General features: G+C 61.5%; 223 protein-coding genes, 1 tRNA gene, 1 pseudogene and 1 riboswitch (2 of these 226 cut by a window edge). Of the genes and pseudogenes, 117 read left to right on the top strand and 108 right to left on the bottom strand.

The genetic code is table 11. The annotated features are described in order from the left end of the window. The 7 genes from trpS to mutS all read right to left on the bottom strand — a co-directional run. Positions 1–699 carry the 5' portion of a tryptophan--tRNA ligase gene (trpS, locus tag RRH01S_RS20315; protein ID WP_007695387.1) on the bottom strand. 366 nt of this gene lie to the left of the window's left edge, so 699 of the gene's 1,065 nt are visible here — the first part of the coding sequence; the start codon lies at positions 697–699; the stop codon falls past the left edge of the window. A 112-nt stretch (positions 700–811) separates the two neighbouring features. Next, a complete protein-coding gene (locus tag RRH01S_RS20310; protein ID WP_007695386.1) occupies positions 812–1,204 on the bottom strand; it encodes a VOC family protein in 393 nt (130 codons plus the stop codon). Between the two features lie 152 nt (positions 1,205–1,356). Next, positions 1,357–2,166, bottom strand: a complete 810-nt coding sequence (locus RRH01S_RS20305; RefSeq protein ID WP_007695384.1) for a DUF1963 domain-containing protein — start codon at positions 2,164–2,166, stop codon at positions 1,357–1,359. Positions 2,167–2,302: 136 nt separating this feature from the next. Next, the gene (gene murJ, locus RRH01S_RS20300) at positions 2,303–3,904 is read right to left on the bottom strand and encodes a murein biosynthesis integral membrane protein MurJ (protein ID WP_007695383.1); all 1,602 of its coding nucleotides are present in this window, start codon (positions 3,902–3,904) and stop codon (positions 2,303–2,305) included. Further along, positions 3,901–6,816, bottom strand: coding sequence for a [protein-PII] uridylyltransferase (locus tag RRH01S_RS20295; protein ID WP_007695380.1), 2,916 nt, complete (start codon positions 6,814–6,816; stop codon positions 3,901–3,903). The genes murJ and RRH01S_RS20295 overlap by 4 nt, the downstream gene beginning before the upstream one ends. Before the next feature lie 157 nt (positions 6,817–6,973). Beyond that, positions 6,974–7,267 (bottom strand): hypothetical protein, encoded by a 294-nt coding sequence (locus RRH01S_RS20290; protein WP_007695379.1) that lies wholly within the window; start codon positions 7,265–7,267, stop codon positions 6,974–6,976. 27 nt (positions 7,268–7,294) lie between these two features. Next, a complete protein-coding gene (mutS, locus tag RRH01S_RS20285) occupies positions 7,295–10,036 on the bottom strand; it encodes a DNA mismatch repair protein MutS (protein WP_039974235.1) in 2,742 nt (913 codons plus the stop codon). Positions 10,037–10,148: 112 nt separating this feature from the next. Here mutS and RRH01S_RS20280 point away from each other — a divergent pair, with 112 nt between their 5' ends. Together RRH01S_RS20280 and RRH01S_RS20275 are read left to right on the top strand one after the other, a co-directional pair. Further along, a complete protein-coding gene (locus RRH01S_RS20280; RefSeq protein WP_007695375.1) occupies positions 10,149–12,434 on the top strand; it encodes an NADP-dependent malic enzyme in 2,286 nt (761 codons plus the stop codon). A 79-nt stretch (positions 12,435–12,513) separates the two neighbouring features. Next, positions 12,514–13,923, top strand: a complete 1,410-nt coding sequence (locus RRH01S_RS20275; protein ID WP_007695373.1) for an adenylate/guanylate cyclase domain-containing protein — start codon at positions 12,514–12,516, stop codon at positions 13,921–13,923. Positions 13,924–13,960: 37 nt separating this feature from the next. Here the strand turns inward: RRH01S_RS20275 and olsB are convergent, their stop codons facing one another. From olsB to RRH01S_RS20250, 5 genes are all read right to left on the bottom strand, one after another. Beyond that, positions 13,961–14,839, bottom strand: a complete 879-nt coding sequence (gene olsB, locus RRH01S_RS20270) for a l-ornithine N(alpha)-acyltransferase (RefSeq protein ID WP_007695370.1) — start codon at positions 14,837–14,839, stop codon at positions 13,961–13,963. Positions 14,840–15,062: 223 nt separating this feature from the next. Beyond that, on the bottom strand, positions 15,063–17,366 hold the full coding sequence (locus RRH01S_RS20265) for a hybrid sensor histidine kinase/response regulator (protein WP_042473929.1): 2,304 nt from the start codon (positions 17,364–17,366) through the stop codon (positions 15,063–15,065). Between the two features lie 55 nt (positions 17,367–17,421). After that, positions 17,422–17,940 (bottom strand): signal peptidase II, encoded by a 519-nt coding sequence (gene lspA / locus RRH01S_RS20260; RefSeq protein ID WP_007695363.1) that lies wholly within the window; start codon positions 17,938–17,940, stop codon positions 17,422–17,424. Beyond that, positions 17,937–18,797, bottom strand: a complete 861-nt coding sequence (locus tag RRH01S_RS20255) for a TrmH family RNA methyltransferase (RefSeq protein WP_007695362.1) — start codon at positions 18,795–18,797, stop codon at positions 17,937–17,939. Before RRH01S_RS20255 ends, lspA begins: the two co-directional genes overlap by 4 nt. Beyond that, a complete protein-coding gene (locus RRH01S_RS20250; RefSeq protein ID WP_012650869.1) occupies positions 18,794–19,951 on the bottom strand; it encodes a class I SAM-dependent methyltransferase in 1,158 nt (385 codons plus the stop codon). The genes RRH01S_RS20255 and RRH01S_RS20250 overlap by 4 nt, the downstream gene beginning before the upstream one ends. Before the next feature lie 112 nt (positions 19,952–20,063). Between RRH01S_RS20250 and RRH01S_RS20245 the strand changes: the two genes are divergently transcribed. Together RRH01S_RS20245 and RRH01S_RS20240 are read left to right on the top strand one after the other, a co-directional pair. Beyond that, on the top strand, positions 20,064–20,516 hold the full coding sequence (locus RRH01S_RS20245) for an SRPBCC family protein (RefSeq protein ID WP_007695358.1): 453 nt from the start codon (positions 20,064–20,066) through the stop codon (positions 20,514–20,516). Positions 20,517–20,536: 20 nt separating this feature from the next. Next, positions 20,537–20,986: a GNAT family N-acetyltransferase gene (locus RRH01S_RS20240; RefSeq protein ID WP_007695356.1), complete on the top strand. Its 450-nt coding sequence runs from the start codon at positions 20,537–20,539 to the stop codon at positions 20,984–20,986. A gap of 9 nt (positions 20,987–20,995) precedes the next feature. On the opposite strand, the gene RRH01S_RS20235 is transcribed toward RRH01S_RS20240, so the two are convergent. The 4 genes from RRH01S_RS20235 to sppA form a co-directional block, all read right to left on the bottom strand. Next, the gene (locus RRH01S_RS20235) at positions 20,996–22,726 is read right to left on the bottom strand and encodes a methyl-accepting chemotaxis protein (RefSeq protein ID WP_042473926.1); all 1,731 of its coding nucleotides are present in this window, start codon (positions 22,724–22,726) and stop codon (positions 20,996–20,998) included. Positions 22,727–23,044: 318 nt separating this feature from the next. Then, positions 23,045–23,377, bottom strand: coding sequence for a LapA family protein (locus RRH01S_RS20230; protein WP_034520100.1), 333 nt, complete (start codon positions 23,375–23,377; stop codon positions 23,045–23,047). 157 nt (positions 23,378–23,534) lie between these two features. Then, on the bottom strand, positions 23,535–23,843 hold the full coding sequence (locus RRH01S_RS20225) for an integration host factor subunit beta (RefSeq protein WP_007695350.1): 309 nt from the start codon (positions 23,841–23,843) through the stop codon (positions 23,535–23,537). Positions 23,844–23,870: 27 nt separating this feature from the next. After that, positions 23,871–24,827, bottom strand: a complete 957-nt coding sequence (gene sppA / locus RRH01S_RS20220; RefSeq protein ID WP_007695348.1) for a signal peptide peptidase SppA — start codon at positions 24,825–24,827, stop codon at positions 23,871–23,873. Positions 24,828–25,157: 330 nt separating this feature from the next. Between sppA and lptC the strand changes: the two genes are divergently transcribed. The 6 genes from lptC (at position 25,158) to ptsN (ending at position 30,466) form a co-directional block, all read left to right on the top strand. Then, the gene (gene lptC / locus RRH01S_RS20215) at positions 25,158–25,844 is read left to right on the top strand and encodes an LPS export ABC transporter periplasmic protein LptC (RefSeq protein ID WP_007695339.1); all 687 of its coding nucleotides are present in this window, start codon (positions 25,158–25,160) and stop codon (positions 25,842–25,844) included. Beyond that, positions 25,841–26,506: an LptA/OstA family protein gene (locus RRH01S_RS20210; RefSeq protein ID WP_007695337.1), complete on the top strand. Its 666-nt coding sequence runs from the start codon at positions 25,841–25,843 to the stop codon at positions 26,504–26,506. The genes lptC and RRH01S_RS20210 overlap by 4 nt, the downstream gene beginning before the upstream one ends. 55 nt (positions 26,507–26,561) lie before the next feature. Next, positions 26,562–27,332, top strand: coding sequence for an LPS export ABC transporter ATP-binding protein (gene lptB / locus RRH01S_RS20205; protein WP_110924646.1), 771 nt, complete (start codon positions 26,562–26,564; stop codon positions 27,330–27,332). A gap of 193 nt (positions 27,333–27,525) precedes the next feature. Beyond that, a complete protein-coding gene (gene rpoN, locus RRH01S_RS20200; RefSeq protein ID WP_007695326.1) occupies positions 27,526–29,085 on the top strand; it encodes an RNA polymerase factor sigma-54 in 1,560 nt (519 codons plus the stop codon). Positions 29,086–29,337: 252 nt separating this feature from the next. Then, a complete protein-coding gene (gene hpf / locus RRH01S_RS20195; protein WP_007695324.1) occupies positions 29,338–29,913 on the top strand; it encodes a ribosome hibernation-promoting factor, HPF/YfiA family in 576 nt (191 codons plus the stop codon). An 88-nt stretch (positions 29,914–30,001) separates the two neighbouring features. After that, positions 30,002–30,466 (top strand): PTS IIA-like nitrogen regulatory protein PtsN, encoded by a 465-nt coding sequence (gene ptsN, locus RRH01S_RS20190; RefSeq protein WP_007695322.1) that lies wholly within the window; start codon positions 30,002–30,004, stop codon positions 30,464–30,466. A gap of 90 nt (positions 30,467–30,556) precedes the next feature. Here the strand turns inward: ptsN and grpE are convergent, their stop codons facing one another. Further along, a complete protein-coding gene (gene grpE, locus RRH01S_RS20185; protein WP_256367190.1) occupies positions 30,557–31,282 on the bottom strand; it encodes a nucleotide exchange factor GrpE in 726 nt (241 codons plus the stop codon). Between the two features lie 121 nt (positions 31,283–31,403). Between grpE and RRH01S_RS20180 the strand changes: the two genes are divergently transcribed. Beyond that, a complete protein-coding gene (locus RRH01S_RS20180) occupies positions 31,404–31,838 on the top strand; it encodes a GFA family protein (RefSeq protein ID WP_007695318.1) in 435 nt (144 codons plus the stop codon). A gap of 74 nt (positions 31,839–31,912) precedes the next feature. Here RRH01S_RS20180 and hrcA read toward each other — a convergent pair whose 3' ends face one another. Further along, positions 31,913–33,001, bottom strand: coding sequence for a heat-inducible transcriptional repressor HrcA (hrcA, locus tag RRH01S_RS20175; protein ID WP_007695316.1), 1,089 nt, complete (start codon positions 32,999–33,001; stop codon positions 31,913–31,915). Positions 33,002–33,173: 172 nt separating this feature from the next. Between hrcA and rph the strand changes: the two genes are divergently transcribed. The 4 genes from rph to hemW are packed head-to-tail and all read left to right on the top strand — an operon-like array spanning position 33,174 to position 36,192. After that, a complete protein-coding gene (gene rph / locus RRH01S_RS20170; RefSeq protein ID WP_007695314.1) occupies positions 33,174–33,890 on the top strand; it encodes a ribonuclease PH in 717 nt (238 codons plus the stop codon). A 19-nt stretch (positions 33,891–33,909) separates the two neighbouring features. Next, complete coding sequence (locus tag RRH01S_RS20165; RefSeq protein ID WP_007695312.1) at positions 33,910–34,323, top strand: VOC family protein; 414 nt, start codon at positions 33,910–33,912, stop codon at positions 34,321–34,323. 11 nt (positions 34,324–34,334) lie between these two features. After that, a complete protein-coding gene (rdgB, locus tag RRH01S_RS20160) occupies positions 34,335–34,979 on the top strand; it encodes an RdgB/HAM1 family non-canonical purine NTP pyrophosphatase (protein ID WP_012650866.1) in 645 nt (214 codons plus the stop codon). A 19-nt stretch (positions 34,980–34,998) separates the two neighbouring features. After that, complete coding sequence (hemW, locus tag RRH01S_RS20155; protein ID WP_229202566.1) at positions 34,999–36,192, top strand: radical SAM family heme chaperone HemW; 1,194 nt, start codon at positions 34,999–35,001, stop codon at positions 36,190–36,192. A 105-nt stretch (positions 36,193–36,297) separates the two neighbouring features. Here the strand turns inward: hemW and RRH01S_RS20150 are convergent, their stop codons facing one another. Next, the gene (locus tag RRH01S_RS20150; protein ID WP_034520093.1) at positions 36,298–37,221 is read right to left on the bottom strand and encodes a DMT family transporter; all 924 of its coding nucleotides are present in this window, start codon (positions 37,219–37,221) and stop codon (positions 36,298–36,300) included. A 151-nt stretch (positions 37,222–37,372) separates the two neighbouring features. Here RRH01S_RS20150 and gcvA point away from each other — a divergent pair, with 151 nt between their 5' ends. Further along, positions 37,373–38,269 (top strand): transcriptional regulator GcvA, encoded by an 897-nt coding sequence (gene gcvA, locus RRH01S_RS20145; RefSeq protein ID WP_012650864.1) that lies wholly within the window; start codon positions 37,373–37,375, stop codon positions 38,267–38,269. Between the two features lie 5 nt (positions 38,270–38,274). Here gcvA and RRH01S_RS20140 read toward each other — a convergent pair whose 3' ends face one another. The 5 genes from RRH01S_RS20140 to mutM form a co-directional block, all read right to left on the bottom strand. Next, on the bottom strand, positions 38,275–39,357 hold the full coding sequence (locus RRH01S_RS20140; protein ID WP_007702679.1) for a saccharopine dehydrogenase family protein: 1,083 nt from the start codon (positions 39,355–39,357) through the stop codon (positions 38,275–38,277). Between the two features lie 142 nt (positions 39,358–39,499). Next, a complete protein-coding gene (dnaA, locus tag RRH01S_RS20135; protein WP_007702681.1) occupies positions 39,500–41,050 on the bottom strand; it encodes a chromosomal replication initiator protein DnaA in 1,551 nt (516 codons plus the stop codon). Positions 41,051–41,924: 874 nt separating this feature from the next. Continuing rightward, a complete protein-coding gene (rpsT, locus tag RRH01S_RS20130; RefSeq protein ID WP_007702696.1) occupies positions 41,925–42,200 on the bottom strand; it encodes a 30S ribosomal protein S20 in 276 nt (91 codons plus the stop codon). A gap of 192 nt (positions 42,201–42,392) precedes the next feature. Next, positions 42,393–43,166 (bottom strand): enoyl-CoA hydratase, encoded by a 774-nt coding sequence (locus tag RRH01S_RS20125; RefSeq protein ID WP_012650863.1) that lies wholly within the window; start codon positions 43,164–43,166, stop codon positions 42,393–42,395. A gap of 33 nt (positions 43,167–43,199) precedes the next feature. Further along, the gene (gene mutM, locus RRH01S_RS20120) at positions 43,200–44,090 is read right to left on the bottom strand and encodes a bifunctional DNA-formamidopyrimidine glycosylase/DNA-(apurinic or apyrimidinic site) lyase (RefSeq protein WP_007702702.1); all 891 of its coding nucleotides are present in this window, start codon (positions 44,088–44,090) and stop codon (positions 43,200–43,202) included. Positions 44,091–44,337: 247 nt separating this feature from the next. Between mutM and ubiE the strand changes: the two genes are divergently transcribed. After that, entirely contained in the window at positions 44,338–45,114 is a 777-nt protein-coding gene (ubiE, locus tag RRH01S_RS20115) for a bifunctional demethylmenaquinone methyltransferase/2-methoxy-6-polyprenyl-1,4-benzoquinol methylase UbiE (RefSeq protein ID WP_007702705.1), read from the top strand. 62 nt (positions 45,115–45,176) lie between these two features. Beyond that, on the top strand, positions 45,177–46,751 hold the full coding sequence (gene ubiB, locus RRH01S_RS20110; protein ID WP_007702710.1) for a 2-polyprenylphenol 6-hydroxylase: 1,575 nt from the start codon (positions 45,177–45,179) through the stop codon (positions 46,749–46,751). A gap of 61 nt (positions 46,752–46,812) precedes the next feature. Here the strand turns inward: ubiB and RRH01S_RS20105 are convergent, their stop codons facing one another. Next, on the bottom strand, positions 46,813–47,145 hold the full coding sequence (locus RRH01S_RS20105) for a DHCW motif cupin fold protein (protein WP_007702712.1): 333 nt from the start codon (positions 47,143–47,145) through the stop codon (positions 46,813–46,815). Between the two features lie 223 nt (positions 47,146–47,368). On the opposite strand from RRH01S_RS20105, the gene RRH01S_RS20100 reads away from it, so the two are divergent. From RRH01S_RS20100 to RRH01S_RS20060, 9 genes are all read left to right on the top strand, one after another. Continuing rightward, positions 47,369–48,952, top strand: coding sequence for an aromatic amino acid lyase (locus RRH01S_RS20100; protein ID WP_012650861.1), 1,584 nt, complete (start codon positions 47,369–47,371; stop codon positions 48,950–48,952). Between the two features lie 15 nt (positions 48,953–48,967). Beyond that, the gene (ertD, locus tag RRH01S_RS20095) at positions 48,968–50,365 is read left to right on the top strand and encodes a hydantoin-5-propionate amidohydrolase (protein ID WP_007702719.1); all 1,398 of its coding nucleotides are present in this window, start codon (positions 48,968–48,970) and stop codon (positions 50,363–50,365) included. Next, positions 50,365–51,639 carry a Zn-dependent hydrolase gene (locus RRH01S_RS20090; RefSeq protein ID WP_007702722.1) on the top strand — a complete coding sequence of 425 codons (1,275 nt, stop codon included), beginning with the start codon at positions 50,365–50,367 and terminating at the stop codon, positions 51,637–51,639. The genes ertD and RRH01S_RS20090 overlap by 1 nt, the downstream gene beginning before the upstream one ends. 4 nt (positions 51,640–51,643) lie before the next feature. Continuing rightward, entirely contained in the window at positions 51,644–52,744 is a 1,101-nt protein-coding gene (gene ertC / locus RRH01S_RS20085; RefSeq protein ID WP_007702725.1) for a thiohydantoin desulfurase, read from the top strand. A 15-nt stretch (positions 52,745–52,759) separates the two neighbouring features. After that, positions 52,760–53,089: a TfoX/Sxy family protein gene (locus tag RRH01S_RS20080; RefSeq protein WP_007702728.1), complete on the top strand. Its 330-nt coding sequence runs from the start codon at positions 52,760–52,762 to the stop codon at positions 53,087–53,089. Positions 53,090–53,112: 23 nt separating this feature from the next. After that, positions 53,113–54,774, top strand: a complete 1,662-nt coding sequence (gene ertB, locus RRH01S_RS20075; protein WP_007702732.1) for a thiourocanate hydratase — start codon at positions 53,113–53,115, stop codon at positions 54,772–54,774. Between the two features lie 70 nt (positions 54,775–54,844). Next, positions 54,845–55,522 carry a spermidine synthase gene (locus RRH01S_RS20070; RefSeq protein WP_007702735.1) on the top strand — a complete coding sequence of 226 codons (678 nt, stop codon included), beginning with the start codon at positions 54,845–54,847 and terminating at the stop codon, positions 55,520–55,522. Positions 55,523–55,590: 68 nt separating this feature from the next. Continuing rightward, entirely contained in the window at positions 55,591–55,833 is a 243-nt protein-coding gene (locus RRH01S_RS20065; RefSeq protein WP_007702738.1) for an AbrB/MazE/SpoVT family DNA-binding domain-containing protein, read from the top strand. Further along, positions 55,830–56,225, top strand: coding sequence for a type II toxin-antitoxin system VapC family toxin (locus tag RRH01S_RS20060; protein ID WP_012650858.1), 396 nt, complete (start codon positions 55,830–55,832; stop codon positions 56,223–56,225). The genes RRH01S_RS20065 and RRH01S_RS20060 overlap by 4 nt, the downstream gene beginning before the upstream one ends. On the opposite strand, the gene RRH01S_RS20055 is transcribed toward RRH01S_RS20060, so the two are convergent. Beyond that, positions 56,222–56,623: a VOC family protein gene (locus RRH01S_RS20055; RefSeq protein WP_012650857.1), complete on the bottom strand. Its 402-nt coding sequence runs from the start codon at positions 56,621–56,623 to the stop codon at positions 56,222–56,224. The genes RRH01S_RS20060 and RRH01S_RS20055 overlap by 4 nt on opposite strands. A 22-nt stretch (positions 56,624–56,645) precedes the next feature. Next, complete coding sequence (locus RRH01S_RS20050; protein ID WP_034520082.1) at positions 56,646–57,929, bottom strand: MFS transporter; 1,284 nt, start codon at positions 57,927–57,929, stop codon at positions 56,646–56,648. Positions 57,930–58,026: 97 nt separating this feature from the next. Here RRH01S_RS20050 and RRH01S_RS20045 point away from each other — a divergent pair, with 97 nt between their 5' ends. Next, positions 58,027–58,902 (top strand): LysR family transcriptional regulator, encoded by an 876-nt coding sequence (locus tag RRH01S_RS20045; RefSeq protein WP_042473919.1) that lies wholly within the window; start codon positions 58,027–58,029, stop codon positions 58,900–58,902. Here RRH01S_RS20045 and RRH01S_RS20040 read toward each other — a convergent pair whose 3' ends face one another. Further along, complete coding sequence (locus RRH01S_RS20040; protein ID WP_042473917.1) at positions 58,903–59,808, bottom strand: LysR family transcriptional regulator; 906 nt, start codon at positions 59,806–59,808, stop codon at positions 58,903–58,905. It abuts the gene before it with no gap. Positions 59,809–59,927: 119 nt separating this feature from the next. Between RRH01S_RS20040 and RRH01S_RS20035 the strand changes: the two genes are divergently transcribed. Further along, the gene (locus RRH01S_RS20035; protein ID WP_042473916.1) at positions 59,928–60,692 is read left to right on the top strand and encodes an SDR family oxidoreductase; all 765 of its coding nucleotides are present in this window, start codon (positions 59,928–59,930) and stop codon (positions 60,690–60,692) included. A 62-nt stretch (positions 60,693–60,754) separates the two neighbouring features. Here RRH01S_RS20035 and RRH01S_RS20030 read toward each other — a convergent pair whose 3' ends face one another. Beyond that, positions 60,755–61,201: a nuclear transport factor 2 family protein gene (locus RRH01S_RS20030; protein ID WP_012650855.1), complete on the bottom strand. Its 447-nt coding sequence runs from the start codon at positions 61,199–61,201 to the stop codon at positions 60,755–60,757. A 169-nt stretch (positions 61,202–61,370) separates the two neighbouring features. Between RRH01S_RS20030 and coaBC the strand changes: the two genes are divergently transcribed. Further along, positions 61,371–62,582: a bifunctional phosphopantothenoylcysteine decarboxylase/phosphopantothenate--cysteine ligase CoaBC gene (gene coaBC, locus RRH01S_RS20025; RefSeq protein ID WP_007702751.1), complete on the top strand. Its 1,212-nt coding sequence runs from the start codon at positions 61,371–61,373 to the stop codon at positions 62,580–62,582. On the opposite strand, the gene RRH01S_RS20020 is transcribed toward coaBC, so the two are convergent. Continuing rightward, positions 62,569–63,384, bottom strand: coding sequence for a class II glutamine amidotransferase (locus RRH01S_RS20020; RefSeq protein WP_007702753.1), 816 nt, complete (start codon positions 63,382–63,384; stop codon positions 62,569–62,571). The two genes, coaBC and RRH01S_RS20020, sit on opposite strands and share 14 nt — an antisense overlap. 620 nt (positions 63,385–64,004) lie before the next feature. Here RRH01S_RS20020 and otsB point away from each other — a divergent pair. Both otsB and otsA read left to right on the top strand, forming a co-directional pair. Then, positions 64,005–64,799, top strand: a complete 795-nt coding sequence (gene otsB / locus RRH01S_RS20015) for a trehalose-phosphatase (protein WP_007702754.1) — start codon at positions 64,005–64,007, stop codon at positions 64,797–64,799. Between the two features lie 45 nt (positions 64,800–64,844). Next, on the top strand, positions 64,845–66,260 hold the full coding sequence (gene otsA, locus RRH01S_RS20010; RefSeq protein WP_007702755.1) for an alpha,alpha-trehalose-phosphate synthase (UDP-forming): 1,416 nt from the start codon (positions 64,845–64,847) through the stop codon (positions 66,258–66,260). On the opposite strand, the gene RRH01S_RS20005 is transcribed toward otsA, so the two are convergent. After that, the gene (locus RRH01S_RS20005) at positions 66,238–67,140 is read right to left on the bottom strand and encodes a choline sulfate utilization transcriptional regulator (RefSeq protein ID WP_007702756.1); all 903 of its coding nucleotides are present in this window, start codon (positions 67,138–67,140) and stop codon (positions 66,238–66,240) included. The two genes, otsA and RRH01S_RS20005, sit on opposite strands and share 23 nt — an antisense overlap. 139 nt (positions 67,141–67,279) lie before the next feature. Here RRH01S_RS20005 and betC point away from each other — a divergent pair, with 139 nt between their 5' ends. Further along, positions 67,280–68,794, top strand: a complete 1,515-nt coding sequence (betC, locus tag RRH01S_RS20000; RefSeq protein ID WP_042473913.1) for a choline-sulfatase — start codon at positions 67,280–67,282, stop codon at positions 68,792–68,794. A gap of 65 nt (positions 68,795–68,859) precedes the next feature. Beyond that, positions 68,860–69,069: a TOBE domain-containing protein gene (locus RRH01S_RS19995; protein ID WP_007702758.1), complete on the top strand. Its 210-nt coding sequence runs from the start codon at positions 68,860–68,862 to the stop codon at positions 69,067–69,069. Here the strand turns inward: RRH01S_RS19995 and tsaA are convergent. Together tsaA and RRH01S_RS19985 are read right to left on the bottom strand one after the other, a co-directional pair. Beyond that, positions 69,066–69,596: a tRNA (N6-threonylcarbamoyladenosine(37)-N6)-methyltransferase TrmO gene (gene tsaA, locus RRH01S_RS19990; protein ID WP_007702762.1), complete on the bottom strand. Its 531-nt coding sequence runs from the start codon at positions 69,594–69,596 to the stop codon at positions 69,066–69,068. The genes RRH01S_RS19995 and tsaA overlap by 4 nt on opposite strands. Beyond that, positions 69,580–70,530, bottom strand: coding sequence for a LysR family transcriptional regulator (locus RRH01S_RS19985; RefSeq protein WP_042473910.1), 951 nt, complete (start codon positions 70,528–70,530; stop codon positions 69,580–69,582). The genes tsaA and RRH01S_RS19985 overlap by 17 nt, the downstream gene beginning before the upstream one ends. Positions 70,531–70,626: 96 nt before the next feature. Here RRH01S_RS19985 and RRH01S_RS19980 point away from each other — a divergent pair, with 96 nt between their 5' ends. After that, positions 70,627–71,505 carry an aldo/keto reductase family oxidoreductase gene (locus tag RRH01S_RS19980; RefSeq protein ID WP_042473907.1) on the top strand — a complete coding sequence of 293 codons (879 nt, stop codon included), beginning with the start codon at positions 70,627–70,629 and terminating at the stop codon, positions 71,503–71,505. A 254-nt stretch (positions 71,506–71,759) separates the two neighbouring features. On the opposite strand, the gene RRH01S_RS19975 is transcribed toward RRH01S_RS19980, so the two are convergent. Next, entirely contained in the window at positions 71,760–72,218 is a 459-nt protein-coding gene (locus tag RRH01S_RS19975; RefSeq protein ID WP_042473905.1) for an Rrf2 family transcriptional regulator, read from the bottom strand. 173 nt (positions 72,219–72,391) lie between these two features. Between RRH01S_RS19975 and RRH01S_RS19970 the strand changes: the two genes are divergently transcribed. The 3 genes from RRH01S_RS19970 (at position 72,392) to RRH01S_RS19960 (ending at position 74,763) form a co-directional block, all read left to right on the top strand. Next, the gene (locus tag RRH01S_RS19970; protein WP_042473901.1) at positions 72,392–73,285 is read left to right on the top strand and encodes an NAD(P)/FAD-dependent oxidoreductase; all 894 of its coding nucleotides are present in this window, start codon (positions 72,392–72,394) and stop codon (positions 73,283–73,285) included. Positions 73,286–73,477: 192 nt separating this feature from the next. Further along, a complete protein-coding gene (locus RRH01S_RS19965; protein ID WP_042473897.1) occupies positions 73,478–73,867 on the top strand; it encodes a nuclear transport factor 2 family protein in 390 nt (129 codons plus the stop codon). Positions 73,868–73,965: 98 nt separating this feature from the next. Further along, a complete protein-coding gene (locus tag RRH01S_RS19960) occupies positions 73,966–74,763 on the top strand; it encodes a helix-turn-helix domain-containing protein (protein ID WP_374188759.1) in 798 nt (265 codons plus the stop codon). Between the two features lie 31 nt (positions 74,764–74,794). Here RRH01S_RS19960 and RRH01S_RS19955 read toward each other — a convergent pair whose 3' ends face one another. Further along, positions 74,795–76,378, bottom strand: a complete 1,584-nt coding sequence (locus RRH01S_RS19955) for a peptide chain release factor 3 (protein WP_007702777.1) — start codon at positions 76,376–76,378, stop codon at positions 74,795–74,797. Between the two features lie 91 nt (positions 76,379–76,469). Between RRH01S_RS19955 and dut the strand changes: the two genes are divergently transcribed. Both dut and RRH01S_RS19945 read left to right on the top strand, forming a co-directional pair. After that, positions 76,470–76,940, top strand: a complete 471-nt coding sequence (gene dut, locus RRH01S_RS19950) for a dUTP diphosphatase (RefSeq protein ID WP_042473891.1) — start codon at positions 76,470–76,472, stop codon at positions 76,938–76,940. Further along, the gene (locus RRH01S_RS19945) at positions 76,940–77,833 is read left to right on the top strand and encodes a GNAT family N-acetyltransferase (RefSeq protein WP_042473888.1); all 894 of its coding nucleotides are present in this window, start codon (positions 76,940–76,942) and stop codon (positions 77,831–77,833) included. The genes dut and RRH01S_RS19945 overlap by 1 nt, the downstream gene beginning before the upstream one ends. On the opposite strand, the gene RRH01S_RS19940 is transcribed toward RRH01S_RS19945, so the two are convergent. Then, complete coding sequence (locus RRH01S_RS19940; protein ID WP_007702781.1) at positions 77,830–78,294, bottom strand: Lrp/AsnC family transcriptional regulator; 465 nt, start codon at positions 78,292–78,294, stop codon at positions 77,830–77,832. The genes RRH01S_RS19945 and RRH01S_RS19940 overlap by 4 nt on opposite strands. Before the next feature lie 108 nt (positions 78,295–78,402). Here RRH01S_RS19940 and RRH01S_RS19935 point away from each other — a divergent pair, with 108 nt between their 5' ends. Further along, complete coding sequence (locus RRH01S_RS19935) at positions 78,403–79,317, top strand: DMT family transporter (protein ID WP_042473884.1); 915 nt, start codon at positions 78,403–78,405, stop codon at positions 79,315–79,317. After that, positions 79,314–79,616 carry an NIPSNAP family protein gene (locus RRH01S_RS19930; RefSeq protein WP_042473881.1) on the top strand — a complete coding sequence of 101 codons (303 nt, stop codon included), beginning with the start codon at positions 79,314–79,316 and terminating at the stop codon, positions 79,614–79,616. Before RRH01S_RS19935 ends, RRH01S_RS19930 begins: the two co-directional genes overlap by 4 nt. 115 nt (positions 79,617–79,731) lie before the next feature. Here RRH01S_RS19930 and RRH01S_RS19925 read toward each other — a convergent pair whose 3' ends face one another. From RRH01S_RS19925 to RRH01S_RS19915, 3 genes are read right to left on the bottom strand one after another with little or no spacing between them, the layout of a single operon-like run. Continuing rightward, a complete protein-coding gene (locus RRH01S_RS19925) occupies positions 79,732–80,358 on the bottom strand; it encodes a hypothetical protein (protein WP_042473876.1) in 627 nt (208 codons plus the stop codon). Continuing rightward, positions 80,358–80,990 carry a LysE family translocator gene (locus tag RRH01S_RS19920; RefSeq protein ID WP_007702789.1) on the bottom strand — a complete coding sequence of 211 codons (633 nt, stop codon included), beginning with the start codon at positions 80,988–80,990 and terminating at the stop codon, positions 80,358–80,360. The genes RRH01S_RS19925 and RRH01S_RS19920 overlap by 1 nt, the downstream gene beginning before the upstream one ends. Before the next feature lie 23 nt (positions 80,991–81,013). Next, positions 81,014–81,571, bottom strand: coding sequence for a cysteine hydrolase family protein (locus tag RRH01S_RS19915; protein ID WP_007702790.1), 558 nt, complete (start codon positions 81,569–81,571; stop codon positions 81,014–81,016). A gap of 144 nt (positions 81,572–81,715) precedes the next feature. On the opposite strand from RRH01S_RS19915, the gene RRH01S_RS19910 reads away from it, so the two are divergent. Continuing rightward, on the top strand, positions 81,716–82,333 hold the full coding sequence (locus tag RRH01S_RS19910) for a LysE family translocator (RefSeq protein ID WP_007702794.1): 618 nt from the start codon (positions 81,716–81,718) through the stop codon (positions 82,331–82,333). A gap of 136 nt (positions 82,334–82,469) precedes the next feature. Then, positions 82,470–83,438, top strand: coding sequence for a cysteine synthase A (gene cysK, locus RRH01S_RS19905; protein ID WP_007702797.1), 969 nt, complete (start codon positions 82,470–82,472; stop codon positions 83,436–83,438). A 69-nt stretch (positions 83,439–83,507) separates the two neighbouring features. On the opposite strand, the pseudogene RRH01S_RS19900 reads toward cysK, so the two are convergent. The 6 genes and pseudogenes from RRH01S_RS19900 to rsmI form a co-directional block, all read right to left on the bottom strand. Further along, a pseudogene (locus RRH01S_RS19900) lies at positions 83,508–85,039 on the bottom strand (YifB family Mg chelatase-like AAA ATPase). Between the two features lie 184 nt (positions 85,040–85,223). Next, the gene (gshB, locus tag RRH01S_RS19895) at positions 85,224–86,171 is read right to left on the bottom strand and encodes a glutathione synthase (RefSeq protein ID WP_042473873.1); all 948 of its coding nucleotides are present in this window, start codon (positions 86,169–86,171) and stop codon (positions 85,224–85,226) included. 72 nt (positions 86,172–86,243) lie between these two features. Further along, positions 86,244–86,747 (bottom strand): cupin domain-containing protein, encoded by a 504-nt coding sequence (locus RRH01S_RS19890; protein WP_174013467.1) that lies wholly within the window; start codon positions 86,745–86,747, stop codon positions 86,244–86,246. 96 nt (positions 86,748–86,843) lie between these two features. Further along, positions 86,844–87,839, bottom strand: a complete 996-nt coding sequence (locus RRH01S_RS19885; RefSeq protein WP_007702810.1) for an endonuclease/exonuclease/phosphatase family protein — start codon at positions 87,837–87,839, stop codon at positions 86,844–86,846. A gap of 104 nt (positions 87,840–87,943) precedes the next feature. Further along, positions 87,944–88,315 carry a YraN family protein gene (locus RRH01S_RS19880; RefSeq protein ID WP_007702813.1) on the bottom strand — a complete coding sequence of 124 codons (372 nt, stop codon included), beginning with the start codon at positions 88,313–88,315 and terminating at the stop codon, positions 87,944–87,946. 6 nt (positions 88,316–88,321) lie between these two features. Then, complete coding sequence (gene rsmI / locus RRH01S_RS19875; protein WP_007702816.1) at positions 88,322–89,230, bottom strand: 16S rRNA (cytidine(1402)-2'-O)-methyltransferase; 909 nt, start codon at positions 89,228–89,230, stop codon at positions 88,322–88,324. Positions 89,231–89,492: 262 nt separating this feature from the next. Between rsmI and dnaN the strand changes: the two genes are divergently transcribed. The 7 genes from dnaN to RRH01S_RS34190 all read left to right on the top strand — a co-directional run bounded on the left by dnaN (position 89,493) and on the right by RRH01S_RS34190 (position 94,590). Continuing rightward, positions 89,493–90,611, top strand: coding sequence for a DNA polymerase III subunit beta (gene dnaN, locus RRH01S_RS19870; protein WP_007702819.1), 1,119 nt, complete (start codon positions 89,493–89,495; stop codon positions 90,609–90,611). Positions 90,612–90,775: 164 nt separating this feature from the next. Beyond that, positions 90,776–91,369, top strand: coding sequence for a phospholipid N-methyltransferase PmtA (pmtA, locus tag RRH01S_RS19865; RefSeq protein ID WP_007702821.1), 594 nt, complete (start codon positions 90,776–90,778; stop codon positions 91,367–91,369). A gap of 89 nt (positions 91,370–91,458) precedes the next feature. Beyond that, positions 91,459–92,046, top strand: coding sequence for a histidine phosphatase family protein (locus RRH01S_RS19860; RefSeq protein WP_007702831.1), 588 nt, complete (start codon positions 91,459–91,461; stop codon positions 92,044–92,046). Between the two features lies 1 nt (position 92,047). Further along, positions 92,048–92,740 carry an orotidine-5'-phosphate decarboxylase gene (gene pyrF / locus RRH01S_RS19855; RefSeq protein WP_007702833.1) on the top strand — a complete coding sequence of 231 codons (693 nt, stop codon included), beginning with the start codon at positions 92,048–92,050 and terminating at the stop codon, positions 92,738–92,740. A gap of 23 nt (positions 92,741–92,763) precedes the next feature. Continuing rightward, positions 92,764–93,051 (top strand): DUF1330 domain-containing protein, encoded by a 288-nt coding sequence (locus RRH01S_RS19850; RefSeq protein WP_007702836.1) that lies wholly within the window; start codon positions 92,764–92,766, stop codon positions 93,049–93,051. A 110-nt stretch (positions 93,052–93,161) separates the two neighbouring features. After that, on the top strand, positions 93,162–94,142 hold the full coding sequence (locus RRH01S_RS19845; protein ID WP_007702838.1) for a complex I NDUFA9 subunit family protein: 981 nt from the start codon (positions 93,162–93,164) through the stop codon (positions 94,140–94,142). A gap of 247 nt (positions 94,143–94,389) precedes the next feature. Then, entirely contained in the window at positions 94,390–94,590 is a 201-nt protein-coding gene (locus RRH01S_RS34190; protein WP_131596044.1) for a hypothetical protein, read from the top strand. A 68-nt stretch (positions 94,591–94,658) separates the two neighbouring features. Here the strand turns inward: RRH01S_RS34190 and RRH01S_RS19835 are convergent, their stop codons facing one another. Then, positions 94,659–95,459: an undecaprenyl-diphosphate phosphatase gene (locus tag RRH01S_RS19835; RefSeq protein ID WP_007702843.1), complete on the bottom strand. Its 801-nt coding sequence runs from the start codon at positions 95,457–95,459 to the stop codon at positions 94,659–94,661. 152 nt (positions 95,460–95,611) lie between these two features. Here RRH01S_RS19835 and RRH01S_RS19830 point away from each other — a divergent pair, with 152 nt between their 5' ends. The 5 genes from RRH01S_RS19830 (at position 95,612) to RRH01S_RS19810 (ending at position 100,621) form a co-directional block, all read left to right on the top strand. Continuing rightward, complete coding sequence (locus tag RRH01S_RS19830; protein ID WP_007702845.1) at positions 95,612–96,304, top strand: glutathione S-transferase family protein; 693 nt, start codon at positions 95,612–95,614, stop codon at positions 96,302–96,304. A gap of 12 nt (positions 96,305–96,316) precedes the next feature. Then, positions 96,317–97,474 (top strand): tRNA epoxyqueuosine(34) reductase QueG, encoded by a 1,158-nt coding sequence (gene queG / locus RRH01S_RS19825; protein ID WP_037221023.1) that lies wholly within the window; start codon positions 96,317–96,319, stop codon positions 97,472–97,474. Then, complete coding sequence (locus RRH01S_RS19820) at positions 97,474–98,346, top strand: SDR family oxidoreductase (protein WP_037221022.1); 873 nt, start codon at positions 97,474–97,476, stop codon at positions 98,344–98,346. The genes queG and RRH01S_RS19820 overlap by 1 nt, the downstream gene beginning before the upstream one ends. Before the next feature lie 397 nt (positions 98,347–98,743). Then, positions 98,744–99,112: a septal ring lytic transglycosylase RlpA family protein gene (locus RRH01S_RS19815; protein WP_012650848.1), complete on the top strand. Its 369-nt coding sequence runs from the start codon at positions 98,744–98,746 to the stop codon at positions 99,110–99,112. Positions 99,113–99,331: 219 nt separating this feature from the next. Next, positions 99,332–100,621, top strand: a complete 1,290-nt coding sequence (locus RRH01S_RS19810) for an RsmB/NOP family class I SAM-dependent RNA methyltransferase (RefSeq protein ID WP_012650847.1) — start codon at positions 99,332–99,334, stop codon at positions 100,619–100,621. A 6-nt stretch (positions 100,622–100,627) separates the two neighbouring features. Here the strand turns inward: RRH01S_RS19810 and RRH01S_RS19805 are convergent, their stop codons facing one another. Continuing rightward, complete coding sequence (locus RRH01S_RS19805; RefSeq protein ID WP_034520069.1) at positions 100,628–101,131, bottom strand: HPP family protein; 504 nt, start codon at positions 101,129–101,131, stop codon at positions 100,628–100,630. Between the two features lie 218 nt (positions 101,132–101,349). On the opposite strand from RRH01S_RS19805, the gene RRH01S_RS19800 reads away from it, so the two are divergent. Genes RRH01S_RS19800 through RRH01S_RS19785 form a run of 4 tightly spaced genes read left to right on the top strand, consistent with a single transcriptional unit; the run spans position 101,350 to position 106,444 of the window. After that, positions 101,350–102,627 carry an imelysin family protein gene (locus RRH01S_RS19800; protein WP_007702870.1) on the top strand — a complete coding sequence of 426 codons (1,278 nt, stop codon included), beginning with the start codon at positions 101,350–101,352 and terminating at the stop codon, positions 102,625–102,627. A 45-nt stretch (positions 102,628–102,672) separates the two neighbouring features. After that, positions 102,673–104,232 carry a di-heme oxidoreductase family protein gene (locus RRH01S_RS19795; protein ID WP_042473856.1) on the top strand — a complete coding sequence of 520 codons (1,560 nt, stop codon included), beginning with the start codon at positions 102,673–102,675 and terminating at the stop codon, positions 104,230–104,232. Beyond that, entirely contained in the window at positions 104,232–105,353 is a 1,122-nt protein-coding gene (locus RRH01S_RS19790) for an imelysin family protein (protein WP_042473852.1), read from the top strand. Before RRH01S_RS19795 ends, RRH01S_RS19790 begins: the two co-directional genes overlap by 1 nt. Before the next feature lie 5 nt (positions 105,354–105,358). Continuing rightward, on the top strand, positions 105,359–106,444 hold the full coding sequence (locus RRH01S_RS19785) for a DUF1513 domain-containing protein (RefSeq protein WP_042473850.1): 1,086 nt from the start codon (positions 105,359–105,361) through the stop codon (positions 106,442–106,444). 28 nt (positions 106,445–106,472) lie between these two features. Here RRH01S_RS19785 and RRH01S_RS19780 read toward each other — a convergent pair whose 3' ends face one another. After that, positions 106,473–107,549: a DUF2252 family protein gene (locus RRH01S_RS19780; RefSeq protein ID WP_042473846.1), complete on the bottom strand. Its 1,077-nt coding sequence runs from the start codon at positions 107,547–107,549 to the stop codon at positions 106,473–106,475. A 160-nt stretch (positions 107,550–107,709) separates the two neighbouring features. On the opposite strand from RRH01S_RS19780, the gene RRH01S_RS19775 reads away from it, so the two are divergent. From RRH01S_RS19775 to guaA, 3 genes are all read left to right on the top strand, one after another. Further along, positions 107,710–108,159 carry a PaaI family thioesterase gene (locus RRH01S_RS19775; protein WP_007694473.1) on the top strand — a complete coding sequence of 150 codons (450 nt, stop codon included), beginning with the start codon at positions 107,710–107,712 and terminating at the stop codon, positions 108,157–108,159. Continuing rightward, positions 108,156–108,797 (top strand): 5'-methylthioadenosine/S-adenosylhomocysteine nucleosidase, encoded by a 642-nt coding sequence (locus RRH01S_RS19770; RefSeq protein WP_012650843.1) that lies wholly within the window; start codon positions 108,156–108,158, stop codon positions 108,795–108,797. Before RRH01S_RS19775 ends, RRH01S_RS19770 begins: the two co-directional genes overlap by 4 nt. Before the next feature lie 103 nt (positions 108,798–108,900). After that, complete coding sequence (gene guaA / locus RRH01S_RS19765) at positions 108,901–110,463, top strand: glutamine-hydrolyzing GMP synthase (protein ID WP_007694471.1); 1,563 nt, start codon at positions 108,901–108,903, stop codon at positions 110,461–110,463. 253 nt (positions 110,464–110,716) lie between these two features. On the opposite strand, the gene RRH01S_RS19760 is transcribed toward guaA, so the two are convergent. Together RRH01S_RS19760 and RRH01S_RS19755 are read right to left on the bottom strand one after the other, a co-directional pair. Further along, positions 110,717–111,316: an NADPH-dependent F420 reductase gene (locus RRH01S_RS19760; RefSeq protein ID WP_042473843.1), complete on the bottom strand. Its 600-nt coding sequence runs from the start codon at positions 111,314–111,316 to the stop codon at positions 110,717–110,719. An 89-nt stretch (positions 111,317–111,405) separates the two neighbouring features. Then, entirely contained in the window at positions 111,406–112,140 is a 735-nt protein-coding gene (locus RRH01S_RS19755) for an SDR family NAD(P)-dependent oxidoreductase (protein WP_007694458.1), read from the bottom strand. Positions 112,141–112,408: 268 nt separating this feature from the next. Here RRH01S_RS19755 and RRH01S_RS19750 point away from each other — a divergent pair, with 268 nt between their 5' ends. Further along, entirely contained in the window at positions 112,409–113,305 is an 897-nt protein-coding gene (locus RRH01S_RS19750) for a LysR family transcriptional regulator (protein WP_042473840.1), read from the top strand. A 206-nt stretch (positions 113,306–113,511) separates the two neighbouring features. Here the strand turns inward: RRH01S_RS19750 and RRH01S_RS19745 are convergent, their stop codons facing one another. Both RRH01S_RS19745 and RRH01S_RS19740 read right to left on the bottom strand, forming a co-directional pair. Beyond that, positions 113,512–113,952: a lipid-binding SYLF domain-containing protein gene (locus RRH01S_RS19745; protein WP_034520052.1), complete on the bottom strand. Its 441-nt coding sequence runs from the start codon at positions 113,950–113,952 to the stop codon at positions 113,512–113,514. Positions 113,953–114,145: 193 nt separating this feature from the next. Beyond that, a complete protein-coding gene (locus tag RRH01S_RS19740; protein WP_034520050.1) occupies positions 114,146–114,916 on the bottom strand; it encodes a class I SAM-dependent methyltransferase in 771 nt (256 codons plus the stop codon). A 170-nt stretch (positions 114,917–115,086) separates the two neighbouring features. Between RRH01S_RS19740 and RRH01S_RS19735 the strand changes: the two genes are divergently transcribed. From RRH01S_RS19735 to mug, 3 genes are all read left to right on the top strand, one after another. Continuing rightward, positions 115,087–115,941, top strand: a complete 855-nt coding sequence (locus RRH01S_RS19735; RefSeq protein WP_042473836.1) for an alpha/beta fold hydrolase — start codon at positions 115,087–115,089, stop codon at positions 115,939–115,941. Between the two features lie 105 nt (positions 115,942–116,046). Continuing rightward, positions 116,047–116,418: a YciI family protein gene (locus RRH01S_RS19730; RefSeq protein WP_042473833.1), complete on the top strand. Its 372-nt coding sequence runs from the start codon at positions 116,047–116,049 to the stop codon at positions 116,416–116,418. A gap of 70 nt (positions 116,419–116,488) precedes the next feature. Next, positions 116,489–117,043 carry a G/U mismatch-specific DNA glycosylase gene (gene mug, locus RRH01S_RS19725; RefSeq protein ID WP_042473831.1) on the top strand — a complete coding sequence of 185 codons (555 nt, stop codon included), beginning with the start codon at positions 116,489–116,491 and terminating at the stop codon, positions 117,041–117,043. A 68-nt stretch (positions 117,044–117,111) separates the two neighbouring features. Here the strand turns inward: mug and RRH01S_RS19720 are convergent, their stop codons facing one another. Together RRH01S_RS19720 and RRH01S_RS19715 are read right to left on the bottom strand one after the other, a co-directional pair. Further along, entirely contained in the window at positions 117,112–118,113 is a 1,002-nt protein-coding gene (locus RRH01S_RS19720; protein ID WP_007694447.1) for an NADP-dependent oxidoreductase, read from the bottom strand. 40 nt (positions 118,114–118,153) lie between these two features. Further along, complete coding sequence (locus RRH01S_RS19715) at positions 118,154–118,969, bottom strand: oxidoreductase (RefSeq protein ID WP_042473829.1); 816 nt, start codon at positions 118,967–118,969, stop codon at positions 118,154–118,156. A gap of 90 nt (positions 118,970–119,059) precedes the next feature. Here RRH01S_RS19715 and RRH01S_RS19710 point away from each other — a divergent pair, with 90 nt between their 5' ends. Next, complete coding sequence (locus tag RRH01S_RS19710; RefSeq protein WP_007694445.1) at positions 119,060–119,491, top strand: winged helix-turn-helix transcriptional regulator; 432 nt, start codon at positions 119,060–119,062, stop codon at positions 119,489–119,491. Positions 119,492–119,526: 35 nt separating this feature from the next. Here RRH01S_RS19710 and RRH01S_RS19705 read toward each other — a convergent pair whose 3' ends face one another. After that, positions 119,527–120,324 carry an NAD(P)H-dependent oxidoreductase gene (locus RRH01S_RS19705; protein WP_037221015.1) on the bottom strand — a complete coding sequence of 266 codons (798 nt, stop codon included), beginning with the start codon at positions 120,322–120,324 and terminating at the stop codon, positions 119,527–119,529. Positions 120,325–120,422: 98 nt separating this feature from the next. Between RRH01S_RS19705 and RRH01S_RS19700 the strand changes: the two genes are divergently transcribed. Then, positions 120,423–121,361, top strand: a complete 939-nt coding sequence (locus RRH01S_RS19700; RefSeq protein WP_042473824.1) for a LysR family transcriptional regulator — start codon at positions 120,423–120,425, stop codon at positions 121,359–121,361. 266 nt (positions 121,362–121,627) lie between these two features. On the opposite strand, the gene RRH01S_RS19695 is transcribed toward RRH01S_RS19700, so the two are convergent. Together RRH01S_RS19695 and RRH01S_RS19690 are read right to left on the bottom strand one after the other, a co-directional pair. Beyond that, positions 121,628–122,248, bottom strand: a complete 621-nt coding sequence (locus RRH01S_RS19695) for a hypothetical protein (RefSeq protein ID WP_234711713.1) — start codon at positions 122,246–122,248, stop codon at positions 121,628–121,630. 333 nt (positions 122,249–122,581) lie between these two features. Next, positions 122,582–123,145, bottom strand: a complete 564-nt coding sequence (locus tag RRH01S_RS19690; RefSeq protein WP_042473821.1) for a methylated-DNA--[protein]-cysteine S-methyltransferase — start codon at positions 123,143–123,145, stop codon at positions 122,582–122,584. Positions 123,146–123,328: 183 nt separating this feature from the next. Between RRH01S_RS19690 and RRH01S_RS19685 the strand changes: the two genes are divergently transcribed. Then, the gene (locus RRH01S_RS19685) at positions 123,329–123,943 is read left to right on the top strand and encodes a 2'-5' RNA ligase family protein (RefSeq protein ID WP_042473818.1); all 615 of its coding nucleotides are present in this window, start codon (positions 123,329–123,331) and stop codon (positions 123,941–123,943) included. Here RRH01S_RS19685 and RRH01S_RS19680 read toward each other — a convergent pair. Both RRH01S_RS19680 and RRH01S_RS19675 read right to left on the bottom strand, forming a co-directional pair. After that, positions 123,922–125,580 (bottom strand): SulP family inorganic anion transporter, encoded by a 1,659-nt coding sequence (locus tag RRH01S_RS19680; RefSeq protein WP_080705446.1) that lies wholly within the window; start codon positions 125,578–125,580, stop codon positions 123,922–123,924. The two genes, RRH01S_RS19685 and RRH01S_RS19680, sit on opposite strands and share 22 nt — an antisense overlap. Before the next feature lie 92 nt (positions 125,581–125,672). Then, the gene (locus tag RRH01S_RS19675) at positions 125,673–126,584 is read right to left on the bottom strand and encodes a LysR family transcriptional regulator (protein WP_234711712.1); all 912 of its coding nucleotides are present in this window, start codon (positions 126,582–126,584) and stop codon (positions 125,673–125,675) included. A gap of 60 nt (positions 126,585–126,644) precedes the next feature. Between RRH01S_RS19675 and RRH01S_RS19670 the strand changes: the two genes are divergently transcribed. The 3 genes from RRH01S_RS19670 (at position 126,645) to RRH01S_RS19660 (ending at position 130,166) form a co-directional block, all read left to right on the top strand. Further along, entirely contained in the window at positions 126,645–127,619 is a 975-nt protein-coding gene (locus RRH01S_RS19670; protein WP_042473815.1) for a quinone oxidoreductase family protein, read from the top strand. A gap of 191 nt (positions 127,620–127,810) precedes the next feature. Then, entirely contained in the window at positions 127,811–128,992 is a 1,182-nt protein-coding gene (locus tag RRH01S_RS19665; protein WP_042473812.1) for an MFS transporter, read from the top strand. A 112-nt stretch (positions 128,993–129,104) separates the two neighbouring features. Further along, entirely contained in the window at positions 129,105–130,166 is a 1,062-nt protein-coding gene (locus tag RRH01S_RS19660) for a M14 family zinc carboxypeptidase (protein ID WP_042473809.1), read from the top strand. 6 nt (positions 130,167–130,172) lie between these two features. On the opposite strand, the gene RRH01S_RS34460 is transcribed toward RRH01S_RS19660, so the two are convergent. Then, positions 130,173–130,328, bottom strand: coding sequence for a hypothetical protein (locus RRH01S_RS34460; RefSeq protein WP_007693996.1), 156 nt, complete (start codon positions 130,326–130,328; stop codon positions 130,173–130,175). Between the two features lie 142 nt (positions 130,329–130,470). Beyond that, positions 130,471–130,992 (bottom strand): MarR family winged helix-turn-helix transcriptional regulator, encoded by a 522-nt coding sequence (locus RRH01S_RS19655; protein ID WP_007693995.1) that lies wholly within the window; start codon positions 130,990–130,992, stop codon positions 130,471–130,473. Positions 130,993–131,148: 156 nt separating this feature from the next. Between RRH01S_RS19655 and RRH01S_RS19650 the strand changes: the two genes are divergently transcribed. The 5 genes from RRH01S_RS19650 to RRH01S_RS19630 all read left to right on the top strand — a co-directional run bounded on the left by RRH01S_RS19650 (position 131,149) and on the right by RRH01S_RS19630 (position 134,052). Continuing rightward, the gene (locus tag RRH01S_RS19650) at positions 131,149–131,502 is read left to right on the top strand and encodes an ArsC family reductase (protein ID WP_007693992.1); all 354 of its coding nucleotides are present in this window, start codon (positions 131,149–131,151) and stop codon (positions 131,500–131,502) included. A 46-nt stretch (positions 131,503–131,548) separates the two neighbouring features. Further along, a complete protein-coding gene (locus RRH01S_RS19645; RefSeq protein ID WP_042473806.1) occupies positions 131,549–131,974 on the top strand; it encodes a putative toxin-antitoxin system toxin component, PIN family in 426 nt (141 codons plus the stop codon). 1 nt (position 131,975) lies between these two features. Next, a complete protein-coding gene (locus tag RRH01S_RS19640; RefSeq protein ID WP_007693990.1) occupies positions 131,976–132,203 on the top strand; it encodes a toxin-antitoxin system HicB family antitoxin in 228 nt (75 codons plus the stop codon). 30 nt (positions 132,204–132,233) lie between these two features. Continuing rightward, a complete protein-coding gene (gene ybaK / locus RRH01S_RS19635) occupies positions 132,234–132,707 on the top strand; it encodes a Cys-tRNA(Pro) deacylase (RefSeq protein ID WP_012650833.1) in 474 nt (157 codons plus the stop codon). A 94-nt stretch (positions 132,708–132,801) separates the two neighbouring features. Further along, complete coding sequence (locus RRH01S_RS19630) at positions 132,802–134,052, top strand: aminopeptidase (protein ID WP_012650832.1); 1,251 nt, start codon at positions 132,802–132,804, stop codon at positions 134,050–134,052. Between the two features lie 12 nt (positions 134,053–134,064). On the opposite strand, the gene RRH01S_RS19625 is transcribed toward RRH01S_RS19630, so the two are convergent. After that, on the bottom strand, positions 134,065–134,655 hold the full coding sequence (locus RRH01S_RS19625) for an NAD(P)H-dependent oxidoreductase (protein WP_012650831.1): 591 nt from the start codon (positions 134,653–134,655) through the stop codon (positions 134,065–134,067). Then, complete coding sequence (gene xseA, locus RRH01S_RS19620) at positions 134,655–136,271, bottom strand: exodeoxyribonuclease VII large subunit (protein ID WP_042473802.1); 1,617 nt, start codon at positions 136,269–136,271, stop codon at positions 134,655–134,657. Before xseA ends, RRH01S_RS19625 begins: the two co-directional genes overlap by 1 nt. A 187-nt stretch (positions 136,272–136,458) precedes the next feature. Between xseA and RRH01S_RS19615 the strand changes: the two genes are divergently transcribed. Then, on the top strand, positions 136,459–136,689 hold the full coding sequence (locus RRH01S_RS19615) for a hypothetical protein (protein ID WP_007693980.1): 231 nt from the start codon (positions 136,459–136,461) through the stop codon (positions 136,687–136,689). A 9-nt stretch (positions 136,690–136,698) separates the two neighbouring features. On the opposite strand, the gene RRH01S_RS19610 is transcribed toward RRH01S_RS19615, so the two are convergent. Then, positions 136,699–138,525 carry a hypothetical protein gene (locus RRH01S_RS19610; RefSeq protein ID WP_012650829.1) on the bottom strand — a complete coding sequence of 609 codons (1,827 nt, stop codon included), beginning with the start codon at positions 138,523–138,525 and terminating at the stop codon, positions 136,699–136,701. Positions 138,526–138,756: 231 nt separating this feature from the next. Between RRH01S_RS19610 and RRH01S_RS19605 the strand changes: the two genes are divergently transcribed. Together RRH01S_RS19605 and RRH01S_RS19600 are read left to right on the top strand one after the other, a co-directional pair. Further along, the gene (locus RRH01S_RS19605; RefSeq protein ID WP_012650828.1) at positions 138,757–139,770 is read left to right on the top strand and encodes a glycosyltransferase; all 1,014 of its coding nucleotides are present in this window, start codon (positions 138,757–138,759) and stop codon (positions 139,768–139,770) included. Next, a complete protein-coding gene (locus tag RRH01S_RS19600) occupies positions 139,767–140,153 on the top strand; it encodes a GtrA family protein (protein WP_012650827.1) in 387 nt (128 codons plus the stop codon). The genes RRH01S_RS19605 and RRH01S_RS19600 overlap by 4 nt, the downstream gene beginning before the upstream one ends. A gap of 9 nt (positions 140,154–140,162) precedes the next feature. On the opposite strand, the gene RRH01S_RS19595 is transcribed toward RRH01S_RS19600, so the two are convergent. Beyond that, on the bottom strand, positions 140,163–141,152 hold the full coding sequence (locus tag RRH01S_RS19595) for a Gfo/Idh/MocA family protein (RefSeq protein WP_042473798.1): 990 nt from the start codon (positions 141,150–141,152) through the stop codon (positions 140,163–140,165). A 316-nt stretch (positions 141,153–141,468) separates the two neighbouring features. On the opposite strand from RRH01S_RS19595, the gene RRH01S_RS19590 reads away from it, so the two are divergent. The 4 genes from RRH01S_RS19590 (at position 141,469) to RRH01S_RS19575 (ending at position 144,551) form a co-directional block, all read left to right on the top strand. Continuing rightward, on the top strand, positions 141,469–142,041 hold the full coding sequence (locus RRH01S_RS19590) for an isochorismatase family protein (RefSeq protein ID WP_012650825.1): 573 nt from the start codon (positions 141,469–141,471) through the stop codon (positions 142,039–142,041). Further along, entirely contained in the window at positions 142,038–143,036 is a 999-nt protein-coding gene (locus tag RRH01S_RS19585) for a GlxA family transcriptional regulator (RefSeq protein ID WP_007693967.1), read from the top strand. Before RRH01S_RS19590 ends, RRH01S_RS19585 begins: the two co-directional genes overlap by 4 nt. A 106-nt stretch (positions 143,037–143,142) precedes the next feature. Further along, complete coding sequence (locus tag RRH01S_RS19580) at positions 143,143–144,093, top strand: aldo/keto reductase (RefSeq protein WP_007693966.1); 951 nt, start codon at positions 143,143–143,145, stop codon at positions 144,091–144,093. Between the two features lie 14 nt (positions 144,094–144,107). Next, the gene (locus RRH01S_RS19575) at positions 144,108–144,551 is read left to right on the top strand and encodes a GNAT family N-acetyltransferase (RefSeq protein WP_034520021.1); all 444 of its coding nucleotides are present in this window, start codon (positions 144,108–144,110) and stop codon (positions 144,549–144,551) included. On the opposite strand, the gene RRH01S_RS19570 is transcribed toward RRH01S_RS19575, so the two are convergent. Further along, positions 144,541–145,158 carry a hypothetical protein gene (locus RRH01S_RS19570; RefSeq protein WP_007693962.1) on the bottom strand — a complete coding sequence of 206 codons (618 nt, stop codon included), beginning with the start codon at positions 145,156–145,158 and terminating at the stop codon, positions 144,541–144,543. The genes RRH01S_RS19575 and RRH01S_RS19570 overlap by 11 nt on opposite strands. A gap of 99 nt (positions 145,159–145,257) precedes the next feature. Next, positions 145,258–146,151, bottom strand: coding sequence for a LysR family transcriptional regulator (locus RRH01S_RS19565; protein ID WP_007693958.1), 894 nt, complete (start codon positions 146,149–146,151; stop codon positions 145,258–145,260). 137 nt (positions 146,152–146,288) lie between these two features. On the opposite strand from RRH01S_RS19565, the gene RRH01S_RS19560 reads away from it, so the two are divergent. The 4 genes from RRH01S_RS19560 (at position 146,289) to RRH01S_RS19545 (ending at position 155,636) form a co-directional block, all read left to right on the top strand. Continuing rightward, positions 146,289–147,284, top strand: coding sequence for an aldo/keto reductase (locus RRH01S_RS19560; RefSeq protein WP_007693956.1), 996 nt, complete (start codon positions 146,289–146,291; stop codon positions 147,282–147,284). Between the two features lie 284 nt (positions 147,285–147,568). Beyond that, positions 147,569–153,085, top strand: a complete 5,517-nt coding sequence (locus RRH01S_RS19555) for an alpha-2-macroglobulin family protein (RefSeq protein WP_012650822.1) — start codon at positions 147,569–147,571, stop codon at positions 153,083–153,085. A gap of 9 nt (positions 153,086–153,094) precedes the next feature. Further along, positions 153,095–155,182 carry a penicillin-binding protein 1C gene (gene pbpC / locus RRH01S_RS19550; RefSeq protein WP_012650821.1) on the top strand — a complete coding sequence of 696 codons (2,088 nt, stop codon included), beginning with the start codon at positions 153,095–153,097 and terminating at the stop codon, positions 155,180–155,182. Between the two features lie 94 nt (positions 155,183–155,276). After that, entirely contained in the window at positions 155,277–155,636 is a 360-nt protein-coding gene (locus tag RRH01S_RS19545) for a nuclear transport factor 2 family protein (protein ID WP_007692596.1), read from the top strand. A gap of 38 nt (positions 155,637–155,674) precedes the next feature. Here RRH01S_RS19545 and pheT read toward each other — a convergent pair whose 3' ends face one another. The 5 genes from pheT to infC form a co-directional block, all read right to left on the bottom strand. Then, positions 155,675–158,098 (bottom strand): phenylalanine--tRNA ligase subunit beta, encoded by a 2,424-nt coding sequence (gene pheT, locus RRH01S_RS19540; protein ID WP_012650820.1) that lies wholly within the window; start codon positions 158,096–158,098, stop codon positions 155,675–155,677. A 15-nt stretch (positions 158,099–158,113) separates the two neighbouring features. Further along, complete coding sequence (gene pheS / locus RRH01S_RS19535; protein WP_007692600.1) at positions 158,114–159,196, bottom strand: phenylalanine--tRNA ligase subunit alpha; 1,083 nt, start codon at positions 159,194–159,196, stop codon at positions 158,114–158,116. 328 nt (positions 159,197–159,524) lie between these two features. After that, positions 159,525–159,929 carry a 50S ribosomal protein L20 gene (rplT, locus tag RRH01S_RS19525; RefSeq protein ID WP_007692608.1) on the bottom strand — a complete coding sequence of 135 codons (405 nt, stop codon included), beginning with the start codon at positions 159,927–159,929 and terminating at the stop codon, positions 159,525–159,527. 37 nt (positions 159,930–159,966) lie between these two features. After that, a complete protein-coding gene (gene rpmI / locus RRH01S_RS19520; protein WP_003544621.1) occupies positions 159,967–160,170 on the bottom strand; it encodes a 50S ribosomal protein L35 in 204 nt (67 codons plus the stop codon). A gap of 321 nt (positions 160,171–160,491) precedes the next feature. Further along, a complete protein-coding gene (infC, locus tag RRH01S_RS19515) occupies positions 160,492–161,028 on the bottom strand; it encodes a translation initiation factor IF-3 (RefSeq protein ID WP_174005636.1) in 537 nt (178 codons plus the stop codon). Positions 161,029–161,306: 278 nt separating this feature from the next. Here infC and RRH01S_RS19510 point away from each other — a divergent pair, with 278 nt between their 5' ends. Together RRH01S_RS19510 and RRH01S_RS19505 are read left to right on the top strand one after the other, a co-directional pair. Next, positions 161,307–162,119: an alpha/beta hydrolase gene (locus RRH01S_RS19510; RefSeq protein ID WP_012650817.1), complete on the top strand. Its 813-nt coding sequence runs from the start codon at positions 161,307–161,309 to the stop codon at positions 162,117–162,119. A gap of 236 nt (positions 162,120–162,355) precedes the next feature. Next, positions 162,356–162,955 carry a transglutaminase-like cysteine peptidase gene (locus tag RRH01S_RS19505; RefSeq protein WP_007692615.1) on the top strand — a complete coding sequence of 200 codons (600 nt, stop codon included), beginning with the start codon at positions 162,356–162,358 and terminating at the stop codon, positions 162,953–162,955. Positions 162,956–163,038: 83 nt separating this feature from the next. Here the strand turns inward: RRH01S_RS19505 and mbfA are convergent, their stop codons facing one another. Then, the gene (gene mbfA / locus RRH01S_RS19500) at positions 163,039–164,022 is read right to left on the bottom strand and encodes an iron exporter MbfA (protein ID WP_007692616.1); all 984 of its coding nucleotides are present in this window, start codon (positions 164,020–164,022) and stop codon (positions 163,039–163,041) included. Positions 164,023–164,274: 252 nt separating this feature from the next. Here mbfA and RRH01S_RS19495 point away from each other — a divergent pair, with 252 nt between their 5' ends. Next, positions 164,275–164,739 (top strand): group III truncated hemoglobin, encoded by a 465-nt coding sequence (locus RRH01S_RS19495; protein ID WP_007692617.1) that lies wholly within the window; start codon positions 164,275–164,277, stop codon positions 164,737–164,739. 3 nt (positions 164,740–164,742) lie between these two features. Here the strand turns inward: RRH01S_RS19495 and RRH01S_RS19490 are convergent, their stop codons facing one another. Continuing rightward, positions 164,743–165,657 carry an EamA family transporter gene (locus RRH01S_RS19490; protein WP_007692618.1) on the bottom strand — a complete coding sequence of 305 codons (915 nt, stop codon included), beginning with the start codon at positions 165,655–165,657 and terminating at the stop codon, positions 164,743–164,745. 96 nt (positions 165,658–165,753) lie between these two features. Next, positions 165,754–166,779 (bottom strand): histone deacetylase family protein, encoded by a 1,026-nt coding sequence (locus tag RRH01S_RS19485; RefSeq protein ID WP_012650813.1) that lies wholly within the window; start codon positions 166,777–166,779, stop codon positions 165,754–165,756. Between the two features lie 151 nt (positions 166,780–166,930). On the opposite strand from RRH01S_RS19485, the gene RRH01S_RS19480 reads away from it, so the two are divergent. Continuing rightward, complete coding sequence (locus RRH01S_RS19480) at positions 166,931–167,536, top strand: HAD family hydrolase (RefSeq protein WP_012650812.1); 606 nt, start codon at positions 166,931–166,933, stop codon at positions 167,534–167,536. 3 nt (positions 167,537–167,539) lie between these two features. Here RRH01S_RS19480 and RRH01S_RS19475 read toward each other — a convergent pair whose 3' ends face one another. After that, positions 167,540–168,061, bottom strand: coding sequence for a GNAT family N-acetyltransferase (locus RRH01S_RS19475; RefSeq protein ID WP_012650811.1), 522 nt, complete (start codon positions 168,059–168,061; stop codon positions 167,540–167,542). 15 nt (positions 168,062–168,076) lie between these two features. Continuing rightward, positions 168,077–168,646, bottom strand: coding sequence for a helix-turn-helix domain-containing protein (locus tag RRH01S_RS19470; RefSeq protein WP_012650810.1), 570 nt, complete (start codon positions 168,644–168,646; stop codon positions 168,077–168,079). Positions 168,647–168,821: 175 nt separating this feature from the next. Between RRH01S_RS19470 and lepA the strand changes: the two genes are divergently transcribed. Then, positions 168,822–170,654: a translation elongation factor 4 gene (gene lepA, locus RRH01S_RS19465; protein ID WP_007692623.1), complete on the top strand. Its 1,833-nt coding sequence runs from the start codon at positions 168,822–168,824 to the stop codon at positions 170,652–170,654. Between the two features lie 8 nt (positions 170,655–170,662). Here lepA and RRH01S_RS19460 read toward each other — a convergent pair whose 3' ends face one another. Both RRH01S_RS19460 and RRH01S_RS19455 read right to left on the bottom strand, forming a co-directional pair. Beyond that, positions 170,663–171,118, bottom strand: coding sequence for a GFA family protein (locus RRH01S_RS19460; RefSeq protein ID WP_007692624.1), 456 nt, complete (start codon positions 171,116–171,118; stop codon positions 170,663–170,665). 120 nt (positions 171,119–171,238) lie between these two features. Next, on the bottom strand, positions 171,239–171,973 hold the full coding sequence (locus RRH01S_RS19455; protein WP_034520004.1) for a type 1 glutamine amidotransferase: 735 nt from the start codon (positions 171,971–171,973) through the stop codon (positions 171,239–171,241). Positions 171,974–172,098: 125 nt separating this feature from the next. On the opposite strand from RRH01S_RS19455, the gene RRH01S_RS19450 reads away from it, so the two are divergent. Continuing rightward, entirely contained in the window at positions 172,099–172,392 is a 294-nt protein-coding gene (locus tag RRH01S_RS19450; protein ID WP_007692627.1) for an Rdx family protein, read from the top strand. Between the two features lie 48 nt (positions 172,393–172,440). On the opposite strand, the gene RRH01S_RS34455 is transcribed toward RRH01S_RS19450, so the two are convergent. Together RRH01S_RS34455 and RRH01S_RS19445 are read right to left on the bottom strand one after the other, a co-directional pair. Beyond that, a complete protein-coding gene (locus tag RRH01S_RS34455; RefSeq protein WP_007692629.1) occupies positions 172,441–172,581 on the bottom strand; it encodes a hypothetical protein in 141 nt (46 codons plus the stop codon). Between the two features lie 157 nt (positions 172,582–172,738). Then, a complete protein-coding gene (locus RRH01S_RS19445; protein WP_007692631.1) occupies positions 172,739–173,167 on the bottom strand; it encodes a BA14K family protein in 429 nt (142 codons plus the stop codon). Positions 173,168–173,361: 194 nt separating this feature from the next. Here RRH01S_RS19445 and RRH01S_RS19440 point away from each other — a divergent pair, with 194 nt between their 5' ends. The 3 genes from RRH01S_RS19440 (at position 173,362) to RRH01S_RS19425 (ending at position 176,264) form a co-directional block, all read left to right on the top strand. Next, positions 173,362–174,783 carry a phosphomannomutase gene (locus tag RRH01S_RS19440; RefSeq protein WP_174010254.1) on the top strand — a complete coding sequence of 474 codons (1,422 nt, stop codon included), beginning with the start codon at positions 173,362–173,364 and terminating at the stop codon, positions 174,781–174,783. A gap of 92 nt (positions 174,784–174,875) precedes the next feature. After that, positions 174,876–174,962, top strand: a tRNA-Leu gene (locus RRH01S_RS19435). A 441-nt stretch (positions 174,963–175,403) separates the two neighbouring features. Further along, the gene (locus RRH01S_RS19425) at positions 175,404–176,264 is read left to right on the top strand and encodes a WcbI family polysaccharide biosynthesis putative acetyltransferase (protein WP_007692639.1); all 861 of its coding nucleotides are present in this window, start codon (positions 175,404–175,406) and stop codon (positions 176,262–176,264) included. Positions 176,265–176,332: 68 nt separating this feature from the next. Here the strand turns inward: RRH01S_RS19425 and RRH01S_RS19420 are convergent, their stop codons facing one another. The 5 genes from RRH01S_RS19420 to RRH01S_RS19400 form a co-directional block, all read right to left on the bottom strand. Further along, positions 176,333–176,647, bottom strand: a complete 315-nt coding sequence (locus RRH01S_RS19420; protein ID WP_042473783.1) for a hypothetical protein — start codon at positions 176,645–176,647, stop codon at positions 176,333–176,335. 134 nt (positions 176,648–176,781) lie between these two features. Next, on the bottom strand, positions 176,782–178,701 hold the full coding sequence (locus tag RRH01S_RS19415; protein WP_042473780.1) for a beta-N-acetylhexosaminidase: 1,920 nt from the start codon (positions 178,699–178,701) through the stop codon (positions 176,782–176,784). A 28-nt stretch (positions 178,702–178,729) separates the two neighbouring features. After that, positions 178,730–179,506 carry an SDR family oxidoreductase gene (locus tag RRH01S_RS19410; RefSeq protein ID WP_007692642.1) on the bottom strand — a complete coding sequence of 259 codons (777 nt, stop codon included), beginning with the start codon at positions 179,504–179,506 and terminating at the stop codon, positions 178,730–178,732. A gap of 24 nt (positions 179,507–179,530) precedes the next feature. After that, complete coding sequence (locus RRH01S_RS19405) at positions 179,531–180,394, bottom strand: MurR/RpiR family transcriptional regulator (RefSeq protein ID WP_007692643.1); 864 nt, start codon at positions 180,392–180,394, stop codon at positions 179,531–179,533. Between the two features lie 26 nt (positions 180,395–180,420). After that, complete coding sequence (locus RRH01S_RS19400) at positions 180,421–180,810, bottom strand: RidA family protein (protein WP_007692644.1); 390 nt, start codon at positions 180,808–180,810, stop codon at positions 180,421–180,423. A gap of 111 nt (positions 180,811–180,921) precedes the next feature. On the opposite strand from RRH01S_RS19400, the gene RRH01S_RS19395 reads away from it, so the two are divergent. The 3 genes from RRH01S_RS19395 to RRH01S_RS19385 are packed head-to-tail and all read left to right on the top strand — an operon-like array spanning position 180,922 to position 183,999. After that, complete coding sequence (locus RRH01S_RS19395) at positions 180,922–181,407, top strand: hypothetical protein (protein WP_034519996.1); 486 nt, start codon at positions 180,922–180,924, stop codon at positions 181,405–181,407. Positions 181,408–181,418: 11 nt separating this feature from the next. Further along, positions 181,419–182,894: a M81 family metallopeptidase gene (locus RRH01S_RS19390; RefSeq protein ID WP_012650804.1), complete on the top strand. Its 1,476-nt coding sequence runs from the start codon at positions 181,419–181,421 to the stop codon at positions 182,892–182,894. Between the two features lies 1 nt (position 182,895). Next, positions 182,896–183,999 (top strand): D-TA family PLP-dependent enzyme, encoded by a 1,104-nt coding sequence (locus RRH01S_RS19385; RefSeq protein ID WP_012650803.1) that lies wholly within the window; start codon positions 182,896–182,898, stop codon positions 183,997–183,999. 189 nt (positions 184,000–184,188) lie between these two features. Here RRH01S_RS19385 and RRH01S_RS19380 read toward each other — a convergent pair whose 3' ends face one another. From RRH01S_RS19380 to RRH01S_RS19355, 6 genes are all read right to left on the bottom strand, one after another. Then, on the bottom strand, positions 184,189–185,325 hold the full coding sequence (locus RRH01S_RS19380) for an ABC transporter ATP-binding protein (RefSeq protein WP_007692651.1): 1,137 nt from the start codon (positions 185,323–185,325) through the stop codon (positions 184,189–184,191). An 85-nt stretch (positions 185,326–185,410) separates the two neighbouring features. After that, the gene (locus tag RRH01S_RS19375; protein WP_007692653.1) at positions 185,411–186,640 is read right to left on the bottom strand and encodes an ABC transporter substrate-binding protein; all 1,230 of its coding nucleotides are present in this window, start codon (positions 186,638–186,640) and stop codon (positions 185,411–185,413) included. 37 nt (positions 186,641–186,677) lie between these two features. Continuing rightward, positions 186,678–187,535 carry a carbohydrate ABC transporter permease gene (locus RRH01S_RS19370; RefSeq protein WP_007692655.1) on the bottom strand — a complete coding sequence of 286 codons (858 nt, stop codon included), beginning with the start codon at positions 187,533–187,535 and terminating at the stop codon, positions 186,678–186,680. Further along, positions 187,532–188,416 carry a carbohydrate ABC transporter permease gene (locus RRH01S_RS19365; protein WP_007692657.1) on the bottom strand — a complete coding sequence of 295 codons (885 nt, stop codon included), beginning with the start codon at positions 188,414–188,416 and terminating at the stop codon, positions 187,532–187,534. The genes RRH01S_RS19370 and RRH01S_RS19365 overlap by 4 nt, the downstream gene beginning before the upstream one ends. 13 nt (positions 188,417–188,429) lie before the next feature. Next, positions 188,430–189,590, bottom strand: coding sequence for a Gfo/Idh/MocA family protein (locus RRH01S_RS19360; protein WP_037220993.1), 1,161 nt, complete (start codon positions 189,588–189,590; stop codon positions 188,430–188,432). 194 nt (positions 189,591–189,784) lie between these two features. Beyond that, positions 189,785–190,117, bottom strand: coding sequence for a hypothetical protein (locus tag RRH01S_RS19355; RefSeq protein WP_007692670.1), 333 nt, complete (start codon positions 190,115–190,117; stop codon positions 189,785–189,787). Between the two features lie 293 nt (positions 190,118–190,410). On the opposite strand from RRH01S_RS19355, the gene RRH01S_RS19350 reads away from it, so the two are divergent. After that, the gene (locus RRH01S_RS19350; RefSeq protein ID WP_034519982.1) at positions 190,411–191,250 is read left to right on the top strand and encodes a glycosyltransferase family 25 protein; all 840 of its coding nucleotides are present in this window, start codon (positions 190,411–190,413) and stop codon (positions 191,248–191,250) included. Here RRH01S_RS19350 and RRH01S_RS19345 read toward each other — a convergent pair. Both RRH01S_RS19345 and RRH01S_RS19340 read right to left on the bottom strand, forming a co-directional pair. Then, on the bottom strand, positions 191,247–193,235 hold the full coding sequence (locus RRH01S_RS19345) for a polysaccharide biosynthesis protein (RefSeq protein WP_012650798.1): 1,989 nt from the start codon (positions 193,233–193,235) through the stop codon (positions 191,247–191,249). The two genes, RRH01S_RS19350 and RRH01S_RS19345, sit on opposite strands and share 4 nt — an antisense overlap. A gap of 215 nt (positions 193,236–193,450) precedes the next feature. Continuing rightward, a complete protein-coding gene (locus RRH01S_RS19340; RefSeq protein ID WP_012650797.1) occupies positions 193,451–195,121 on the bottom strand; it encodes a GumC family protein in 1,671 nt (556 codons plus the stop codon). 209 nt (positions 195,122–195,330) lie between these two features. Here RRH01S_RS19340 and RRH01S_RS19335 point away from each other — a divergent pair, with 209 nt between their 5' ends. The 12 genes from RRH01S_RS19335 (at position 195,331) to RRH01S_RS19280 (ending at position 210,460) form a co-directional block, all read left to right on the top strand. After that, on the top strand, positions 195,331–196,410 hold the full coding sequence (locus RRH01S_RS19335) for a glycoside hydrolase family 5 protein (RefSeq protein ID WP_012650796.1): 1,080 nt from the start codon (positions 195,331–195,333) through the stop codon (positions 196,408–196,410). 86 nt (positions 196,411–196,496) lie between these two features. After that, the gene (locus RRH01S_RS19330) at positions 196,497–197,732 is read left to right on the top strand and encodes a hypothetical protein (RefSeq protein ID WP_037220989.1); all 1,236 of its coding nucleotides are present in this window, start codon (positions 196,497–196,499) and stop codon (positions 197,730–197,732) included. Positions 197,733–197,899: 167 nt separating this feature from the next. After that, entirely contained in the window at positions 197,900–198,784 is an 885-nt protein-coding gene (purU, locus tag RRH01S_RS19325) for a formyltetrahydrofolate deformylase (protein ID WP_042473773.1), read from the top strand. A 118-nt stretch (positions 198,785–198,902) separates the two neighbouring features. Next, positions 198,903–199,463 carry a hypothetical protein gene (locus tag RRH01S_RS19320; protein ID WP_012650793.1) on the top strand — a complete coding sequence of 187 codons (561 nt, stop codon included), beginning with the start codon at positions 198,903–198,905 and terminating at the stop codon, positions 199,461–199,463. Between the two features lie 134 nt (positions 199,464–199,597). Then, positions 199,598–202,525 (top strand): aminotransferase, encoded by a 2,928-nt coding sequence (locus tag RRH01S_RS19315; RefSeq protein ID WP_042473770.1) that lies wholly within the window; start codon positions 199,598–199,600, stop codon positions 202,523–202,525. A 513-nt stretch (positions 202,526–203,038) separates the two neighbouring features. After that, on the top strand, positions 203,039–203,233 hold the full coding sequence (locus RRH01S_RS19310; RefSeq protein ID WP_007701777.1) for a hypothetical protein: 195 nt from the start codon (positions 203,039–203,041) through the stop codon (positions 203,231–203,233). Positions 203,234–203,559: 326 nt separating this feature from the next. Beyond that, positions 203,560–204,558, top strand: a complete 999-nt coding sequence (locus RRH01S_RS19305) for a P1 family peptidase (RefSeq protein WP_042473766.1) — start codon at positions 203,560–203,562, stop codon at positions 204,556–204,558. A 15-nt stretch (positions 204,559–204,573) separates the two neighbouring features. Then, a complete protein-coding gene (locus RRH01S_RS19300) occupies positions 204,574–205,491 on the top strand; it encodes a LysR family transcriptional regulator (protein ID WP_007701781.1) in 918 nt (305 codons plus the stop codon). Between the two features lie 166 nt (positions 205,492–205,657). After that, positions 205,658–207,187 (top strand): ABC transporter substrate-binding protein, encoded by a 1,530-nt coding sequence (locus RRH01S_RS19295; RefSeq protein ID WP_042473751.1) that lies wholly within the window; start codon positions 205,658–205,660, stop codon positions 207,185–207,187. Between the two features lie 48 nt (positions 207,188–207,235). Then, entirely contained in the window at positions 207,236–208,189 is a 954-nt protein-coding gene (locus RRH01S_RS19290) for an ABC transporter permease (protein WP_012650789.1), read from the top strand. Then, positions 208,186–209,043: an ABC transporter permease gene (locus tag RRH01S_RS19285; protein ID WP_012650788.1), complete on the top strand. Its 858-nt coding sequence runs from the start codon at positions 208,186–208,188 to the stop codon at positions 209,041–209,043. Before RRH01S_RS19290 ends, RRH01S_RS19285 begins: the two co-directional genes overlap by 4 nt. Positions 209,044–209,068: 25 nt before the next feature. After that, positions 209,069–210,460 carry an amidase gene (locus tag RRH01S_RS19280; protein ID WP_042473748.1) on the top strand — a complete coding sequence of 464 codons (1,392 nt, stop codon included), beginning with the start codon at positions 209,069–209,071 and terminating at the stop codon, positions 210,458–210,460. 8 nt (positions 210,461–210,468) lie between these two features. On the opposite strand, the gene RRH01S_RS19275 is transcribed toward RRH01S_RS19280, so the two are convergent. The 4 genes from RRH01S_RS19275 to RRH01S_RS19260 all read right to left on the bottom strand — a co-directional run bounded on the left by RRH01S_RS19275 (position 210,469) and on the right by RRH01S_RS19260 (position 213,709). Continuing rightward, on the bottom strand, positions 210,469–210,708 hold the full coding sequence (locus tag RRH01S_RS19275) for a hypothetical protein (protein ID WP_007701795.1): 240 nt from the start codon (positions 210,706–210,708) through the stop codon (positions 210,469–210,471). A gap of 77 nt (positions 210,709–210,785) precedes the next feature. After that, on the bottom strand, positions 210,786–211,640 hold the full coding sequence (locus tag RRH01S_RS19270; RefSeq protein ID WP_042473745.1) for a C40 family peptidase: 855 nt from the start codon (positions 211,638–211,640) through the stop codon (positions 210,786–210,788). A gap of 11 nt (positions 211,641–211,651) precedes the next feature. Next, positions 211,652–212,002 carry a MarR family transcriptional regulator gene (locus tag RRH01S_RS19265; RefSeq protein WP_007701799.1) on the bottom strand — a complete coding sequence of 117 codons (351 nt, stop codon included), beginning with the start codon at positions 212,000–212,002 and terminating at the stop codon, positions 211,652–211,654. A 315-nt stretch (positions 212,003–212,317) separates the two neighbouring features. Continuing rightward, positions 212,318–213,709 (bottom strand): leucyl aminopeptidase, encoded by a 1,392-nt coding sequence (locus RRH01S_RS19260; protein ID WP_007701802.1) that lies wholly within the window; start codon positions 213,707–213,709, stop codon positions 212,318–212,320. Between the two features lie 147 nt (positions 213,710–213,856). Between RRH01S_RS19260 and RRH01S_RS19255 the strand changes: the two genes are divergently transcribed. Next, positions 213,857–214,684: a tetratricopeptide repeat protein gene (locus RRH01S_RS19255; RefSeq protein WP_012650784.1), complete on the top strand. Its 828-nt coding sequence runs from the start codon at positions 213,857–213,859 to the stop codon at positions 214,682–214,684. 4 nt (positions 214,685–214,688) lie between these two features. Here RRH01S_RS19255 and RRH01S_RS19250 read toward each other — a convergent pair whose 3' ends face one another. The 10 genes from RRH01S_RS19250 to RRH01S_RS19205 all read right to left on the bottom strand — a co-directional run bounded on the left by RRH01S_RS19250 (position 214,689) and on the right by RRH01S_RS19205 (position 224,415). After that, a complete protein-coding gene (locus RRH01S_RS19250) occupies positions 214,689–215,333 on the bottom strand; it encodes a LysE family translocator (protein WP_034519948.1) in 645 nt (214 codons plus the stop codon). 22 nt (positions 215,334–215,355) lie between these two features. Further along, positions 215,356–215,438, bottom strand: a riboswitch (ZMP/ZTP riboswitch). Positions 215,439–215,476: 38 nt separating this feature from the next. Beyond that, positions 215,477–216,454, bottom strand: a complete 978-nt coding sequence (locus RRH01S_RS19245; RefSeq protein WP_012650782.1) for a type II secretion system F family protein — start codon at positions 216,452–216,454, stop codon at positions 215,477–215,479. Positions 216,455–216,475: 21 nt separating this feature from the next. Then, complete coding sequence (locus RRH01S_RS19240) at positions 216,476–217,483, bottom strand: type II secretion system F family protein (protein WP_012650781.1); 1,008 nt, start codon at positions 217,481–217,483, stop codon at positions 216,476–216,478. A gap of 10 nt (positions 217,484–217,493) precedes the next feature. Beyond that, a complete protein-coding gene (locus RRH01S_RS19235) occupies positions 217,494–218,975 on the bottom strand; it encodes a TadA family conjugal transfer-associated ATPase (protein WP_007701812.1) in 1,482 nt (493 codons plus the stop codon). Between the two features lie 82 nt (positions 218,976–219,057). Next, positions 219,058–220,329 (bottom strand): CpaE/TadZ family protein, encoded by a 1,272-nt coding sequence (locus RRH01S_RS19230; protein ID WP_012650779.1) that lies wholly within the window; start codon positions 220,327–220,329, stop codon positions 219,058–219,060. A gap of 37 nt (positions 220,330–220,366) precedes the next feature. Continuing rightward, complete coding sequence (locus RRH01S_RS19225) at positions 220,367–221,074, bottom strand: CpaD family pilus assembly protein (RefSeq protein ID WP_042473739.1); 708 nt, start codon at positions 221,072–221,074, stop codon at positions 220,367–220,369. A gap of 53 nt (positions 221,075–221,127) precedes the next feature. Next, positions 221,128–222,627 (bottom strand): type II and III secretion system protein family protein, encoded by a 1,500-nt coding sequence (locus RRH01S_RS19220; RefSeq protein ID WP_034519940.1) that lies wholly within the window; start codon positions 222,625–222,627, stop codon positions 221,128–221,130. Positions 222,628–222,641: 14 nt separating this feature from the next. Beyond that, complete coding sequence (gene cpaB, locus RRH01S_RS19215; protein WP_042473735.1) at positions 222,642–223,454, bottom strand: Flp pilus assembly protein CpaB; 813 nt, start codon at positions 223,452–223,454, stop codon at positions 222,642–222,644. A gap of 165 nt (positions 223,455–223,619) precedes the next feature. Then, positions 223,620–224,132, bottom strand: a complete 513-nt coding sequence (locus RRH01S_RS19210; protein WP_042473730.1) for an A24 family peptidase — start codon at positions 224,130–224,132, stop codon at positions 223,620–223,622. A 91-nt stretch (positions 224,133–224,223) separates the two neighbouring features. After that, a complete protein-coding gene (locus RRH01S_RS19205; RefSeq protein WP_042473727.1) occupies positions 224,224–224,415 on the bottom strand; it encodes a Flp family type IVb pilin in 192 nt (63 codons plus the stop codon). Between the two features lie 404 nt (positions 224,416–224,819). Here RRH01S_RS19205 and RRH01S_RS19200 point away from each other — a divergent pair, with 404 nt between their 5' ends. Together RRH01S_RS19200 and RRH01S_RS19195 are read left to right on the top strand one after the other, a co-directional pair. Continuing rightward, positions 224,820–225,239: a pilus assembly protein N-terminal domain-containing protein gene (locus RRH01S_RS19200; RefSeq protein ID WP_012650773.1), complete on the top strand. Its 420-nt coding sequence runs from the start codon at positions 224,820–224,822 to the stop codon at positions 225,237–225,239. A gap of 158 nt (positions 225,240–225,397) precedes the next feature. Further along, positions 225,398–225,708 carry the 5' portion of a TadE/TadG family type IV pilus assembly protein gene (locus RRH01S_RS19195; RefSeq protein WP_041722396.1) on the top strand. 307 nt of this gene lie beyond the right edge of the window, so only the first 311 of its 618 coding nucleotides appear in the window; the start codon lies at positions 225,398–225,400; the stop codon falls past the right edge of the window.

The following is a 225,708-nucleotide window of genomic DNA, read 5'->3' as shown; positions in this document are numbered from 1 at the left end:
GTCGAGCAGGTTGATGCGCGACAGGTCAGAGGCATCCGACTTCGACATCTTCTTGGTGCCGTCGCGCAAGGACATGACGCGCGGCGCCGGGCCGTCGATCAGCGGCTCGACCATCGGGAAATAGGCATGCACCGGCTCGTCGCCGACCGTGATGTCGATGCCGTAGCCCGAGCGGCGGATATGTTCCATGAAGTCCAGATTGAACTTCATGGCGATATCGCGGGTCAATTCCAGATGCTGCTTCTGGTCGTCACCAACCGGCACATGCGTGGCCCGATAAAGCAGAATATCGGCGGCCATTAGGCTCGGATAGGCGTAGAGGCCAAGGGAGGCCTGCTCGCGGTCCTTGCCGGCCTTGTCCTTGAACTGCGTCATGCGGTTCATCCAGCCGATGCGGGCGACGCAATTGAAGATCCAGGCGAGTTCGGCATGCTGCGGCACAGTCGACTGATTGAAGACGATATGCTTTTCCGGATCAATGCCGGCGGCAAGGAAGGCGGCGGTAATCGACCGCGTCTGACTCCGCATGTCCTCATGCACGAGCTGGGCGGTGAGCGCATGCATGTCGACGACGCAATACATGCAGTCGTTGTTTTCCTGCAGCGCCACGAACTTGCGGATCGCGCCGAGATAATTGCCAAGATGGAGATTGCCGGTCGGCTGGACGCCGGAGAATACGAGCGGCTTGAATTCGGTCATGTCGTCCTCGAAAGGCTTGTGGAGGGCCTGGGCGAGCGGCGCTCGACCCTTGGTGTTCGGCGGGCTTATGCACGGCGGACAGGCGGGGATCAAGAGGATATGTGGCGGGAGTTCAGGAAGAATGCTGGATCAGATCCCAGGTGTTGCCGTAGGGATCGGCAAAGACCGCGACGGTGCCGTAGACCTCATGGCGCGGCTCCTCCAGAAAACGGACGCCTTTTGCGACCATCGCCGCGTGATCGCGGGCAAAATCATCGGTCTTGAGGAAGAAGCCGACACGGCCGCCGGCCTGATTACCGATAGCGGCCCTCTGCCCGTCGTCAGCGGCTTGTGCGAGCAACAACGCCGCACCCTCACCGCCCTTTGGCTTCACCACGATCCAACGCTTGCCTTCGGGCTGCGGTTCGTCCTGTAGGCAGTCGAAGCCGAGGCAATCGCAGTAAAAGGTTTTGGCACGATCGTAGTCATCGACGACGAGGGTAATCAGGAAGAGGGATTGGGGCATGCATGAGCTCCGCGTTTGGCAAATCGTCCCCTCCTCCCGCGTGGAGGGAGAGGGCTAGGAAGAGGAGTTATCAAAAAGGAGGATTATGTGGCAAATGCCCGCCCACGGCGCTTCATAAGTCTAAGCGGGCATACCCGCAATAGAAGGCCTTACTAATAGAAGTCCGACCTGATTACCCAGCCGCTTGGTGTTTGAAATAGATATATCGACCCTGAATCCCCCACATAGAAGCGCCCTTTGTCGGTACTGTCTATTTGAAGGTAGAACTCTGCATCCTCAGGCCAGTTTTCACCTTGAATCCAGGTTGGCCAGCCACCAAGCTTCACAGGGCATGTTCTCTGGTATTTGTTGGTTTCTGTTGCATATTGGCTTTCGAAGAACCATTCCGATTGATTGGATCGCGCGACGCCGTCCGGAATTTTGAAGGCGATATCGTCCCAGCTTGGCTGCTCCAGTGCGGTTGCACGCCACAGAACCGGAAACGTCGGAAGATCGGCGCTTTCCCGGTAACCAGGACCGATAGGCACCAAGCCCGCAGTGCTAGGATAGGTTCGAACGGCAAAGCCTTTACCGTTCTCGGCGTCATCCAATGGGATATCCTCCAAGTCCATCCATATAGTCAGGAGAGCCAGCTTCGACAAAGCAGGCGGTATTTCCGGAAGTTCATCCACCCTGATTTGAACAAGGGGATGCATCAGCCGCCCCGACTTTTCACAGACAGGTACCACCTCGCCCTCTTTGCCGAGAAAGTTCCCTCCCCACCAACTTGCAGCACGATTGTCCTTTTGAGGCTTCTCACCGCCGATTTCACCAAAAACAGCAAGCCTGACCATCTGTTGCAGTGTGTGAAGTGCGGATTGCATCTCCAGATCAGTTGGCGAACCTTCCACCGACGGAACATACGTTTCGTCTCGACGCCCACGAATGCCGACAACTGACCTCAGCCATCCCAGTACACCCATGCTGCCCCTCCATCCTGCGGTGAACTGATCAAAGCGGGGATTTTTGCCGTTGTCGCAATCTCACTCCATTCGATCGCTCCAACCCACCTTCTCCCCGCCCCTTCGGCAAGCTCAGGAGCGGGGCGAAGAGGCCTGATTACTCCCCGTTCACCACTTCCGCATCCGGTGCTGGCGCCCGCGGCTTACGTTTCACATTGCGGCGGATCATGCCGATGTCGGCGCCGCCGATCAGGAAGGCGACGGCAAAGTAGACCAGCATGGAGATGCCGATCAACAGGCCGAGCGTGCCGACCTTGGTCAACAGCGACGCGCCGGTGGCAAGATAAGGCTCCCACCGATGCTGGAGATAGACGACCATGGCCGTCATGACGCCGGCGGAGACGAGCAGCAGCGCGGCACGGCGGGCGAGCGCCCATTCCCAGGTCAGATGTCCCCGACGCAACAGTGTCGTGAAGAGCAGCACCGTGCTGATCCAGCCGGCCGTCGCTTCGGCCACGGCGATGCCGGGCGCACCCATGTAAGGGAAGAGGCTGAGCGCGATCGCGCAGTTGGTGGCAACCGCAACACCAGAGAAGCGCATCGGGGTCTTGGTATCCTCGCGCGCATAGAAGCCGGGCTGCAACGCTTTGATCAGGACGAAGGCCGGCAAGCCCAGGCCGTAGATTGCCAGGATCGAGCCAACGATCAGGGTGTTTTCCTGATGGAAGGCACGGCGTTCGTAGAGAACGCGAATGATGTCATCCGAGAGCACCCAGAGCGCCATGGCGGCCGGCAAGGTCAGGAACAGCACGAACTCGATCGAGCGGTTCTGCAGATTGCCGGCCTCTTTCAGATGGCCTGACTTCAAAGAACGCGCCAGCTCCGGCAACAGCACGACACCGACGGCGACGCCGACAACGCCGAGCGGCAACTGATAGATGCGGTCGGCATATTGCAGGGCGGCAATCGCACCTTCGCGGCTGGAGGCGATCGCCTGGCCGATCATCTGGTTGATCTGGGTGATGCCGCCGGTGACGGCAGCGGGAATAGCGAGGATCAGCAGCCGCTTCACATTCGGCGTGAAGTGCGGCCAGCGGAAGCCGATGTTGATGCCGGCATAGCGCACGCCGATATAGACGACGAGCAATTGCAGGATACCGGCGGCGAGCACGCCCCAGGACAGATACCAGGCCGTCTCCAGCGGCACGGCGCCGAAATAGAGCGAATAGAACAGCGCTCCGATCATCACCACATTGAGGAAGATGGGCGCCACAGCGGCGGCGAAGAAATGATGCAGCGAATTCAGCATGCCGCTCATCATCGCCGTCAGCGACATGCACATGAGATAGGGGAACATCACCGCCGCCAGGCGCACCGTGATCGAGAACTTCTCCGGATCGTCGGCAAAGCCCGGCGCGATGATCCAGCGCACGATCAGCGGCATGCACAGTTCCATGACGACGGTGATCAGGAACAGCACGGAGAAGAGGACGCCGAAGACCTCCTCGGAAAAGCGCTTGGCGCCTTCGATACCGTTCGCCTCGATCTCCTTGGCAAACAGCGGCACGAAGGCGGCGTTGAAGGCGCCCTCGGCGAAAAGACGGCGGAACAGGTTCGGAAAGCGGAAGGCGGCGTAGAACACGTCGGCCATCGGCCCCGTACCGAGGGCGGCGGCCATCAGCGTTTCGCGGGCGAAACCGAAGATGCGGCTGCCGAGCGTCGCGCCACCGACGGTGATGAATTTCTTGACGAGGCTCATACGGCAGAACCGGCTTTCTTTTCGGTATTGGGCTTTTCGCTATTGAGCGATCGCGTGGAGGCAGGCGCGATCATGCCGGACGGCATGCGCTCGCGCATCTCATCCTCCTCACCCGCCATCACCGGCTTCAGGCGCGCAGTGATATTGGCTCGCTTGTTTTCGTTGGAGATCTTCTGTCCGACCAGATCGGTCACGTAGAAACTATCGATGACCTTCTCGCCGAAGGTGGTGATCCGCGCCGAGTGGATGTCGAGCGACAGATCCGAAAGAACTGAAGTGATTTCCGACAGAAGACCGGTGCGGTCGAGGCATTCGACCTCGATGACGGTGAACTTGTTGGACAGGCTGTTGGAGATCGTCACCGATGGCGGGATGACGAAAGCCTTGTTCTTGCGGCGGTTTTTGGTGCGGGTGGCGATGACTTCCGGCAGGCGCTTGCGGCCGGCGAGCACGTCCTCGATCATCCTGCCGATGGTGCCGGCCCGGCGCAACTCGTCCGCATCGTCGGTGAATTCACGGCTGACATGGATGGTATCGAGCGCGCGGCCGTCCGCCGTCGTGAAGATCTGCGCGTCGACGATGTTGGCGCCAGCAGCGGCGCAGGCGCCGGCGATGACGGTCAGCAGGCGCGGATGGTCGGGCGACAGCACGGTGATTTCGGTGATGGCGTGGAAACTGTCGGTTCGCACCATCGTCGCCAGCACCTGGCCCGATTTATCGGTCTGGCGGATGAACCGCGTGTGGCGGATCTGGTCTTCCAGCGGCACGGACAGGAGATAGGGCTGGTAGTGCAGCTTGACATAGGCCTTGCGGGCCTTCTGACCCCAATCATCCAACGCCGCTTCGAGCGCCTTGGCGGCGGCTTCCGCCCGCTCCTTGCGCGATACTTCCGAGAAACCGCCGGCCAGCAGCAGCTCGGTCTCGTAATAGAGCGTGCGCAGCAACTGCCCCTTCCAGCCGTTCCAGACGCCGGGGCCGACGGCACGGATGTCGCAGACCGTCAGGATCAGCAGCATCTTCAACCGGTCGAGCGACTGCACCCGGTCAGCGAAATCGATGATGGTCTTGCGGTCGGTCAGGTCGCGGGTCTGCGCGACCATCGACATGGTCAGATGTTCCGCGATCAGCCAGACGACCAGCTCGGTCTGCTTCGGCGACAGGCCGAAGCGCGGGCAGAGCTTGCGCGCCACCTTGGCGCCAGCTTCGGAGTGATCCTCCTCGCGGCCCTTGGCAATGTCATGCAGCAGCACGGCGACATAGAGCGCGTCGCGGTCCTCGATGCCAGGCATCAGCTTGTTGACGAGCGGATGAATGTCCTCGGCCTTGCCCTTGTCGATCTCCGACAGCACCTCGACGGCGCGGATCAGATGCTCATCGACCGTATAGTGATGATACATATTGAACTGCATCATCGAGACGATCTTGCCGAATTCCAGAATGAAGCGGCCAAGCACGCCGGCCTCGTTCATGCGGCGCAGGATCAGCGCCGGATCGCGCTTCGAGGTCAGGATCGCAAGGAACAGGCGGTTCGCTTCCTCGTTCTCGCGCAGATCATTGTCGATCAGACCCAGCGAGCGGGTGACGCGCTTCAGCGCGTCGGGATGGAATTCCAGCCCGTTGATATCAGCGACAAAGAACAGGCGGATGAGGCTCACCGGATCGCGCTTGAAGACATCGGGATTGGCAAGCGCGATGCGGCCGCGATCCTCGACAAACTCGATCGTGCCGGGGATCTTGCGCGAGCGATGGGCAAAGCGGCTGATGACGCCGGTAAGGCCCGGCGTCGCCTTGGCCTGCTGGTCCTCGAGCGCCGCGCAGAGAATGCGGGTGAGATCGCCGACATCCTTGGCGACAAGGAAATAGTGCTTCATGAAGCGTTCGACGGCGGAAAGGCCGGGGCGGGCATGATAGCCAAGCGCCTCGGCAATCTCGCGCTGAATGTCGAAGGACAGCCGCTCTTCCGCTTTGCCGGTGAGGAAATGCATATGGCAGCGCACGGCCCAGAGAAAATCCTCGGCCTTTTCGAAGAGGCGATATTCCTGCTTCGAGAGCACGCCGAGCTTCACCAGCTCGACCGGATCGCGGACATGGTAATAATATTTGGAGATCCAGAACAGCGTGTGCAGGTCGCGCAGGCCGCCCTTGCCTTCCTTGACATTGGGCTCGACCAGATAGCGGGTGTCGCCGGCCTTGCGGTGGCGCTCGTCGCGCTCGGCAAGCTTGGCGGCGATGAATTCCGGACCGGTATTGGTGACGATTTCCTTGTCGAACCGCGTCTCCAGCTCGTGCGCCAGGGGCTCGTTGCCGCAGATATAGCGCGTCTCGAGGATGGCGGTGCGTACCGTCATGTCGGATTTCGCCTCGCGCATGCACTCCTCGACGGTGCGCGTGGCGTGGCCGACCTTGAAGCCCATGTCCCAGAGCATATAGAGGATGAACTCGACCGCCTTGTGCGTCTCCTCCGCCGGCTTCGGCTGGAAGAGGAAGAGAAGGTCGATATCCGAGCCTGGCGCCAGCGTGTCGCGGCCATAGCCGCCGACGGCGGTAACGGTGAAGCTGCCCTTCTGCTTCGGATAGACGTGGCTGACCGTAAAGTCATAGAGAACGGTGATGATCTGATCCTGCAGCCAGGAGATCCGGTGCGCGCAGTCGAGCCCGCCGCCATCCTGCGAGAGCAGGCGGCGTGCGTTTTCGCGGCCTTCCTGGCTCGCCTTCTTCAACAGAGCGAGAAGGGCCGAACGCTCGTCCTTCTTGTCTTCATGGCGCTTGGCGAGGGTCTCGCATTCCGCCCTCAGCGCGGGGACGTCGAGAATGACGGAGAAATCGATGTCATGCTTAACCATGCTCGGCCGACCGGAATCCTGTTCACTGACCGCGGCCAATTGCCGGCGCGCCTGTCTTTTCGTCTGCATGCGCTATAGCCTCTTTGCCCGGCGATTGACACAGGCATTCTACGCCCGAATCCCGTAATCCGGCTTGGAGCCGAATTTCCCGAACCAGCGCTTTCGGGAGTTCTATCGGGTCAAGGTTGACGAAGAGTGACGGCTGTCGACGCAGAAATCGGCGGTTTTAGGGCTGCGGCACCACAAGCGACCGTCTCAGCTCGTTTATGCTATGCAATATGTTTCGCGATTGGGCACCGATCTGCGTCACCATTTCCCGCTCGCATTCCCAATAGCCGGCCTTGGCGATTGCCGCGGTGATATCGGAAATCCGGCTGCAGGAGAGGGCGATGTTGAGAAGCCCACGGTCGGACTCGCAGTCGGGCGCTTCCCCCTCGCCGCAGATCTTGCCGCGCGCCGCTATCGGCGAAAAGCGGTCGGCGAGAACGCGGACCTCGGCAAGAAGATTTTCGATATGCATCCGATTATCCTTGGGAATCGCCTGTTATCAGCCGGCCTTGTTCAGGGTCTTTTTCAGTTCGTATAGCGCATCGAGGGCGGCACGTGGCGTCAAATCGTCAAGATCGAGCGCCTTCAGCGCCTCCTCGACCTTGGACGGACCGCGCCGGCCACCCGCCTCCTCGCGGCGGACCGCGACCTGGAAGAGCGGCAGATCATCGATGAGCTGGCTTGCCGGATTCTTGCGGTCCGCATCCTCCAGACGCGTCAGAACGTCGCGGGCGCGTGCCACTACGGAAACCGGCAGACCGGCGAGCCGCGCCACCTGAATGCCATAGGAACGGTCGGCGGCGCCCGGCCCGACCTCATGCAGGAAGATGACGTCGCCGTCCCATTCCTTGACGCGCATGGTGGCGTTGGAGAGCCGCTCAAGCTTTTCCGACAGCACGGTCAGCTCATGGAAATGCGTGGCGAACAGTCCCCGGCAGCGATTGGCCTCATGCAGATGCTCCACCGACGCCCAGGCAATCGAGAGACCATCGAACGTGGCGGTGCCGCGGCCGATCTCGTCCAGGATGACGAGCGAGCGGTCGGTTGCCTGGTTAAGGATCGCCGCTGTCTCGACCATCTCGACCATGAAGGTGGAGCGGCCGCGCGCCAGATCGTCGGACGCGCCGACGCGCGAGAACAGCCGATCGACAATGCCAATATAGGCGGAAGTGGCGGGCACAAAGGAACCCATCTGGGCGAGAATGGCGATCAGCGCATTCTGGCGCAGGAAGGTCGATTTACCGCCCATATTCGGGCCGGTCAGCAGCCAGATCGCTCCGTCCTTGCCATCTGATGTCGGCGACAGGTCGCAATTATTGGCGACGAAGGGACCGCCCGCCTGCCGGCGCAATGCCTGCTCTACCACCGGATGGCGCCCGCCTTCGATGGCGAACATCCGGCTCGCATCGACCACAGGCCGACAGTAGGCCTGCTCTTCGGCCAGCAGCGCCAGCCCGGCGGCGACATCGATCACCGATAGCGCGCGGGCGCCGGCCTTGATTGCCTCTGCCTCAGCAACGACGGCCGCGACCATGCGGTCGAAGGCGGCCAGTTCGATCGTCAGCGCCTTGTCAGCGGCATTGGCGATGCGGCTTTCGAGATCGGCAAGTTCGGTCGTAGTGAAGCGCATGGCGTTGGCCATGGTCTGTCGATGAATGAAGCGCGCCTTGGCTTCGGCACTATCGGTCATCGGCCCGGCATTGCCGGCGGTGACCTCGATGAAATAACCAAGCACGTTATTGTGCTTGATCTTCAGCGACTTGATGCCGGTTTCCTCGGCATATTGTAGTTGCAGTCCGGCAATGACGCGGCGCGACTGATCGCGGAGCGCCCGCACCTCGTCCAGCTCGGCATTCGCCCCTTCCCGCAGGAAGCCGCCGTCGCGCTTCAAAAGCGGCAGTTCATCCGCAAGCATTTCGGCAAGCAGAGCTTCGAGATCAGCGGGCAGAGAGCGGAGCCCGGCAAGGGCCGCTTCCAGCTCTTCCGGCAGAAGTGCTGAACCCAGCATACGGGCGATATCGGCGGCAGCACCCAGACCCTGGCGGATCGCCCAGAGATCGCGCGGGCCGCCACGGTCGAGCGCCAGACGCGACAGTGCCCGCGGCATGTCGGGCACATGTTTCAGCGCCGTGCGCAAATCGCTGCAGAGCGAAGGCTCCTCAGTGAGAAAGCCGATCGAATCCAGCCGTTCGTTGACGCGAATGGGGTCGGTCAGCGGCGACATCAGCCGCTCGGCCAGCAGGCGGGCGCCGCCGCCGGTCACCGTGCGGTCGATCGCCTTCAGGAGCGAACCGTTGCGGTCGCCCGAAAGCGTGCGCACCAGTTCCAGATTGGCACGGGTGGCGGGATCGATGAACAGAGTCGAGGCGCCGCTTTCGCGCTCGGGCATCCCAAGCGGCGGCCGTTCGGCGATCTGGGTCTTTTCGACATAGGCAACCGCTGCCGAAGCGGCGGCAAGCTCGGCGCGGGTGAACGTGCCGAAGCCATCGAGCGTCGAAACACCGAAATAACGGGTAATGCGACCTTCCGCACTGGCGCTGTCGAATAGGACGCCCGGCTGCGGCACTGCCGTGCGACCAAGCACGTCGAAAACCGGCTTCAAATCCGGATCGTGGAACATCGTGTCCGGCAGGATCAGCTCGCGCGGATCGATGCGCAGGATATCGGCGAGCAGCCGTGACGCTTCCGTCTCGGCCAGCCGGAAGACACCGGTCGAAATATCGATCCAGGCGAGCGCCAGCTGCGGCTCCGTGCCGCCGCGAATGCGGGTGAGCGCCATCAGATAGTTGGATTCCGAGGGCGAGAGCAGTTTTTCCTCGGTGATCGTGCCCGGCGTCACAAGACGGACGACGTCACGCCGGACCACCGACTTGCCACCGCGCTTCTTCGCCTCTGCCGGATCCTCGATCTGCTCGCAGACGGCAACGCGGAAACCCAGCGATATCAGCTTCTGCAGATAGTCGTCGGCGGCATGCACCGGTACGCCGCACATCGGGATATCCTGGCCCATGTGCTGGCCGCGCTTGGTGAGCGTGATGCCAAGTGCCCGCGAGGCGTCGACGGCGTCCTCGAAGAACAGCTCGTAGAAGTCGCCCATGCGATAAAACAACAGCGAACCGGGATTGTTCGCCTTGATCTCGATATATTGCTCCATCATCGGAGTCGCGGAGGCACGACTTTCCTCCGAGGCAAGCTCGGCGGCCGAGAAAGCATCGACGCTGGTCATTATTCGTTCATTCACGGATGTGCAGTTTTTCCCAAAAATGAGGTGCCACCCTATCCGCGTGCCGCTATAGAAGACAACAGCTATCGGGCACGAGGGACCGGTCGCCCACAGGAGGTTTGGAGGAAATATGCCTGACACCAGCAGCACGTCGCGTCCAGGAGCGGGGATCACCGATCAGGAAGCACTCGACTTCCACAAGCAGGGCCGACCCGGCAAGCTTGAGATCAACCCGACGAAACCGATGGCGACTCAGCGCGATCTTTCGCTCGCCTATTCGCCCGGCGTCGCCGTTCCCGTGAAGGCGATCGCCGCCGATCCGGCGACTGCCTACGACTATACGGCGCGCGGCAACATGGTGGCCGTCATCTCCAACGGCACCGCCATTCTCGGCCTCGGAAACCTGGGTGCGCTTGCCTCCAAGCCGGTGATGGAAGGCAAGGCCGTTCTCTTCAAGCGCTTCGCCGACGTCGATTCGATCGATCTCGAAATCGACACCGAAAATGTCGACGAGTTCATCAACTGCGTGCGCTATCTCGGCCCCTCCTTCGGCGGCATCAACCTCGAAGACATCAAGGCGCCCGACTGCTTCATCATCGAACAGCGCCTGCGCGAGCTGATGGACATCCCCGTCTTCCACGACGACCAGCACGGCACCGCCATCATCGCCGCCGCCGGCCTGATCAATGCGCTGGAACTGACCGGCCGCGACCTCAAGACCACCAAGCTCGTCTGCAACGGCGCGGGTGCTGCCGCGATCGCCTGCGTCGAGCTGATCAAGGCGATGGGCTTCAATCCGGAAAACGTCGTGCTCTGCGACACCAAGGGCGTGATCTACCAGGGCCGCAGCGAAGGCATGAACCAGTGGAAATCGGCGCATGCGGTGAAAACCGACAAGCGGACGCTGGAAGAGGCAATGAAGGGCGCCGACGTCGTTTTCGGCCTGTCGCAGAAGGGTGCCTTCTCCGCCGAGATGATCCGCTCCATGGCCGACAGGCCGATCATCTTCGCCATGGCCAATCCCGATCCGGAAATCACGCCGGAGGAAGTCGCCCGCATCCGCGACGACGCCATCATGGCGACCGGGCGCTCCGACTATCCGAACCAGGTCAACAACGTCCTCGGTTTCCCCTATATCTTCCGCGGCGCGCTCGACGTTCGTGCATCGACGATCAACGATGAAATGAAGATCGCCGCCGTCAAGGCTTTGGCCAGCCTGGCGCGCGAAGACGTGCCGGACGACGTGGTCGCCGCCTACCAGGGCGCAAGACCGCGTTTCGGGGCGCAATACATCATCCCCGTGCCCTTCGATCCGCGCCTGATCTCGGCAATCCCGGTTGCGGTTGCGCAAGCGGCGATCGAAAGCGGCGTCGCCCGCCGCGCCATTCCCGACATGGCCGCCTATGCCCGCGAGCTCTCGGCCCGGCGCGACCCGATCGCCTCGACGCTGTCGCAGCTTTACGAGCGCGTTCGCCAGCGTCCCAAACGCATCGTCTTTGCCGAGGCGGAAGAAGAGCAGGTCATGCGCGCTGCGCTATCCTACGCCAACCAGGAGCTGGGCACGGCCATCCTGCTCGGCCGCGAGGACCTGATCCACGCCACCGCCGAGCGTGCCGGCATCGACCTCAACCGTCCCGGCCTCGAAATCGTCAATGCCCGCATTTCCAAGCGGGTCGACGCCTATATCGACTATCTCTATGCCCGGCTGCAGCGCAAAGGCTATCTGCACCGCGACGTAACCCGCCTGATCCACAACGACCGCAATCACTTCGCCGCCTGCATGGTGGCGCTCGGCGATGCCGACGGCATGGTGACGGGCGTGACGCGCAACTATTCGACCGCACTCGAAGACGTACGCCGTTGCATCGACGCCAAGCCGGGGCACCGGGTCGTCGGCGTGTCGCTGGTGCTTGCCCGCGGCCGCACCGTCTTCGTCGCCGACACCGCCGTGCACGACATGCCGACGGCGCAAGAACTGGCCGATATCGCCGAGGAAGCGGCGGGCTTTGCCCGGCGCATGGGCTACGAGCCGCGCGTCGCCATGCTCGCCTACTCCACCTTCGGCCATCCCTCGGGCGAGCGTTCCGAGCGCGTGCGCGAAGCCGTCAGCATCCTCGACAAGCGCTATGTTCATTTCGAATTCGATGGCGAAATGGCAGCCGACGTGGCGCTGAACCGCAAGATCATGGAGAGCCAGTATCCGTTCTCCCGCCTCTCCGGTCCCGCCAACGTGCTGGTGATGCCGGCCTTCCACTCCGCCGCGATCTCCACCAAAATGCTGCAGGAACTCGGTGGCTCCACCGTCATCGGCCCGCTGCTCGTCGGCCTCGACAAGCCGGTGCAGATCACATCGATGGGGGCGAAGGATTCGGACATCGTCAACATGGCGGCGATTGCCGCCTATGGCGCTGGATAATAACCCAAAACCCGTATCTTGAAATCGGCGGCCAAAGAAAGACGATGGCCGCCGCCTCAATTGGGTGTAGAATGTGGGGATGAGTGAGGCTCGGTCCCTGTTCGGAGTGCTGCGCCATTCAGCGCGGCCAGATATTGTCGACGCTATCGAGCGGCTCGTCCTTGAGGCACCTGACCGCAAGCTCAACCGTGTGAACGCCCTTGCCTTCGCAGTCGAGCATGGCTTCGATGAAGAGCAGGTTATCAACGCGTTCCTGCATGCATCCCGGCTCGGCCTGTTCGAGATATCGTGGAATGTTCTCTGCCCCGGTTGCGGTGGAGTGCTGGATGCCAATACGTCGCTGAAGACGGTACAGAGCGAAACTTACAACTGCTCGCTTTGCGCGGCCGGCTACGAGCCGACCCTCGACGAGATGGTCGAGGTCACCTTCACCGTCAGCCCGCGCGTGCGCCACATCGAAGCCCATAATCCGCACGAGCTGTCGCCCCTCGAATATTTTCGCCAGATCTATTGGGGTTCCGGTGTCGATCTTCCCGACGAGGGTTATGAGGCGAAGGTCGAGCAATTCGTTCTTGAGTCGCTGGAGCTGCCCGCCGGGGAGAAAGCGGTCGTATCACTGCAATTACCGGCGGAGTTCGTCATCATCTTCGAGCCGGTCACTCATGCGGCGCAATTCCTTGATGTCAAAGGCGAGCCGTCGAAAGAGCGGCAGACCGTTTCGCTCGTCTTCGACCGCCTGCATCGGCACAGCGATCCCATCACCTTGCGCCCAGGACCCCTGCGCATCCTGATCGAGAACCACACGGAGGTCCGCGCGCTGCCATCAATCTGTGTGGCCAACGACGCGCTTCATGCCCTGCTCAGCCGTCGCCGCCCATTCCTGACCGCCAAGCAACTGCTCTCCAACCAAACCTTCCGCGATATCCACCGCACGGATACGATCGACGTGGATCAGCGGCTGAAGATCACCAGCCTCACCTTTCTCTTCACCGACCTGCGCGGCTCGACGGAGCTGTACGAAAGGGTCGGCGACCTCGCCGCGTTCGATCTGGTCAGAACCCATTTCGGCATTCTGCATGAGATCGTGGCTGCCGAGGCAGGCGCGGTGGTCAAAACCATTGGCGACGCGGTCATGGCCACCTTCCCCACTCCGGACCGGGCATTGATCGCGGCCATGCGGATGCGAGAGGCCATGATCAGCCTCAATAGCGAACGCGGCAACGACGATCTGCTTCTAAAAATCGGAATCCATGAAGGGCCGTGCATCGCGGTCAGCCTGAACGAGCGGCAGGATTATTTTGGACAGACGGTCAACATCGCTTCTCGAGTGCAGCATCTGGCTACATCACGCGAAATATTTGCGACAGGTTCTGTCCTCGATAATCCCCGCGCCGCCGCGTTCCTGACGATGCACGACCTGAAGCCGGAATCCCATCACGTCTCGCTCCGCGGCATTACGGATGAAATCGATATTTTCGCGATTCCCTGAAGCTCGGCAGTTGCCGAGCGGGTGAGGCTTGTGTCGATCAGCTCGCGAACCGGCCGGTCGCTGCACCGTAATAGTTGACGTAGCGATCCGAAATGCTGGCGATCGGCAGGACGATCAGCACGTCCGTCGTATTGAAGGCATGGTCGACGACGGCGTCGGAGCCGACCATGGCGCCGAGGCGCAGGTAGCCCTTGATCAGTGGCGGCAGCGCCATCAGCGCCTTCTTGGAATTGATAGCCTCGACCGGCATCAGGTCCATGGTGCGCGCAAGCGACGGCAATGCGCCGACGCTCCACTCGTCCTTGGCGACGACGTTGTGATAGAGGAACGACAGTGCCAGCGCATGCTGCTCCGGACGAACGCCGGGGAAGGAGGCGCAACCGAACATGGCGCCCATGCCATGCTTCACCGCATAGGCCCAGTTGCCCTGCCACAGCAGTTCGACGGTGCGCTTGTTGCGATAGGCCGGCAGCACGCAGGAGCGGCCGAGCTCCATGAACTGCTTGTCGGGATGACGGGCCATAAGCGCGCCGATGTCGAATTCCGAAGAGGAATAAAAGCCGCCATTTGCCATGGCCACTTCCTGGCGCAGCAGACGGTAGGTGCCGACGATCTGGTCTTCCGTATCGCCTTCCAGCGACTGGTCGAGCACCAGCAGGTGGTCGCAGATCGAATCATAGCTATCGACATCGCGCTGGCGACGCATGGCGTCGGCCGGCAACTGCGCGTTCATCTCCTCGACGAAGACGCGATAGCGAACAGCCTGAGCGGCGTCGATTTCCCGCGCCGTGCGAGCAAGGCGGGTTTCTAGATTTCCGATGCGCCCGAACACATCGCTTGCAACCGGTGCGATCGTCGCCTTTGAAGACTGAACCATTTCGCCCTGAGCTTCGCGATTCAAAATTTCGATGGACATGGCGCCTCCCCCCTCAGCGGTTGATATAGCGCCATAAAGCAAATTCTTGCGACAGGAAAGTGACATGGTGCTTTGCGAAAAGCAAGAAGCGTGCCTGTTGCAAATATCTAATAAGCTGGAAGTCCCCAACTTCCAGGGGCGTTCATCGCATAGCTCTACGCGGCTTCAGGGTAAGATTTCGCTTAAATAAGAAGACGAAGCGAAACACTGCTTCAAAATCGGATTATTCGTTCCGGGCGCGTTCGAAAGCGAGCTTCGAAAGGCTTTGCACCGTGGTGATCAGGCACCGCGGATCGACCGGCTTGACGATAACGGCGTCGGCTCCGGCAAGCAGCACCTGGCGACGGATGGCGTCGCGGCTGTCTGCGGTCAGCACGATCACCGGCAGAGGCGAAAGACCAGCCTTGCGCTCTTGCGCCCGCAATTGCGCGAGAACCGTCACGCCGTCGCCACCGGGCATGGTGAGATCGGTGACGATGATATCAGGTCGGCTCTCGCCCTTTTCCACGCGGGCAAGCAGACCGGTGAAATCCTCGACGAGGCGAACCTTGTGACCGGCCTTGGTGAGCATGGCGCGGACCAGCATGGCGTTGACCGGATCATCCTCGCCGAGCAGGACATTGAAGGCGATGTCCGTCGCCTCCGGCGCCATCAGGCCGAAACCGGGCGGATTGTCGATCAGGACATCCCGCTTCTCCATGCCGCGCATGCGGCCGCTCAGCACGTCGATCAGCGATTGCTCGCGCAGCGGCCGGATCAGCCAGGCATCGAAAAGATCAAGCGGATGCGTGTTGCGTTCCTCCGGATTGACGAGAAAGATCTTGCGCAGGCCGGATGCGGCCAGTTCGTTGCCCTCGCGGAAATACCATGGCGCCATGCGATGATCGACGATCAGATCCGTCAATGGGCCGCCTTCGCCCTCGGGCGCGCATAGAGAAAGGTTTTCGATGTCGTCCGGGCCGATCAGGCGGCAGCGGCCGCCGAGCGTGCGGATGGTTTCGGCGATCGCCGTGCTTGCCGCCCCTTCCGGCGCCAGCAGCAGGATGCGGGAGCCCTTGAGCAGATCGTCCCGCCGGCCGGGCGCATCCTCGCCGGCGACGAGGGAAACGGGGAAACGGATAGTGAATTCGCTGCCGTTACCCCGCTCGCTGGCAACACTCAGCGCGCCGCCGAATTCGCGCAGGATGCGGGCGGAGATCGCAAGCCCCAGACCCGTGCCGGCGCTTTTGTCCAGCACATTGCCGGCCTGTTCGAACTCGCCGAATATCCGCGCCTGCTCTTCCTCGGTCATGCCCGGTCCGCTATCCCTGACCGATATCAACAGATTGCCGCCATCAAGGCCGGCGCGAATAAGCACGCCGCCCGTCTGGGTGAACTTCACGGCATTGCCGATGACGTTGAACAGGACCTGACGCAGCCGGGCCGGATCGAATTCCATGGTCTCGGGAACATCGGCCGCGACGGTCGCTGCGATCTCGATGCCCTTCTCGTGGGCGCGATGGGCGAGCATCTCGACGACGCCTTCGAGCAGCGGCCGCAGCATCTCGGCACGCGGGCGAAGCTGGAAGCGGTTGACTTCGATCGTCGAGAAATCCAGGAGGTCCTCCACCAGTTGCACCAGCGCATTGCCGGACTGGCGGATGCCGGTCAGGTAATTGGCCTGCTCCAGCGTCAGCGGCGTCTGGGCTAGCAGATGGTTCATGCCGAGAATGCCGGAGAGCGGCGTGCGGATCTCGTGGCTGACGGTGGCAAGCAGGCGCGACTTGGCGGCACTGTTATATTCGGCCTTCAGCCGCGCATCCTCGCGCAGGCGGGCGGCCTGGCGCTCCTCGGTCACGTCGCGGGCGACGCTCTGGATGCTCAGCCGGCCCGAGACCGGATCGCGGAACATGACATCGTGCCAGGCAAAGATGCGCGGACCTTCCGGCGTGGAAATTTCGGCGTCCTGGCGCTGCGATTCCGTGACGGCGCGAAAGACGAGCCCGGCTTCTTCCAGCGTCAGGCCTTCCGGATTTGCCTTGCCGGTCAGCCTGCGGAACGTCGCGTTGGCATGAATGATGCGGCGCTCGATACAGCGCGTGACCGTGATATCGCCGAGCGCATCATGGATGGTGGCGAACAGGCTGGTGCTCTCGTTGCTCTCCCACAAGCGGTCATGCTCGTGCTCGCTGAGCGGCGGCGCGTCGGCTATGATCTTGCGACCGGTCTTCTGCTTCGCAGCGACGCCAGCAACCACGATTGCCAGGGCTATCAGGCCGAGCAGGCCCGCAAGCGCCGGCAGCCCGCCGGCATAGCCGACCAATAGCAGCAGCACTCCGGCGATCAGGCCACCGCCGTTCAGCCAATGGCGCTGCAGCCACTGAGAAAAAACCGGGGGATTGGATGTGACCTGCTCGACTGGCGGCAAAATCCCGATCGGATCGGCGTCCAGGCGAGGCGCATCTATGACCGGCCGTTCACGCGGCCCGGTTTGGTCGTCGGCGATGGCGGCGACAAGCTTTTCCTGCAGGTTTGCCAGAGTGCTCATGCCCGTTTGCTAACACGCGCACTCTTCCCGATGCCTTCAGGGATTCGCTAGAATTTTAGGTGTTTGCCTTTTTTGGCGAGAGAAGCTCGTCCAGAATGACGCAGCCGGCCCCGATGGTGATGAAGCTGTCGGCGAGATTGAAGACGGCGAAGGACCATGTTTCCGTGTGGAAGAGAACGTAGTCGATCACATGGCCGTAGAGAAACCGGTCGATCAGGTTGCCGAGCGCGCCGGCGATGATCAGGGCGAAGCCGAGATGGGCAATCCAGCGATGGTCGGGCGTGCGCCGCCACAGCCAGATCACGAAGGCGACGATGACGAGCCGCATGCCGACGATGAACCAGCCATCCATGCCCGACAGCATCGAGAAGGCGACACCGAGATTGTAGGTGCGGTAGAGCGCCAACATCGGAATGACCGGCACCATTTCCTGCAGCGGTAGCCAGTGATCGACCATGATCTTCACGGCCTGGTCGAGGATGACGGCGATGATGATGAAAATCAGGATCGGCAAGGGCCGAGAAAACAATGCGGGCTTGGCGGCGGCCTGGTCGTTAATGTCGCTGTCGGTCATCGTGTCTCGCTGAGAGTGAGAAGATGGCGGCGGGCTTCGAACAGCATCACCGCCGTCGCCACTGCCAGATTGAGACTGTCGGCGCGGCCGGCCTGCGGAATGCGGGCAAGCGCATCGGCCTCCTTCGCCAGGGCATCCGGCAGACCGGACTGCTCGTTGCCCATCAGGAGCACGACGGGCTTCTTCTTGTAATCGATGGTGCGGTAGTCGACCGCGCCGGCCAGATGCGTGGCGACGACCGAAACGCCGGCCGTCTTCTTCCAAGCCAGAAACTCTTCCGGCGTCGCCTTGACGACGGGAACGGCGAAGACCGAGCCCATGGTCGCGCGCACGGTTTCCAGCGAGAAGGGATCGGTCGTCTCACCAACGAGGATCACGCCCGAGGCACCGGCCGCATCCGCCGTGCGGATGATGGTACCGAGATTGCCGGGATCACGCACGCGGTCGAGCGCCACCCAGGTCTCGCCGGCTTTCGGCCTAACGTCCCTAAGCGGCCGCCAGCGCTGGTCGAAGATGCCAACCACCATCTGCGGATTGTCGCGCCGAGTGATCGAGGCGATGACCTTTTCGCTGACTTCCAAAACCAGCCCGCCGGCGGCGACCGTCTTGGCGGCCACCTGCTCGACCAACGGCTTGCCCTTGGCGGCCTTGGCGTAAACCAGCGTGCGGATCGTCCAGCCAAGCTCCAGAGCATCGATGACCAGCTTCAGGCCCTCCGCCAGGAAAGCGCCGCTCTCCTCGCGCGACTTCTTGTTGGTCAGCGCCTTGATGTCCTTGATGATCGGATTGGCAAGCGAAGTGACCTCCTTGACCTGTCCGACCTTGCGAGGGCCATCGTTTCTGTAGTCCTGGTTCATTTCGGCACCCAGCGGCTGAAGAGAGATGTGGAAAGCGCCCTGCCCGGCGTCTTGCCGTCGAGGCCGGCCTCGCGGATCACCAGCTCGCCGGATTCGACGACGCCGCCGGCGCCGCGCATGGTTTCCCGCATCAGCTCATGGATCGAATAGAAGCTGGCGCGGATGGAATAGGCCGTCAGCACCAGGCCAAGCGCCTTGGGCGACAGGATCTCGCGGCAGATATCAAGCATCGACGGCAAATGTTCGAAGAGATGCCAGACCTCGCCATTGGGACCACGGCCGAATTTCGGCGGGTCGGTGAGGATGATGTCGTATTTATTGCCGCGCCGTTCCTCGCGCAGGATGAATTTCATCGCGTCTTCGCAGATCCAGCGAATCGGCAGCTTTTCCATGCGACCGAGCGCCTGGTTCTCGCGTGCCCAGCCGATCGCCTTCTTCGAGGCGTCGACATGGGTCACCTCCGCGCCGGCGGCGGCTGCGACCAGCGAGGCAACGCCGGTATAGCCGAAAAGATTCAGCACCTTCAGCGGTCGGTTCGCGGCTTCGACCTGTTGTTTCATCCAGGCCCAATGCACGATCTGCTCGGGAAAGACGCCGACGTGGCGAAAGGCGGTGAAGCGGCCGAGAAAATCGACGCCGAGCAATTTTAACGGCCAGGTCTCGCCAAGCGCCTCGCGCGGAAACCGCCAGCGACCCATTCCGTCCTCATCGGTATCGCCGGTGAAAATCGAATCGGCATTGTCCCAGACATGAGGGGCAAGCGACGGCTGCCACAGCGCCTGCGCTTCCGGCCGCACGATGCGGTAGGGACCATATTGCTCGAGCTTCAGCCCGTTGCCGGTGTCGATCAGGTGGAAATCGCCGGCGCCCAACGATTCGAGAATGACAGGAACGCGCTCGACCGGACGCTCGCCGGAGCGCACGATCATCGGGCGTTCCGGCGCCGCCGGAACAGGTGCCGCATCGCGTGGTTCCACCGTTCGCTCGCCACGGTCGCGCGCAACCGCCGCCGGCCTCGGGCCGGCATCGCGCGCGGGCTTTGCCGGTGGCTTGCCGGCCTTGACGGGCGCCTCTCGCCTTGCATCCCTTGGGGATTTTGCGCTCGCGCCGCCCGCGGCTCTCTGGCCGGGCCGGCTTTCCCTGTGTTTCGCCATGCTTGTCTCGAAATTGATATGTGCGTGCAAATAGCATCTGGCCGCCACTTGGCAAAGCGCTTTCCGATCTGCGATGATCCCCGGACAAAATGCCAGATCGGGAGGATTGCGCATGGACATGACCGGCGAAGAACGGATTGCCGCGCCGCGGGATGCGGTGTGGGCCGCACTGAACGACCCTGACATTCTCAAGCAATGCATTCCCGGCTGCCAGAGCTTGGAGAGAATTTCGCCAACCCAGCTGACGGCGACGGTGAAATTGAAGATCGGCCCGGTCTCCGCCTCCTTCAACGGCGAAGTGACGCTCTCCAACATCAACGCGCCGGAGAGCTATACGATCTCCGGAGAAGGAAAAGGCGGTATTGCCGGCTTCGCCAAGGGCGGGGCGGATGTGGTTCTCAAGGAGGATGGCGACGAGACGATCCTGCAATATGAGGCAAAAGCCCAGGTTGGCGGCAAGATCGCCCAGCTCGGCTCGCGGCTGGTCGATTCCAGCGCCAAGAAACTGGCGCAGCAGTTTTTCGCTGACTTCACAGCCGCCATCAATGGCCAGGCCAGCACCTGATTGCCTCCTGAAGATCGCTCATGACGTCTGAGGCAAACCAATGGACCATCCGACCGGCACGCGAGCAGGACACGGATAGTCTCGCCGAGATCTATCTCGGCGTGCGCCGCCAGACTTTCATCTGGGTCGATCCCGTCCGATTCCACAGGGAGGATTTCGCCGCGCATACGCAGGGCGAGCATATCTTCGTCTGCGAGGACAGCAGCGGCACGATTGCCGGCTTCCTGACGCTATGGGAACCGGATGATTTCATCCATATGCTCTATATCCTGCCGGCATTTCAGGGCAGCGGCGCCGGCAAGGCGTTGCTCGCCGCCCTGCCGGATTGGCCCAGGCGGCGCTACAGGCTGAAGTGCCTGGTGAGAAACACGCGCGCCATCGCCTTCTACCGTGCCATCGGCTTCAAGATCGTTGGCGACGGTGCATCGCCGGAGGGCGACTACAAGGACATGCAGCTCAGCGGCGATTAGATACACGCATCAGCCTGCCAATCGACGAAACGGCCAATCGCCGTTCTTCGATATTGCGGCAGGGCCTTGTGTTGCCGATGATGATGCCACACGCGCTTCGAGTGTGAACAGTTTCAACAGCTCGAAGAGCTCGTCGGCTTCGGCGGACAGGCTGCGCGCCGCGACGGCGGATTCCTGAACCAGAGCCGTATTCTGCTGCGTGCCCCTATCCAGGATCGTGACCGCACCATTGACTTCTCGGAGCGTTACCGCCTGTTCTTTCGCGACCTCAACGATGGCGGAGACATTTTTGTTTGCCTGCTCAACCTGCGATTCGATCGTCTGCAAGGTTGTGCCGGTCTCCGCCACCAGCGCTACACCGCTTTTTACGTGGCCCTGCGACAACGCAATCAAGCCGCCGATTTCCTTCGCTGCCTTTGCCGAGCGCTGCGCCAGTTCGCGCACTTCCTGGGCAACAACGGCGAAGCCCTTGCCGGCATCACCGGCACGCGCGGCCTCGATACCGGCATTCAGCGCCAGCAGGTTGGTCTGAAAGGCAATCTCGTCGATGACACCAATGATATTGGATATTTCCTCGGATGAGGACTTGATCCTAGCCATGGCATCGATGGCGGACCGTACGACCATTCCGGAACGGATTGCGGTATCGCGCGTGTCGCGAACGAGTTGCCCGGCATCCTCGGCATTATGGCTGGAATCGGCGATGGTCGTGGTGATTTCCTCGAGTGCCGCGGCGGTTTCCTCGACGGACATCGCCTGCTGTTCCGATCGCATCGAGATGTCGTCAGTCGCCACATGAATCTTTTGCGCGCCGGCGGAGATTGCCCCGACGGCTTCTGCCACCGACCGCATGGCATCCCGAAGCTTTCCAACCGCACCGTTGAAGTCCAGGCGGAGTTTGTCCAGGGTCGGAATGAAGGGTATGTCGAGGTGTTGTGTCAGATCGCCGTCCGACATGCGCTTGAGCGCCCCACCGAGCTGTTCGACATTGTTGACGCGGCCGGTCACATCGGTCGCGAATTTGACGACTTTGAAGACCCTGTTGTCCATGTCGAAAATCGGATTGTACGACGCCTGGATGAAGATCCTCCGGCCACCCTTGCCGATACGCATGAACTCGTCGGCGATAAATTCGCCCTTGGCCAGCCGCTGCCAGAATTGACGATAGCTCTCACTGGCAGCGTAGGTGCCATCGCAGAACAACGAATGATGCTTGCCGTCTATCTCCGACAGCTCGTAGCCCATCGTCGCCAGAAAGTTTGCATTCGCGGCGAGGACGCGGCCATCCGGCGTGAACTCGATAACGGCCTGCGAGCGCGACAGGGCATTCAGCTTGCCGGCATCCTCGATGCTCTTGAGCTTTTCGGCCGTTATGTCGGTCGCGACTTTGACGACCTTGTAAGGTTTTCCATACTTGAAAATCGGATTGTAGGAGGCCTCGATCCAGATCTCCCTGCCGCCCTTGCCGATGCGTTTGTATTGCCTTCTGTCGAATTCACCCCGTCCGAGCTTAGCCCAGAATTCGGAATAGTCAGGCGAACTGACTTCAGCCGGCGCGACGAACATGCGATGCTGTTGTCCAACGATTTCCGGGAGCTCATAGCCAATCGTGCGGCAGAAATTCGCGTTTGCTGTCAAGATCTTCCCGGTCACATCGAATTCGATGATGGCCAAGGATTTGTCCATCGCGGCGAGCACTCCCGCCGAGTCGGAACCAAAATTCAATGATATTGCTTTCATCGGATTGTCTCCTGATGCCGCTGCACGTTCATCGTGCGCCCGAGGCAATGTGAAATTGAAAAGACGGCTTGCCGGCAATCGTCATTCTTGCCGCGACATCTTTGGAATTTACCGCCCCAGCTGATTGGGTCACGAAGATTAATCGCTCCCTAAGCTTGGCTCTCTTCAGGAAATTGCCTGCATGAAATGGATAGCGCTACGCAAAGTGTATAGCGTGCTCTTGCACTCTGGCTGGTCCAGAGCGCGCTATGCCGCCAATCGTTGACGCGATACCTTGCTATACCCTCGACAGGGCAAAGAGCATGGAAACGGCGGTGGTCACTTCGAGGGAAGCTGGCCGGCGATCTGTTCGGCGCGGCTGCGATGTTTGTCGGCTTCGGCATGCCAGTGCACGGCTTCGCGCGACTGATTGCGGGCGCGCTTGCGGTGTTTACCCTGGTTGACCCAGGTAACCGCCGCGCCAACTATCATGCCCAGGATCAGTGCGACGAATAGCAGCACGAACAGCGGTGCATGCAGCGAAAGCACCTGGTCCTCGGGCCTGAACGGATTGAGCGCAAGCGTGGCGGATTGCCGGTTGGCGACGCAGAAGACGATCAGGATGATGCCGAGCGGCAGCAATATCAGCAGATTGATGATCTTCTTGGTCATTGCGCACGCTCCTGTATCCCAGCGCCTTCGTGCACTGCACTCATCTCGCCTCTAGCCGCAGAATTAATAAAGACTGGGCCGAGTTCAAGTGCCACCAGGTTGCGGCACGATGATGTCCACCGGGGATATCCACGAGGGACATCGTTCAAAACGACGCTTAATTGTCGTCGTCGTCTTCGTCGCCGGCACCGGGATTGAGGCGTTCGCGCAGTTCCTTGCCCGTCTTGAAGAAGGGAACCCATTTTTCCTCGACGAACACGGTGTCGCCGGTGCGTGGGTTGCGGCCGGAGCGCGAGGGACGGTTCTTGACGGAAAACGCGCCGAAGCCGCGTAGCTCTACCCGGTTACCGGCGGCGAGCGCATCAGTGATCTCGTCGAGGACGGCATTGACGATATTTTCGACGTCGCGGTGATAGAGATGTGGGTTACGCGCCGCAACAATCTGCACCAATTCCGACTTGATCACGGTTTGCCCCCTTAAATCATTGATTTATCAATTGGCTGCACCCTGCCAAACAGAAAGCAGGCCGTCAAGAAACAACTTCTCTGTCATCATTTTCTGGAAGCCCTCTCCCTTCACAAAATCATCATAACCGAAGAGATTTAGCAACCAGGAAGCCGCGCCCGGCCAAAAGAAAGACGAGGTTTTGTTCTCGGCCTTCCAATCGACGATCGGCAGGTCCTTGTTGACCTTGCGTGTATCGAGATAGGCACGAATTTCGTCTTCGCCACCGAGCGTATCGATCAGCTTGTTCTGCAACGCCTGGCGGCCGGTGAAAATGCTGCCGTCCGCAAGCTTCAGCACCTCTTCACGCGGCAGCTTGCGGCGATCGGCGACAAGATCAACGAACCAGCCGTAGCTGTCCATCACCATGTTGCGGATCATGTTTTTGGCGTCCTCGCTCGGCGGATGGAACGGCGACGGCTCGGCCTTCATCGGCGACGACTTTATATCCTCCAGCGAGACGCCGAGCTTGTCGAGCAGGTCTTTCGCCTGCGGATACTGGAAGATGACGCCGATCGAGCCGGTGATCGAAGTGTCGCCTGCGACGATATCATCGCCGGCCGTGGCGATCATATAGCCGGCGGAGGCAGCCACGGTGCGGATATCGGAAACAACGGGCTTCTTGGCGGCGACGGCGCGGATGGCTTTGAATATCCGCTCTCCACCATAGGTCGTGCCGCCGGTCGACGAGATCGACACGATCAGCGCCTTGACCTGATCATTGTCCTTGATCTTCTTCAGCCGCTCCAGAAGCTCGCTATCATCCTGGATGAGACCGGAAATAGCGACACGGGCGATCTGCGGCCCGCGCGTATCCGGCAGGTCGGCCGCAAAGAAACGGTATAGAGCAAAACCAAGCCCCACCAGGAGAAGAACGGCGATGATGCGCCAAAAGCCAAGTTTGCGGCGCAATTGCCGCCGGTCTGCGATTGCAGAACTGTCCATGACGCCTTATCTCTCCCCTTGTCGTAAACTGGGCATGCTACAACCGGATATATAATACCTTGAAACCGGCACAATCCTTCGCGAATATGCTGGCTGTCTTTGTTGAGATTATATATCGGGACTTTTGTCCAGTGCTTCGTCAGATAGGGCGTCACCCGATCCGATGAAACAGGCACCCATTATGTTTTTCTGCTAAATTTCCTCAGGCGCGGAAAAAAATCCATATTGGCAAGCCAATGCAATAATGCGAAACGATCCGGCGGGCTTGTTGGCACAGTCTGTGCATAACCCAATGCAGTTTTCCGGATCTAGAGAACACGGACCTGTTGCATGCTCAATACTATCGAGACCACCGGCCAAGCGATCGGCTCCGAGCTGGAAAGGAACGCGTATAAGGACGCGATCTTTCATTCCACGCGCGTGCGCAAGCTGAAGCTATTCCTCCCGCTGGCCGCTCTGATCGTTTCGTTGATCTTCATTGCCGTCTCGCTGGTCCGCGCCTATTTGCCGGAAAACATCCAGATCGAAGGGGCGAGAATCGAAGACGGCAAGGTCGTGATGGAACGTCCCGCCATCGCCGGCCGTAACAAGGACGGCATCAATTATTCCATGCTCGCCGAGAAGGCGCTGCAGGATATCAAAAATCCGAACATGATCACGCTCAAGTCCATCAAGGCCTCCATGCCGGTCAACAGCGACGTAATCGCACATGTGACGGCCGAGAGTGCGGATTTCGACCGCCAGGCCGACACGCTGAAGCTCACCGATCCCTTTACCATTCTGATGGACAATGGTTTGCGCGCCGAATTCCGGACTGCCTTCCTCGACGTCAAGAAGGGCGACCTCTCCAGCCAGGATCAGGTTGCAATCTACAGAGGCGGCATGTCGGTTGTTGCGCAGTCGCTCAAGATGACGGATAAGGGGAGCGTAATCGAATTCGACGGACAGGTTCGGATGAATATTGATCCGACCACACTCCACAATAAAGCTAGCGAACAACGGCCGGGCGGTTCATGATAAACGATTGGCAACACTCCCTTTTTAACTCCAACCTGCGCAAGGCGGGTCTTCTCTGTGCTTTCGGTGCGCTGGCATTTTTAGCCGCGCCCGGCGCTGACGCCCAGACGACGACGAGCAAGATGCCTGGCCTCGCCCTTTCCAGCGACCAGCCGATCCAGATCGAAAGCGACAAGCTGGAAATCCACGACGCCGAAAGTCAGGCGGTCTTTACCGGCAACGTCAAGGTTGTCCAGGGCACGACGACGATGCAGGCCGGTAAGATGACGGTCTTCTACAAGAAGAAGCAGCCCGCCGCCGATGCCGCCGCCAAGCCGGCGACCGACAATCCGGTCGCAAAGGCCGCCAAGGAACAGAACCAGTCGCTGGTCTCCGGCGATGCCAATATCGACCACATTCTGGTCACCAACAAGGTCTACCTCGTCTCCGGCACACAGACGGCGACGGCGGATGACGGCTCCTTCGACATGGCAAACCAGCTTGCAGTCCTCAAGGGTCAGAAGGTCGTGTTGACCGATGGGCCGAATGTTTTCACCGGCTGCCAGCTGACCGTGCACATGGCGACGGGCGAAGCGCAACTGGATGCCTGCGGTGGCCGCGTCCAGATTCAGCTCGACCCGAAGTCGCAGCAAGTGCAGCAGCAACAGCAAAAAAAGAATTGATTCTGGCCAGCTCGTGACGACATCGACAACCTCCCCCTTGCCCGGCGCGACCGGGTTGCCCAGCGCGGCATCCGGTTCACCGACCGCCGATAAGGCGCGTTATCAGGGTACCCTGATCGCGCGCGGCCTCACCAAGACCTACCGCACCCGGCGCGTCGTCAACGGCGTCTCGCTGGTGGTACGGCGTGGCGAGGCTGTCGGCCTGCTTGGGCCGAACGGCGCCGGCAAGACGACCTGTTTCTACATGATCACCGGGCTGGTGCCCGTCGATGAGGGCACCATCGAGATCGACGGCAACAATGTCACCTCGATGCCGATGTATCGTCGCGCCCGTCTTGGCGTCGGCTATCTGCCGCAGGAAGCCTCGATTTTCCGTGGTCTGACGGTGGAGGAGAACATCCGCGCCGTGCTCGAAGTCCACGAAAAGGACAAGCAGAAGCGCGAGCATAAGATCGACGAGCTGCTTGAGGAATTCCACATCCGCAATCTGCGCACGGTGCCGGCGATCGCGCTGTCCGGCGGCGAGCGGCGGCGTCTGGAAATCGCTCGCGCACTGGCGACCGACCCGACCTTCATGCTGCTCGACGAACCCTTTGCCGGCGTCGACCCGATCTCGGTCGCCGACATCCAGAACCTCGTGCATCATTTGACGGCGCGCGGCATCGGCGTCTTGATCACCGACCACAATGTCCGCGAGACGCTTGGCCTCATCGACCGCGCCTATATCATCCATGCCGGCGAAGTGCTGACCCATGGCAGGGCCAACGATATCGTCAGCAATCCGGAAGTACGAAAACTCTATCTTGGCGACAATTTCAGCCTTTGATAGTCTAGGATTTGACCGGAGCGTGTTCTCGCGTTGCCAAACAGCGTAGCGCTCCGGAAATTCATCTTCCCGCTACAGTTCCGCTTGACCAAACCCAATAAAAAAGCAATTTTTGGGCCAGTTGGAACTCTGCGGCTTTTTTTCTAAAAAAACGCGGACTTTCGAAAAGATCAAGGGGAGTCCCGCGTCCGCCATGGCATTATCGGCCAATCTTTTCCTGCGCCAAAGCCAAAGCCTGGTGATGACACCGCAACTGATGCAATCCATCCAGTTGCTGCAGATGACGCATTTTGAGCTCACCCAGTTCATCGCCCAGGAAGTCGAAAAGAATCCGCTGCTCGAATTTACGTCAAATGACGAGGATATAGGCAATGGCAGCGAGCGCGAGGCGAAGGACGAACGATACGATGCAGCGGAGGAAAGCCGTGGCGACGATGGCGCCGACCACAATAGCGGCGACCTGAAAAGCGACTGGTACGAGAGCGAAAACACCGGCCATGCCGACCGGCTGAACGACGAACTCGACACCAATTTCAGCAATGTCTATCCCGACGACAGCACCGCGCAGCGCGCCGATGCGCCCGAGCTTTTGAGCCAATGGAAATCCATGCCCGGCGGCGAGGCCGGCGAAAGCTACGATCTTGACGATTTCGTCGCCGGCCAGATCTCGCTGCGCGACCACCTCAACGAACAGATCCCCTTCTCCTTGCCGGCGATGGCCGATCGGCTGATCGCCCAGCATTTCGTCGACCAGCTCGACGACTGCGGCTATCTACAGGTTGACTTGCGCGAGACGGCGGATCGCCTCGGCACGACGCTTGGCGATGTCGAACGGGTGCTTGACGTATTGCAGCAGCTCGACCCTCCCGGCGTCTTTGCCCGCTCCCTCAGCGAGTGCCTGGCAATCCAGCTCCGGCAGAAGGATCGTTTCGATCCGGCCATGGAGCGGCTGATCCAGAACCTCGAGCTTCTCGCCCGCCGCGATTTCGCGACGCTGAAGCGTCTCTGCGGCGTCGACGAGGAAGATCTGCTCGACATGATGGGCGAGATCCGCCAGTTGAACCCGAAGCCCGGCAGCGGCTTTGAGACCGGCATATCCGAGGCGATCACGCCCGATATCGTCGTGCGCCCCGCCTCCGACGGCAGCTGGCTGGTGGAGCTCAATCCCGACACGCTGCCGCGCGTTCTCGTCAATCAGTCCTATTTCGCCTCCGTCACCAAGACGAGCCAGGACCATGCCTTCCTGTCAGAATGTCTGCAGAACGCCAATTGGCTGACGCGCAGTCTGGATCAGCGCGCCAAGACCATCATGAAGGTGGCGAGCGAGATCGTCCGGCAGCAGGACGCCTTCCTGATCCACGGCGTCGACCATCTGCGACCGCTCAATCTGAAGACCGTGGCGGACGCCATCAAGATGCATGAGTCCACCGTCAGTCGCGTGACCTCGAATAAATACATGCTGACGCCGCGCGGACTGTTCGAGCTCAAATATTTCTTTACCGTCTCAATCAGCGCCGTCGAGGGCGGCGACAGCCATTCCGCCGAGGCGGTACGGCACAAGATCCGCCTGCTGATCTCGCACGAAAGCCCGGATACTGTCCTTTCCGACGACGATATCGTCGATACGCTGAAGAAGGGCGGCATAGAGCTTGCTCGCCGAACGGTTGCAAAATACCGCGAGGCGATGAACATCCCTTCCTCCGTGCAGCGCCGACGGGAGAAGCGGGCGATTGCAAAGGTTGCCAGCTTTTAGCCGCCGCTCAAGCTCAATCTGAAATTGCAGATTTCCTAACGGACCGTTAAGACGCAGTTGACTTTCCAATGTGGCGGGGCTAGAAGCCCGCCGCAATCGGTGCAGGACGACGGCACGACCATGAACTTATCCCCATCATCCCAAAGGCCCCGCATAAACGCAATTTGTCTTTGAGCGCGTGAAGTGCTTGGATGAGCTTGAGGCTTGGCGTAAACTGGTACGCGCAATAACCACGACAAGAAGGGAAACTCCATGAGTGTGCGTGTCTCCGGTAAACATATGGAAATTGGTGACTCCTTCCGTCAGCGGATTGAGGACCAGATCGGTATGGCCGTGACAAAATACTTCGACGGGGGGTATTCAGGCCAAGTGACGGTACAGAAATCCAGTTCCCGCTTCACAGCCGATTGCAAGCTTCATCTCGACAGTGGCGTCGTTCTGCATGCCGCCGGCGAGGCGATGGACCCGCAATTGGCGTTTGACGCCGCGTCCGCACGCATCGAAAAGCGCCTGCGCCGCTACAAGCGCAAACTGAAAGATCATCAGGCCGCGAGCCACGCGAACGGCCATATCGAAGTCGCCTATACCGTCATGGACGGCATGTCAGACGACGACGAGGAAATCGCAGCCGATTTCGCGCCGGCAATCGTTGCCGAAAGCACGAAACAGCTAAAGACCATGTCGGTCGCGACCGCCGTGATGGCGCTCGACATGACCGACGAGCCGTTGCTGCTCTTCCGCAGCCCCGGCAAGGACCATCTGAACATCGTTTACCGTCGTCAGGACGGCAACATTGGCTGGATAGACGCAGCCAATATCAAAAGCTGAGAAAAGAAGATGAGTGGCGGCCCTGCACCATGTCAGTCGGCCGCCGCTCCTCCGTCATTGGATCTCGGCGACACGAAGGATAAAGAGAATGGCATTGGCAGATTTGCTGCACCAAGATGCGATCATCCCCGCCTTGAGGGCAAATTCCAAGAAACAACTGCTTCAGGAACTGGCAGCCAAGGCCTCCAAGTTGACCGGACTGCCCGAACGCGAAATCTTCGACGTCGTGCTGCAGCGCGAACGCCTGGGCTCCACCGGCGTCGGCAATGGCATCGCCATCCCGCATGGCAAGCTCAATAGCATCAAGTCCATCATCGGTATTTTCGCGCGCCTGGAAGCGTCCGTCGATTTTGAGGCGCTGGACGACCAGCCGGTCGATCTCGTCTTCCTGCTGCTTGCGCCTGAGGGCGCCGGCGCCGACCATCTCAAGGCGCTGTCGCGCATAGCGCGCGTGCTGCGCGACCAGGATCTCGTCGCCAAGCTGCGCGCCACGGATTCCGCCTCGGCGATCTACGCCTTCCTCAATGAGGAACAGGCATCCAACGCCGCGTGAGCGCGCGTGAACTGAATTTGGAACACAAAAAAGCAAGGGCCGGATGATCTTCCATCATCCGGCCCTTGCTTTTGGGTATGTCTTTTAGGCTCAGGCGTCTTTTTCGTCGAACGGGCTGTTGGAGCCCAGCTCGGAGACTTCCGCAAGCTTAGGGCCGCCCTTGGCGACGCCGACCATGGCCGGGCGCAGAACGCGCTCGCCGATGACGAAGCCGGCCTGCACCACCTGAACGACGGTGTTGTTCGGGACTTCCGAGTTCGGCACTTCGAACATCGCCTGATGGAAGTTGGGATCGAACTTCTGGCCGACCGGCTCGATCTGGCGCACGCCATGGCGTTCCAGCGCCGACAGCATGGAACGTTCGGTCATCTCCACGCCTTCGATCAGCGTCTTCAGGCCGGCATCGTCGCGGAGTTCCGCCGGAATGGCGTCCAGCGTGCGGCGCAGATTGTCCGATACGGCAAGCATGTCGCGGGCAAAGCCGGCGACGGAATAGGACTTGGCGTCCTTGATTTCGCGCTCGGTGCGGCGACGCAGATTGTCCATGTCGGCGGCAAGGCGCAGGTAGCGGTCGCGCAGATCGCTATTTTCGGCCTTCAGCAGCTCGACCGGATCCGGCTCTTGAGTTTCAGCCGTCGTCTCCACGGTGTCCGCGACATCTTGCGCGAGGTCGGCCGCCGTGGCGTCAGGTCCGGTTTTCGTTGTTTCGTCGGTCATGACGGTCTCCGAATTGTTTGTCTTTTGAATGTGCCCGATATCGAGGTTTGGCCGGAAAAAATCAAGGCTTTGTCGCGAAGAACAGCCGATTCCGGGCATTCCGGCCGTTTTTGTACGAATACCAATCGGGTGAGAACGCCTCCTCCGTTGAGGCCTCTACTATCTGCGACCTTTTCCCGGTATAGTTAACACCGTTTCAATACGGCGCGAGGTGTGATCCATGTCCAACGGCAAATCTCATTCGGGCAAATGTTTCTGCGGCGCGGTGGAAATCGCAGTCAGTGGCGAGCCGGCGGCAATGGGCTATTGCCATTGCGACTCCTGCCGGGAATGGTCGGCCGGGCCGGTCAACGCCTTCTCACTCTGGCCGCCGCAAGCCGTCCACGTCACCAAGGGCGCCGATCATGTCAGCAGTTACCAGAGAAGTGCAACGAGTGTGCGCAAATGGTGCGAGATTTGCGGCGGCCATCTGCTGACCGAGCATCCTTTGTGGGGCGTAACCGACGTCTACGCTGCCATCATTCCCACACTCGACTTTCAGCCGGCGCTTCATGTCAACTACGAAAACACCGTGTTACACCTGAGGGACGGCCTGCCGAAGCAAAAGGACATGCCGGCGGAAATGGGTGGATCCGGAACCTTGCTTCCGGACTAGGGCATCCCGCTTTCGGCGAAATGACCTGAAAGCGGATGGGATATTCCAGATTCGAACGATCAGAGCGTCTTTCGTCAAAGCCCGGGCCGCGACATCCGGGAAAACAGCTGGGCCGTATAGTCCACCATCGGCACGATGCGGGCATAGTTCAGCCGTGTCGGGCCGATGACGCCGACGGCGCCGATGATGCGGTCGTCGTCATCGCGATAGGGCGCGACGATCAACGACGAGCCGGAGAGCGAGAAAAGCTTGTTTTCCGAGCCGATGAAGATGCGTACGCCCGGGCCGCTTTCGGCCAGGTTCAGGATCTCGATCAGACTGTCCTTCTTTTCAAGATCGTCGAACAGTAGGCGCAGCCGGTCGAGATCCTCGGCGCCGCCGACTTCAGTCAGCAGATTGGCGTGGCCGCGCACGATCAGCTGCGTCGGCTTGCCCTCGTCCTCGCCACCGGACCAGACGGCGATCCCGCGCTCGACCAGCTCATGCGACAGCGTATCCAGTTCGTGGCGTACGCTCTCCTTCAACGTCAGCAACTGACGGCGCAGGTCCGGCAAGGTCTGGCCGGTCATGTGGGCGTTGAGGAAATTCGCGGCTTCCGTCAATTGCGAAGAGGTGATGCCGGCCGGCAGCTCGATGATGCGGTTTTCCACCTGGTCATGATCACCGACGAGCACCGCGAGCGCCTTGGTCGGCTCCAGGCGGATGAATTCGACATGCTTCAGCACCGGATCGTTCTTCGAGGTGATCACCAGCCCGGCGCCGCGCGAAATGCCCGAGAGCATGCGGCTCGCCTCGGTCATGACCGATTCCATCGGCTGGTCGCGATTGCTGCCGCGCACCTGCCGGTCGATGGTGGCCCGGTCCTCGGCCGAGAGATCGCCAACCTGCATGAAGGCATCGACGAAAAAGCGCAGACCAATCTGCGTCGGCAGGCGGCCAGCGCTGATATGCGGCGAATAGATCAGCCCGAGCTCTTCCAGATCGCTCATGACGTTGCGCACCGAGGCCGGCGACAGCGACATCGGCAGCAGGCGCGAGAGATTGCGCGAGCCAAGCGGCTCGCCATTTTCTAGATAGCCTTCGACGATGCGACGGAAGATTTCTTTCGAGCGTTCGTCCAGCGCTGCAATGGCATCCGTAACCGACGATGTCGTGAACCCCATTTCGCTGTCAGACCCCTTCTGTTGAACCTCAGTTAAAATATAATCATTCAGTTAGCATTGGCAAAAGGGAAAAATGCCAACACCGCCATATCCGGGTCTTTCAGCCTGCTTTTCCTTTGCAAAAGCTGCCGGTGGATCGTAGAAGCGGTCGATAAACGTTCAGGAGAGTAGAATGCGGCCTTCAGGCAGAAAAACCGACCAGATGCGCAAGGTCTCGTTCGAGCGCAATTTTTCCAAGCATGCGGAAGGCTCTTGCCTGGTGAAGTTCGGCGATACGCATGTGCTCTGCACGGCAAGCCTGGAAGAAAAAACCCCGCCATGGCTGCGCAACAGCGGCAAGGGCTGGGTCACGGCCGAATACGGCATGCTGCCGCGCGCCACCGGCGAACGCATGAAGCGCGAAGCCGCTTCCGGCAAGCAGGGTGGCCGCACACAGGAAATCCAGCGCCTTATCGGCCGGTCGCTGCGCGCCGTCGTTGACCTGAAGGAGCTCGGCGAGCGCCAGATCACCATCGACTGCGACGTCATCCAGGCCGATGGCGGCACGCGCACGGCCTCGATTACCGGCGCCTGGATCGCGCTTTACGACTGCCTGAAGTGGATGGAAAGCCGCAACATGATCAAGGTCGAGCGCGTGCTCAAGGATCATATCGCCGCCATTTCCTGCGGCATCTTCGCCAGCCAGCCGGTGATCGACCTCGACTATCTCGAGGATTCATCCGCCGAGACCGACGCCAACTTCGTCATGACCGGCAAGGGGGGCATCGTCGAGATCCAGGGTACAGCCGAAGGCACGCCCTTCAGCGAAGAGGAATTCACCACCCTGATGCATCTCGCCAAGAACGGCATTGCCGAGCTGGTGGAGCTGCAGAAGCAGGCGATCGCCTGACCAAAGAAACGATCAGCCGATGAACCCGTCGTTGGAAGGCATTCTCGAAACCGCTGTCTATGCCGATGATCTCGATGCCGCCGAAGCTTTTTATGGCGGCATACTCGGGCTCGAGAAGATCGCGCGCGGCGGTAACCGTCATGTCTTCTATCGCTGCGGGCCGGGTGTGCTGTTGATCTTCAATTCGGCCGAGACGGTGAAGCCGCCGGAACCGGGCGCCCTGCCTGTGCCCCCGCATGGCACGACGGGCCATGGTCACGTCTGCTTCCGGGTTAGCGGCAACAATATCGAGGCGACGGCGGAGAGACTGAAAGCCGCCGGCGTCGTTATTGAAGCCGATTTTCACTGGCCGAATGGCGGCCGCTCGATCTATTTCCGCGACCCGGCCGGCAACAGCCTGGAATGCGCCGAACCCCGGATCTGGGGCATCTGACAGGACAGGATATGCGCAAGCTCGAAACAAAGACCATCGTCGTCGCCAGCCACAATGCGGGCAAGATCCGTGAAATCGAGGATCTGATCGGCCCGTTCGGCTTTACCGCCAAATCAGCCGCCGATCTCAATTTCATCGAGCCGGACGAGACCGGCACGACCTTCGAGGAAAATGCGACGATCAAGGCGCTCGCCTCGGCCAATGCCTCCGGCCTGCCGGCATTGTCGGACGATTCCGGTCTGGTGATCGACGCACTCGGTGGCGATCCCGGCGTCTATACCGCCAACTGGGCGGAAACGGCTGACGGCACCCGCGATTTCGCCATGGCGATGCAGAAGGTCGAGACCGCATTGGAAAAGGTCGGCGCCACCACGCCGGAAAGCCGCACCGCACGTTTCGTCAGTGTGCTTTGCCTGGCCTGGCCGGATGGACATACCGAACTTTTCCGCGGCGAAGTCGAGGGCACCGTTGCCTGGCCGCCGCGCGGCACACAGGGCTTCGGCTATGACCCGATCTTCCAGCCCAAGGGCTATGAGACGACCTTTGGCGAGATGAGTGCCGAAGAGAAGCATGGCTGGAAGCCGGGCGACGCGCAGGCGCTCTCGCACCGCGCCCGGGCTTTCAAGCTCTTTGTCGAAACCTGTCTGGAGGCGTAAGCTCAAGCCTGTGGACATCATGGAACCGCAAGACATGACGCATGAGGCGCAATTGCTGCCCGACACCGGTGAACCCGGCTTCGGCGTCTATGTGCATTGGCCCTTCTGCGCGGCCAAATGTCCCTATTGCGATTTCAACAGCCACGTCCGCCATCAGCCCGTCGATCAGGAGCGCTTCACAGCCGCCTTCCTGAAGGAGATGGCGTCGATGCGGGCGATCGGCGGCCCGAAGACCGTGACCAGCATTTTTCTCGGCGGCGGCACGCCTTCGCTGATGAAGCCGGAGACGGTCGGTGCGGTTCTCGACGGCATCGCCAAGCACTGGCATGTGCCAGATGGTATCGAGATCACCATGGAGGCCAATCCTTCCAGCGTCGAGGCCGAGCGTTTCCGCGGCTATCGCGCCGCCGGCGTCAATCGCGTATCGATGGGCGTGCAGGCACTGAACGACCGCGATCTGAAATTCCTCGGTCGCCTGCACAATGTCGCCGACGCGCTGAAAGCGATCAAGCTGGCGCGCGATATCTTTCCGCGCATGTCCTTCGACCTCATCTATGCCCGCCCGAACCAGACCGTCGAGGAATGGGAGCGCGAGCTGAAGGAGGCGATCTCCTATGCCGTCGACCATCTCTCGCTCTACCAGCTCACCATCGAGGAAGGCACGCCATTCTACGGCCTGCATAAGGCGGGCAAGTTGATCGTACCGGACGGCGACCAGTCGGCGCTGCTCTACGAGGCAACACAAGAGATCACCGAGCGCGAGGGCATGCCGGCCTATGAAGTGTCCAACCATGCCCGTCCGGGCGCAGAGAGCCGCCATAACCTCACCTATTGGCGCTATGGCGACTATGCCGGCATCGGTCCGGGCGCCCATGGCCGCCTGACCCTCGGCCCGAAGAAACTGGCGACCGCCACCGAGCGCAAGCCGGAGGCGTGGCTGGAACTGGTCGAACGCGACGGCCACGGCATCGCCGATCAGGAAATGCTCGGCGACGACGAACAGGCCGACGAATTGCTGCTGATGGGCCTGCGCCTGAAAGAAGGTATCGATCTCGTCCGCTGGCAGCAGCTTTCCGGCCGTGAGCCCGATCAGGCGCGCGAGGAATTCCTGCTGGAACACGGCTTCATCGAGCGTCTCGGCAATTCTCGCCTGCGCTGTACCCCGGCGGGGATGCTCATCCTCGATTCCGTGGTTGCGGATCTGGCGCGTTAATCACCTCCCCCTTGAGGGAGGAGGTCGCCGCAAAGCGGCGGGTGGGGGTGATCCCTGGGGACAAAATTATGCCTCAGTGCGTGCTGCAATCACCCCACCCCGGCACTACGTGCCGACCCTCCCCCTCGAGGAGAGGGTAAACAACCGCCCGTCGATCGCCGCAAGGCCGACGGCGATCATTGCCATGCCGATAAAGTGCTTCAGCTGCAATTGCTCCCCGAGAAACAGTGCGCCGAGCAGGATGGCGCTGACCGGAATGAGGAAAGTGACCAGCATCAGGTTGGTGGCGCCCGCCGTCGCCAGGATGCGGAAGAACAGGACATAGGCGATCGCGGTCGAGAGGATCGCCAGGCCGGCCAGCGCCAGCCAGGTTTCAGTCGAAGGCAGCGCCAGCGTCCACGGATGATCGACGAAGAGGGCAACCGGCAGCAGCAGGATGGTCGAGGCCGTCACCTGCCCGGCCGCGGGGATAATCGGCGCCAGGCCCATGCGGCGGAAGCGGCGGCCGAAGATGCCGGCGAGCGAATAGGTGAAGGCAGCGCCCAGCACGGCAAGCTGCGCCAGCACGTTCGAGCCGAGGCTGCTCAGCACCGACGGACCGATCATCAGCGCCACGCCGGCAAAGCCGACGATGACGCCGATCAGGCGATTGCCGGTCATTTTCTCGTCCGCCGTCAGGAAATGCGCCACCACGACCGCAAAGAGCGGTGTGGTCGCGTTGAGGATCGAGGCGAGACCGCTGGCGATATGCGTCTGTCCCCAGACGATCAGCAGGAAGGGAATGACATTGTTGAGGAACCCCATGCCGAAGAAGGCGGCCCAGGCCTGACGGTCGCGCGGCATTGCCTGCCCGGTCATCCGCACGATGACATGCAGGGCGACCGCCGCCAAGGCGACACGCGCGGTGACGATGGTAAAGGGTGGCAACTCATGCACCAGGATGCCGTTGAACAGAAACGAGCCGCCCCAGAGGACCGACAATCCCAGCAGCATGCCCCACTCCGCCGCGCCCATCGATTTCTGCGCCATCCTGATATCCTTCCCCGCTATTGAGTTATTCTCGATGAGTGCTGAAATGCAATTTCTTGCCAACCATCGAGTTTAATGGAATGATCTCGCGATCATAAGGCTCTGACAAGCGAATCTTTCTCACTCGATGGTTTAGTTATACTCAATCGTCATGGATCAACTTCCCTCCCTTTCGGCGTTGCGCGCCTTCGAAGCTTCGGCCCGGCATCTGAGCATGACGCTCGCCGCCAGGGAGCTGCATGTGACGCCCGGCGCGGTCAGCTTGCAAGTGCGCGATCTCGAAACAGCGCTTGGCGTCCGGCTTTTCGAGCGCCGTGCCCGCAGTCTGGCATTGACGGCCGAGGGTGCGGATTATTTCGCAACGCTGCGCACTGCTTTCCGCCTGATACGTGAAGCAACGACGGCGCTGACCATGCGGGCACGAGATACGGTGCTGACCGTCACCTGCACTGCCGGCTTCGCCACCCACTGGCTGGTGCCGCGGCTCCTGCGTTTCGAGCAGGCCCATCCCGACATCGATCTGCGCATCAGCGCCTCGTATCGGACGATGGATTTCCAGCGCGACGGCATCGACATTGCCATTCGCCACGGCCTTGGCGGTTATGAAGGGCTGGCGAGCGAGAGGCTGCTCGACGACCAATATGTACCGGTGTGTACGCCCGAGATCGCAGCCGCCCTCGGCACCTCGCCTCCGGCCGATGCGCTGGCCAGCCTGACCTTGATCCATGACGTCTATCGGCGCGACTGGCAGCTCTGGCTGGAGGCGGCGGGCGCGACGAAAGTCGACGCCACGCGGGGTCCGATCTTCACCGACGGCATGGGCGCCTATCACGCCATGAAGGCCGGGCTTGGCATCGCGCTAATGCGCCGCTCCTTCATCGAACAGGAACTGGTTGACGGCACGCTTGTCGCGCCCTTCCCCATTGGGCTCGCAAGCACGCTGGCCTATCATCTGGTCTATCCGCCGGCGGCATTGGAACGGCCGGCCATCGCCGCCTTCCGCGCCTGGCTGTTTTCCGAGGTTTCGCGCACAACGCCGCCGGTATAGGCGTATCACCCGAGATGGGTGGCGCCGCCCTTGAACAAACTGCCGGTCCGCGTCTCCAAAAACATATCGAGCGGAATATGCTCCTGGTGCAGGAAGCCGGTCGAGGGCAGCCGGCCGGCACGCACCAGTTCGATAACGGCAACGACAGAGGCCGAGGTGGTCCAGGAAATGGCGGTACGGCTCTCGCCGGCGATCTCGATCGGATAATAGGCGCGCACGAACTCCTTGCGGCGCAGATTGCCGTTGATCGTGCCTTCCGCCGAGACGTGGACATAGACGACATCGTCATCGACCGGCGGCTTCGCCTCGGTCAGGATCTCGCCGGCAAGCTTGCGGCGGTCACGCATCAGCAGCTCGTGGAAGAAGAAATTCATCAGCTCCATATGGCCGGGATAGCGGATAGTCTTGTAATCGAGGTTTTCCACGCGACCGAGCATGGTGGCGCACATGGTCCCAAGGCCGCCCGAGGTGGTGAAGGCTTCAAGCTTGACGCCGTTGACATAGAGCGTCTCGTGCCACTCCATCGGCGAGACCAGCTTGCGCACGCCGCCCTCGATGACCTCGCAATCGTTCAGATATTCGTTGACCACGCCTTCCGGCGACCAGTTGAAGGCGTAGCCCAGCAATCCCGTCGGATTCTGCGGAAGCGCGCCGACCCGCATGCGGATCGAGCGGCAGCGATCGAAGCCATCGGCAAGGCTCGCGCCGACGATACCAATGAAACCGGGCGCGAGGCCACATTGCGGCGCCATCAGGCCACGAGCGCTCTTTGCAAGCTCGATGATGCCATTCGTGGTCGGCACGTCCTCTGTCAGGTCAAAATAGTGAATGCCAGCGTCATGGGCCAGCTTCGCCAACGCGGCGTTCAGGTGAAAGGGCAGGCAGGAGAGCACGGCATCGACGCGGGAAAAGAGATTGCCGATCAGTGCCGGATCGGAGACATCGCCGGTTTCGCAGGCAAAAGGCAGAGTTTCCGCAGGCAGGCGCGCATCGACACCGGTGACGGCAAAGCCGCTTTCATGCAGCAATGTGGCGGCAAGCCGCCCAACCTTGCCGAGACCGAGAACGGCAATTCTGTCAAAGCCCATCGATACGCTCCCCCTTGGCATCGCCGGCCGCCGGAAGCCGGGCATCCGACTCAGCATTTCAGATATTTATAGAATAAAGGCCGCATAAATGAAAACGGCCGGCGATGAAGCCGGCCGTCTATCAATCGCTCGATATCGCGAACTATTCGTTGATCAGGCGCTTCAGCAGCTCGATCTCATGCGACAGCTTGCTGTCGCCCGAAATCAGCTCCTCGATCTTGCGCACGGCATGCAGAACCGTCGTGTGGTCGCGACCGCCGAAGCGACGGCCAATCTCCGGGAAGGAGCGCGGCGTCAGCGTCTTCGACAGATACATGGCGATCTGGCGCGGCTTGACGATGACGCGGGTACGGCGGTTGGAAACCAGCTCCTGGCGCGAGACGTTGTAGTGACGTGCCACGATGCGCTGGATGTCCTCGATGCGGACGCGACGCGGCTCGCCGGAGCCGACCAGATGGGCCAGCAGCTCGTCGACGCGCTCGACCGTCAGGTTGGGCTCGAAAGAGCGGCGGAAGATCAGCTGGTTGAAGGCGCCTTCCAGCTCACGACCGCTTGCCGTGACGTTGCGGGCGACATGCGAGAGGAGTTCGGCCGGGATTTCCAGCGACGGATCCTCCAGACGGGCAGCCTCCAGACGGCGCTTGAGGATTTCAAGACGCATCTCATAGTCCGGCGCCTCGACTTCGATGGCGACGCCGCCTTGAAGGCGCGAGCGAACGCGCGGATCGAGCGATTCCAGCTCCCAAGGCGCACGGTCGGCGGCAACGACGACCTGCTTGGCGCTGTCGAGCAGCATGTTCAGCAGATGGCAGAACTCATGCTGGATCATCTTGCCCTGCAGGAACTGCATGTCGTCGATGATCAGAAGATCGATGTTACGCAGCGAATCCTTCAGCGTCAGCGCGTCGTTGTCGCGAATGGCGGTGGCAAAGCGCCACATGAAGTATTCCGCAGTCAGATAGACAACGCGCAGGTTGCGCGGGTTCTGCACGGCCGCATTGGCAATCGCCTGCAGCAGATGCGTCTTGCCGAGACCGACCGTCGAGTGAACGAAGAGCGGATTGAACCGCACGGCGCCGGAACCGGCTTCCGCGATGGTCTTGGCGGCGGCAAGGCTTACCCGGTTCGAGCTGCCCTCGACATAGGTGTCGAAGGTAAAGCGGGAATCGAGCGGCGAGCCGAACAGCGGCGAGCCCATCGTCGCCGGCCGGGCAGCGGCAGCCGCGCTCACAGCATGCGCCACGATCTGACCGGCGGGCTGGGCCGTCGTGCGACGGATTGGCGCCACGGCGGTCGAGTCTGGAACGACGACCTGCTCATCCGCGCAAGGCTTTGCAGCGTGACGGGTCGCGGTGCGAACCAGAATTTCAACCTTCAGGACTTCCGCATCTTCGGCCTGGAACAGGCTGGTGATGAGATCAAGATAACGATTGTTGATCCAGGACTTCAGAAATGTTGTCGGAACGGTCAGCCTAACGACGCTCTTCGATACCGAATGCAGCTTAAGCCGTGCAAACCAACTGGCATAAACATCCGGACCGACCTGAGCCTTCAAGCGCGCACTGACACGCTCGAACAATACGTTATGCTGCATCTCCCCTTTTTCCCCCGCTTCAAGGCAAACCGCACTGAACGCCTGCGGTGCATTGTCCCCATTCTCCAACGCACCCGTCGTCCTCGTATTTATCTGCATAATGCCGCCTTCCACAGTTTCTTTTTATAGGGCGGAAATTCCGCCGCCGCCCTTGGGTCTATGCCATGATATGACAATCGCGCTCGTTGTTGTGAGCTTCGCCGCATACCGGTTCATCAGCCGGGTCCAGCCAAACGGACCTGACGCAAATGCCCTGACGAAAACGACTGCTTGAGCAGTTCCCGTCCTGGCATCTTTATCTGGAGCAGTCGTGCGGTCCTCGTATTCCGACCGGCTGCGCCAAAACGGCTGTCAATTTTTCTCCCCTCCCCTGCAGTCACGCTTGGGACTTAGACTGCAAAGGCAGACAAGCTTCCTCGTTCCGCCGGCGTTACCGCTTGCGGCCTCAACTCATCAACTGTTTGAAAAAACGGAACTGAACCGCTCCGTCACAAGAGACAAAAACCACCCACGCCGCCTTTAGTGGCAGTGTTCGCCGAAGCCGTTGAAGGTGATGTCCGCGCCCCTTGTTGAAAGCCATTTAGGCAGGATCGAAGGCGGATATCAACGATGAATTTTACACAAAATTAAGAGGCAGCCATTGACTCGGGAGGCCGTTTTTGACTGTCACAAGCCCGTCAAAAAAGAATCGCTTTTGAATCAAGGAGATTCCCGTTCAGTGCGATTCCCTGGGGTTTAAAAACAAAAAAAATAAAAAATCCCTTGACTCACTCATGAGCCGGCAACGTATCACGCAGATCACCCGGCGTTGGGATAACCTGCTGTAACCCACTGTTTTAAAATGTATATTTCTGTCATGTCATTGACATGGTCAGCCGGCTACATTTTAGCAAAATGAAGCAATTTGGCAGAATCCAAAAAGCCCGGCACAAAGGCCGGGCTTAAGTCTAACGACTGAATCTTTAACGAAATATTACGCGGTCGGAGCCGAAAGCGCCTTCACACGCTTGGCAAGACGCGAAACTTTGCGCGAAGCGGTGTTGGCATGCAGGACGCCCTTGGTGGCGGCGCGAGCCAGTTCCGGCTGCGCTGCGAGGAAGGCTTCCTTCGCCAGGGTAGCGTCACCCGATGCGATGGCTTCTTCGACCTGACGGACGAAAGTGCGAACGCGCGAGCGACGAGCCTTGTTGACTTCGGTGCGGCGGGCGATCTTGCGGGTCGCTTTTTTCGCCGAGCTGGTATTGGCCATGTATGCCTCTCTTAGAATTCGAACATAACTCCGTCAGTGCAGCGCGGGCCCTGCGGCCACTTCATCCAGCAATGCGGGAGCAATTGCGGAAAACCAGATCGGCTTTCCAAACTGTGGCGGGCATATAGCTGGAATGAGCGACGACGTCAACGCGGATTCTTGCAGAACCCGTGCAATTCCGGAATCTTGCCTTCACCTGTTCTTGAAGACGGGTTTGCGCTTCTCGATGAAAGCCGCCATGCCTTCCTTCTGATCCTCGGTGGCAAACAGGCTGTGGAAGAGCCGGCGCTCGAAGCGCAGCCCCTCTTCCAGCGTCGTCTCCAGCGCCCGGTTGACGGCCTCCTTGGCCATCAGCACCGAGGGGCGCGACAGCGAAGCGATCTTGGCGGCGGCGGCGAGCGCCTCATCGATCAGCTTGTCGGCCGGCACAATGCGGGACACCAGGCCGGAACGCTCCGCTTCGGCCGCATCCATCATCCGGCCGGTCAAAACCAGGTCCATCGCCTTGGCCTTGCCGACAGCGCGCGTCAGGCGCTGCGAGCCGCCCATGCCGGGGATGATGCCGAGCGTGATCTCCGGCTGGCCGAACTTCGCCGTATCGGCGGCAATGATGAAGTCGCACATCATGGCGAGTTCGCAGCCGCCGCCGAGCGCGAAACCGCTGACGGCGGCGATGACGGGCTTGCGGGCCTTGGCGATCTCGTCCCAGCCGCTCATCAAATCGCCCTTGTAGACATCGGCGAAGTCGAGCGGCTGCATCTCCTTGATATCGGCGCCGGCGGCAAAGGCCTTTTCCGAGCCGGTGAGCACGATCGCGCCGATGGCATCATCGGCGTGAAAGGCGGCATAGGCCTGCCTCAACTCGGTCAATACGGTCGAATTCAGCGCATTCAGCGCCTGCGGCCGGTTCAACCGGATGAGACCGACCGCTCCATGCGTTTCGACGATCAGGGTTTCGTAGGCCATCTGTCTCTCCTCCGTTCAATCAGCTCTGGTCAATCAGGTCTGGCAGGACGCGCAATAGAAAGAAGAGCGGCCCGACTGGACGATGCGGGCGACCGTACCGCCGCAGCCGGGCGTGCCGCAAGGCTGGGCTTCGCGGTCGTAGACGGAAAAAGAATGCTGGAAATAGCCAAGTGAACCATCCGTCTGGATATGGTCGCGCAGGGACGAACCGCCCGCCGCGATCGCGTCTGCAATGACCTCGCGAATCGCCTCGACCAACCGGAGCAATTCCTCGCTCGGTCTGCCGGCCTGGGTGACCAAACTGCCGGCGGCGCGCACCGGCGACAGATGCGAGCGCCACAGCGCCTCGCACACATATATATTGCCGAGACCGGCGATGTTCTTCTGGTCAAGCAGTGCGCTTTTCAGCGGCTGCGCCTTGCCTGAGAAGCGCTCGGCCAGATAATCGGCACTCAATGTATTGCCGGTCGGCTCCGGGCCGAGATCGCGAAAAGACGGGTGGCTGCCGAGATCGGCGCGCCTGGCAATATCCATGAAGCCGAAGCGGCGGGGATCGTTATAGATGACACGCGCGGGTCCGTTGGCACCCGTCAGATGGAAGATGACGTGATCGTGCTTTTCGTCCTTGGAGCGCGGGTGATGAAACTCGCCCGGGGTCTCTGCGACCGCGCCGGTTTCGACGCGAAAGGAGCCGGACATGCCGAGATGCGCGATGATCGTCATGCCGTCATCGAGATCGATCAGCAGATATTTCGCGCGGCGCGACAGCGACGTGATGCCGCGACCGGAGGCGAGGCGTGAAAACTCGGCCGGAAAGGGAAAGCGCAGGTCGTTGCGCCGCAGTTCCAGCGCGGCAAGCACCGCCCCTTCCATGGACGGAGCAAGCCCACGCCTGACGGTTTCGACCTCTGGTAATTCCGGCATCTCTATCCATCTTTATGTTTCAACCGCTTATGATCTGGGCTATAGCCCAAGGGCATTGCGGCCGGTGACCTGGCTGATGAGATAGCGTGGCAAACGCGATTTCGCTATGGTCCGTCGCTGAATACTGCATAATTCCTGAAATCGGGATCGATTTAGGGATAAAATTATGCAGCAGATTTAAAGTGCTAAGGCGACCTTTGCGCGTCACATATGACGCGCGGCGCTGTAGTGTAACGGAGTTGAGCTGATGGCAGAAAGCCGCACCTCCGCCGATGGCGGCATGGAAACATCCTATGGCTTCCGCGAGGTCGCCGATGGCGAGAAGCAGGGCCTCGTCAACGAGGTGTTCCACAAGGTTGCCAAGCGCTACGACATCATGAATGACGTCATGTCCATGGGCCTGCACCGGGCCTGGAAGGACGCGATGATCTCGGCGCTCAATCCGCGCAAGGATCCGAGCTACAAGGTCCTAGACGTTGCCGGCGGCACGGGCGATATCGCCTTCCGCATCGTCGAAGCCTCGAACCGGTTGGCGCATGCGACCGTGCTCGACATCAACGGCTCGATGCTCGGCGTCGGCGCCGAACGCGCGGCGAAGAAGAAGCTGACCGACAACCTCACCTTCGTCGAGGCCAATGCCGAGGAATTGCCTTTCGAGCCCAACTCCTTCGACGCCTATACGATCGCCTTCGGCATCCGCAATGTGCCGCGCATCGATGTGGCGCTGAAGGAAGCCTATCGCGTGCTGAAGCGCGGCGGCCGGCTGCTGGTGCTGGAATTTTCCGAGGTCGACCTGCCGCTACTAGACCGCGTCTACGAGGCCTGGTCCTTCAATGCCATTCCGCAATTCGGCAAGGCGATCACCGGCGACGCCGAGCCCTACCAGTATCTGGTGGAATCGATCCGCAAATTCCCGAACCAGCAGGATTTCGCGACGATGATCCGCGAGGCCGGCTTTTCGCGCGTGAACTTCACCAATTATACCGGCGGTATTGCCGCCCTGCACTCCGGCTGGAAGCTCTGACGCATGATACCGAAAGATGTGACGCGGTTTTCGGCTGGCAGCCTGCGAGATTTTGAGACCCGATGAGTGCTTTCAACGCATATTTCAGCCTTCTCCGGGTCGGCTGGGTGCTGGTGCGCGAAGGCGTGGTGATTTCGCTTCCCTCGGAAGGCCTGCCGCCCTCCGTCAGCCTTGCCAAATCCTTCGTCGGCATGTTTGCCCGTAAGCGCGCCAAGAGCCAGGCGCGCAGCGACCGGCTTGCCAAGGCCGTCGAGCGGCTGGGGCCTTCCTATGTGAAGATCGGCCAGTTTCTGGCCACGCGACCCGATGTCGTCGGCGTCGACATGGCCAACGACCTGTCGCAGCTGCAGGACAGCATGGCGTTCTTTCCGCACGCCGCGGCAAAGTCATCGATCGAGGGCTCTCTCGGCCGCACGATCGATGAGCTTTATGTAAGTTTTGGCGAACCAATTGCAGCCGCGTCCATCGCCCAGGTGCATCCGGCAGAAGTCGAAACACCGGAGGGCCGCAAGCGCGTGGCCGTCAAGGTGATCCGCCCTGGCGTCCGCCAGCGCTTCGTCAATGATATCCAGGCGATGTATCTCGTTTCCCATCTGCAGGAGCGTTTCCTGCCGTCGAGTCGACGACTCAGGCCCGTCGAGGTAACGCGGACGCTGGAGCAGACGACGAAGGTCGAGATGGATCTGCGGCTGGAGGCGGCAGCGCTTTCCGAGATCGCCGAGAACACCGAGAAGGATCCGGGCTTCCGCGTCCCCAAGGTCGATTGGGAGCGCACCGGCCGCGACGTCATCACCATGGAGTGGATCGACGGGGTCAAAATGTCCGATGTCGAGGGCCTGAAGGCCGCCGGACACGATCTCAATACGCTTGCCGACACGCTGATCCAGTCGTTCCTGAGGCACACGCTGCGCGACGGCTTCTTCCATGCCGACATGCATCCCGGCAATCTCTTTGTCGATGCCACCGGCATGATCGTCGCCGTCGATATGGGCATCGTCGGGCGGCTCGGGAAGAAGGAACGCCGCTTCCTCGCCGAAATCCTCTACGGCTTCATCACCCGCGATTATATCCGCGTTGCCGAAGTGCATTTCGAGGCTGGCTACGTGCCGGCGCATCACAATACCGAGAGCTTCGCGCAGGCGATCCGTGCCATCGGCGAACCGATCCACGGCCAGCCGGCCGAGACGATCTCCATGGGCAAGCTCCTGACGCTGCTCTTCGAGGTGACCGAACTCTTCGACATGGAGACGCGGCCGGAACTGGTGATGCTGCAAAAGACCATGGTCGTGGTCGAGGGCGTGTCACGCATGCTGAACCCACGCTTCAACATGTGGAAGGCGTCCGAACCTGTCGTCGGCGACTGGATCCGCACCAATCTCGGACCCAAGCGCATCGTAACCGACCTCAAGGACGGTTTGAAAGCGGCCGTGAAGCTTGCGGAGGCTATCCCCGAAATCGCCGCCAAGACCGAGAAGTTCCATCACGAACTGCTGCATATGAGCGAGAACGGCGTGCGTTTCGACCCGCAAACGGCCGAGGCGATCGGCAAGGCGGAGGCCAAGCACAGCCGGTCCGGCCGCCTGGCGCTCTGGATCATCGCGCTTTCGCTGCTCTATCTGGCCTGGCACCTGAGCTGACCTGTTTCAGCGGCACCGGACTGGGGCCGCACGCATCCGGCTCGGGTTGCAAAGCTGCGTGTTAGTCGACGATGAACAGTTTGGCACCTGTCTCTGTCGACGAGCGATGCGCGGCATCGCCGAAATCGGACACCTGATAGCCCATGCCCTTCGTCAGGACCGAGACCCGCCCGTCCTTCAGCTCCGAAATCAATTCTCCCTCAAGCACATAGATGACATGGCCGCGATCGCACCAGTGGTCGGCGACATAGCCGGGCGTGTATTCGACGACCCGTATGCGGATGTCTCCGATATTCAATGTGCGCCAGAGCGCGTGGCCGCTCTCGCCCTCATGTCTGGTCGCGGGAACCTCATCCCAATTCGTTGTGGTGAAAGCCAGTTCCGGAATTTTCATCTTGATGATCTTCTGAAGTTAGACGGATGGTTCGGTATGAAAACGGTTGCGGAACCTATTGGTCAATCCTACGCGCCCGCTTTCAGCTATAATGTGTCCTTGATGATGCCGCAGCCTGTATTGCGTGTGCATTTTCACGCGTGGCGCGACAGGTGTTCGCTATTTGGGATATCCCACTCGCGATCGTGCTCGCATAGTTTTGCGGAAAAGGAGAACAGTGAAGATGGAGCGTCAGAAGGCCGGCATCGAACTCACCGGGCACCCCCTGGGGTTCAGCGATCTGGTGCGGATCGGCGCGGGCGTCGCGATGCCCACCGCATCGGAAAGCGGCATGGCGCGGGTGCATGCGGCACGCGAAGTTCTCGAAAGCACGATCCAGTCCGGCATGCCCGTCTATGGCTCCACCACCGGCGTCGGGGCGATGAAGGATGTGGAATGGTCGCCGGAAGACCTAGACACCTTCAATCTCGGCCTGGTGCGTGCCCATCATTTCGGCACCGGCGCGCCTTTTTCCATGTCCGTCGTACGCAATGCCATGGCGATCCGCGTCAATACGGCGCTAACCGGCCAGGTAGGCTGCTCGCCGGGACTGATCGACGCCTATCTCCAGCTTCTGCATACGGATGTCATCCCTGTCGTGCGCCGCACCGGCTCGATCGGCTGCGCCGATATCGGCCTGATGGGCCAGATCGGCGCGGTGCTGACCGGGGTCGGCGAGGCCGTCTATCGCGGCCGGCGCATGCAGGCGGCCGATGCCTTTACCGCCGCCGGCATCGAGCCCGTGAAGATGCTGCCGCGCGACAGCCTCGCCTCGCTCAGCGTCAATGCCGTCAGCTTCGCCGCCGCCGCCGAGACCACCCGCAATGCCGCCTCCTCGATCCGGGTGCTGCTGGCGACCAGCATGATGGCGGCCGGCGCTCTCGGCGCCTCGCGTGATCCCTGGTATGCAGTGCGCCATGTCGGCACCGCGCGGGAAGCCCTGATCGGCGCATGGCTTTGCAATGCATCCGACGAATGGCCATGGCCGATCGCGACGCATGTACAGGATCCGCTGAGCTTGCGCATGATCGCCCAGGTCTACGGCGCGGTGATCGAGAATCTCCTGACCGCCGGCCACAAGATCCTGGCGGCAACCGGCCGCTCCGATGACAATCCCGTCATCGTCGACGGACGCGTCATGACATCCGGTGGCTCGCTGCCGCTCGACGTCACCATTCTGCTCGAAGCCGCCGTCATCTGCATGGCACATGCGGCACGCAACGCCTTCAACCACTGCGTCTTGCTCGGCAACGGCCAGCGGCGCGGCCTGCCGGTCAATCTGGTGCCGGAAGGCAAGATCGCCACTGGGTTCGGCCCGATCATCAAGCTTGCCGGCGAGATCTTTTCGCGGGTGCTGTCCATGTCCAATCCGGTCTCGGCCCAGTCTCTGGTAGTGGCCGCCGGCATGGAGGACGAGGCCGCCTTCCTGCCACTGGTCATCGAACGCTTCGATCGGCAGATGCGGGCACTGAAACGCCTTGCGGCGCTGGAGGCCCTGCTCTCGGCGCAGGCGATCGACATTCTCGGCGACAAGCCGGAAGGCGTGGCCCGCATGCTCTACGATGTCGTGCGCAAGCATGCCGACTTCTACGAGGTCGACCGGCCGCTTTCTGCCGAGGTCGAGGCGATCGAGGAGGAACTGGGCTCCGAGGCCTTCGTGTCCGAGATGATCGCTCAGCAGCCGATCCTCGCCTATGATGATTTCTTCGCCCTCGGTTCGCTGGAGCGGGTCGAAGAGCGGCTTTATCGCGATACAGTGACAATCTGAACGGAGAGAATGGGTATGGCTGACTTCGATCTCGTTCTGCAGGGCACCATGGTTCTGCCGGACCGCATCGTGGAAGAGGGCTATGTCGCCGTGCGCAACGGCAAGATTGCAGAGATCGGCATCGGCGTGCCGCCGCAAGCGCGCGAGCGGCATCTGCTCGGGAAAGCGCTGATCCTGCCCGGCGCGATCGACGCCCAAGTGCATTCGCTCTCCCAGAAGGACCAGGAAGACTTCGTCTGGTCGACGCGCTCGGCAGCAGCCGGCGGCGTTACCACCATTGTCGACATGCCCTATGACGAGGGCAATCTCGTCTGCTCGGCGGAAGCCGTGAAGAAGAAGGTCGATCATGCGTCGCCGCAGGCCCGCGTCGACTTCGCGCTCTATGGCACGGTCGACCCGGAAGAAGGCCCCGCACGCATTCGCGAAATGGTCGAGGCCGGCGTTGCCGCCTTCAAATTCTCGACCTTCGGCACGGACCCGAAGCGTTTCCCGCGCATTCCGCCTGCCTTGCTCGACGCCTGCTTCGCGGCCATTGCGCCGACCGGACTGACGGCGGGCGTGCACAATGAGGATGATGAGGCGGTTCGAACCTACATGGAGCAGGTGAAGGCGAGCGGCGTCACCGACTATCGTGCCCATGGCCTCTCACGACCGCCGATCACCGAACTCCTTGCCATGCACACGATCTTCGAGACCGGCGCCAATACCGGCTGCCCGGCACATGTGGTACATTGCTCGCTCGGCCGCGGCTACGACATCGCCCGCGCCTATCGCCGCGACGGCTTTGAGGCGACCGTGGAGTGCTGCATCCACTATCTGACGCTGGACGAGGAAAACGACGTGAAGCGTCTTGGCGGCAAGGCCAAGATCAATCCGCCGATCCGCCCGCGCGCCGAAGTCGAGACGCTGTGGCGCAAGGTGGCGGAAGGCAATGTCTGGCTGGTCTCGACCGATCACGTCAGCTGGTCGGAAAACCGCAAGACCAATCCGGATATGCTGGCGAATGCCTCTGGCGTGCCGGGGCTGGAAGTCATGGTGCCGCTCTTCGTCAAGGGCGCGTTGGAGCGCGGCGTGTCGCTCACCTGGGCGGCGAGGTTGATGGCCGAAAACCCGGCTAAGCATTTCCGCCTCGACCACATCAAGGGCGCGCTGACGCCGGGCAAGGACGCCGATATCGTGGTGCTGGAACCACGCGAAACCATCTATGACGCCGCCTCGAGCGGCAACAATATCGTCGGTTGGAGCCCTTATAACGGCATCCGCCTGCCCTGGACGGTGTCCGCCACCTATCTCAGGGGCAAGCAGATTACTGACGGAAACAAAGTGCTGGCCGAGCCGGGCAGCGGCAAATTCGTTCGCCCGCTTCCCCGTCAGATTATTGCCGGCCAGAATATTGCTGGAGAGACTGCCTGATGAACCAACCGAAGCGCAACCTGCCCGTCAACGCCGATCGTATCGCCGAGGATATCGACGCGCTAGCCAAGATTACCGAACCCGATCACCCCTGGACGCGCCGCGCCTTTTCGCCGCTGTTTCTGGAAGGCCGTGCTTACATTGACGCACGGATGAAGGCGGCAGGGCTGGAGACCCGCATGGACGCTGCCGGCAATCTGATCGGCCGGCGCGCTGGCGCAAAGCCCGGCCTCGGCACGATCCTGGTCGGCTCGCATTCCGACACCGTGCCGGATGGCGGGCGCTTCGACGGCATTGCCGGCACGATCGCGGCGCTGGAAGTCGCACGCTCCCTGAAGGATCAGGATATTCAACTGGATCACGATCTGGAGATCGTCGATTTCCTCGCCGAGGAAGTCAGCATCTTCGGCGTCTCCTGCATCGGCAGCCGCGGGATGACCGGGCAATTGCCGGAGGCGTGGCTGAGGCGCGTGAGTGGTGACCGCAATCTCGCACAGGGCATTGCCGAGGTCGGTGGCGATCCGGCGACGCTGCTCGCGCAGAAGCGTCCCGATCTTACCGGTTTTCTCGAACTGCATATCGAGCAAGGACCTATCCTCGAAGCCGAAAACAAGGATATCGGCATCGTCACCGCCATTGCCGGCATCACCCGCATCGAAATCACCGTCGAGGGCCGTGCAGACCATGCCGGCACCACGCCGATGGGCCGGCGCGCCGACGCGCTGGTGGCCGCCTCGCAACTGGTGCTCGACATCCGGAGCCAAGCGACAGAGCAGGCGAAGACGCCGGGCCATTTTGCCGCAACCGTCGGCGAATTCCGCATCGAGCCGAACGCCGCCAATGTCGTACCCTCCAAGGTCGTGCTTTTGATCGACGGCCGCGCCGAAATCCGTGGAGACATGGAACAGTTTCTGGCCTGGATCGACGGTGCAGTGCAAAAGATAGCCACGGCTTACGGCGTGACCATCAAGCCGCCTGTCCGCGTCTCCGACAATTTCCCGACGCCCGGCGATGCCGGCTTGCTGGAAACGCTGGAACGCGCCTGCGAGACGGTCGGAGCCAAGCACCGCCGCATGGCGTCCGGCGCCGGCCACGACACCGCCTGGGTCGCCAAGGTGGCCCCGGCGGCCATGATCTTCGTGCCCTGCAAGGAAGGCCGCAGCCATTGCGCCGACGAATGGGCCGAGAATAACGATATCGCCATGGGCGCTGCTGTGCTGTTCGAAGCCGTGCGCGACATGGACAAGAACCTGCAAAAAACCAGCCAGGAGTAGCCGGATGGGACGCATACTCGTAGCCAAGGATGTGGAAGCAGCCGTCAAGGGCGGCTCCGTTTACGCGGCCGGCGGCGGCGGCTGGGCCGATCACGGCCGCATGCTCGGCTATGCCGCCGTCAATGTCGGAAAGCCAGAGCTGGTGTCGATCGACGAGCTCAATGACAATGACTGGATCGCAACCGCCGCCGCCATCGGCGCGCCGGCCTCCACGACCCCCTGGGAAATGCAGGGCGTCGACTATGTGAAGGCCGTGCAGCTGCTGCAGGACGAACTCGGCGAGAAGCTTTCCGGCCTGATCATCGGCCAGAATGGCAAGTCCTCGACGCTGAACGGCTGGCTGCCCTCGGCCATTCTCGGCACCAAGGTCGTGGACGCAGTCGGCGATATCCGCGCGCATCCCACTGGCGATATGGGCTCGATCGGCATGGCGGGTTCGCCCGAACAGATGATCCAGACCGCCGTCGGCGGCAACCGCGCCGAGAACCGCTATATCGAGCTGGTAGTCAAGGGCGCGACCGCGAAAATCTCGCCGATCCTGCGCGCCGCCTCCGACCAGTCCGGCGGCTTCATCGCCTCCTGCCGCAATCCGCTACGGGCGTCCTATGTCCGCACGCATGCAGCACTCGGCGGTATCTCCATGGCGCTAGCGCTTGGCGAAGCGATCATCGACGCCGAAAAAAAGGGCGGCAGCGCCGTCATCGATGCGATCTGCAAGACGACCGGCGGGCATATCCTTGCCGAGGGCGTCATCGCCAGGAAGGATGTTATCTACACCAAGGAAGCCTTCGATATAGGCACCATCACGGTCGGCGCCGGCGACAAGGCTGTGACCATGCATGTGATGAACGAATACATGGCGGTCGAAGACACCGATGGTAAGCGCCTGGCAACATTCCCCTCGGTCATCACCACGCTGTCGCCGGAGGGTGAGCCCTTGAGCGTCGGCCAGCTGCATGAGGGCATGCATGTCTTCATCCTGCATGTGCCGATGGATATCATTCCGCTCTCGGCCAGCGTCCTTGATCCGACGGTCTATCCCTCCGTCGAAAAGGCGATGCGGATCGAGATCGCCAAATACGCCCTGGCCGGCAAGAGAGGCTGACATCGGGAGGCGCAGATGGCCCGCGACGCAGGTCTCGAGGAATTGCTGAGAGAGGATCTTGGGCAAAGGCCCGGGCTCAGCGAAAAAGCGATGTTCGGTGGCTGGGGCTTTCTGCTCAATGGCCATCTGCTTTGCGGCGCGCGCGAAGACGGGATGCTGGTACGCCTCGGCAAGGGCAATGACACCTGGGCGCTGGCACTGGCAGACATCAAGCGCATGCTGTCGCGCGAGCGCGAGATGCAAGGCTGGGTACGCGCCGGACCGGAGGCCTACGGCAACGACATGCTGCGCAAGCGGCTGCTGCTCGCCGCGCTGGACTTTGTCGAAGGCCTGCCGCCGAAATAACAATAATCAGGGAAGGGAATTCCATGCCGAAAGCCAATCCACGTCATCCGAAATTCCCGATTCCGGGCGGCCCGGTGCTGCGCGCCAAGGGCTGGCGGCAGGAAGCGCTGCTGCGGCTGCTGGAAAACGTGCTCTCCGTCGGCGAGGACCCGGACAATCTCATCGTCTATGCCGCGCTCGGCAAGGCGGCGCGCAACTGGGCGGCACACAAAGGAATCGTCAAGGCGCTGACCGAGATGGAGGAGGATCAGACGCTGCTGATCCAGTCCGGCAAGCCGATCGGCCTCGTCCGCACCCATGCCAAGGCGCCGCTGGTGATCATGGCCAACTGCAACATCGTCGGGCAATGGGCGAAGGCGGAAGTCTTCTACGAATTGCAGCGCAAGGGCCTGATCTGCTGGGGCGGGCTGACGGCCGGCGCCTGGCAATATATCGGCAGCCAGGGTGTCATCCAGGGCACCTATGAGATCTTCATGCGGATCGCCGAACGCCGCTTCGGCGGCGATCTTCTCGGTCGCTTCGTGCTGACCGCCGGGCTCGGCGGCATGGGCGGCGCGCAGCCTTTGGCCGGCCGGATGGCGGGCGCTGCTATCCTTTGTGTCGATATCGATGCGGAGCGTGCCAAGAAGCGCCAGGAGATCGGCTATCTCCAGGAGATCGCGCCAAACCTCGATGCGGCGCTGGCGATGATCGACGCGGCGGTGAAGGACAAAAGAGCACTCTCGGTCGGCCTCGTCGGCAATGCGGCGGAGATCTACCCTGAAATCGCGCGACGCGGCATCGTGCCCGATATCGTCACCGACCAGACCTCAGCGCATGACCTCGTCTACGGCTATGTGCCGAAGGGTATGAGCCTTGCCCAGGTCAAGGACCTGCGCGACGACGGACAGGGACAGTTGATGGCCGCGAGCCGCGCCTCGATCGTCGAGCATGTCAAAGCCATGCTGGATTTCCAGAAGAAGGGCGCTGAGGTCTTCGACAATGGCAATCTGATCCGCACCCAGGCGAAGGAAGGCGGCGTTGCCAACGCCTTCGATATCCCGATCTTCACCGAAGCCTATCTCAGGCCTCTGTTTGCCCGCGCCATCGGCCCCTTCCGCTGGATGGCGCTGTCGGGCGAGGAAAGTGATATCGCCCGCATCGATGACCTGCTGCTGGAAATGTTCCCCGACAACAAGATCATCACCAACTGGATCAGGCTTGCCCGCGAGCATGTACCCTTCGAGGGCCTGCCGGCGCGGATCGCCTGGCTTGGCCACGGAGAACGCACGGACCTCGCTCGTCGGGTCAACGAACTGGTGGCAAGCGGCGAACTCAAGGGCCCGGTCGCCTTCTCGCGTGACCATCTCGACGCCGGCGCCATGGCGCATCCGAACATCATGACCGAGCGCATGAAGGACGGCTCCGACGCGATTGCCGACTGGCCGCTGATCGACGCGATGATGCTCTGCGCTTCCATGGCCGATCTCGTCGTCGTCCATTCCGGCGGCGGCGGCTATGCCGGCTACATGACCAGCTGCGGCGTCACCGTGGTTGCCGATGGCACAGCCGAGGCCGACGAGCGGCTCGACCATGCGCTCACCAACGACACGGCGCTCGGCGTCATGCGCTATGCCGATGCCGGCTACGAAGAGGCATTGGACGAAGTGGCGAAGAAAGATGTGCCCTATATCCGTCTCGGATGAGGGCGACTGTCTTTCCTGACACCGACAGTCTATGGTCGCGGGCAAATCCTCCCCTCTATGAGAGTTGCCCGTGATCCCCTGGACCCTGCTTGATACCGCGAAAATCCCCAATGGCGGCGGTGAGTTACGCCTGAAACAGCGCGGCCAGGAATTTTCGATCATGCTCGGCACCAACGAGCTGATGAACAGCCGCCTGAGCGGCTCGGAACGGGCGCTTGCCACGCTGTCCTGCGAGAAGATCAAAGACCGGACCGCACCGCATATCCTGATCGGTGGCCTCGGCATGGGCTTTACCCTGCGTGCAGCCCTCGGCGAATTGGGCGGTGATGCAAAGGTCACGGTTGCGGAGCTGGTTCCGGCAGTCGTCGCCTGGGCACGCGGGCCGATGGCCGCCGTCTTCGACAATTGCTTGGACGATCCGCGTGTCGCCATCCACGAGGGCGATGTCCGCCCGCTCATCCGCGCCAGCAAGGCGGCCTACGACGCCATCCTGCTCGATGTCGACAACGGACCGGATGGCATTACCCACGAGGCCAATGACGGCCTCTACGACTTCAAGGGCCTGAGGGCCGCCCATGACGCACTGCGCCCCGGCGGCGTCCTCGCCGTCTGGTCATCCGGCCCCGACAGAGACTTCACCCGACGACTGCGCGACACCGGCTTTACCGCCGAAGAGATCAACACCCGCGCCAACGGCAAGAGCGGTGCGCGGCATGTCATCTGGCTGGCGGCGAAGGCGGGACGATAGAAATCGTCTCATTGAAATCATCGCTCAATTGCTATATATCAATGCTATATCTCAAAAGGAGCTATGGCATGGACACTGCAAAAATATTCTGGTCCGGCCGCTCGCAGGCCGTGCGCTTGCCGAAGGAATTCCGGTTCGATACGGATGCGGTCCGCATTCGGCGGCAGGGACAGGCGATCATCCTCGAGCCGATTGTCGAGGATTGGGATTGGCTGGAGACAGTCACTGGTCCCGTCGACCAGGATTTTGCCGAGGCGGCGACTGAACAGCCGGTCGAGCAGGAGCGCCCAGAGCTGGATATTTTCAAGTGAAATATCTGCTCGACAGCAACGCCGTCATCGCTCTGATGAAAGGCCATTCCGGCTTCGTAGCCGAGATCCGCAAACACAAACCTCAGGATTTCGCCATTCCGGCGATCGTTGCGCACGAGCTGTTTTACGGCGCCTATAAAGGTCAGCGCGTCGCCGACAATCTTGCGCGTGTCGATGCCCTGCAATTCGAGACATTGGATTTCGACAGGGAGGACGCGCGCAAGGCCGGGGAGATTCGGGCGGCGCTTGCCATCCTCGGCACGCCGATCGGCGCCTATGACGTGCTGATCGCGGGCCAGGCGGTGGCTCGCGATCTGATCCTGGTAACGCATAATGTGCGGGAATTTCAACGCGTCAAAAATCTGCGCTTCGAAGATTGGGAGACGGTCTAGAGCCCGTCGCTCACAGCAAGATAATTGGAAACCTCGATCAGATTATCATCCGGATCGCGGAAATAGACCGAGAGGATAGGGCCGGTTGCGCCGGTGCGGCGGACGGGGCCTTCTTCAATGTGGATACCCTCGGCTGTCAGGTGGGCGATCACATCGTCTAACGGCGTCTCGCTGATAAAGCAGAGATCGGCGGAGCCCGGTATCGGGCGCTTGGCTTTTGGTTCGAACTCATGCCCCGCCCGATGCAGGTTGATCTTCTGGTTGCCGAAGGTCAGCGCCTTGCGGCCCTCGCCGAAGATTTCCACACCCATGCCAAGGACGCGGGCATAGAAAGCGCAGCTTTCCTCGATGCTGGCGACCGTCAGCACCAGATGATCGAGATGGTCGATGCGGATCATGGCAAACCTCCAGCCCTGTTCTTCAGCGGCGCGCCAGCCTTGCCACAGCAAAGGCGCTGACAAGGCAGGCGGCCAGCATGGCGAGAATGAAGGCAACCACAGCCGACCAACCATCGGCAAGCCAGAAATAGCCGCCGACTGAGCCGGCAATACTGGAGCCGAGATAATAGGCCAGCAGATAGAGCGACGAGGCATGCCCCTTGGCCCCGCTTGCAAGCCGGCCGACCAAGGCGCTGGCAACAGAATGGGTGACGAAGAAGCCGATGGTCACCAGGATGATGCCGAGAATGACCAGCGGCAGCGGCGTGGCGAGCGTGACGGCAGCGCCGAGGGCGGTCACCAGCACGCCGGCGGGCAGCACGACGAAATGGCCGATACGATCACCAAGGATACCCGCCGCCCAAGAGGCGACGATACCGAAGAGATAGGCGGTGAAGATCAGGCCGAGTTCGGTCTGGTTGAGATCATAAGGATCGGCGACGAGCCTGAAACCGGCATAGTTATAGACCGTGACGAAGGAACCCATGATCAGGAAGCCGATGGCGAAGAGCAGCGGCAGCGCCGGATTGCGGAAGTGACCAGCCCAGGCGCGGATATGGAAGGCGGCATCGAAGCCCTTGCGCGGGGTGAAATTGCGCGACGGCGGCAGCAGGAACAGGAAGCCGGTGGCGGCGATCAGCCCGAGCACGCCAACGGCTGCAAGCGCCGGACGCCAGGTGAGGAATTCCGCGATCGTGCCGGTGACCACACGGCCAGCCATGCCGCCAAAGGCATTGCCGGCGATATAGAGGCCCATGGCACCGCCAAGGCCGCGCGGATCGATCTCTTCGGCGAGATAGGTCATGGCAACCGCGGGAACGCCGCCGAGAAGGAAACCTTCCAGCGCACGGAACACCAGCAATGTCTGCCAGTTCGGCGCGACGGCGCAGGCAATGGTGCAAAGGGCGGCGCCGAGCAGCGAAACGAACATCAGGCTGCGGCGGCCGAGGCTTTCGGAAACGGCGGCGGCGCAGAAGATCGCAAAGGCGAGGAAGCCGGTCGAGAGCGACAACGACAGCGAGCTTGCCGCCGGCGTCACCCCGAAATCCTCGGCGAAGATCGGCATCAGCGGCTGCACGCAATAGAGCAGCGAAAATGTCGCGAAACCGGAGAGGAACAGCGCGATGGTCGCACGCCTGAATGCGGGCGTGCCGCGCGTCAGGAATTGCCGGGCCTCTGACTGCGGCTCGGTATCGACAAGTTTCAATTCGGGGCGGGAGGGAACTTCGGAGATGGTAAGATCTTCCGTCTGGACGGCGCGGGACATGAGGGCACACAACCTTTCTTGCCCACAAATCTAGCCAAGCCGACGTCATTAGTCCAATATATGGAACAGACGATTTCAATAGCTTTTGGAGATAGCGATGGAGCTGCGACATATCCGCTATTTTCTGGCGCTGGCGGATGAGGGAAATTTCACCCGCGCCGCCGCCAAGCTCGGCATCGGCCAACCGCCGCTCAGCCAGCAGATCCGCGACCTCGAGAATGAGGTTGGCGCGGCACTGTTTCACCGTGTCCCGCATGGCGCGGAGCTGACAGCGGCGGGCGAGGCTTTTCAGGTCGAGGCCAAGCTGGCCGTGGATGCGGCGGAAAAGGCCAAGCTTGCTGCCCAGCGCGCCAATCGCGGCGAGATCGGCCGCCTATCGCTCGGCTTCACCGCATCTTCCGCCTTCAACACGATCGTCACCTCGACCATCCGCGAATTCCGCAACCGCTGGCCGCAGGTGCGTCTGTCGCTAACCGAGATGAACACCAATGCCCTGACCGAGCGGCTTATGCGTGGCGAGATCGATGCCGCCTTCATCCGTCCCGGCCTGGAAGATCCGCGCAACGTCCGCCTCAAGCGTTTCGACGACGAGCCGATGCTGATCGCCCTGCCCGCCCACCATCCCCTGGCCGAGAAGGACCGCGTGCCGATCGCGGCGCTTGCACACGAGCCCTTTATCCTCTTCCCGCGCATGGTGGGGCTGAGCCTCTATGACGATATCGCCGCCGCCTGCCGCGATGCGGGCTTCGAGCTCTTGGTGACGCAGGAAGCGCCGCAAATCCCCTCGGTCGTCAACCTTGTAGCCGCCAATCTCGGCGTCTCCATCGTTCCCGCCTCGATCGCGCAGATCAAGCTCGACGGCGTCACCTACCGCCCCATCGACGGACCGCCGCTGGTGGCGCGGCTCGGGCTCGCGGTGCTGAAGGTGCAACGCTCGCCGGTGACGGCCAATCTGATGAGCCTGATTGCCTGACTATCCCAAGGTATCCCAATAGGGTGGATCGCCGAATGCCTTTTTCAGGTGATCGGCGATGGCCCGCAGCTTTGCGGAGGGATTGCGTCCCTCCGGATGCGCCATGAAGACGAATTCGGGCTCCGGCCGGCAGCCGACATCGATTTCGACAAGCAGCCCCTCGTTGACGGACGGGCCAGCAATGAAGGCCGGCAGCAGCGCAATACCCAACCCCGCGATCGCCGCATCGCGGGAGACATCGCCATTGTTGATGCCGAGCGCCAATTTCCCTCTGACGACGACTGCCCCCTCCTGCCCCTGGAAACGCCAGTCGGCGACACCGCGATTGGTGTAGAAGATCCCCCTGTGGTTCTCGAGATCGGACGGCGAGGCAGGCATGCCGTGCTGCCTCAAATAGTCAGGCGAAGCGACGAGAAGCCGGCGACTGCGGGCGAGCGGCCAGGCGACGAGACGGGAATCGGCAATCAACCCATGACGAATGATCGCGTCATAGCCATCGGAAGCAGCATCGACGCGGCGGTCATCGAGTTCGAGTGTCAGTTCGATCTCGGGATGGGCGGCCAGAAAGGGGTAGAGTGCCGGGCCGAGATGCATGCGGCCGAAGGTGACGGGGGCGGCAATCCGCAGCGGTCCGGCCAGCGTGCCGCGCCGTTCGGCAAGGTCGGCGGCGGCCTCGCGCACCTCGCGCACGATCCGCGTCGCCCGCTCCAGGAATACGGTGCCGTCCTCCGTCAGCGTCAGCTTGCGCGTCGTGCGATGCAGCAGCGTGGCACCCAGCGTCTTCTCCATCTCCGCCAGTCGCTCGCTGACCACGGACTTCGATAGGCGCAGCCGGCGGGCAGCCTCGCTGATCGATCCCGCCTCGGCAACCGTTACAAAAGCAGTGAGCCCTTCAATCTTGAGCATCGTTCGGCAATTCCGAATTCGAGTTCCATGATTTGAAGACTAATCCGAACGATCGAAAAAGGCCATCTTCCGTCCATCGGATGAAACAACGGACACGTCCTCACACAGGAGATGGAACAATGAACCGCTTGAATGGAAAAGTCGCGATCGTCACCGGCGCCAGCTCCGGCATCGGCCGCGCCACCGCAAAGCTCTTCGCCGCCGAAGGCGCAAAAGTGATCGTCGGCGCTCGTCGCGGAGCCGAACTGGAAAGCCTTGTCGCTGATATCAAGGCCACGGGCGGTGACGCAGCCGCATTGGCCGGCGATGTGCGCTCGGAAGACTATCACAAGGCACTGGTCGCGCTTGCGGTCGAGCGCTACGGCAGGCTCGATATTGCCTTCAACAATGCCGGTACGCTCGGCGAAGCCGGCCTCAGCACCGAGGTTTCAGAGGCAGGCTTTGCCGAAGCACTGGCGATCAACCTCACAGCCTCTTTCCTGGCCGCCAAGCATCAGATCGGCGAAATGATCAAGCACGGCGGTGGCTCGGTGATCTTCACCTCGACCTTTGTCGGTCATACCGTCGGCTTCCCGGGTGTCGCCGCCTACGCCGCCAGCAAGTCCGGCCTGATCGGCCTGACGCAGACACTTGCCGCCGAATTTGGCCCGCAGAATGTGCGCGTCAATGCCATATTGCCGGGCGCGGTCGACACCGACATGTATCGCGAGATGAACGACACGCCGGACAAGCAGGCTTTCGTGACCAATCTGCATGCACTGAAGCGCGTCTCCCGCCCCGAAGAGATTGCGCGCTCGGTACTCTACCTCGCCTCCGACGATGCGAGCTTTGTCACCGGCACGGCCTCCTTGGTCGATGGCGGTGTATCGATCACGCGCACCTGACCGCGTTCACGGCGGCATGAATGCACGAAGACAGGCCGCGGATCCTTCTCGCGGCCTGTCGCTCAGAACATCGTATTCGTGTTCATGGACTTCTCCGGGATCGGCTGGACCGAGTCCCAATGCTCCTCGATCTTGTTGTTCTCGACACGGAAAATATCGACGATGGCGCTGCCCCTGTCGCCGGGTTCGCGAATGGCATGGACCCTCAGGATTACATAGTCGCCGTCGACCATTACCCGGGTAATTTCACTCTTTGAATGCGGGTAGTTTTTCTTCAGGAACTCGATGAAACCGCGCAGGCCCTCGGGACCGTCGGCCGCCAGCGGGTTGTGCTGAATATATTTGCCGAGATATTTGGAAGCAGTATCGAAATCCTTGTCGTTCAACGCCTTCTGATAGAAATCCAGAACGATTTCCTTGTTCTTTTGCTCTTCCGGCGAATAGGCGCGCTCGGCGAAGGCCGGCATGGCGGCGGCCAGAATCGGTAGAGCGATCATTGCGACCTTCATCAGTTTCAAGGCTTTACTCCTTTGGCGAACTTTCCCTCAATGCTCGCTGACCCGGCGAAGCGTCGCAAGTGACAAAGCCGTGATTTCCGACTGACCACGACTGGCGATTGCCTATTGTCTGCCAAAGGCTTAGGTTTATGAGCATAAAAACAAGCGACGGGTTCGAGCCATGGTTCTCGCGGGAAAACGCATTCTTCTGATCATTTCCGGTGGCATCGCGGCCTATAAGAGCCTCGACCTCATCCGGCGGCTGCGCGAGCGCGGCGCCGCCGTCCGTCCGGTCATGACCTCGGGCGCCCAGCAATTCGTGACGCCGCTTGCCGTCGGTGCGCTGGCGGCCGACCATGTCTTCACCGACCTGTTCTCGCGGCAGGACGAGCAGGATGTCGGCCATATCCGGCTGGCGCGGGACTGCGACCTGGTGCTGATCGCCCCTGCCACCGCCGATCTGCTGGCGAAGATGGCGAACGGGCTGGCGGACGATCTCGCCTCAACCGTGCTGCTCGCCACCGACCGGCCCGTGCTTGTGGCGCCCGCGATGAACCCGAAAATGTGGGCGCATGCCGCGACGAAGCGCAATGTCGAGATATTGCGCGGCGACGGCATCCGCTTTGTCGGCCCCATGGTCGGCGAGATGGCGGAAAGTAAGGAGGCCGGTGCCGGCCGCATGGCCGAGCCGCTGGAGATCGTTGCCGCCGTCGAGATGCGGCTTGACGATGGGGCAAGGCCGCTTGCTGGCCGGAAAGCCGTCGTCACTTCTGGTCCGACGCATGAGCCGATCGATCCGGTGCGCTATATCGCCAACCGCTCGTCGGGCCGGCAGGGCCATGCCATCGCCTCGGCGCTCGCGGCCCTTGGCGCCGACGTCACCCTCGTCTCCGGCCCGGTCACCATTCCCGATCCAACAGGCATGCGCGTCGTCCATGTCGAGCGCGCGGACGAGATGCGCGATGCCGTGTTATCCGCTCTTCCGGCCGATATCGCCGTGATGGTCGCCGCCGTCGCCGACTGGAAGGTGGCCTCCGCCGCCGACCAGAAGATCAAGAAGCACCCGGGCGAATCCATCCCGACGCTGGCGCTCACCGAAAATCCCGACATCCTGAAAACCGTGGGACATCACACGCAGCGGCCGAAGCTCGTCATCGGCTTTGCCGCTGAAACGCAAGATGTGGAGAGCAACGCCAAGGCAAAGCTCGAGCGCAAGGGCGCCGACATCATCGTTGCCAACGACGTCTCGCCTTCAACCGGCATTATGGGCGGCACGCGCAACCGCGTGAAAATCGTTCGTCATGATGGCGTGGAGCAATGGCCGGACCTCGACAAGGACGAGGTGGCGGCGCGGCTGGCGGCGCTGATCGCCGAACAATTCAGGCAGGGATAGCGGCAGCCGTCTGGGGCGCGGCCAAGCTGCGCTTTTCCGGCTGGAAGGGCGTGATGTGAACGCCCATGTCGTCGATCAGCACGGAGCTTCCATCCGGAATTTCCGTCCAAGCATCGACATCGTCGTTCAGCGGCTCGGACACTAGGCAATAACCTGACCCGACAGGCGAGGCATAAAGCGTCGGCGCTTTGCGGTCGGTGGCGTAGCGCACCGCATGCAGCGACTTCCCGTCGGAAAAGGCAGCTGTGAAGCGCACCAGCGCCGAACCGGTCAGATGGACCGACAGCCCCTCGACAAAGCTGATGGTTTCTGAAATGGCCGCAACCGGGTTGGTCACGAGGCCGAACTGCAGTGCCAGCAGGAACATCAGTTCGGAATCGGTCGTGCCGCTGCGCGCCTGAAACAGGTGATCGTCGAGCATGGCTTCCATCGGCCGGCGCAAGCGGTCGAAATTGGAGATCTGGCCGTTGTGCTGGAAAGCCCAGTTTTCATGCACGAAAGGGTGGCAATTGTCACGCCGGGTGCCGCCGCCGGTCGCGGCGCGGACGTGGGCGAGAAAGAGCGGCGAGCGGATCTGCCGCGCCAGGCTCTTGAGATTGCAGTCGGACCAGGCCGGCAGGATATCGCGATAGCGGCCCGGCTCCGGCCTGTCGCCATACCAGGCGATGCCGAAGCCATCGCCGTTGGTCGCCGTCTTGGCGCGCGTGGCGCAGTGGGATTGTTCGATCAGGGAGTGGGCAGGCGAAGACACCAGCTCCTCCAGATAGAGGGGGTCTCCACGATAGGCTGCCCAGCGACACATATGTCTTTTGCTCCAATTCCCGCTGGCTTCCTGTCTCGCGGGAGAATGTCAAATCTAAGGACGATTGTTCAGCGGAATGGGTAATAAATTGTTAATTTCCAGCTGCTTCGACCATCAGGATGACAGATATTTGACGCCTCGTCCGATCACATTTTTGCGTCGCAGCATTTTTCTTTTGTGAACGAAGCGCTTCGGGAGGGCGTGATCGTCGCATGCAAAAGCTCGAAGAGGGACTGCGTTTCAATGCGAAAAGAAGCGTGAAATGCTTCTTCCACCCACCCTCTTGCATCCGATGAAATTTGAGCTACGTTAGGCATATTATCAACGTAACGAAAGGAAGGTGATCCAATGTCTAGTGAGATTTCGGTCCTCGTATCAGGCATGGAAATGGTTGTGAGCGCAGCGGGGCAGCCCTCGCTCTGATCAGAGCCTTCCGGAAGCGGTCTACGCTTCAGGCCAGTTACGGGCCAAAACTCATGGAAGGGTCGCTTCGCGCGGCCCTTTTTTGTGTCCAGCGATTACCGATATCGCGGCATCCAAGACTGCTCATCTCCAAGAAAAACCGGCTTGCGGTCGCTTTTTTACTTGCCGAATGGGACGAGCGCCTTAGCTAACCCTGTATGACTTACAAGGAACAGCCCGAACAGGGCGAAGCCGAACCGGCGCCATCGAAAGAACCGGCGCTTACTGCACTCTCATTGTATCCCGACCAATGGGCGCTGTTTCTCGACATCGACGGCACGCTGCTCGATCTCGCGGAAACGCCGGAAGCGATTGTCGTTCCTCCGTCCCTGCCCTACGCCCTGCAGGCCCTTTCCCGTAAGCTCGGCGGCGCTTTGGCGGTGGTAACAGGTCGCTCGGTTGCCTTTGTCGACCCCCTCTTTGCCCCCTTCCACTTTCCGGTCGCAGGCCTCCACGGTGCCGAACGACGCGATGCTGCGGGACGATTGCGGCGGGCGCTGATCCCGCCTGCTTTTCAGGAAATGAAGAGTGCGATTGCGCGGGAGGCGGAAGCCTGGCCCGGGGCGCTTGTCGAGGACAAGGGCGCCGCGATCGCGGTTCACTACCGACAGGCGCCGGAGCGCGAGGCCGAGATTGCCGAGGCGATGCAACGCTATCTCGAGGAAGCCGGCCCGGATTGGGCTCTGCAACGCGGTAAGTCGGTCGTCGAGATCTGCCCGGCGCGCGCCGGCAAGGGCTATGCCGTCGAAGCCTTTCTCGATGAGGAGCCCTTCATCGGGCGAAAGCCGCTTACGATCGGTGACGACGTGACCGACGAAGCCATGTTTGCCGCCGCCAACCGCCTCGGCGGCCAGTCCGTGCGCGTCGGCCCGCCAAACGGCAAAACGCTGGCGCGTGCATCCATTTCCTCGCCTGCGCGTTTAAGAGACATACTCGCGTCCCTCGCGGCATAGGCAGCTTCGCTGTCGCCTGCCGTATTAGACTTGAAAGGACCGCCCGTGAGCCGTCTCATCGTGATTTCCAACCGCGTCTCCGTTCCCGACAAAAAAGGCAACGCCGCCGGAGGCCTGGCCGTGGCCCTGCGGGCGGCACTTGAAGAACATGGTGGCATCTGGATGGGCTGGTCCGGCAATTCCAGTGGCGACAAGGAGCCGGAGCCGCTGGTGATGACGGACCACGGCAACATCACCTATGCCCTGACAGATCTCACCCAGACCGATGTCGAGGAATACTATCAGGGCTTCGCCAACCGCGTGCTCTGGCCGATCTGTCATTACCGGCTGGATCTTGCCGAGTATGGCCGCAAGGAGATGGACGGCTATTTCCGCGTCAATCGCTTCTTTGCCCATCGCCTCGCGCCGCTGATCCAGCCGGACGACGTCATCTGGGTGCATGACTATCATCTCATTCCGCTGGCAGCCGAGTTGAGGCAAATGGGCCTGAAGAACCGCATCGGCTTCTTCCTGCATATTCCATGGCCGCCGGCCGATGTGCTCGCCATCATGCCCGTGCATCAGGAGATCATGCGCAGTCTCTCCGCCTACGATCTTCTCGGCTTTCAGACGGACCACGACCTCGAAAACTTCGCCAGTTGCCTCAAGCGCGAGGAGATCGGCGACGAGATCGGTCCCGGCCTCTTCAGCGCCCATGGCCGGACATTCCGCGGCGGTGCCTATTCGATCGGCATCGAGACCGCCGCCTTCGCAGACTTCGCCCGCAAGGCGGCGAGCCATAGCATGGTGCGCAAGGCCCGGCAGAGCATCGAGGGCCGAGACCTGATCATCGGCGTCGACCGGCTCGATTACTCCAAGGGGATCACCCAGCGCATCGAGGCTTTCGAGCGTTTCCTCGGCGACAATCCCGCCTATCAGAACCGCGTGACCTATCTGCAGGTCACCCCGAAATCGCGCTCCGAGGTGCCGGAATACGAGGCGATGCAGCAAGCTGTCGCGGAACAGGCCGGCCGGGTCAACGGCGCGATCGGCACGGTCGACTGGGTGCCGATCCGCTATATCAACCGCTCGATCAGCCGCCCCGTGCTGGCCGGCCTTTATCGGTTGGGCAGGATCGGCCTGGTGACACCGCTGCGTGACGGTATGAACCTCGTCGCCAAGGAATATGTGGCCGCGCAGGATCCGGACGACCCCGGCGTGCTGGTGCTTTCGCGTTTCGCAGGCGCCGCGCGCGAGCTGAAGGGCGCGCTGCTGGTCAATCCCTACGACATCGAGGCAACCGCCAATGCCATGGCGCGCGGGCTCACCATGCCGCTGGAAGAACGGCAGCGACGCTGGCGGGGCATGATGGATCATCTTCTGGAACACGATGTCGCACGCTGGTGCAATGATTTTCTGAAGGACCTGACGGAAGAGGCGAAGCCGCCGGTCAATCAGGTCACTTTGCGGCTGGTTCCATGAGCAGCCATTCCGTCAGTCGCCCGGCATGCATGCCCGGCGACTTCGGCGGCAGAAGCCAGTAACCGCGATCCGGTGCCTCCAGCATCGGGCCGGCGGTTACCAGCATTCGTCCGGCCAACAACTGATCCACCAGCCCCATCCAGCCAAGCGCCAGCCCCTGCTCGCCGATCGCCGCCTGCACCACCAGCGAATAGGTATTGAACCGCAGATCGCCATGGCCGGCGTAGGTGTCGCGGCTGATACCAAGTTCGGCGAAATAGCTCTTCCAATCGAACCAGGGTGACGGCGTGTCCGTGTCCAGATGCACGAGCGTTGCCCGCGCCAGATGGCCTGGATCCTCAAACGGACCGTATTTATCGATGAAGCCCTGCGCGCAGACCGGCGCCACCTTCTCGGGCAATAGCAGCACCGCTTCGGGGCCAAACTCCTGACGGGTGCCGAAGACGACGGCGACATCGCCGCTGTCCGACTGGCCGCGCTCCTGCCGCTGCGTGGCGACGATCTGGATATCCAGCTCCGGATAGACCAAACGAAACCGATGCATGCGCGGGATCAACCAGAGTGCTGAGAAGGCATAGTCGGTTCGGAGCCGCACCATGGGGCGTTCCGCTTCAGCGCGAAAGCCGTGCACCAGAGAATCGACGCCACCGACCGCTTTTTCGGCGATCTCTAACAGACGACGGCCTTCCGATGAGAGTTCGACACCCCGATGCTGGCGATGGAACAGGGTGACACCCATCTGCTCCTCGATCCGCCGGATCTGATAGCTGACCGCCGGCTGGGTCAGTCCGAGGCTGGCTGCGGCAGATGACAGGCTGCCTGAACGTGCCACCTCGACAAAAATTCGCAGCCACCCGAGATCTACCGGCCGTTCAGCCATAAAATTCCCTTTTGGTATCCATCGAAAAAAGCAAGCTTTACAGGCTCGATGCTACTGATGTTCAATAAAATCAGCAAATAGTAAGAGAGAATCGTAAAGACCTCTTTCGGCCTCCGATCCCGCCCAAGGAATTCCAGCAATGGCGCGCCCGAATATTCTCATCCTGATGGTCGATCAATTCAACGGAACCCTGTTTCCCGATGGCCCGGCCGATTTTCTCCACGCGCCCGTGTTGAAAGTGTTGGCGGAACGCTCCGTGCGCTTTGCCAACAGCTATACGGCAAGCCCGCTCTGTGCACCGGCACGGGCTTCCTTCATGTCCGGGCAACTGCCGAGCCGCACCCGTGTCTATGACAATGCCGCCGAATTCGCCTCCGATATCCCGACCTTCGCCCACCATCTGCGCGCCGCCGGCTATCAGACGGCGCTTTCCGGCAAGATGCATTTCGTCGGGCCGGACCAGATGCACGGCTTCGAGGAGCGGCTGACCACGGATATCTATCCCGCCGATTTCGGCTGGACGCCGGATTATACCAAGCCGGGTGAGCGCATCGACTGGTGGTATCACAATCTCGGCTCAGTGACCGGCGCCGGTGTCGCCGAGATCACCAACCAGATGGAGTATGACGACGAGGTCGCCTATCACGCCACCCGCAAGCTGCTCGACCTGTCGCGCGGCCACGATGAGCGGCCCTGGTGTCTGACCGTCAGCTTCACCCATCCGCACGACCCCTATGTCGCCCGCCGCCGCTTCTGGGATCTCTATGAGGATTGCCCGGCGCTCGACCCCGAGGTCGGCGAAATCCCGTTCGACCAGCAGGACCAGCATTCGCAGCGGTTGATGAAGGCCAGCGATCACGCCGCCTTCGACATCACGCCCGAACAGGTCCGCCGGGCGCGGCGTGGCTATTTCGCCAATATCTCCTATGTCGACGAGAAGATCGGCGAAATCCTCGATGCGCTGGAGCGCGGCCGCATGGCCGACAACACCATTGTGCTGTTCGTCTCCGACCATGGCGATATGCTCGGCGAGCGCGGGCTGTGGTTCAAGATGAACTTTTTCGAAGGCTCGGCCCGCGTGCCGCTGACGATCGCTGCACCCGGCTGGCCTGCCCGTCGCATCGACCAACCAGTGTCGACGCTCGACGTGACGCCGACGCTCGCCGGCCTCGCCGGTATCGACATCGCATCGCTGCGGCAATGGACGGATGGAGAGGATCTGGCTCCGCTCGCCCTTGGGACGGGAAGCCGTGGGCCGGTGCCGATGGAATATGCGGCGGAAGGCTCCGAAGCGCCGCTCGTCGGCCTGCGCGATGGGCATTACAAGCTGATCCTCTGCGACAAGGACCTGCCCCTACTCTTCAATCTCGAGGCCGATCCCAAAGAACTGACCAATCTCGCTGGCGATCCCGGCCATGCGGAAATCCTGGCGCGGCTGACCGCGCAGGCGATGCAGCGCTGGAACCTCGCCGCCTTCGACGCCGCCGTGCGCGAGAGTCAGGCGCGGCGATGGGTGGTCTATGCAGCGCTGCGCAACGGCGCCTATTACCCCTGGGACTATCAGCCGCTGCAGAAGGCCTCCGAGCGCTATATGCGCAATCATATGGACCTGAACGTGCTGGAGGAGAACCAGCGCTTTCCGCGCGGGGAATAAGCTTTCCTGTGGTTTGGCTTTGCCGGAGACGATATGGTCTGGCCAAAGCAAGGGAGAAAATGTCCATGAAAATCAGCGCACGCAACCGCCTCAAGGGCAAGGTCGTCGAAGTCACCAAGGGTGCGACAACCGCCCATGTCCGCATCGATATCGGCAACGGCTCGATCGTCACCTCGTCGATCACCAACGAAGCGGTCGATGAACTGGGCCTGACGGTCGGCGCTGACGCCTATGCCGTCATCAAGGCATCCGACGTCATGGTCGCCGTCGACTAAGTTTCCCGCTTCTGGCAGTAATGCGCTGTTTCGCCGTCGCCGGTCTGGAAATCACCAGGCTGCGGCGGCGCAATAGGCTTGAACAAGGTCCTGTCCGGCTTCAGGTCCAGAAGCGGCGTGCCATCGAGGCAATCGAGGCCGCGCACGAGCAAGGTCGCGCCCTCTACCGCTTCCAGCTTGACGATGGAGGTGCCGATCGGGTTTGGCCGCACCGGCGAGCGCAGTGAAAATGTACCGTGCACCTTGCCGCTATTGGCCGGGCTTTGCAGCACCAGATCGCGGCGTGAGCGGTCCAGCCAATAGAGAATTTCCAGCCGCTCGAAAGCCTCCACGCCTTTCAGCGCCGGCACCCAGGGCTCGAAGAGCTCGATACGGCAAAGCGGCCCGTCATGCCGCCCCTGACGCGGCGTCTCCATCCGCGAGGTCCATGGCGTCGAGATGCGGCCGATGAAGACGAGACCGGCATCGGTCGCGGCCGGTGGCTCGACGGCCACCTCGTTTTCGCGAATTTCATTCTCGCGGACCATGGTTTCCCCCTTCCGGAGCAAGAGTGTTCGGCGGCTTGGCCGATGTGGTTATGAAATCGATGAATGCCCTGAGCGGAGCGGGCACAAGGCGCCGCCCGGGATAATAAAGAAACGGCCCGGAGAAGGACTGCCACCATGGTTCGAGCACGGGTTCGAGCGCGCCGCTGTCAAGATGCGGGCGCAGCCATTCCTCGAAAAGATAGACGATGCCGGTGCCGGCGATCGCAGCGGCCACGACGAGATCGGTCGCGCCGCCGATGCTGACGATGAGCGGGCCTGTGGGAATGATCCGCACGATTTCGCCGTCACGCTCGAACTCGCAGGGCGGCATCAGGCCGCTAGAGAAACGACCACGAAGACAGGCGTGATTGATCAGCTCGCTCGGATGCTCCGGCCTGCCATGAAGGTCAAGGTACGAGGGTGAAGCGGCAGTGGCGAAGCGCTGGGTGCGTGGCCCGATCGGTATGGCGATCATGTCCTGCTCCAGCCGCTCGTCATAGCGGATACCGGCATCGCAGCCGGCTGCGAGGACATCGACAAAGCTGTCCTCGGCGATGATCTCCAGCTGGATGTCGGGATAGGCGGCAAGAAACCGCGGAACGATGTCAGGCAACACAAGCCGCGCCGCGCTGATCGGCACGTTCAGCCGCAAGGTTCCCGCCGGCCTGTCGCGGAAACCGTTGACCACGTCGAAGGCCGCCTCCATCTCCGACAGTGCGGGGCCGAGCCTTTCCAGCAATCGCTCTCCCGCCTCGGTCGGCACGACGCTGCGGGTTGTCCGATTAAGTAATCGCACACCAAGCTCGGCCTCAAGGCGGCGGACCGCCTCGCTCAAGCCCGAAGGGCTTTTGCCGCTCAGGCGCGCGCCCTCGCGAAAACCCTTGGCACGCGCCACGGCGACGAATGCGCTCATGTCCAGCAGATCGATCTTCACTGTTCGCTACTCCGCACAGCCTGTGCGGATTGTACCGGATTATCACGCAAGGCAACAACGCCTATTTCTGAAGGGAAGCTAAAAAGGAGATATCCCATGTCCAGCATCGACCACTCCGGAACATTCACCCTTGGCGATCGCACCGTGAAGCGGCTCGGCTATGGAGCCATGCAGCTTGCCGGGCCTGGCGTGTTCGGACCACCCAGGGATCGCGACGCGGCGGTAGCCGTCCTCAGGGAAGCCGTTGCGAGCGGCGTGAACCATATCGACACCAGCGACTTCTACGGCCCGCACGTCACCAATGAAATCATCCGGGAGGCGCTCCACCCCTATCCTGACGATCTTGTCATCGTCACCAAGATCAGCGCCCGCCGTGGAACGGACGGGTCGTGGATCCCGGCCATGTCGCGCGAGGAATTGACGCAGGCCGTGCATGACAACCTGCGCAATCTCGGCCTTGATGTGCTCGATGTGGTCAATCTTCGCAGCATGCTCGATGTTCATGGCCCGGTCGAGGGATCGCTCGAAGCGCCTTTGACGGTGCTCGCCGAACTTCAGCAAAAAGGCCTGGTGCGCCATGTAGGGCTCAGCAACGTCACGCCGACACAGATCGCCGACGGCCGCAAGATCTGCGATATCGTTTGCGTGCAGAATTTCTACAATCTGGCGCACCGCAATGACGACGCCCTCATCGACGCGCTTGCCCGCGAGGGCACCGCCTATGTGCCGTTCTTCCCCCTCGGCGGGTTCAGCCCGCTGCAATCGTCAACGCTCTCCGACGTTGCCGAACACCTCGGTGCCACCCCCATGCAGGTTGCACTCGCCTGGCTGCTTCACCGCGCACCCAACATTCTGCTCATCCCGGGCACCTCCTCCGTCGCCCATCTCAAGGAAAATCTGAAAGCGCCCGGGATCAACCTGCCGGACGACGCATTGGCGCAGCTTGATGGCGTGGCAAAGGCCAGCACGACCTGAGAGCCGGAGGCTCCCGTTCCATGATCCCCAATATCACGCCGCCTAGACGGCGTGATTTTCTTTGATGGCGAGGCAGCGCTCCGCCTTGGCCGGTACCGCCCCCCGACGCGCGCTTTTATGACATCGCATGTAATTGAGAGCCTTCGCCCGGCGGCATCGATGATCAGCCACGCTTCAGCGGCGGCCGGCAGAATGCCGATAAACGCAAACGCTAGAACATCACGAAACTATGTTTTCCGGCATTGCCGAAAACCCTAGAAATCCTCCATCGCCGAAGCGCAATTCGAAGCCAGCGCCCAACGCTCCGACGATTGCGTGGCAAGTGCCGCCAAGGTGACCTTTGCGAACCTCGCCAGCAGAATCGTTTCTCCCTCGCTCATCGCCTCGGCAAGGGAAGCGTTCACCGCCTGCTCGATGACGCAATTCGGATTGTCTCCCGCCAGGCCGATCGAGAACAGCTGCGGCGCACCTAACGCATTATGGATATCGAGCAGCGTGATCTCCCGCAGCGGCTGCGCCAGCACCCAGCCGCCGCCATGCCCCTTTTCGGAGCGGACATAACCCTGATCTCGCAACCCGGCCATGGTTCGGCGCACCACGACGGCATTGGTGCCCAGCATCGCCGCAATGGTTTCGGACGTCGCAGCGCCTTCGTGGCGATCCATGTGGATCAGCACATGCAGCATACGGGATAGGCGGGTGTCGTGTCTCATGGCGCGGTTCCGATCGTCTCCGGGTAGCACCGACATCTACCAAAGACACGATCATGCAACAACAGGAGTTGCATAACTATTGACGCCATCAATCACGTAACATAAAAAGTATCATGATATCGAGCCGGCCTTTGCCGGCGATAGAGCAGAATGAGCACGAAAGGCTGATTTCCATGTACTTCGATGTGATCATCATCGGCGGCAGCTATGCCGGCATGTCCGCGGGCCTGCAGCTTGCCCGCGCCAGGCGGGATATTCTGGTGGTCGATGCGGACGAGCGGCGCAATCGCTTTGCTAAGAGCTCACACGGGTTTCTCGGGCAGGACGGCCGTGATCCCGGCCTGATCGCCGCGGACGCGCGCGAGCAACTGCAGCGCTACCCGACCGTCCATTGGTTGAACGCCAAGGCACAATCCGCCAAGCGGATCGAAGCCGGATTTTCCGTCACGGTCGGCGCGGGAGAGTTATTGAAGGGCAAACGCCTGATCCTCGCGACGGGTGTCGTCGATCGATTGCCGGCCATTCCCGGCCTGCAGGAACGCTGGGGGAAATCGGTCTTCCATTGCCCTTATTGCCATGGCTACGAACTCGATCGAGGGCGCATCGGTGTGATCGCATCCTCGGAGCTCTCCATGCATCACGCCTTGATGCTTCCCGACTGGGGTGAGACAACGCTGTTCACGAACGGCGCCTTCGTCCCCGATGCAGATCAGTCATCGCAATTGCGCGCTCGTGGCGTGACGACCGAGACGGCACCGGTTCGCGAGATCCGCGGCGATCGCGCCGATGTGGTGTTGGAAGACGGCAGGATCATTGCGATGGACGGCTTGTTCACCTTGACCCAGACCTCAGTGCCGGCACCATGGGCGGAACAGCTCGGCTGTGCATTCGAGGACGGTCCGGTTGGGCGCTTCATCAGCACCGACGCCATGAAGCAGACGACCGCCAAGGGCGTGTTCGCCTGCGGTGACGCGGCAAGAGCCGCCGGTTCCGTGGCGCTCTCCGTGGGCGACGGAGCCCTTGCCGGCACAGCGGCCCACCGATCCCTTATGTTCGACAATGATTGACGGTGTCCGGCGCCGACATGCGCGAGGCTTTTATTACATCGCATGTAATTGAGAGCAGCACCTCACCCGGGGTATCTGACAATCGTCTTCTTGCAAGAAGAGCATCTCGAACCCTTCAACATAGAGAGCTTTCGCCGGGACGATGTCGGTGGCCACGATTCTTCGTTCCAACGGCAGGCTCAGGAGAACCCCATGACCACGATGTCATTCACGAAAAAAGACGCTCCCCAATGGCTGCTGTCCTTCTGGCGGGAAATTGACGACAAGACCTTCGGCGAGGGCTTCAATTGCTTCGCGGAAGACGCGACATGCAACCTCGGCATTGCCGACTGGAAAGGCCGCGACACCATTCGTGAGAACTTGCGCGCCTTCATCGACACAGGCTTCACCGCATTGCATGATGTTACCGAATATTGGGACGGTGGATCGCTCAAAGTGTTTCGCGGGACCGTTACCATGACGCCCGATGACCGAACACAGCCGGTGGTTAGCCCGGTCATGACCCACTTCTTCTATATGGATGAGGTCGAGCCGACCAAAGTGCGTCATTGGTACGGATCCGTCGGGCCTATCGCCTTCTGACGAAAATCTACGGTGGCGGAGTTATCGAATGATGGCCCCGCCACCGACGAACGAAGCGAGGCTTCTGCCGGATGAACTCTTCCCGCATCAATTTAAGAATGCCGAATGAACTCGGACCGCAGCTGCGCGCATGGCGCGACACACGCGGCAAGAGCCAACTCGATCTTTCCCTGGACACCGGCATTTCGCAGCGTCAGATAAGTTTTATCGAAAGCGGCAGGAGTACTCCTGGCCGTCACAATCTCTTGCACCTTGCCGAGGTGTTGGACGTACCACGCCGCGAGCGCAACTCCCTGCTCCTCGCAGCCGGCTATGCCCCGATCTATGCCGAAGGAAACTTCGACGATCGCGAGATGCAGGGCCTTACCAAGGCCCTCAAACGCATGCTTCGCCAGCATGAGCCGTTTCCGGCTGTAGTAATGGACCGCTACTGGAACGTCGTCATGACCAACGACGCGACCCCGCGCTTCTTCAACTGTTTTATCGACATGGCCGGACGCGCGGCACCGCGTAATCTCCTCCATCTGATGTTCGACCCCGAGGGTATGCGGCCCTTCATTCCAGATTGGGAACAGACGGCAAAGAGCCTGATGGGGAGAGCCTTCCGCGAGTCCGTCGGCCGCGTTATCGATGCGCGAACGAAGGAGCTTATCAATAGTCTGCTTGCCTATCCCGATGTGAACGCCGAATGGAAAACATCCGTAGCGGCTGACAATACGCCCATGATCCCTCTGTCATTTATGAAAGACGGACAGCTTCTGAGATTTTTCTCACTGGTCACGACGGTCGGCACCGCGCAGATGATAACGGCCCAGGAGTTGCGGGTCGAATGCCTATTTCCGTTGGATGAAGCCACGGAGATTCACCACGCCGAACTGATGAACGCCGCCCAATAGAAGGGCAGCATCAAAGCAGCAGTCGCTGATATCACGCCGCCTTGAAGGCGTGATATTCCTTGATGGCGACCATTTTGATAGCCGGGTAACGTTCCGCCTCGTAACGCAGCGAGAAGCCGTCCTGGGCGAGGAAGACCGGGTCGCCATCGAGGTCGCGGGCGATGTCGCCGCGACGGGCGGTGAGAAACTTGTCGAGGTCGGCGGGCTGGTCGGCCGAAATCCAACGGCAGACGGAAAAGCGCGACATTTCGAAGGAGACAGGCAGGCCGTATTCGGCCATCAGCCGCTCCTTCAACACGTCAAGCTGCAGCGCGCCAACGACGCCGACGATGGCGGGCGAGCCGTCTTCCGGCGAGAAGAGCTGTACGACGCCCTCTTCCGCCATCTGCTGCAAGGCTTCCTTCAGCTTCTTTGCCTTCATCGCATCTTCAAGACGCACGCGGCGCAGGATTTCCGGCGAGAAGTTCGGCACGCCCTGGAACACCAGCGATTCGCCCTCGGTCAGCGTATCACCGATGCGGAGCGTGCCGTGGTTGGGAATGCCGACAACATCGCCGGCATAGGCGGTATCCGCAAGCTGGCGCTGCGAGGCGAAGAAGAATTGCGGCGCGGTGAGGCCGAGCTGTTTGCCGGTGCGCGACAGCCGCGCCTTCATGCCGCGCTCGAGCTTGCCCGAGCAGATGCGGGCAAAGGCGATGCGGTCGCGATGGTTCGGGTCCATATTGGCCTGGATCTTGAAGACGAAGGCCGTCATCTTGTCATCGGTGGCGTGAACCGTCCTGATATCGGCGACCTGGTCGCGCGGCGGCGGCGCGAATTCACCGAGCGCGTTGATGAGGTCGCGGACGCCGTAATTGCGCAACGCCGAGCCGAAGAAGACCGGCGTCATGTGACCTTCCAGGAAGGACTCCCGGTCGAAGGGACGGCAGGCTTCGATCGCCAGCTCCGTTTCGTCGATGAAGCCCTGACGCTCGTTTTCCGGCAGCCTGCCGGCCACAGCTTGCGGGCCGTTGACGGGGGTTGGCGCCACTTCGGTATCCGAGCCGCGAACGGTGTTGTCGGCCAGATGATAGGAGCCGCAGAAGCTCTTCGCCCGGCCGATCGGCCAGGTGATCGGCGCGGTGTCCAGCGCCAGCTTTTCTTCCACTTCATCGAGAATTTCGAAGGGATCGCGGCTTTCGCGGTCCATCTTGTTGATGAAGGTGATGATCGGGATGTCGCGCATGCGGCAGACTTCGAACAGCTTCAGCGTCCGAGGCTCGATACCCTTGGCGGCATCGATGACCATAACGGCGGCATCGACGGCGGTGAGCGTGCGATAGGTATCGTCGGCGAAGTCTTCGTGGCCGGGCGTATCGAGAATGTTGAAGACATTGCCTTCATATTCGAAGGTCATGACCGAGGTCACGACCGAGATGCCGCGTTCGCGCTCGATCTTCATCCAGTCGGAGCGCGTCTGGATGCGATCCTTCTTCGCCTTGACTTCGCCGGCAAGCTGAATGGCGCCGCCGAACAGCAGCAGCTTTTCGGTGAGCGTTGTCTTGCCCGCGTCCGGGTGGGCGATAATAGCGAATGTGCGGCGGCGGGAGACTGCCTCGGCGAGACTTTCGGCCATGCGTGTGAATCCTGTGAATTGCGGCCGTATCTAGCGACTCAAGGCCGGGATTGCAATTGACCTTGGACGCTCACGCGCAAACTAATGCCGCATGACCATTCACACCGACACCCGCCCGACGCTGAACTTCATCCGCCTTGCCCATGGCTGGGGCCTCGACCTGCCCGCCTATGAGACCAAGGGCGCGGCCGGCATGGACCTGCGCGCGGCAATCGAAGACGGCACCACCCTGACGCTCGCCCCCGGCAAGCGGGCGCTAGTGCCATCGGGCTTCATCTTCGAAATCCCAGAGGGTTTCGAGGCCCAGATCCGCCCACGCTCAGGCCTTGCCTTCAAGAACGGCATCACCTGCCTCAATTCGCCCGGTACCGTCGACAGCGACTATCGCGGCGAAGTAAAGGTGCTGCTGATTAATCATGGCGACGAACCGTTCGAGATCACGCGCGGCATGCGTATTGCCCAGGTGGTGATCGCGCCAGTGACGCAGGTCCGTGTCGCTGAGATCACCGAGGTCAGCGAAACGGCGCGCGGCGCCGGCGGTTTCGGCTCAACCGGCGTGTGATGGCGGATCTCGGCCAGCAATTCGGACTGACCTTCCGGCAGGGTTATTTTGCCGATCCGGTCGCCTGGGCTGGCCTCGTCGATCTGCTGAGCGACACCTTTTCCATAGATATCAGCCTGCAGGATCAATTCGGCGGCCCTGATCCGACCAGCATGCCGTTCGGCTATTTCGACGCCGATGGCCGCTGCGTCGCCAATTTCAGTGCTTTTTCCATGCCCATGGTCATCAATGGCCGCACGGTCAAAGCGGCGGGTTATCAATCCGGCGCGGTTCGTCCCGAGTGGCGCGGGCGGGGACTTTACCGCGACCTGATGCAGCGGGCCTTTGCCCGGACCAAGGCCGAGGGTTACGAACTCGATCTCCTGCTCACCGACAAGCCCGCCCTCTATGAGCGCTACGGTTTTCGAACCCTGCCGCAGCATGTCTTCATTGCGCGGATGCCGAAGCCCCAGAAATCCGACTGGATTGCCCGACAGCTCTCCTTGGAAGCGCCAGACGATCTGCGCCTGGTCAAAACACTCCTGCAAGGTCGGCAGCCGGTCTCCGCCCGCTTTGCCGTCATCAGGCAGATGGAGATGTTTCTGCTCAATGCCTGCTTCAATACTGCGATCCACCTGACGGCAGTCGGGGATGAGGCGGTCATTGCATGGACATTTGATGGTGCGACTCTCTGGCTTCTCGATGTAGCGGGGACGGCCATCCCGTCCCTGGCGACCATATTGCCTGCGCTTGACGTCGAACCAGATCGTATCGAGATCTGCTTTTCTCCGGATCGCCTGGATTGCGACGTATCGCTGGGGCCTTATGAGGGCTACACGATGCTGATGGCGCGCGGCAAAGCGGCAGACGATACTGCCGGGCCGATCATGCTGTCGCCGATGGCGGAATTCTAGCGGGACAGCGGCGGCAGCCGGCGTTTCACCGGGGTTGCCTTGATCATCGACGTATTGGTTTCGGCACGTTCGGTGATCTTGTCGAGGATACCGTCGAGGTCGCCCATCGACCGCACCACGAGGCGACCGATGAAACAGTCTTCGCCAGTGACCTTGTCGCATTCGATGAATTCCGGCGTCTCTTGAATCAGGCGCTGGACCACATGCAATTGGCCGGGAAGCGGCCGGATGCGGACGATCGCCTGCAAGGAATAGCCGATCGCCTCAGGCGCGATATCTAAGGTGAACGCCGCGATGACGCCTCGCTCCTCCAACCGGCGTAGCCGCTCGGCGGCGCTCGGCGAGGAGAGTCCCGCCACCTCGGCCAGCTCCTTCAACGAAATCCGGGCATTGCGCGCGAGCGCCTCCAGCATCCGCTGGTCGATCGCATCGAGTTCTATCGCCGTATTAGGTACACCCATATCCTTGCCTCATATAATTAGGCACTCAGGCCAATAATCTTTATCCAACCTATATCATACGTGCACTGGCGGCAATATTATCAGGCTCAGCAAACGGGAGCCCGGACGATGAACGAGATAAGACGCGGCACAGTGGAAATGATGGCGGCAATGCTGATTTCGGGGACGATCGGCTGGTTCGTGCTGATGTCGGGGCAGCCTGTCACCGGCGTCGTTTTCTGGCGCTGCCTGATCGGCGCGCTGACGCTTCTTGTCATTTGCGGCGCCATGGGCCTCTTGCGTCCCGGCATCCTCAGCCTGCGGACCTTCGCAATTGCGGTTGGCGGCGGCGTCGCCATCGTCCTCAACTGGCTGCTGCTTTTCGCCGCCTATTCGCATGCCTCCATCTCGATCGCCACAACCGTCTACAATACCCAGCCCTTCATGCTGCTCGGCCTCGGTGCGCTGTTTCTCGGTGAGAAGATCACGCTCACCAAGCTTTTCTGGCTGGGGCTCGCCTTTGCCGGCATGATTATCATCGTCGAAGGCAAATCCGCGCAGACTGGAACTGCGGGCAGCTATCTCATCGGCATCCTGCTCTCGCTCAGTGCCGCCTTCTTCTATGCGTTGGCGGCGATCGCCGCCAAATGGCTTAAGGGAACGCCGCCGCATCTGATCGCACTGATCCAGGTCTCGACCGGCATCCTGATGCTCGCGCCCTTCACGGATTTTTCCGATTTGCCGCAAGGTGCGGGCGGATGGTCCATTGTGGCGACGATGGGTATCGTCCATACCGGCCTGATGTATGTGCTGCTCTATGGCGCGATCCAGAAGCTGCCGACACATCTGACTGGCGCGCTATCCTTCATCTATCCGATCGCCGCCATCGTCGTCGACCGTTTTGCCTTCGGCCATGTGCTCGGGATCACCCAGATCGTCGGCGCAGTGATCATCCTGGCGGCGGCGGCAGGCATGAACCTCGGCTGGACGATCCCGTTGCCGCGTCCTAAAAGCGGTCATCTCCCAAAGGAAGCCGCCGAATGATCACCTGCTATCTCCGCTATACGATCGATCCCTACAAGCTCGCAGAATTCGAACATTACGCCAAGCTCTGGATCCCGCTCGTCAACCGCCTCGGCGGCACGCATCATGGCTATTTCCTGCCGCATGAGGGCGCCAACAATATTGCGCTGGCGCTCTTCAGCTTCCCGAGCCTCGCCGACTATGAGACCTATCGCCAGAGAATGGCCGAGGATGCCGAATGCCGCGCCGCCTTTGCCTATGCGGAAGAGACGCGCTGCATCCTCAGCTATGAGCGCAGCTTCATGCGGCCGGTTTTCTGATCCTACTTTGCCTAGAGCGTTTCAACGCTTCACTGAAGAGCAGAAACACTCTAGGTCTTTGTTTGTACGCAATTCCGGATGGAAAACCGCAGCGCACACTTTTCCTGGAATTTCTCTAGTTAGGGCAGCTTTCCGATTGGCCGTCGAGGCCTTCGGTCAGCCGCTCGAAGGCGATATTTGCCGATGAGCCATTGCGCGTGATGCGCACGACATAGAGTCCATCGAAATCCTTGCCATGCCATTTCGGCACCGCTTTGGCATCACCACCATTGTCGGTCATCAACCGGCGGGCGAGATCGACGATCTGCTTATGCTCCCAGGCGACGAAGACCAGCTTTCCGCGATAATCCGGCTTTTCCAACGCCGCTTTTAGGCCGTCGACGTCATCATAACCGAAGCTGCTGTCGACCGGCAGGCCAAGAGCGATGGCGGTCGGCTCGATGGTCGCAAGCGGCCGGACATAATCATAGGAAGTGCCGGAATCTTCCTTTTGCTTCGACGGATCGGGGGCGAAGATCGCCGCCGGCTTGCCGAAGAGGCGGGTGAGCACCGGCGGCAGCGCCAGTGCGCGATTGAGCCCTTGGCAGCTTAGCTGACCGAGGCCGGCCTCCGGCTTCTCGCCGTGGCGCAGGAAGACAATCGTCTGCGTCGCCCCATCTGCCGCCATAGCCATCGACGCGGAACCACAGAAGGAGGCGAGGCAGAGCAGCCCCACGACAAATTGCTGCGGAGCCATCCGCATTACCGCTGCGCCTCGACCGCCATGCGTACGGCAAGGCCCGCCAGCACCGTGCCCATCAGCCAGCGCTGCACCAGCATGAAGGCCGGGCGCCGGGCGAAGAACATTGCGATGGAGCCGGCCGTCAGCGCGAAGATGGCGTTGAACGTCAGGCTGATGACGATCTGCGTGAAACCGAGAATGATGGATTGGGTGAAAACGCTGCCGGCAGCCGGGTCGATGAATTGCGGCAGCAGCGACAGATAGAGAATCGCAATTTTCGGATTCAGCAGACTGGTCACCAGCCCCATGGTGAACAGCCGGCGCTTGCTGTCTTTCGGCAGATCACGCACTTGGAAAGCCGTGCGGCCGCCGGGCTTCAGCGCATTCCAGGCAAGCCAGGCGAGATAGACGGCGCCCGCGAGACGAAGCGCGTCATAGGCAAAAGGCACGGCAAAAACGAAGGCGGTGATGCCGAACGCGGCGGACAACATGTAGAAGACGAAGCCGCCGGCGACGCCGCCGAGCGAGATCAGTCCGGCCGCCGGCCCCTGCGAGATCGATCGCGACACCAGATAGATCATGTTCGGTCCCGGCGTCAGCACCATGCCGAGAGCGATCAGGGCAAAGGCGATCATGCTGGTCAGATGGGGCATCGGGGTCTCCGGATGAGGGGATGTCAGAAGGCGATTTGAGCTGTCGGGACGAGCTTGATTTCATGCGGCCCGGCATCAAAGCCGTCAAGCAGCATATTGTGATGAGAGACAATCGCCTCGAACGACAGCTTGCCCATATCGGCGGTCGTATGGCCGTCGCTGATCAGCGTTACGTCGAAGCCGAGCGAGACCGCACGCCGGGCCGTGGTGTCGACGCAGAATTGGGTCATGCAGCCGCCGATGATGAGGCGGGTGATCCCCTTGGCACGCAGGCGCTGCTCAAGGTCGGTCCCGAAAAAAGAATCGCAACTCGTCTTGTGGACCACAACATCGCCCGCCTCCGGAGCGATTTCCCGCCGCAGCTGCCAGCCCTCGCCGCGCTTGGCCAGGCGATGAGCTCCATGGCCGTCATGCTGGACGATGAAGGACGGAATGCCGGCGGCACGCGCCACGCGCTTCAAAGCCGCAAGCTTGGAGACGACCGTCTCAAGGGCGGCATCGATTGCCGGCTGGCGCGCTGGCGTGCCAAGGCCGGTCAGGACGGCGTTCTGGAGATCGATCAGGAGCAATGCGGAGGACATGGGAGCCTTATGCAGCGTGGTTTCGACGGCGTGGTTCGGCAGACCGTTAATCCTTTGGTAGTGTATTCGCGCAGACAGCACAACCGCTTGAAAAGGCAGGAATGCTGCGATAGAGCAACCACATGTCTTTGGAGGGAGATCACCATGACGCTGGCTGCCTTGCTCACCTATAGCGGCGCGCTTTTCATTGCGGCCGCCATCCCCGGCCCGGGTGTCATAGCGGTCGTCGCGCGTGCCCTCGGCTCCGGCTTTCGCGAGACCTTCTTCATGGGCCTCGGGCTGGTTCTCGGTGATATGATCTATCTGACAGCGATTATTCTCGGCCTCGCCTTCCTGGCGCAGACCTTTACCGAAGTCTTTGTCGTCATCAAGGTCGCCGGCGCGCTTTATCTTGCCTACATCGCCTGGAAGCTCTGGACCACCGGGCTGATCTCCACCGATGTCACGGCGAAGAAATCGACCAGCGCCGGCATGTCCTTTCTTTCCGGCCTGCTGGTGACCCTCGGCAATCCGAAGACCATGCTATTTTATGTTGCGCTGGTGCCGACGCTGATCGACATCGATAGCATCGGGCTTCACGACTATGCAGCGCTGCTGGCTGTGACCTTCGTCGTACTCTTGGCCGTATTCGTCCCCTATATGCTGCTGGCTTCGCGGGCTCGCGGCTTCCTGAAAAATCCGAAAGCATTGCAGGTTTTGAACCGGGCCGCCGCGGGCGTCCTGGCCGGCACGGCAGCCTTCATCGCCACTCGCGCAGCTTAAAAAAACCTTCCTCAATAATGCCGCTTGGGAGAATCTTTTCCCAGTCGCCACCAGCGCCCAGAGTGGGATCACTCTGGTTTCCGCCGCCGTTTGATCCTATTGTGCCTTCACAATTCCAATAAAGGGAGAGCTACCCATGTCCGACACCCGCAAACCAGGCCGCGGCCGCGTCTATGCCTCGATCACCGAGACCATCGGCGACACGCCGCTCGTGCGTCTCGACAAGCTGGCCAAGGAGAAGGGCGTCAAGGCCAACCTCTTGGCAAAGCTCGAATTCTTCAACCCCATCGCCTCCGTCAAGGATCGAATCGGCGTCGCCATGATCGAGAGCCTGGAAGCCCAGGGCAAGATCACCCCCGGCCGCAGCGTGCTGATCGAGCCGACCTCGGGCAATACCGGCATCGCACTCGCCTTTGCCGCCGCCGCCAAGGGCTACAAGCTGATCCTCACCATGCCGGAAACCATGTCGATCGAGCGCCGCAAAATGCTGGCGCTGCTCGGCGCCGAACTGGTGCTGACTGAAGGGGCGAAGGGCATGAAAGGCGCCATCGCCAAGGCCGAGGAACTGGCCTCGACGCTGCCCGACGCTGTCATCCCGCAGCAGTTCGAAAACCCGGCCAACCCCGAAATCCATCGCAAGACGACGGCCGAGGAAATCTGGAACGACACAGACGGCAAGGTCGACATCTTCGTCTCCGGCATCGGCACCGGCGGCACGATCACCGGCGTCGGCCAGGTGCTGAAGGCCCGCAATCCCGGCATCAAGGTCATCGCCGTCGAGCCGGCCGATTCACCGGTTCTGTCCGGCGGCAATCCCGGCCCGCACAAGATCCAGGGCATCGGCGCCGGCTTCGCCCCGAAGATCCTCGACACCCATGTCTATGACGAAGTCGTCACCGTCACCAATGACGAAGCTTTCCAGCTCGCCCGCCTCGTCGCCAGGCTCGAAGGCGTGCCGGTCGGCATCTCCTCCGGCGCCGCTCTGACGGCTGCGATCAAGGTTGGCCAGCGGCCGGAAAACGAAGGCAAGACCATCGTCGTCATCATCCCCTCCTTCGCGGAACGTTATCTTTCGACGGTCCTGTTCGAGGGGCTGGGCGGCTGATAAAGTCTGCTACAATCATTAAATACCAAAGGGCGCTGCGGCGCCCTTTGTTGTTTCAGCTACTTGCCCTCACGCCGCCGCCGTCAGCCGTTCGCCGGCGATGCGGTAGGAAATAGCCTCGGCGAGATGGATGCGCCCGACCACCTGCTTGTCGTCGAGATCGGCAAGCGTGCGCGCCACCTTCAACACACGATGATAACCTCGGGCGGAGAACTTCATCTTCTCGGCCGCATCGCGCAGCAATTGCAGGCCAGCGGCGTCTGGTTCTGCAATGGTTTCGATCATCGATGTCGAGCAGCGGGCGTTGGTGGAGATGCCCTTCAGGCCGGCCGCCTCGAACCGTTCGCGCTGCCGCTCGCGGGCGCGAGCGACGCGCAGCGCGACATCGGCGCTCTTTTCCGCCGTCGCCGGCCGGATGAGATCGGCGGTGGAGACGGCGGGCACGTCGATGCGGATATCGATGCGGTCGAGCAGCGGCCCGGAAATCCGGCCCTGATAATCCGAGACGCAGCGCGGGCCTCGGGCGCAGCTATGCCCCGGCTCTCCGGCCATGCCGCAGCGGCAGGGATTCATCGCCGCGATCAGCTGGATGCTGGCGGGGTAAGAAACACGATGATTGGCGCGGGCGATGATGCATTCGCCTGTTTCCAATGGCTGGCGCAGCGCGTCCAGTGCCTGCGGTGAAAACTCCGGAAGTTCGTCGAGAAAGAGAACGCCGTGATGGGCAAGCGAGGCCTCGGCTGGCCGGGCACGCAGCCCACCACCGACCAGCGCCGCCATGGTGGCGGAATGATGCGGCGTGCGATAGGGCCGTCGATCGGAGAGCTTGCCGCCGGACAGCTGACCGGCGACCGAATGGATCATCGACACTTCCAGCAGTTCCGCCGTCGACAGCGGCGGCAGGATGGACGGCAGGCGCGAAGCCAGCATCGACTTGCCGGAACCCGGCGGCCCGACGAAAAGCAGATTATGCCCACCGGCGGCTGCCACCTCCAGCGCCCGCTTGGCGCTCTCCTGCCCCTTGATATCGGCAAGGTCGGGGAAGTTGGCGGCGGCAGCGCGAATGGCGGGTTCCGGGCGAGACAAGACCTGGGTGCCACGAAAATGATTGGCGAGCGCGATCAGGCTGCGCGGCGCAAGAATATCGATCTCGGCGCCGGCCCAGGCGGCTTCGGGCCGCTTTCGGCCGGGCAGATCAGGCCCTTGCCCATGGCATTGGCGGCGATTGCGGCCGGCAGCGCGCCAGCGACGGGCGCGATCGTGCCGTCAAGATTGAGTTCGCCAAGGACAGCATAGGCGGATAGTGCATCCGCAGGGATAGCACCGAGTGCCGCCATCAGCCCGAGCGCAATCGGGAGATCGAAGTGACTACCCTCTTTCGGCAGATCTGCGGGCGCGAGATTGACCGTCACCTTCTTCGGCGACAGCGCCAGACCGGAAGCATGGAGTGCGGCCTGCACGCGCTCGCGGCTTTCGGCCACGGCCTTGTCGGGCAGGCCGACGATATGCATCAGCACCTTGCCGGGCGCGATCATCACCTGCACTTCGACGAGAACGCCTTCAATGCCCTGAAACGCAACCGTGCTGACACGCGCCACCATGCTCTATCCCCTGTGCCGCAAGCTTTTTACGCTAGCAACCCCATCCCTTTAGTAGATTGCAGGTTGCAATCTTGCACGGAAAAAGGAATAAAATAAGAACAATAAACGAACAAATCTACTGCCGCACGAGATGTTACGACAGAAAGTTGTAATATAAGAACAAAATAAGACGAGAGCGCCGAAATCAGGCGCGCTTGGCCTCGATCGCATCCCAGAGCAGGCTGGCGATATCGGCACCACCGAAGCGCTTGACCTCGCGGATGCCGGTCGGCGACGTGACGTTGATCTCCGTCATATAGTCGCCGATGACATCGATGCCGACGAGGAGGAAGCCGCGTGCCTTCAGCGATGGGCCGATGCGGGCGCAGATTTCCTGTTCGCGCGCCGTCAGCTCCGTCGCCTCGGCGCGGCCGCCAACATGCATGTTGGAGCGGCTGTCATGCTCGGCCGGCACGCGATTGATGGCGCCGACCGGCTCGCCGTCGACCAGAATGATGCGCTTGTCGCCCTTGCGGACATCCGGCAGGTATTGCTGGGCAATGAAGGGCTCGCGGAAGAGCTGGCCGAACATTTCCAGCAGTGAAGACAGGTTGCGGTCGTCGCGGGTGGAGTGGAAGACGCCGGCGCCGCCATTGCCGTAAAGCGGCTTCAAGATGATATCGCCCATCTCTTCGCGAAAGCGGCGGATTTCGCCGGCATCGCGGGTGATCAGCGTCTTCGGCATCAGGTCGGCGAATTCGGTGACGAAGATCTTTTCCGGCGAATTGCGCACCCAGGCCGGATCGTTGATGACGAGCGTCTTCGGATGAATGCGCTCGAGCAGATGCGTCGAGGTGATATAGGCCATGTCGAAGGGCGGATCCTGGCGCAGCAGCACGACATCCATGGTCGACAGATCGACGCGCTCGGGTTCACCGAGTTCGAAATGGTCGCCCTTGACGTCGCGCAGGATCATCGGCTCGACCGAGGCATAGATCGTGCCGTCGCGCATGCTGAGACGCTCGGGCGTATAGTGGAAGAGCTTGTAGCCGCGGTTCTGGGCCTCCAGGCTCATGGCGAACGTCGAGTCGCCCGCGATGTTGATGCCCTGCACATGGTCCATCTGGACCGCAACATTCTTGATCTTCGCCATGATTTGCCCTCGCTCGAATTCGCCGACAGATTTAGGTCGGCCGGCGTTCAAACGCAACGGCTATTGACGGCATCAGGCGGCGATACCCTGCGCACCGCCCTGCCGCACGAAGTTGCGCAGGCGATAGGCCATGGTCAGCGGCTTCGGGAAAGGCTTGCGGCAGAAGGCGACCTTGCGCACATAGCGGTCGATGCGCCATGTCGCCCATGTGCCTCCGGCAAAATAGGCGACATCGCCGGCGCCGAGCAGGCGCTCAACGCCGTCCTCGGTGGTGATATGCACCTCGCCCTCGAGGATCATCACGGTTTCATCCCAGCCGAAATGCCAGTGAAACTCGCCCGCCGTGCAATCCCACAATGCCGTCAGCGCGGCATCGTCCTGCCCGCGCGAATGCTCGGCAAGGCGAGCAACCGGCGCGCCAGCCACGACCCAGGACGGCTCGATCGGCGACGGCTTCATCTCCATCTCGCCGGCAGCACCTGCCACGAAGTTTTTCGACTGCGGCAATGCAGTCACGACCGGCACGGCACGGGCGGCAAAAGCCGCCATGCTCGCCAACATCAATCTCAAGACCATGCAATCCCCCAATTCCATGCGCGTCTCAGCCTTCATGACAGAGAAGGGTAACGGCACGGTTCAGGAAAAAGCTGGCATTTTATCGGTTTGCAGCAATCAGGCCGCGAAACCCTCGATGGTGCAGACGATCATGTCATGATCAGAGAGCGGCTTGCCGTCAGCGTCGAGTGATGAAACCAGATAGCTCTCGCCGATCTTCAGGCCACGGCTCAGGAACCAGTCGAGCTTCATGGTGCGGTCGGGAAAGCGGGTGATGAGGCTCGGGCGCGTGCTCGTCTGATCGAGCGGCCCGCCATGGCATTCGAAGCCACGACCCTCCGCCATTGCGAAAAGAGTATCCGTCCTGAAATCGCCGCCAGTATGATTGCCGGTGTTGAGATCGCCGCCGATCAGGATCGGCAGGCCGGGGGCATAGGCCTCGACGGCGGTGATCAGCGCCGCCATCTGGCGCTCGCGATAGGCGACGGTAGCAACACTTTCGAGATGCACGGAGACGGCGACGAAGGGACCTGCTTCGGTTTCGACGACAGCGCCAATGGCGCAGCGCTCGCCGACGCGCGGCTGCTCGTTGCTATCCTTGAACCAGACGGCCTCGCCCGGCAGGCGGAACAGGAAGACGTCTTTCAGCGCGGTCGAGGCCATCAGCGCGTTGCCATGAAAGCCCTTCTCGTTGAAATTGTCCTTGCAGAAGGAACGCTCGATCTCGGAGCCGAGACTGAGTTCGAGGAATTCGACGCCACAGGCGTAGTTCATGCCCAGTTCGCCGGCGATGGTAGCCGTGGGGTCGCCCTGCCCGGTGCGCGCCATGCCTTCATCCATCTCCGAGAGCAGCACCAAAGGCGCGTCGGTCGCCTTCAACTTGGCAGCCGATTCGATCGGGAAAAGGCAACGCTCCAGATTCCAGGCCGCCACGGTGAAGGGGAAAGCAAGCGGCCGCCCCTGGCCGGCCGTACCGCCGACGCGCACCGTGTTCATGCAGGCGAGTGACGCCAGTGTCGCGGCGTGGATGGGGGGGGTCTTTTCCAGCGAAATGAAGCTTTGGCGCTCCTCCTGTGAAGGAACGGCGAAGGCGGAAACGGTGCTGCGGATCATGATGAGGCCTGTCGAGATGAGATAAGACGCCTATGCCTTGGAGCGGCACGAGCGCGGTCGTCCCGGCAATAGGCGCGGTTTATGACGTTGCCATGATGGCCGAGTTAAAAGGCATCCTGAAAATGCCGGGGCCAGCGGCCGGGCAGGATGGCGACGATATCGTAGCGTTGCGATAGCAGGGCATAGTCCGGCTGGCGGGCAAGCCAGAGGTCGCTCGCGGCACGGATGCGTTTCTGCGCGGAAAAGGAAACGGCATCGACCGCCTCCTGCTCGCCGCGCCGAGCCTTGACCTCGACGAAGACGGCGAGATCACCCTTGCGGGCGATGATATCGATTTCGCCGAGCTTGGTGCGATGTCGGATGGCGAGGATGCGGTAGCCTTTGAACAGCAGAAAAGCGGCGGCGAGATATTCTGAGACATGGCCGCGCCGCCAGGCTTTCTGGCGCTTCAACTTTCCGCCCGTCTCACCGCTCATATCGTTTCACTCGTGCTGTGCCTTCATGTCGAGCAGACGCTGATAGAGATCCTTGCGCGGCAGGCCGGTCAGGCGCGCGGCTTCCGCCGCAGCCTTTGCGGTCGGCATGGTCTTGGAGAGATCGCGGAGCATGGCCTCGATATCGGCCTCCGGCGTAATGACTTCCTGTGGCGGGCCGGCCAGCCAGACAATCTCGCCCTTGACGTTGTCGACCGTCTCATAAAAAGCGGCGAGTTCGGCGAGCGTGCCACGACGGAATTCCTCGAAGGTCTTGGTCAGCTCGCGGCCGACGGCAGCCGGGCGCTCCGCGCCCAGCACATCGGCGGCGGCGGCCAGCGTCGCGGCGATCCTGTGCGGCGATTCAAAGAAGATCAGCGTTGCGGGGACGGTGGCAAGTTCCGCCAGCCGGTCGCGCTTGCCCTTGTCCTTGGTCGGCAGGAAGCCGGCAAAGAGGAAGGCGTCATTGGGCAGGCCGGAGCCAACGAGGGCGGCCAGCGGCGCCGAAGCGCCGGGAATGGGCACCACGCGGTATCCGGCCTCGATCGCCTGTTGCGCCAGCCGGTAACCGGGATCGGAGACCAGCGGCGTGCCGGCATCGGAGACCAGCGCCACCGAGCGGCCGGCTTCCAGCGCCTGCAGCAGTCGCGGCCCGACCTCGTCGGCATTGTACTCATGATAGGCATAGGGCCTGTTCTGGATGCCGTAGCGATCGAGCAGGACGCGGGTGACGCGCGTGTCCTCGCAGGCGAGCACATCGGCGCCCGCCAGGGTTTCCAATGCCCTGAGGGTGATATCGCCGAGATTGCCAATCGGCGTCGCGACAAGATAGAGCGCCGGCTCGAGGGGACGGGCGGGAACCGTGTGGTTATGCAAGCGGAAGCTGCGCGCTCCGCCGCTGGAATGGTCTTCGTTCATGCCTGTCCTGAATTCACCTTGGATTCATCGCCTTTATGGGCGAGGCGTCGTCTGACGGCAAGTGCACAGCAAATCCTGTGAGCTTTGCCCATCATTTACTGAAATGACATGCAGCATATCCCGATGCCTCTTGCATTCGCATGCTGAGTTCTGTCATTTTGCCCGTCCAATCTTCGGGGCGCTCCCTTCGGGGCCGCTCGGAACCATATCCTTCGGGCGCGTCGGACCGCCCGGGCAGTCACGGTCGAAAGCGGTAGCATCCATGCGTATTACAATTGAGCGGTCGAACCTCCTGAAGTCGCTGAACCACGTCCATCGCGTGGTCGAGCGTCGCAATACGATCCCGATCCTGTCCAACGTGTTGCTGAAGGCCGAGGGCGCCAACCTCGACATGAAGGCGACCGACCTCGATCTGGAAATCACCGAGGCAACTCCCGCCAATGTCGAGCAGGCCGGCGCCACCACCGTTCCGGCACATCTTCTCTACGACATCGTGCGCAAGCTGCCTGACGGTTCGGAAGTGCTTCTTGCCACCAATCCCGACGGCGGCTCGATGACCGTCGCCTCGGGGCGCTCGAAATTCTCGCTGCAATGCCTGCCGGAATCTGATTTTCCGGATCTGACCGCCGGCAGCTTCAGCCATTCCTTCAAGCTGAAGGCAGCGGACCTGAAGATGCTGATCGACCGGACGCAGTTCGCAATCTCCACCGAAGAGACGCGCTATTATCTGAACGGCATCTTTTTCCACACGATCGAAAGCGAAGGCGACCTGAAGCTGAGAGCAGTCGCCACCGACGGTCACCGCCTCGCGCGCGCCGATGTCAGCGCGCCCTCCGGTTCGGAAGGCATGCCGGGCATCATCATCCCGCGCAAGACGGTCGGCGAGTTGCAGAAGCTGGTCGATAGCCCCGATGTCATCGTCACCGTCGAAGTGTCTGACGCCAAGATCCGCACGACGATCGGTTCGATCGTGATGACCTCGAAGCTGATCGACGGCACCTTCCCCGATTATCAGCGCGTCATCCCAACGAATAACGACAAGGAAATGCGGGTCGATTGCCAGAGCTTTGCCCAGGCCGTCGACCGCGTCTCGACCATCTCGTCTGAGCGCGGCCGCGCCGTGAAGCTGGCGCTGTCGGACGGTCAGCTGCTGCTGACGGTCAATAATCCGGACTCCGGCAGTGCGACGGAAGAAGTCGCCGTCGGCTATGACACGGATGCGATGGAAATCGGCTTCAACGCCAAATACCTGCTCGACATCACCGCGCAACTGTCCGGCGACGCCGCGATCTTCCTGCTTGCCGATGCCGGCTCGCCGACGCTGATCCGCGACACGGCCGGCGACGACGCCCTCTACGTTTTGATGCCGATGCGCGTCTAGCGAAACCAAAGCGTCCTTCCCGCGTTCTTATGGACACGGGAAGGACGCTTTTATTTTAACGCGCGTTGATTGCGACATTTTCTTTTGTTATTGCGTCACAGCATTGCAAGATTAGACATGCGCGATATGTAAGTCGTAACTGTAAGAACGGGTGGGGGGAGAGCATGGCGCTGCGTCTCAAGGAACGGCTGGGCAAGAAATTCGATGAGGAAATCCGTTTCTTCAAAGGCATGATGCAGGGGCCGAAAACAGTCGGTTCGATCGTTCCGACATCCTCGATCACCGCCCGCAAGATGGCGAGCGTCATCAACCTGCAATCCGGCCTGCCGGTGCTGGAACTTGGTCCCGGAACCGGCGCGATCACCAAGGCCATCCTGGCGCGCGGCGTCGAGCCGCAGAACCTTGTCGCCATCGAATATTCCACCGACTTCTACAATCACCTCGTCCGCCGTTATGCGGGCGTCAACTTCATCAATGGCGACGCCTTCGATCTCGACACGACACTCGGCGTGCTGCGCGGCCAGACCTTCGATTCCGTCATCTCCGGCATTCCGCTGCTGAACTTCCCGATGAAGGCGCGCGTCACCCTGCTCGAAAGCCTGCTGGACCGCATGCCGCCCGGCCGTCCCGTGGTGCAGATTTCCTACGGTCCGGTTTCGCCGATCATCGCCCGGCCGGATCGCTACCACATCCAGCATTTCGACTTCATCGTCCGCAACATCCCGCCGGCGCAGCTCTGGATCTATCGACGCGGCTGAATGGCTGCGAAAAGCCATCTTGCCATTGCCTTTCGATAGGACATATTTCGGCTCCGAAGCTCCTTCCGCAGAACAGGATCCCATCGCCGATGTTCGCTCTCTACATCACCCATCCGCAGGTGCGTATCGACCCCACTGTTCCCGTGCCGGAATGGGGGCTCTCCGAGATCGGCGCGGCGCGAGCTCAACTGGCAGCGACCCGGGACTGGGCCGGCAAGCTCGGCCTGATCGTTTCCAGCGCCGAGCGCAAAGCGATCGAGACAGCCGAGGCTTTAGCAACGGCGAGCGGCGCGGCGGTGGAAATCATCGAAGCCACGCATGAGAACGACCGCAGCGCCACCGGCTTTCTCGCCCCTCCGGAATTCGAGAAGGCGGCCGACTGGTTCTTTGCCCATCCGCACGAAAGCTTCAAAGGCTGGGAGCGCGCCATCGATGCGCAGACGCGGATCGTTTCCGAGGTGGAAGCCGTTCTGTCGCGGCATGACCCGCGCGCGCCCATCGCCTTTGTCGGCCATGGCGGCGTCGGCACGCTGCTGAAATGCCACCTCGAGGGCAAGCCGATCGCGCGACAGGGCGATCAACCGGCCGGCGGCGGCAATCTTTTCGCATTCGATCTTGCGAAGCGCGTCATCTCATGCGACTGGACGCCTATGGAAAATTGGCAGGGATGGGCTTGAGATGACCGCGCGCGACCGCTTGATCGTTGGACTGGATGTTCCAAACCTTCAGGAGGCCGAAAAGGTCGTCAGTGCCCTCGGCGACGATATTCTCTATTATAAGATCGGCTATCAGCTCGCCTTTGCCGGCGGGCTGGAATTTGCCCGCGATCTTGCCAAGGACGGTAAGAAGATCTTTCTCGACATGAAGCTGCTCGATATCGACAACACCGTCGCCTCCGGCGTCGAGAACATCGTCAAGATGGGCATGTCGATGCTGACGCTGCATGCCTATCCGAAGGCGATGAAGGCGGCCGTCGCCGCGGCCAAGGGTTCCGACCTTTGCCTGCTCGGCGTCACCGTGCTGACCTCGATGGATGAGGAAGACCTGATCGCCGCCGGATACGAATACGACCCGCATACGCTGGTGCTGCGTCGCGCTGAACAGGCGCTGCTTGCCGGCATGGGCGGCATTGTCTGCTCGGCCGAGGAAGCTTCGGCCGTGCGCAAGATCATCGGCCCCGACATGGCGCTGGTCACCCCCGGCATCCGCCCGGCGGGCAGCGACAAGGGCGACCAGAAGCGCGTGATGACGCCGGCCGAGGGCATCAGGGCCGGATCGAGCCATCTCGTGGTGGCACGGCCGATCGTCAAGGCGGCCGACCCGAGAGAGGCCGCCCGCGCCATCCTCGCGGAAATGGATGCCGCACTCTAATTTCGTGATAAAGGGAGGCCGGCATGGCAAAGGGATACTGGATCGCTCGCGTGGATGTTCACGATACCGAGCGCTACAAGGATTACGTTGCCGCGGCCAAGCCGGCTTTCGAGCGATACGGCGCGAATTTCCTGGCTCGCGGCGGCGCTTTCACGCCGCTGGAAGGCCAGGCGCGCAGCCGTAACGTCGTCATCGAATTCCCGTCGCTGCAACATGCCGTCGATTGCTACAACTCGCCTGAATACCAGATCGCCGCCAAAATCCGCCAGGAAGTGGCGGACGCGGAAATGGTTGTCGTCGAAGGCGCTTAACGCATTCAAAAGCAGCTCGACGATGCGGCGCGATGGCACTTCACCTCGGCCCTCGGATCGGCTAAGACGAAACCAGATCAGCCCCATCTAAGCCTTTCGAGGAGCCTGCCATGACCCTGTCCAACCTTCCGCCGCTCGTTACCGTGTTCGGAGGATCAGGCTTCATCGGGCGGCATGTCGTGCGCGCGCTCGCCAAGCGCGGCTACCGCATCCGTGTCGCTGTACGCCGCCCCGATCTCGCCGGTTACCTGCAGCCGCAGGGCAATCTCGGCCAGATTTCGATCGTGCAGGCAAACCTGCGCTACCGCAACTCCATCGACCGCGCCGTCGAAGGCGCGCAGCATGTCGTCAATTGCGTCGGGATTCTCGCTGAAAGCGGCCGCAACACGTTCGACGCCGTGCAGGAATTCGGAGCCAAGGCCATTGCGGAAGCCGCACGCGGCGTCGGCGCTTCGCTGACCCATGTCTCCGCTCTCGGCGCCAACGCCAATTCGCCCTCGGCCTATGCCCGCACCAAGGGCCGTGCCGAAGCCGCCATTTTCTCGATCAAGCCGGATGCCGTCATCCTGCGGCCGTCGATCGTCTTCGGTCCGGAAGACGGTTTCTTCAACAAGTTCGCCGACATGTCGCGCTCGGCGCCCTTCCTGCCGCTGATCGGCGGCGGCAAGACGAAGTTTCAGCCGGTTTACGTCGAGGATGTCGCCGAGGCCGTCGCGCGCGGCGTCGACGGCAAGCTGAAGGCCGGCACGATCTATGAACTCGGCGGCCCGGAAGTGCTGTCCTTCCGCGAATGTCTCGAGACCACGCTTGCCGTCATCAATCGCAAGAAGCCGCTGGTCTCCATCCCCTTCGGGTTGGCCTCGCTGATCGGCTCGGTCGCTTCGCTGGTGCCGCTGATCACGCCGCCGATCACCTCCGACCAGGTCACGCTGCTGAAGAGCGACAATGTCGTCTCCAAGGAAGCCGAAGCCGAGGGACGGACGCTGAAGGGCATCGGCCTGCTGCCGACGCTCCTCATCTCCGTGCTGCCGTCTTATCTGGTGCGCTACCGTCCGCAGGGCCAGTTCACCGGTTCCGGCAAGGCTGCCTGACACCTCGACCGCTCAAGACATTCAAGCGCCGTCTGGTTTCGCCAGGCGGCGTTTTCGTTTCTGCGGTCACACTTTTGCCTTGAAAGGGCGCCCTTCGCCGACTTGATTCACAGCCTGGCGTTGCCGAAAAGACGCACCCCGAAAATACTAGCATTAACGTCAAATTTAACATGAAGATTTATTGCTATTGGTCACGTCACTGACTAACACAACCGCGCGTCCAAAGGCTCACCCAAGGAGTCAATTCGTGGCGCGCTCTACTTCTGCGGAAAGGCATTTTTCGATGGGCAAGTCTATCGCGCTTTTGTTTGCGTGCGCGGCACTGGTGATCCTCGCGGGCTCGTTCATGGCCCGTGGCAGCATCGCTTCGGTCAAGGGTGAATGCACGCCGACCTACGGCGTCGATCCCTGCACGACGGGCTCCATCGACGCTTCATCCTCGAACTGATCGAGCATGAAAAAGGCCGGTTTTCACCGGCCTTAATTGTCTTCAGCTTTTGATATGTGTCGCGTCACTCAGCCGACGGTGTAAAGCCCGATCAGGCCGAGGATGCCGACGCCGATACGCCACCACGCGAAGGGTGCGTAGCCACGGCGCGAGACAAAGTCGAGCAAGGCCCGCACCACGAACAGCGCGGTGATGAAGGCGGCGACGAAACCGATGACGATCAGCTGGCCGTCGGCGAAGCTGAGGTCGTTGCGGCTCTTCCAGAGATCCAGCGTGAAAGCGCCAACCATGGTCGGCATGGCGAGGAAGAAGGAAAACTCGGCCGCCGAACGCTTGTCCGCACCGAGCAGCAGGGCGCCGACGATGGTGGAGCCGGACCGCGAGGTGCCCGGGATCATCGCTAGGCACTGGAAGAAGCCGATCTTGATCGCCATCGGCCACGAGAAATCGTAGGCGCTGGTATATTTCGGCTTGAACTCGATCCTGTCGATAACGAGCAGGACGATGCCGCCGAGAATCAGCGAGATACAGATGAGGATAGGCGTCTCGAACAGCACACCCTTGATGAAATCATGGGCGAGCGCGCCGATGATTGCAGCCGGCAGAAAGCCGAAGAGGACGGCCAGCACGAAATGCCGCGCCTTGACGCTGACCGGCAAGGCCTTGGCGATTTGAACGAGGCGGTTGAAATAGACGAGCAGGATGGCGAGAATCGCACCGAGCTGGATCAGAACTTCGAAAGTGCCTGCGGATTTGAAGCCGAGAAAATGTCCAATCAATATCAAATGACCCGTGGAGGAGACGGGAATAAACTCCGTAAGGCCTTCCACGAGGCCCAAAACCAGCGCGATAATAATTTGTTCAGCCATATTGTGTCCTTTGTCAAACGGCGGGGCGGCCCGATTCGCTTGTGTTAACTAGGCCAAGCTCCTATAGCTTCAACCGATGACGCATGACTAGGGTCGCAATCATGACGAACCCGAAACGCCTTTAAGCATCAATCACAAAAGCCCGAGTATCAATGCCGACGCTGTATCATCACTCCATGTCATCTCCGTCACGGTTCGTCCGTCTGATTCTGACCGAATACGGCTATCAGACGGAACTGATCGAGGAACAGACGTGGGAAAAGCGACGCGACTTCCTGGCGCTCAACCCGGCCGGCACCCTGCCGGTCTATGTTGACGACAGCATGCGGGCGCTCTGCGGCGCGACCGTGATTTCCGAATATCTCGACGAGACCCATGGCGTGCTGAAGCGCGACCGTCGGCTTTTGGCCGAAGACCCATTCCAGCGCGCGGAAATCCGCCGGCTGACGGAATGGTTCATGCAGAAGATGGAACAGGACGTGACGCGGCCGCTGGTGCGCGAGCGGGTCTACAAGCTGCAGATGACAGCCGATCAGGGTGGCGGCGCACCCGATTCCAAGCTGATGCGAATGGCGCGCGGCAATATCCGCCAGCACATGAAGTATCTCTCCTGGCTCGCAGGCTCCAGGCAATGGCTCGCCGGCGACCGGCTGAGCTATGCGGATCTTGCGGCGGCGGCCTCGATTTCCGTTCTCGACTATCTCGGCGAGATCGACTGGGCGGAATCGCCCGTCGTCAAGGAATGGTATCAGCGGATGAAATCGCGCCCATCCTTCCGCCCGATCCTGGCGGAGCGGGTGCGCGCCATCACCCCGGTATCGCACTACGCCGATCTGGATTTCTGACGAGGGCTCACCATGCCCGAAGACCGTGCAGCGGAAAAAGAAAGCAGGCGGCGGCGCAGCCTGACCGCCTTTCTGTGCGCCGAAGCACGGGCGCAGGGCTTCGATCTCTGTCGCATCACCCGGCCGGATGCCATCCCCGAAGCCAGCGTCAGGCTCGACCAGTTCCTCGAGCAAGGCTATCACGGCACCATGGCGTGGATGGAAGAGACCCGCGAACGCCGCGGCGATCCGCGCATGCTCTGGAGCGATGTGCGCTCCATCGCCGTCTTCGGCCTGAATTACGGCCCCGACGAAGACCCGCGCACTATCCTGGAGAAGCCCGACAAGGCGGCCATCTCCGTCTATGCCCGTAATCGCGACTATCATGACGTCATCAAAGGCCGGCTGAAGGAGATTGCCACCCGCTTTGCGGCGCGCTCGCAGCAAGACGTCAAGGTTTTCGTCGATACAGCACCTGTCATGGAAAAACCGCTGGCCGCTGCTGCCGGGCTCGGCTGGCAGGGCAAGCACACCAACCTCGTCAGCCGCACGCATGGCTCCTGGCTGTTTCTGGGCTCGATGTTCACCACCGCCGATCTGGAGCCGGACCAGGCCGAGATCGACCATTGCGGTTCCTGCCGCGCCTGCCTCGACGCCTGTCCGACGGCCGCCTTCCCGGCGCCCTACCAGCTCGACGCGCGCCGCTGCATTTCCTATCTCACCATAGAACATAAAGGTCCGATCGATCCGCTGCTCCGGCCGCTGATCGGCAATCGCATCTATGGCTGCGACGACTGTCTCGCAGCCTGTCCCTGGAACAAGTTCGCCAGCTCGGCGTCGGAGATGAAGCTGATCGCCCGCGAAGATCTCAAGGAACCGTCGATCGCCTTTCTGCTTGAGCTCGACGATGCCGCCTTCCGTGCCTTCTTCAGCGGCTCGCCGGTCAAGCGCATCGGCCGCGACCGCTTCGTCCGCAACGTGCTGATCGCCGCCGGCAATTCCGATGATCGCACCTTGATTGGGGCCTGCCGTCGTCTCTCCGCCGATCCCTCGCCCGTAGTGCGCGGCATGGCCGTCTGGGCGCTGTCGCGGCTGATGACGGCTGGCGAATTCCTCGCTTTTGCGGCAGAAAGAACCGACGAGCCGGACGCGGATGTCCGCGTCGAATGGAAACTGGCGGGAGTGGCATGATGCATGTGATGATTTTCGGTTGCGGCTATTCGGGAACCGCCATCGCCAAGGCCTTCGCCGGCTCCGGTGTCCGCATCACCGGCACGACCCGCTCGGCCGACAAGACCGATCTTCTCGCCAGACAAGGCGTGGAAGCCTTCGTCTTCGACGGCGAGACGCTCGATCCGGCGCTCGCCGAGGCGATGAAATCCGCAACGCATCTCATCCAGTCGATCGCTCCGGGTACGGCGGGCGATCCGCTGCTCAGGCTGGCGCATCTCGATGTCGCCACGCTGATGCCGAAGCTCGAATGGATCGGATACCTTTCTACCGTCGGCGTCTATGGCGATCACAAGGGCGCGTGGATCAACGAGGAGACGTCGCTGCATCCGGTTTCCAGCCGCTCCGTCGAGCGCGTCGAAGCGGAGGATGGATGGCTGCGCGTCGGCGCCCGGCTTGGCATTCCGGTCGCCGTGCTCAGGCTTGCCGGCATCTATGGTCCCGGCCGCAATGCCTTCAGCAATCTGGAAAAGGGTACGGCGCGACGGCTGATCAAGGCAAACCAGGTGTTCAACCGCATCCGTGTCGAAGACATCGGCGCCTGCGCCAAGTTCCTCTCCGACCGCCGTCTCGGCGGCATCTATAATGTCACGGACGACGAACCGACCGCGCCGCAGGATATCATTGTCGAAGCGGCCCGCCTGATGGGTGTCGAGCCACCGCCGGAACAGCCTTTCGAGACGGCGGAACTGACGCCGATGGCGCGTTCGTTCTATGGCGAGAACAAGCGCGTTTCGAACGCAAAACTGCGCTCCCTCGGCTTCCTTTTCCGCTATCCGGAATACCGCATGTCGCTCGCCGAACTATGGGCTTCGGGGCGCTGGCGCGGCTGAGCAAAGCCTCGAATTTTCCCAGCCATTTCGCACGAAAATTCCTACCAAGCCACCCTGCCTAGTTCAATTTTCTCCGCATTTGTGGTTAACGATCTCTAAAATTGCACAAATGCGGCAGCGATTATGGCAAAGTCGGAAAATTATTTTTCCGATTTTCGTGATCTTTCGTATGGCGCCGATGGTCCAAGAAAATTTATTCAGTTTTTAACTGATTCCATTAGGTTTTTTCCAAGATCTGACTTTTTCGACACCTTGTCATATTAATTGCCCTGAATCACAAATGTTACAGTCTGTAATATTCCGTGATCTGTAGAGGCACTTTTTCGCCATTTTTCGCCCGATTTAAGCCCGCACCGCCTACCGGGCGCAAGTTCAATTGCTTGAGGGAAAAATCGGTTTGAAGAAAATCAATCGTGCTATTGCGATCGCCGCGACTATATCCGCCTCTTTTGCTTTCCTTTCTACGGATGCATTTGCAGCAACGGGATGCGGGGGCGCATCATGGTACGGCGGAACCACCAAGACTGCTTCCGGGGAACGGATGAGTTCCTCTCGTCTTACTGCCGCTCATCGCTCGCTTGCCTTCGGCACACGCCTGAAGGTCACCAACCGCAATAACGGCCGCAGCGTCGTCGTTCGCATCAATGATCGCGGACCTTTCATTCGGGGCCGGGTACTCGATCTTTCCCGTGCAGCCGCACAGGATATCGGCATGGTTTCCTCCGGCACGGCCAAGGTCTGCTACGAAATCGTCGCTTCCAGATAATCCGCGAATTCGCCGGTAACGATCCGGCGTTTTGGCGTAATGCTTGCTCTCTCCGTCAATCGCGGCTACCACGCGGTTGAGACGTCTCAATAATCTGCCGCCATGTGCTATATCTTCGTGCGGATTGATGAGGTGTCAGCGACATCATGATGCGCGCATGAACCTTTACGACTATCGATCGTGATGTTCGGGGCCATGCGCCAAGCAGGAGAGTAGTGAATGCGTTTGGGCGGCCGGCTGCAGGGTGCCATCGAAGTTCTTGCCGATATCGAAACGCGCAAGCGACCGGTGGCCGACGCCCTGAAGGATTGGGGGCTTGCCCATCGCTTCGCCGGCTCCGGCGACCGGGCCGCGATCGGCAACATCGTCTACGACGCCCTGCGCATGCGGCTGTCGCATGCCTGGCTGATGGGTGACGACAGCCCATCCGCACTTGCCCATGCCGTCCTCTTCCGCCAATGGGGCCTGACGCCCGAGGCGCTGGCCGCCGAACTCGATGGCGACAAATTCGCGCCGGAAGCGCCGAGCGCCGAGGCGCTCACCGCCTTTGCCGCCCGCAAGCTCGGCGACGCACCCCGCCATATCCAGGGCGATATCCCCGAATGGGTCGAACATTCCTTCCAACAGGCCTTTGGCGATAGCTGGTTGGCCGAGGCACAGGCGCTGGCCGAGCGGCCGACGCTCGACCTGCGCGCCAACGCGCTGAAGGCCAGCCGCGACAAGGCGGTCAAGGCGCTGGAGCGCGCCGGAGCGCAAGCCTCGAAGATCGCCCGCAACGGCATCCGCATTCCCGCCGGCGAAGGCGCGTCACGCCTGCCGAACGTCACCGCCGAGCTTTCCTTCCAGAAGGGCTGGTTCGAGGTTCAGGACGAGGGTTCGCAGATCGTTGCCGATCTTGTCCTGCCGCAGGAGGGCGACCAGGTGCTCGACTATTGCGCCGGCGGCGGTGGCAAGACGCTCGCCATGTCGGCGGCGATGCACAATAAGGGCCAGGTCCACGCCTATGATACCGATCGTCGGCGGCTCGCGCCGATCATCGAGCGATTGAAGCGCGCCGGCACCCGCAATGTCCAGGTTCACGACGAGCGCAACGCTCTGCTCGCCCTGCGCGGCAAATTCGACAAGGTGCTGGTCGACGCGCCCTGCACCGGCACCGGCACCTGGCGCCGCCGTCCCGATACGAAATGGCGGCTGACGCAAAAGAACCTCGACGAACGCATCAGCCAGCAGCAGGAAGCGCTGGCCCAGGCCGGCGAATTCGTTCGCCCGGGCGGCATGCTGCTCTATGTCACCTGCTCGGTCCTGCCGGACGAAAACGAAACGCAGGTCAACCGCTTCGCCGCCAACAATCCGGAGTTCGAGGTGGTCGAGGCACTGAGTTCCTGGGAAAAGCTGTTCGGCAACGACGCGCCGAAGCCGCGCTCCTCGGATGGCAAGACCATCACGCTGACGCCGGCATCGACCGACACCGACGGCTTCTTCTTCTGCCGCCTGCAGCGCAAGCAGTAAGGAAGTTCATTCCGCCCGCAGCGGATATTGCTGTTTCGGCGGGATGTGATGATGCAGCACGGCGATGGCGATCAAGAGCAGGCCGCCGAGACCGACCACCGTAAACAGCGTCCAGGCCGACAGATGCGAGCCCAGCGCCACCAACGGCACAGCACCCGCGGGCGGATGTGTGACCCGCAGCATCAGCATACCGGCGATGGCAAGGCCGACGGCAATGGCCGCCGCCCACCAGAGACCCGGAAACAGCGCCATGGCAAGGCTGCCGACCAGTGCCGCCAGGAGATAACCGCCAAGCACATTGGCCGGCTGCGCCAACGGACTTTTCGGCTGGCCAAAGATCAGGACGGCCGTCGCGCCGAAGGGTGCGATCAGCAGCGGAATGCCGGTCGCAATCGTCAGACCGCCGACCGCGACCATGCCCGTAACCGCGCCGATTCCGGATTTCAGATGTCCGTGCCAGTGGCCTTCCGGCTCATGACGGTGAATGAAATGCTTGAAATGGCGATGCATGGAGGGCTTGAAGACTCGATTGGACTCAACTTGCCTATTTTTTGAACTGTATCTGCCACTTTTTCAAGCAAATCTATTCCATTGACGGGACCTGAATCGGTAATTTCCTATCTTCGAAAATCGTCACAAACTAGAGCGTTTGACACCAGTTTATTTTTAATACATGACACCAATCGCCAAGTTTTTGACGGTGCCCCAGCCGTCATAGGAGAGGGAACATGAAATTGAAAATCAATTTAGCCGCCGCTTTGGCGCTGGCCGTTGCGACATCAGCCGTCCCAGTGCTCGCCAAGGCTCCTGAGCCGGCCGCCATCATCAAGCACTATGCCGAAGTCGCGCATGCTAAATATGAGGACTCGCTGATCACAGCCAAGGCGCTCGACAAGGCCATCGATGCCCTGCTTGCCAATCCCAGCGACAAGACGCTGAAGGCTGCCCAGGCCGCCTGGATCAAGGCGCGTGTTCCCTATCAGCAGTCGGAAGTTTACCGCTTCGGCAATCCGATCGTCGACGACTGGGAAGGCAAGGTAAACTCCTGGCCGCTGGATGAAGGCCTGATCGATTATGTCGACGCCTCCTACGGCACCGAGAGCGACGAGAATTCGCTCTATGTCGCCAATGTCATTGCCAACAAGACGATCAAGATCAACGGCAAGGATGTCGACACCTCGCATCTGACGCCGGAATTCCTCTCGGGCACGCTGCATCAGGCCGGCGGCGTCGAAGCCAATGTCGCGACCGGTTATCACGCCATCGAATTCCTGCTCTGGGGTCAGGACCTGCACGGCACCGGTCCCGGCGCTGGCGAACGTCCCGCCACCGACTACGACCTGAAGAATTGCACGCACGGCAATTGCGACCGCCGCGCCGAATATCTGAAGTCAGCCTCCACCCTGCTCGTCTCCGACCTGCAGGAAATGACCGAAAAGTGGACGCCGGATGGCGAAGCCACCAAGCATGTCGAAGCCGATCCGAAGGCTGGCCTTGCCGCCATCCTGACCGGCATGGGCTCGCTCTCCTACGGCGAACTCGCCGGCGAGCGCATGAAGCTCGGCCTGCTGCTGCATGATCCGGAAGAAGAGCATGATTGCTTCTCGGATAACACCTACAACTCGCACAACAACGACGCCATCGGTATCGCTGCCGCCTATAACGGCAACTATACGCGCATCGACGGCAAGAAGCTGAAGGGTCCGTCGCTGCACGACCTGGTCGCCGCCAAGGACAAGGCGCTCGACAAGGAAGTCGAAACCAAGCTCAACGCCACGCTCGATGCCATGAAGGCGATGGTTCATCGCGGCGAAACGGTCGAGAAGTACGACCAGATGATCGGCGAAGGCAACACGGTCGGCAACGCCACCGTACAGAAGGCGATCGACGGCCTGCTCGACCAGACGAAGAGCATTCAGCGCGTCGTCGCCGCTCTCGATCTCGGCACGATCAAGCTTGAAGGCTCGGACAGCCTGGATAATCCTAACGCTGTCTTCAAGAAGTAAGTAAGGGAGAGCGGCAGCGTCTCAAGCGCTGCCGCTCCGACACATATGACCCGCATTCCGGCTCGCCGCGCCCTCCTGCCCGCCTTCGTCGCGGGTTTTTTGGTTTTTTCCATCACCCTGGCCGCAGCGGAGATTCTGAATTTTCCGTCCGTCCGCACCGATCTTTCCCCCGAACAGCTAAAGCGGGTGCAGGACATTACCCGGCCGACTGCGGATTTCTCCAAAGCCGAGCCCTATGAGGCGATGGAGAGCGGCGCGACCACGACGATCGCTCCTGTCAGCCGCGATATCTTCTCGCAGCCCTCGGCCAATCTTGGCCTCGAGCGCGAAGAGAATTTCCATCTCGGCAATGCGCTTTTCCGCAAGCTTTGGGTTTCCGCCCCCTCCTCCACGCAAGCCTCAGACGGGCTAGGCCCGCTGTTCAACGCCCGTTCCTGCCAGAGCTGTCACATCCGCGACGGTCGCGGCCATCCGCCTGATGCGGCGGGAACCGCCGCCACATCGATGGTGCTGCGCCTGGCACGGCCGGCGATCACGCCGGAGGAGGAACAGGCGCTTCGGGAGTTCAAGGCGATCAACTTCCCCGACGCTACCTATGGCGCGCAATTGCAGGATCTCGCCGTGCCGGGCCTTGCCGCCGAGGGCAAGGTGGCCGTCAGCTATTCCGAGGAGACGGTGACGCTTTCGGGCGGCGAGATCATTACTCTGCGCAAGCCGCATTATGCCTTGGCCGACCTTGCCTATGGCCCCCTCGGCGAGACGACGACGCTCTCGGCACGCATCGCGCCGCCGATGATCGGCCTTGGTCTCATCGAATCCATTCCGGAAGCCGATATCCTCGCCCATGCCGATCCGGATGACAAAGACGGCGACGGCATTCGCGGCCGCGCCGCCATCGTCCGTGATCATCGTACCGGCGAACTTGCGCTCGGCCGCTTCGGCTGGAAAGCGCAGAATGCGAGCGTGCGCGATCAGGTGGCCAGCGCGTTCTCCGCCGATATCGGCATTTCCACCCCCGACCGGCCGGATCCCTATGGCGATTGCACGGTCAAGCAGCCGAAATGCCTCTCCATGCCGACCGGCGTGCAGAAGCGCCTCGGCGATACGGAGGCTCCGGGGCCGATCCTCGATCTCGTCACCTTCTACTCGGAAAACCTCGCCGTGCCCGCCCGCCGCAAGGCGAGCTTTCCCGATGTGCTGCGCGGCAAGGACATGTTCTATCAATCCGGTTGTCCCGCCTGCCATACGCCGAAATTCGTCACGCGCGACGATCTCAAGGGCAGCGACGGCAAGGACAAGGCTCAAGCCTTCCAGCTGATCTGGCCCTATTCCGATTTCCTGCTGCACGACATGGGCGACGGCCTCTCGGACGGCCAGCCGGTGGGTGTGGCATCCGGCCGCGATTGGCGCACGCCACCACTCTGGGGTATAGGCCTGACGCAGACGGTGAGCGGTCGGCAAGCCTACCTGCACGACGGCCGCGCCCACACATTGACCGAAGCCATCCTCTGGCATGGGGGAGAGGCGGAGAAAGCCCGCAATACCTTCACAAACCTGCCGCCGGACGACAGGCAAGCCCTCATCAACTTTCTGGAGTCTCTCTGATGCGCCCCTGGACATCCCTTGCCAAGCCGCTTGCCGCAAGCCTCCTTCTTAGCCTCACGGCACTGCCTGCCGGCGCCCAGGAGGCAACGACCAACGGCGCCGGCCTGAACGAGGCGGCCGTGCCGGGAGTGATGCAGAAGGCAATCGACGACGTCATCCGCCCCGGTTACCGCGCCGTTCATGACAGCGCCTCGAAGCTGACGACCGCAATGAAGGCGCTTTGCGCCGATCCGTCCGCGGCAAGCCTTTCCGCTGCCCACTCCGCCTTCGGCGATACGGTAAAGAGCTGGTCGCGCATCGAGATCGTGCAGACCGGGCCGATCATCGAAAAGAACCGCTTCGAGCACATCCTCTTCTACCCCGACCGCAAGGGCGTTGGTTTGAAGCAGGTACAGGCGCTGATCGCCAAGGCCGACGAGCACGACACCACCGTCGAGGCCGTCGCCGGCAAGAGCGTGGCGCTGATGAGCATGACGGCGCTGGAATATGTGCTCTATGGCAACGGCTCCAGCGTTCTCAGCTCCGAGAAGCAGGGCTTCCGTTGCCGCTATGGCGCTGCCATTGCCGGCAATATCGAGAATGTCTCCAAGGAAATCGCCGACGAATGGGATGATCCGAACGGCGTGCAGAAGTCCTGGAAGAACCCCGGCAAGGACAGCGAAGAATTCATGGACAACAAGGAGGCGGTGACGGCGCTGCTCGGCATCCTCGTTCATGGTGCCGGCAACGTGCGCGACCAGCGGCTGGAAACCTTCTACAAGGGCGATCCGGCGGCAGCGCGGCCGAAAATGGCGATCTACTGGCGCTCCGGCAACACCTGGACCTCGCTCATCGCCAATCTCGAAGGGCTGAAGGCGCTCTGGGAAAAGGCTGGGATGGCCGACCTCCTGCCCGCCGACAAGCGCGACATGGCCGGCAAGATCGACGCGCTTCTCGACAAGCTGATCGCCACCGCACCGACGATCAATCCCGATATCGACGCGGCGATCGCAAGCGACGCCGACCGTGCCAAGATCGACAGACTGCTTGCCGACACCCGCGACCTCACCACCGGCTTCAGCGACAACTACGGCGGCGCGATCGGCCTTTCCGCCGGCTTCTCCTTCGCCGACGGAGACTGACGGCGATGCGGAGCGCGCTGATCGACCGCAGGGCCTTCGTCAAGGCGGCGGGGCTGACCTTTCTGGCAGCCCTGAAACCCGGCGCGCTGATGGCGCTGGAGCGGGCCGACGCGGTCTACGCCTCCGGCATGCGCGCCGCTGACGGCTCCTTTGCCGTCGCGACAGTCACCGAACGCGGTAAGATTATCGACCTGATAGCCCTGCCCGCCCGCGCCCACGGCATGGCCTTTTCGAAGGCGACCGGCAAGACCGTCGCCTTTGCCCGCCGGCCCGGCACCTATGCGATGATCTTCGATCCCTGGACCAAGGGCGAGCCTATCGTCATCACCGCGCGCGAGGGTCGGCATTTCTACGGTCACGGCACGTTTTCGCCTGACGGTAAGCTGCTCTATGCCAGCGAGAACGATTTCGACGCCAACAAGGGCATGATCGGCATCTACGACGCCCGCAACCGCTTTACCCGCATCGGCGAATACGAGACCTACGGCACCGGGCCGCACGACATGACCGTTTCGGACGACGGCAAGCTGCTGATCGTCGCCAATGGCGGTATCGAGACGCATCCGGATTTCGGGCGCACCAAGCTCAATCTCGACCACATGGAGCCGTCGCTGACGCTGATCGACGCGGCAACGGGCCGGCTGATCGAAAAGCATGCCCTGCCGCCACAATACGCCCAGGTCTCCACCCGGCACGTCGATATCGACGCCACCGGCCGCATCTGGTTCGCCTGCCAGTACGAAGGCCGCCGCAACGACCTGCCGCCGCTCGTCGGCCATTTCGCCAAGGGCGAGGATCTGACCTTCGTCCCCCTGCCAGAAGACACCACCCGCGCGCTCGGCAACTATGTCGGCGCCATCGCCGTCAACCGCGCCGACAACCTCGTCGGCGTGACATCGCCGGTCGAAGGCACCTCCGTGACGCTGGACGCGAAGACCGGGGCGGTGCTGAAGGTCGAGAGCGTAGCGGATGCGGCGGGGATCGCGCCGGCAGAACATGGGTTCGCGGTGTCGTCCTATCGCGGCGAGTTTCTGGGGCAGCGCAGCGATGTGGCCTGGGACCAGCATATTGTGCGGATCGGGCGTGGCTGAGGCATGCGACGTTGGCCCCGCATCCACTTCACCACCGCTTGGCAAACTCCGCCTGCTCCGCGCTAATCGCCGTAGCCGCCGCCTTGGCTGAGATCCTCAGCCAATCGCCACCGCGCTTGTCGAGATCGGCCAAGACCCCCGGAATGTGCGAGGCGTTGTCGGCCTGGCAATTGGCGATCTCGAAGCCCATCAGGTCGAGCATATCGGACGACAGCAGGATCTGCGCATCGCCCAAGACTTCGATCTTTCGGCTGTTCGGCGACAGGCGGCGAACCAATAGTTTGCCCTTTACTTGATAACGCGGATCGGGAGAACGCGTCCGGCCGGCGGCGATGACGCCCGTATGGATTGCCGTGTCCGATGGATTATGCCGCAGCGACCAGGCGGATTGGGCAAGCGCCTTGACCTCACGCAGCACCGGCCCGCCGCGCCATTCGACATCGGCGACGAAACGCGGGCGGCCGAGGCTGCCCGTGCCGGCGGTGCGCGGTTTGGGGACGAAGGTCAGTGTCGGGTCCGGCAGCGACCGTCGCAGAGCATCGAGATAAGGCTCCGGCACCGGTTTGGCCGTCGGCGGCAGGTCACGAAACTTATCCCAGAATGCCTTGCGCTCGGCGTTCGACAGGATCACCGCGTTGCGCAACCATTTGTAGTCACGCTCCAGAATAACCGCCGAGGGCTTCTGCAGGCCGCGCCGATAGCCGCCCAGAATCGCATCGGCGATGACACGCGGCGTCGGGCCGTCATCGCCGCGCGCCAGGATCGCGCTCGCCGCCAGCCGCACCAGGTCGAGCATATACGGCATGGTCGCGGCATCGTCGAAATCGTTGACGCCCCAGACCAGTCGCCCCTCCTCGTCGCGCCAGGTGCCGAAATTTTCCAGATGTGTGTCGCCGATCGCCAGTACTTGCGGCGCATCCGCAAGGTCGGGGCAGATGTCGAAGATGGTCTCGGCCCAGCGCCAATAGGTGGCGCGCAGGAAGACGAAGCCGCCACTCTTCATCTTCTTGTACTTCTTCTCGAGATCGGCCACCACCAGATCGGCGCCGAGCTGTGCCCGCATCCAGCTTTCATAGGCTTTGGTCGATTGCAGGATCGTCGCCATTTAAGCTCCATCTCGAATCTCTTGCTGAACATACTGAAAACCGCGCATCATGGAAAAACAATGTCGCGGCTGCATCATTTCCCCGAGGTCGATTTCCGCCGCATAAGCCTTGTCCAAACGGCGCCGCCATGCCAATTTCGCACCCGCGAAAGGGAACAGCATGACCGGGGAAAACAGCGGCGACTACAGGGCGCGCATCAGGACGAGTTTCGAGCGGCAGGCGGCGATGGCGACGATCGGCGCGGAACTGACGCGCGTCGAACATGGCATGGTCGAGATCGAGCTGCCATTCGACGTCAAGCTGACGCAGCAGCACGGCATCCTGCATGCCGGCATCATCTCGGCGGCGCTGGATTCGGCCTGCGGTTTCGCGGCCTATAGCCTCATCGACCCCACAGCCTCGATCCTCACCATCGAATTCAAGGTCAATCTGATGTCGCCGGGACGCGGAGAGCGCTTTCTGTTTCGTGGCGAAGTGACCAAGCCGGGCAATACCATCATCGTTGCCGACGGGCGTGGCTATGCCATCGGCGATGGACCTGCCAAGCTGATTGCCTCCATGACCGGGACAATGATGGTCATACGGGGCCGAGAGGGAATTACCGGATGACATTCGAACTGAAGCGCGTATCGGGAAAATCCATCCTGTTCGTGATGGCGGCCGAAGCCGAATATGGCCCCTTCTTGCGGTCCCGCTTCGAACCGCTGATCACCGGCGTCGGCCCGGTCGAGGCAGCGGTTGTCCTGACACGCACGCTTGCACGGCTCGAAGCGCAGGACGACCTTCCCGACCTCGTGGTATCGCTGGGATCGGCCGGTTCCGCCAGGCTGGAACAGACGGAAGTCTATCAGGCCACCTCCGTGTCTTATCGCGACATGGATGCCTCGCCGCTTGGTTTCGAGAAGGGCCGCACGCCCTTCCTCGACCTGCCCGCCACCATAGAATTGCCTTTACGCATTCCCGGCGTTCCGGAGGCCAGCCTTTCGACCGGCGGCAACATCATTTCCGGCGCGGAGGCCTATGGCCGGATTGCTGCCGACATGGTGGAGATGGAGACCTATGCGGTGCTGCGGGCCTGCCAGGCCTTTGGCCGACCGCTGATCGGGCTGCGCGGCATTTCCGACGGAAAGGTCGATCTGCAGCATATTTCCGACTGGACGGAATATCTGCATATCATCGACCGCAAGCTTTCCAATGCCGTCGACGGGCTGTTCACCGCCCTTGAAGACGGCGTATTCTGGTTCTAAAGGACCGGAAACCGCTAGAATTGAGGACAATCGGGACAATAAATTCGGCTCCGCCGCGATTTGCCCGATTGCCAGCGAAAGCGCTTTTCATTAAAGGCTCGCCATGACCCAGACAGCACAGCCCGATACCGTTCTCATCGTCGATTTTGGCAGCCAGGTAACGCAGCTCATCGCACGGCGCGTGCGCGAAGCGGGCGTCTATTGCGAGATCGTCCCCTTCCAATCCGCCGACGCCGGCTTCAAGCGGCTGCAGCCAAAGGCCGTGATCCTCTCCGGCAGCCCGGCCTCGACCGTGGACGAAGGCTCGCCTAGAGCGCCGCAGATCATCTTCGACAGCGGCGTGCCGGTCTTCGGTATCTGCTACGGCCAGCAGACCATGTGCATGCAGCTCGGCGGCAAGGTCGAAAGCGGCCATCACCGCGAATTCGGCCGCGCCTTCCTCGACGTCAACAAGGATTGCGCGCTGTTCGAGGGCCTGTGGTCCTCCGGTTCGCGTCATCAGGTGTGGATGAGCCATGGCGACCGCGTCACCGCGCTGCCAGACGGTTTCGAAGTCGTCGCCACGTCCTCGAACGCCCCCTATGCCTTCATCGCCGACGAGAAGCGCAAATATTACGGCGTGCAGTTCCATCCGGAAGTGGTGCATACGCCCGACGGCGCCAAGCTAATCGGCAACTTCATTCACAATATCGCAGGGATCAAGGGCGACTGGTCGATGTCGGCCTATCGCGCCAAGGCGGTGCAGGCGATCCGTGATCAGGTCGGCGACAAGCGCGTCATCTGCGCGCTCTCCGGCGGCGTCGATTCCTCCGTCGCGGCCCTCCTGATCCACGAGGCGGTCGGCGACCAGCTTACCTGCATCCTCGTCGACCATGGCCTGATGCGCAAGGACGAGGCGGCCAATGTCGTCGCCATGTTCAGTGAGCACTACAATCTGCATCTGCTGCATGTCGACGCTTCCGAGCGCTTCATCGGCGAGCTGGAGGGCGTCAGCGACCCCGAGACCAAGCGCAAGATCATCGGACGTCTGTTCATCGAGACCTTCGAAGAGGAAGCCAAGAAGCTCGGCGGCGCCGATTTCCTCGGCCAGGGCACGCTCTATCCCGACGTCATCGAAAGCGTTTCCTTCACCGGCGGTCCCTCGGTCACCATCAAGTCGCACCACAATGTCGGCGGCCTGCCGGAGCGCATGAACATGCAGCTCGTCGAGCCGCTGCGTGAACTTTTCAAGGACGAGGTGCGCGCGCTCGGCAAGGAGCTCGGCCTGCCCGACAGCTTCATCGGCCGCCATCCCTTCCCAGGTCCGGGTCTTGCCATCCGCTGCCCGGGCGGCATCACCCGCGAGAAGCTGGAGATCCTGCGCGAAGCCGACGCCATCTATCTCGACGAAATTCGCAAGGCCGGCCTCTACGACGCCATCTGGCAGGCCTTCGCCGTGCTGCTGCCGGTCCAGACCGTCGGCGTCATGGGCGACGGCCGCACCTACGAATTCGTCTGCGCACTGCGCGCCGTCACCTCCGTCGACGGCATGACCGCCGACTTCTACCACTACGACATGGAATTCCTCGGCCGCGCCGCGACCCGCATCATCAACGAAGTCCGCGGCATCAACCGCGTCGTTTATGACGTGACATCGAAGCCGCCGGGCACGATCGAGTGGGAGTGAAGGGGAGTACCGCGGAGTAGTATCGGATAGCAGAGGACACTCGAGCGAATCCTAGGCCATCGATAGCAGTCGAAAGATTCTAGGCGACCCGCAGATCTACCGCTCTGTCGGGCGTCTCCCCGCTCTTCGAACGGCGCCGTCAGGCCGACCCCAACCTTCGCGACTTTGTGGCCTTCAAATATTCGGTCGCGCGCTGCTCGAAGAAGCTAGCGCGCGACCGGTTCTCGGCGTCGATCACACGGTTGTCGATCGATTACTGCTCCTTCTTGAACAAATCCTGGAAGATGAGCTGGCCCCAAGTGCGGCCGCGTGCGTGCACCAGCGCGCCACCCTCGTCGAACTTTCCCAGCTCGACGGGTGCGAAGCCGAGTTGTTTGGCCAAGGCCGCCACGGGAGCGATCGCGTCCTGGTCGTCGCTCGACAGAAAGACGACCCGGTGGCCGCCCTCGACGACCGGATCGGTAGCCAGGGTGGCTGCGATCAAGTGATTGAAACCTTTCACGAGCTTGGCGCCCGTGAACGCCTCCGCAACGAAGGCGGAGGACGGGAGGCCGTCCAGCTCTTCAGGGACTGGAAACGCGTTCATCGCGTCGATGACCGTCTTGCCTTTCCAGCTCGGCAGGGCCTTCGCAACCTCGCGATACTCCCCGAACGGGACCGCCAAGATGATCGTGTCAGCCTCGAGTGCATCCCGCAGCGACTTTGCGACGACCTTGGGTCCAATCGCCCGAGCCTGCGGCGCCAACACCTCGGCCGGCCGGCGGCTCGCGACGGCCACCTCGATGTTGTTACGGGCGAAGGCCTGGGCAAGGGCCTGGCCTATCCTCCCGAATCCTACAATCGCATAGCTCATGATACTTCTCCAATCCGTGTTGATATTGATTCCCCGGCCTTCAGCAGCGCCGGATTATCCGTTTCGTTGTGTGGCGCTCCGGCGCGAGTTCAGATGGCCGAGAAGCCGCCGTCGACAGACAACTCCACCCCATTCACGAAGCTCGAATCGTCTGAAGCAAGAAACAGCGCGGCCGCCGCAATTTCCTCAGGACGACCCATCTTTCCCCGCGGGATCAGAGATTCGAACATCTGCTTCGCCTCCTCGGTGAGGACTTGGTCCTGCATCGGCGTGGCGATCGGCCCCGGGTGCAGCACGTTCACCCGGATATTCCTGCCCTTCAGTTCGTTGAGCCACCCGCGTGCGAATGCGTGCAACGTCGCCTTGCTTGCCGCATACACGCTGTAACCCGGAAAACCTTTGATCGAAGCAACCGACCCGGTCATGAAAATCGATCCGCCATCGTTGAACAGCGGCAACGCCTTCTGAACCGTAAACAGGGTGCCGCGCGCATTCAGGCCGAAGGCCGCATCGAAATGCTGCTCGGTAATCTCGCCCAGAGGGACGGCTTCGCCCATGCCGGCGCTCGCGTACAGGATGTCGATCTTGCCCTTTTCCCGCTTGACCGTGTCGAACAGACGGTCGAGGTCGTCGAGATTGGCCGCGTCGCCTCGCACGCCGGTCACGTTCCGGCCGATCAACTTGACGGCCTCGTCCAGCGCCTCCTGTTTCCGGCCCGTGATGAAGACATAGGCGCCTTCTTCAACGAACCGCTTGGCGCTCGCCAGCGCCATGCCGCTCGATCCACCCGTGATGACTGCAACCTTACCCTCAAGCTTTCCCATGATTTCTCCTTTCGTGGTGTCGGGACAATATCTGCCTCCGAGGACCTCGAAATGGGTCCGCCGGCGTCAGTTGTTGAGTGCGGAAGCGCGCACATCGGTGGTGCAAAATTGATCCGGTTGGACGACTGGTGCCTGCCGCGACGATCGGTGTCCGCCGTTCGGAATCGAGCCGCGCTCGTCGGCATAAGCTATGATGACCGCCCGTACTGCTGTACGATGCGTTGGATACGAGCTTTGGAAGGCGCACCGCGTGGTGCCGGATTGCACCATGATCGACTGGGATGACATTCGCTACTTTCTTGCCGTGGCGCGCGGAGGCTCAGTGCGGGCTGCCGCCGAGGGCCTTGGGGTGTATCACTCGACCGTGCTGCGACGCATCGCTCAGCTCGAGGAACGCCTCGCAGCGCAGATGTTCGAAAAGCTGCCATCGGGCTACCGCCTGACGGCCGCGGGCGAGGAGGTCCTCGAGCTCGCGAACCAGATGGAAGCGTCGTCGCACCAGCTGGAGACGCGTGTCTTCGGCCGCGACCAAAGCGTGCGCGGACTTTTGCGGGTGACGTTGGCTCCGACCCTTGCGACACATCTGCTCATGCCGGATCTTGCCGATTTCGCGCGTCTGCATCCGGACATCGAGATGGACATCGTGTCGTCCGGCGAGCTGGCAAATCTGACCAACCGAGAGGCCGATGTCGCGATCCGCGTCGTCTACGACCGCAAAACCCTGCCGCTCAATCTTCACGGCCTGAAGGGACCGGAGCTCTTCAGCGGCGTCTACATGTCTCGCGATCGGCTGGCCGCATGGCATGCGGGTGCGCCGGATCCCGTCCGGTGGATCGTCATAAGCATTCATGGAATTCCGGATTGGGCCAGCGAGGGCGAGGTTCGTACCACAGGGGTTCCGTTCAGGACCACGGACGGCGAGGCGCAAATCGTTGCAGTACGGCAAGGGCTCGGGATGACGACACTGCCGTGCTTCGTCGGAGATGCCGACCCCCTCCTGGTGAGGGTGCCGGGCACCGACCTGCACATGCATGGAACGCTCTGGCTTCTCACGCAGGGAGAGACACGTAAGACGAAGCGCGTGCGGCTCTTCACGGAGTTCGTATTCCGCAGGCTCGCCGCATACGCTCCGCTTCTCGCAGGGCTGTCCATATCGCGCGACTGACGCCCGGCAGGCCGCTGGCGGCGCCTGCCGTAATCCGGTCGCAAGCCGAGCCGCGATCGCTTGAAGCGACGTCGTTCAATCCGCGAATGTTGCGCCGTATCGCAACCGGGGCGAAGGGCATTCTCCGGACACCTTTCCCGGACGTGCCCAATCGCCAAATTCAGCAAATCGGGCCTATCCGAGGAAGAACGAAGGGTGTGGCGCCCTTACTTCACCGTGATGCTCAGACCGCTGATATCGGCGTTGATCTGCAGACCTACCTGCCTACCTGTGAGTTCGAGCTGGGCGCCCTTGTCATTGGTCATGACGATCATCTGAGCCCCTTTGCCGACTGCGCCGCCGCCACCCGCTGCACCATAGATCCCCGACACATCCTGGGCGCGGCGAATGTGGCGCACCGTGCCTTGGAAATAGGTCTTGGAGGCCCCGAAAGCGAGGCCGCCCGAGATGCCGCCGATCGAGACCGGATATTTGCGACCGTGGAAGGTCAACGTGCCCTCGCCTCCGGAGCCACCGACGAAGAAGGCCGCCTTGTAAACGGCGAAACGGATCGTGCCGCTGTCGGCATGCGCGGCACTGGCAAAGCCAATTCCCACGGCAGCGATGGCGGCAACCGTGACTGAACGAAATCCGGACGAGATCTTCATGATGAGCTATTCCTCTAGAGCGCCGCTTAACCCAGCCGGCCGGGCACGACGTCAGCGTCGTATCAAAGTTATATATGAACAGTTTCGCGCGTCATTGGTTCCAAAGCACGATAATAACAAAGCGTTAGAGCACATCCAAGTAATCGGGTGGGAACGGGAGGCTGGCTCATCCGAGCATCCAATGTCAACCACCCTATCCCCTCCGAGCGGTGATAATCCATGCACGCGAGTCAAAGAGTACACCCTCCGTGGTCATATGCGCGCCCAGTAGATCGCGCAGCCGCTGCAATGCCTTGTCAGGCGCTTCCTCGGTTCGCGAAAGCGCATCCTTCACAAGATAGAGATTGATGAGCGCATCAAACGCCGCATCGACGTTGGAGCCATAGAAGACCGGTTCCCGCACGTCGATAAAATCGATCGAAACAAAGCCGGCCGTGCTCAGAAGTTCTGTGGCGATGGTGGGATCGCCGAGTGAGAACGGTGTGAGGGCATTTGCGGAAACTGCGGTTTCCGGGGCCAGGGCTCGCCGAATGGCACCAGACCACTCGTTGCGCGCCTGGCTCTGCCACACCATCCATGCAAGGCGCGCGCCCGGACGCAGCGCGCGGGCGATATTGGCAAACGCCGCCGCCGGATCGGCAAAGAACATCACGCCGAACCGGCTGATGCAGAGATCGAAGCTGGCAGCAGGAAATGCGTGATGCTGGGCATCACCCTCTTCAAACGCAATATTTTGCAAGCCCGCTTCTTTGGAGCGCCGTCGCGCAACCTCAAGCATCTCCGAGGACGTATCCACGCCGATCGCGTCGCCTTCCACCGCGATACGGGCAGCCTCACGCGTCGATTGTCCCGCCCCGCAACCGATATCGAGCACGCGATCACGTACTCCAACGCTGGCGGCGGCGCGCAAATGACCGTTGTGCCGTTTTAATTCCGCGTCATAGAAGTCAGCACGATTCAACATCTCCACCCTCGCTTGGTTCTGTCTCGGTCACTTGGTTGATGGGGCAACCTCAACGATTATCGTTCCTATCGACCCCTTGGGAAACCGGTTGCATATCAAGATCGGTTATGGGATGACAAAACCAGTTGCGAAATGCAATCAGATATTCTGCAAGGGGAGGAGCAACCGAAATGAGTGAACGAATCATCATGGCTGACGGTGTGGAGATTGCCACGCAGGTTTTTGGCGACCCGACCGATCAACCCACTCTGCTTATGATGGGAGCCATGGCTTCAATGCTGTGGTGGCCCGAGGCGTTTTGCCGGCGGCTCGCCGCCCAGGGCCGCTATGTCATCCGCTATGACAATCGCGACACCGGCCTTTCGACCTTCTATGAGCCGGGCAGCTCTCCCTATACGATGGACGACATGGCCGAAGACGCAGTGCATGTGCTCGACGCCTACGGCATCGGCAGCGCCCATCTGGTCGCCATGTCGCTGGGCGGGATGATCGCGCAGATCGCAACCCTTGCCCATCCAGCGCGGGTGAGAACGCTGACGTTGATCTCCACCACGCCGATCGGCATCGACACCTCTGCTCTACCGCAGACCAGCGATAGCTACATGGAGCACGCAGCGGCAGGCGAGAGCATCGATTGGACCGACAACGCTCAGGTCATCGATTTCATCGTCAAGGATACGCGGATGATTGCCGGCACGGCACACCCCTATGATGAGGCAGGTGCCCGCAATCTTGTCGAGCGCGACGTCAAGCGCGCTCAAAATTTCGTCAGTGCGACCAATCATTTCATGCTGAAGGGCGGGGAAGCGTGGAAGAACAAGCTCAGCGAGTTGGCCGCGCCTCTTCTCATCATCCACGGTACGGCGGACCCGATCTTCCCGGTCGAGCATGGCGAATTGCTGGCGGAAACCATCGAAGGCGCGAAGCTTCTTCGTCTCGAGGGCGGCGGCCATGAAATTCATCCCGAGGATTGGGATGAAATCATTGCGGCCATCGATGCTCACACCGGTGCACAGCGTCGATAGAGGCCGAGATCGCGAAAAATTCGCGAGACACTGTCGGTTTCCGAAAACGCCATTCGTCGTTCCGATATCAGGCCGACGAGGCCGGTTCAAACAAGGAGACGGACGATGCGTGTTATGGTTTTGGTGAAGGCTACCGAAGACAGCGAAAAGGGGTTTTTCCCCACGCCCGAGACCATGGAGATGATGGCGGCGATGGGCAGATTTAACGACGAGCTTCGCGATGCCGGCATCCTGGTTGCCGCCGACGGCCTCAAGCCCTCGTCGCATGGCAAGCGTATCGCCTTCGATGGTCCGGGTCGGACGGTCATCGACGGACCTTTCACAGAGACCCGCGAGTTGGTCGCCGGCTTCTGGCTCTGGGACGTCAAGGATATGGAGGAGGCGGTCGCCTGGGTGAAGCGCTGCCCCAATCCCATGCCGGGACCGAGCGAAATCGAAATCCGGCCGCTATACGAGATGGCTGATTTACGCCAATAATCTAGCACCGAAGAACACGGGAGGCGCCCTTGCCTCCCCAGGGACGTTTGATACGAAGGTAATGCCATACATGGATGACCAAGCCGAAATCGCAGCGCGGGCGAGCGGACTAGCGGAGATTCTTGCCCCTCGCCTTTCCGTGGTCTTCTGCGGCTTGAACCCTGCTCTCACAGCCCATCGTGATGGCCACAACTTCTCGAACCGAAGCAACCGCTTCTGGCGTGTCCTGCATCTCGCCGGATTTACGCCCCGCCTGCTGCGGGCGGAGGAAGAACGCGAGATGCTGAGATATGGCCTGGGCCTGACATCGGCGGTCTCGCGTCCCACGAAAAGCGCCAGCGAGCTTACGAAGCGCGATTACATCACCGCAGCTCCAGCGCTGGAAGACAAGATCAGAAAGCTTGCACCCGGCAATCTGGCGTTTCTAGGCAAGGCGGCCTATGCGGCGATCAGCCTTCGAGCGCATATCGAGTGGGGTAGGCAACCCAACGAATTTGCGGGCGCTTCGGTCTGGGTGCTTCCAAATCCGAGCGGACTCAACAGGGCCTTTGATCTCACGAGATTGACGGAACATTATCGCGAGGTGAAATTGGCGGTCGATCGGGCGGCTGCCCTTATTGAGTAGCCGGGAATGAAGAGCGTAAGAGACTGCCCCGCGCGGCCGGCTCGCGGGGCTGACGGTTCCTGCGCGCTTCACTTCACCGCGATCACGACCTTGCCCTTGGCGCGACCGGTCTCGACGTAAGCCAGCGCCTCATTGGTCTTTTCGAACGGGAAAACCCGATCGATGACGGGACGTATGGCTCCCGTCTCGATCAGCGCTGCGATCTGCCCGAGCTGTTCACCACTCGGCTTCATGAAGAGGAACGAATAGCTGACGCCATGACGTTTCGATTTCCTGCGGATGCCGAAGCTTAAGGCGCCCATGACCTGCCGAAGCAGCCAGCCGGAACCGTTTTCTCTGGCAAACTCCGGATCCGGCGGACCGGAGATCGAGATGAGCTTACCACCCGGCTTCAGAACGCGCAGTGATTTCTCCAGCGTATCCTTGCCAAGACTGTTCAGCACGACATCATATCCCTGCAGGACATTTTCGAAATCGTCCTTCTTGTAGTCGACGACGACATCCGCTCCGAGGCTTCTGACGAGATCGACATTGGCGGTGCTCGTGGTCGTCGCCACGGTCGCGCCGATATGCTTGGCGAGTTGGATGGCGATCGCCCCGACGCCGCCCGAGCCGGCATGGATCAGAACCTTCTGCCCCTTCTTCAGCTTTGCCCGCTCGACAAGCGCCTGCCAGGCGGTCAGCGCGACGAGCGGCATCGATGCCGCCTCTTCCATCGTCAGGGACTTCGGCTTTGCCGCCACATCGGCCTCGTTCATCGCGATGAACTCCGCGAAGGTGCCGATGCGGTCCTTGGCCGGACGTGCATAGACTTCGTCGCCCGGCTTAAAGCGCCGGACCCTGGAGCCGACCCGGACCACGACGCCCGCCGCATCATTGCCGAGGATCAGCGGCAGGCGGTATGGCAGGATAAGCTTGAACTCGCCGTCCCTGATCTTGCCGTCCAGCGGGTTTACGCTGGTGGCATGGATCTGGATCAGGACGTCGTTGTCCAGCAACTCGGGCTCGGGTGCTTCACCGAATCGCAGAGCGGCGCCTTTCGCATAGCGATCGATCAGAAATGCCTTCATGATAACAACTCTCTTTTCCTAGGATTGCGGCGCTAGCGGCTCAGGCGGGAAGCCTGTTGAATTTCCGGAGATTCTTGTCGACAAACGACTCCGGCAGGAAGCGGCGGATGAAGCGGATCTGGCCTGCCACCTTTCCTGCAGTGTACCGTCTTTTCGGTGCCGTCGCATTGGCCGCCTTGACCACCATGTCGGCGACGATCTCGGGCGCATCCCCCGTCTCGACGATCTCACGCATCAGCTTCTCAGCATCGGCACGAACGGTATCATACACGGAAAGCGGCTGATCCGGTCGCGTGAGATTCTCCTCGAAAGCCGTGCGGGTGATGCCGGGCTCTACCAGCACGACGCGTATACCTTGCGTCCGCACTTCGTGGTCAAGCGATTCCGAATAGCCCTCGATCGCGTGCTTGGTCGATGCATAAAGAGCGTTAAAGGGAGCGGGAATGAGCCCGAGAATGGAGCTCATGTTGATGATTCTGCCCTTCCGTTGGCGTCTCATGACGGGCAGCACAGCATTCGTCAGACGCACGACGCCGAAGACATTCACGTCGAACAGGGCCTTTGCCTGTGCGGCAGAGGACTCCTCGGCACCTCCGAGCAGCCCGATCCCGGCATTGTTGACGAGAAGGTCGATCCGCCCCGCGCGGCTCACGACATCGTCAACCACGTTCTGCACGGACCTGTCGTCGGTGACGTCGCAGACCAGCATTATCACGCCATCCGAGGTATCGGCCATCGGCTTGCGGCTGGTTCCGAACACCCGGTAGCCATTGCGCCGCAGTGCTCGCGCCGTTGCCAGCCCGATGCCGGAGGAAGCGCCCGTGACCAGGGCGACGCCGCGTTCTTTATTGCTCATTTGTCTCAGCTTTCATTTTTGTCATGGAACATCGATGAAAACTAAGTTACTATCATTTCGAAACTAAGTCACTATCAAAAAGATACTAACATGCAGAATCTTTCGGACCAACCATGCCTGATCGCCCGCAGCCTCGCTCTGGTGGGGGATGCATGGAGCATGCTTATCCTGCGGGACGCTCATGCCGGGCTCACCCGTTTCGATGAATTCCGCAAGAGCCTCAGCATCGCGCCTACGATCCTCACCCGTCGGCTTGCGGCACTAACCGAGGATGGATTGCTGGAGAAGCGGCGCTACTCGGAACGCCCGCCGCGCGATGAGTACGTGCTGACCGAAGCGGGCTTGGATTTCCTGCCGGTCTTGTTCGCGATCGGCGCCTGGGGGCGAAAACACCGCAACACCGACGGTGTCACCCGGTTCTTCGATGCCGAGACCGGAACGGAGATCGATCCTGTCACCATCGATCGCACGACCGGTACTCCGATCGGAACCCGCCCTATTCGCATCGTTATGCCGAAGTAAACCGTACAAACCACGGGGAAGAGCGGCCCCCCCGGCTAATCAGCCATCGTCTCATCCTTCAAATGCAGGACAAAGCCGGTCGCAGCGGTCTCGCCCAACTCCGGGCGGAGCTGCATGCTCGGGATCAGATAATCGCCGCCATTCTGTTGCCGATAGGGGATGGGCGGCGTGGAGCCGAGCGTCCGCATCCGCTCGCGCAGGCCTTCGGCAACGGACCCGAAGCCGGCTTCATCGAGACGATCGACGCTGTAGGTCACGAAGGGCGGCAGCACGTCATAGCCGGGATAATAGAGGATGCCGTGATTGATCGGGAAAAGCAGGTCGTCGATTGGCCCATTGACCCCGCGCGGCGAGTAATGCGCCTCCCAGCCGCCGGCGGTGACGATCAGCATCGCGCGCTTGCCCGCCAGGGTGCCCTCCCCGTAACGATCCCCCCATCGCTTATCGCTATGTTCGCCGACGCCATAGGCGAAACCATAAGCAAAGACCCGCTCGACCCAGCCCTTCAGGATGGCCGGCATGGAGAACCACCAGAGAGGGAATTGCAGGATCAGGGTATCCGCCCAGAGGAGCTTCTCGATCTCGGCTTTGACATCGTCGGTCAACGTGTCGGCATCAAAGGCATTCTTGGAGGCAGCGACCGCTATAAGACGTGCATCCGGCGCCAACGAAGGGAAGTCGGCGCGGTCAATCTCGGATTTCCAGCCGTCGGCATAGAGGTCTGACACCCGTACCTCATGGCCCTGGGCTTCCAGCTCCTTGATGGCGACGTCGCGCAGCGCGCCGTTGAGCGAGCGAGGTTCGGGATGGGCGAAGACAAGCAGAACTTTCATGGGGCAGCGATCCTTGAGTGATGGAAGATTGACCCACAAAGTAGTCAACGCCAGAATGATCCGCTATATCTAGGCAATGGATAAAACTATGCCGAAAAATGGATAAATCCGATGTCACGCTGGAGCGCATGCGAACCTTCGTCCGCGTGGCGGAGCGCGGCAGCCTGTCCGCGGTGGCACGCGAGCTCGGAATAGGTCAGTCGACGGTGACCCGGCATCTGCGGGAGCTCGAGGAGGCCGTCGGCGTCCCCCTGCTATCGAGAACCACCCGGCGCGTCACTATGACCGACGAAGGCAGCCGCTACTATGCCGACAGCATCCAGATCCTGCGGCTTGTCGAACAGGCCGGCGACGAGGCCCGCAGCACGCGCGGCGCGCCGGCCGGCACGATCCGCATATCCTGCACGGCGGCCTTCGGCGTCCTGCATATCAGCCGGATGATCTTCGCCTTTCAGGACCGCTATCCCGAGATCGCGGTCGATCTCAGTCTTACCGACGAACGCGTCGACCTTGTCGAAGAAGGCGTCGATATTGCGTTGCGCCTCGGTCCGCTCGCTGACAGTTCCACGAAGCTGCGAGCCCTCGGTCAAAGCCGGCGCCTGCTGGCCGCCGCACCCGCCTATCTGGCGGCGCGGGGGACACCTGTCGTCCCGCAGGACTTGTGCGATCATGAGGGCATCCGAATGTCGAACATAGCGGGCAGCGATACGCTCGTCCTGCAAGGGCCTGATGGCAAGCGCCATATGGTGCCTTTCGGCGGACGATTCCGCGTCGACCACGGACTTGCGGCACGCGAGGCCCTCGTCGCAGGACGCGGCATCGCCCCCACCCATCACTGGCTCGTCGACGATCTGCTGGCGACCGGCCGGCTCGTGGCAATTCTGCCGGACTATGCACTGTCACCGGTTCCACTCAGCATGCTGATCGTTCCCGAGCGGGCGGGAATTGCCCGGGTCCGGCTGCTGATCGATTTCCTTGCGCAAGAGATCGGCGGCATTGCCGGCATCGGGCAACCTGGCGAACGGAACAGCATCTAGCCCGACCGGGATCTTCGAAGGCCGCTACGACCCTGAGATAAGCGCTCCACGCATTCCGCCAGAGCACTTTTGCCGACCATGCGGACTTTCAGCTGGATCTACGAGGCCGAAAGGAGCTTGTCGCGTTCGTTTACGAATTGATCGATGTTGGATTTGCCCTTCACCGTCCAAAAGGCCGCACCGCTTTCATAGGAATAGCTCATCAGGCCCTCCGGAATATCGAAGGTCGAAAAATCCCAAAAGCGACGTCGCGCTAGGCTGCATATCTAATAGGGTAGAATCTGGTCGATGTGATATTTGGGTTTGTATCTGAAAGTTTGGGCCAGGCTGCGGGCGAGCGTTTCCGCAAGCCGAACGGACCCACCGGAGTTGTTGAAAAAGACCGCTGAGGCGAGAACACGATACCAGTGCTTGCGCTTTTCAGGCCGGAAGATAAAACCGCCGCTCCGAAACGCTGCCTTGTCGCTGAAAAACTGCCATGGCGATTTGTTCATCACCGCATCGACATCGATGATCAGAAGCCGCTCCACGCCTTCATTCAGCAATATCGGCGCCAACAGGAACCGCGCCGCTGTGTAATAGACGGTCCGATAGGCGAGCCTGTCGGCAAGAACACAGGAATCAACGGTAAACGTCAGCTGAACATGCTTCAGCGTGGCGCGTAGCTGCGTCGCCTCATCGAGAATAGCCTTGGAAGGCTCCAGAAGATGAAGGTGCAACCGCTGCGGAATTCCAAGCAGCTCGATCGATTGGATGAGGTCGACCGCAAAAAGCCGATAATAATTATCGTTGCAGGCGGCAAGTATGACATCGCCACCGTTTGGCATCTCACCGGAGATACCTTGGGAAAACGCCGAATACTCCTCGGGATCCTGCGTACTTGTCACCGCTCCCCTGACAATATGACGAAGAAGGAGCTGAAAGATCGCGCCATGTTTCTTTTTTGAAAGAGGCTTATGGGGTGGCGTCTGGGAAACGCCTGAAATTGCGGTCATTTTGAAGAAATTCTGGGAGGGACAATACCACTCCCTACAATGGCGCCCGCAGAAACCGCAAGAGAGAGTCGAAGAAAATTAAGATCATACCCCATCTCGGGCTTTCGCCGAGGCCGTCCGCGCGGTTGCCGTTCGGCATTGATTGTCTGCCGACCAATGGGGCCATTGCATATGATCGGCAGCACACTCCGAACTCTGCCCGGCGGACATTTTACGGCTATCCGCCTAAAACCCCAGGGATTGCTGCACGGGCTTCGGCGGCGCGAGCTGGACGCCTTCGAGTTCCAGCATGCGGGCCTTGGCGGTCGAGCCGCCGGGCGCCGAGAAGCCGCCGATCTTGCCACCGGCGGCAAGCACCCGATGGCAGGGGATGATCAGCGCCACCGGGTTCCGCGCCATGGCCCGGCCGACATCGCGGGCAGCTTCCGGTCCCGCGCCGAGCTGCTTGGCCAGCGCGCCGTAGGTCGTGGTGTGGCCCCATCCGATCTCACGCGCCGCAGCGTAGATCTGATTGAAGAAGGCATCCTGTTCACCGAGATCCAGTTTGACACCGGAAAAGTCGATTTGCTCGCCCGCAAAATAGCGCTTCACGGCGGCGACCGCGTTGGCCACATCCGGCGTCGGGGTGCCCAGCCGGGCATCCGATAAACGCCGTAACAGAAGGCGCTCGGTCGAGCCGGCGTCTTTCGTCGGCAACTGAAAGCGCGTAACGCCGATATCGTTCCAGGTGATCCCGCAGAAGCCGCCCGCGGTTTCGAAGATCAGATAATATTGCTGTGCATCATTCATGGCAAAAGCTCCATGTTTCCACTTGGCCATGAGAATCGTGCTTCGGACGGCCAAGTTCAACCCGATTCTTGCATGGATCGTATGTTCCTCTTTTGTTCTTGATTTTGCAACTATGCGATCTTAGGATACGCAGAATTTTCGCGTACAGGACAAGGCAAGGCCGCTTGGCTTTGAAGCAATCCCATGAGAAACAACGGACAGCTTTCGCTCAATCTCGGAGCGGGATCGCGGATGCGAAAATCCAAAGCCGATCCAACGCATGTGGAGGCCCTTTATTTCGCCATCCTGCCGGACCCGGACATAGCCTCGGCAAGTGTCGACATGGCGAACGATCTGCGCCTGCAACATGGCTTTTCGGCAAAGCCGCGCCGCCCGGATCTGTCTCATATCTCGCTTTATAGGATCGGCTCCTATCGCGGCCTGCCGGAGGAAGCGGCGTTTGCGGCAATGCAGGCAGCATCGACCGTCAGGAGGCGATCCTTCCAGGTGGAGTTTGACCGGGCGGTCAGCTTCGGGGGTGGCGACAATCGCCCGCTGGTTCTCTGGAACAGGGACGGAAATGCGGAGCTGAAGGCGCTCCATCGAGAGTTGAACGATGCCATGCAGCTCACCGGATTCGCCAATGACGATGGAGGAAAATTCGAGCCGCATATGACGCTGCTCTATCAGGGCCATCTCATTCCGGAGGTCATGCTCGAAAGGCCCGTCACCTGGACCGTCCGGGATTTCGTGCTCGTCAACAGCCTGCAGGGCAAGGCCAGGCACGAACATCTTTGCTACTGGCTGCTATCGGACTGAGCCGCACTGCTCTTTGCTGCCTGCCCAACCGCCGCGATCGCATCGTCGACGCTGAAGCTGCAACAACCATCGACATCAGCCATGCCGGCCGCTGTCATCAAATCGCGGACGCGGTCGTGGACGCGGGCGAATTGCAGGCGGATGCCGGCGACGCGCATGGCGCCATCGAATTCCATCAGTGCATCGAGCGCGGTGCTGTCGAGGTCGGAGCTCTCCTCGAGGCTGAGGACGACAGCCCTGATCCCCGCTTCTCCTCGGCTGCGCGACAGGATCTCACCGAAGATCGTATCGGCATTACCGAAAAACAGCGGCTCGCCAGGGCGCCAGATGGCGACGCCGGGCGTTTCCGACGCCTCCTGATGACGGCTGAGGTCAACGAAATTGTGGCTGCTTCCAAGCCGCCCGAGCCGGGCGATATAGGGCGAGGCCAGGCGATGCATCATCGCGGCCAGCGACAGTGCGATCGCCAGTAGCATACCGTTGAGGACGCCGAAAATCAGCACGCCGGCCGTGGCGCCGAGGGCAACGTAGAAATCGCGATGAAGCCGCCTCAGGCGCAGGATCGGGCTGGGGTCGAGAGCATGCGTCAGCGCCGCGATCACCACGGCGGCGAGCACCGGCTCCGGCAACCGCGCCACCAGCGGCCCGGCGCAGGCAATCAGGATGGCAAGGCCGATCGCGGCAAAAACCGCCGTGGCGCGCGTCTTCGCGCCCGCCGCCTCGCTAGCGAAACCGGCGGAAAAACCGGCGCCGACCGGCATGCCCTGAACGACGGCGCTGGCGATATTGGCAAAGCCAAGTGCCCCCAGCTCGCGATTGACCGCCAGCGTATCGCCATAGCGCAGCGCCAAGGCCCGCATCGTTCCCCAGGATTCGGCAAAGAGAATGAGCACCAGCGGCACGGTGAACTGCGCCAGCCGCGAATAAGCCACCCAGCCGGCATCGGGCAGTGAGGGCCATTGCGGCAGGACCTCGATCGTCCCGACAAGCTTGACGCCGTGGCCGGCCAGGTCGAGGACGAAGGAGCTGAGAATGCCGGCCGCCAGCACCAGAAAGGCGCCGGGAATACCTGGCAGGCGCTTGACCAGCAGCAGAGCAGCGAGCGCTACGACACCGACCGCGACGCTCACCGGATTCCATTGCGGGATCGCCGCAAACAGCGCGGCGGCATAGCTGAAGATATTGGAGCCCTGCACGGAGGTGCCGACCAGAATCGGCAGCTGATGCAGGATGATGGTGATCGCCAATCCCAGCGCGAAGCCGCGCAGCACCGGGCGCGAGATGAAGCCGGTGATGCCGCCGAGGCGCAATGCCGAGGCAATGACGAAGAGAATGCCGGCAAGGGCGACGGCGACGGTCGCAAGGCCGGCCTTGACGGTGGCGTCTCCCGGCACGATCGCCAACGTGGCGGCCAGAATGGCGGCGGAGGACGATGTCGGCGAGACGATCGCGAAGCGGCTGCGCCCGAAGATCGCGTAGACGAGACAGCCGGCGATACCGGCGAGAATGGCCCGATGCGGCGGCAGGCCGGCAATACCGGCATAGGCAACGGCCTCCGGCAGCATGAGACCGGCGACCGATATGCCCGCGATGACATCGGCTTTGTTGATTGCGGGCAAGCCACTCAACTTCGTCATCGATCACCGACCATAGAAACCGCCAATCCGACTATGTGTAGAGATTCGCTAATGAGCTGCAACAGGAAAACAAAAGGGCGCGAACCATCGCCCTAATTGGCCGCGTCCGCATCCCGAAGCGGGCAGCTCCGACCAATCGTCTCGCTGACGAAATCCATCACTGCCCGGATCGCGGGCGAGCGGCGGAGATCGGGGTAGGTCACGAGCCAGAGGTCGCGCGTTGGCGAAGGGATGGCCGTCGACAACCGCGTGAGGGCCGCCTCGCCGTCACCCAGGAAGGCGGGGAGAGCTACGACGCCGAGACCCGCGCGCGCTGCCTCCAGCTGGCCGAAGATATCGCCGGCGCGGAAGACGATGGGGCGGCCGGCCAGCAGGCTGCGCAGCCAGGTCTGCTGCGTCAGATGCTCCAGCGCCGCGTCATATCCGATGAAGACCCAGTCCTCCTCCGGTGTCTCGGCAATCTCAGGTATCGCGTAAAGCCCGAACCGCATCACGCCGATGCGCCGCACCAGGAGGTCACTCTCCTCGGGGCGCGTCATACGCACGGCGATGTCGGCTTCGCCGTGATCGAGCGCCGCGCGCCGCGTCACGCCGGCGATGGTCAGCGTAATGTCGGGATGCTCGGCACGGAAGCCGACTGCTTTTGGAGCAATCAGATGGGCGGCGATGGATGGTGGCGCGCTGATCTTGACGGCGGCGGACAGGCCGGCGACGGCGCTCTTCGAATACCGCCTGATCGCCTCGACATTCTCCTCCATGCCGGTCACCAGCTCGGCAATCGCCCTGCCATCGGCCGTGAGCGGCGAGGTGCGCGGCCGGCGGTCGATCAGGCGAAGGTCAAGCGTGCGCTCCAACGCGGCGATGCGCCGGCCGACGGTGGCATGGTCCACGCCAAGCTCGCGCGCCGCCGCCGAGAGCGAGCCGGTCCGCGCCAGAGAGGCAAAATGAAGAAGGTCCTGCCAATCGATCATCTGTGCATTATTGCACAGATATGGTGAGCTCATACCGAATTTATTCAGGCGCAGCTTTGTGATCAAAACTGCGTCTGAAAGGAGACTACCTCTATGCCCCTCGCCATTGCCATGAACAGCCCCGGCGGCCCCGAGACGATGCAGCTCGTTGATCTCCCCGTCACCGAGCCCGGTCCCGGTCAGGCCCGCATCCGCCAAAGCATCTCCGGCGTCAATTTCGTCGATATCTATATTCGCTCGGGTCTTTACCCACGACCACCCGGCCAGACCATTCTCGGCTTCGAGGGCGCCGGCATCGTCGATGCTATTGGCCCCGACGTCGAAGGCCTGAAGGTCGGCGATCGCGTCGCCTATGTCGGTCATCCGCTCGGAAGCTACGCCGAGATGCGCACCCTGCCCGCCTCGCGGCTGATAAAGCTGCCCGATGGCGTCAGTGAGCGGCTTGCCGGCAGCACGATGCTGCGCGGGCTGACCGCGCAGATGCTGCTCCACAAGGTCCATCCCGTGCAGCCAGGCGAATGGATCCTGGTGCATGCGGCCGCCGGCGGCGTCGGGCAGATCGTCACCCGCTGGGCCAAGCGGCTCGGCGCAAACGTCATCGCCACGGTCGGCTCGGAAGCCAAGGCGGAGTTTGCCTATGAGGCCGGCGCCGACACTGTACTCCTGCACACATCCGAGGATTGGGTGGAGGAAACCCGCCGCATCGCCGACCGCCGGGGCGTGCATTTCGCCATAGACGGCATCGGCGGCGCGATGCTGTCGCAGACGCTCGCCGCCGTGCGCCCCTTCGGCATGGTCGCCAGTCTCGGACAGCCCGCCGGCCCCATCCCGCCGATCGAGATCGAGGAATTGACCGCTCCTCGGGCCATCGCGCTTTCTCGTCCGAGCGTGCTCGTCTATGCCAACGATCCCGACCTTTACCGGCAAGGCGCGGAGATCCTCATGGCGGAACTGCAGGCCGGCCTGATCAATCCGATCGGCGCGGAATACACGCTCAAGGATGCGGCCATCGCCCATGCCGATCTGGAGGCCGGGCGGACGACGGCAAGCGTGGTTTTGACGATGTGAACTGCGGGCAACACAATCGCTTGATCCCGTCAATGGTCTTTGCTGCATAGCAGCACTTCCATTGACCGGACCCGCTTTTGCCTGATACCAATTGGGCGTGGCATCGCTGCCATTTCCATCCGGTATAACCCCCGACCCGTCGTGGCAAACAGCATGGACACCGCTTGACCGGTGCCCGCAGGCGATATCTCGTGAACACTGCCTCTCAGACCATCCAGTCCAACTCGGCACTGACCCTAATCTCCATCGTCGCGCTGACCTTCTTTGGCTATCTGGCCATCGGCCTGCCGCTTGCGGTGCTGCCGACTCATGTCGACAGCGGCCTCGGCTTCGGTGTCGTCTGGGCCGGCATCGCCATCAGCACGCAATATGTGGCGACCATTGTCAGCCGCGCACAAGTCGGCCGGTTGTGCGACCAGTACGGGCCGCGCCGTTCGGTCTTCCTCGGCTTTTTCGCCTATGGGCTTTGCGGCACCCTGACGCTGGCATCGGCGCTTGTGACGGACATTCCGGCGGCGAGCCTGTCGCTGCTGCTTGCCGGACGTCTGGCGCTCGGTATCGGCGAAAGCCTGGTCAGCACGGCAGCGATCACCTGGGCAATCGGCCTGATGGGATCGCGCGAAACCGTCCGCATCATCTCGTGGAACGGCATCGCCACCTATGGCGGCATCGCCCTTGCGGCCCCCTTCGGCGCCTGGCTGGAGGGGCAATACGGCTTCGTTGCCATCGGTGCTGTGACGATCGGCCTGGCGATTGCCGGTTTGATGCTGGCGCAGACTCGGCCACCGGTGCCCGGCATCAAGGAAAAGGGCATCGGCACCGGCCAGGTGCTCGGCCGCATCCTGCCTTATGGCGTGGCGCTGGCACTGGCCTCCAGCGGTTTTGGCGTCGTCATGGCCTTTGTCGCCCTGTTTTTCCACAATCGCGGTTGGGACGGGGCTTCACTGGCATTGAGCGCCTTTGGCCTCGCCTTCATGGGCATCCGCCTCGGATTGGCGCAAGCCGTCGCCCGCTTCGGCGGCTTGCCGCTAGCGCGTATCTCGCTGGTGCTGGAGATCGTCGGCCTGCTGACGATTGCCCTTGCTCCGACGCCCACGGTCGCGATCATTGGCGCAGCCCTTGCCGGCGCCGGTTTCGCGCCGGTGTTCCCGGCGCTCGGCAACGAGGCGATGGCACGCATTCCGCCGCAGAATCGCGGCGTGGCGCTCGGCCTCTATTCGATGTTCCTCGATGTGGCACTCGGAGGCACCGGCCCTATCGCCGGCATACTCGCCGATCACTTCGGCTATACGGCGCCCTTCCTCCTCGGCGGCGGCGCCGTCCTGCTCAGCCTTGCGATCTGCTTCTGGCTGCGCAAGACCAGCAACGCATAGAGCCAAAGGCTTCGCCAAGCCGAAGCCTTTGATCCCGCCGCCCGATAATCGTTGCGCGAAACGACCACGGCTTGGTATGGACCTGCGACGATCACAGCTGGGAGACAGGCGCATGAACATCACCGAAATCGTTCTCGAAGGCGATACCACGGGGATCGCATGGCGGCTGCCGGTGCTGCATTTCACAGGCAGCAAGCCGGATGCTCCGAAGATCTACATCCAGGCTGCGCTGCATGCCGGCGAGTTGCCGGGCACGGCGCTTGTCCATTTCCTTTGCGAGCGGCTGCGGCAGGCCGAAGCAGATGGCGCGCTTCTGCGTGATATCACCGTCGTGCCGCACGCCAACCCGATCGGTGCGGCGCAATCGCACTTCGGCGAGATGCAGGGCCGCTTCGACCTGGGCTCGCGAACCAATTTCAACCGCGATTTCCCGCTGATCTCGCTACGCGATCGCCATCTACTGATCGCAAACCTGGAGCGCTATTCCGCCGTCGATCGGCTGAAGCGGCAGCTGATCCACATGGCGCTCGGCGCCGATCTGGTGATCGACCTGCATTGCGACGACGAATCCCTGCAATATGCCTATATCGACGACGCCTTCTGGCCGGAGGCCGCCGATCTGGCGGCAGCGCTGGACATGGATGCCGTGCTCCTGTCGGACGGCGAAAGCTCGGCCTTCGAGGAAGCGGTGAGCTTTGCCTGGAAATACGAGGTGCCCGGCGAGAAGAAAGCACAGCTGCCAGGCAAGTTGTCGGTCACCGTCGAGCTGCGCGGCACGCGCGATGTCTATCCGGAGATGGCCCGGAAGGATGCTAAAGGGCTCTGGCGCTTCCTTGCCGCGCGTGGCGCGGTCAGGGACGACAGCGTCACCCTCTCCGCTTTCACCGGCCCGGCCGTGCCGCTCGATAATGTCGAGATGATCCGCGCGCCACAAGCCGGAACCGTGCTTTTCCATCGCAATATCGGTGAGCGCGTCGAGGAAGGCGATCTGCTGGCGACGATCATCACCGCGCCCGGCATGCAGAACGGGACGATCGATGTTCACGCTCCGCAGGCAGGCCTCATCGTCACCCGCGTCTCCGACCGCCTCGTCCGCCGCCGTGGCGACCTGATGAAGATCGGCTGCGACCGACCGAGTGCCGCCGCCCGCAAGCCGGGAACGCTGGAAGACTGAGGCGCCTCAGCGATCGCCGATGACCTTGCACCGCATGGTGAAGGCGATGACGGTGGCCTGGCGGAGAAGCTCGCCGACATTGCGGATCAGATTGAGTACTGCGGCAAGACGCGGCTGGTTGAGCGATGCCGTCTTTCCAAGGAATACGCGATTTCCTGTCATGGTCATGCCTCCGATCGGATTGATGCAGGCGATGTTTCCCGAGCATCCTTTGCGGAACAGAGATCACGTCCGCTGGATGGAAAATATATGTATGCAGTGTGCATATATATGAAGCGAATGTCAAGCCGATAAATTTTGTGCCTCAGGTCATGAAAGTGATCGGACAACGCTGCTGATCGCAGACCCCCTGGTCGCAGACGCGGCAGACCACATCCTGGTCCGCGCCGAGATCGACCAAAGTCGGCAGAAGCTTTTCCGCCAGCCGGCCCAACTCTCGCGTCTCTTGCGCATCCAATGTTGCGAAAGCGCGATGGATGACGGCACGGCGGGCGCCGAGGCTCTTGTGGAAGAGCGCGCTGCCGGCCTCGGTCAATTGCAGCGACTTTGCGCGCCTGTCTCCTTCGACGCCGCCGGCGCGCAGCACAAGGTTTTCGGTGACAAGCTGGTCAACGAGGCGGACGGTGGCGGAATGAGAAAGCGCGATCATCCGGCGCAATGTCTCGATCGTCATCCCCGGTTCAGTGCCGATCTGGATGATGGCAGCAATGGTGCTGGGACCAAGGCCGGTTTCGTCGGCAAAGGCCTTTTCCATCTTGTCGACCAGAGCCAGGCTCAAGGCGCCAAAGATGTTCTCCAGCCGCAATGTCTCTCTATCAACGGTCATGCCTAAGTTCCGAGCCACAAATATGCATGATGCATATTTATAGGCGTTTCGATTGGGACCGCAACGGGGACGGCGAACCGCTACACCGCCCTGCGGACTTTCATCCATCTCCGCTCGCGTGCTAAGCGATAACATACAGCAAGAGACGGAACCGATATGACCATCACCATTTACGGCATCAAGAATTGCGACACGATGAAGAAGGCGCGGACCTGGCTTGAGAGCCACGGCATCGCCTATGACTTCCATGATTACAAAGCCGCCGGCATCGACCGGGATCATTTGGAGCGCTGGACAGCGGAAGCCGGCTGGGAAATCGTCCTCAACCGCGCCGGCACCACTTTCAGGGCGTTGCCCGAGGCAGACCGCGCCGACCTCACGAAAGACAAGGCCATCGCCCTGATGCTGGCCCAGCCTTCGATGATCAAGCGCCCGGTGCTGGAAGCGGATGGACAATTGCTGATCGGGTTCAAGCCGGAGATTTATGCGAGTACCTTGAAAAGCCAGTAAGGCTGAGAGGCTTCCAAACTGATAGCATATATGCTATCAAATCATCATGAAGGTTGTCGTCGATACGAACATCTTTGTCTCAGCATTGATGAATGCTGACGGGGCGCCCCGCCGTGTCATTCGTCTTTGTCTCGAAGGTAGTTTGCTCCCACTGATCGGTAATGCTCTGTTTGCTGAGTACGAAGATGTATGTGGAAGAGATACCCTTTTTGACGACCGGCTAATATCGAAACAAGATCGTATGACGTTGCTAGATGCCTTCCTCTCAAGTTGTTTGTGGACGCCTATATATTATCTATGGCGACCAAACTTGCGTGATGAAGCCGATAATCATTTGATCGAACTAGCGGTCGGTGGCGGTGCCTCGACTCTGATAACGGCAAATAAGAGAGACTTCGCACGAGCAGAATTGCTGTTTCCGCAGTTGGAGATTCGTACAGCGGGTGAATTCCTTGCCCAAAGGAGGCTTTGACATGAGTACACTGACAATCCGCCTTCCAAACGATCAACACGAGCGACTGAAGGCTCTCGCCGCTGCCCGTGGCACGAGCCTCAACAAGCTCTTTGAAGAACTTTCAACGAAAGCACTGACTGAGTTCGACGCCGAAACTCGCTTCCGTCTCAGAGCGGCAACCGGTGACAAGGCACGCGGATTGGAAATTCTGGAAAAGCTCGATCGCATTCATTCCAAACGTGGATGAACTCATACTGTTAAACACATTGGTATCCGCATGTCCAAGACCACCCGCGCCACGCAAGTGCTGACCCAGGCCAAGGTCGCCTTCACGGTTCACGCCTATGACTACGATCCCAATGCCGAGCGCGTCGGCATGCAGGCGGCGGAAGCTTTGGGCGAAGAACCGCATCGGGTGTTGAAGACGCTGATGGCGGAGGTGGATGGCAAGCCGGTTTGCGTGGTCGTGCCTTCCGACCATGAAGTCAGCATGAAGAAGCTTGCCGCCGCTTTCGGTGGCAAATCGGCTGGCATGATGAAGCCCGTCGATGCCGAGCGGCTGACGGGCTATCATGTCGGCGGCATCAGCCCTTTCGGCCAGAAGAAGATCGTGCCGACTGCGATCGAAGCGCAGGCAATGACCGAATCATACGTCTATATCAACGGCGGCCAGCGCGGCCTTCAGGTTCGATTGAGCCCTCAGGACGCGCTCAGGGTTCTGAAGGCCAATGCGGCGCCGCTGATCGCCTGATCAATCGCTGCGGCAGACAAACTGCCTTCATTTTCACCGCAAACCGGTCTAAGTCTGAGGACCGTTTTCCGATTCCCAGCACGCAGGTTTTGCCATGACGTCAGCCTCCAACCACCATCCCGTCGATACCGCCAAGCTGGAAAAGCTTGCCGAAGTGGCCGTGAAGGTCGGGCTGCAATTGCAGGGGGGCCAGGATCTTCTCGTCACCGCGCCGGTCGCGGCGATGCCGTTGGTGCGGCTGATCACGCGCGAGGCCTACAAGGCCGGCGCGGGGCTCGTCTCAACTTTTTACTCGGACGAGGAAACCACGCTCGCCCGTTACGAATACGGCCATGACGAGAGCTTCGATCGCGCGGCGAGCTGGCTCTATGAAGGCATGGGCAAGGCCTTTGCCAACAATACTGCGCGGCTCGCCATTTCCGGCGACAATCCGATGCTGCTCTCCGGCCAGGATCCGGCCAAGGTGGCGCGCGCCAACCGCGCCAATTCGGCCGCCTACAAACCGGCGCTGGAAAAGATCTCCAATTTCGACATCAACTGGAACATCGTCTCCTACCCGAACCCTTCCTGGGCCAAACTGGTCTTCCCGGACGATCCGGAAGTGATTGCCGTTGCCAAGCTTGCCAAGGCGATCTTCTCGGCTTCGCGCGTCGATGTCGAGGACCCGGTGGCCGCCTGGGCCGAGCACAATGCCAATCTGCGCAAGCGGTCGGAATGGATGAACGGCCAGCGCTTCGCCACGCTGCATTTCCAGGGTCCGGGCACCAACCTGAAGGTCGGCCTTGCCGATGGTCATGAATGGCATGGCGGCGCTTCGACGGCCAAGAACGGCATCACCTGCAACCCCAACATCCCGACGGAAGAGGTCTTCACCACGCCGCATGCGCTGCGCGTCGAAGGCCATGTCTCCTCGACCAAGCCGCTGTCGCATCAGGGCACGCTGATCGACAATATCCAGGTGCGCTTCGAAGGCGGGCGCATTGTCGAGGCCAAGGCAACGCGTGGCGAAGAGGTGCTGAACAAGGTGCTCGACACCGACGAGGGCGCACGCCGGCTCGGCGAAGTGGCGCTGGTGCCGCATTCCTCGCCGATCTCGGCCAGCGGCATTCTGTTCTACAACACGCTGTTCGACGAAAACGCCTCCTGCCACATCGCGCTCGGCCAGTGCTACTCCAAGTGCTTCGTCGACGGCGCAACGCTCAGCCAGGAACAGATCACGGCGCAGGGCGGCAATTCCAGCCTGATCCACATCGACTGGATGATCGGCTCTGACAAGGTCGACATCGACGGCATCAAGCCGGATGGCTCCAGCGTGCCGGTCATGCGCAAGGGTGAGTGGGCGTAAGCAAGGACGGAACTAGAGGGCGGCCAGAGCCGCCCTGACCCGAGCGAGATGAGCCAGATGCCCAGCTTCACTGACGCGGTCCATGTCGTGCAGGGTCAGCATGCGGAAATCGAGCTGCTTGGCGCAGAAGGCGGCAATGCCGCGCTTCAGCAGGCGGCGCACCGGGTTGCCCATATAGAAATGGACGATCCACCAGGGCGAGCCGGTCGTCGTCAGCGCCCAGAACAAGCGGATATTGGTGAGTTTCGGCACGATACGGCCGCCGGCGGCATCGTGGCTGAAAGCGATGCCGGGCGCGAAGGCGCGATCGAAGAAGCCCTTGAGGATGGCCGGAAAATTGAACCACCATTGCGGAAAGACCAGTATCAGCCCATCGGCCGCCTGTAGCCTCGCAACGATATCCGCGACGCCGGCGGTGTCGTAGGGCTGATCGAAATAACCGCGCCGCTCGGCCTCGGAGAGGCGCGGATCGAAGCCCTCGCGATAGAGATCGAGCAGGTCGACCTGATGCCCGCCGGCTACGAGCGTCTCCTTTGCCGTTTTCGCCACCGCTGCGGCAAAACTATCCTCCAGCGGATGGGCCAGAACCAGCAGGATGCGCATTAGAACAGGCTGCCCTGGTTCGACGGATCGGCGGAACCGGCCGGTTTCGCAACGCGCTTCTTCTGTGGCGGCACGCCGGTCGGCGTCTCCGTGGGTGCTGGGGCGACGGAATTGTCTCCGGTGACTGCGCCGACACGACCGTCGGCGAATTCGATTGAGATTGCCGCACCAGTGGCGAGCGCCGCGGCCAGCGACACCGGCCGGTCGGCCTCGTCACGCACCACGGCATAGCCGCGCTTCAGCACGTTCTTGTAGGAGAGCGATTGCAGCACGCGCTCCTGCGCCGCCAGTTCACCACGCGCTCGCACCAGCTGATGTCGGATCGCCGTATCGGTGCGGCGGGAAAGATTGCCGAGCAGATCGCGGGCACGTCCGGTCTGCGTCTCCAGCCGCGAGGGCAGCGTCGCGAAAACCGCGTCGGCGCGGCCGATGCGGGCGCGGGCGCGGTCGATCATCCGCTCGATGGTGCGCTCGGCGCGGGTCATCCGCTCGCTCAGCATCTGACGCCGCTCCACGATGCGGTTCGACAGGACATCGGGCCGCAGATGCGAGGCGGCACGCTCAAAGGTGCGGCGCTTGTTGAGCGTATTCAGCTCGAGCCCGCGACCGAGGCCGGAAGCCGCCTCATCGAAGCGGCGGCGCGGCAGGGCCAGAAGCTGGTCGAGCGAGGGAAGCGCGCGCAGCAGCGCGCGCACCGCCTGCCGGCGCTGGTCCATCTGCCTGCTCACGCCTCCCTGCAGGCGGGCGGCAAAGCTTGCGAGCTGCGCTTCCAGATCGGCCTTGACCGGCACGGCCATTTCAGCGGCTCCGGTCGGCGTCGGCGCGCGCACATCGGCGGCATAGTCGATCAGCGTCCAGTCGGTCTCGTGACCGACGGCGGAGATCAGCGGGATTTCACTTGCAGCGGCAGCGCGCACCACCGCCTCGTCGTTGAAGCTCCAGAGATCCTCAAGGCTGCCGCCGCCACGGGCGACGATCAGCACGTCCGGACGCGGCAGCAGGCCACCAGGCTCAAATTCGTTGAAACCACGGATGGCGTTCGCGACCTCGTCGCCCGAACCCTCCCCCTGCACCTTCACCGGCCAGACCAGGACATGCACGGGGAAACGATCGGAGATGCGGTGCAGGATATCGCGGATGACCGCGCCGGTCGGCGAGGTGACGACGCCGATCACCTTGGGCATGAACGGGAGCCGGCGCTTGCGCTCGGCATCGAACAGGCCTTCGGCACCGAGCTTGCGCTTGCGCTCTTCGAGCAGCGCCATCAGCGCGCCGGCACCGGCCGGTTCCAGCGTTTCGATGACGATCTGGTATTTCGAGGAGCCGGGGAAGGTCGTCACCTTGCCGGTGGCGATGACTTCCATTCCCTCCTCGGGGCGGAATTTCAGCTTCGAAAATGTGCCTTTCCAGATCACCGCGTCGATGCGGGCGCGGTCGTCCTTCAGCGAAAAATAGGCGTGGCCGGAAGAATGGGGCCCGCGATAGCCGGAGATTTCACCGCGCACGCGCACCTGATCAAAGGCGCTCTCGACGGTGCGCTTGATCGACCCGGACAATTCCGAGACGGAGTATTCCGCAAGATTCGACGGCGAATCATTCTCAAAGAAGCTGCTCATACGGTCTTTTATCCGAACTTGCCGAAAATGCGGAGATTCAAAAAGTGCCGCTGCGTCCTTTGCACGTCCAATAGGACCCGTGGCGAAGTGAGACTTCATCAGACGTTAACCCTATCCACAAAGCCTTTCTTAGCCATCCCCGTGTAATTCTGTGCAAACTGGTTCTTGGTAAAGAGGAGGTGGAGCGATGATATTCGTAACCGCCACGATCATTGGAATTGCCGCCGGCCTACAGCGCTCGGCGATCGTCTCGATCCTGGGCGCGGCCCTGGTGAGCGTCGCCTTCATGGCAGCCGTCGCCGTCTCGATGGTTCCACCGCCGCTGACAACATTGTTCATCGCGCTCGGCGGCTACAATCTCGGCTTTATCGGTTACCTCATCACGCTCGACGTGCTGGAACACCAGCGACGGGCCTGAACGGCACGTTCAATCCTGCGGCTTGAACCGGAAGAACCGCACGTCCGACTTCGCCGCTGCCGGGATCGGCTCCAGATAGGCGGGCACATGACCCTTGCCGAGCTGGGCATAGAGTCCCTCCGGCTTCAGCTCCGAAACTTCCTGCACCTGCGGGTCCCCGGGGCAAAAGGCAAGCAACGTCACATGCGCGCCGCGCAGAAAGGCTTCCGCCTCCTTCGGCTCGGCAAGGCCGATATGCAGTTCGGTGAGCATCCCATCGGGATCGCGATGATAGGGACCTGAGAGCGTGCGATGTGGCGTGAAGCGCAGAAGGGGCGAGCCCATATTCGACGGCGCGGAAACGACGCCGGGGGCGAGACCGGCGATCGGCGCAAAGGCTTCCCTTGAGGCGCAGTCTCCCGTCTCGTCCACATTGGCAGCGAAACTGTTTGTGACCCCATTCTTGGCAAGCGCACCGCCGACGGCCCAGACAGCCGGTACGGAAAGCAGCGTGACGACAACATACATCACGGCGGCGCGAACATTCTTCGTGTCGGCGGCGGAAACGCGGCGAAGCTCAGCCAGCAGGATGGCGAGCGGCGGAATGGCGAGCAGATTGGAAAACTCCGCCCCGCGCACCTGCACCAGCGCGATGATCCAGTTGACGGCGACCAGGGCCAGGAGAACCGCATGCAGCCGGACGCGCTCGCCGCGTAGCATGCGGAAAACACAAAGCAGGATCGCCAGCAAGCCGGTAAAGTAGAAGGCGCCGAGCGTTTCCGGCTGATGTTGCGTCAGTGAGAAAATCGACTGCGCCTCGGTGACCTTGTTCAGCCAGAGCTGCACCAGCATCGGGTCGAGATCGGCGAGCGGATTACGCAGGCATTGCGGCGCGATCACCAGGGTCGTCGCGAAGACGGCGGCGCCATTGGCCGCCAGTACCGCCAGGCGCCACGGCCGCGGCAGGCGGCTGGCAAACAGCGCCGACAGCAGCAGGCCGGCGCCGCCGACGCTGGTGATGCTGTAGAAGCCGAGCGAGAGGTTGTCGCAGGTGACTGCGGAATAGAGATGCGGCGGCACCAGCGCGAAGAAGGCAGCGCTGACGGCAATGGTCAGCGTCAGGGCGAAGGCGCGGGCGGCGGGCGCGAAGACCTCGCCATCCCAGGCCCAGAGACCGGCGACGGCCATGCAGGCGACGGCGACGAAGGGCGTCGTCTCCGCGCCGATGCCGAGCGCGATGGCAAGGGCAATCGCAGCAATGGCGAAATTGCGCGGACGGTAGCTCTCGTCCGCCAGCATGGCGACGGAGAGCGCGACGAGACCGAGCTGCACATTGTCATGATCGATCGAGCCCGGCATGAAGCGGCGGGACGTCAGCACGAAGAGCGTCGTCAGGATCAGCGAGAAATGCATGCCCTCGACGCCGGCGATCCGGCGGCCGGCAAGCCCCATGAAGGCCATCAACGGCAATACCAGCATCAGCGGCCAGACAGTGAGCGCCGCCGCTTCCGCGCTTTCCGGCGCGAGAAACAGCCGGAAGAAGGCAATCAAGCTGGCGATCGGCAGGTCGATGAAGCGCGACCAGTGCATCAGCGTCCCGCCATCAAGGCCGAGGCGATATTGCATCATGTCGAACCAGCCCTGGCCGCCAAGGAGATCGCGCACTTCGACCAGGCGCATGACGTCATCATTGTCGGGGCCGACATAGTCGGTGGCATGGCGATTGAAGATCAGCAGCACGACGATGGTGAAGAGCGTGTAGATCAGCGCGACGAGCCTCGGCCGCGACCAGAGCGACGGTACTTCCGTTTGCGCCGTAACGGCCGCTCCGCGCGTTACTGTCAGCGTCTGCGCCATCTCGATAAAACCCCGTATTCGAAGGACATCCGGGGCGCCACGCTAACCGCTGGCAATCAAGAAAGCGTAAAGCGGGGCAATGCGGCTGCAAATATCACGATAATGTTCCCTCGCAAGCCGCAACCTGCCATTTTTCGCCCACAGCCCTAGGGTCTTATTAACGCGCAACGGGATAGGTTCTCGTCCAATAGGTCGCAAGTGAAAGTCACGCGTAGGAACTGGCCAGAGACCATGTGGAACGAGAAGCTGAACATCGCCGTCCTCCTGCCCTGCTATAATGAAGCCGCCACGATCGGCGACGTCGTCCGTGGCTTTCGCAAGGCACTGCCACAGGCCGGCATCTACGTCTACGACAACAATTCCACCGACACCACGGCGCTGCACGCCATGCTCGCGGGCGCAACAGTCGTGCGCGAGCGCCGGCAGGGCAAAGGGCATGTGGTGCGCCGCATGTTCGCCGATATCGACGCCGACATCTATCTCATGGCCGATGGCGACGGCACCTATGCGCCTGACGATGCGGAGGAGCTGATCCGCACGCTTCTGACCGAAGGCTCCGATATGGTGGTGGGCACGCGCCGCGGCGTCCACGACGATGCCGGCCGCCAGGGACATGCCTTCGGCAACCGCATCTTCAACTGGCTTTACCGCACCATCTTCGGCCCCGATTTCACCGACATCTTCTCCGGCTACCGCGCTTTCTCCCGCCGCTTCGTCAAGAGCTTCCCGGCCGTCTCCGGCGGCTTCGAGATCGAGACGGAAATGTCGGTGCATGCCTCCCGGCTGAAGCTGCCGGTCAGCGAGCTGGAGCTCGACTACGGTCGCCGGCCGGAGGGGTCGCATTCCAAGCTGTCGACCTTCCGCGACGGCTGGAAGATCCTCTGGATGTTCGCGATGCTGATGAAGGAAACGCGGCCCTTCGCCTTCTTCGGCATTCTGGGCGCCATTTCCATGGAGATGAGCATCGGCTTCATGATCCCGGTCTTCGTTGAATATTTCGAGACCGGCCAGGTCTTGCGCATGCCGACCTGGGTGCTCTCCATGGCGCTGATGATGATTTCCTTCATGCTGTTCACCGCCGGGCTGATCCTCGACTCGGTCGCCCGTGCCCGTGCCGAACAGCTTCGCATTCACTATATGAGCCTGGCCAAGCCCGCATCTCACCGGATTGATGATGAGCAAACGGTCTACATGACGAAACACGAGAAGCCGGCAAGCCGGAGAAAAAGGGCCAAGGCTGCATGAAGAAGCTTCTTCGCTTCCTGATCGCCGGCGGCGTTGGCTTCGTGGTCGATGCGGGCGTGCTGCATTTGCTGCTTTGGTACACGCCCTTCGGCCCATTTGTCGGCCGGGCGGTGTCCATACCGAGCGCGCTGCTCGCCACATGGTTCCTCAACCGCAATTTCACCTTTGGCCGTTCCGGCCGCTCGCTGGCGGCCGAAGGCTTCCGCTATGGTTCGGTCGGCCTGACCTCGGCAGTGCTGAACTATGCCCTGTTCAGCTCGCTGCTGGTCGCCGAGCCGAGCTTGCGGCCGATCATCGCATTGATCCTGGCATCAGCGGCAGCGACGGCATTCAGCTTCTTCGGCTATTCGCGCTTCGTCTTCCGCCACCGGCAAAATCCCTGAAATTCCGGGTCAGACCGGTTCCCATCCATCCTTTTCACTGGCGCGATAGATGGCGTCGATGACCTTCTGATTGAGCTTGGAGCTTTCGAGCGACACAACTTCGGCCTCCTTGTTGCCGAGAGCGGCGGACGCGAAGGCTTCTGCTTCGCGCCTGTACTGGCGGCTGTCGGGGAAGCGGAAAATCTGCGATTCCGTGTGGCTGCGATTGGTCAGCTCCAGCTCTTCGGCGCCATAACGGTCGGCATTGAAGGGGGACTTCACTTCGATGAAGCCTTCCGTGCCATGGAAGACCATGACCTGGCGGTTGGCCATCTGCGTCGAGATATAGAAGCTCATATCGAAATCGCCGAAGTCGGCCTTGACGCTGGAATAGATGTCCGTGCCGAATTCCGGATCGCGCTCGGTGACCGCCTGGATGCGCAAGGGCTCGCGGCCGGTGACGAAACGGGCTGATATCGTCGGATAGACGCCGATATCGGGCAGACCGCCGCCGCCGAGCGCCGGGATGTTGCGCAGGTTGCCGGCATCACGGTTGAAATAGGTGAAGGCGCCCTGGATATGGCGCAGGCGGCCGATGGCGCCATCCGCCAGAAGCGAGCGCACCTTCCGCCAGACCGGCGCATAGGTCACCATATAAGCTTCGCTCACCAATACCTTGTTGCGGTCGCGGGCGGCGATCAGGCTGTCGATCTCCTCGGCCTTCAGCGCGATCGGTTTTTCGCAGAGCACATGCTTGCCGGCGTCCGCCGCCTTGATCGTCCACTCGACATGCTGCGCCGTCGGCAGCGGAATATAGACGGCATCGATCTTGTCGGAGGCCAGCATCTCCTCGTAGGAGCCGAAGGCATGCGGCACGGAGAAGCGATCAGCCATCTGCCTTGCCCGGGCGAGATCGCGGCTGGCAACCGCCGTCACAACGCAATTTTCCGCATCCTGAATGGCGGGCACGACCAGATCGCGGCCAATCTTCGCCGTCGACAAGATTCCGAAACGCAACATGATTTTCCTCCTGGAACATGATCCCGAAGCGACGGTCCGCAGGGCGTCAAACGCGGCGCGGTTTTCGGCTGGGATCCTATGACATTGATGGACGGAGCGAAACGAGGGAGGCGTCATCGCTCGAATGAAACCGGGGTGGACCTTATTCGGCCCTTAGCGACGGCGCAACGGCTTGGAACGACGCGCCGCCAAAAACATGCAAAAGCTCCGAAAGTATGGATGGCCGAATTTGTCCTTATTTTGTCCGACACCTGGCTTTCCTGGCTATCTATTGGGATCTAACTTCGGCTATCCTTCAAACACAGGAGATACGAAAATGTCCCATGCCGACACCGCCCTGCTGGTTATCGATGTCCAGGAATCCTTCCGCCAGCGTCCCTACTGGCAAACGGACGACCTGCCCGCCTTCACCAGCCGCTTGCAGGCGCTGATCGACGGCGCCAAGGCGCGTGGCATTCCCGTCGTGCAGATTTTTCATGTCGACGGCGATGGCGACGAGCATTTCAGCCTGAAGAGCGGCTATGTCCGCAAGCTCGAAGAGATCACGCTCGACGCTGACGCCGTCTTCCACAAGCATCGCCATTCCGCGCTGGTCGGCTCGGGTCTCGATGTCTGGCTGGTGGAAAACGGCATCCGCAAGCTGATCGTCTCCGGCATCCGCACCGAGCAATGCTGTGAAACCACGACGCGCCATGCCTCCGATCTCGGCTATGCCGTCGACTACGTCACCGAGGCGACGTTAACCTTCCCGATGACGCATGCGTCGGGCACGGTCTTCAGCGCCGATGACATCAAGAAGCGCACCGAACTGGTATTGGCTGGCCGTTTCGCCCGCATCGCGACGGTCGAAGACGCGCTTGCCTCGACGGCGCTCAGGAGCGCCGCATGAACCAAGGCGACAGACACGTCCATCGCCGCATCATTCCGGTCTATGTCGTCCTGCCGCCCTATACGCTGCTGATGGATGTCGCCGGGCCGATGGAGGTTCTGCGCCGCGCCAATGTCGAACAGGATGACGTCCTGTTCGACTATCGCTTTATCGCCGCCCGGCCGACGCAGACGACGTCGGTCGGACTGCTGCTTGCCGAACTGTCGCCGCTGCCGGATCGTATTCCCGACGGAGCCTATGTCGTCGTCTCCGGCAGCGTCACGCCGCCGTCTGACGCCGATGATGTCGAACCGGAATTGGATATTCTCACCGCCTGGCTGAAGACGGCCATCCGCCCCGGCATCACGCTCGTCACCATCTGTTCCGGCGCCGTGCTCGCCGCCCGCGCCGGCCTGCTCGAGGGCCATGCCTGCACGACGCATGCGGCCTGCATCGAAGAGGTCCGGCACTATGCCCCGACCGCGCGGGTTCTCGACAATAGGCTCTATGTCGAGGATCGCGAGCGCTATTCCAGCGCTGGCATTTCCACCGGCACGGACCTGATGCTGCATATCGCCTCGAAACTCACCTCGCCGGTAACGGCCTTGACGATCGCCCGCCACATGGTCGTCTATATGCGCCGCACCGGCGCCGAACCGCAGCTTTCGCCCTGGCTCAGCGGCCGAAACCATGTCCATCCCGCCATTCACCGCGTACAGGACGCAATCATGGCCGACCCCGCCCATGGCTGGTCGCTGTCCGAACTTGCCCGGATTGGCGCGATGAGCGCGCGGCATATATCCCGGCTGTTCCAGGAGCATGCCGGCCTGTCGGTGACCGCCTATGTCAATCTGATGCGCGTCACCCTTGCCCGCGACGTGCTGACCAATTCGCGTATGGACATGGAGCGCGTGGCGGAAAAATCCGGCTTCGCCTCGCCGCGGCACATGCGGCGAGTCTGGTCGAAATACAACGAACTGCCGCCCAGCCACTACCGGCGATCCGCAGCCGAATAAAGAAATCGTTAGTGGAATTTCGCTGGCCTCGGCGGTAGCCTGCCTTGTCCCTCCCCGCTGGCGCCTCTGACGCCAGCTTCCCACTCAAGTGATTTGGAGATGTATCATGGACCTGCGCAAGCTTGGACGTACCGATCTTTTCGTCGCCCCGATCGTTTTCGGCGGCAATGTCTTCGGCTGGACGGCCGATGAGAAAACCTCCTATGCCCTGCTCGACGCCTTCTTCGACGCCGGCTTCAACACGATCGACACCGCCGACGTCTATTCCCGCTGGGTTCCCGGCAACAAGGGCGGCGATTCCGAGGAGATCATCGGCAAGTGGCTGAAGCAGAGCGGCATCGCCCGCGACAAGGCCATCATCATCACCAAGGTCGGCTCGGACATGGGGCCGGACAAGAAGGGCCTGAAGGCCGATTATATCCTCCAGGCGGTCGACGCTTCGCTGAAGCGGCTGCAGACAGACTATATCGACCTCTATCTGTCGCACTGGCCGGACCCGGAAACGCCGCATGAGGAATCACTCAGCGCCTATGCCAAGCTGAAGGAACAGGGCAAGATCCGCCATGTCGGCTGCTCCAACCTTAACGCCGAGCAGTTGCAGGCTTCCCTCGATGCCGCCGCCAAGACAGGCCTGCCGCGCTACGACGTGCTGCAACCGGAATATAACCTCTATGCGCGCGACAGCTTCGAAGGGCCGCTGGCGGATCTCTGCGTGCGAGAAGACATCGGCGTCATCACCTATTTCAGCCTCGCCGCCGGCTTCCTCACCGGCAAATACCGCACCAAGGCTGATACCGAGGGACGGGCGCGCGAAAACCGAGTGGCTGCCTATCTTGACGACAAGGGCCTGCGCATTCTTGCAGCTCTCGACAAGGTTTCCGACGAAACCGGCTCGAAGCCAGCCGAAGTCGCGCTTGCCTGGCTGCTGCGCAAACGAGGCGTCACCGCCCCGATCGCCAGCGCCACCAGCCTCGGCCAGCTTGACGCGCTGATCAATTCGGCGAAGCTCAAGCTTTCCGACGAGGCCATGGCCCTGCTCGACAAGGCCGGCGAATAGACAAGGACGAACCGATGACCGTGGTCGTGCGCGACGCCAAGCCTGAAGACGAAACCCGCTGGCGCAAGCTTTGGGCCGGATATCTCGCCTTCTATCGCGCCGACGTCGCGCCCGATATCACCGACATGACATGGCGCCGGATATTCGATCCGGTGTCCGCCATGTTCATGCGCGTCGCCGAGGTCGATGGTGAGGTCAAGGGTTTCGCACTGTGCCTGACGCATGAGAGCACATGGATCAGAGAACCGGAATGCTATCTCGAGGACCTCTTCGTCGACGAAAGCACACGCGGCCAGGGCGTCGGCCGAGCGTTGCTCGACGATCTCGTCTCGCTTTGCAAGGGGAATGGCTGGGCGCGGCTCTATTGGCACACCGAAGAGGACAACGCCACGGCCCGCAAGCTCTATGACAGCTACATCAAGAGCGATGGGCTCATTCGTTACCGCATCAAGTTCTAAGCTTTGGCAGCCCTTCGTAGAGAGCCGAATGATCGCCTTCCCAGTTCGCCATGCCCCTCTTGGTCAGCATGCCGCGCGGGCTGACATAGCTCTGGATGGTTCGCATCGGCCGCTCGTGCCACTGGATGTTGAAGGCCCATAGTTTCGGGAAGAAGCAGAGCGAGGCATAGGGCAGGTGATCGTGGATCCACCAGGCCAGCTTCCGCCAATCTCCCTCCTCGTGGCAATGATCGATCAGCCACGGCACGACGACGCAGACGGCGGCGCCCATGCAGTCGTCCAGATCGCGCATGTCCCAAATGTGATGGGCGGCGGTGTGAGGATTGGTCGAGCAGTTCAGCCCGTTCCTGTTGCCGAAGGCATTGACATCAGGGGCGCGATAGCCGGAGCGGATATGCAGCCGACCGAAGGTGGCCTCCAGCGGCTCCAGCAGTTCCTCGCAAAGCCTGCGGCCGCTCTCGATCGCGAGATCAGGATCCTCGGGGATATTGGGAATGCGGTAGAAATCGGCGATCTCCGAATGCAGGAAGTCGCGGAAGAAGAAATTCTTCGACAGCCTGACGCGTCCGAGTTCCTCCAAGCCCTTCATCGATCCCGGCTTTTTCATCCTCTGCAATCCTTGTCTCGGTTCGTACGGCGAGTTCAGACATTTTTACTGCGAACCACCACCCGATTCCGTCAGCAGCGGATTTTCCCGCTGCTCACCTCACGGCCCGGTGTATTTGAAGAAATCGATGAAGGCTCTCAGCGCCGGGCGCATCTGGCGGCGGCTGGGATAATAGATGCAGAAGCCGGGATAAGGCGGGCACCAGTCCTCCAGCACGCGGATCAGGCTGCCGTCCGCCAGTTCCTGCTTTACGCGTATGTCGAACAGATAGGAGAGGCCGGCGCCGTTGACTGCCGCCAGAACCGCGAGCCGGTCCTCGATGACGATCAAGGGGCCGTCGACGGCGACGATCAGCTCGCGGCCATCCTTCTCGAACTCCCAGCGATAGATCGACCCATCGGTAAAACGCCGCTTGATGCAGCGGTGATGGACGAGATCACGCGGGTGCAACGGCCTAGGATTGTTCTCGAAATAGGCCGGAGATCCGGCGATGACCGTGCGGATGTCGGGTGATACCTTCACCGCGATCATGTCCCCCTCGACGCTCTCCTCCAGCCGGATGCCGGCATCGAAGCCTTCCTTGACGATATCGCTGAAACCATCCTCATTGGCGATCTCCAGCGTGATGTCGGGATAGGTATTGAGGAAATCGCCGAGCCGTGGCGCCATCAGCAGATCGGAGGCGAAGCGCGGCGCGGTGATGCGCAAATTGCCCGCCGGGCGGCCGCGCATGGCCAGCGTATCCTCCAGCGCGATATCGATTTGCTCCAGAGCCGGCGCCAGTCGGTCCAGCAGCGTCTGGCCCTCCTCCGTCGGCAAGACGCTGCGGGTGGTGCGAGCAAGCAGCCGCACGCCAAGGCTCTCTTCCAGGCTGGAGATGGCATGGCTGACGGCAGAGGGCGCAATCGACAATTCCTTGCCGGCGGCACGGAAGCTGCGATGGGCGGCGACGGCAGCAAGAACCGCCAATTGAGAGAGCTGGGTTCTGTTCATTGATCTAAATGATAGAACAGCCTGTTAGAGTTTGCACGGATTTTCATTCATTATCGAGGAGCCTACGTTCCTCTCGTCAACACGAACGGCCAGCCTGGTCGGCGCCGAACGCAACAAAGTTCAAGAGGAATACGACAATGAAAACCCGCAAACTCGGACAGGATCTCACCGTTTCCGCCGTCGGCCTCGGCTGCATGGGCATGAGCTTCGGCTATGGTGCTTCCGACGAGAATGAATCGGTGAAGACGCTGCATCGCGCCGTCGATCTTGGCGTCACCTTTTTCGATACCGCCGAGACCTACGGCCCCTTTACCAATGAAGTGTTGCTCGGCCGGGCGCTGAAGCCGGTCCGCGACCGCGTCGTCATCGCCACCAAGTTCGGCTTCAAGCTCGATCTGACAAAGTCGGGCCTGGCATCGATGGTCGGTGTCGACAGCCGGCCGGAACATGTGAAGGAGGTGGCCGAAGCATCGCTGAAGCGGCTCGGCACCGATGTCATCGACCTGTTCTACCAGCACCGCGTCGATCCGAATGTACCGATCGAGGATACGGTCGGCGCCATGGCGGATCTGGTGAAGGAAGGCAAGGTGCGCGCGCTCGGCCTTTCGGAAGCGGGAGCCGCCACCATCCGCCGCGCCCATGCGGTGCACCCGATCGCCGCGCTGCAGAGCGAATATTCGCTCTGGACCCGCGACCCGGAAGAAGATGTGCTTGCCGTCTGCCGCGAACTCGGCATCGGCTTCGTGCCCTACAGCCCGCTTGGCCGTGGCTTCCTGACCGGCGCGATCAGCAAGGTGGACGATCTTGCCACGGACGATTTCCGCCGCAGCCTGCCGCGCTTCCAGGATGAGAACTTCGACGCCAACGCCGCCCTCGTCGCCAAGCTCGAATCCCTCGCCAAGGACAAGGGCGTCACGGCCGCGCAGCTGGCGCTCGCCTGGGTCCTGCATCAGGGCGACGATATCGTGCCGATCCCCGGTGCCCGCAAACTGCACCATCTCGAACAAAACGCGGCAGCCGCCGACATCAGGCTTTCGGCTGCCGAAGTGCAGGCGCTGAGCGATATCATGCCGCTCGAAAAGGTAGCCGGAAAACGATATACCGAGGCTTCGCTGGCGATGACGAATATCTGACAACGTCGTCAAGCATCCGACATGCAACCATGTAATAAGGACATCGGTTTCCGGGCCGATGTCTTTTCTTTTATGCGGCAGCACCGATGCGGCGGAGCGTGGGATAGAATTCGTATCCGTGAAAGCATATCCTACGAGCGCCACACCTTGTCCGTGTCATTTCGTGCACCAGATAGATCGTCATAGTCGTAAACCGCACATTCACTTCTCCACGCTTGGTTGACAAACCAACCTGAAGTTTGAAGAGTGCGGCCAATCAAAAACGGCAGCGTTGGGGAGGACTTATGTCTATGCGCGCGTTTATCGGGCTTTCCGCTTTTCTTCTCGCTACTTTCACCACATTGATGCCGGCAGGGGCTGCCGACACCAAGCGACAAGTGGTCACCACGCAGGACGGCGACTACTACGGTTTCGACCTGCGCACCGAGCAGAACGTGACGCTCGACCAATGCTCGACGTCCTGCATCGGCGACAAATCGTGCAAGGCCTTCACCTATAATCCCAAGGTGAAATGGTGCTTCCTGAAGTCCGATTTTAACCAGCTCAACACTGTGGCAGGCGCCATCGCCGGCAAGATCGTCGAGACGGCCGCCGCCAGTGAGCCGGATATCGGCGCGGCACCCGCGCTTTCCTTCCTCTCCGACAATTTCATCCAGAGCGCACGCGATGCGAAAAGCCGGCTGACGCTCGGCGCCGAGCTGAAGGGGCAAGGCGTTGAAAGCCTGATCGCGCTTGGCCGCATCGAGATTACCTCCGGCAATGTCAACAACGCGCTGAACGCTTTCCAGGGTGCCTTGTCGCTCACGCCGGACAATGGCGATCTCTGGATCGAGATGGCGCGCGCCGCCAATACGACGACCAACGACACATCACTTGCAACCCAGGCAGCCTATGCCGCGCTCAACGGCTATCAGCTCTCCCGCACGACCTCGAGCCGCGCCGATGCACTCGCCGTGCTCGCAACCTCGCTGCAAAATGCGCAGAACTACCGCCAGGCATTGAGCGCCTATAAGGCGAGCCTCGCGCTCACGAGTTCCGCCGCGGTCCAGGCCGCCTATGACGACCTGAAGGCCCGCCAGGGTTTCCGCGTTTCCGGCAACACGCTGGATAACGACAACGCCTCGCCGCGCGCCTGCGTGCAGTTCTCCGAAAAACTGGTGAAGAGCGGCGTCGATTACACCCCGTTCGTCACCGTCAATGGCGCCGCCCCCAAGGGCGTCGATGCCAAGGACAACCAGATTTGCGTCGAAGGCCTCGACTTCGGCCAGCGCTACAGGATTTCGCTGCGCCCCGGCCTGCCCTCCTCCGTCGATGAGGATCTCGCCACGCAGGTCAATGTCGACATCTACGTCAAGGACCGCTCGGCTTCGATCCGCTTCACCGGCGACAATTTCGTGCTGCCGTCGACCGCGCGCCGCGGCATCCCGATCGTCTCGGTCAACACCGCCACGGCCAATCTGAAACTCTACCGCATCGGCGACCGCAACATTGCCCAACTGCTGAATAATTCGCAATTCCTGACGCAGATGAGCGGCTATGGCGCCCAGACCATTCAGGACACCAGCGGCGAACTGGTCTGGCAGGGTTCGATCGAGATCCAGCAGAACCTGAACAAGGATGTCGTCACCAGCTTCCCGGTCGACGAAGCCCTGCCGAAGCGCAAGCCCGGTGTCTATGTGCTGACCGCCGTCGCGCCGAATAGCAGCGTCCAGGAGTGGGATTCGCAGGCGACGCAATGGTTCGTGGTTTCCGATATCGGCATCACCACCTATGCCGGCACGGATGGGCTGAACGTGTTCACCCGCTCGCTCGGCAGCGCCAAGCCGACCGCCGGCGTCGAGCTGCAACTGCTCGCCAAAAACAACGAAATCCTCGGCACCGCCAAGACCGATGCCAATGGCCGCGCCACCTTCAGCGCCGGCCTGATGCGCGGCACCGCCGGCATGACGCCGGCCGTCATCACCGCTCAGAACGGCGATCAGGACTATGTCTTCCTCGACATGACCCGCGCCGGCTTCGATCTTTCCGACCGTGGCGTCGCTGGCCGCACCGCGCCGGGCGCGATCGACCTTACCGCCTGGACCGAACGCGGCATCTACCGTGTCGGCGAGACGGTGCATGCCTCGGCGCTCGCGCGTGACATCAGCTCCGTGGCGGTCGAGAACCTGCCGCTCACCTTCGTCTTCCTGCGCCCCGACGGCGTCGAGGATCGCCGCATCGTTACCGACGGCGGCAAGCTCGGCGGCTATAATGTTGACCTGCCGCTGCAGCAGACGGCGATGCGCGGCAGCTGGACGATGAACATCTATACCGATCCGAAGGGTTCCTCGATCGGCTCGCAAACCTTCCTCGTCGACGACTTCGTGCCGGATCGCACCGAATTCGACATGAAGAGCGACGCCAAGGCGATCGAAGTCGGCAAGCCGACGCCGGTCAACATCGAAGGGCGCTATCTCTATGGTGCGCCAGCCGCCGGTCTCAGCCTGGAAGGCGAAGTGACGCTGAAGCCGACGCGCCAGAGCGACGATTACAAGGGCTATCAGTTCGGCCTCGCCGACGAGGGCGCCGGGCAAAATGCCAGCGACGACAGCGATAGCAGCAGCAGCGACAACAAGGCCGAGAGCTCGCAGGTGCCGCTCGAGGACCTGCAAGCGCTGGACGAAGATGGCAAGACGACCTTCGACGTCACCATCAACGACACCCCCTCGACCACGCAATTGCTCAACGCCGACATCACCGTACGGATGCAGGAAGCCGGCGGCCGCGCCGTCGAGCGCTCGCTGACGCTGCCGGTCAGGGCAGATGGGCCGCGCATCGGCATCAAGCCGGAATTCGACGGCGATCTCGGTGAGAATTCCCTCGGCGCCTTCCATGTCATCGCAATCGACCAGAACGGCCAGAAGCAGGCCATGCAGGGCCTGACCTGGAAGCTGCTCAGCGTCGAGCGCGACTATCAATGGTATCGCGACGGCAATAGCTGGAAATACGAACCCATCACCTCGACCAAGCAGGTCGCAACCGGCACGATCAACGCCACCACTGACGGCGCGGAAATCTCCGTGCCCGTCACCTGGGGCCGCTACCGGCTGGAAGTGGACACAGCAGATACGAACGGCCCGGAATCCAGCGTCGAGTTCAATGCCGGCTGGTATGTCGCCTCGACCTCGACCGAAACTCCGGACGCGCTGGAAGTGGCGCTCGACAAGAGCAGCTATCATGTCGGCGATACGGCAAAGCTCAAGGTGACCTCGCGCTATGCCGGCCAGTTGATGGTGACGGCCGGCTCCGAAACGCTGATTTCGGTTGCCAATGCCGATATCGGCGCCACCGGCGGCGAAGTCGATATTCCCGTCACCGCCGATTGGGGTGCTGGCACCTATCTGACCGCCACCCTCTTCCGACCCGGCGAAGCGCAGGAAAGCCGCATGCCGATGCGCGCCATCGGCATCAAATGGGCGGCAGTCGATCCCGGCGAACGCAAGCTGCAGGTCAAGCTCGATGCGCCGCCAAAGACGCTGCCGCGCCAACCGCTGAACATTGCCGTGCAGGTGACCGGAGCAGGTGCGAACGAGGATGCCTATGTGACGCTTGCCGCTGTCGACGTCGGCATTCTCAACCTCACGCGTTACGAGCCGCCGGCACCGGACGACTGGTATTATGGCCAGCGCCAGCTCGGACTTGAAATCCGCGACATCTACGGCCGCCTGATCGATGGCTCGCTCGGCGCGACCGGCAAGCTGCGCACCGGCGGCGACGGTGGACAGGCGGGTCTGGCGGCGAGCCCGCCGACACAAAAGCTGGTCGCCTTCTTCTCCGGCCCGGTCAAGCTCGATGCCGACGGCAAGGCCAATATCAGCTTCGACATTCCGCAGTTTAACGGCACGGCGCGCCTGATGGCGGTTGCCTGGTCGAAGGCCGGTGTCGGGCATGCGACGCAGGATGTCATCATCCGCGATCCGGTCGTCGTCACCGCCAGCCTGCCGAGGTTCCTCGCGCCGGGGGACAAGGCCAATCTGCGGCTGGATATCGCCAATACCGATGCCCCCGCCGGCGACTACAAACTGGCGGTTACCGGCAATGCGGCGGTCACCGTCGATGCCAGCGCCACCCAGCAGACGATCAATCTGCAGCCGGGCGGCAAATACGACATCACCCTGCCCTTGACCGGAGGACAGCCGGGGGCCGGCACGGTTTCGATCAACCTGTCCGGCGCTTCCGGACTGTCGCTCGATCAATCTCTTGACCTCCCCGTCCGCCCGGCACAATTGCCGGTGACCGAACGGCGGCTCGTCTCGCTGGCGCCTGGAAAGAGCCTGACCATCAATGCCGACCTGCTCGCCGACAGCGTGCTGCCCGGCGCTTCGGTCAGCGTCAATGTCAGCCGCTCCGGCGCCTTTGACGTGCCGGCCTTGTTGATGAGCCTCAGCCACTATCCCTATGGCTGCGCCGAGCAGACGGCCAGCAGCGCGATGCCGCTGCTCTATTTCAGTGATCTGGCCATCAAGAACGGCCTGGCAGACGACACGGAAATCCGCCAACGCGTTCAGGACTCGATCTATCGCGAAATGTCCTACCAGTCCTCCACCGGCAGCTTCGGCCTTTGGGGTCCGGGCTCCGGCGATCTCTGGCTCGACGCCTATGTCACTGATTTCCTGACCCGCGCCCGCGAGCAGAAATACACGGTGCCGGATCAGGCCATGGCGCAGGCATTGGAAAACCTGCAGAACGCGCTCAGCGCCAACACCAACGTCAAGGATAACGGCAACGAGATCGCCTATGCGCTCTATGTGCTTGCCCGCAACAAGAAGGCTTCGATCAGCGATCTTCGCTACTACGCCGATACGATGCTGAATGACTTCCCGACGCCGCTCTCCAAGGCACATCTGGCGGCCGCCCTTGCGCTCTATGGCGATGCCCAGCGTTCGCGCAACATCTTCGTCGACTCGCTGCAGATGTCGCAGCAGGCGACGGTGACGAAGGTCAGCTTCGCCCGCTCGGACTACGGCTCGTCGCTGCGTGACGGTGCGGCCGTGTTGGCGCTGGCGGCCGAAAGCCGCCCCGTGCCTCCAATCGTTCCGGAGCTGTCGACCGTCGTCGCCAACGAGTGGAAGAACAAGACCTATACCAGCACCCAGGAACAGACCTGGATGCTGCTTGCCGCCCGCGCGCTGCAGAACGGCGATGACGGCCTGACGCTCGATGTCAACGGCGCGGCCCATACCGGCACCTATATGGCGCAGATGAGCGGCGACGCCCTGATCGGTCATCCGCTGACCGTTACCAACACCACCCGCCAGCCATTGGCGGCCGCCGTGACCACGGTCGCGGCCCCGGTATCGCCGCTACCGGCCGGCGGCAACGGCTTCACCATTGAGCGCAAATATTACACGCTCGACGGCGAGGAGGCGAATGTCACCCAGGCGCAGCAGAACGAGCGCTACGTCGTGGTGCTGCATATTACGGGAGCCAACAGCTGGACCTCGCGCATTCTCGTGACCGACCTCCTGCCCGCCGGCTTCGAGATCGACAATCCGAGCATCGTCAACAGCGCGCAGCTATCGAACTTCGATTGGCTGAGCGAGGTGCAGCCGGCCCATGTCGAATTCCGCAACGACCGTTTCGTCGCTGCCTTCGACGAGTCGTGGGGCAGCCGCGATCTGAGCCTTGCCTATGTCGTGCGCGCCGTTACCCCCGGCACCTACGACCATCCGGCCGCAAGCGTCGAGGACATGTATCGTCCGCAGTTCTCGGCCCGCACGGCGATGGGCCGCATGGAGGTTCAGGCGGCGCAGCAGCAGTAAGAAGAGGTCATGAAGGCGCGGTGGAAAATTGCGATCGGTCTTGGTGCGGCGACCCTCTCGGTGGCGGTGCTGGCTTTTGGCCTTGTCGCCTCAGACCGCGCCTTTCCGCCGCCGCTGGACAGAGCCGGCGTCGTCTCGTCCGAGGTGCTCGACGCCAATGGCAACCTGCTGCGCGCCTTTGCTACACCTGAGGGGCGCTGGCGGCTGAAGACCGATGTCGGCGATGTCGATCCGCAATTCCTGCGCATGCTGGTCGCCTATGAAGACCGGCGTTTCTACGACCATCACGGCGTCGATCCGATGGCGTTCGGCCGCGCCTTCCTCCAGCTCGTCACCCATGGTCGCATCGTTTCCGGCGGATCAACATTATCGATGCAGGTGGCGCGTCTGATCGAGCCGCGCAGCGAGCGATCGGTGACGGCCAAGCTGCTGCAGATCGCCCGCGCCATCCAGATCGAGCGACGGCTCAGCAAGGAACAGATCCTCGACCTCTACCTGACGCATGCGCCCTATGGCGGCAATCTGGAGGGCGTGCGTGCCGCAAGCCTCGCCTATTTTGGCAAGGAGCCCCGGCAGTTGAGCATCGCCCAGGCGGCCCTGCTGGTTGCCCTGCCGCAATTGCCGGAAAGGCGCCGCCCCGACCGCAATCTCGCCAGTGCCGAAACTGCCCGCAAGCGCGTGCTCGCCCGCGCGGCGGTTGTCGATGTCGTCGGTGATGGCGAGGCGGAGCGGGCAGCCCTCGTTCCGGTGCCGGCCAAGCGTCGGCAATTGCCCGCCTATGCGGCGCATCTGGCCGAGATGGCGCTGCGCAAGCAGCCGGGCGTTATCCAGCATCACACGACACTGCGCCGGGATATCCAGCAGGGCCTGGAAGCCGTCGCCGATGAGGCCGCGAGACGGCTTGGGCCGAAGGTCTCGGTTGCGATGGTGATGGCCGACGTCCAGACCGGCGAAATCGTCGGCGAGGTCGGCTCGGCCAATTATTTCGATTCCAGCCGCTCCGGCTGGATCGACATGACCCGCGTGCTGCGCTCCCCCGGCTCGACGCTAAAACCCTTCATCTATGGCCTTGCCTTCGAAGAGGGATATGTCGCCCAGGAAACCATCATCGAGGACCGTCCCGCCGATTTCTACGGCTACCGTCCGCGCAATTTCGACATGACCTACCAGGGCGACGTCAGCGTGCGCGAGGCGCTGCAACTATCGCTGAACGTGCCGGCCGTGCGCCTGCTTGACGCCGTCGGGCCGACGCGGCTGCTGGTGCGCTTCCGCCGCGCCGAGGTGAAGCCGGTACTGCCGCCGAATGAGGCACCGGGCCTTGCCATCGGCCTTGGCGGCGCCGGTATCACGCTCAAGGATCTGGTACAGCTCTATGCGGGGCTCGCCAATCGCGGCAAGCCGATGCGGATCGGCGACGGCATTCAGGACCAGCCCGGACCGATCGAGGGCCAGCCGCTTATGGAGCCGGTGGCGGCCTGGAACATTACCGACATTCTGTCCGATATCATTGCACCGCGCGGCAGCAAGCAGCTCGGCATCGCCTACAAGACCGGCACCAGCTACGGCAATCGCGACGCATGGTCGATCGGTTATGACGGGGCGCATGTGCTCGGCGTCTGGGTCGGTCGACCGGATAATGGCGCGGTACCCGGATTGGCGGGTTACGTTTCGGCGGCCCCCATCCTGTTCGAGGCCTTCGCCAAATCGGGTGTGGCCATCACACCCTTCCCCTCACCCCCCATGGGCGCCGTTCGTATTTCCGCTACCCAACTGCCGATCAGCCAGCGGCGCTTTTCCGTCACCGCGGCCGGCCTGCTATCGGCATCGAGCCGCGAGCCGGCACCGCAGATCGTCTATCCGCCGGAGGGCGCGCGCGTCGATCTCGGCGCCAATGGCGGCGCCAGTTCGATCATGCCGCTGGCGCTGAAGCTGCAGGGCGGACGTGCGCCGTTCCGCTGGCTCGCCAACGGCAAGCCGCTGCCCGATCTTTCCCGCCGCCGCACCAACCAATGGGTGCCCGACGGCGCCGGCTATTCAACGCTGACCGTCATCGACGCCGCCGGCCGCGCCGCCAGCGTGCGGGTCTTCGTGGAATAGCACTCGTCACATCCTCGCGATCATGCCGCCCTTCTTTTTGCCAGTCGGGGACGTCTGTGCTAATTTACCGGATACTCAAGCGAGGAATGACGAGATGTCGGAAGAGCAGGCAATCCGCGCGGTTGTTCATCTCTATGTCGATGGCATGGCATTCGCGAATGAGCCAGCGCTGCGCAAAGCGCTGCATCCACGCGCGGCGATCATCGGCAATTATCAAGGTGCTGTGGAGTGGATGACCCGCGACGAATTCATCGCGGCCATCGTGGAAGAAGGCAGTGCCCCGCCCGGCACAATACCGCTGATGGAGATCGAACTGATCGACATCGAAGGCGATGCGGCCAGCGTCAAGGTCGTCGACGAATTCGCCGGGATGAGGTTTTCGGATTATCTGTCGCTGGTGAAGATCGATGGCCGGTGGAGTGTGGTGAACAAGGTCTATCATCTGCATCGGTAGCGTTTCACCTTCTCCCCGAGGGGAGAAGGTGAGGTTCGTTACCCCCGCAGCACCCCACCCGTCGTCTTCGTCACATTGGCGACGATCTTCTGCGTCAGTGCCTCGAAATCCTCGTCGGTGAGCGTGCGCTCGGCCGGCTGGATCTGGACTTCGATGGCGATCGACTTTTTGTCCTCGCCGAGCGAGGCGCCCTCGAAAATATCGAAGACATTGACGCCGGTGATCAGCTTGCGGTCGGCGCCGGTGGCGGCGCGGATGATGGTGCCGGCTTCCACCGACTTGTCGACCACGAAGGCGAAGTCGCGCTTGACGGCCTGGAAGGGCGAGAGCTCCAGCGCAGGCTTGGTGCGTGTCGCCTTCTTCTTCGGTTCCGGCATGGCGTCGATATAGACTTCGAAGCCGGCCAGAGCACCGGCAACGTCGAGCGCTTCCAGCGTCTTCGGATGGAATTCGCCGAAATAGCCGAGCACGACCTTCGGACCCATCTTGATCGTGCCGGAGCGGCCCGGATGATACCAGGCGGGACCGCCCTGCTCGATCTGGATATTGCCCATCGGCAGGCCGCAGGCTTCGAGCACCGCCAGCGCATCGGCCTTGGCGTCGAAGACATCGACCGGCTTGCCGCCGCCCTTGGCGGCGTTCGACCACATACGGCCGGCGCCGGCGAGCGTCGCCGTGCCGCGACGGATACCGCCGGCAACGCGGCGCTGGCCTTCCGGCCGGTCGTTTTCATAAGTGCCGGAGACTTCGAAGATCGCGACGTCGCCATAGCCCTTGTCGGCATTGCGCTGCGCGGCCGAGAGCAGGCCCGGCAGCAGCGACGGGCGCATGTCGGACATGTCGGCGGCAATCGGGTTGGCAAGCTTCAGCGCGTTCGACCCGCCGCCGAAGAGCTTGGCCTGATCTTCCGAGATGAACGACCAGGTGACGGCTTCCAGCATGCCGCGCGAGGCGAGCGCACGCTTGGCCGTGCGGGTGCGGATCTGCAACACCGTCAGGATCTTGCCGTTGACGACATTGTGGCTGGCGAGCGGCTGCGGCTTGATGTTGTCGACGCCGTGGATACGCATGATCTCTTCGACCAGATCGGCCTTGCCGTCGACGTCGGAGCGCCATGGCGGAACGGCGACGGAGACGCGCTCGCCGGAGCCCGAAACCAAGAAGCCGAGTTTCGTCAGGATCGACTTGCCCTCTTCCGTCGAGACGTCGAGCCCGGTCAGGCGCTTGACTTCGGAGAAGGGGAAATCGACGATCTTGGCGTCATAACCCTTATAGCCCTCAACCTTGGCCTTGGCGGCCGTGCCGCCGCAGCAGGCGAGCACCAGTTCGGTGGTGCGTTCGAGGCCGGGGACCATATATTCCGGATCGACGCCGCGTTCGAAACGGTAGCGAGCGTCGGTGATGATGCCGAGGCCACGGCCGCTCTTGGCGATGTTCATCGGATCCCAGAGGGCGGATTCGATCAGTACGTCGACGGTGTTTTCATCACAGCCGGAATGCTCGCCACCCATGATGCCGCCGATCGACTCGATGCCGTTGTCATCGGCGATGACGACATTGTTCGGGCCAAGCTTGTATTCACGCTGATCGAGCGCCAGCACGGTCTCGCCGTCCTTGGCCCGGCGAACGACAAGGTTGCCCTTGACCTTGGCCGCGTCGAAGACGTGCATCGGCCGGCCCTGATCGAAGGTCATGTAATTGGTAATGTCGACCAGCGCGCTGATCGGGCGAAGGCCGATCGCCTGCAGACGCTGCTGCATCCATTTCGGGCTCGGGCCGTTCTTGACGCCGCGCACGAGGCGGAGCGCAAAGCCTGGGCAAAGACGCGCGTCGTCAAGCTCGATCTTCACGTCCGTCGGCGTCTCGCCCTCGATAGCGAAGGACGGAACGGCGCGCGGCTTCAAGGTGCCGAGACCGGAGGCGGCGAGATCGCGAGCGATGCCGTAGACGCCGGTGCAATCCGGGCGGTTCGGCGTCAGGTTGATCTCGATCATCGGGTCATCAATGCCGGTATAGGCGGCAAAGCTGGTGCCGACGGGCGCATCTTCCGGAAGGTCGATGATGCCGTCATGGCTGTCGGAGATTTCCAGCTCCTTCTCGGAGCACATCATGCCATGGCTTTCGACGCCGCGGATGTTGCCGACCGCCAGCGTCACGTCGATGCCGGGAACATAGGTGCCGGGCGCGGCAAATGCACCGACAAGGCCGGCACGCGCATTCGGCGCGCCGCAGACAACCTGGATCGGCTTGCCGGCGCCGGTATCGACCATCAGCACCTTCAAGCGATCGGCCTGCGGATGCTTTTCGGCGGACAGAACCTTGGCAATGACGAAGGGCTTGAACGCCGCCTTGTCGTCGACATCTTCGACCTCCAGCCCGATCATCGTCAGGCGGGCGCAGATCTCATCGAGCGTGGCGTCTGTTTCCAGGTGCTCTTTCAGCCAGGAGAGTGTGAATTTCATGTCATCGATCCTTGCTTACGCGCTCAAGCCGCCGAACAGCGTCGGCATGTCGAGCGGGCGGAAGCCGTAATGGTTCATCCAGCGGACGTCGGCGTTGAAGAAGTCGCGCAGGTCCGGCATGCCGTATTTCAGCATGGCGATGCGGTCGAGGCCCATGCCCCAGGCAAAGCCCTGATATTCATCCGGATCGAGGCCGCCATGGCGCAGCACGTTCGGATGCACCATGCCGCAGCCGAGGATTTCCATCCAGTCGGTGCCCTCGCCGAACTTGACGATCGGGCCGGAACGGTCACACTGGATATCGACCTCGAAGGAGGGCTCGGTGAACGGGAAGAAGGACGGGCGGAAGCGCATCGTCACATTGTCGACCTCGAAGAAGGTCTTGCAGAATTCTTCCAGCACCCAACGGATATTGGCGACGTTCGCCGTCTTGTCGATGACGAGGCCCTCGACCTGATGGAACATCGGCGAATGCGTGGCGTCACTATCCTGGCGATAGGTCTTGCCGGGGATGATGATGCGGATCGGCGGCTTTTGCGCTTCCATGGTGCGGATCTGCACCGGCGAGGTGTGCGTGCGCAGCACCTTGCGTTCACCCTTCTCATCCGGCTGGAAGAAGAAGGTGTCGTGCATCTCGCGGGCCGGATGTCCTTCGGGAAAATTCAGCGCCGTGAAGTTATAATAGTCGGTCTCGACATCAGGGCCTTCGGCAATCGAGAAGCCCATATCGCCGAAGATCGCGGTGATCTCATCGACGATCTGGCTGATCGGATGGATGCGGCCGCGTTCAGCCGGAGAAGAACGCACCGGCAGGCTGACGTCGACCGTCTCCGCCTTCAGCTTCGCATCGATGGCGGCATCCTTCAACGCGCCCTTGCGGGCGTTGATGGCGTCGGTGACAGAGTTCTTCAGCGCGTTGATCGCAGCGCCCCGTGTCTGCCGCTCTTCCGGCGACATCGAGCCCAGCGTTTTCAGCAGTTCCGAAACCGAGCCCTTCTTGCCGAGCGCGGCGACCCTCACGGCTTCGATCGACTGCTCGTCGGTCGCCGCGGCCACCTCGGCCATGAGTTGGGTTTCAAGTGTTACGAGTTCCGTCATCTGGTCCTGCCTTGCGGGCGGCGGGCTTGGAACGCCGCTCAGTCCGCGGAATAATGGATGAACGCATGCATCATAAAGCTTGTGGCAACGATGAGGCGCTGCAGATCACTACCCATGTGCAAGCGGCCAATCAACCGGGCAAATGACAAAAAGCCGCCAAGAAAGCGGTGCTTGGCACTTGCCGCCCGATGCACGATCCGTTTTCCGGGGTTCCGCCCGACAGGACCGCCTGACACGATGGAAAGCATATGCTGCAAAACACAAAACCCGCGCCGGTTTCGCCAGCGCGGGTTTCATAATGAATTTACGAAAGACGTGCGAAGCGGCGTTAGTTAACGGCTGCTTCGAACTCGTTCTTCGTACCGGCGTCCTTGAGGTATTCCAGAGCCTTCTTCGAGGCGGCGACGAGCGCGCCGAAAGCTTCCGTCTCATGGATTGCCATGTCGGACAGAACCTTGCGGTCGACTTCGATGCCAGCCTTGGTCAGGCCGTCGATGAAGCGGCCATAGGTCAGGCCGTGCTCGCGGACGGCAGCGTTGATACGCTGGATCCAGAGAGCGCGGAAATTGCGCTTGTTAACCTTGCGGTCGCGATAAGCGTACTGCTTGGAACGATCGACAGCGGCCTTGGCGGTCCGGATGGTGTTCTTGCGGCGGCCGTAGAATCCACGAGCCTGCTTCAGAACCTTCTTATGCTTGGCGTGCGAGGTTACGCCTCTTTTTACGCGTGCCATTTCATGATCTCCTTAGTCTATAGCGTTACGAATAGTCTTAGAGACCGTTCGGCAAGTAATTCTTGATAACCTTACGACCATCCGGTTCTGCGAGAACCATGGTACCGCGGGCATCGCGAATGAACTTGTTGCTACGCTTGATCATGCCGTGGCGCTTGCCAGCAGCGGCTGCCTTGACCTTGCCGGTCGCGGTGATCTTGAACCGCTTCTTGGCAGAGGACTTCGTCTTCATCTTGGGCATTTTGCTACTCCTTCGATGCTTCCTGGCGCGCTTTGTTAAAAAGCCCTTCCCACAGATCCGGCTGGGCCGGGCTGCGACAAGGTGCCGGAGCGTTTGTTGTTGAACGGTGGATACGGTGATGAACCATCCCACCAGCATTCTGAACTGCCACGGCATGCCCTGCCGGTCAGTTCGGACGCGCGCTTATAACCGCAGTTGCTTTAGAGTGCAACGGGCGAGACGCGTGAATCTTTGCAGATCGATGACAGGCATCAACCCCAGGGCATAAAAAGGAAAAAGCCGCCCAATGGACGGCTCCGACCTCTAAACTCTGCCCGCGCCTTACTTTGGCGCAAGCACCATCATCATCTGGCGGCCTTCGAGCTTGGGCTCGGCTTCGACCTTGGCGATCTCAACCGTGTCTTCCTTGACCTGCTGGAGAAGCTTCATGCCGAGTTCCTGGTGGGCCATTTCACGGCCACGGAACTTCAAGGTCACTTTCACTTTGTCGCCTTCTTCGAAGAAACGACCGATTGCCTTCATCTTCACCTCATAGTCATGGGTGTCGATGTTCGGGCGCATCTTGATTTCTTTGACTTCGACGATCTTCTGCTTCTTGCGTGCCTCGGCCGCCTTCTTCTGGTTTGCGTATTTCAGCTTGCCCAGATCGAGGATCTTGCACACAGGTGCTTCAGCATTGGGGGAAATCTCAACGAGATCGAGGCCGGCCTCCTCTGCCATTCTCAACGCCTCGTCGGTCGGGACGACGCCCAAATTCTGGCCGTCAGCAGCAATAAGCTGAACTTTGGAAACGCGAATTTCCCTGTTGGAACGCGGCCCATCCTTCACGGGCGCATCAGTTTTAAAGGGTCTGCGAATGGTCGTATTCTCCACGAATTGTTACGGATAGCTGCAGCTTCTCGCTCCCGTCGGCGCAACTGACGGAAATGTCGTAAAAGCTGTGTTGAAGTCAATAGCATGGCGCCAGGAAAAAAGCACCTCCCGCGCGTCATTACTATGCCGCGCAGTCTCAAGATGCGCAAAGGACACAGTAATAAGCTCGGATAGCACAGGATGCCTGCAAAGATCGAGAGAATTTTTGGGGCCACATGCGCGCGAATCTGCTTTAAGGAGCGGAAAATTCCGGGAGTTTCTTGATGTCCGAAGCACTAGCCAGCCTTGAGCCGACCTTCCTTTCCGTGGGCGCCGGCGACGATCAGCGGCAGATCGCCATACAGCAACGCGCAGCCCAGAAGGGCGCGAAGGGTGCCACCTTCGTCTGGCTCTCCGGCTATCGCTCCGACATGAGCGGCACCAAGGCGCTGGAACTCGATGCGCTCGCCGAACGGCTCGGTCTCGGCTGCATCCGCTTCGACTATTCGGGCCACGGCCGCTCCGGCGGCAAGTTCACCGACGGGACGATCTCGCGCTGGCTGGAAGAGGCGCTCGCCGTCATCGACCACACCAAGCCGAAGCGCATCGTCCTTGTTGGCTCATCGATGGGCGGCTGGATCGCGCTCAGGCTGATCCAGGAGTTGCGCAAGCAAAAGAAGGCGCCCGTCATCCACGGCCTGGTGCTGATCGCCCCCGCCCCGGATTTCACCATCGATCTCATCGAGCCGAACCTTTCCGACACCGAGCGCAGATCGCTGGCCGAGCGCGGCTATTTCGAGGAGCCTTCGGAGTATAGTTCCGAGCCGAATATCTTCACGCGCGCCCTCATCGAGGACGGCCGTACCAATCGCGTTCTGACCGGCATCGTCGAGACCGGTTGCCCGGTCCATATCCTGCAAGGCATGCAGGACGAGGATGTGCCCTTCGCCCATTCCTTAAAACTGGTCGAGCACCTGCCAGCCGACGACGTGGTGTTAACACTTGTGCGCGACGGCGATCATCGCCTGTCCCGGCCGCAGGATATCGAGCGCATGCTGGTCGCGGCAGAGACCCTGGCGCTGAATAATCTTCCATAAAAACAGATAGATAGAGATGATCAAAATCGGCGAGCAGCCCGCTCGCCGGGCCGGATTCGCGCGACATCTCGATAATCACAAGAAGCATTCAATTGTGGCAACTATCCCTTTGATTGTGCTGAAATTAACCATATGGCCGGGTTCCGCCGTTAACACTTAAGTAACGATTGACTTTACGCACCCCCCTACATTAACAATTTGTTAACAAATGCAGGGACGATACAAGGATAGTGGGCGTGCGTATTAAGGGCGTATTCGTTGCCTTTGCGGCTATAGTTGCCATGTCGTCGTCGGCCATGCCGGCCCCGCAGAAGACCGCGTCGATGGCTATCGGCAACGTCACCTCCCAGCCTATTGGACACTATGAATTTTGCGAGCGCCACACCGACGAGTGCGGCCCGACCCGCAACACCGGCCCGGTCGACCTCAACGCCGACACCTGGGCGCTGGTCAATCAGGTGAACCTGCGCGTCAACAAGACCATCACGCCGGCCACCGACATGGAAGTCTACGGCCAGGAAGAATATTGGGAATATCCGAAGACCGCAGGTGACTGCGAGGATTTCGCTCTCCTGAAGCGCAAGCTTCTCATGCAGAAGGGCGTTTCCGCCGCCAACCTCCTGATGACCGTCGTTCGCAAGCCGGATGGCGAAGGCCATGCGGTGCTGACGCTGCGCACCAAGCAGGGCGACTACATTCTCGACAATCTCGAGGATGAGGTGAAGGTCTGGTACAAGACTCCCTATTCCTACCTGAAGCGCCAGGCGAGCTTCAATGCAGGCCGCTGGGTCACCATCGAGAACGGCACCGACGTTCTGGTCGGCTCGGTCAAATAAGGCCCGCGAAAACCAAACCCATATAAAAAGGGCCGGCATATCTGCCGGCCCTTTGCTTTTCCAATCGCTCTTGCCGCCCGGTTTCAGGCATTTCCGATCAATATGCCCGCCGCCAGCACCAGCGAACCACCGACGACGACCTGGAAGGCGGCGCGCAGGAACGGCGTCTCCATATATTTGTTCTGGATGAAGGCGATCACCCAGAGCTCGAAGAAGACGACGATGGCGGCGATGACGGTTGCCATCCAGAAATGCGGAATGAGATAGGGCAACGCGTGGCCGAGGCCGCCGAGCGCCGTCATGATGCCGCAGGCAAGGCCGCGCTTGATCGGCGAACCGCGGCCGGAAATCTTGCCGTCGTCATGGGCAGCTTCCGTAAAGCCCATGGAAATGCCGGCACCGACGGAAGCCGACAGGCCGACGAGGAAGGTCTGCCATGTGTTTTGCGTCGCAAAGGCGGCCGCGAAGATCGGCGCCAGCGTCGAGACGGAACCATCCATCAGGCCGGCAAGGCCCGGCTGCACATAGGTCAGCACGAACTGGCGGTGGGCGCTGGCGTCTTCTTCCTGCTTGACCGACTGCGGCGTGTGCTTGTCGCCCAGCATGCGGGCGACTTCCTCGTGCCCCTGCTCCGCAAGCGCAAGATCGCCGAGAAGCTGGCGCGTCGATGCATCCGAGACCTGCTTGGCCGCCTCGACATAGAAATTATAGGCCTGCTGCTCCATCGCTTCCGCCTCCTGGCGAATAGCGTCGAGCGACAGGTTCTTGCGCAGCCAATCCGGCTTGCGATCGTAGAAACCGCTGACATGCTCGCGCCGGATCAGCGGGATGCGCTCGCCGAAACGCCGGCGGTGCATGTCGATCAGCGTCTTGCGATGGGTGTCCTCGACCTCGGCCATATCCTCGAACACCTTGGCGGAGTCGGGATACTGGGCTCTTAGGGTATCGGCATATGCAAGAAAGATGCGCGCATCGTCCTCTTCAGCAGCAATGGCGACGGCGAGAATTTCCTGTTCGGACAAAGAGGCAAAGGAACGCTTCGGCGAGCGGAAGAAACCGAGCAACATCAAAATCTCCATCTTTAGAATTATTCTAATTCTAAAGTGGCTGAGTGCATGGGTCAAGCGCAAAGGCATGATCCCGAAGCAGGAGATGCCGTTTTAAGGCGAGCTGACAGCGAAACGGGCGTGGTGACTTTGCCAGATTATTGCGACGGCAGCATGAGACACTTGGTTGCGCAGGGAAATGGCGTACATAGGAGCCGACACAAGCCCAGTGCCGCAGAAAAAACTTGCGTGCGACGGGGCCAGGAGCATGACATGGACAATGACCTACAGGGCCGTGCCGCCCATCTGGCCGGCATCCGCGAAAGGGCGGAGGCCGAGATGACGCGCATCGGCATCGACGCGGCCTTCATCGACCGGCTGGTCGATACGTTCTACGGCCGCATCCAAACGCATCCCCGGCTCGGCCCGGTCTTCGACGGCCGCCTGGCCGGGCGCTGGCCGGACCATATGGACAAGATGAAACGCTTCTGGTCCTCCGTCGCCTTCAAGAATGGCGCCTATGGCGGCAAGCCGGTACAGGCCCATCTCGGCGTCCAGGGCATCGCGCCCGATCTGTTTCCAGAATGGCTGGTGCTGTTTTCCCAGACGCTCGACGATATAGCCCCGACGGACGAAGCCAAGGTCTGGTTCATGGCAACGGCCGAGCGCATCGCCAAGAGCCTGACCTTGTCGCTGTTCTACAATCCGGCGGTGGATGATCCGGCGAAGAAGCCGTAAACCTCAGGCTCTCGCAGCAAAGACCGTCGCGCCGATGCTGGCGGCGACGACAAGTCCCGTACCGAACATCTGCGAGGGGGTCAGCGGCTGCGTCAGGATGACGAAGCCGGCGACAGCACCGATCGCCGGTTCCAGGCTCATGAGAATGCCGAAGGAGGATGTCGGCATGCGCCGCAGCGCCACCATTTCCAGCGCATAAGGCAGAAGCGGCACGAGCAGTGCCAAACCCGCCATTTCAATGAAACCATAGCCGGTCAAATGCGGAACGGCGGAGGCAAAGCCGAAGGGTGTCGCGACGATGGCGGCGATGATCAGCGACATCGAGAGACCCTCGAAGCCGCTAAAAACGCTGCCGACCTTCTTCGTCAGCAGGATATAGCAGGCCCAGCCGGTGCCCGCGCCACAGGCAAATAATATGCCCGAGAGATTGCCGACCCACCCCTCGCCATCATAGGCGAGCAGGAGCACGCCGATAGCGGCAATCAGCGGCCAGGCAAGCTGGCGGCTTAAACCAAAGCCGAGAGTTGCCACCAGCAGTGGCCCGAGGAAATCGATGGCAACGGCGAGGCCTAAGGGGATGCGCTCGATCGCCGAGAAGAAGGACAGCGTCATCAGCGCCGACACGGTACCGAGTGTCAGCGCACCGAGCCACTGCGCGCGGCTGTAGCGCATGACCTTCGGCCGGACGATGATCGCCAGAACGACCGCAGCGAAAGACAAGCGGAGCCATGTCGCCCCGGCCGGTCCGTAGGTGGCAATGGCGGAGGACGACAGCGCCGCGCCGAACTGGATGCAGCACATAGACAGCAGGCACATGAGGACGCCAGCACCAACACCACCCGAAGACGCCGGCACATCGGGATGCGGCATCAGCACCGCGCCACCATCCGTGCCGCTCTCGATCATCTTCTGGTCCATGGTCGCTCCCGTCCTGCGCGGCTTGTAGACGGCAAGCGATGGAGGCGCAAATTCAAACTTTTCATCGGTTGGATCAGTCGCCCTGATAGGAGCGTATCAGGCTTCCAGGCCCTTCAACACATTGGCGACATTCAGGCCAATCTCCGGCACGCCATAGCCGCCCTCCATGCAGGTGAGAACCGGCAGGCCGGCGCCGGCGACAAGCTTGCCGATGCGGATGAAATCCTCCGAGGTCAGCTTGAAAAAGGAGATCGGATCGCGTTCGAAAGTGTCGACGCCGAGCGACAGCACGATCGCTTCCGCGCCAAACGCCTTGATGCGGGTGAGTGCATCAACAAGCGCTTCCGACCAGACAGTCCAGGACGTGCCGCGCAGCATCGGATAATTGCGGTTGGCACCCAGCCCTTCGCCTTCGCCCTCCTCGTCGGCATGGCCGAGGAAATAGGGAAAGGCGTGGATGGGGTCGCCATGTAGCGAAGCGGTAAAGACGTCGCCGCGCTGATAAAAGATGTCCTGCGTGCCGTTGCCATGATGGAAGTCGACGTCGAGCACGGCCACCTTCTTCGCGCCGTGATCGCGCAGGCGCTGCGCCGCGACGGCGGCATTATTGATGAAGCAATAGCCGCCGAAGAGATCAAAACCGGCGTGATGGCCGGGCGGGCGGCAGAGCGCAAAGGCGAAGCGATTGCCGGCATGCAGCCAATCGGCCCCTGTGAGGGCGCAGCGCATCGAGGCGATCGCCGCTTCATAAGAACCCTTGCTGATCGAGGTATCGGCGGCATTGGCATAATGACCGATCATGCCGACGATGTTTTCCGGCACGCGCTGGCTGGTGCGGCGCACCGGAAAGGAGTTGGCGATCGCCTCGCCCTTGTAACCGGCCGCGACCCAACGCTCCCAGACCGTGCCCAAAAAATCGAGATAGGCGGGATCATGCACCTTGCGCGCCGTCTCCAGCCCATGTGCCTCGGGCGCCACGACATCGACAAAACCCGCTTCCTTCACCGCCGCCAGAATCCATTCGGCGCGGAATGGCGCTTCGAAGGGCGTCACCAGCTGGCCGTCATGCAGCTCGGTCTTGGCGTCCCTCAGCTTGTGATCTTCCGAATAAATGACACGCATGATCGGCCCCCTCGCCTGCGAAGTTTACTGGATAGCCCCAAGGCTTACATGGATCGCAGTCAGGAAAAAAGAGCGGCCTGCACCCTTGAACGCGACGGGAAACGACGGCACCTTCCTCCTGCCTTTGCGTCAATTGGGAGAGTCGCGCAGCATGAAAGTCCTGATGGTCGATGTCGACGGCGTACTGGTTCATGGCAGGCCCAGTGATGGCCTGCACCTTTTCACCGATCTGGAACGCGATCTCGGCCTTAGTCGCGAGCTGATCCAGAAGGAATTCTTCCAGACCCACTGGGGCAACATCGTCACAGGCCGTGAGGACCTGGAACCCCGGCTCGCCAGCGTCTTAGCGAAGATCGCACCCGGACTTAGCGCCACAGCATTGATCGACTATTGGTTCGAAAACGATTCCCGGCTGGATCGGGCGCTTCTTGCCGATCTCGCCGCTTTGCGGGCAACGGGTATCCCGATGTTCCTGGCGACCAATCAGGAACATCGGCGCGCGGCGTATCTGATGGAGAATCTCGGGCTCTCCTCCCATTTCGACGGGATTTTCTATTCCGCCATGCTCGGATACCAGAAACCGGCTCCGGAATTCTTCCGGCTGGCAACGGAGCGCGTCGGCATCGACGCCAGCGAAATCGCCTTCATCGACGATTATCCCGCCAACATAGAAGCAGCGCGGCAATTCGGCTGGAAGGCGATGCATTGGGCGCCAGGCGCGAGATTGGAAGACGCCCTTGCCGCGTTTTCACGCTGAAACTTACACAGCGATCCGCTTGTAGAAGAGCGTCGTGTCGCAGAACCCGCCCTGCGGCCACAGGGCATAATCGGGGATGACGCCGGCGCGCTCCCAGCCGAGGCGGGGATAGATGGCTTCGGCGTCGCTGCCGGTTGCCGTGTCGAGCACCAGCAGGGTTTTGCCGTGCTTGGCCGCCTCGCGCTCCGCTGCCTCCATCAGCAGGCGGGCAAGGCCCTTGCCGCGAGCGGACCGATGCACCAGCAATTTCTTCAGATCGCCGCGATGCGGTTGGTTCGGCATCTGCGCCGCGCCGATCTGCACGGTGCCGACCACCTTGCCCTCGATGACGGCGACGAGCAGCAGGGTCGCACCAGCCTCGACACTGTCGGCCACCCCCCGCCAATAGGGCGCGGCATCATCAGGCCCATAGGGCTGCATGAAGCCGACGGAAGCACCGCCATTGACGCAATCGGCAAGCACCTCGCAGAGTTCGGCGGAAACAGTGCGAGCTTCTGAAGCAGAGAGAAGACGGATATCGGGCATGAAATTATCCTTGGATTATGACCTGGGGCGATCAAGGACGACGCAATAGCGCGCCGGCTCGTCGCCGGGATTGTGGAAGACGTGACCATCGCCGATGCCCATGAACAGGCAGTCGCCGGGCATGAGGCGATGCACGGCCTCGCCGACCGTAATTTCCATTTCGCCTTCGAACAGCCAGACATGCTGGCTCATGCCCCGGCTGGCGGCATTCGGCGGAAAGCTGACGCGGGCGCCGGCGGGAAAGGTGACCTCGACGAGATCGACGGGTGATTGCGTGCCGGCCGGCGAGACCGCGCGGCGGACATATCCCGTTTCCGGGTCGCGCCAGATTGGCTGGGCGTCGCTCCTGGCCAGGGGCGAAACGTCCTCTTCCTCCTCGGCGAAAAAGCTCGAGAGCGACAGGCCGAGTGCGGCGCACAGCCGGGCGAGCAACGAAGCGGTTGGACTTGCCTCCGCTCGCTCGATGCGCGAGATCATCGCCCGGCTGACGGCAGAGGCATTTGCCAGCTCGTCCAGGGTCATTCCGCGGGCGATGCGCAACTGCTTGATGCGCGCGCCAATCGCGATTTCCAGATCGTCATCCATCATCAGCACATCACTTGCATCGAATTTCTACTATAAGAGAAATACATGATCCAATGATGGAATCAAGCCGGATTATGCCACCGATTGTGACGGCAACCCCAAATGCCTGCGGCCATGCGGATATCCCTAACAAAACCCTGCTTTTCCGCTTTGCGGCGCGGGGCGGCGCTGCTATATGGCGCGCATGAGCACCAATTCCACCACTCCGCTTTCGCACATCCGCAACTTCTCCATCGTGGCCCATATCGACCACGGCAAATCGACGCTGGCCGATCGTCTGATCCAGACGACGGGCGGCCTTGCTGAACGCGAGATGTCCGAACAGGTGCTGGACAATATGGAGATCGAGCGCGAGCGCGGCATCACCATCAAGGCCCAGACCGTGCGTCTGCACTACAAGGCCAACAATGGCGAGACCTATATCCTCAACCTGATCGACACGCCCGGCCACGTCGACTTCGCCTATGAAGTCTCGCGCTCGCTATCGGCCTGCGAAGGTTCGCTGCTGGTGGTCGACGCCAGCCAAGGCGTGGAAGCGCAGACGCTCGCCAACGTCTATCAGGCGATCGACAACAACCACGAGATCGTCACCGTCCTCAACAAGATCGACCTGCCTGCCGCCGAACCGGACCGCATCAAGGACCAGATCGAAGAGGTCATCGGCATCGACGCCTCCGAGGCCGTGCTGATTTCGGCCAAGACCGGTCTCGGCATCCCCGATGTTCTCGAAGCCATCGTGCATAAGCTGCCGGCGCCGAAGAGCCCCGGTGGCGAAAAGGCACCGCTGAAGGCGCTGCTGGTCGACAGCTGGTACGACACCTATCTCGGCGTCATGGTTCTCGTTCGCATCATCGACGGCGTCATGACCAAGGGCCAGACCATCCGCATGATGGGCACGGACGTGAAGTACCAGGTCGAGCGCGTCGGTGTTCTCACGCCGAAAATGCTCACCGTCGAAAGCCTCGGCCCCGGCGAGATCGGCTTCATTACCGCCTCGATCAAGGAAGTGGCCGACACCCGCGTCGGCGACACCATCACCGAGGACAAGCGCCCGACCGCCCAGGCACTGCCGGGCTTCAAGCCGGCTCAGCCGGTCGTCTTCTGCGGCCTGTTCCCGGTCGATGCCGCCGATTTCGAGGATCTGCGCTCGGCCATGGGCAAGCTGCGCCTCAACGACGCCAGCTTCTCCTTCGAAATGGAATCATCCGCCGCTCTCGGCTTCGGCTTCCGCTGCGGCTTCCTCGGCCTGCTGCATCTGGAAATCATCCAGGAGCGCCTGGAACGCGAATTCAATCTCGACCTGATCGCGACGGCTCCCTCGGTCGTCTATCAGCTGACCATGACCGACGGCACCGAGATCGAGCTGCACAACCCGGCCGACATGCCCGATGTCGTCAAGATCGCCGAATTCCGCGAACCATGGATCAAGGCGACGATCCTGACGCCGGACGAATATCTCGGCTCGATCCTGAAGCTCTGCCAGGACCGGCGCGGCGTCCAGACCGAGCTGACCTATGTCGGCAACCGTGCGATGATCACCTACGACCTGCCGCTCAACGAAGTCGTCTTCGATTTCTACGATCGGCTGAAGTCGATCTCCAAGGGCTACGCTTCCTTCGACTATAATCTCACGGATTACCGCGACAGTGATCTCGTCAAGATGTCGATCCTCGTCAATGCCGAGCCGGTCGACGCGCTGTCCATGCTGGTCCACCGCTCGGCGGCGGAAAAGCGCGGCCGCGTCATGTGCGAGAAGCTGAAGGACCTGATCCCGCAGCACATGTTCCAGATCCCGATTCAGGCCGCCATCGGCGGGCGCATCATCGCCCGCGAGACGGTGAAGGCGCTGCGCAAGGACGTGACCGCCAAGTGCTATGGCGGCGACGCCTCGCGCAAGCGCAAGCTGCTGGACAAGCAGAAGGAAGGCAAGAAGCGCATGCGGCAGTTCGGCAAGGTCGAAATCCCGCAGGAAGCGTTTATTGCAGCGCTGAAGATGGGGGATGAGTGAGGCTCGCCTCACCCCTGCCCCATATACTCCTTCGTCAGCACCTCGAAATCCTCCATCGCCGGCAGTGCCGCATAGCTATGCTTAGCCGGAGTCGCAGCCCAGGGAAGCTTTTCGCTTGTCCAGGTCTCGACGAAAGGCGTGAACCAGCTGGCGTCGTCGAGCATGGTCGGGCGCAGATTGACGAACCAGTCGAGCCCCTCCAAGCGGGTGAACATCCAACTCATGCAGCTTGGGCAGAAATAATGCTTCAGCTTTTCGTCGCGCATCCCGCCGATGACGGGCTCGCCTTGCGTGACTTCGAAACCGTCGCTCGGAATGGCGATGCTGAGCGAATAGGCGCTGGAGGACATGCGCTGGCAGCCGGTGCAATGGCAGGCCATGGCGAGCAGCGGCCTGGCGCTGACCTTCAGCCGCACCTGCCCGCAACGGCATCCGCCTTCCCAGGGTAATTCTGGCTGGGTCATAGGTTGGTCTCCTCCGGTTCTTGATCCTCGTTTCGCTAAGATCTGATGCCGGGCAGCTTAGTGTCGAGCCGACGCCTCCCGGCGCGGCCGCTTAATATCAACTCCGGCAGCTTCCGTTCGTCAGAGCGCTACCTCCTCGCGCTGCTCCACCGCTACGCCAATCGTCCTCACCCAGGCCCGCGCGATCACCAGCCCGGCCGTCTCGGCCGCCGCCGCATGCTGCGCAGCGATCTCGGGAAAGCGCTCCTGCCAGCCAGGCTCGATGCGTTCGATCGTCTCCTTGAAATCCTTCCGCCAACCTTCGACCACATCGGCATTGGCCTCGAAATGGAACTGCGTGCCGTAGGTGGCACGGCCGATGCGGTAAGCCTGGTTGCGGGCGATATCGTTGGTGGCAAGCCGCACGGCGCAGGCGGGCAGCGTGAACGTGTCGGAATGCCATTCGAAGATGGTGAATTCGTCGCCGACACTCGCTAGAAGCGGATCAGCCTTGCCCTCCTCGGTGACGCCGACCGTCTTCCAGCCGAATTCGCGGGCGGCACCGATGAGATTTTCGGCCTCATAGGCGCGCGCCAGGATCTGGCTGCCGAGGCAGATGCCGAGCACGGCCTTGTCGGCCTCCTCAAACCGGCGCATCAGCTGCGCCAGCTCCGGCAGATAGGGATGCGTCTCGTCATCGCGGGCATTCTGTTCGCCGCCGAGTACGACGAGCGCATCATGCGACGTCACATCCTGTGGAAGCCTCTCGCCGTCCCATGCCCGGAACCATTCAAGCTCCGCCCCTACCTCCTTCAGCGCCATGCCAAGGGCGCCAATCGGCGTGTTCTTCATATTCTCAATGATTGCGACCCGCATTCCCGTGATTCCCGAAAATTGCCCCTGGCGAAGATGACCATGAGCGGATCGATGGCGCAAGAGCGGGGTGCTTGCGGCCGGCCGAAGCTGCGCCTAAATGTCAGGAGACAACAAGGAAGCCGACGATGAGCGACAAGCCGCGGATCACCATTCTCTATTGCACCCAATGCAACTGGCTGCTGCGGTCCGGCTGGATGGCGCAGGAGCTGCTGCAGACGTTCACCGACAGCCTGGGCGAAGTGGCGCTACTGCCGGGCACCGGCGGCGTCTTCGAAATCCGCATCGATGGCGAATTGCTGTGGGAGCGCAAGCGCGACGGCGGCTTTCCGGGACCGAAGGAGCTGAAGCAGCGGGTGCGCGATGTCATTGATCCCGATCGCGATCTCGGCCATACGGACCGCGCATCGCTGGAGAGCTGACAGATATTTTGGAGGAGGCGCAGCCCGGATAGGCGCGCCTCCGTCTCGTTATTTGTCTTTCTTGCCGAAGCCCATCGGGGTTCCAGCCTGTTTGACGGCAAAGCCCGGCTGCGGCTTTGGAGCTTCGGCTGTCTTGTCCTTCTTGGGTTTTCGCGTTTCGCGATTTCCTCTTACTTGACCCTTTGCCATTTCAGGCTCCTTGTTTGGATCGCGACCACATGGAAGCGATGACATCTTACGGACCGCCTAAGTCGCGCCAAAAGCAAGCGATTTATTTTCGCTTTCATCTGCAGACGTCGGCAAAAGACGCGAACCGGCGTTGAAATCGCCGGCCGGCCAAGCTCGATCATTGATAGGGCGAGCGGCAGGCCTGAAAACCATTGTGGAGCGTGGTGTAGAGGTTCGTCCCCGGATTATAGGTCCGATAGCGGTCGGCACACCACACCCGATGGCGGGTGCTATTATCGACAGGCGCACGATAATTGGTCTTCGGTGGGACATAGTTGTTGCGCGGAGGGATGACGATCCCGGGATTGTCATAACGATTCCTGCCGCCGAGAGCCGGCGGCGGATTGGGGATTGGCTGGCCGGGGCGGCGATACCATTGCTGCCGCCCGAAACCGAAACAGCCGCGATAGTCGCAAAGGACAGATCCATTAGCGCGGGGCGGGATGACGATCGTCGGGTTTTTCGAGGCCGCATGGCTGACATCCAGGGGTGACAACAAGGCGAGGCCAAGAGCGCAACCATAGGCGATTTTGGCGAAAACAGTCATGACGGGCTCCCGTACTGTCGATCTCGGCGACGCAACGTCGCCTCTTCAACGGCTCGTCTTTGTATTTGGGTTCTCGCCCCGGACAAAACCAGTGCCGCGATGGCAGGCATTTGGCCATCATCGATCAGTTGATCCTTTTCCCGGCATGTTTCATAAGAAGCGCAAAGATTACGAGGAGATTGCGCGTGAGCAGCTTGAAATTCGGCACCAGCGGCCTTCGCGGCCTGTCAGTGGATCTCGTGGGACGGGCGTCGGCTCTCTATGCCACAGCCTTTGCCCGCCATCTGCTGAAAAGCGGCCAGGCACAGCCCGGCGATCTCATCCTTGTCGGTCGGGATTTCCGCGATTCCAGCCCATCGATCTCGGCCACTTGCATTGGCGCGCTGAAGCGTGCCGGCTTCACGCCGGTCGATTGCGGCACGCTGCCGACGCCGGCGCTGGCGCTTTACGGGCTGGAGCTCAAGGCCGCGTCGCTGATGATCACCGGCTCGCATATTCCGGCCGACCGCAACGGCATCAAATTCTATCGCCCGGACGGCGAAATCGACAAGCAGGACGAACTGGCGATCAGTGCGGAAGCCGCGGCGATCGGCGACGCGAACATGGACGAGACACCCGGAACCGGCGAAGATCGCTCGGCGCAGACCGAAGCACTCTACTTCGAACGCAATATCGCCCTCCTGCCCGCCGACAGCCTCAAGGGCCTTACGATCGGCGTCTATCAGCACAGCACGGTGGCGCGCGACCTGCTTGGTCTGGTGCTTGCGCATTATGGCGCGCGCGTCGTGCCGCTCGGCCGCTCCGAAAGCTTCATTCCCGTCGATACCGAAGCGGTCTCTGCTGAAACCATCCGCCTGCTGAAGGGCTGGGCGCCGGAGCACGGGCTGGATGCGATCGTCTCGGCCGATGGCGATGGCGACCGGCCGCTTCTGGCGGATGAGACCGGCGAGCCTCTGCGCGGCGACCTGCTTGGCCTTATCGCCGCAAACTTCCTCGGCGCGGAGGTGGTGGTGACGCCGGTCACCTCCAATTCCGGCATCGAGGCCGCGGGCACCTATTCGGTCACCCGCACCCGCGTCGGCTCGCCCTACGTCATCGCCGGCATGGACGAGGCGCTGGCGGCCGGCAAGACCAATGTCATGGGCTTCGAGGCGAATGGCGGCACGCTGACGGCCAGCCGCTTCATCATCGAAGGCGAGCCGGTACAGCCCCTGCCGACACGCGACGGCTTCCTTCCGATCCTTGCGACGCTGTACGCCGCCGCGCTCGCCGGACAGCCGCTCTCGGCCGTTGCCGGCGGCTACCGTCTGCCCTTCGCCGCTGCCGACCGGCTGGAGAATTTTCCGGTCGAAACCAGCGCCGCTTTGATGGCCTATCTACGCGCCTCGGATGCGAATCTCGCAAGCTTCCTGGCGCCGGTCTCAGGTGTTGCGTCGAAGAGCGATATCGACGGACTGCGGGTGACGCTCTCCGATGGCCGCATCATCCATTTCCGGCCCTCCGGAAATGCCCCGGAAATGCGCTGCTATGTCGAAGCAGCGGGAGAAAACGAAGCAAAGGCCTTGCTGGAACAGGGACTTGGCCTCATCCGCGCCTGGGCGAAAGCCCGGGCATAGGCCGGGCTTCAACCGCTTTTTTCCAGTTTGACACGAAAACTTCAAAAACCCTGTTGACACCGGAGAGCCACCCCCTTACATGCGTGTCCGTCGCCCAGATGGCGGAATTGGTAGACGCGCCAGCTTCAGGTGCTGGTACCCGAAAGGGTGTGGAGGTTCGAGTCCTCTTCTGGGCACCATTCCATTTTTCCAACGTTGATTTCGTTGGTTCTTTCATCGATTTTTGTCAGATAAGTTCCCCCTCGGGGGCCAGACGGATGTCGATGATATTTCCCCGAACGGCTTCGATATAACTTTCCCCGCCAGCCGCTAGGTTTGCGGGCGCGAAATTGCCCAGGCAGCTGCGCCATCCATCGATGCAAGGACGTCCATCGGCCTCCGCATCCCCCATCAGCCATTCCATGTCTGGCACATCATTCCTATGGCCGTTGGCGCCGGTGGCGCCCCCGTGCCGCGAATTGCCCATCCGTGACGCTATTCATATAGACAGGCCAAGGTCGCAAAAACATAGTTGCGCGTGACATCTATACGCCTCTTCCTCACGCTGGCCTTACCGATGTAAGAAATCGGCCTCACAGCGCAGGAAAGTTTATTTAAAACAAAATCTTAGGACGGATTAGATGGAGACATGGCTCCTGCTGTCGAACTGCCAAACGTTTGGGCTTGCGAATTCCCTGAATTTGCTCAATCCGAAGTTTCATATCGAGGCGGTTGATGTCTATGCGTTCCAGCATGGTATCGAAAAATACCGGGCAACCTTGCCCGACTATTTCAGGGTGATCATCCATCCGTATTTCCAGACCATGGATTTCGATTTCACGGCCGCGCGCAATCTCGACATCATTCCCTCGATAGAGTTCGACGCTTATCACCCCGACGTCTGCTATGCTTTTTCGGAAAGCGGCGGCCCGCTCGATGGGCCGATGAGCGCGTATCACTCGATGATCGTATTGGCCGCTTATGAGGCCGGATTGTCCGCAGAAGCGACCCGCAAACTATTTCGGCGGGATGTGTTTGAACGATGCGGCTTCCTGACGCGCTGGGAAGAAGAGCGCACGGATCTTATCAACAATTTTGCGCAGCACGGGCTGGATATCTCATCCGCGTTCCGGAACTGGTCTCGCGGCGATTCCTTCATGTATTCGGTGAACCATCCGAAGATTCATTGCGTCTATGATATTGCGCGCGCCTTCATGAAGCGCCTTGGCGTTCAGACGTTCGAAGGCGGCATTGTGCCGATGGACAATCTTCTCAAGGGGCCGTGCTATCCGGTCTATCCGGAAATTGCCGAGACATTCGGCGCGCGGGGATCCTACTTCTTCAAGATGCACAATGATTATCGTCTCATCTCGCTGGAGACATTCATCGATCTCAGCTTCGCCAGCTATTCGCGCTTTCCCACTGGCACGCTCCATATCGAGAAATCGGTTCGTGGCCGATATGCGCAGGTGAAGGCCGTAATCGCCGAGGCGGTCGGATAACGGCACCCGTCTGCCCGCTTGCTTCCTTGGGATCGCCTCAACGGCGATCCCAAGGATAAAATCCGATATCAGCCCTTGCGGTTATGCCCCTTGCCCGTGGCCGGCGCGCAAAGCAACACTTTGCAGCTCGGGTCGTCCGACGTCGGCACCGACACCTTCGTCGGGATGCCGCGGTTCATGCAGGCCGCCGAGTTCGACACATAGCGATCATAGACCGTCAGGTTGCTGACGGTGCTGGAGGGATGCTGCAGCACGACCTCACCTTCCTGGGCGACCTTGTCGTGTACGGCCGCGCAACTCATGGCCTGGGTATCATAGCGCGATATCGCCATCGCGCTCGAGGCGCACAGCCCAAATGCCGCAACCAGTATAATCTTCTTCATGGGGGATTCCTCTTCTCAGTCATAGACTTCGCTATCAGAAGCACCCTATTATTATGTACCCCATATCATTTTTGTGACAGTATCGCGCGCTGCCCACAATGTCGCAGGCAGCGTCACGCTTTCGGAAGTCGTTCTTACAGGCTTGGGCTGAGTGGCACGATGGCCGCAAACCGCTGCCAGTCCTTGCCCGCCCTAGGCGTCCAGGCAGCTTCGGCGATGGCCGGAAGGCGCGGGAAGACCAGACGGTTGAAATAGGCGCGAGAGAGGAAGTTTTCCTGCCAGATGCAGGCCTGCACGCCCTTCAGCCGATCCTTCAGCTCATCCGGAAAATCGCCCTCGGCCTCATAGGCATAGGTATGCGCCGGCGGCACGGTGCCGGCCCAGCTCGCACCCGGCTCCTGCCAAGCTTCCGCCTGCACCATGTCGAGATAATAGGCCTGGCCCGGCGTCATCACCACATCATAACCTTCGCGCGCTAGCTCGATGCCGACCTCGGGCTTCTCCCAGGCCATCAGCAGCGTGCCTTCCGTGCCGACGCCGCCGCCATGGGCAACTTCGTTCCAGCCGGAGAGCTTGCGGCCGCGCTCGGTCAGCATCGTCTTCACCCGCTTCAGGAAGTAGGATTGCAGCGCGAAGGTGCCCGAGATGCCCTCCTGCTCCATCAGCTTGCGCGCCATTGGCGAGGCGAGCCAGGAACCGTTGGCCACCTCGTCGCCGCCGATATGAAGGTATTCGGAAGGGAATAGCTCGACCATTTCGTCGAAGACCTTGCCGAGGAATTCATAGGTCAGCTCTATCGCCGGGTTGAGGGCATTGTTGGGGTAGCCCTGAACGGAATGATAGCTTTCCGGCGCCTCCTGCCCATCGGTCAGATCCGGCAAGGCGACAAGGGTGGCTGCGTTGTGGCCGGGAATATCGATTTCCGGTACGACCTCGATGCCGAGCGCCAGAGCGTGCGCGACGATCTCCCTGATATCATCCTGCGAATAGAAGCCGCCGACGGGTTCGGCGCCATTGCCGAGCTGCGGCAGCAGAGGCTCGTCCGGGCCGCGCAGCACGCCGGTCGAGGTCAGCGCCGGATAGGCCTTGATCTCCAGCCGCCAGGCCTCGTCGTCGGTCAGATGCCAATGGAAGATATTGAGCTTCAGCCAGGCGAGGATATCGATCAGCCGCTTCACATCATCCTTGGGCGTGAATTGCCTGGAGACATCGAGATGGCAGCCGCGCCAGCCATAGCGGGGCTGGTCGGAAATTGTGCCGGTGACCGGGAAGCGGAACTTGCCCGGTTCGCACCGCGCGCCGTCCAGAAGCTGCGCCAGCGTCGTCAGGCCATAGAGACGACCGGCCTCGGCGGAATAGGCAAGCACGATCTCGGTGGACGAGAAAGCGAGCTCATAGGCCTCCTTGGCGAGGGCCGCCCGTTCGACGAAGCGCAGGGGCCGCCCCTGTGGCACAGAGATGAGGCTGAACGGGGTGTGATTGACGGGAAACAGGCGCTGGAAGAGCGCCTGCGCCGTCGCAACCGCTTTCAGGCTGGCGCCATCCGTTCCCTTGGCGGGGTAGAGCGCGACCGGAAAGTCTTCGCCCGGCTTGACGTCGATCGCCGCCGGCCAGGGCTGGATGGCGAAGGGCAGGTCGAGCTTGCCTTCCGGCAGCAGCACCGGCGGCGGCTCGCTGACACGGCCTTCGAGCAGGAGGTCGGAGATGGAGACATCGACATGGCTGCCGTCGGCAAGCGTCAGATAGGCGGACTTTGCGCCGTCCGTGCAGTGCTTCGCGACGCGGTGCAAACCGCTGACGCTGAAGGTCCAGCTGTCGCCGGGCGCAACGGACAGGCCGGCAGGCGGGGCGAATTCGTGGAAATTGGCGTTGCGGCGCAGGAAGACGGCATTGTCGCACGCCTTGGTATCGATGACGCGCGTCAGCGACGTATAGACGATGCTAAACCCCGTGAGCGGCGCATCCGACAGATTGATCAGCGTGAAGGTCAGGCGGCCGTTCGGACCGCCTTCGGGAGACCAGGTGTGTTCGAGATGATAGGAAGCTGGCTGCATGTCTGTTCCCTTTTATAACAACAAGCGTTCAATAATGGTCGGACTGTGAGAATGTATGGGCAAGCTCCGCCTGCCCGGCTGTCAGGCCGCAATCGACCGGCAGGCAGACGCCGGTGATGGACGCAGCGAGCGGACTTGCCAGGAAACCCACGGCGTTGGCGACATCGGCGGGATCAACGACACGCTGTAGCGGATACCAGCGGCGCGCCTCCTCGAAGACATTCGGATTGGCACTGGCACGCGCCTCCCAGGCCTGTGTTCGTACCGTGCCTGGGGCCACGGCATTGGCGCGAATGCCGAACTTGCCGTATTCGACCGCGACCAGCCGGGTGAAATGCAGAAGCCCGGCCTTGGCGGCGCTATAGGCGGGGTGGCCGAAGACGGCCATGCCGTTGACCGAGGCGATGTTGATCAGCGACCCCTTCGATGCCTTCAGCATGTCCTCGGCGGCGCGGAAGCAGAGGAAGGCCGCCTCCAGATTAAGCGCATTGTCAGCGCGCCAGATCTCCGGCGTCGTATCGTGCAGACTGACCGCACGTGCCGCTCCCGCATTGTTGACCAGCGTCCTGACCACGCCCAGCCCGGCCGCGACCTTCGCCATGTTGACAGTATCGGCCTCGCTGGTGACGTCGACCTTCACGGCAACGAAGCGTTCCGCCGGCCCAAGCTCGCGAGCGGCAGCTTCAGCGGCGGCGGGGTCGATATCGGCAAGCAGGACGATATCGTGGTCATCCGCCAGGCGCCTCGCGATGGCGCGGCCGATATCGCCGGCGGCTCCGGTGACGATGGCGACGGATCTGCTCATGTGGCTCTTCCTCTTTAATAGGGTTTAGTCGCCGAGGAGCTGGCGGTCGTCGCCGTCCCGATGGGCAACGAGCTGTTGCTTGATGCGGCGCAAGGTCACCGTCGCCTGCGGCTGGATGCGGTAGGCGACCAGGCTGGCGAGAATGTCCACGACCGCGAGATAGGCGATGCGCGTCGATGTCGGCCGATAGATATTGTCGCCTTCCGGCAGATCGACGGGCACGGTGATGTCGGCTGCAAGCGCCACCGGGCTCTGGCTCTGCGTCAGCGCGATCGTCGGCACCTTCGCCTCGCGCGCCAGCGTGAAGGCGCGTACCAGCTCGGCATTGCGGCCGGAGAAGGACGAGCCGATCAGCACGTCCGCCGGCTTGGCGGCGGCGGCCATCATCAGCTGCATGCTGTGATCGGAGCTGGCGGTGACGCGAAGGCCGAGGCGGAAAAGCCGGTTCTGCAATTCGCTGGCGATCATCGAGGAATTGCCGCCGGAGCCGAAGGCATAGATCATCTCGGCGCCGGCCAGCCGGTTCGCCGCCTGCTCGATGGCCGGGATATCCAGTCCGCGATGCAGCAGGAAGAGGGCATTCTGCGCCTTGGTGATGATGTCCTGGGCGACATCGGCCGGTGCTATGCTCTTCGGCTCGGGCCGGATATAGCGCATGCCGACATAGGCGGTGCGGGCGAGCTGGACCTTGAAATCGGAAAAGCTGTCGCAGCCGAGCCGACGGCAGAAGCGGGTGACGGTCGGCGGCGAGACATCCGCCTTGCCGGCGAGCTCGATGATGGAGGCGTTGACCGCAAATTCGAAGTCGTTGAGGACGATATCGGCGATGCGGTTTTCCGATTGCGAAAGCCGCGCCCTCTCCTCCTGCATGGTCGTGAAAATATCCATCGGCCCCTCCCCTGTCGTGGCGTCTATCAAGCGTCCGGCGTCTTATAGGCGACGCAATCGATCTCCACCTTGCAATCCACCATCATCGACGCCTGCACGCAGGCACGCGCCGGCGGATGAGCGCCGAAATAGTCCTGATAGATCTTGTTGAAGCTCCAGAAATCGCGCGGATCGTCCAACCAGACGCCGACGCGCACGACATGCTCCAGGCCGTAGCCGGCCTCCTGAAGGATGGCGATGACATTGCCGATCGTCTTGTGGGTCTGAGCGATGATACCGCCATCGATGATCTCGCCATTTTCCATGGCGACCTGGCCGGAGACATGCAACCAGCCATTGGCCTCGACAGCACGCGCGAAGGGCAACGGCTTACCACCGGCACCCGTCTGGCCGGAGCCATAACGCTTGATGGGCATTTTCCATTCCTGCAAATTATTTTCTTGATACGTTGACAAGTGACCATAGAAAGCGGAATTTGGCCAGTGAAAATCGTAATTTATGAAAAGAATTTAAATACGGCTGGCCCAATGCGCGATCCTTTCCAAAATCCCTTCCCTACCGACGATACCGCTCGCCATGCAATCTGGGAGATGCTTGTGCCGCGCGACATCGACGCTTTTCTCGCCGCCGACTGGTCGCTGGTGGCGCATGATTTCGTCGAGGACGGCTTTATCGGCATAGACGGCCGCCGCGAGATCAGCCCGGACAAATGGCGCCTCGCCTTTCCGACACTTAGCGCCTATCGCGACGAATGGCTGCGCCAAGCGCAGGACTTCGCGCGCCAGTCTTTCGCCGAGGACCCCCGCACTGCCATTTTCACCACCACGACGCTCGAAGATATCGAGATCGAAGGCGAGACGGCGCTGGTGCGCAAGAAATTCGACGGCAGCCTGAAGAAGGCCGATGGCGGCGTCGATGTGCTGAAATGGCAGACACTCTATTACTGCCGCCTGCATGAGGGCCGCTGGAAGATCTCGGGCTTCACCGGTTACCTGCCGAATCCGATGGAATAGAGGCGACAGCGTTGCGCATTTTTACTGCGGTGCTCGCGACCGAAACGAACACCTTTTCTCCGATCTGTGTCGACCGGCGCGCCTTTGAGGCTTCTCTCTATGCGCCGCCGGGCACGCATCCGGAAACGCCGACGCTTTGCTCCGCGCCGATCACGGTCGGCCGCAGGGTCGCCGCCGAAAAGGGCTGGGAACTGATCGAGGGCACCGCCGCCTGGGCTGATCCGGCCGGTCTGGTAAACCGCCGGACCTATGAGGATCTACGTGACGAAATCCTCGACCAGCTTCGCGCCGCCCTGCCGGTCGACGGTGTCGTGCTCGGCCTGCACGGCGCCATGGTCGCCGATGGCTATGAGGACACCGAAGGTGATTTCCTCACCCGCGTCCGTGAAATCGTCGGGCCGGATATCCTGCTCTGCGTCGAGCTCGACCCGCATAGCCATCTGACGAAAAAACGCCTCGCGGCGGTGGATTTCCTCGTCTATTTCAAGGAATTCCCGCATACGGACTTCGTCGATCGCGCCGAGGATCTCTGGCGCATCGCTGTCGACACGCTGGAAGGCCGCGTGAAGCCCGTCATGTCCGTCTTCGATTGCCGGATGATCGATGTCTTTCCGACCTCGCGCGAGCCGATGCGCTCCTTCGTCGACAAGATCATGGCCATGGAAGAGGCCGACAAGGATATCCTGTCTATCTCCGTCATCCACGGCTTCATGGCCGGCGACGTCCCTGAAATGGGTACGAAGCTGCTGGTCGTCACCGATAACAAGCCGGATAAGGGCTCCGCTCTCGCCCGCGACCTCGGCCTCGAACTCTTTTCCAAGCGCGGCACTTTCATCATGCCGCAGATCGACGAGAAGCAGGCGGTGTCGGAGGCTATGGCCGCGACTTCGTGGCCGGTCGTCATCGCCGATCTCTGGGATAATCCCGGTGGCGGCACGGCGGGCGACGCCACCGTTGTCCTTCAGGAATTGCTCCACCGAGGTGCCCGCGACACGGCGATCGGCACGATCTGGGACCCGATGGCAGTGCAGATCTGCATGGCCGCCGGCGAAGGCGCGGAGATCCCGTTGCGCTTCGGCGCGAAATCGGCGCCGGGCACCGGCAATCCCATCGACGGCATCGTCAAGATCATGCGCCTTGTCGCCAATGCCGAGATGCGCTTCGGTGAAAGCTTCGCGCCCTTCGGCGACGCGGCCCATATCGAACTCGACGGCATCGATATCATCCTCAATTCGACGCGGGCACAAAGCTTCGATCCCACGCTTTTCTCGGTGATGGGCATCGACCCCACACAGAAGAAGATATTGGTGATCAAGTCGACCAACCATTTCTATGCCTCCTTTTCCAAGATCGCTTCGGAAATCCTTTACTGCTCGGCCGGAACGCCCTATCCGAACAATCCGGCGCGCACGCCCTATCGCCGCGCGCCAAAGGACATCTGGCCGATGGTTGCCGATCCGCACGCGGCAAAAGAGGGAATTGCCTGACATGGCACATGATATCGTCTCGGAAATCAGCCCCAAGCCGGGCGATCGTATCGAGGACATTTCGACGCCGCGCCCGATCATCGACGAGGACCGCATGGCGGGCAATATCGCTCGTGTACAGTCCTACATGGACGCGCATGGACTGAACTTCCGGCCACATATCAAGACCCACAAGATCCCCGCGCTGGCGAGCGCCCAGGTGGCGGCAGGCGCCAAGGGGATCAATTGCCAGAAGATCACCGAGGCCGAAGTCTTCGCCGATGCCGGCTTCGAAGATATCCTCATCACCTACAACATCATCGGGGCTGAAAAGCTTGCCCGTCTGTCGGCGCTTAACGACCGCATCGCCGCGCTGAAAGTCGTGGCCGACAGCAACTACACCGTCGATGGGCTCTCGGCATGGTTCGCGACCCGCAAGCCACTGACCGTGCTGGTGGAATGCGATACGGGTGGCGGGCGCTGCGGCGTGCAAACGCCGGAGGCGGCCGCAACTCTCGCCAGACATATTGCCGGCAAGCCCGGCCTCGTCTTCGGCGGACTGATGAACTATCCGAAGCCGAACAGCGCCGCTGACACTCAGACCTTTCTGGCCGAGACCATCTCGCTTCTGAAGCGCAACGGCATCGAATGCCCAATCGTCAGCAATGGCGGCTCGCCGAGCCTTTTCGACGCCCATCTGGTGCCTGCTGCCACCGAGCACCGCGCCGGCACCTATATCTACAATGACCGCTCCATGGTGCGCGCCGGCCATTGCCGCGAGGAGGATTGCGCCATGCATATCCTCGCGACCGTCGTCTCGCGCCCGACGCCGGACCGCGCCGTCATCGATGCCGGCTCGAAGGCACTGACCTCCGATCTCCTCGGTTTTTCAGACCACGGCGTCGTCGTCGGCTATCCCGAGGCCGTCATCACCGGTCTCTCGGAAGAGCATGGGGTCATCGATCTTTCGAAATGCACCGGCCCTCGCCCCGAGATCGGCGACAAGGTCCGCATCATTCCCAACCACACCTGCGTGGTGTCCAACCTGTTCGACAGCATGGTCTTCCACCGCGACGGCATCGTCACCCGCGTCGAGGACGTCGCGGCGCGCGGGCTGGTCTGGTAATCAACCCGCCTCACCCGCCCTCGCCCTTCGAGGGTCGCTTGCGCTCCTGCCTCAGGGTGAGGGCTGAGCTTTTACGCCGAACAGGGCAGCCGGCTCCATCCTCATGGTGAGGTGCCCGGTCGCCAGAGCGTTGGCGATGGCGGCGGGGCCTCGAACCACGAGGGTGGCCCCTGATTTACCGTTTGCGCGTCAAGGGGCAACCGGGCTCAACAGCCCCATATCGATATCGGTCAATTCGACACGACGTTCGAAAGCCACGCCGTCTTCATCGAAAAGATGGCAATCGGCGGCGCGGATGCCGGTCTTGAGCGGTACCTCCGGGCGGATGGCGATGCTGCCGGACAGCGTGGCGCAGAAATTCTCGCCGCTATCCGCTTCCAGCGCCGCATAGGCGACCGTCTGCGCGCCGAGACGTTCGATCACGGACGGCATGATCGTCAGGGAGATGTCGCCGTCGCCAAGCTGTATGTGCTCCGGCCGGATGCCGAGCGTCAGCTCCTTGCCGACCACGCCGTCGCGCGGCGCGACCGGCAGCAGTGCCGTCTGGCCCTTGTAATCGACCTCGACGCCCGCTTCGCTGACGCCTCTGCAAATAACGGGCAGAAAGTTCATCTTGGGATTGCCGATGAAACCGGCGACGAATTTATTTGCCGGCTTATGATATAGCTCCAGCGGCTCGCCGGTCTGGGCGATTTCGCCCGCATTGAGGACGACGATCCGATCCGCCATGGTCATCGCCTCGACCTGATCGTGGGTGACGTAGATCATCGTTGCCTGCAATTGGCGGTGCAGCTTGGCAAGCTCGATACGCATATCGGCGCGCAGCGCCGCATCCAGGTTCGACAGCGGCTCGTCAAACAGGAAAATCTTTGGCTCGCGGACGATCGCCCGGCCGATGGCAACGCGCTGGCGCTGGCCACCCGACAGCATGCCCGGCTTCTGCTGCAGGCGCTGGTCGAGATGCAGGATGCGGGCGGCGTGCTCGACGCGAGCCTTGAGCTTGTCTTCCGGCATCTTTTCGACGCGCAGCGGAAAGGCGATATTCTCGAACACCGTCATATGCGGATAAAGCGCATAGGACTGGAACACCATGGCGATGCCGCGCTTGACCGGCGGCAAGTCATTGACGCGCTGGCCGTTGATCATGATGTCGCCGCTGGTGACATCGTCGAGACCGGCGATCATCCGCAGCAGGGTCGACTTGCCGCAGCCGGACGGGCCAACGAAGACGATGAACTCGCCATCCGTCACATCGAGCTCGACGCCCTTGATGACCTCGAAATGACCGTAAAATTTCTTGACCTGATTAAGGTGAAGCTGTCCCAAACTCTGTCTCCGCACGGCGCCGCCATAGGGCGGGCAGGGCTCGAAAGGCCGCGCGCAATGCGCGCGGCCCGACGATCTGCAAGGTTTACTTATACTGCTCGAGATCAGCCGCCGCCTTCTTCAAGGCAGCCGCCGGCTCGGCCTTACCGGTGACAACCGACTGGACCATCTCGATCATCACGTTCTGGAAGCCCTTATAGTCCTTGAACAAGGGCTCGGGACCACCGTAGCTGATGCCGTCGATGAACGGCTTCCAGAAGGGGTCCTTCTTCTCGAACTCGTCGACCTGCGGAGATGGACGTAGCGGCGTGAGGCCGGCGCCGCCCTGTAGCTCATACTCGCCCTGCGGACCGGGAGAGGTGATGAACTTGGCGAATTCGATCGCCTTGTCCTCGACGCCCGAGCCCTTGAAGACGGCAAGGCTGTCGGTGATGAGCAACGTCCCATGGCCCTTGGCCGCTGGGCCGAGCGGCAGCGGCGCAACGCCCCAGTTGATCTTCGTTTCCTTCAGGCGATAGGCAGCGCCCGAGCCCGCCTGGAGCATACCGACCTTGCCATCCAGGAAGATCGCGCGCATTTCGTTCTGCTCGTAAGCAGTCGCTCCCTCGACGGAGTAAGGCGTGATATCCTTATAGGCCTGCAGGGCGGCCAGCACTTCCGGGCTGTCGAGCACGATCTTGTCGCCGTCGATCACCTTGCCGTTGTTGCTGTAAACCCAGTGAAGGAACTGGTGCATGGTGTTGTCGAAGGTCTTGGCCGACAGGCCGTAGCCGGGGATACCGGTCTTCTCCTTGATCGTCTTGGCGTCGGCGATTTCCTCAGCCCAGGTGGTCGGCGGCTTTTCTGGATCGAGACCTGCCTGCTTGAAGATGTCCTTGTTCCAGTAGAGCGCCTTGGTCGAGAAGGCGATTGGTACGCCCCACTGCTGCCCATCGAAGGTCACGGTGCCGACAATACCCGGATAGTAGGTCTTCTGCTCCGCATCCGTCATCGGGACCGGGACGATAAGATCGTTCTCGGCAAACTGCTTGAGCGTGCGCGAACCGACATAGGCCATGGCGACCGGCGTGCCGGCTGCGGCAAGCGTCGTCGCCTTATCCTGGCACTGCTCCCAGCCGACGACTTCCGGCTTGACCGCCCAGCCCGGATTCTTGTCTTCCCACTGCTTGATATATTTCACATGGATCGGATCGATGCTGTCGCCGCAATAGATCCAGCTGATCTCCTTGTCGGCGGCCTGAACGGTCACAGCGCCAAGCGCAGTGGAGCCGAGCAAAGCAAGGGCGAACAGCCCTGTTTTGATATGGATTGTCATGTTTAAGCTCCCCTTTTTCTAGTGGTTATTGTCTAGCTTATTGCTTTACCGCGCCGGCGGTCAGACCGCTGACGAGATAGCGTTGCAGGAAGAAGATCACGACCAGCGCCGGCGCGATGCCGACAAAGCTTGCAGCCATGAGTTCGTTCCAGACGACCTCCTGCCGGCCGAAATAGGCGAACAAGCCTACCGGCAGCGGCATGTATTCGGTCTTCGAATTGAAAGTGAGCGCATAGATGAACTGCTGCGCATAGGCCTCGATGAAGGAGGAAATCGCCACCACAACGATGCCCGGCATGGCGATCGGCAGGATGACGCGACGCAGCGTATAGAACTGGCTCGCACCGTCGACATAGGCGGCCTCATCGAGCTCCCGGGGGATGCGCCGCATATAGGTGTGCAGCAGCCAGATTCCGGTTGGGATGATGAAGGCCACGCCCGGCACGATCATGGCGAAATAGGTGTTGAGCACACCGAAGGAACGCATAAGCCGGAACAGCGGGATCAGGAGGACGGCGCCCGAGAACATCTTGACGGCAAGAAAAGCGCCAAGCAGCAGGCCGGCGCCCCTGAACTCGAAGCGAGCGAAGGCATAGGCCGCCGGCACTGCGAGCACCAGCACGATAATGGTGATCGTGCCGGATATCAGGAAGGAGTTGAAAATATACCAGCCGAAGCCCGGCACGCTGGTCCACATCGTCCGGTAGGCCTCGAACGACCCGTTTTCGGGAATGAAGCGGTAAGGTGACGAAAAAAGCTGGCTCAGCGGCTTCAGCGACACCAGAAACCCTTCGACGAAAGGCGCCAGAACGAAGGTGAGAAACAGCAGGATTCCGGCATAGATGCCGACGAGCTCATACCATCTGTAGCGGTTGATCATCATCGGCTGGCTCATCGCTTGGCTCCTGCTGAAAAGCGGCTGGTCAGGCGGAAATAGGCGAGGCAGAAGAGCGACAGGAAGATGCAGATCAGGACTGCGCGGGCCGAGCCTTCCCCATATTTGTACGACCCGATCGCCGTGCGATAGGTGTCGATGATCATCGTCGTCGTCTCGCCATTCGGGCCGCCGCGTGTCAAGATCCAGATGATGTCGAAGGAATTGAACGTCGAGATCAGCGACAGCATCGACATGGTGACCATCGAGGGCACCATCAGCGGCAGTGTGATACGGCGAAGACGATAGAAGCGGCCGGCGCCATCCGTCCAGGCGGCTTCATGCAGATCCTGCGGGATCGCCTGCATAGCCGCCAGCATGTACAGCGTCACCATCGGCACGCCGATCCAGACGTCCGTGATGATCGTTGCCCAGAAGGCCGTGCTACCATAGGCAAGAAAGGCTACCGGGCTGTCGACGAGGCCAAAGCGCTGCAGCAGGCCGGAAATCATGCCGAACTGGCCGTTGTACATCCAGCCCCACATGAAGATGCCGATGGCCATCGGCACGACCCAGGGCGGCATGGTCAACACCCGGAACAGCGCCCGGCCGGGAACCGCCGCGTTCAAAAGCATTGCGCCACAAGTGCCGATAATCATCTTGATCGACACCGAAAAGAAGGTCCAGATGAAGGTCCGGACGATTACCGAGGCGAAGGTGTCATTGAAGATCTTCGCATAATTTTCAAAGCCGACCCAGTTCGTCAGCTTCTTCAGTGAAGCATCGGTGAAGGACAGGATGACGGTGTCGACCAGCGGATAGGCAACGATGACGAGAACGTAGAGGACAGCCGGAAGAAGCAGGAGCCAGGCGAAGATGACCGTGCTGCGTTGAACACCCATCTTGCGCCCCTCTCTATGCAGCTCGAGAATGCAGCGCTTCGTCGAACCTGTCCCAGATCGGGCGCAGGTCCACCACCGTCTTCTTCATGCGCGCCTCGTCCATGGACAGCGCCAGAATACCGGCTTCCAGCGCGTTCAGGGTCGAGACCGGCAGATGCAGGCCGGACCTCACATGCGCCATGATATCGGCGGCCATCTGCTCGTCGGCACCGTAATGCTGGGAAAGCGTCGTGCGGGTCGCGTATGTCTTCTCGATCACCTTGTTGCCGGTGAGCATTTCGTGAACATTGAAGTAGCCGCGGATGAAATCGCCCTCGGCCATGCCGCGCGAGCCCATGATGGCAAAGCGACGGAACTGGTCCGGCACGTTGATATTGGTATGGAAATTCATGCCGACGCCGTTGGCGTATTCGACGATCGCCACCTGATAGTCGATGATGTCGCCGTCGCTGTCGAAGACCTTGTCCGACCCCATCCAGCCGCTGGGCTTGCGATGGAACATTTCCAGGTCGTTGATCCCTTCCTTGGCGGGATCGTTTTCCGGGATGAAGCTCTTTCGTCCGCCGAAACTCGCGACGCGCTCAGGCCGCGCTCCGATCACGCCATTATAGAGGTCGAGGTCGTGACAGCACTTTTCCAGCATGAAACTGCCGGAATAATGCTCGTAGCGGCGCCAGTCGCGCATGAAAAAGGCGCCATGATAGGGCTCGATATGCTCGGACGCCTCGATCGAAACGACGTTGCCAAGCTTTCCTTCGGCCTGCGCGGCCAGAAGGTCGCGATACATCGGCGCATAGCGCAGCACGAGGCCGACAGTCAGCTGCTCATGACCGAATTTCGCCATCAGGCGTGCAAGTTCGATGCTCTGCTCGATGGTGGTAACGACCGGCTTCTCGGAGAAAATCTTCAGACCGGCTTCAAGGCCGATACGAATGTGATCGAGATGCAAGTGGTTCGGCGAGCCGATCATCAGCAAATCGAGCTTTTCGTTGGTAATCAGCTCCTGGGGAGTGGCATAGGCCTTGCCGGCCGAAATACCCTGTTCGATCAAACCGGGCAGACCTGCAGGCGCCGGATCGACATAGCCCGCAATCTCGAAATTCTCGTCGATCGCCTTGAAAACATAGCCCAGATATCCCAGACGGAATCCGAGTCCGATAATTCCCACTCGCATACTCGTATCGTTCCCACGACGTAATTTATTTTCGTCAACTTGGGGCAAATTTTCGCATTCGTCAACGAGCTTCGGTAAAATACTGGAAAAGGTGAAATTTATTTTCAGATTGACGCATGAACCTGCGCAGGCGATAGGCGGCCAACTGCGTCAGATTTGATGTTTCTGCCGATTATTTTGGCAAGGTGGAACGATTATCTGCCCGGGCCGTTGTATTGCCAATATTGATAATTAGGCTTGCTGGTGCTCTCGGAGATGACGCCGTTCTGCTCGCAGACGTAACCGAGACGCGGCAGGCCCCGCCAGAAAATGCCATCGTGGAAATCGCGAACGCGCACGGTGGTCGTGCGGCATTGGAATTTTTCGTCCGCAGCCATTTTCGGCGCGATCACCCCGGGCAGATTCTTATAGGGATAGACGGGACGGACATAGGGCTTGGGAAGCAGCGGATTATCGGCAAGCGCCGCAACCGGCATGGCGTTTGCCAGGAGCAAAGCAGCAATGACGATTTTCGATCTGGTCCACATGGCGTCCTACAATCCTTCCGCATGCGCGAGCGCGACGATGGCCGCGTCGTCCAACCCAAATATAATATCGCTCACGCAGCGCGCCAACAGCCGACCCCGGAAAATCGGCCTCGGAAACACATACGTGAACGACGGAGCTGTTCACGGTAAATTACGGCGATGAGAATGCTTTTACCTCAACATGGGCAATTGCCGTACAATCCGAGTTTGAGAAAAGTAAGAAGCTTGTTATATATTAACAGGGGTGTCGCTATAGTTTATCATTGTCAAAATTTCTACTTGTGGGAGTAAAGGTGATTCTCGAACAGGCCAATCGGATCATCGAAGACACGCAAGCACCCGGCGCAGGCAGTCTGGCACCACAGGTCTGCATCTATGTCATCAATCTCGATCGCTCTCGCGAGCGCTGGGAAAGACTGTGTGGGCAGGCCGCTCGATATGGCCTGAATGTCATTCGGGTCGCCGCGATTGACGGAGCCACGATTCCGGAAGGCGACCGCATCGATTTCCAGCAGCAGCAATTCGTCTATCACAACGGACGCAAGCTGTTGGCCGGGGAATACGGCTGCTATCGCAGCCATCTGCTCGCCCTTCAGCAATTCATCGACAGCGGCGACAAGATAGCGATCATCATGGAAGATGATGTCGAGCTCAACGAAAGGCTGATCCCGCGTGCGCTGTCGGCCATGAACAGCGTCTGCGGCGCGCGCCTGGTGAAGCTCGTCAATCACCGGCTGGTCGGCTTCAAGCCGCTATCGGAAACCACGGAAAACGATGTCGTCGGCCGCTGCATGCATGGGCCACAGGGGTCGGCTGCATGCTATATCGTCAACCGGTCCGCGGCAAAGAAGCTGCTGATCACGTTGAAGCCGATGCTTCTGCCCTATGACATCGCGCTAGAGCGTGGTTGGTCGACCGGGGTCGAAACTTTTTCCACCCTTGAAAATATTGCGGATTTCAGCCCGCATCGCTCGGATACGACGATCGGCAAGCGCGTGCACTACCGTGCCGTGAAGCGACATTTCCTGTTGCGGGCAACAGCATACTGGTTCCGCGCCTGCGATCAGCTTCATCGCTGGCATTATACCGTGAAGGCCAAGCCTCAACCGGCTCGGGAGAATACCGAGACCTAAGGCAAGAGCCGTACGACGTTGTCGAAACTCGGCTCGTCGAGTGGCAGATCCATCTCACGCTCGCGGAAGACGAGATCGATCACGTCACCGCTCGGCGCATAGCCGGACACCAAACTCTGCAGCAAGCCCCTCGCCAGCGGCACGTCGTTTTCATCAAGCGCCGCCTGAAGCGCGGCCAGCTTCTTTGACAGTTCCGGCCAGGGCAGGAAATCTTCCTTGGCCCGCATGATGCGCGGATGGCTCGTCGATTGTGGATTGTCGCCGATCAGCAGCTCTTCATAGAGTTTCTCACCCGGCCTCAGGCCGGTGATCTCCAGTTCGATATCGCCGTCCGGCTCATCCTCGTCCCTGACCGTCAGGCCGGACAATTCCACCATGCGGCGCGCGAGATCGGCGATACGCACCGGCTCGCCCATGTCGAGCAGGAAGACGTCGCCGCCGCCTGACATGGCGCCTGCCTGGATGACAAGCTGCGATGCCTCGGGGATGGTCATGAAATAGCGGGTGATATCGGGATGCGTCAGCGTGATCGGACCGCCGTCGCGGATCTGCTGGCGGAAGAGCGGCACGACGGAGCCGGAGGAACCGAGCACGTTGCCGAAGCGGACCATCGCGAAATTGGTGCCGTCGGCACCGGGCTTGCGGTCCGCATCCATCGCCTGCAGCACCATCTCCGCCAGCCGCTTGCTGGCGCCCATGATATTGGTCGGGCGCACGGCCTTGTCGGTGCTGATCAGCACGAAGTCCTCGACACCACAGTCGCGCGCCACTTCGGCGGTGGTCAGCGTTCCCAGTACATTGTTGCGGATGCCCTCGACGGGATTGTATTCGACGAGCGGCACATGCTTATAGGCGGCGGCATGATACACGGTCTTCGGCCGCCAGGCCTCCATGATCTGCCTCAGTCTCCGGTCGTCGCGAATGGAGGCCAGGAAGGGGATGATGCGGATCTCGCTGTTTCCAGACGTCGCCGCCGCTTTTTCCAGCTCACCATGAATGGCATAAAGCCCAAATTCGTTCTGCTCCACCAGCAACAGGCAGGAAGGGCCGTTCTTCAGGATCTGGCGGCAGAGTTCGCTGCCGATCGAACCGCCCGCGCCGGTCACCATGACCACCTTGCCGCGGATATTCTTGTCGATCAGGGCACGATCGGGCGCGATGACGTTACGGCCAAGCAGGTCTTCGATATCAAGTTCGCGGAGATCGGAGACGGCGACGCGTCCCTGGGCGAGCGCCGTCAGGTCCGGCATGGTACGCACGGTAACGCGAGCCTTGCGCATGCTTTCCAGAATTTCGTTGCGGCGCTGCCGCGACGCATTCGGCAGCGCAAGTAGCACGCCCTTGATATCGCCGGAAACCACCAGCGCCGGCAGATCGGTCGGATCATAGATCGGCAGGCCACCCATGATGCTGCCATGCAGGTTGCGATCGTCATCGAGGTAACCGACGACATTCAGCTCGGCACTGTTGGCAAGGGCGCCGGAAAGCTGGCGGCCGGAGGCGCCGGCGCCGTAGATCAGCACCTTGGCCAGCTGATTGCGGTTCAAGAGCCGCTGATAGGCATTGCCGAGCCAATATCGCGTCCACATGCGCGACAGGCCGATGGCGATAAGCAGCAGGAGCGGCTGTAGAATGCCGACAGTGCGCGGCACGCCCGGCACGCTGATCGCCGTGAAAATGGTCATGAAGGCGAGCGCATAGATCGCCACCGCCTTGACCACGGTCATGAAGGCTGACATGCCGGCATAGCGGAAAATAGCGCGATAGAGGCCAAGGACGATAAAGATCGGGATGGCGACGAGCAGGGAAACGATCGCGGGCAGCCATTCCACGCCCTCCAGGATCACCCAGTCATCCAGACGGAGACAATAGGCAAACCAGACCGTCAGCACGCACAGGCTGGCATCGACAAGCAGCGCCAGCGCGCGCTTGGTCGAGCGCGGCAGCGCCAGGAACGGCAGGACAAGCTTATCCGCGGGCACCATCGGTCAATTTCCCCAGGCGCCGGTCGACGGACCAGCATACCGCTTCTCTCGCATAAATTGCACCATCATGTATTGCACGACACAGCCTGATTGTCTTTATGCTTTCATTAGCAAAATGCAAAAATTCTCTGCGTCCATTCACTTTTAGAACAGCGCGCACGCAATTGCATCCCTGATCTTGAAGCGGACATCTATCGTAAAAGATGGCGACAATATTACTTTCCGAGATATCCGCGGATTACCGGATGCCGAAACAGGCCAACGAGGACGGCAAAGGCCATACCGAGCCCCATGCCGAACAAGGCGCCGGCAATCAATCCGGCCACCATCATCACCTTCCGGCTCGGCCCATCCGCCGTCAACGGCGGCTCGGCTTCGGAAATGACCCGGATATTGCTCTGCGACAGATCCCGGGCGTCACTTGTCTGGCCAGACCGCTTCAGAACCGCCTGGTACGCGTCACGAGCGGCTGCAGCCTTGCGCTCGAGTTCGTTGAGACCGACCAGCTTGCCTGATGTATTGACCTGCGATGCCTTTTGCACCGCCAACTCCTTGGCGATATCCTGCTCGGCCTTCTGCGCCTGATCGTAGTCGGCGCGGGCAGACGTCGTCTGCCGCTGCAACTCGCTGCGGATCTCGGTCGCGAGACTATCGAGCGAGGATTTGGCGGCAAGCAGGCGTGGATGACGGGCACCGAGCTGGCTTTGCAGACTGCCGACATTGGCGGCAAGCACGGCATATTGCTGGCGCAGGCTGCTGAGCGGCGTCGATGCGGCCGTTGCCGTTGCCGAAGGGCCGTTGGAGACGACGTCCGTGAAGCTCAGCCTGTCGGCGGCATCGGCGCGCGCCTTCGCCTCGATCGTCTTTTGCTGCGCCACCACCAGCATGTCGTTGAGCGCAGTCAGGCGCTTGTCGGACATCAGGTTGCCTCCGACGGCGACCATGTCGTTGTCGGCCCTATAGGCCTCGGCCGCCTTTTCGGCGGCTCGCACCTGCTCGCGCAGATCCTCGAGCCTGCCGTCCAGCGCGGTATTGCTGGTCTGATAGCTGTTCGCCGCCGCCTTGCCTTCCTCCTCGACGAAGGAGGCGACAAGCTGGTTGGCGATCGCAGCCGATTTTTGCGCATCGCGCGTCGTCACCTTCAGCGACACGACATAGGTGCTGGCCTCGCGAGCAATCTGCACGGCCTTCGCCAGCACCGTTACCGCCATGTATTTTGCAGCGTCGCCACTGGCGCCACCGTTAAATTGCGGATTTTGGTCAAGCTTCAGCGCATCGACCACCCGGCCAAGCACCTTGCCGGAGGACAGGATCTGCGTCTGGCTGTCGATCATCGTCAGGATCAGTTCCGGCGCAATCGGCGGGGACTGGGAGGAATCGACGCCGCCGGTTTGACGAGGATCGAAATAGAGGCTGGTCTCAGCCGTGAATTTCTGCGGCAGCATCGGAATGGCGGCCGCGCCCAGCACCGCCCCGGCCACGGCAAGCGCCAGCACCAGACGTTTTTTCGCCCAGATCGAACGGACGGCGGAGTGCAGGTCGAGAAGCGGTGCGTCGGCAACAGGCGCTGGCGAAACTACCTGTGGCGCAACGACAACCGGCTCGGCAGCCGGGATTGCCCCTGCCACCGTCGGCCGGACCTCCGGCGGCAAAGCGGCTTCAGTCTTGGGCTCGATCGCAATCGGCGGTTCCGGATGCGCCGGGATTGCCGGCTTTACAGTATCGACCGACTGCTCGGCGGCAACGGGTTGGACCTCATGGACGAAATCCCGCGGCCGCACCACGGGACCGCGCAGGCGCAAGCCTTCGCCCTGCCCTTCGGACGGCTCGTTGCTGCGCCAACTCGGAAAGTGGCTCGATCGCTTGTTTCGTTCCAATGAACTCATACCAGACTTCCAGGGACCCGCTCGCGCGGATCCCGCGCAGCAGATGCCAGGAGTTTAGAAATGTTTGGCTAACGGACCATTAAGGACATTCCCAGGAAGTCCCCCCGCAAACGTCGGCAAGGCTCCGTGGAGCCCCTGTCTTCATCAATATTCAACCGGACAGCCCCTATGAAGCGGGCTTACAGGCGACGGAAAAACGGGAGCTTGCAATGGCCGGATCGATGACGAGACTGCTGCGCCGGTCGCTTGCGGCTACCGTTATGCTCGCCTTCGTCGCTGAGGCAGACCCTAGCCTTGCTGCGTCGCAGCTCTGTTATCGAGGCATCAATCTCTCCGGCGCCGAATATGGCGAGCGTGGCGGCGTGCTCGGCACCAATTACATCTACCCTTCCGAAGACACGGTGCGCTATTTCGCGGGCAAGGGGATGAACGTGGTGCGCCTGCCCTTTCGCTGGGAGCGGCTGCAGCCCGTATTGAACCAGCCGCTCGACGGAAAGGAGCTGCAAAACCTCAAGGATGCCGTCGATCTCATTCAAAAGCATGGCATGGCCGTGATCCTCGATCCGCACAATTACGGCTACTACGACAAGATCCAGCTCCCGCAGATGCCGGCGACCGATCTCGCCTTCGGCGACTTCTGGGCGCGGCTCGCCGTCGAGTTCGCCAATCGCAAGGGTGTCTCCTTCGGCCTGATGAACGAGCCGCACGATATCAAGGCGCCCGATTGGCTGGAGCTGGCCAACACGGCCATCCGTAGCATCCGCACCGTCGGCGCGCGCAACCTCATCCTCGTGCCCGGCACGAACTGGACCGGCGCGCATAGCTGGTCTGCCGATGTCCTTGGCGGCGGCGCAAACGGCACGGTCATGCTCGGCGTCAAGGATCCGCTCAATTTCTACGCTTTCGAATTCCATCAATATCTCGATGCGGACAGCTCCGGTACCCATCCGGCCTGCGACGGCACCGCCAACGGCACCAAAGGTATGAACGACGTCACCGACTGGCTGCGCAAGAACGGCAAGCGCGGCTTCCTCGGCGAATTCGGCGTGGCCGGCAATGACGGCTGTCTTGCGGGCCTCAAACAGGTGCTCGGCATCATGAACGACAACAGCGACGTCTGGCTCGGCTGGAGCTACTGGGCGGCCGGCGACTGGTGGGCGCCGGACGAGCCGCTGAACGTCCAGCCGCACGACGGCCGTGACAAGCCACAGATAAAAGTGCTGGCGGATGGCCTGAGCAAGAAGGTTTCGCTGGCGCCAGCATGCGCCCTCATCAAGCCTGCAAACTGACTGGCGGTGAGCACCCGACTCTTTGCCGCGAATCATCGGCCTGATATGGTGCCCGCGGCCAGAGACGCCACGACCCCGGATATTTCATGCAAAGCTCAGGCGAAAAGCAGCCCATAAACTACGTCATTCTCGCCATCTCGCTGCTCGCGGTCCTGTATAATTGCATCCTCGCCTTCATCAATCACAACATCACGCCGCTGACGCCAAACGCCGTGGTCATGAGCGAAGTGCTCCTGCAGGTGGCAAGCTTCGCCTATATATTGAAGAGGGGGATTTATGAGGAGGATATGGCGCCGCTCCTCTATCTGCTCCTCACGATCGTGCTGACGGTCTTCGTCATCGCCATCAACAAGCAGCCCTATGTCGATCACCTTCGCAATGTGATGATCATCTTCGTGTTCTCCATCATGGGCAGGCTTTGCAACGAGCGCACGCTGAAGCTGGCGTTCAGGATTTCCTGTATTGCCGTGCTCGCCGTGCTCATCTGCGAAATCGTGTCGGTGACGGAATATGTCGCGCTCTTTCATCCGGCCGAATATTTCCAGAATACGCGCGGCGTGCCGCCCGCCACCTACAGCGATATCGGGCTGTTCCGTGGTGCGCTGGGGTTCGAAGGGCGGTTCTCCTTCGGCCTGATAGACCATCGCTCATCGTCCATCTTCCTGGAACAGGTCTCGCTTGCCAATTTCTGCGGCGTGATGGTCCTCTATCTGATCAGCTTCTCCAGCCGGCTGCGACTGTCCGACAGACTGCTGTTCCTGTCGACCGTCATTCTGATCCTGCTGACGAACGATACCCGCACGATGCTGATCTTCAGCCTCATCAGCATCGCCGGCTATTTCATCTATCCCTGGCTTCCGAAAATACTCGACCTGATGACGATGCCCTTGATCATTCTCGTCGGCTTCGTCATTAACGCCCTCAAGCCAGGCGTTACAGGCGATAATTTTGTCGGCCGCATCAACGGTACGGTGAGAGCCTTCCTCGGCATGGACCTGCAGAGCACCATCGGCCTGCAGCTCGATCAGGTCGGCATCTTCTACGACAGCGGCTATGTCTACATCATATATGGCGCCACCATCTTCGGCCTGATCCTGTTCTGGCTCTACGCCTCGCTCTATCCGGGAGGAGAGACCATCAATCAGCGGCGCCTCGGCCACGCCCTTTCCCTCTTCCTGTTCCTGAACCTGATGATCGGTTCCACGGCGATCTTCTCAATGAAGACCGCCGGGCTGGTCTGGCTTCTGGTGGGCTTCCTGAAATTCAACGAGGGCACGCAGGCAAAGCAGCCGCAGACGCTCTCGCTCGCCACCAACGGCTAAGGCGGGGATGCGCCGTTCGAAGACGCAACGGGAACGGTTTTTCCGATCATCTCGCCTAAAGTAACAGCCGAAACAGGGTTGAGGGACAGTTCCCCATACCTTCGATTTGATTTAAGCAGGCGGGCACCAAAGCAGGCCGGCGCCCCCCGGCAGAAGAGAGAAGAGACATGACGCATTATGTACTCACGGTTTCCTGTCAATCGACACGCGGGATTGTTGCTGCGATCGCCAATTATCTGGCGGACCAGGGCTGCAACATCGTCGATTCCAGCCAGTTCGACGATCTGGATACCGGCAAGTTCTTCATGCGGGTGAGCTTCATCTCCGAGCAGGGGGTGGGCCAGGAGGCGCTGGTCGAGGGTTTTAAGCCGATCGCTGCCAAGTTCGAGATGGAAGTCGAGATCCACGACACCCAGAAGCGCATGAAGGTGCTGCTGATGGTGTCGCGCTTCGGCCATTGTTTGAACGACCTGCTCTACCGCTGGAAGATCGGCGCACTGCCGATCGACATCGTCGGCGTCGTCTCCAACCATTTCGATTACCAGAAGGTGGTGGTCAACCACGATATCCCCTTCCACCATATTCCGGTGACCAAGGCCAATAAGCCACAGGCGGAAGCCCGGATCATGGAGGTGGTGGAGCAGACCGGCACGGAGCTGATCGTGCTCGCCCGCTACATGCAGATCCTGTCGGACCAGATGTGCCAAAAGATGTCCGGCCGGATCATCAACATCCACCACTCCTTCCTGCCGAGCTTCAAGGGGGCGAACCCCTACAAGCAGGCCTATGAGCGCGGGGTGAAGCTGATCGGGGCGACGGCGCATTATGTCACCGCCGATCTGGACGAGGGTCCGATCATCGAGCAGGACACGGCGCGCATCACGCATGCGCAGTCGGCGGACGATTATGTGTCGATCGGGCGGGATGTGGAGAGCCAGGTGCTGGCCCGCGCCATCCATGCCCATATCCACTACCGCACCTTCCTCAACGGCAACCGCACCATCGTCTTCCCGGCAAGCCCGGGAAGCTATGCCTCCGAGAGGATGGGGTGAGGCAGGGGCGGACGCCAGCACCTGACTTCCCCATCGCAGCCGACGCCCTTTGCTTTTCGTTCCCAAGCGCGATTTGATATCACCGGTATCGAATCGGGTAAGCGGACAGGACAAACACATGTCATTCTATCCCAATGGGACGCTGTTGCTTGCGGCGTTCCTTCTGAGCGCGCCAGCGTCGCACGCAGCCACAACCCAAGATGACCCCTCCAAGATCGATCTTGCCAAGCTGATCGAATGCACGACCTATGACGTGCCGAGCTACTACGATTTCGTCGCGTGGGTGGCCGGGCCGGAAAGTGCTGCGGCTATGAAGCAGCTCGGTCTCAGCGAAATGCCATGGCCCAACCGATCTTGGCAAAAGTTCAAGCTTTCGGCTCCTATCACCGTGTTTGGACGGCAAACAACCATGATCGTCTTTACCTTCGGCGGACTATTGGCCGTACTCGACGAGCCTGATCCCCATCCACTCGCCAAAACACTTGGCGTCACTGCGGCGGTCGACCGGCCGGACAAGTACATTGGAGAAAAGGAAGTCTCGTCAAGCAAGGAGCAGCACGAATACGGTTATTACGCTTATCCCCCACTGTCACTGACAACGCGCATTTCCCTTAGCGTCTTTACCGTTGGCGATCTTCCCGGCAAGACGCTGGCCGGTTGCAGCTATTCCATCGGGTAGGCGATAACGCCTAGCCGGCTGCATTGGGCGGCCTATCTTCTTCCTAAAAGCTCAACCACCCTATCTGTTTTGGGTGATTTTCTTTAGGATGGAATGGTTTAGTGTCATTGAATTGAACCATCCGGGGGGGAGCCATGACCGACGCCGCGCTCGTCAATCGTATGCAACTGCCAAGGCCGGACATCACGCCGGAAGAGGCGGCGGAACTTTTGCTGACGCATTACGGCCTGTCCGGAACGCTCACCGAACTCGGCAGCCAGCAGGACCGCAACTATCGGATCAGTGCCGGCGACAACAGCTATGTGCTGAAAATCTGCCAGACGGAATATGACACGGTGGAGCTGGAGGCACAGAATGCCGCCATCCGCCATCTGCACGCCAAGCCGGAGGCGCCTCGTCTCCCCAATATCGTGCCGTCGCTGAACGGCCGGGATATTCTTGTCGTCACCATCCGCGAACAGGATTATCTCGCTCGCCTGCTGAGTTACCTCCCCGGCCAATCGCTGACGCGGCGCAAGCATCTGCCGCTCGCCTCGGTCTCGGCGCTCGGCACTCTCTCGGCGCGGCTTGCCCGCGACCTCGCCGATTTCGACCATCCCGGTCTCCACCGCAATCTGCAATGGGATCTGCGCCGGGCCGGGCCGGTCGCCGTACAGCTGCTGTCGGCGATCACCGATCACGAGGCGCGAGACCGTATCGCCAAGGCGATGGTCGCGGCCGTCAAGCGCATTCAGCCACTGGCAGGCGGGCTTCGCGTGCAGCCCGTCCATCACGATGTCACCGACGATAATGTCGTCTGCCATCCGGACACGCATGGCCAGCCGATCCCGGACGGCGTGATCGATTTCGGCGACATCATCCAGGGATGGCTGGTGGGCGACCTCGCCGTCACCTGCGCCTCGCTGCTGCACCACGCGGAAGGCGACCCCTTTGCCATCCTCCCCGCCATCAAAGCCTATCATGCGGTCTATCCGCTGGAAGAGGTCGAGGCGAAGGCGCTGTGGCCCCTGATCGTCGCGCGCGCCGTCATCCTCACCGCCAGCACCGAGCAGCAACTGGCCATCGATCCCGACAACGACTATGTGCGCGGCAATCTCAAGCACGAGCGCGAAATCTTCGACGTCGCGACCGGCGCCGATCCCGACGTGATGGAAGCCGCGATCCTGCGGACGATCGGCTTCGACATCGCCCCGATCGACACCGATGGCTGGGCGGCGCTGCTGCCGGATATCGCGCCGGACACCATCGCCGCCATCGATCTTTCCACAACCAGCCCGCATTTTACCGATGGCAATTGGCGTAAGCCCGACATGGACTGGCGGCTGCTCGCCAAGGAGGCCGTCGCCTCCGGCACGGCCGCGACGCGCTATGGCGAATTCCGTCTGTCGCGCGGCGAGCTGCTGAGCATGACGCCGCCGCAGAATTTCGCGCTGCACAGCGATGTCTGCCTGCCCGCCGGAACGACGGTCGCGGCCCCCTTTGCCGGACGCATCCAATGGGACGGCCAGCATCTCGTTCTGGTGAGCGACGCAGTCAGCCTGCATCTCGACGGCATCGATTGCACGCTGGAAGAGGGCGCGGAGATCGAGCAGGGTGCGACCATCGGCACCATCGCCGGCGAGGGTTCGACGGTCGGCGGCCTGCGCGTACAGCTCTGCCGCTCGCCATCGCTGGTGCCGCCGCTCTTTGCCGTGGCACACCAGGCCGACGGCTGGTCAGCCGTCTGCCCCTCGCCCGCAGTCCTTCTGAGCCCAGCCTGCGAAGCGCCACGAGAAGACGGCGCGACCCTGCTTGCCCGGCGCGAGGCGCATTTCGCCGGGCCGCAGAAGCATTATTACGAGACCCCGCCGCAGATCGAGCGCGGCTGGCGCGAATTCCTGTTCGACGTGGAAGGCCGCGCCTATCTCGACATGGTCAACAACGTCACCATGCTCGGCCACGCGCATCCGCGCCTGACCGCGGCCGTTGAGCAACAATGGTCGCGGCTCAACACCAACTCCCGCTTCCACTATGCCGCCGTGACTGAGTTTTCCGAACGGCTTGCGGCACTGGCGCCGGAAGGGCTCGACAGCGTCTTCCTGGTCAACAGCGGCTCGGAGGCCAACGACCTCGCCATCCGGCTTGCCTGGGCGCATACGGGCAAGAAAAACATGCTCTGCCTGCTGGAGGCCTATCACGGCTGGACGCTGGCGAGCGACGCCGTCTCCACCTCCGTCGCCGACAATCCGCAGGCGCTGACGACACGGCCGGACTGGGTGCACCCCGTCGTTTCACCCAATACCTATCGTGGCCCGTTCCGGGGGCCGGATTCGGGCGCTGACTACGTGGCCGGCGTGACGACGCCGCTGGAGACGATCGACGAGAAGGGTGACGGCCTCGCTGGCTTCATCGCCGAACCAGTCTACGGCAACGCCGGCGGCATCGCTCTGCCGCGCGGCTATCTCACCGATGTCTATGCCGCGGTGCGCCAGCGCGGCGGCCTTTGCGTCGCCGACGAGGTGCAGGTGGGCTACGGCCGGCTCGGCCATCATTTCTGGGGCTTCGAGCAACAGGGTGTCGTGCCGGATATCATCACCATCGCCAAGGGCATGGGCAATGGCCATCCGCTCGGCGCAGTCATTACCCGGAAAGAGATCGCCGCATCGCTGGAAAAAGAAGGCTATTTCTTCTCCTCGGCCGGCGGCAGCCCGGTAAGCTCGGTCGTCGGCCTCACCGTACTCGACATCATCAGGGACGAGGGCTTGCAGGAGAATGCCCACGTCGTCGGCGATCATCTGAAGGCAGGGTTGATCGCGCTGATGGAACACTTTCCGTTGATCGGCGCGGTGCACGGCACCGGTCTTTATCTCGGTGTCGAATTCGTGCGCAATCGCGAGACGCTGACGCCTGCCACGGAAGAAACGGCTGATATCTGCGACCGGCTGCTCGATCTCGGCGTCATCATGCAGCCGACCGGCGATCACCTGAATGTGTTGAAGATCAAACCGCCGCTCTGCCTTTCGTCCGAGAGCGCCGATTTCTTCGTCAAAGCCCTGGAAAAGGCTCTGGAAGACACCGTGTAATCCCTCCCGGCGACGGCGTTAACCATTAGGGTAATTTAGCGACAAGCGAATTTTAGTGCCTTTTGGGGATTGTCGAATCTCGCGGTAATTCCTATCTGTCTCTCGGTGATCGGCGATGCCGTTCCGCTACGGGAGGTTGCGAGGAGGTTGATACAACCATCCCCGTAATTAGCCAGGTACGGAATTATATTTTACCGATCGTCGATATTTTGACATCTTTCGGAATATGTTTCTGGAGATGGAATCGCTATTCTCTGCTAAGGTTGTAGACAATAGCACACCGGATCACCGGCTCCCTTGAGCGGAGCCAGAACAAGTACAACACCAACTAAGGAAAGTGACATGCTGAATATCAAATTCACCGCCTCGATCCTTGGGTGGTCCGTGCTTGGCCATGACCGTTCGGGCGTGCTCTCCCGCCCGTGCTGTCGAATGTGACGTTCGTCCCCTAATCGGATTCAAACAGTCAATTCGCCATGTCTGCGCCGCTAGGGCGCGGAGGGAGTATTTTTTATGAAGAAGCAAGTCATCGAATATGCCGGCGTTCCCGTCGGCATCGTTATTCCGGATGAAGACCGGCTGAAGTTCATCGCCGTGAAATACCATGTCCACGATCTGGACGAACAGCGTTTCAGAAACACGGACGAGGTCAAGCTCGCCATCCGCGATCTCCTCTCACGCCAACAGGCTAAGCCGATCCACGTTTGATGGATCGGCTTAGCCGCCACTTTTTGCATCCCCACATCATCCGCCCTCGCCCTTCGAGGGTCGCTTCGCTCCCACCTCAGGGTGAGGGCTAGTCTTTTCGTCGCAATGGCCGACCCTATCCTGCTTCCGTTTCCGCAATCGGATTTTGTTACATCTCGACAGAGGTCCATTCCGCCCTCATGGTGAGGAAGCCCACAGGGCCGTCTCGAACCACGAGGGTCGACCCCAGCGGCCTGACCACGCCACAAACCCATCTTGTCTTTTCCCCCTCTTTGCGATCCTATCGCCATGACAACCTCGCGCTTCGAAAGGCGAAGGATTTTTCATTGGCTGATCTGCTCAATCTCCTGACCGATATCGACGGTGTTGCCGTCGGTCATTCCACAGACCTTGCGCTCGGCTCCGGCGTCACCGCCATCATCTTCGACGAGCCGGCGGTCGCCTCCGGCTCCGTGCTCGGCGGCGCGCCGGGCGGGCGGGACACGGCCTTGCTCGATCCGGCAATGACCATCAGCACGATCGATGGTCTTGTGCTGTCGGGCGGCTCGGCCTTCGGGCTCGATGCGGCCGGCGGGGTGCAGGCGGGCCTGCGCGAGGTCGGGCGCGGCCTGCAGATCGGAACGGCGCTCATCCCGCTTGTGCCGCAAGCGATCCTCTTCGATCTCACCAATGGCGGCAACAAGGATTGGGGCCTCTATTCGCCCTATCGCGACATGGGTTACGCCGCCTTCAAGGCAGCGGAAAAGGGCGCCTTCGCGCTCGGCACGGTTGGCGCCGGCACCGGCGGGACGACGGCGACGGTCAAGGGCGGCCTCGGCTCGGCCAGCGCCGTCAGCAGCAGGTGGCATAGGATTGCCGCCATCGTTGCCGTCAATGCTCTTGGCACGGCCACCATCGGGGACAGCCCGCATTTCTGGGCAGCGCCCTTCGAAAAGACGGAAGAATTCGGCGGGCTCGGCATGCCCGAGACCATCGACACGCGCCTGCGGCTGAAGGGCGGAAATGTCACGGCAACCACCATCGGCGCCATCGTCACCGACGCGCAGCTGACCAAGGCGGAGGCGCATCGCCTGTCGATCTGCGGCCATGACGGCCTTGCCCGCGCGCTTCTGCCGGCGCATCTGCCGCTCGACGGCGACACGGTTTTTGCCGCCTCCACCGCCAGGCATCCAAGGGACGACATGCCCAGCTTCATGGAACTCTGCCATCTCGCCACCATCGTCATGGCCCGCGCCATTGCACGCGGCGTATACGAGGCGACGGCGCTGCCGGTCGAGGGCGCGCAGCCGGCCTGGCGGGATCGCTTTCCCAACCGCATGGCCTAGCCGGAGATTTCATCCATGCAGATCCGGGCGCTGATCTATTTCGACGAGCTGGTACGCACCAACTCCATGCGCCAGGCGGCGGAAAACCTGAACGTCGCTCCGACGGCGATCAGCCGGCAGATCGAAAATCTCGAATATCATTTCGGCACGCCGCTGGTCGAACGCAGCGCCCGCGGTGTCAAGCTGACCGCCGCCGGCGAGCTGCTGGCCGTGCGCGCCGGACGGACGCTGCGCGAACTCGACCATGTACATCAGCTGATCGAAGACCTGAAGGGACTGCAGCGCGGCCGCGTCAGCGTCTATGCCAGCGGCGCCACCGTCGCCAACCTGCTGGCGCCGGCGCTTGCCGAATTCAGCCTGCGCTATCCGAAGCTGCGCTTCGAGGTGACCATCACCAGCGCCCGCAGCGCCATCGAAGCCGTCAACGGCGCCGAGGCCGATATCGCCGTGACATTGTTCGCGCCGCCGCTGTCGGGAACCAAGGTGCGGCTGCGCTCCGAAATCACCTATGACGTCATCGCCGCGACGAGCCATTCGCTGGCGGCACTCAAAGAGGTTTCCCTTGCCGAACTTGCGGCGCATTCGCTTGCCGTGCCCGACCGATCCTTCGGCGCTCGACAGGCCTTCGATGCGCTGTTCGAGCGCGAAGGGCTGGTGCTCGATCCGGTGTTCGAGAGCAGCTCGCTGGAAATGCAGAAGGAACTGGTGCTGCGAGGGGCGGCCATCACCATGCTCCCGGCGCTGACCGTTCAACGGGAAATCCAGGCCGGCCAGCTCGTGGCGCTGCCGGTCGCCGGCGGCAAGGGGATCAGGACGCCGATCGATCTCTGCGTCGCTCCGGACCGTCAGCTTTCCTTCGCCGCCGGCAAGCTTCTCGACTTCATCGAACGCTTTATGCGCGAACAGGTTGCCCACAAGGGAAGAAGCGATTGATCGCGGACGAAGGATTTCAACCGGGCAAAATCAGTGTAGCCATATCAGCTACACTGAGCACACATTTTTAGAATTGTGTGTGCGCCTGCGAGATGACACTATTTCGAAAAGGGGCCGTATGCCGGAGGGAAAGCCGGTATTGCGAGCTAGAGCCAAGGGAACTGATATGACCACGTTTTTACGTCCGAGCCTGGGCGATTTTGCTCGCCGTCTTGCCTGTGGCGCCGCAATCTCGGCGGGGCTGCTGCTGATGGGGATGACATCGGCCGAAGCGGCCAAGACGACGCTGAACATCGGCATGACGGTCGAACCCACCGGCCTCGATCCGACGATCGCCGCCCCCGTCGCCATTGGACAGGTGACCTGGCAGAACATCTTCGAAGGGCTGGTGGCAATCGACGAGAGCGGCAAGGTCATACCGCAGCTTGCCAAGAGCTGGGAAATTTCTCCCGATGGGCTGACCTATACGTTCAAGCTGCAGAGCGGCGTCAAATTCCATGATGGCCAGACCTTCGATTCGGCGGCGGCGAAATTCACACTCGACCGTGCCCGCGACGCCAAATCCGTCAATCCGCAGAAGCGTTTCTTCGCCACCATCGCCTCGATCGACACGCCCAATCCCGAAACGCTGGTGCTGCACCTTTCGTCGCCGACCGGCAGCCTGCTTTATTGGCTTGGCTGGCCCTCTTCCGTCATGGTCGGGCCGAAATCGACCGCCAACGACAAGACCACGCCCGTCGGCACCGGCCCGTTCAAATTCGCATCCTGGGCCAAGGGCGACCATGTCGAGCTTGCCAAGAACCCAGACTACTGGAACAAATCCGTCGACGTGAAGCTGGAGAAGGTGACCTTCCGTTTCATTCCCGACCCGCAGGCGGAAGCGGCTGCCCTCAAGGCCGGCGACCTCGACGCCTTTCCGGAATTCGGCGCGCCTGAGCTGATGAGCTCCTTCGATGGCGACCCCAGGCTGATGACCAAGGTCGGCAATACCGAGCTCAAGGTCGTCGCCGGCATGAACAACACGCGCAAGCCCTTCGACGACAAGCGGGTGCGTCAGGCGCTGATGATGGCGCTCGACCGCAAGACGGTCATCGACGGCGCCTGGTCCGGCTTCGGCACCGCGATCGGCAGCCATTACACGCCGAACGACCCGGGCTATCAGGATCTGACGGGCAAATTGCCCTTTGACCCCGCCAAGGCTAAGGCGCTGCTGGCGGAGGCCGGCTATCCGAACGGCTTCACCTTCACCATCAAGACGCCGCAAATGGCCTATGCGCCCAGAAGCGCCCAGGTGATGCAGGCAATGTTTGCCGATATCGGCGTGACCATGAACATCGAGCCGACGGAATTCCCGGCGAAATGGGTTCAGGACGTCTTTACCGGTCGCGACTACGACATGACCATCGTCGCCCATGCCGAGCCGCGCGACATCGACATCTATGCGCGCGACCCCTATTATTTCAACTATAAGAACCCTGATTTCAACGATCTGATGAAGAAGGTCCAGCTCACCGCCGATCCGGCCGAGCAGGACAAGCTCTACGGCCAGGCGCAGACGATCCTCGCCGAGGATGTACCGGCGCTCTTCCTCTTCGTCATGCCGAAACTCGGCGTCTGGGACAAGAAGCTGAAAGGGCTCTGGGAGAACGAGCCAATTCCCTCGAACGTCCTGACCAACGTTTCCTGGGAAGACTGACCTCTTTCAGCGCCGCGCAGCCGGGCGCCACCCGGCCATGGACATGCAATGATCGTACTTCTCACCCGCCGGATCATGGGCCTTTTCCTGACCCTGATCGCCGTTTCGCTGCTGCTTTTCGCGGTGATGGCCCTGCTGCCGGGCGATCCTGCCGCCATCACACTCGGCACATCGGCAACGCCGGAAACGCTCGCGGCGCTCAGGCATGAGATGGGCCTCGACCAGTCGTTGATCCTCCGCTACGGTCAGTGGCTCGGCGGCGCGCTGACCGGCGATCTCGGCATGTCCTATACCTATGGCGTTCCCGTCGCCGGCCTGATCCTCGAACGGCTGGCCGTGACGTTGCCGCTCGCCATCCTCGCCATCCTACTTTCCATCCTGATCGCGGTGCCACTCGGCGTTGCCGCCGCCGCCAAACGCGGAGGCGTCTTCGACATCATCGCCACGCTGTTTTCGCAGATGAGCATCGCCGTGCCCGGCTTCTGGGTGGGGCTGTTGCTGATCCTGTTGTTCGCCACCTCGCTCGGCTGGATGCCGGCCGTCGGCTTTCCCGGCTGGGGCAATGGCCTGTGGCCGGCGCTCAAGGCACTGATCATGCCGGCCGTGGCGCTGGCCCTGCCGCAGGCGGGCGTCTTGACCCGCGTCACCCGGTCGGCCGTACTCGACACGCTGCATGAGGATTTTGCCCGCACCGCTGTCGCCAAGGGGCTGTCGCGTAATGCGGTGCTCTGGGGGCATGTCGTGCCCAATGCGCTGATGCCGGTAATGACCATTCTCGGCCTGCAATTCACCTTTCTCGTCGCCGGCGCGGTGCTGATCGAGAACGTCTTCAACCTGCCGGGCCTCGGACGGCTCGCCTATCAGGCTCTTAGCCAGCGCGATGTCATCGTCCTTCAGGATGTCGTGCTGTTCTTCGCCGGGCTGGTCATCGTCGTCAATTTCCTGGTCGATCTCTCCTATCTGGTCATCGACCCCAGGCTTCGCAGCGGAGGGGCGCGATGACCATGGCCGAAACCGCCTCCCCTCGCCGCTTTCGTTTTCGCGCGCTCCGCCGCGCCAATCTGATCATCGGCGCGATCATCATCCTCGCGCTTGTCGGCGTCGCCGTTCTATCGCTCTTCTGGACGCCGTTGCCGCCGGCGAAAATGCAGATCATTCACAAGCTGCAGCCGCCGCTCGGCTTCGGTCTTCTCGGCACCGATCAGCTCGGCCGGGACGTGCTGTCGATGCTGATGGCCGGCTGCTGGAATTCGCTGTCGATCTCGGTGTCGGCGGTGGCGATCGGCGGCACGATCGGCACGATGATCGGCGTTGCCGCCGCCGCGCAGCGCGGTCTGTTCGAGGCGCTGGTCATGCGCGCCTGCGATGTCATCTTCGCGCTGCCGCCGATCCTGTCTGCAATGATCCTCGGGGCGTTTCTCGGCACCGGACGCCTGACCGCCATCATCGCCATCGCCACCTTCATGGTTCCGGTCTTTGCCCGCGTGGCGCTGAGTTCGGCGTTGCAAGCCTGGAGCCGTGACTATGTGATGGCGGCGCGCGCCATCGGCAACACGCCCTTCTCGATCACCATGCGGCATGTCCTGCCGAATATTTTGAGCGGCATCATCGTGCAGGCGACGATCCAGCTCGGCCTGGCGATCCTGACCGAAGCGGGCCTGAGCTTCCTCGGCCTCGGCGTGCCGCCGCCGGCGCCAACCTGGGGGCGGATGCTGGCGGATGCGCAGACCTATCTCGGGCTGGCGCCCTGGCTTGCCATCCTGCCGGGCCTGGCGATCGCGCTTTCCGTCCTCGGCTTCAACATGCTTGGCGACGGCCTGCGCGATCTTCTCGATCCGCGCGAAGCCCGCCGCTGACTTCAGACCACGAAGAGTATCGACCATGACCGAAACGACCGATCTTTCCATCCGCCAGCTCCTTGAGAAGTTTTCCGCAAAGAGCCTTTCGCCGAGCGAATACTGGCTGGCGCTGGAAACGCATATCGCGGCCTGGGAGCCGACCATTGCCGCTCTCTACGCCTATGACCCGGAAGACGCGCGCAAGCAGGCAGCCGCCTCCACCGAGCGCTGGGCAAAAGGCACACCGCTCGGGCCGCTGGATGGCATTCCGGTGACACTCAAGGAACTGATCGCGACCAAGGGCCAGCCGGTGCCGCTCGGTACGGCTGCTGTCGAACTCGTTTCCGCCACAGAGGACGCGCCGATCGCGGCGCGGATGCGTGAGGACGGCGCGGTGATCTTCGCCAAGACCACTTGTCCCGATTACGGCATGCTCTCCTCCGGCCTTTCCAGCTTCCACAAGCTCAGCCGCAACCCCTGGGATCCCTCGCAGAACCCCGGCGGCTCCAGCGCCGGCGCTTCGGCTGCGGCCGCTGCCGGCTACGGCCCGCTGCATATCGGCACGGATATCGGCGGCTCGGTGCGGCTGCCGGCCGGCTGGACCGGCATTTTCGGCTTCAAACCGAGCCATGGCCGCATTCCAGTTGACCCTTATTATGTCGGCCGCTGCGCCGGGCCGATGACCCGCACGGTCGAGGACGCCGCCTATTCCATGGCGACGCTGTCGCGTCCCGACTGGCGCGACGGCACCAGCCTGCCGCCAAACGACTTCGACTGGATGGATCTCGATATTGACGTGCGCGGGCTGAAGATCGGCCTGATGCTCGACGCCGGCTGCGGCCTGCCTGTCGACGACGACGTGCGCGATGCCGTTGTTGCCGCCGCCAAACGTTTCGAAGAGGCAGGCGCCATCATCATCGACGTCGCGCCGGTGCTGACGCGGCAGATGCTCGACGGGCTGGATGTCTTCTGGCGGGCGCGTTTCTGGGGCGATATCGTCAATCTGAGCGAAGAGCGCCGCGAGATGATCCTGCCCTATATTCACAGCTGGGCGAAAGGGGGCGCCGATGTCAGCGGCGTCGATGCCGTGCGTGGCTTCAACCAGACGATCGAGATGCGAAAGAGCTGCGGCAAGCTCTTCACTCAGGTCGACGCGGTGCTGTCGCCGACCAATCCGATCGTCTCCTATCCGGCCGAATGGGCCTCGCCCACCAACGATCCGGCCCTGCCCTTCGAGCATATCGGCTTCACCGTTCCCTGGAACATGTCGGAACAGCCGGCCTCCTCGATCAATTGCGGCTTCTCCCGCTCCGGCATGCCGATCGGCCTGCAGATCGTCGGACCGCGTTTTGGCGACATGCTGGTTCTGAAACTCTCGAAAGCCTTCGAGACCTGGTCGGGCGGTATGACGAACTGGCCGAAAGCACCGGGCTAAGATCGGCGCTACAGCGTCGCTGCACCCTTTTCCTCGACATCGGCGCCGAGATCCTGAAGCGCCTTTTCGATCACACGCAGATCGTCCTGAAGGCCGTCGTCGGCGCTCATCGTGCTTTCGCTGCCGGCACGCTGAATGCCGCGCGCTTCGCTCTGCAGCTCGAGCAGCCGGTCGATCTTGCGGCTGCGCCTAAGATGGCTGTCGCCGAGAATATCCCTGATCGACTGTTCCATCGCGGTAATCGGCATGATGCTTCTCCTCTCGAACAAAACGATGTTCAATCGAGAGAATAACGGTCCAGATCAGCGACGGTTCCGATCAGCGCTCAATCACCGAGGCGGCGATAGCCAGTCGGATACTCATAAAGCCAGCCAATGCGCTCGACGGCGGTGGCAAAATTCTCGCGTGCGACGGTCATGGTGTGGCCGTTGGCATGGATGATGGTTTCGGCGTCTTCCATCACCGCCGCGTGGCCTTTCCAGAAGACAAAATCGCCGCGCTTCAGTTCTTCGCGAGCGATCGACTCGCCAAGCCCTGCCGCCTGCATGTCGGAATCGCGCGGCGCGGCGCGGCCCGTCATCAGGAGCGCAAGCTGGATCAGGCTGGAGCAGTCAACACCAAGGCCAGAGCGGCCGCCCCAGAGATAGGGCGTTTCCATGAATTTCGCGGCGACATCCACATAGTCGCCGCCGTCATTATAGCCGATCGGCTGCACATGCTTGGCGAAAATGGCGGTGCCATCTTCCAGCACAACGTAATGATTGCCGCGCGCCTCGGCCGTGCCGGTGACACGAACACGACTGCCCATAGAGAGCACGCCGGTATAGGGCTTGCGTAGTTCCGGCTCCGGATAAAGGAAAGTCCGCTGCGGAACGACGATATGGGTCGGTGCGACCAGCCCCTCCTTGATCGTATCTTCGGGCAGATAGCCGACATAGCCGTCCGACACCGCCTTGACCCAGGCCCAACCGTCCTTGCGCTCGAAAACCGTGACATCCTCGCCAAGCAAAAGTTCCGTATCGATGCCGCGTGCCAGATCTGGCTGCGGACGAAGCGCGACGACGGGGACGACCACCTGCGCTCTCGCACCCTCGACGAAACGCTCGGCCTCGACCCGGCCCCGGAGAGAGGCTTCGGCAAGATCCGGCCGGTAGGCATTGAGGCGATGGTCGAGCGTCATGACGATGGTTCCTAGACTGATAGTTTGCGGCCTTGCGCGATGACGAGATCACCGAGCTTTTCGAGATAGAGCGCGCCGGTTACCGTGCGCTTGATGATGACATTGCGACGATCGCGGTCGTCGCGCACGCGGTCGACCAGCCCCATCTCGCCCATGGTATCGAGCGCACGCGTAATGACCGGCTTGGTAACGCCGAGCGTCGCGGCAAGCCCGCGCACGGTGTGCGGCGGCGGCACGAGATAGATCTGTAGGAGAATTGTTGTCTGCCGCAGGGTCAAATCATGGTCCTCGCGGCGCACTTGTTCGAGCGCCACGCCATGCCAGAGGCCGAGAGCCTGCGAGGCAGAGAGTTCAAGCGGCAAAGGCAACCCCGGAGATCGTTACGCTACCGTTTCAGTTTCTGCCAAGATCGTGGCGGATTCAAGGGGTGATTTATTCCAACCCTTCGCCCCGCTCCTGAGCTTGTCGAGGGGGTGGGAGGAAGATGGCTGCGGTGGCCTCCTCGTGGTTCGAGGCCCTGTCACCTACGCTAACGCTACGGTAACAACGCACCTCACCATGAGGTGGAGCGAATCTCGTGACCAGGCGAGAAGAGCAGCCCTCATGGTGAGGTGCGAAAGTCCGCAGGACCGTAGCCTCGAACCACGAGGGCGAATGAGAGGGTGGCGGGTCAGACCCTACCGCACGCTCTCCCGAATATGATGATACAGCGCCCGGATCGCCTGCGCCTCGCCGCCGCCCGGGGAATGGGGACGCTCGTTCTGGGCCCAGCCATAGATGTCGAAATGCACCCAGCTCGGGGTTTTCGTCACGAAGCGGCGCAGGAACAGCGCTGCCGTGATCGAGCCGGCCATGCCGCCGGAGGGGGCGTTGGTGATATCGGCGAATTTGGCGCGAATATCCTTGTCGTAGCCATTGTACAGCGGCAGGCGCCAGAGCGGATCGTCGGTCTCGAGGCTCGCTTCGGTGAGGTCGCGGGCGAGATCGTTGTCGTCTGTGAAGAAGGGCGGCAGGTCGGGGCCGAGCGCGACGCGAGCAGCGCCCGTCAGCGTCGCCATATCGATCATCAGGTCCGGCGCGTCTTCGTCGGCATAGGCGAGCGCATCGGCGAGGATCAGCCGGCCTTCGGCATCGGTATTGTCGATCTGCACCGTCAATCCTTTGCGGCTCCGGTAGATGTCGCCGGGGCGAAAGGCATTGGCGGAAATCGAGTTTTCGACGACCGGAACAATGACGCGCAGGTCGACCTTCAGCTTCGCGTCCATGATCATCAGCGCCAGACCCATGACATTGGCGGCACCGCCCATGTCCTTCTTCATCAGCAGCATCGAGGAGGCCGGCTTGATGTCGAGGCCGCCCGTATCGAAGCACACACCCTTGCCGACCAGCGTGATGCGGCGATGGCCCTTCTTGCCCCAGCGCAGCTCCAACAGACGCGGCGCATCGGCGCTGGCACGTCCCACAGTGTGCACCAGTGGAAAATTCTCCTTCAGGAGATCGTCGCCGATGATGACGGACATTTCCGCCTTGTAATGCTCGGCCAAGGCCCGGAAGGCGGCTTCGAGCTGTTCCGGCCCCATGTCGTTTGTCGGTGTGTTGATGAGATCGCGCGCAAGGAAGACGCCGGCGAGCTGCCGCTTGATATCGGCGGCATCGGCGTCGCGCGGGATCATCAGTGTCGGTCCGGCAGCCTTTTCCGACTTGTAGCGGTCGAAGCGGTAGCTGCCGAGGCCGAAGCCGAGCGAGAGCCGGTTTGCCGTCAGCGGCGCGGTCTCGATATGCCACTCGCCGGCCGGCAGCGATCGCGCCAGTTTGCCAGTGAGAAAAGGCTGTTCCGAGGGGTTGGAGCCAAGGCCGAACAGCGCGCCGCCGAGATGGCCCTCGGCCGTCGGGATCAGCAAGAGAGAGCCGCTTTCCGCCTTGTAGCCCGCCTTGTGCGCCCAATCGAGCGCGATCGGATCGATGGTACCGGTGTCGATATGGGCCGGGGTAACGGCAAAGATCGGCAGCGTCGCGCCACCCTTCGAATTGAACGGCGTCGCGCGCTCGATGTACTGATAGGGGGCCATGACTATCCTTTGGCGGTCATTTCAGGGAATCGTTGGTTAACTGTCTGTTAGGGTTAACAGATTATTGCTGGAGCGAACATTGCGTCAAACCTTTCCCTGTTCCGATTTGAGGCCAGACGCAGGACTCTGACATTCAGGGATAGGGACATGTCCGCCGCCTCCACCACGTCTTTGCTCAAGACTTTCCTTTTCCGTGGCGCATCGGCAGCCCTTCTGGCGCTAGCGCTGGCGGGCTGCTCGACGACGGGCAAGGACAAGATGACGACCGGATCGATCCCGACGGTGTCGAAGCCGATCGACCAGATGGACAGTGCCGACCTCGCTCGGGCAACCCTTACCCTCGGCAAGGCCTACGACACCAATCCGAAGGACCGCGACACCGGCGTCAACTACGCCAATGTGCTGCGCATGACCGGCCGCAACGAACAGGCGCTCGCCGTCATGCAACAGGTGGCGATCAACCATCCAAGCGACCGCGGCGTGCTGGCCGCCTACGGCAAGGCCCAGGCGGCAGCCGGTCAGTTGCAGGAAGCGCTTGCGACCATCGACCGCGCGCAGCTGCCGGATCGGCCGGATTGGCGGCTGGTCTCGGCCGAAGGCGCGATCCTCGACCAGCTCGGCCGCTCGAACGAGGCCCGCGGCAAATATCGCGACGCCCTCGTGCTCGCCCCGAACGAGTCGTCCATCCTTTCCAATCTCGGAATGTCCTATGTGCTGACCGGTGACCTGAAGACCGCCGAGAGCTATCTTCGCTCCGCCGCCGGCCAGCAGGCGGCCGATAGCCGCGTGCGCCAGAACCTCGCCCTCGTCGTCGGCCTGCAGGGCCGCTTCCCCGAGGCCGAGCAGATCGCCCGTCAGGAGCTGACACAGCAACAGGCCGACGCCAATGTGGCCTATCTGCGCGGGATGCTGACGCAGCAGAATTCCTGGCAGAAACTCGCGGCCAGCGACAGCGCCAAGAAGGCGGTCAACTAGGCCCTCAGCGCCAGATATGCCGCGGCAGACCCTCGCTCACCAGCCGGGCGCCGAGAGCACCTATGACGGCACCCGCTACCCTGTCGATCCAGAGCTTTGATCCCAAATAAAGCGCGCGCGGGCGGTTTGACGAGAAGGCAAGCGTCACCACCGTGTACCAGCCCGCCTCGATCACAAAGACCGCCGGCGGCAGTGCGAGCAGCAGCCAGAGAGGGGGCTGCGCCGGGAGAAGGGCCGCAAAGATACTGCCATAGAAGATCGCGGTCTTCGGATTGCTGAGCTGCGTGCCGAGCGCAAACCAGTAATTGCGCGCGACGCTCGCTCCGGCGGGCGATGCCGGCGCGTCGAGGGCGAGATCCTGCGCTGCGCCGCGCCAGATGCGGATGCCGATATAGATCAGATAGAGGCCGCCGGCGATCTTCAGGGCAAGATACAGCCATTCGACCTGCATCAGCAGCGCGCTCAGGCCGAACAGGGCCAGGGTCGCGAAGATGACACTGCCGGTTCCCATGCCGAAGGCAGCAGCCAGCCCCGCCTGACGCGAGCGGGAAACGGCAATGCGAGACACAAGGACGAAACTCGGTCCGGGACTGACCGCGCCGATAAGGACGGCTGCGATGACGGTGAAAAAGATGGCGAAGGACGACATGCTGCAACTCCCGTTTCAGTTAGAAATTTGCCCAGGCAAGCGGCGCTGTCTTTCCCACGCTCCTCGATGGTCGTCCATCTTACCTTGCCAGTTGCGCGGAATCGAAAGTTAAACGCTCTCGATGTCGTCAGCAAGTTCCCTCGTCAGAACTTATCCATCACCTGGATGATCGCCGGGCCGAGGATGACGGCCATGAGGACGGGCAGGAAGAAGACGATCATCGGCACGGTCAGTTTCGGCGGTAGGGCGGCGGCCTTCTTTTCCGCCTCGTTCATGCGCTCGTCGCGGCCTTCCTGCGCCATTACACGCAGCGCCTGTGAAACGGGCGTACCATAGCGCTCCGCCTGGATCAGGGCCTGCGTCACCGACTTGACGATTTCGATCTGGGTGCGGGCGGCGAGATTGTCGAAGGCTGTGCGGCGATCCTGCAGGAATGAGAGCTCCGCCGTGGTCAACACCATTTCCTCGGCAAGTGCCGGCGATTGCTCCGCCATTTCCTCGGAGACGCGGCGCATGCCGGCCTCGATGGAAATGCCCGATTCCACGCAGATCAGCATCAGGTCGAGCGCATCCGGCCAGGCGCGCTTGATGGATTTCTGCCGCTTGGTTACGCGGTTGGAAATATAGATATTCGGTGAGTAGAAGCCCAGATAAGCGGTGCCGATGACGCCGAGAAGGCGGAATGCGAAGGGCTTGGCGGCGAAATAGCCGAGGCCGAAAACCAGGAAGACGGCGACGGCCAGGAACAGAAAGGGCAGCAGGAAGCGCGCCACCAGGAACATGTTCAGCGCGTTTTCCGAGCGCAGGCCGGCGGCGCGCAGGCGATTGACGGTGTTGGTATCCACCAGCGCGTTACGGAGATTGAAGCGCTCGACGATCTGGCGGACGTTCTTGTTATTCTGGCTGCGCAGAGACGCCTTACTGCCGTCCGTGTTCAGCCGGGCACGTTCGCGGGCGCGGATCTGCTCGCGCTCGGTGGAGACCGCCTTCATGCGCTTGTTGAGATCGCCACGCTCGAGGAAGGGCACGGCAATCGTGTAGAATGTGGCAAAGACCGCAATCGCCACGAAAACGGCGAGGATCATGCCGGGGTCGGTCAACTTGGCGGCAATATCGGCCATGGGCTGTGTCTTTCCTTCCGATCAAATATCGAAATTGACCATTTGGCGCATGATGATGACGCCGAATGCCATCCAGATGCCGGCAAGCAACATAATCAGATGGCCGCGCGGGTCGGTAAACAGGATCATCATGTATTGCGGCGAGGTCAGGTAAACGAGCAGCATGACGATGAAGGGCAGCGCGCCAATGATGACGGCCGATGCCTTGGCTTCCATCGACAGCGCCACCACCTTCGCCTTCATTTTCTTGCGCTCGCGCAGCACCTTGGCGAGGTTGCCCAGCGCTTCGGAGAGATTGCCGCCCGCCTGTGCTTGGATGGCGATGACGATCGAGAAAAAGTTCACCTCCTGCAGCGGCATGTGATTGTTCATGCGCGCACAGGCATCGGTCATGCTGAGGCCGACCTGCTGTGTTTCGACGACCCTGCGGAACTCGGTCCTGACCGGCTCGCGCGCTTCGCTTGCCACAAGGCGCACCGCGTCGTTGAGCGGCAGGCCGGAGCGGATCGAGCGGGTGATGAGATCGAGCGCATTCGGAAACTCCTCCAGAAACTTGTTCTGCCGGCGCTTGATGAGGAAACCGACAACCCAGCGCGGCAAGCCGAAGGCTGCGGCGAATGGCAGGCCGGCGATGACGGCGAGCGGCGCGCCGAAAAGGAAGGCAACGACCATGACGAAAAGGCCGAACAGGACGCTGAAGACATAGAAACGGGCCGGTGTCAGCGACAGGCCGGCCTGCACGAGGCGCGCCTTCAGCGACTGCTTCTTCTTCGTATTCTCGACCTGGCGCTTCTCCAGATCCTTGAGTGTGTCCTGCACCGATTTGCGGCGCTTCGACATTTCCTGCACGCGGTCGCGCGCCACCTTGACCTTGGTGCGATCACTCTCGGCCGCCTTGACCCGGCTAACCCGGCTGTCCGTCTTTTTCTGCGCCTCGATCTGGGAGTAAAGGACGCCGTAGCAGACCGCCGCCGCCGAAACGGCTGCGAGCACGACAATCAAAAGCACGACCGGATCGACACCGAACATCGGGAAAGTCCTATTTCGAGTTGTTTTCCATCTCGTCGAGGGCCGCCGCCAGGCGCTTTTCCTCGTTGTAATAGCGGGCGCGATCCCAGAAATGCGGCTTGCCGACGCCGGTCGACATGTGCCGGCCAATGATGCGGCCATTGGCGTCCTCGCCTTCCATCTCGTAGCGCATCAGGTCCTGGGTGATGATCACGTCCCCTTCCATGCCGATCACCTCGGTGATCTGGGTGATGCGGCGCGAACCGTCACGCAGGCGGGCTGCCTGGACGATCACGTCGACGGAGGTGGAGATGATCTCGCGGACCGTCTTTGCCGGTAGGCTGTAGCCGCCCATGGCGATCATCGATTCGATACGGCTGAGGCATTCGCGCGGCGTGTTGGCGTGGAGCGTGCCCATGGAGCCGTCATGACCGGTGTTCATCGCCTGCAACAGGTCGAAGACCTCCGGTCCGCGCACTTCGCCGACGATGATGCGTTCGGGACGCATACGCAGGCAGTTCTTGACGAGGTCGCGCATGGTGATCTCGCCCTCGCCCTCGATGTTCGGCGGGCGGGTTTCGAGACGGACGACGTGCGGCTGCTGCAGCTGCAGTTCGGCCGTGTCCTCGCAGGTAATGACGCGCTCATGGCGGTCGATGTAGTTGGTGAGACAATTCAGCAGCGTTGTCTTGCCCGAGCCGGTACCACCGGAGATGACGATATTGCAGCGAACGCGGCCGATGATCTGCAGAAGCGTCGCGCCCTCCGGCGTGATGGCGCCGAAGCGGACAAGCTGGTCGAGCGTCAGCTTGTCTTTCTTGAATTTACGAATGGTGAGCACCGGGCCATCGATCGACAGCGGCGGCGCGATGACGTTGACGCGCGATCCGTCCGGCAGGCGGGCGTCGCAGATCGGGCTCGATTCATCGACGCGGCGGCCGACCTGGCTGACGATACGCTGGCAGATGGACAGAAGCTGGGCATTGTCGCGGAAACGGATCTCCGATTCGATGGTCTTTCCGCCGACTTCGATGAAGGTCTGGCCGGCGCCGTTGACCATGATATCGGCGATGTCGTCGCGGGCGAGCAACGGCTCCAGCGGGCCGTAGCCAAGCACATCGTTGCAGATATCCTCGAGCAGTTCCTCCTGCTCGGAAATCGACATCGCGAAGTTCTTGATCGTGATGATGTCGTTGACGATATCGCGGATTTCCTCGCGCGCGGCCTCGGCATCGAGCTTGGAGAGCTGCGAGAGGTCGATCGTATCGATCAGTGCGGCAAAGACCTGCGACTTGGTGTCGTAATATTCCTCGGTGCGAACAGGCCGGCGGCGTGTCGGCGTCTGCATCGAGGGCGGCGGCACCTGCTGGCGCTGCGGCGAGGCCTCGCGCGCCGGCTCGACCAGTATGGTCGATGTCGCGGGCGGCGCGGCGGATGGAGCGCGCGCGGGCGCCGGCGGAGGGGCTATGCCGCCGCTCTTTGCAGGACCTTCATTTCCGCGTCTGCCAAACATGCCGTCGATCCAATTCTACGCTTGAGCATGATCCCGAAAAATGCGAGCCGCCTTTCCAATCCGATCATGCGAAATCAAACAATTACTTCCGTTTCAGGAGGCCGAGCAGGCCGCCTTTCTTTGCCTTCTTGAGCGCGACGCGCCCGGTGACGATGTGCGATATCTGCGAGAAGGTTTCGGCGATCGGCGACTTCGGATCAGTTTCCGAAATCATCCGGCCGCTATTGGCCGCGTTGCCGAACAGGTTGATGTCGAAGGGAATGATGGCGATCGGGTCGGTCTCCAGCGGCTCGCAGAATTCCGAGGGGCCGATTTCCGGTCGCTTCGGCATGCCGACCTGATTGAGGATGAGATGCGGCGCCTTGTCGTTGGGACGCAGCTTGCGTAGCGCATCCAGCATGTTCTTGGCGTTGCGCAGATTGGCAAGGTCCGGCACCGCGCAGATCACCACCTCGTCGACGGAGGAGAGCACGGAGCGCGTCCATTCGGTCCAAAGATGCGGCATGTCGAGGACAGTCACCGGCGCGCTGCGCTGCAGGACGTCGAGCACTGGCTGAAAAGCCTGGCCCTCGAAATCATAGGCGCGATCGAGCATGGAGGGAGCCGCGAGCAGCGACAGGTGCTGCGAGCATTTGGTCAGCAGGCGGTCGAGGAAAACCTCGTCGAGACGCTCCGGCGCAAAGACGGCCTCGGCGATACCCTGGGCCGGGTCCTGGTCGAAATCGATATTGGCGGTGCCGTAGGGCAGATCGAGATCGGCGAGAATGGTCTCGACCGAGAACAGGTTGGAGATGCCGAAGGCGCAATTATGGGCGATGGTGGACGCCCCTACCCCGCCCTTGGCGCCGATGAAGGCGACGCTGCGGCCAATCGGCTCGGCGTCGGGATCGACGAAAATCGCCGCCATCGCCGCCATGATGTCGGTCATCGTCACGGGCTGGACGATATATTCGGAAATGCCGTTGCGGATAAGCTCGCGATAAAGGCTGATATCATTATGATGGCCGACGATCACCACCTTGGTGGTCGGATCGCAGACGGCAGCGAGCGGCGCGAGCTCAGCCAGGAGGTTCTGCGGATTGGCGCGGGTTTCCAGGATGATCAGATTGGGCGTCGGCGCCGAGGCGAACATGTTCGCCGCCGCCGCCGTGCTGCCGCCGGTGATCCTGAGATTGACCTTGGACATGCGCCGGTCGTTGGCACATCGGTCCATGACCTGGTGCAGCTGCTCGCTCTCGCAGAAGGCATGCACGGAAATGCGCGGCAACGGCCGCATATTCTCGATATCGCCCGTGCGCGGCGCATCCTCGGCGTCCGCCGCGGTCGGCCTGATATCGTAATCGATGGCGCTCATGACTTTATCCTGTTCCGGCGACGGCTGGCTCTCATGTTCAGAAACTGCTGACTGACGCGGTGCTGGTTGCGGTGGAGCCGCTGCGATAGGCGTCGATCACCTTGCTGCGCTGGTCGGCATCGATCGGCGTCATGGCACGCGGCGCGATGAGGTCGGTCGGATTGGCGACCTGTGCGGCGAGGTTGTTCTGGGTGGCGCAGCCGAAATTATAGTAATTCTGATTGTCGAAGGCATTGTCAGCGAGATCCGCAGGCCATTGGCCGCAGGCATTGGTGACCGCCGCCGTAGCCATGAAGCGGAGGCGGATCGGGGCGGCATCGCCGGGACCGCCGGCCGGATAATAATTGTCGGCGATGCGCGCCGACGGGATGCCGCTCGCCACCAGTTCCTGGCGGATCTGCCGGCGCAGGGCGGAGGCCGCCGCCGAATTCGCCGATTCCCGCGGGGTCATGATTTCCACCGTGCCGGTGGCATGCGCGCGATAATCCTGGACGAAGCCGCGCACGGTATCGCGCATGCCGGAGGTCAAGCGGCGATCGCTGACCGAAACGGGAATGTCGACGCGGTGTTCCTTGTCCGTCAACACGATCGGATGGCGCTGACGATAGTCGTCGGTGATGGCGCTGGTGGTCATGCCATCCCTGGAGCCTGCGCAACCGCTGACGGCGGTGGCCATTACAATCATGGCAAGCGCTGCAAACCGCGGCCCGCCGGTGCGGGGCGCATTACGATCGAGGCTGGCCATCGTTTGGTCTCTCGTTGATCCGGTTGAAAAGGGGTGCGTCACTATCGTTCCCCTCACTTGTAGATGAAACCGACCGTGCCGTGGAAATCGGCATCGGCGACCGGCGGCGCATCCTTGCGGCCGTAGATCTTGTTGACACGGTTCATAAAAAAGACGCCGGCATCGTTGGTCGGCGAGAAATTGTCATCCGGACGGGCGATCTGATTGCGCGCCACCGGCCGTACGAGATAGGGCGTCGCGATGATCACCAGCTCGCTCTCGTCGCGCTGAAAGGTCTTCTGGCGGAACAGCGCGCCGAGGATCGGGATCTTCGAAGCGCCGGGCGTTCCGGTGGTGGACTGCTGCACATTGTCGCTCAAAAGGCCGGCAAGAGCGATCGAGCCGCCGGACGGCAGTTCGACCGAGGTATCGGCCGCACGCCGATTATAGGTCGCAGCGCCCGTAGTGCCGGTCGGCTCGGAGACCTGAGTCTGGACATGCAGGCTGATGCGGCCGGCGGAGAGAACGACGGGGGTGAAGGCAAGGCTGATGCCGTAAGTATATGGAGTGATCGTCACGTTGCCGTCGCTGTCGATGACGGAATAGAGCGTCTGGCCGCCGGAATTGAAGGTCGCCGCCTGGCCTGAGATCGCCGTCAGCGTCGGTTCCGCAAGCGTGCGTACAGCGCCCGCCTGTTCCATGGCATTGAGATAGCTGCTGACATTGTATTTGCCGAGCGCGGTCTTGAACAAAGCGCTGAGGCCGCCATTGCCCGTGGCAGCGGTCGAATCGCTGCTGATATTACCGAGCTGCGCGACAGTGAGGCCGGAGGAATTGCTGACGAGATTGTCGAAGCCGATCTGCTTCAGCACGCTGCGCTTTACCTCGGCGACGGTGACCTTGAGCGTCACCTGATCCTCGCCCTCGATCTGCAGAAGATTGACGATCTGCGAAGTCTGTCGTCCCTCGGCGAAGAGAGCGACCGAACTGTCGCCACCGGTGCCACTGGCGGTTTCGGTGCGGGTCGTGGCCTCGCCACCCTTGAGGAATGCCCCGGCCAATTGCTGGGCGCGGGACGAATCCTGTGGCGTGCGTACCGAGCCGGTCAGGACGATATTGTCGGAGACGATCTCAACATTGATGTCGGAGTCCGGGATGAAGCGCTTGAGATTGGCCTGCAGCCCGGAAATATCGCGCTCGATCTGCAGGTCGAGGCTGACGATCTCCTGGCCGTTGGCACCGAAGACGAAGATATTCGTCTGTCCGACCGTCTTGCCGAAGAGATAGATGCGACGCGAGGTGCGCGTAACCGCATCCGCCATCTTGGGATCGGACACGAGAATATCATGGGCATCCGCCGGCAGGTCCACCACCAACGCCTTGTTGAGCCCGAGCTTCAACGTGCGCTTGGTGTTCAGGCCGGAAATCGTGACGATGCTGTCGGCACCGTCGGCCTTGGCAACCGCAGTCCGCAGAAAGACAGGCGCTTCGGCAATAGGAAGACCGGCAAAGGCGACCGAGAAGGAGAGCGCCGCCAGGAGGGGAAGGCCGGTTATCTGGCTGATTTTCAACATGGTCCCGCCCCTTCTCATTGTGTCTTGGCCGCGGCTGTGCCGTTGGCGATGATGGCACCCGACTTGATGACCTGAACGACGGCCCCGCCATTGTCGCCGGAGAGCAAGTAATCGGCGGCCGTCGTATCCGGCTGTTGCGCGTCGGCGACCGAGCGCAGCGCCAGTGTCAGCCGGTCGGCCATCTGCTGGGCGACCGCAAGCACCTTCGTCTGGTCCGGCGTCAGCTCCAGCGTTGCGGTAGTGCCGACCACGGCCTTGCTGCCGTCCTGTTTTTCCTCGATCTGCTGATCGACGGCCAGGATGCGGACATTGCTGAGCACGGTCTCGGTCACGAATTTCTGGGTGTCGCCCTTACGCACCATGATCACGTCGACGCGGTCATTGGGCAAAATGAAACCGCCGGCGCCGGTGGCGACCGAGATTTCTGTGGCAACGGCGCGCTTGCCCGAGGGCAGCAGCGAGGACAGAATGCGACTGCTGGCGTCGGCGACCTTTTCCTCGCGGATCGGCTCGCCTTCGAAGATCGGCAGGCGGACGACCGCGCCGTTCAAGTCCTTCAGCGCATCGGGACGATCGGCTTGGGTGATGAGACCCTTAACCACACCACTCTGCGGCCAGGCCATCCAATGGATCGATTTGTCATTGAGGCGCGATCCCACGGGAAGATTGGCGTCGGCAACGAGGACATTGACCGTCGCTTCCTTCTCCACCACCGTCGCGACCCGCTGCACGACATTGCGCGAGCCGGCCAGATGCATCGCCAGCAGTCCGGCAAGCCCTGCCGCGACGACTGCTACTGCGAGTATCATTATGCGAGCGGGTTTCATTGGTCATTCCTTGGGGAATACGATTCTTCGCCCCGCAGAATGCTCAGTAATTGGTGTAATTATGGTTAATGGTGTCTTACATCTACTATTGTTTCACTATAAATATTTAAGCAATACAATATATAAAGATACACCGCGCTAATCAAATACTTAGTGTTTTCTAATTTAGAGAATATGCGATGTGGCCGCGACCACCAGCGGCGACGAAGGGAAAGCCAGAAAGCCACCAATGGCGATGGCAATGCCATAGGGGATCTTCTTGGCGATCAGCAGCGAGTTCGGCAGCGGCAGACCCATGGCCATGATGGTGCTCGACTGCGAGCGTATCATCAGAATAGCGATCGTCACCGCCCCGCCAATAAAGGCGACATAGACGAGGAAGGCCAGAAGCGAAGGATCGAAACCGAACCAGATCGCCGATGCTGCCAGCAGCTTGGCATCGCCGCCACCCATGACATTCAGGGCAAAAAGCGCGAAGCACGCACAGAAAACGACAGTCGCGCCGGCGACATGCATGCCGATCTCCGGCAGCGCCAGGCCGGCGAGCGGCGCAAGCACGATGAAAGCACCGAGCAGGATGAGCGACACCCGGTTCGGGATCGTCATGGTCAAAAGATCGGAGACGGCGGCAACCGACAGGCAGAGCGGGAAGATCAGCAATGTCGCGGCTTCAAGCATTAAAAATACTCCGACTCGAACTATAAATGTCAAAAACCGCTCATAATACTGAGCGGTTTCCGAGAAAGCCTGGTTACTACACCCAAAGCAATTATTTGGTGCCGACGCCGCTCGAAGAAGTATTCATCTGATCGGAGATCTTATTGAATGTAGAGCTGAGCGTGTTGCCCAGCGTCGTTGCGCCAGCAATGATGGCAACCGAGATCAGGGCAGCGATCAGGCCGTATTCAATGGCGGTCGCGCCGGATTCGTCTTTCAGGAAACGCGAAAAAAGCTTGGTCATAATTTAACTCCACTCACTTTGTTGACAGCACGTCCGCCAACTGTGCCGTTGATCGGATGAGTTGAACCGTAGCGGTTGGCCGTTTCCATCGCTTTAAGGAAGTGGGTTAATAGATCGCCAATTCCACAGCACAAATAGACTAGTTAATATAAATTCAGGTCTTTCCGGGCATTTTTAAAGAAAATCTTCAGACACAACGAAAAGTTTAGAAGTTAATATATTAGCGCCATGTACTTCCTGTGCCGGAATATTGCATGCTTGACACGGGAATCCCGAAATGAGCGCTAAAACGGTCATGCCTGCCTCATAATAGCAGCAATGACTGCACTCTTAATTGTTCATTCACCCTTCTTTCTCATTCTAATCAGGAATTGTTTCCGCCATCGTTTTCATGAGGCCAGACCATGCCAATCCGCGGCAGAACCGCATTTCTTGCCGGCGTCGCCGCCATGGCAGGCCTGATGCCGCAGCTTTCGCGCGCCGCCGATGACGGCATGCTGCGTGTCTATATGGATCACGCGCGCGTGCTGAAGCTCGATCGCCCCGTCAGCAAAGTTATCGTCGGCAATGCGCAGGTCGCCGACGCGACCGTGGCGGACCCGAAGACGATCGTGCTCACCGGCCGCAGTTTCGGCACCACGAACATCGTCCTGCTCGATGCCGACGGCAACGCCATCGTCGATGAACGTATCCTGGTCTCGATCGACGAGGGCAATACGGTGCGCGTCTTCCGCCAGACCAACCGTTCCGTGCTATCCTGCACGCCCAATTGCGAGCAGCATGCCCAGCAAAACAACAACGCTGCGGCCGCCACCAGCCAGTAAGGCCGGCATCTCGCGTCCATTTTCATTCAATTATACTGTATAAGCCAAGACTTTTCTGAATAATGTGCGCTTCCTCTAAATATGGAGGGAGAAGAGAAACGGATTGTCAAGGAAGCCACCCTAGTCTCGCCACGATTCAAATCGCCGCGGATTCCGTTATGACGCAAGATGACGCTCTTCTTGGAGACAAGGCCTTTGCACCGCGGCGTGCGAAGAGGGGCCTGCGCGCGTTCGGGCGTGCCCACGACGGCGCAGCCGCCATCGAATTCGCGCTGCTGGCCATCCCCTATTTCATGATCATCTTCGCGATCCTGGAAACTTTCGTCGCCTTCATCGCCGAACAGGTGGTTTCCAACGCTGTCGATACGCTGTCGCGCCAGGTCAGGACCGGACAGATCACCGCGACCAATACGACCGGGCAGCAGTTCCGCCAGGCCTTTTGCAACGAGATCTCGGTGCTCATCGCCTG

Origin of the sequence: Rhizobium rhizogenes NBRC 13257, assembly GCF_000696095.1 — a bacterium.
GTDB classification, from domain to species: Bacteria; Pseudomonadota; Alphaproteobacteria; order Rhizobiales; family Rhizobiaceae; genus Rhizobium; species Rhizobium rhizogenes.
The sequence above is the reverse complement of the archived record's forward strand: the minus strand, read 5'-3'. Positions and strand labels throughout refer to the sequence as shown.

Coding starts and splice junctions, on each gene's coding strand:
- RRH01S_RS19710 (WP_007694445.1), top strand. CDS start 119,060: ATGCAGAATCTTTCGGACCAACCATGCCTGATCGCCCGCAGCCTCGCT.
- RRH01S_RS20250 (WP_012650869.1), bottom strand. CDS start 19,951: ATGGCGAAACACAGGGAAAGCCGGCCCGGCCAGAGAGCCGCGGGCGGC.
- RRH01S_RS19320 (WP_012650793.1), top strand. CDS start 198,903: ATGTCATTCTATCCCAATGGGACGCTGTTGCTTGCGGCGTTCCTTCTG.
- RRH01S_RS19645 (WP_042473806.1), top strand. CDS start 131,549: ATGAAGGTTGTCGTCGATACGAACATCTTTGTCTCAGCATTGATGAAT.
- RRH01S_RS19585 (WP_007693967.1), top strand. CDS start 142,038: ATGAACCAAGGCGACAGACACGTCCATCGCCGCATCATTCCGGTCTAT.
- RRH01S_RS19445 (WP_007692631.1), bottom strand. CDS start 173,167: ATGACTGTTTTCGCCAAAATCGCCTATGGTTGCGCTCTTGGCCTCGCC.
- rph (WP_007695314.1), top strand. CDS start 33,174: ATGCGGCCTTCAGGCAGAAAAACCGACCAGATGCGCAAGGTCTCGTTC.
- rplT (WP_007692608.1), bottom strand. CDS start 159,929: ATGGCACGCGTAAAAAGAGGCGTAACCTCGCACGCCAAGCATAAGAAG.
- pheT (WP_012650820.1), bottom strand. CDS start 158,098: ATGAAATTCACACTCTCCTGGCTGAAAGAGCACCTGGAAACAGACGCC.
- RRH01S_RS19705 (WP_037221015.1), bottom strand. CDS start 120,324: ATGAAAGTTCTGCTTGTCTTCGCCCATCCCGAACCTCGCTCGCTCAAC.
- hpf (WP_007695324.1), top strand. CDS start 29,338: ATGAGTGTGCGTGTCTCCGGTAAACATATGGAAATTGGTGACTCCTTC.
- RRH01S_RS19340 (WP_012650797.1), bottom strand. CDS start 195,121: ATGAGTTCATTGGAACGAAACAAGCGATCGAGCCACTTTCCGAGTTGG.
- RRH01S_RS19460 (WP_007692624.1), bottom strand. CDS start 171,118: ATGACCCAGCCAGAATTACCCTGGGAAGGCGGATGCCGTTGCGGGCAG.
- RRH01S_RS19290 (WP_012650789.1), top strand. CDS start 207,236: ATGATCGTACTTCTCACCCGCCGGATCATGGGCCTTTTCCTGACCCTG.
- RRH01S_RS19690 (WP_042473821.1), bottom strand. CDS start 123,145: ATGAATGATGCACAGCAATATTATCTGATCTTCGAAACCGCGGGCGGC.
- RRH01S_RS19245 (WP_012650782.1), bottom strand. CDS start 216,454: ATGGCCGATATTGCCGCCAAGTTGACCGACCCCGGCATGATCCTCGCC.
- RRH01S_RS19670 (WP_042473815.1), top strand. CDS start 126,645: ATGCCCCTCGCCATTGCCATGAACAGCCCCGGCGGCCCCGAGACGATG.
- lspA (WP_007695363.1), bottom strand. CDS start 17,940: ATGACCGACAGCGACATTAACGACCAGGCCGCCGCCAAGCCCGCATTG.
- RRH01S_RS19210 (WP_042473730.1), bottom strand. CDS start 224,132: ATGCTTGAAGCCGCGACATTGCTGATCTTCCCGCTCTGCCTGTCGGTT.
- RRH01S_RS19345 (WP_012650798.1), bottom strand. CDS start 193,235: ATGGTGCCCGCGGATAAGCTTGTCCTGCCGTTCCTGGCGCTGCCGCGC.
- RRH01S_RS20035 (WP_042473916.1), top strand. CDS start 59,928: ATGAACCGCTTGAATGGAAAAGTCGCGATCGTCACCGGCGCCAGCTCC.
- RRH01S_RS20055 (WP_012650857.1), bottom strand. CDS start 56,623: ATGATCCGCATCGACCATCTCGATCATCTGGTGCTGACGGTCGCCAGC.
- gshB (WP_042473873.1), bottom strand. CDS start 86,171: ATGGCGAAGATCAAGAATGTTGCGGTCCAGATGGACCATGTGCAGGGC.
- RRH01S_RS20230 (WP_034520100.1), bottom strand. CDS start 23,377: ATGACCAAGAAGATCATCAATCTGCTGATATTGCTGCCGCTCGGCATC.
- RRH01S_RS20180 (WP_007695318.1), top strand. CDS start 31,404: ATGTCCAACGGCAAATCTCATTCGGGCAAATGTTTCTGCGGCGCGGTG.
- RRH01S_RS19680 (WP_080705446.1), bottom strand. CDS start 125,580: ATGACGAAGTTGAGTGGCTTGCCCGCAATCAACAAAGCCGATGTCATC.
- sppA (WP_007695348.1), bottom strand. CDS start 24,827: ATGGACAGTTCTGCAATCGCAGACCGGCGGCAATTGCGCCGCAAACTT.
- RRH01S_RS19830 (WP_007702845.1), top strand. CDS start 95,612: ATGCCGACGCTGTATCATCACTCCATGTCATCTCCGTCACGGTTCGTC.
- RRH01S_RS19605 (WP_012650828.1), top strand. CDS start 138,757: ATGTGGAACGAGAAGCTGAACATCGCCGTCCTCCTGCCCTGCTATAAT.
- lptC (WP_007695339.1), top strand. CDS start 25,158: ATGCTCAATACTATCGAGACCACCGGCCAAGCGATCGGCTCCGAGCTG.
- grpE (WP_256367190.1), bottom strand. CDS start 31,282: ATGCCCGGAATCGGCTGTTCTTCGCGACAAAGCCTTGATTTTTTCCGG.
- RRH01S_RS19735 (WP_042473836.1), top strand. CDS start 115,087: ATGAGTGAACGAATCATCATGGCTGACGGTGTGGAGATTGCCACGCAG.
- xseA (WP_042473802.1), bottom strand. CDS start 136,271: ATGAGCAGCTTCTTTGAGAATGATTCGCCGTCGAATCTTGCGGAATAC.
- RRH01S_RS19995 (WP_007702758.1), top strand. CDS start 68,860: ATGAAAATCAGCGCACGCAACCGCCTCAAGGGCAAGGTCGTCGAAGTC.
- RRH01S_RS19845 (WP_007702838.1), top strand. CDS start 93,162: ATGACCCTGTCCAACCTTCCGCCGCTCGTTACCGTGTTCGGAGGATCA.
- RRH01S_RS19235 (WP_007701812.1), bottom strand. CDS start 218,975: ATGTTTGGCAGACGCGGAAATGAAGGTCCTGCAAAGAGCGGCGGCATA.
- RRH01S_RS19485 (WP_012650813.1), bottom strand. CDS start 166,779: ATGCGTGTCATTTATTCGGAAGATCACAAGCTGAGGGACGCCAAGACC.
- hrcA (WP_007695316.1), bottom strand. CDS start 33,001: ATGGGGTTCACGACATCGTCGGTTACGGATGCCATTGCAGCGCTGGAC.
- RRH01S_RS19575 (WP_034520021.1), top strand. CDS start 144,108: ATGACCGTGGTCGTGCGCGACGCCAAGCCTGAAGACGAAACCCGCTGG.
- cysK (WP_007702797.1), top strand. CDS start 82,470: ATGTCCGACACCCGCAAACCAGGCCGCGGCCGCGTCTATGCCTCGATC.
- RRH01S_RS19480 (WP_012650812.1), top strand. CDS start 166,931: ATGAAAGTCCTGATGGTCGATGTCGACGGCGTACTGGTTCATGGCAGG.
- purU (WP_042473773.1), top strand. CDS start 197,900: ATGACGCATTATGTACTCACGGTTTCCTGTCAATCGACACGCGGGATT.
- RRH01S_RS20040 (WP_042473917.1), bottom strand. CDS start 59,808: ATGCTCAAGATTGAAGGGCTCACTGCTTTTGTAACGGTTGCCGAGGCG.
- RRH01S_RS19800 (WP_007702870.1), top strand. CDS start 101,350: ATGAAATTGAAAATCAATTTAGCCGCCGCTTTGGCGCTGGCCGTTGCG.
- ptsN (WP_007695322.1), top strand. CDS start 30,002: ATGGCATTGGCAGATTTGCTGCACCAAGATGCGATCATCCCCGCCTTG.
- RRH01S_RS19685 (WP_042473818.1), top strand. CDS start 123,329: ATGAGAAACAACGGACAGCTTTCGCTCAATCTCGGAGCGGGATCGCGG.
- RRH01S_RS20245 (WP_007695358.1), top strand. CDS start 20,064: ATGGACATGACCGGCGAAGAACGGATTGCCGCGCCGCGGGATGCGGTG.
- RRH01S_RS20105 (WP_007702712.1), bottom strand. CDS start 47,145: ATGAAAATTCCGGAACTGGCTTTCACCACAACGAATTGGGATGAGGTT.
- RRH01S_RS19960 (WP_374188759.1), top strand. CDS start 73,966: ATGCCGAATGAACTCGGACCGCAGCTGCGCGCATGGCGCGACACACGC.
- RRH01S_RS19240 (WP_012650781.1), bottom strand. CDS start 217,483: ATGTTCGGTGTCGATCCGGTCGTGCTTTTGATTGTCGTGCTCGCAGCC.
- RRH01S_RS19945 (WP_042473888.1), top strand. CDS start 76,940: ATGGCGGATCTCGGCCAGCAATTCGGACTGACCTTCCGGCAGGGTTAT.
- RRH01S_RS20030 (WP_012650855.1), bottom strand. CDS start 61,201: ATGAAGGTCGCAATGATCGCTCTACCGATTCTGGCCGCCGCCATGCCG.
- RRH01S_RS19955 (WP_007702777.1), bottom strand. CDS start 76,378: ATGGCCGAAAGTCTCGCCGAGGCAGTCTCCCGCCGCCGCACATTCGCT.
- RRH01S_RS20050 (WP_034520082.1), bottom strand. CDS start 57,929: ATGTCCCGCGCCGTCCAGACGGAAGATCTTACCATCTCCGAAGTTCCC.
- RRH01S_RS19355 (WP_007692670.1), bottom strand. CDS start 190,117: ATGTGGACCAGATCGAAAATCGTCATTGCTGCTTTGCTCCTGGCAAAC.
- RRH01S_RS34460 (WP_007693996.1), bottom strand. CDS start 130,328: ATGACAGGAAATCGCGTATTCCTTGGAAAGACGGCATCGCTCAACCAG.
- RRH01S_RS19425 (WP_007692639.1), top strand. CDS start 175,404: ATGGAGACATGGCTCCTGCTGTCGAACTGCCAAACGTTTGGGCTTGCG.
- RRH01S_RS20150 (WP_034520093.1), bottom strand. CDS start 37,221: ATGGCGCAGAAATCGATGGGCGCGGCGGAGTGGGGCATGCTGCTGGGA.
- RRH01S_RS19385 (WP_012650803.1), top strand. CDS start 182,896: ATGGCACATGATATCGTCTCGGAAATCAGCCCCAAGCCGGGCGATCGT.
- RRH01S_RS19310 (WP_007701777.1), top strand. CDS start 203,039: ATGAAGAAGCAAGTCATCGAATATGCCGGCGTTCCCGTCGGCATCGTT.
- RRH01S_RS19395 (WP_034519996.1), top strand. CDS start 180,922: ATGCGCGATCCTTTCCAAAATCCCTTCCCTACCGACGATACCGCTCGC.
- gcvA (WP_012650864.1), top strand. CDS start 37,373: ATGGATCAACTTCCCTCCCTTTCGGCGTTGCGCGCCTTCGAAGCTTCG.
- RRH01S_RS20305 (WP_007695384.1), bottom strand. CDS start 2,166: ATGGGTGTACTGGGATGGCTGAGGTCAGTTGTCGGCATTCGTGGGCGT.
- RRH01S_RS19675 (WP_234711712.1), bottom strand. CDS start 126,584: ATGAGCTCACCATATCTGTGCAATAATGCACAGATGATCGATTGGCAG.
- RRH01S_RS19510 (WP_012650817.1), top strand. CDS start 161,307: ATGTCCGAAGCACTAGCCAGCCTTGAGCCGACCTTCCTTTCCGTGGGC.
- RRH01S_RS19780 (WP_042473846.1), bottom strand. CDS start 107,549: ATGGCGACGATCCTGCAATCGACCAAAGCCTATGAAAGCTGGATGCGG.
- RRH01S_RS19545 (WP_007692596.1), top strand. CDS start 155,277: ATGTCGGAAGAGCAGGCAATCCGCGCGGTTGTTCATCTCTATGTCGAT.
- RRH01S_RS19810 (WP_012650847.1), top strand. CDS start 99,332: ATGCGTTTGGGCGGCCGGCTGCAGGGTGCCATCGAAGTTCTTGCCGAT.
- RRH01S_RS20280 (WP_007695375.1), top strand. CDS start 10,149: ATGCCTGACACCAGCAGCACGTCGCGTCCAGGAGCGGGGATCACCGAT.
- RRH01S_RS19925 (WP_042473876.1), bottom strand. CDS start 80,358: ATGCGGATGGCTCCGCAGCAATTTGTCGTGGGGCTGCTCTGCCTCGCC.
- RRH01S_RS19450 (WP_007692627.1), top strand. CDS start 172,099: ATGAGCGACAAGCCGCGGATCACCATTCTCTATTGCACCCAATGCAAC.
- cpaB (WP_042473735.1), bottom strand. CDS start 223,454: ATGAAACCCGCTCGCATAATGATACTCGCAGTAGCAGTCGTCGCGGCA.
- dnaN (WP_007702819.1), top strand. CDS start 89,493: ATGCGTATTACAATTGAGCGGTCGAACCTCCTGAAGTCGCTGAACCAC.
- RRH01S_RS19560 (WP_007693956.1), top strand. CDS start 146,289: ATGAAAACCCGCAAACTCGGACAGGATCTCACCGTTTCCGCCGTCGGC.
- RRH01S_RS20020 (WP_007702753.1), bottom strand. CDS start 63,384: ATGTGTCGCTGGGCAGCCTATCGTGGAGACCCCCTCTATCTGGAGGAG.
- ybaK (WP_012650833.1), top strand. CDS start 132,234: ATGTCCAAGACCACCCGCGCCACGCAAGTGCTGACCCAGGCCAAGGTC.
- hemW (WP_229202566.1), top strand. CDS start 34,999: ATGGAACCGCAAGACATGACGCATGAGGCGCAATTGCTGCCCGACACC.
- RRH01S_RS19760 (WP_042473843.1), bottom strand. CDS start 111,316: ATGAGCTATGCGATTGTAGGATTCGGGAGGATAGGCCAGGCCCTTGCC.
- RRH01S_RS19880 (WP_007702813.1), bottom strand. CDS start 88,315: ATGAGCGGTGAGACGGGCGGAAAGTTGAAGCGCCAGAAAGCCTGGCGG.
- RRH01S_RS19420 (WP_042473783.1), bottom strand. CDS start 176,647: ATGAAGAAGATTATACTGGTTGCGGCATTTGGGCTGTGCGCCTCGAGC.
- RRH01S_RS20005 (WP_007702756.1), bottom strand. CDS start 67,140: ATGGCTGAACGGCCGGTAGATCTCGGGTGGCTGCGAATTTTTGTCGAG.
- RRH01S_RS19260 (WP_007701802.1), bottom strand. CDS start 213,709: ATGGCCCCCTATCAGTACATCGAGCGCGCGACGCCGTTCAATTCGAAG.
- pbpC (WP_012650821.1), top strand. CDS start 153,095: ATGAAGGCGCGGTGGAAAATTGCGATCGGTCTTGGTGCGGCGACCCTC.
- RRH01S_RS20165 (WP_007695312.1), top strand. CDS start 33,910: ATGAACCCGTCGTTGGAAGGCATTCTCGAAACCGCTGTCTATGCCGAT.
- pmtA (WP_007702821.1), top strand. CDS start 90,776: ATGGCGCTGCGTCTCAAGGAACGGCTGGGCAAGAAATTCGATGAGGAA.
- rdgB (WP_012650866.1), top strand. CDS start 34,335: ATGCGCAAGCTCGAAACAAAGACCATCGTCGTCGCCAGCCACAATGCG.
- RRH01S_RS20310 (WP_007695386.1), bottom strand. CDS start 1,204: ATGCCCCAATCCCTCTTCCTGATTACCCTCGTCGTCGATGACTACGAT.
- RRH01S_RS19370 (WP_007692655.1), bottom strand. CDS start 187,535: ATGAGCCAGCCGATGATGATCAACCGCTACAGATGGTATGAGCTCGTC.
- RRH01S_RS20240 (WP_007695356.1), top strand. CDS start 20,537: ATGACGTCTGAGGCAAACCAATGGACCATCCGACCGGCACGCGAGCAG.
- dnaA (WP_007702681.1), bottom strand. CDS start 41,050: ATGCAGATAAATACGAGGACGACGGGTGCGTTGGAGAATGGGGACAAT.
- RRH01S_RS19255 (WP_012650784.1), top strand. CDS start 213,857: ATGTCCGCCGCCTCCACCACGTCTTTGCTCAAGACTTTCCTTTTCCGT.
- lepA (WP_007692623.1), top strand. CDS start 168,822: ATGGCGCGCATGAGCACCAATTCCACCACTCCGCTTTCGCACATCCGC.
- RRH01S_RS19650 (WP_007693992.1), top strand. CDS start 131,149: ATGACCATCACCATTTACGGCATCAAGAATTGCGACACGATGAAGAAG.
- RRH01S_RS19230 (WP_012650779.1), bottom strand. CDS start 220,329: ATGAGCGCCATCGATTACGATATCAGGCCGACCGCGGCGGACGCCGAG.
- mutM (WP_007702702.1), bottom strand. CDS start 44,090: ATGCCGGAATTACCAGAGGTCGAAACCGTCAGGCGTGGGCTTGCTCCG.
- RRH01S_RS19930 (WP_042473881.1), top strand. CDS start 79,314: ATGATCACCTGCTATCTCCGCTATACGATCGATCCCTACAAGCTCGCA.
- RRH01S_RS19660 (WP_042473809.1), top strand. CDS start 129,105: ATGAACATCACCGAAATCGTTCTCGAAGGCGATACCACGGGGATCGCA.
- RRH01S_RS19770 (WP_012650843.1), top strand. CDS start 108,156: ATGACATTCGAACTGAAGCGCGTATCGGGAAAATCCATCCTGTTCGTG.
- RRH01S_RS19285 (WP_012650788.1), top strand. CDS start 208,186: ATGACCATGGCCGAAACCGCCTCCCCTCGCCGCTTTCGTTTTCGCGCG.
- RRH01S_RS19270 (WP_042473745.1), bottom strand. CDS start 211,640: ATGACGCTCGACCATCGCCTCAATGCCTACCGGCCGGATCTTGCCGAA.
- RRH01S_RS19935 (WP_042473884.1), top strand. CDS start 78,403: ATGAACGAGATAAGACGCGGCACAGTGGAAATGATGGCGGCAATGCTG.
- RRH01S_RS19615 (WP_007693980.1), top strand. CDS start 136,459: ATGATATTCGTAACCGCCACGATCATTGGAATTGCCGCCGGCCTACAG.
- ubiE (WP_007702705.1), top strand. CDS start 44,338: ATGGCAGAAAGCCGCACCTCCGCCGATGGCGGCATGGAAACATCCTAT.
- mug (WP_042473831.1), top strand. CDS start 116,489: ATGGATGACCAAGCCGAAATCGCAGCGCGGGCGAGCGGACTAGCGGAG.
- RRH01S_RS19775 (WP_007694473.1), top strand. CDS start 107,710: ATGACCGGGGAAAACAGCGGCGACTACAGGGCGCGCATCAGGACGAGT.
- ertD (WP_007702719.1), top strand. CDS start 48,968: ATGGCTGACTTCGATCTCGTTCTGCAGGGCACCATGGTTCTGCCGGAC.
- RRH01S_RS19400 (WP_007692644.1), bottom strand. CDS start 180,810: ATGCCCATCAAGCGTTATGGCTCCGGCCAGACGGGTGCCGGTGGTAAG.
- RRH01S_RS19490 (WP_007692618.1), bottom strand. CDS start 165,657: ATGGACCAGAAGATGATCGAGAGCGGCACGGATGGTGGCGCGGTGCTG.
- RRH01S_RS20065 (WP_007702738.1), top strand. CDS start 55,591: ATGGACACTGCAAAAATATTCTGGTCCGGCCGCTCGCAGGCCGTGCGC.
- RRH01S_RS19580 (WP_007693966.1), top strand. CDS start 143,143: ATGGACCTGCGCAAGCTTGGACGTACCGATCTTTTCGTCGCCCCGATC.
- RRH01S_RS19220 (WP_034519940.1), bottom strand. CDS start 222,627: ATGTTGAAAATCAGCCAGATAACCGGCCTTCCCCTCCTGGCGGCGCTC.
- RRH01S_RS19885 (WP_007702810.1), bottom strand. CDS start 87,839: ATGATCCGCAGCACCGTTTCCGCCTTCGCCGTTCCTTCACAGGAGGAG.
- RRH01S_RS19415 (WP_042473780.1), bottom strand. CDS start 178,701: ATGCAGCCAGCTTCCTATCATCTCGAACACACCTGGTCTCCCGAAGGC.
- RRH01S_RS20295 (WP_007695380.1), bottom strand. CDS start 6,816: ATGCAGACGAAAAGACAGGCGCGCCGGCAATTGGCCGCGGTCAGTGAA.
- RRH01S_RS19630 (WP_012650832.1), top strand. CDS start 132,802: ATGACGTCAGCCTCCAACCACCATCCCGTCGATACCGCCAAGCTGGAA.
- RRH01S_RS19940 (WP_007702781.1), bottom strand. CDS start 78,294: ATGGGTGTACCTAATACGGCGATAGAACTCGATGCGATCGACCAGCGG.
- RRH01S_RS19330 (WP_037220989.1), top strand. CDS start 196,497: ATGCAAAGCTCAGGCGAAAAGCAGCCCATAAACTACGTCATTCTCGCC.
- RRH01S_RS20090 (WP_007702722.1), top strand. CDS start 50,365: ATGAACCAACCGAAGCGCAACCTGCCCGTCAACGCCGATCGTATCGCC.
- rpsT (WP_007702696.1), bottom strand. CDS start 42,200: ATGGCCAATACCAGCTCGGCGAAAAAAGCGACCCGCAAGATCGCCCGC.
- RRH01S_RS19720 (WP_007694447.1), bottom strand. CDS start 118,113: ATGAAGGCATTTCTGATCGATCGCTATGCGAAAGGCGCCGCTCTGCGA.
- RRH01S_RS19315 (WP_042473770.1), top strand. CDS start 199,598: ATGACCGACGCCGCGCTCGTCAATCGTATGCAACTGCCAAGGCCGGAC.
- RRH01S_RS19360 (WP_037220993.1), bottom strand. CDS start 189,590: ATGCGAGTGGGAATTATCGGACTCGGATTCCGTCTGGGATATCTGGGC.
- RRH01S_RS19410 (WP_007692642.1), bottom strand. CDS start 179,506: ATGAGCAGATCCGTCGCCATCGTCACCGGAGCCGCCGGCGATATCGGC.
- dut (WP_042473891.1), top strand. CDS start 76,470: ATGACCATTCACACCGACACCCGCCCGACGCTGAACTTCATCCGCCTT.
- RRH01S_RS19745 (WP_034520052.1), bottom strand. CDS start 113,952: ATGAAGATCTCGTCCGGATTTCGTTCAGTCACGGTTGCCGCCATCGCT.
- RRH01S_RS20140 (WP_007702679.1), bottom strand. CDS start 39,357: ATGGGCTTTGACAGAATTGCCGTTCTCGGTCTCGGCAAGGTTGGGCGG.
- RRH01S_RS19565 (WP_007693958.1), bottom strand. CDS start 146,151: ATGAACAGAACCCAGCTCTCTCAATTGGCGGTTCTTGCTGCCGTCGCC.
- RRH01S_RS19790 (WP_042473852.1), top strand. CDS start 104,232: ATGCGCCCCTGGACATCCCTTGCCAAGCCGCTTGCCGCAAGCCTCCTT.
- RRH01S_RS20125 (WP_012650863.1), bottom strand. CDS start 43,166: ATGGCCTACGAAACCCTGATCGTCGAAACGCATGGAGCGGTCGGTCTC.
- RRH01S_RS19590 (WP_012650825.1), top strand. CDS start 141,469: ATGTCCCATGCCGACACCGCCCTGCTGGTTATCGATGTCCAGGAATCC.
- RRH01S_RS19715 (WP_042473829.1), bottom strand. CDS start 118,969: ATGAGCAATAAAGAACGCGGCGTCGCCCTGGTCACGGGCGCTTCCTCC.
- RRH01S_RS19820 (WP_037221022.1), top strand. CDS start 97,474: ATGCATGTGATGATTTTCGGTTGCGGCTATTCGGGAACCGCCATCGCC.
- RRH01S_RS19965 (WP_042473897.1), top strand. CDS start 73,478: ATGACCACGATGTCATTCACGAAAAAAGACGCTCCCCAATGGCTGCTG.
- RRH01S_RS19850 (WP_007702836.1), top strand. CDS start 92,764: ATGGCAAAGGGATACTGGATCGCTCGCGTGGATGTTCACGATACCGAG.
- RRH01S_RS19595 (WP_042473798.1), bottom strand. CDS start 141,152: ATGTTGCGTTTCGGAATCTTGTCGACGGCGAAGATTGGCCGCGATCTG.
- RRH01S_RS20045 (WP_042473919.1), top strand. CDS start 58,027: ATGGAGCTGCGACATATCCGCTATTTTCTGGCGCTGGCGGATGAGGGA.
- RRH01S_RS20235 (WP_042473926.1), bottom strand. CDS start 22,726: ATGAAAGCAATATCATTGAATTTTGGTTCCGACTCGGCGGGAGTGCTC.
- RRH01S_RS19860 (WP_007702831.1), top strand. CDS start 91,459: ATGTTCGCTCTCTACATCACCCATCCGCAGGTGCGTATCGACCCCACT.
- ubiB (WP_007702710.1), top strand. CDS start 45,177: ATGAGTGCTTTCAACGCATATTTCAGCCTTCTCCGGGTCGGCTGGGTG.
- RRH01S_RS20265 (WP_042473929.1), bottom strand. CDS start 17,366: ATGAGCACTCTGGCAAACCTGCAGGAAAAGCTTGTCGCCGCCATCGCC.
- betC (WP_042473913.1), top strand. CDS start 67,280: ATGGCGCGCCCGAATATTCTCATCCTGATGGTCGATCAATTCAACGGA.
- RRH01S_RS19700 (WP_042473824.1), top strand. CDS start 120,423: ATGGATAAATCCGATGTCACGCTGGAGCGCATGCGAACCTTCGTCCGC.
- RRH01S_RS19405 (WP_007692643.1), bottom strand. CDS start 180,394: ATGGATATTTTCACGACCATGCAGGAGGAGAGGGCGCGGCTTTCGCAA.
- RRH01S_RS19335 (WP_012650796.1), top strand. CDS start 195,331: ATGGCCGGATCGATGACGAGACTGCTGCGCCGGTCGCTTGCGGCTACC.
- rsmI (WP_007702816.1), bottom strand. CDS start 89,230: ATGAACGAAGACCATTCCAGCGGCGGAGCGCGCAGCTTCCGCTTGCAT.
- RRH01S_RS19655 (WP_007693995.1), bottom strand. CDS start 130,992: ATGACCGTTGATAGAGAGACATTGCGGCTGGAGAACATCTTTGGCGCC.
- RRH01S_RS19980 (WP_042473907.1), top strand. CDS start 70,627: ATGTCCAGCATCGACCACTCCGGAACATTCACCCTTGGCGATCGCACC.
- RRH01S_RS19785 (WP_042473850.1), top strand. CDS start 105,359: ATGCGGAGCGCGCTGATCGACCGCAGGGCCTTCGTCAAGGCGGCGGGG.
- RRH01S_RS19795 (WP_042473856.1), top strand. CDS start 102,673: ATGACCCGCATTCCGGCTCGCCGCGCCCTCCTGCCCGCCTTCGTCGCG.
- RRH01S_RS20275 (WP_007695373.1), top strand. CDS start 12,514: ATGAGTGAGGCTCGGTCCCTGTTCGGAGTGCTGCGCCATTCAGCGCGG.
- RRH01S_RS19890 (WP_174013467.1), bottom strand. CDS start 86,747: ATGGTCTTGAGATTGATGTTGGCGAGCATGGCGGCTTTTGCCGCCCGT.
- queG (WP_037221023.1), top strand. CDS start 96,317: ATGCCCGAAGACCGTGCAGCGGAAAAAGAAAGCAGGCGGCGGCGCAGC.
- RRH01S_RS19975 (WP_042473905.1), bottom strand. CDS start 72,218: ATGAGACACGACACCCGCCTATCCCGTATGCTGCATGTGCTGATCCAC.
- guaA (WP_007694471.1), top strand. CDS start 108,901: ATGACCCAGACAGCACAGCCCGATACCGTTCTCATCGTCGATTTTGGC.
- pyrF (WP_007702833.1), top strand. CDS start 92,048: ATGACCGCGCGCGACCGCTTGATCGTTGGACTGGATGTTCCAAACCTT.
- RRH01S_RS19375 (WP_007692653.1), bottom strand. CDS start 186,640: ATGACAATCCATATCAAAACAGGGCTGTTCGCCCTTGCTTTGCTCGGC.
- rpmI (WP_003544621.1), bottom strand. CDS start 160,170: ATGCCCAAGATGAAGACGAAGTCCTCTGCCAAGAAGCGGTTCAAGATC.
- RRH01S_RS19910 (WP_007702794.1), top strand. CDS start 81,716: ATGACGCTGGCTGCCTTGCTCACCTATAGCGGCGCGCTTTTCATTGCG.
- olsB (WP_007695370.1), bottom strand. CDS start 14,839: ATGTCCATCGAAATTTTGAATCGCGAAGCTCAGGGCGAAATGGTTCAG.
- RRH01S_RS19295 (WP_042473751.1), top strand. CDS start 205,658: ATGACCACGTTTTTACGTCCGAGCCTGGGCGATTTTGCTCGCCGTCTT.
- coaBC (WP_007702751.1), top strand. CDS start 61,371: ATGGTTCTCGCGGGAAAACGCATTCTTCTGATCATTTCCGGTGGCATC.
- RRH01S_RS19250 (WP_034519948.1), bottom strand. CDS start 215,333: ATGTCGTCCTTCGCCATCTTTTTCACCGTCATCGCAGCCGTCCTTATC.
- mbfA (WP_007692616.1), bottom strand. CDS start 164,022: ATGTTGCTCGGTTTCTTCCGCTCGCCGAAGCGTTCCTTTGCCTCTTTG.
- RRH01S_RS19740 (WP_034520050.1), bottom strand. CDS start 114,916: ATGTTGAATCGTGCTGACTTCTATGACGCGGAATTAAAACGGCACAAC.
- RRH01S_RS19275 (WP_007701795.1), bottom strand. CDS start 210,708: ATGCCGATTACCGCGATGGAACAGTCGATCAGGGATATTCTCGGCGAC.
- RRH01S_RS19915 (WP_007702790.1), bottom strand. CDS start 81,571: ATGTCCTCCGCATTGCTCCTGATCGATCTCCAGAACGCCGTCCTGACC.
- RRH01S_RS19225 (WP_042473739.1), bottom strand. CDS start 221,074: ATGGCCAGCCTCGATCGTAATGCGCCCCGCACCGGCGGGCCGCGGTTT.
- RRH01S_RS19835 (WP_007702843.1), bottom strand. CDS start 95,459: ATGGCTGAACAAATTATTATCGCGCTGGTTTTGGGCCTCGTGGAAGGC.
- RRH01S_RS20100 (WP_012650861.1), top strand. CDS start 47,369: ATGGAGCGTCAGAAGGCCGGCATCGAACTCACCGGGCACCCCCTGGGG.
- RRH01S_RS19300 (WP_007701781.1), top strand. CDS start 204,574: ATGCAGATCCGGGCGCTGATCTATTTCGACGAGCTGGTACGCACCAAC.
- tsaA (WP_007702762.1), bottom strand. CDS start 69,596: ATGGTCCGCGAGAATGAAATTCGCGAAAACGAGGTGGCCGTCGAGCCA.
- RRH01S_RS19755 (WP_007694458.1), bottom strand. CDS start 112,140: ATGGGAAAGCTTGAGGGTAAGGTTGCAGTCATCACGGGTGGATCGAGC.
- rpoN (WP_007695326.1), top strand. CDS start 27,526: ATGGCATTATCGGCCAATCTTTTCCTGCGCCAAAGCCAAAGCCTGGTG.
- RRH01S_RS19640 (WP_007693990.1), top strand. CDS start 131,976: ATGAGTACACTGACAATCCGCCTTCCAAACGATCAACACGAGCGACTG.
- RRH01S_RS20210 (WP_007695337.1), top strand. CDS start 25,841: ATGATAAACGATTGGCAACACTCCCTTTTTAACTCCAACCTGCGCAAG.
- RRH01S_RS19475 (WP_012650811.1), bottom strand. CDS start 168,061: ATGCCCGATATCCGTCTTCTCTCTGCTTCAGAAGCTCGCACTGTTTCC.
- RRH01S_RS19610 (WP_012650829.1), bottom strand. CDS start 138,525: ATGGCGCAGACGCTGACAGTAACGCGCGGAGCGGCCGTTACGGCGCAA.
- otsB (WP_007702754.1), top strand. CDS start 64,005: ATGACTTACAAGGAACAGCCCGAACAGGGCGAAGCCGAACCGGCGCCA.
- RRH01S_RS19280 (WP_042473748.1), top strand. CDS start 209,069: ATGACCGAAACGACCGATCTTTCCATCCGCCAGCTCCTTGAGAAGTTT.
- RRH01S_RS20080 (WP_007702728.1), top strand. CDS start 52,760: ATGGCCCGCGACGCAGGTCTCGAGGAATTGCTGAGAGAGGATCTTGGG.
- ertC (WP_007702725.1), top strand. CDS start 51,644: ATGGGACGCATACTCGTAGCCAAGGATGTGGAAGCAGCCGTCAAGGGC.
- RRH01S_RS19600 (WP_012650827.1), top strand. CDS start 139,767: ATGAAGAAGCTTCTTCGCTTCCTGATCGCCGGCGGCGTTGGCTTCGTG.
- ertB (WP_007702732.1), top strand. CDS start 53,113: ATGCCGAAAGCCAATCCACGTCATCCGAAATTCCCGATTCCGGGCGGC.
- RRH01S_RS19805 (WP_034520069.1), bottom strand. CDS start 101,131: ATGCATCGCCATTTCAAGCATTTCATTCACCGTCATGAGCCGGAAGGC.
- RRH01S_RS19365 (WP_007692657.1), bottom strand. CDS start 188,416: ATGGGTGTTCAACGCAGCACGGTCATCTTCGCCTGGCTCCTGCTTCTT.
- RRH01S_RS34455 (WP_007692629.1), bottom strand. CDS start 172,581: ATGGCAAAGGGTCAAGTAAGAGGAAATCGCGAAACGCGAAAACCCAAG.
- RRH01S_RS19970 (WP_042473901.1), top strand. CDS start 72,392: ATGTACTTCGATGTGATCATCATCGGCGGCAGCTATGCCGGCATGTCC.
- RRH01S_RS19920 (WP_007702789.1), bottom strand. CDS start 80,990: ATGCCCCATCTGACCAGCATGATCGCCTTTGCCCTGATCGCTCTCGGC.
- RRH01S_RS19200 (WP_012650773.1), top strand. CDS start 224,820: ATGCCAATCCGCGGCAGAACCGCATTTCTTGCCGGCGTCGCCGCCATG.
- RRH01S_RS19730 (WP_042473833.1), top strand. CDS start 116,047: ATGCGTGTTATGGTTTTGGTGAAGGCTACCGAAGACAGCGAAAAGGGG.
- RRH01S_RS19625 (WP_012650831.1), bottom strand. CDS start 134,655: ATGCGCATCCTGCTGGTTCTGGCCCATCCGCTGGAGGATAGTTTTGCC.
- RRH01S_RS20290 (WP_007695379.1), bottom strand. CDS start 7,267: ATGCATATCGAAAATCTTCTTGCCGAGGTCCGCGTTCTCGCCGACCGC.
- RRH01S_RS19570 (WP_007693962.1), bottom strand. CDS start 145,158: ATGAAAAAGCCGGGATCGATGAAGGGCTTGGAGGAACTCGGACGCGTC.
- RRH01S_RS19470 (WP_012650810.1), bottom strand. CDS start 168,646: ATGGATGACGATCTGGAAATCGCGATTGGCGCGCGCATCAAGCAGTTG.
- RRH01S_RS19495 (WP_007692617.1), top strand. CDS start 164,275: ATGGACAATGACCTACAGGGCCGTGCCGCCCATCTGGCCGGCATCCGC.
- murJ (WP_007695383.1), bottom strand. CDS start 3,904: ATGAGCCTCGTCAAGAAATTCATCACCGTCGGTGGCGCGACGCTCGGC.
- RRH01S_RS19455 (WP_034520004.1), bottom strand. CDS start 171,973: ATGCGGGTCGCAATCATTGAGAATATGAAGAACACGCCGATTGGCGCC.
- RRH01S_RS19555 (WP_012650822.1), top strand. CDS start 147,569: ATGTCTATGCGCGCGTTTATCGGGCTTTCCGCTTTTCTTCTCGCTACT.
- pheS (WP_007692600.1), bottom strand. CDS start 159,196: ATGACGGAACTCGTAACACTTGAAACCCAACTCATGGCCGAGGTGGCC.
- RRH01S_RS19750 (WP_042473840.1), top strand. CDS start 112,409: ATGATCGACTGGGATGACATTCGCTACTTTCTTGCCGTGGCGCGCGGA.
- RRH01S_RS19205 (WP_042473727.1), bottom strand. CDS start 224,415: ATGACCAAGCTTTTTTCGCGTTTCCTGAAAGACGAATCCGGCGCGACC.
- RRH01S_RS20255 (WP_007695362.1), bottom strand. CDS start 18,797: ATGAACCAGGACTACAGAAACGATGGCCCTCGCAAGGTCGGACAGGTC.